Origin of the sequence: Clostridium sp. UBA3061 (assembly GCF_002367465.1) — a bacterium.
Taxonomy (GTDB): Bacteria; Bacillota; Clostridia; order Clostridiales; family Clostridiaceae; genus Clostridium_J; species Clostridium_J sulfidigenes.
The window spans coordinates 288034-518719 of the sequence record NZ_DFCF01000010.1 but is presented as its reverse complement, the minus strand read 5'-3'; the positions used below and the strand labels follow the sequence as shown (position 1 = coordinate 518719).

Genomic DNA, 230686 nt, shown 5'->3' with positions numbered 1-230686 from the left:
TAAAGATGATGATTATCTAGAAAATCATAACTTCCATAATAATGATGAGCTATATGAACACCATGAGGATAAATCAGAATTTATAAAGGAATGGGACAAAAAACCTATAAAATGCAAATGTGAAAGAGAAGAAGATAATCAAGACATAGTTTTAAATGATGATTGTAATAGGTATGAAAAACCAGTATATGATGACATCCTAAGAGAAGAATATGAAGGAGACCGTCGTAGATTAGAAAATCGTGATCCAATAAGTTATAAGGTATGTGAGGAATGTGTGCAGCCTAAGAGCAACTGCATGAAGTGTGAATATTTACTTCAAAACATGTATCTAAATAATTGTGATTATGGACACAAACATCATAAAAAGAAATACTATGATTATAAAGAATATGATGAATGTTATCCAAGTAAGAAGAAGAGCAAGAAGAACAAAAAACATCATAAAAAACATCACAGATAATTAAAAAGTCCACTTTCTTTTAAGGAAGGTGGACTTTAATACATATTATACTTCTTTTGGTGTATCCGTAATAGGTTCAGTTTTTATAGCATACTGAAAAGCACCTTCGTCACTATCTTCATATTGTTTTATGTCAGGGAAAGCTTCATAATCAATTTCAGAATCTTCACCACAGTGACAAGCATTTAGATTTTCTTCATAGTCATCATCTAAGAAGCTACATTGACATAGGTCTGATTCTTCATCTCTATCTTCATCTTCATTTAAATCACCCTTCATAAGAGCCTCACTTATAGACTTTATGCTCTTGTTTGAAACGGCATTTACAATTTTATCTACAACCACAACAGCACCTACAATAGCTAAAGTATTTGTTATTAATTTTTTTAAATTCATAATATCATTCCTTTCTTAAGATTCCCATTTAGTTTATGTATAATATGAGAAATTATATCTAAATATTTATTAAAATATTTTTTATTGCATTATATTAGTTTTTTGTGCCCTTATTTTTTTCATAATAGACTCTAGATTAAACATATGGCTTTGAAGTATGTTAAGATTCTTACCTAAAATCATGCTTCTAGTTATTATTCCATCAAATAGATCTGATTCCTTTTGAGTAAGAGAATCCTTAAACCTTCCTCGTTGTTCAAAGTTAAGTTTTTCAAATTCTACAACAATGTGATAACAATACTCTAATAAGTTGCCATTAATATGACTAGCTCTATTTTTATAATTTCTCTTACAAACTAAAAATCCAATAATAATTATAATAATTACAACAACAAATGAATACATGAGCATAAAGCCTCCTTTTTAGCACACATTAATAAGTATAGGTTAAGGATAAGTTCCTGTAAAGAAAATTATTCCTAATATATAAAATATTTAATATTAGAATAGTTGTAATAACATTTTTATAGCTACCGCAAGGGACATAGTAACAAAAATAGGCTTAATAACCTTTGAACCCTTATTAATAGCTAACTTTGTTCCAAGCTTAGCTCCTAATATCATAAATACACAAACAGGTATACCAATTAGATAATTTATGTTACCACTAAAGGCAAAGGTAACAAGAGCAGCAATATTACTAACAAAATTTAAAACTCTAGCATTTGCTGAAGCTTTAAGAAAATTAAAACCTAAAATATTAATAAGACCAAAGATTAAAAAGGAGCCTGTACCAGGTCCAAAGAATCCGTCATAGAATCCTAGTGAAAAAGCAAAGATTATAGAAATAGTCATATTCCTTTTATTTAATCCCTTAAAATTATCCTTTTCCCCAATGGATTTAGAAAAGAATGTATAAACACCTATGGCAAGAACCAGCACAAGAACTAAAGGTTGAAGAAAACTTTCATCCAATAGAAGTACAGCCTTAACTCCTAAAATAGAGCCTATTAAAGTGAAAGGTGCCACTATTTTAAGAAACTTAAAATTGCAGTTACCTGACTTTATAAAATTAATAGAACTAGTAAGCGAGGCCATAGAAGCTGTAAACTTGTTAGTTCCAAGAACCATGTGAGGAGGCAAACCAGCTATCATATAAGCAGGAACGCTTATTATCCCACCACCACCAGCAATGGAATCTACAAAGGCTGCCAGAAAACCTGCAAAGCATAAAAAAATAAAAGTAAGTGTATTCATAATTCCTCCAGAAATTTAATTTTTACAAGCTTCATATTAAAGAATATATTATAAATTTATGAAGCATAATCTACTCTTATATTATAAGGGGAAAAGGAAGAAAAAGAAACAGAATAGAATTTAAATTAATAACGAATATCTAGAAGCTTTTTCTTAAGCTCTCCTTCCATACGTCCAATTTCAAGTTCAGCCTCTTGACGTTTTTGACGGCCTTGCTCTTGGATTTTAACTACTTCATCTAGGGTAGATATAAGAGTTTGGTTAGTGTGTTTTAAAGTTTCAATATCTACAATTCCACGTTCACTTTCTTTTACAGTTTCAATAGTAGCTGTTTTTAATGATTCAGCATTCTTACGTAATAGTTCATTAGTCATATTTGTAACTTCTCTTTGAGCTGCCATTGCTTGTTGAGAATGAGCAACACCTAAGGCAATAACCATTTGACTCTTCCATAGAGGAATAGTATTGACTAAGGTAGATTGTATCTTTTCTGCCATAAGAGTATCATTATTTTGAACTAATCTAATTTGAGGAGCCATCTGAATAGATATTACACGAGTAAGTTCTAAATCATGAATTTTTTTCTCAAAACGATCACAAAGATTAGCCATGTCATTAGTAGCTTGAGAATCTTCAGGTAGATTAGATGTATTAGCCTTTGCAACTAATTGGGGTAACACTACTTTACGAACTTCCTCAAGTTTTTTCTTGCCAGCAAGGATATACATAGAAAGTTCTTTAAAATATACTAGATTTATACTATACATTTCATCTAACATGGCAATATCCTTTAATAGCTGAATTTGATGTCCTTCTAAAACATTACATATTTTATCTACATTTACTTCTGCCTTATTATATTTAGTTTTAAGATTTGATATATTATTAGCTGCTTTTTTAAATATTCCAAAGATACCCTTTGGTTTTTCTTCAGTATTAAAGTCTTTAAGTTCACCAATTAAATTAGTTATCATATCTCCAACTTCACCTAAGTCCTTTGTTCGAACATTTTTAAGAGCACTTTCAGAGAATCCAGCTATTTTTTTTTGAGATGCAGCTCCATATTGAAGGATCATATTTGTATTAGTAATATCAATTTTTTCTGCAAAATCACTTACAATTTTCTTTTCATCATCACTTAATGAGCTATCATCAAGAACTTCAGGTTCCACATCTGGAGCTAGTTGTGGTTTAACTTCAGGAGTTGCCTCAGTAAAAGTATCTAAGGTAAGTGAAGGAACTATATTTGATGTATTAGAATTTGTATATAATATATCTTTGTTTTCAGTATTTGTCATTTAATTATCCTCCTTGATATTAAAATAAATATATTTCTCTATACTTAAGTAAGCATAAAATTTAAACACGTATAATTTGAAAAAATTTATATGAAACAAATTATTTCATAAAACCATCACTAGTTAGACCTTCTTGGACAAGCATAGCCTCTAGTACTTTAATGTCAGTAGATATATCTAGAGCATCATCAGCAAATAGATTATCTAATTGTTTTTCAAAGGCATCCGCTATAGTAGAAAGAATGCCTTCAATATTTTCTATGGTAGTAGATATGTTACCACCTTTAATACATTGTCCATTTAAACTTATATATGAATTCAATAGTTTTAAAAGTGTAGGTAAATAATAGCTCATAAATTTACTTATTTGAGATGCATCTTCAGGATGTTTTGCAATGTATCTAAAAATCTTGTCAGTAGCTACTTCCATACGTGTAATTTGATTAGTAATCTTCTCATCAGGAATTTCATCATTTGCCTTTTTAATTTGATTAAGATAAGCAAGTCCTTCAGCAATAATAACATCTACAGCTTCATCACCAGAAGAGATTATTTCATCGGTAGAAGAAGGCAATTCTTTAGCAGAAGAAGTTGTTTTAACATTGTTCTTTTTCCTATAATTTTTATAAATAGAAGATTTAGAAACACGTTTTAAAAAATAAAAAAATAAAAATGCAAAAAGTAAAATTATTCCTAAATATTTCATAAAAGGTACGCCTGAGTTATCAGAATTACTTTTATTATAAGTATTATTTATATCATAAGAATTATTTTTATCAATAGTATCAATCTTAGTAGCTAAGCTTGATACCACATTGCTAAGATTGTACTTATTATTATGGGTACTTAGGGATGTAGCAAACTTTTTTTCTATAGATTTATAGACTGTTGAATCCGTTAAAGCACTTTTTAAACCAGTACCTGTAGCAATGAAAGTCTTATTTTCACCAGAAACAATAAGAAGTAATACTGCATTATTTTTTTCTTTTAAGTCCATATCCCATTCATCAAAAACTTTATAAGCATAGGTTTCTATGTCATTACCTTCTGGTAAATTTTCAATAGTTAACACTGAGATTTCAGCATCACTAGTTTCAGTAAACTTCTTGTTTCTTGTGATTATATATTTTATACTACTATCAGGCAATACATCAGCATTATCCGTTACCCACATAAGCTGAGAACGGGTAGGAATTAGTGAATCACTAGAACTCTTTTTAGATGTATTTATATCATTTTTAGCATCATTAGTTGCATATAAAAGTTCAGGGGAGTCAAGTATATTGGATTCAGCATTAGCAGATGTGTTAAAGAAACTTGTGGTAAATGCTAATACAATAACAAGTATTAAGGATTTTAAGTTTAAAAATTTTCGTTTCATAAATATCTCCTTTAAATAAAGATTAAAATAAATATAATATAGTTTATTAGTTATGTATTCACAACCTTTGTAAAATATATATTATAGATACTATAATTGTAAATACATTTAGAATTAGTGTCAATGAATATTGGGATTATAAGAATTTTACTAAATTAAAAATAAAAAAAGATTTTCGCAAATATATTACTAATCTTATATAGAATGCTGAGCTTGCACTTTATATTATTGTTTGCGCATGCTCAACACTTATCTTAGATTAGTTTATTAGCGAAAATCCATTTTATATAGTTGTTTTTATTTATTTTTACACATTAAATTTTCTTCCCATAGTGGTTCTGCTCTCTTAGCCCAAGTTTCACCATAGTCTATAGTTTTAGCTACTAAATCTTCTACATTTTCAGGATCTACATACTCTGTAGACTTAGCCCCAGAAGCCTTAACCATTTCTGCAATCTTTGGAGCATTATCAAGAATTGGGCAAGGTCTAAATTGATTATTGTTAAAAGGTTGATTCTTTTGATATTCCATAAACAGTGGCTGTCCTAAAGCTTCAATTAAAGGAACTTCCTTTATATTAGCACTGGAGTAGTGGCAGAATACACAAGGTTCCACATCACCATTAGCATTAATATGGCAGTATCGTCTTCCACCAGCCACACAACCACCAACATATTCAGCATCGTGCCAGAAATCCATATTAAAGATTGGTTTAGTTGAGCGCCAACCTCTTATAGTACGATAAAGTTTTTCTCTTTGATCAGGATTAGCCATTAAGGAAGTATCTGTTTTGCATCCTATAGGCATAAAGGTGAAGTACCAAGAGAAATAAGCACCCATATCTATCATCATATCTATAAATTCTTCAGATAAAACGCTATCACAGTTATTAGTTGTAAAGCAAGTTGAGAATCCAAAAGGAACTCTATTTTCTTTCATAAGAGCCATAGCACGAGTAATATCCTTCCAGGAACCATTACCACGTCTTGCATCAGTAGCATCATCAAAACCTTCAACACTAATAGTAGGAACTATATTTCCAACTTCACATAGGTCTTCACAGAAAGCCTGGTCAATTAATGTTCCATTAGTAAATATCATAAACACACAATCATTATGTTTCTTAGCTAGTTTTAAAATATCATTCTTTCTAACTAAAGGCTCACCACCAGTCATTATATAAAAGAAGATACCCAAATCCTTACCTTGAATAAGTAAACTATCTAATTCATCATAGCTTAAATTTAAAGCCTTGTTATAATCAGCAGCCCAACAACCAATACATTTCTTATTACAAGCAGTAGTAGGGTCTATAAGTAAAGTAAAGGGAATTTCATATCCATATTCCTTAGATTTTTTCCTAGATTCACTCCAACCTCTAATAGAAGAATTAAGAAGAAAGTTACTAAACACAGTCTCTAAAATATGAGGATTCACTTCTTTGGCTAATTTAGTCATAAGCTCTACCCAGTTATTATCCTTCTCCTTTAAAAATCCTTCAACGGCATCATATTGAGGAGTATATAAATTTTCTGTATCAAACTTCCTTAACCAATGAACAATTTTCTCAAAGTTTTTCTCAGGATTTTTCTTTAAGTATCCAAGTCCCTGCTTTAAAGCAACCTTTTCAATTTTATATTTTACATTTAACATAAGCCAACCCCCATTTTAAATAATTTTAAAGTAAGAAAGTATCATTTTTACTCCCATAATAAGTAATATAACGCTACCACAGATATTAACTGCAACTCTGTACTTATCACCCACACGGTAGCCTACCCTTAGTCCAATAATAGATGAAATCCCTGTTATTACAAATATGATAAACATATCTATAATAATTTCAGTGCGCAGTAGAGCAAAGCCAATTCCTAATACTAAAGCATCCAAACTAGTTGCAAAGGCTAAGGAAAAAATATTTCTATAATTAAAACTTTCCCTTTGCTCATTGATGGATTTAATAGTAAGTGCATTTTTTATCATCTTCAGTCCTAAGAAAATAAAAATAATTGCAGAAAACCATTGATTGATGGATTTAAAAGTTTCAGAATAAATTGAGCTTACTGGAAACTTGGTAATCATCATTCCAATAGTAAGCATAATAGCTTGTATTCCCCCAAATGCAAGGCCAACAATAAAATCCATACGCTTTTTAAGATAAGGTTGAGTTGCACCTGTACATACTGTCACTGTAAATGCATCTAAAGATAATCCTATTGATACTATGATTACTTCCAGAACACTCATAAGCATCTTCCTTTCATAATCTGTTTTCTTAAATTATAGCCAATGTAGATTTTTATGTAAAAATACACTTCGCCCTAAATGTATATCAAAAAAAACAAAAAGCAACTTATGTAGTTGCTTTAAAACAAATCTATTTAATTGTTTTATGATAGGTTAAGTAGGGGCTTTAACAAAATAAGCTAATCTAAATAAATATTGAATAAGCACTTATATTATTAACGCTCAGCCGTTTCGGAATATTGATTTACTAAAGCATTTATTCAAGGTAAAATCTACAACACAACAACTCGTATACACTCAAACAAGTTGTGTTGCTTAACGATTTTACCATTCATAAATACTAAGTAAATCTAATATCCCTGCAAATGGCATTCGCTAACAATAATATTAAAGTGCATCTTCAATATTTTATATAAGATTAGTAAGATATTTTGTTAAAGCCCATAACTTTTTATAATGGCTTGAATACAATATCTTCTAAGGAATTAGAAAGTAGTAAATAATATTTTTCAGCTAACTCATGAGCAGGAACTTGTACACCTTTTTTAAGCCAAGTAATTAAAAAATAGGTTAGACCTCTAGAATAGTAATTAGCAATTTCAGAAGCGGTGAGAATTCCTTCAAAATTCATATTTTCTATATCTAGCACAGAAAATAATTCTTCAAACATCTTAAGAAGAAATTTATATATTATACTCTCAAAGGAATTTTGTCCTTCTATTTTCATAGCTTTAACATAAAACTCTTTATTATTTTCTATCCTAGTAAGAATAAATAGAATTGTCTCATTAAACATTTTATTATCTATAAGAAGGGTTGCACCTTCAAATATATCCTTATAACAAATCCATTCAAGTAATTCATACTTATCAGCAAAGTGGTTATAAAAGGAGGGTCTTATTAACTTTGCCTCATCAGTAATCATTTTTATAGTTATCTTATCAAAGGAATGTTGAGTCATTAACTTTTTAAAGCTATCAACTATTAGTGCCTTAGTATTTTCTTTTTTAGATCTCACAGTATAACCTCACCCCTTTAAAGATATTCTAAAAGTTAACTCAAAGTTTTCCACAGTTTTAACCATTATATCAACTTCCTATATTTTATGTCAATTAAGCCACATATATACCACAATACTAAGAGTTGCCACATTGAGTGTAAGGAGAAGCTTTAAAATTCCTAGGGATATACCATAAAAGCCTAGATAAAATCTGGGGGATAATATATAATAAACTAGGTAATTTCAAATAAACATATACCTATTTAACTAGGGAACAATATATCTAGAAAACTATGAACCTATAGATATAGTAAAATAGTTAAATAGGGAACAATAAAACAATATACCTATATAACTAGGAAACTATTTGTTCTGTTCATGCGGGTTTCAGAGGTTTTTGTGATTTTCAGAGTCATATTTTAAGCCCCCAAATAGAGGGTAAAATTACTTTAATAAAACTTAAAAGTATACCTAATAAATGAAATTATTTTAAAATAAAAAATTAAAATTAACATAGAATTTTATTAGATAAGGAGATAAAAATGAGAAAGAGAAAAGAATATGAATTTATCATAGAGGGTACAGAATTTCCAGGAAAGGGAGTTGCCTTCCATGAAGGAGAAAAAGTAGCTATAAAAAGTGCATTGCCCGGGCAAAAGGTTAGAGCAAGAGTAACTAAAAAAAATTCCAATGGAGTAGAAGCTAAACTTCTTGAAGTTTTAGAAGATGTAGATTACAAGGTAAAGCCAGCCTGCGATATCTTTGGAATTTGTGGAGGATGTAGCCAAGGAGACTTATCACTAGACACTCAACTTAAATTTAAAGAAGAACAAGTAAAGGCACTTTTAGCAAATAAGGGTATAACAGATTATGAGTACCTAGGAATAGAAAGCAGCCCACTTCACTATGAATACAGAAATAAAATGGAATTCACCTTTGGAGATTTTGAAAAAGGTGGAGAACTAACCCTAGGAATGCATGCTAAAGGAAAAAGCTTTGCCATAGTATCAGTACATAACTGTCAAATAGTAGATGAAGACTTCAGAGCTATAATAAATGCAACCATAAACCACTTCAGAGGAGAAAACCTTCCTTATTATAGAATCTTAAAACATGAAGGCTTTTTAAGAAATCTAGTAGTAAGAAAAGCTATAAACACTGGAGAAATATTAGTTAACATAGTTACAACTACCCAAGTAGAATATGACTTCACAGCCTTTGTAGATGCTTTAAAAGGATTAAACCTAAAAGGAGAACTCACAGGAATAATCCATACCTTAAATGACTCTCTATCAGATGTAGTGCAAGCAGACTCTGTAGAAATACTACATGGAAAAGACTATATAATAGAAAATCTTCTAGGATTAAAATTTAAAATAAATCCCTTTGCCTTCTTCCAAACTAACACTAAAGGAGCAGAGAAGCTTTACTCTATAGTAAGAGACTTCATAGGAGAATCAGAAGACAAAGTAGTCTTTGACCTATACTGCGGAACAGGAACCATAGGACAAATAGTAGCTCCAAAAGCAAAAAAAGTAGTAGGCATAGAACTAATAGAAGAAGCCGTAGAAGCTGCAAAAGAAAATGCTAAAATCAACGGCCTAAACAACTGTGAATTCATAGCAGGAGACGTAGCAGTAACCATAAAAAACGTAACCGAAAAACCAGACATAATAATCCTAGACCCACCAAGACCAGGAGTACACCCAGTAGCCCTAGACTACGTAATAAAATTTGATGCCAAAGAAATAATCTACGTATCCTGTAACCCTAAAACACTAGCAGTAGATTTAGAGGTATTAACTGCTAATGGATATAAAGTGGAAAAGGTGAAAGTTATGGATATGTTCCCGCATACGCCGCATGTTGAGACAGTCGTTAGGCTAACAAGGACCAACGGGACGAACTAAGCATTACGAATGTCCATGCAAGGGCTCCCCAAGAATCCGAGCGAAGCGACGGATGATTGGTAGGAGACTACTGCTGAGGCGGGTGTTAAGCTATCTAATAAAGTCTAGTAATATCAATGATTTAAGGCATTAACAACAACAAAATAAAGTGTGTTTTTTCTCCTTCAGAAAGGTTTTCTGAGGGTGATTTTTTTGATTTAAACACAGGGGGGATATTAATACGCAAAAGTATTTTTAAATTTAGAACCTTAGAGAATAGCCATTTCTGGTGCAAAATTTAAAAGTAGTGCATAAAATAAAACCTTGGTTTTTACTACTTATCATATAAATGGTCATATTCAAAAGATAAGTAGTCAAAAATAGGGTGAGGTTTTGTTATGAGAAATAATAGAAGAACCAATATATGGATACAACTTATTGTCGTGTGAGTACAACACTGTGCTCTCAAGGTAAAAGTACACACTCCAGTGCAAAGGATATAGAGAGAATGTGTAATTAATTATGGCGGTACAGAAATGCGTAGAACAGATTAATCGTGCTAAGGCATGATGTGTTAGATGAAGGTTTAAATTATGATTAGTTTAGTATACAATGAGATAAATACTAATCAGAGATATGGGGTAATATAATGAATACAATATATGAATATGTTAATCAATTTCAGGGTATAAAAAGGGAATGGCTAGAGAAGCTTGTAATATTTATGAGAGAAGAAACTCAATTACAAGAGTGTTTTGATTACAAGATGCTAACCTATAAGGGTCATAATTTTTATATTGCTTTTGCATCGCAGAAAAATTATTTTTCTTTTTATACAGATGAAGTAAGAGTCCTAGAAATCTTTAAAGCAGAAATACCTTCTACATCACTAGGCAAAAGTTGTGCTAGAATTAAATATAAAGAGCAAGATGCTGTAAATGTAATGATGCATATTATAAAGGAAATTATAGTGATGAACAGAGATACTAAAAAAGGTACTGTTTCGAACTTAAGTGCAATTAAGAAGTGGAAAGCTATTCCTGAACATGGAAGAAATATATTAATGGCCAATGTATTTTGTCCTAATTGTGGTGTAACTATTTTAAAAGATGGATTCATAATTCATGATGATGGTCCATATGGCATTATCTTAAAAGGAAAATGTAAAAAATGTGGAGAGCAAGTGACACGTTATATTGAAAGTAATTAAAGAATACAGGAGATTGAAATGAATACAGAAAAGGAAACTTTATATGATATATTTCTAACCTATTCATACAGTGAATTAAAGGAATTATTCAAAAAAACTAAAACAAGAGAAGAACAAGATTTTTACATGAATTTAGCTAATGTAGTATTACAAAGAGAACAGAGAAGGATAATAGGTAATTAGTATACCTAGTTATACAATATTTGCTGGCGTTAATGGAGCTGGAAATAGCCTTTTTAGTGGTGGGAAGCTTATATGGAAAGAGCTCAATGCCCCTAAATGGTTTAAGGAAGTTTTAGAAAAGTATGAAGAAAACTAAAGTGTTGAGACCGTAGTGAAGATAGAGAAAAAATAAATTTTCTTAATTCACTCTTGATTGACTTTTTAGATGTATAATAGTATAATGATAAAAAAATTGAAATTTGAGGTGAAAAAATGATTAATTTTTCTTGCTAATATTTAAAGTACATTTAATACAAAGATAAACAGGTGCATTCTGTTTGTTTTGTTGTACTTATGCAAGAAAGTTATTCTTTTTTCTCTTAATATATACACTTGTGTTATGCTATAATGATTAGCTTAACTACGTATATTTATGAGCTGTAAGAATAATTAATTCTTGCGGCTCTTACTTTTTTTATAAATAATTCGAATAAGGAGGATAAATAATATTATGATAAATAAAGACACTTTGCTAACACATGATAATCTCCATATAGAGTCGGATACTGCAGGCGACACTTATATGGAGTAATAACAAGGTCGCCTATTGTTCCGATTTTGTTATTTATACTATTAAATACAGAGGAGGACAAAAATATGTCTTTAATAAATGTTACAAACCTAACCTTTGCTTATGAAGGTAGCTATAATAATATTTTTGAAAATGTAAGTTTTCAAATTGATACCGATTGGAAATTAGGATTTGCTGGAAGAAACGGAAGGGGAAAGACTACTTTTCTAAATCTTTTGCTTGGAAAATATGAATATAATGGAAACATTTCGGCTGATGTGATATTTGAATATTTTCCTTATGAGGTGCAGGAGCAAAGCAATTTCACTATAGATGTCATAAGGGAGATTAGTCCAAATTCAATGGATTGGGAAATAGTAAAAGAATTATCTTTGTTAGATATGGACTACGATGCTTTATATAGACAATTTTATACACTATCTAAAGGAGAGCAGACAAAAGCATTGTTGGCTGCTATGTTTTTGAAAGAGAACTCCTTCTTACTTATTGATGAACCTACCAATCATTTGGATGCTGAAGCTAGGCAAAAACTAAGTAATTACTTGAAAAAAAAGAAAGGATTTATTCTGATTTCACATGATAGATCTTTTTTGGATAATTGTGTTGACCATATCTTGTCTATTAATAAAACTAATATTGAAATACAAAAAGGAAATTTTTCTTCATGGTGGAGAAACAAAGAATTACAAGATGGTTTTGAGTTAGCAGAAAACGAAAAATTGAAAAAGGATATTAACAGACTTTCTAGCTCGGCAAAACGTACATCTACGTGGTCAGATAGCGTTGAAAGCAGCAAGCATGGAACTACTAATTCTGGAAGTAAATTAGATAAAGGATATGTTGGACATAAAGCTGCAAAAATGATGAAGCGTGCTAAAAATATAGAAGCTAGACAACAAGACATGATTGAGGAAAAATCAAAGCTTCTTAAAAATATTGAATCTAATGAAAGCTTAAAAATAGTACCGCTTACTTTCCATGATAAAAAGCTTGTAGAACTTACAGATGTTGCAATTGAATATGATGATAGAATTGTCTGTGAAGGAGTAAACTTCACTATAGAGCAAGGTGAAAGAATTGCTATTCAAGGAAAGAATGGCAGCGGAAAATCAAGTATATTGAAATTAATTTATGGAGAAGACATCCCCCATAGTGGAATTGTAAGAAAGAATAATAAGTTAATCATTTCCTATGTTTCCCAAGATACTTCAGATTTATATGGTAACTTATCTGATTATGCAGATAAACACTGTATTGACGAGAGTTTATTTAAAGCGATGCTTAGAAAACTTGATTTTTCAAGAGAACAGTTCAAAAAGAATATCGAGGATTTTAGTGGAGGACAGAAGAAAAAGGTATTGCTTGCTAAAAGTTTGTGTGAATGGGCACATTTGTATATTTGGGATGAACCATTGAACTTTATTGATGTCATTTCTCGTATGCAGATTGAGAAATTGTTAATTGAACATGAACCTACAATTTTGTTTGTTGAGCATGATAGTGTATTTTCTGAAAATGTTGCAACAAAAATAATAAAATTGTAAAAGTAGAAATGGAAATTAATATGTTTAATGGGAATATACAAGTAACACACAATAGGCTCCATGCAAAGCCAGATGTTTTGAGCGACGCTTGCATGGAGTAGTATAAGTCGCTAATTATACTGGCTTTGCTTCTTAACTATTAATAGTGAGGAGGAGGCCTATATGAAATATACAAAAACAAAGTATGGAAAAATGAAACAAATAATATCAAATCTAAAATTACCTGATTATAGATATGAGCAGCTTACAAAAGCTATTTTCCATCAAAAAATAGATAGTTTTGATGATATGCATATACTACCAAAAGTGTTAAAGATAGCTTTAGTAAATGAGTTTGGAAGTAATGTATCTAGTGTAATACCTGTTTTTTCACAAGATTCTAAGCAAGCTCAAAAATTGTTATTCGAATTGACTGATGGAGAAAGAATAGAAGCTGTTGGACTAAAGTATAAACAGGGGTGGGAATCGTTTTGTATTTCTTCCCAATGTGGATGTGGCTTTGGATGTGGTTTTTGCGCAACAGGAAGTGCTGGATTTAAACGTAATCTTACTGCCGATGAGATAACTGACCAATTACTTTATTTCTATTTTAATGACCATAGATTGAATAGTATTTCATTTATGGGAATGGGTGAGGCTCTTGCAAATCCAGAGTTGTTTGATGCAGTAAAAATTTTAACTGATCAAAGTTTATTTGGGTTAAGTCAACGAAGAATTACTATTTCAACAATTGGCATTATACCAGGAATTCAAAGATTGACCAAAGAATTTCCACAAGTGAATCTGGCTTTTTCACTTCACTCACCATTTGAAAGTCAACGAAGCGATTTAATGCCTATAAATAAAAGATTTCCATTGAATGAGGTAATGAAGACATTAGATGAACATATCATTCATACGGGACGACGAGTGTTTATTGCTTATATTATGCTTGAAGGAATTAATGATTCCAAAGAACATGCAGGGGCAGTTATAGGTTTATTGAAAAATCGTGGTTCATGGGAGAATTTATATCACATTGATTTGATACCTTATAATTCTACGGACAAAACAACTTTTAAATTTCAACCTTCAAGTGCTATCAAGCAATTTTGTAGTATACTAAAGAAAGCAGGTATTAGTGTAACTGTTAGAGCACAATTTGGTTCTGAAATTAGTGCTGCTTGCGGACAGTTGTGTTATGAAAATGAATTATGATGCTAGTTAAAAATATCCACTTAAACAAATAAAAAGTTTAATTTAAATGATATTGAAGATTTTTAATTATATATTGAAGAGTGTTGTATGTCCCTCAAACTTTAGATTTGAGGGACGTTTTGGTTAGGATGGGTAAACTTTTGTGCAAGATTAGAGATGTTTGTGTAATTAGATCTATTTGTATTGAAGTTTATGCGGTATCTTAAGATCATTAAAAGCCTTCGATAAAAAATTAATTCTCTTCTTGATTTATAATTTATATATGTTTTTGAAAGTATAGTAGAAAAAATTATTATAGGTGGAATTGATGAATATGGAAATAAAGACGCTACACAAATTACATTTGTCTACAAAACAGGATTTAAGAATAGCTTAAATTAGGATAAATTTAGATCTCAAAGAAAAAAATAAGGAGGCAGACATAGAATTGATTAATTGTATTTACAGCTTTTCGAAAATCAAATTGAAATGATTATGAATAAGAAGGCAACAAAAGCCTGATACAGGTGATGGTCATCACCACCTGCTTAAAGCTTGCTCTAACCACATTATATAAATTAATATAAGCACCACAAGATATAGACACACCACAATTAATTATTAACTATAAACTCCACTGCCTTTAAAGTTTTTTCATCTAAATCTTCTGGGTACCAGTGTCCAATTCCTTTATTAATATGGTATTCATGGGCAAGTCCAACTTCCTTAAATATCTTTAAGAGATGCTGAACAACTTGGTCAGTGTCCTGGTCCCCTTCAAGAATAACTATTTTTGTTTTTCTTTCTGCTAATTTCTTTGTATCTTCAAGTCCGACGATATCTAAGTAATCACCAGGGCATAATGCAATAACTCCTTTTATTGGAATAGTGTTATGAAAAGCCATATCAATAGAGGTAGTTGCACCACCAGAGAAACCTCCAAATAATACACAAGTTTCATCAATGGAATAGTCTAATAATAATTGCTCATAGCAATCTATCAGTTCTTTTCTTGATAGAGTGGGATCAGTAAGCCAGCCAAAGCTATTATGGAAATACATTTGTGATGATTGAGGATATACAACTATGTATCCTTTTTCTAAAAGTGCATCAGGCTTCCAATACCAGCTAGTATTTTTTATATTGCAATGAAATCCATCACCATGTAAGCAAAGGAATAATGGATATTTTTTTGTTGGATCATAAGATTTTGGAAGGTGAACTTCATATTCTAGCTTAGAATTTTCTTTAGCTTGGTGAAGTAGCTTTGTATTTAAATTATTAAGAGACTCATATTCAGGGTGGTTTCTTAATAAATCAAAGTTTGGCCAGTGTAAGGGAAATGGATAACCTTTTTCAAGTGATTTTTTTATAAGATTAATACAGCTCTCACTATTATTGGTTTCAGTATATACCCTAGATTCATCGATGATAAGTTCAAATAGATTTTCTTCATATTCATCCTTTGGTAAAAGTTTATTTGCATGAAGGAGTATATTTAAAACTTCATCATACTTTTTTTCAGAGAAGAGTATTGAATAGTATTCTTCAAATTCATAAAAATTTCTATATTTCATAGGGATCTCCTTTAATTAATATATATTTAAATTATTACCAATAGGTTAATTATAACAGATAAGGGATTATAGGTATATGGAAAGGTTGGTTATAAGTGTAACATATTCATAAGTTATGAAGTTTATGTAGATAAATAGAAATAATCTTAACATAAAAAACTAATGTAAGTAGCTTTATCCATGCCTGGATGGTAAAATAATAGTGAACTGAAGATGATTAGGGGGAATTTTTTAGAAATGAAGAAATTTTTGTCAAGCTTAATTGGAATACTATGTGCTGTTTTAATTTTTGGCATGACCATGATGCCAAAAGATACAAAAAATCAACAAAATATTGCAAGTAATAAAATTGAAGCTAAAGAAGAGAATAAAATTGAAGATACTTCAGTGGATAAATCAACTGCAAGTAATTTAAAGGATGAATCAAAGAAAGAATCTTCATCTGTTATCACAGAAGATATATTTTCAGGATATAAGCTGATAGTAGTTGATGGTGGAAATCTATCTGGACACAGGGAACCTAATGTTGTAGTTGACATAGGATTTGGAGATAGAGAATATTATGCTTTTACTAATGAATACGGTCAACTAGTTAAAGTAATGGCAAAGGGGATAATCTTACAAGATGATTCAACAGAGCCTGTTAATTCAAGTGGAAGATATTATCAAGATGAAGCAAAAGTGCCAGGAGTTGAAAGTAGGACCTTGGATGAGGGACATGTTATAGCTGATTCACTTGGTGGAGTTTCTAATGCATACAATATAACTCCTCAGAATAGTATCCTTAATAGGCATGGTGACCAAGCTTATATGGAAAAGGTTATTCGAGATGCTGGAGGTTGTACAGAGTTTGTTGCAATAATAACTTATCCAAATACAACTACGCAGATACCAAGTCACTACAGCTACAATTATACAATTAATGGCAATGTAATTAATGATGAATTTGATAATGTGAATCCTGATGAATATAATGCAAGTTTAGAAACGAATACTTCATCTAACAACTCAAATTCTAATAATACAAATACTACTATCAATAATTCAGATAGTACAAGCAGTCCAGGGAAAGTATATTGGACACCTAATGGAAATAGCTATCATACTACAAAGAGTTGTTCTACTTTATCTAGAAGTAAAACTATTTTAGAGGGAACACTACAAGAAAGTGGAAAGAATGACCCATGTGATAGATGTCATTAATGAAAAGTAACTTAAGAGATTAGATTAAATTCTAGTCTCTTTTATTTTCCACAAAATACATAGCTTGATGAAATATATGGTATAATTTCTATATATTTATTGAAAGCCAAGTGTTATTTGGTCAAGTAATAATCAAGAGGCCTTTGCAACTAATATAGCAAATCAAAGAAGTGTAAAAGAAATTACACCAACAGATGTTTTTGGGGGATTAAATTATGAGCAAAGTGAAAAAAGTCATTGTACTACTAATTATTATAATGGGTTTATTAGGGGGAACTATTATTTATATAAGGCCTATCAGTGAAAAACAATATGTGCAAAAGAATGCTGATGAATTAAATTTACAGAATTATGAGGATTACTCTGATTTAAACTTTCTAAAGGAAGATATAAAAGATAAGAAGGTTGTATTTACAAATGAGGTTCATGGAGCTAATGAAAACGCAGATGTTCAGTATAAATTTGCTAGTTATTTGATTGATAATTGGGATTGTAGATATTTATTATTAGAAATGGGATATGCAGAAGGCGAAATTATTAATAAATATATTCAAACAGGAGATGAAGAATTATTAAAGAATTTCTCAAATATATGGCAATCTAAATTTAATAATGTTTCATATATAGAGTATCTAAAAAAGCTTCATGCAAAAAATAAAGGTCTTCCACAAGATAAAAAGATAATAATAAAGGGAGTAGACTCCATTGAAAATTCAGAAGCCACTGGAATGTATATTGATTTACTTATAGAAGATAATCCTGAATTAGGCAAAGAGCAAATTACTGCCTTAAATAGTTTCAAGAAACAAATTACAGAGTGTATTATAAGTGATGTTCATGGATGGGGTGGAGAAGAAAATATAAAAAATATATTAAGTGCCGTAAAAGAAATAAGTGATACAATAAATGAAAACAATAAAAGCTATAAGGAAGCATTAGGTGGGAATCTGTTTAGTATTTCCTTTATATTAAATAATATTAAAAATTCACAAGACTTTAATTTCATAACTGCTGCAAATGTATACTCTGATAAGGAGTGGTATGAAACTAGAGATAAGTATACTTATGAAAACTTTAAGAAGTTAGATGAGTATTTTAAAATGGATAAATGCTATATGCATTATGGAGTTCAACATGCTTATCAAAAAGAAATTAATGGTGTTAAATTTTTAGCAGCTTATTTGGGTGAAGATGATAAATTAAAGGATAAGGTATATAGTATTAATACTATATATGGAGATGGAACAATTTTTCAATTTCAATCATATTCACCTACTCAATATTTTAGTATAAGCTATGAATTGAGAGAAATACTTAATGGTTCTAAATATGAAGGAGAAGATATATTTATAGATTTAAATAATAGAAAAAGCACATTTTCAAAAGAGTTTACACCTACAGTGTTTACTTATTATGATAGTGCGATGGTTGAAAAAGAAGTATTTTATAGTAATAAAGGAGTTACAACAGATTATTTTCAAGGTGTTATTTTAATTAATAAACCTACTAATGTTGAACTAGCTATTCCTGTAGGAAATTAATTAAATATAGTATGTCTTGGTTAATACGTGGAAATAATTATAATTAAATGATAAACTATATATGATAAATAGTAGATAATAATAGTAATATACCAGAATATCGGGAGGTACTATATGAATTATGAAAGAATCCTAGATAAAAAGAATAGATATGAGGCGGGAAAAAATAAGATTGATGAAGTAACATTAACTTCTTATGATAAGGATTTTGAGCTAACTTTTACACATAACTCTACTGCAATTGAGGGCAATACTTTAACCCTTATGGAAACAAAAGTGTTACTAGAAGATGGAATCTCAATTGGTGGCAAGGAGCTTAGAGAAATTTATGAAGTTGTTAATCATAAAAAGGCATATGGCTATGTGAAAAAGTGTATTGAGGAGATAAAGCTACTTGATGAAACTATTGTGAAAGATATTCATGAAATACTAATTGCTGGTATAATTCAAGGTGGAATTTATAGAAATCAAGAGGTCAGAATTAGTGGAGCAGGTCATGTTCCTCCAGCAGGAAATGATATGTATTTTCAAATTAAGAATTTCTTTACAGATCTTCAATATAAACAAGATATGAATCCAATTGAGCTAGCAGCATGGACACATGCAGAATTTGTAAGAATTCACCCTTTTATTGATGGTAATGGAAGAACATCACGTCTTATAATGAATTATCAGCTAATGATACATGGATTTTTACCTGTTTCAATTGCAAAGGAAGATCGTCTTAATTACTATAATGCCCTTGAGGAATATGAAGTAAATGGAAATTTAGATTTGTTTGTAGATTTAATTGGAAATTTAGAAGAAAACCAGCTTGACACGTACATTAAATTAATAAGAGAATAAGTGTTTAAAAGATGATTTAATGTAAGTTTGATTGAGTAGACTGAGATAGAAGTTGTAATTGAATAGATATTAAGGGTTGACCGCTAACTGAGTAATTTAATATTCTTAGTTAGCGGTCTTTTTAGCTTTATAAGATCCAGTGGTTTCAACGCTTACTCTATAATGTCTATAGAATCATCTATTCTTACATATAATTCTTTAGGCATTCTTATATAAAAATCAGATGGCAGGTTATTCTCGTTTTGAGTATTGAGTCCATCATAAGGTCTAATTAATGGAGATGATCTAAGGTTTTCAAAAGAGCCTTGAAGATTTAATATGCCGTAGCCCCATTGTGGATTAGGATATATATCACCAGACCTTTTACTAGTACCCCTTGTGAAATAAGAAATAGAGGTAGGACCATATATGTTAGGGTCATTTCCCAGGATGATTCCCCATTCTAGTAGAAGAAGTGTGGCACCGCACAGTACAGCACCAGCTACAGAGCCACCAGAAAGTAAGATGGTTTCATTATTTAGTCCTGTAGTTAAAGCCATAACTCCACCTGTAGTTAAGTTAGGTTTTACTCTATTATCCGCAGTAAAGCCTCGACCTGATTCTGCAGCTATAGTATTATTATTTTGATTATAGAAAGAGGTAGTTATAGATTTTTGGGCATTAGCTGGTGCTTGAAGTGTGATGTATGGGTTAGGATTTATTACTCTAGTAGTTAATTGTATAAGTGGCCTTTGAGGCAACCACAGATTATATACTCCATTAACTATATAATCTCCTTTAAGTCTTAATTGCCAAAGTCCAGCTTTGGCATTTTTAATAGTTATATATATAGATTCATTTCCACTAGCAAATTCAGGGTTAAAAAAAGCGATGTTAATTATACTATTTTCAAGAATTAAATTAACTTGCTCAAACTTACTAGAAACAAGTCCAGATTGTATAGGCTTTGCAATCTCACCACTAGGAGAAATTATTTCAATAGATATTACATCAGGTCTTTGAACCCAGAACATGAGAACTAAATTATTTTCATTAGAACCTACAATAATCTCCAAGTTTTGAATTGTATTACTTTTTAGAAATCTACCATAACCATGTGTTAAGCTAGCTCCTTGATTACCAGTGTTAGTTACGAAGATAAGTCCCTTTCTTGTTGAAAAAAAGTTAATATCTTCTTCTATGGATGTAATACCTTCATGTCCACCCCAATTTGTTCCTGCAGAGATCAGAATACTCATAGGTTTTGTCGAAGGTGATGGATTGTAATTTATTACAAACCTCATTGCAATATAAATATCAATACCTTCAAAAATCGGTGTGCTTCTTCTATCATTGATTCCCGCTAATTTAAGATTACTAGTTTTAAATTCCTTAAGTTTTACAATTAAAAATTCACATTCAGGAGCACTGCCTATAACATTATTTAACCCTCTCGCACCAACTAAACCAGCTACATTTGTACCATGTCCTAACTCATCTCTTGAAGGAACTATATCATAAGGATTCCCACCTTGATTTGATACTTGAATAGCTCTATTAATTTCATTTTGGCTATAAACAGTGCCAAAAAATGCTATAGGGTCATCATTATTATTACTTTCAATAGTTTGATCCCATATACCTATAATTCTTGTAGTTCCATCAGGGTTTTGAAATTGAGGATTTAAATAATCTATACCCGTATCTATAATTGCAGCTACTGTACCTTTCCCTGTAAGATTTAAATAGGTTTCTCCGTGAAATTGGGTTATATTAGCAGCTTCTACTGGTTCTATAGCTGACAAGGTGTAAGGAAAACTAAAATCTATGTTAAGTATATTATTAAATCTATTTATGAAGTCAGTATAATTAGCAGTTCTCACAGAAGCAATGTAGGCACCCTCAGATACTTTAACAGCGCATACGTATTCTAGTTCTTTAACCAGGGTATTAAAGTCTCCTGTATACTTAATGAATAAAGTTACATAATCTTCGCTAATGTAGGCCTCTCTACACAGATTAATTTCTCTGGATGTACTTAGAGTATTCATTTATAAAATTACAACTCCCCCAAATATCTATCTATTCATATTATTCAATGAGACTTAAAGTAGTTACAAATTAAATAAATATAGAGTTAATATAAGATTATTGAATAAAAATTTAACTATAGCAGAAGATAGTAATGCTACACTCATGGGTTATAAAAATATAAGGAAGTAACAAGATATATTTTTATGTAGTATAGACCTTTAAAACTAAATTTTATAAAGAGATATAAGGAGGTATTTTTAAATGACAGATCATACAGGACACGTTAAGGTTGAAAACAAATGGGGGACTCCTATCGCATCAATTTTTTTAAGACATAGGAGAGGTAATGAAGAAAGTAAGGAAGAATCTACTACTTTTATTAACATACCTAATAATGAAAAGACTGAAAATATGGACTTTACATATACAACCGGAGCTGCTTCTCCATTTGATTATTGGTGGATTAAATTTGTTACCTCAGCAGGAGTTACATTTACATGCAAGGATAACTTCTATTGCTCTGTTGATAGTGATGATAATGGTTATGTTACTATAAAATTAAATGGTGATGATGAACAAATGTATGTTAACTTCTCACATTCAAGTGGATGCAAGTGTTCTTTAAAAAAGGAATAAAGGGTGTGGAAACTCAATGAAAATAAATTCAGATATAAAAGAAAAAGAATCTACTTTATCAAGTAATATATCCGCTGTAACAGTAGAGGATGTGGTTAGATGTTGTTTCAGTTCTCCACCTAGCTATGATATTTATAGTGGTGCGCCACACTTTATTTATGTGAACGGAGATTTTAATGATATCACTTTTCATTATAATGCTTATCAAAAAGCTCATAATGATATGTATTCTATAAGTAATTGTTATGATGAGGCTGCTTACCTTCAGTGTAATTTGAAGCAATATGGTTATAACTCAAAATATTGTTTTATGAATCCTTTTGGATATATAAATGAAACAAATTTAAAAGGAAGAGGAATGTGTAATAATCCGTTTTATGGGAGTACTGGTGATGCTAAAATTCTAAATTCTAATGACCCTAGGAGAACATCCTTTGGAAATCATGCTTTTTGCTATATAGAATCAAGCAAAAACATAGGAGATTGCTGTGCTGGTCCACATACTGGAAATGAAGATGTTAATAAATATATTCTAAAGTCAATTGATCAAACAAAAGCACATGGAGATACAAGAAATATAGCCTATTATGATGGTGTAAAAAGATTAGGCTACAATACGGGAATAGATGAGATTACTGATTTACAGTTTACTAGAGAGTTTTCAGAAAAAATAGGATATGTTCATAAGGGAAATAATGAAATGTTAGATAAATTTGTTGTTTGTGAATGGCCTAATCCATGTGAGTATCCATACTTAAAGGAACAAAATTGGAAATTGGATTATGAAGACTTGTTACCTGGATCAGATGAGGTAGTTAAGCTATGGAAAATAAGTAATGACAAAGAGAACATAATGGTTAGAGTTTTTGTTTCAAGTAAAGATAATAATATATCTTTAAATAGATTTCTATCATTAGGTTCAGTTACAGAATTATGTGAAAATCCTTTTGAAAAAGGACCAGAATTTTTAGGACAATATTCTGCTATGTTTAAAACTAAATATTACTCTACATATTTATGGGTAGTTAATAATGTTGTATTTGATGTTAGAGCTTATAACTTAACATGGGATGTTGAAGAATTTCTTAAATGGTTAATGTCACTTGCATTAAATAATATAAAGGATAGCATTGATGAATATAGGCCTATTGTGGACACATTAGATATATCAAATATAAGTGAAAAGAATTTTATAGATGACAATCTAAATGACCATATATTGAAATACTTTATTGTAAAAGATAAAACATTGATGATGGCACATAAAGAAGAAAAATCTATAGAAATTGTTGAAGATAAGAACTTAGATAATGAAGTTCTATATATAGCTGTTAATGAAAAAACATTACTAGCTAATGGTAAAAATATTTCTATGAAGATGAATTAATATTTTACTACTTAGTTATTTCAATAGAAATATTGGTTAAATAAGATAATTTAAGTTAAATGCGATAGCTCAATAAAAATGAGTTACCGCATTTTGTTTATATATGGTTTTATGCCTACTTTTAAGTATCCAAGTTTTGAAAAACTTTGCCAGTTTACTTATATAAGCAAGCAGGTTTTCCCATTGTGCAAGTATACTGAGAAAGCTCACTTAAGATAAATTTCTGATTAGCCTAAGGTTTCTTTGTCTCTCTTTAAGGGAGTTATTGTTTTACTTTTCAGCAGCGTCTGCATCAGCTTTAGTTATATGAACTGTATCACGTGGATGCTGAGGTGGAGCATAAATAGAGTACAATTTAATTGGTGTATTACCTGTATTGATTAGATTATGCCATTTACCAGCTGGTATGATGAAGGCAAAATCATCATAGACCTCTTTTTGAAAATCTAAGTTATCTTTTCTGTCGCCCATTTTAACAAGTCCTTCACCTTCTTCAATACGTATGAATTGATCAAGATTAGGGTGAATCTCTAAACCTATTTCTCCTCCAATAGGGATACTCATCAAGGTAAGTTGCAAATGAGTTCCAGTCCATAAAGCAGTACGAAAAGTATCATTTTGCTTAGTAGCCTCATCAATATTTACTACAAAGGGTTCTGGTCCATAATCCTTCAATTCAATAAAACTATTAGTATATTCAGATCTTAAAAAATTAAATCTTGATTCATAATCAATTTCATCAGTATAAGGGATATATTCATTAGGATACATATTTTTATTCCTTTCATAGAACTATAACATTATAGTATTCTCCAAGTTTGGAAAATGTGCTTGATTCACAGGAATACTATGCAACAAGGTCATAGCACTAAAATTAGAAAGTTCATGAATTTCTGATTATGTATATTTTCTATTAGTTGTATTTTTTTCTTGTCATAATTTACTTCTCATTAATATATCTCTTGTACGAGAATATCGTTACTTTTTCTCTACTACAACTATTTTACTATCTGAGGAGAGTATACTTTGATTAACAAATTTTAAAACTAAATTTGTCATATATGTTTAGTATTTCTTGGATATAAGCATAAACTTTAGGAAATAATAAGGCTACAAAGTATGAATGGTTAAGAAAGGATTGTAGTATGTCTAATAAAATACGTTATTTTATAGTTAGTTATATGAATTATTCATGTTTCTGAAAATATAGAGATATTAAAAAAATTAGAAGATTATTTACGAAAGAATGAGGAGTGGATTAAAAAATATCAATTAAAATTCTATGTAAGAGATAGGTGGTTATTATGAATACACAATATGTCCAAGGAGATTGTATATTTACAAGAATTAACAAAACGATAAAACAGTATGAGTATTTAACAGAGGATATAGAGACAGAAGTAATAATAATAGGTGGAGGAGTCACAGGGGCAATTTTAGGATACTATTTTAGTAAAAGTAATATTAATTGTGTTATTTTAGAGAAATCAAGAATAGGTCACGGCAGTACTAGTATAACAACCTCATTACTTGAATATGAGCTTGATAGTAATGCTATGGAGCTAAAGGCATATACGAGTATGGAGAATATAATAAAATCATATAAGTTAGGACTAAAGGCATTGGATGAAATTCAAGAGTTTATAGATAGATATGGTAATAGGTGTGATTATAAAAGAGTAGATAGTTTTTTATATACAGCTAAGAAATTAGAAAAGAAGGAGATGGAAGAAGAGTATTATATTAGAAAAGAGGCTGGATTACCCGTAGAATTTATTGATGAAGATAATAATCCTTTTTTATTTGATGTAAAGGCAGGTGTATTAGGTAAAGGTGGAGGAGCTGTATTTGATCCCTATAAATTTACTCATCATCTAATTGAGGTCAGTTGTAAAGAGGGATTAAGAGCATATGAAAACACAGAGGTTATAGATGCTAAATATAGTAATGATAGTGTTACCGTAGAAACTGTATACGGTTATAAAGTTAAAGGGAAAATTGTTATTATAGCTACAGGGTATAATACAGAACTTTTCACTAAAAGGACATTTGGAACTAAGACTACTACATTTAATATTGCAACTAGGCCAATAGATAACATTGAGGAAATTTATAAAGACATAGTTATTAGAGATAACAGAGTTCCTTATAATTACTTTAGAACAACTAGAGATAACAGGTTAATAATTGGAGGAGAGGATATAAACTTTATACCAGATATATATAATGAAAAGTTATGTAGTAAAAGTTATGAAATATTAGAACAAAGACTAAAAAGCTTATTTCCAAACTTAAATATAGATATAGAATATAAATATTGTGGAGCATTTGCATCTACTCAAGATAATTTGGGTTTTATAGGTGAAGAGCCTACTAATTCTAAATTATGGTATTGTTTGGGTTATGGGGCGAATGGAATATTATTTGCTATGCTAGGTGGAATGATGTTAAGTAAATTATATTCTGGAGAAGTAGATAAAGATCTGAACCTGTTTAAAGTAGATAGATTTGAACATTAAAATTTGTGCAACCCTATTGATGCAGAACTTGTAATAGGCGTTGCACAAACTATTTCTATGAAAGAAAAGAATGTATTATTGCCTGTTTGTATTATTCCAGCTGTTGTAATAAATATGTTGTGAGATATCCTTTGGTGGATAATGTTCATCATCTTCATTGGTTTCACCAATTGGAGTCATTGCAACTACTTTGAATTTTTCAGGAATATCTAAAATCTTACGCACTGCTTCTTCCTCGAAAGAACCTACCCAGCAAGTTCCATAACCTTCATTTGTTGCTGCCAATACCAGATGTTCCATAGCAATACCGCAATCCAACATAAAATATGATTTATTATCAACATCACCACTTTCCGATGGGTCTGCAACTATAACAGCAATGATTGGCGCTTGTTTAAGTGCATTTGATGTTTTGTCAGTTTTGTTTATAATTGTATTGGAGATTTGCTCTCTTAAATTTTGTTCATTGATAAAAATAAATCGATAACAAGTTTTATTTTTCCATGAAGGTGCCATTAAAGCAGCATTGATAATTTTATCTAATTTTTCTGTGGGTATAGGAGTTGACTTGTAGCTCTTATTGCTTGTTCTGTTTTCAATTACTTTATAAAAGTCCATTATTATTCACCTTCCTTATTACAATAATTTTAAATTTACAAAATGATAATCTAAAGCTCGAATTTATGAAAAGAGCCGTCCTTATGTATTTTAGTATGTGTGAATATGTACTTTTTATACTTTAAGTAAAACTATAAATAATAAAAGAACTACAGATAGTATTTAGGTTATTGAAAAAAATGGTATAACTTATGTAGCTAAAATTATAATATGTTGATAAATAATGCTAGGCAGAATTGTCCTTAGCAGTTAGATTAGAAATTTTAGACGCTGATATAAATTTAAGATGGAATTTATCTTAGTACTATTTTAAATCTCACTCGTAAAAATAAACACAAAAAATAAAATATCATATTGACACTACTACTGCGTGATACTACATAGTGGTAGTAAGTAATACAAAATATCAGTAATACTAGATAGTTAAGAGGTGATTTATTTGGAAAATATTACGGGAAACAACATGACTAAAGAAATGAAAATTTTTGAATCGAGAGCTAAAAAGCTACCGGCTAATTATCAAGAGGCATGGGAAAAAATAAGGTTAATCTTTGGCAACACTCGGATTTCACTGGTCGCAACCTAATGCCAATTCTTGACGGTGTGCTTGGCCTGCTCGAAGAAACGGATGTGGACGGTCGGAGTGTAAAAGATGTTCTGGGTGACGACATCAAAGGCAAAAAAGAGTGGCGGGTGCACGTAGCGCGTGTTAAAGCGCTACCGAAAGATTTTCAGATTGTTTATAAAGAGATTCAAAAATATCTTTTTAAGGTTGGACCTGTTGAGTTAACCGACGGGATAGATTTACTCTCCGGGATTATTGATCTTTTTGAAGAGAGTGTGGCCTTTGGGAAAGGCATCATCGAAGTGACGGGCAGTGACGTAGCGGCTTTCTGCGACAATTTAATCAAAGATTCAAAAACCTACGCTGACATCTATAAAGAATCTGTTGACCAAGAAGTTAACAAGGTCATGAAAAAGGTTACGGATAAAACAAAGTAAAAGAGAGATATGGGTTACCCTTGCTTGATGTATAGCGATAATAGTTGTATTTTATATCTTTGCCATGAGAATATATATAAAATTATAATTTAACTTTGTATTAAGTATAGTTCTTACTCATAGGGATAGATTAATCTAAAAGAGTATTATATTAATAACCTTTTGTATAATTGTATAAGAATAATGTGGTAACACATGTTGAAAGTGTTGTTAAGCTGACTATACAAATTACGAATTAAAGTTGTTTTAATATTAATAAAAATATGATTTGCCACCATAAGTTTTGTATGAAATGTATATAGATTATTTTAGATGTAGGGAATTTGATGAGATATTTAAGATTATGACTAAAAATGCAGGTCAGATTCAATACGTAAGTATATTATCTAGCCTGCAAGTGATCATGTAAATTATACACATAAGATATAAAAAGGAAACTTCATGTAATAGATTTAATAGATTAAAGAAATTTATTTAAGTTCTAATTTACATTTAGTTAACAGTCTTGTTTTGGATTATCTACAGTAACGGATGATAGTCTTGCAGCGAAAACGCCAATATTACCTGTAATAGCACCTTCATCACCTTCACCGACTGTAACTATTACAGCATAGGTGCAACATTCATTTAAACATGAATCGCAATCACATAAAAAGAATGTGAACGTCCTAGCAATAAGAGATGGCGTCGCTACTGTAAAAGAAAATGGTCCTCCTATTGGGAGTGGCTGTTGATTATCACAGAATTTAAATAATTGAAATATTAAGGTTCCGGAAAAACCTACTCCAATTAGATTGCTTGTAAATTCAAGTTTTGTACATGGATTACAGAATTTAGAAGTATCTATGGTGAGAGTAGCAACAGTAGCGGTAGTTCCTACTAGTGAGCCAGGTAGTACTACTTGACCAGGTTCACCGCATTTTAAATCAACTGGACATTGGGAGTCACAGTTACAACTTTGAGCATAATTTAAATCAACTTCTGACATTGGATTCATAGATTATTTCCTCCTAGCATATTGAAAAATATTAATAATACAACTTAGAATTAATGTGAATTTTTTAAGAGTAGGCTGATTTAGTATTTATTAGAAAATTCTTATAATACAGGATATCAAATAAATGAATAATAGTGATTATTTTTTATGAATATTTGCTTTTAGTAAGCGAATTGAGTTAAATATGTTCTTTGAAAATTAAATAGTACAGTCTAAGAGGATTTTTTATGGAGGTATATAAATATGCAAAAGTAGTGAGTATTTTCGAAGGAAAATAATATAACCTGCGGCGCTTGTAAAGATTGTTAGGGGCAAGCTCTTGATACTTGTTATGATTTATTCCAAAATGTAAGCTCTTGTTTTATAGTTAAGTTTCATAATTTATTTTAGTTAATAAGTCTTCATTATAAGATAATATTACTTACTAAATTCATATTTTAAAGATGCAATTTATATTATCTTAAAAATATCACATAGTCAATAGATCTTTAGAAGAAATGTGAAATATAACCAATGTTGAAGCTGATAAATTCATGGAGTAGTTCAGCATACTTTTATCATTTGAAATTAAATTACTTAATCTATATAATCGCTCTTATAATGAATCAAGGCAAAATACAGGGGGTATTAAACAATTATGAAAAATGATTTTACAAGAGTATTATTAGAAAATTGTTTAAATATAGAGGATTTAGATATTAATCTTAATAAGCTAAACTTTCAGTTTTCATCAAATCCTTTATTGATAGGTGGAAAAGCTAAGGAATATTATAAGATAAGAGAATCAGGTAAAGACATTGATTTTGTCATAACACAAGAAGATTATGAATTACTATCATTTAAGTATCCTAATAATGTAAAGGAAATATACGATGACTTTGGAGTTTGTAAATATGAATTTGAAATGTGGAAAAGTATTTGATTGTTTGATTATAAGTTTCTTTCAGAGGACGCAATTGAAAAAGATGAATTTTTAATAATATCATTTGAAAAATTAATGTTTTTAAACGTTTTAGGAATGAGACAACCTAAATACTTAAAGGATTTAAAATTAGTAAGAGATAGGATAGCTGAAATAAATACTTTATTGCATGACTTCTATTGATAATAAAACTAATTTTATTAGGTCATAATTTCATAAATAACATTCATTGTTATTTAATAGTAAAAACGCTTACTTTTAATCGTAAGCCTTTTTTAAGAATAATAATATTTTTTACAACCACCCATGCAAGGGCTCCCAAAGAATCCGAGCGGTAATATATCAACTACCCTGAATGTAATAGGGTAGTTGATAGGATAGATTTTAAATTTTTTAGTTTTTATCTCTTCCGAACAGGAATCCAAACTTCACTATAAGCATAATCTTTTTTGTCTCTATCCATTTTAGTAAAAGAAAATGTAGGGGCATTAATTACTTCATAATCGGATGATAGAAGCCATTCAGAGTATACTTTTGCCATTGTATTTTGTAGAGTCGATGGAAATGGACCTTCGTTTGGGAAGATTGCCCAAGTATATGCATCTACAGGCACTTTTTCTAATTGATCACTCACTTGATTTGTAGTTGTTAAAACACCTATCAAGTGAGTTAAATCTCCTTCTTCTCTTAAGAAATTAGCGTCAGCCTCATAAGAAGCATTGACTATTTCATAGGGCTCAATGTTTTGAAGAGAATGCATTTCTTTCCTTTGTTCTTCAGTGATGCTTTGTGCAAGCTTCACAATTTCATTATTAACACCTTCAAATTGCATAGGGACTCTTTTGCTTACACCTACTAAATTAAATGCGGGTTTGTCTTCAATTTTAAATTCCATATTAATTCCTCCTTTAACTGTTATAACAAATGAAAGTTTAGGAAAAGTTTTAATGATACCATTTTTCATAACTTCTGAGGGTAAAAAACCACACCATTTTTTAAAGGCTCGAGTAAAACCATCCATTGATTGATAACCGTATTTTAAAGCAACATCAGTAACTTTTTCTCCATGTAATAAATTCATACTAGCTTCAGATAATTTTCGATTTTTAATATATTCACTAAGCGTTATATCTGAAAGATAAAAGAATATTTTCCTAAAATGAAAATCAGAAACACCAGCATAAATAGAAATTATTTCAAGAGATAGGTCATCAGTTAAATGATCTTCAATATAATCAATTACCTTATTTAAATCTTTTAACATTATCGTCTCCCCTTCCATATCTACATAATATCAAAGCTGCTTTTTTCATGCTCGACTTTTTTTACATAAAAAATATCGAATTGGACCTATATCAATAACTAAGACATAAATCATGCACTATCATAAGGGTTGACTTTACTGATAAAGGAATGAATAAATTTTTCTCTGCTATCATTTGTTGAAATTGACTATAAATATATTGATTCCCAAGATCACTGAGAAGTATTATACATTTGTATTAGGTACAGCATATGTATGAATCAAGTAACTTTATATCCAATCAGCCCCTTGTCATCGGCATAAATCATGGCTTACTATTAGTTAAAAACTATTTACTAAATATTACCTTTATATAAAAATTGTATTGACATTGGAAAAATAATGAATTAATATTTTACTATAGCTTAATTTAATATGAAGTCGAAGGGAGTGTTATTATGACAGCAATATTTGAGGTGGTTTTGAACTAATTAAATATAGAGCAAAAGGTTTTTAAAAATCGATGAAGATGCCATTTATTTGTGTTGCCTTTTGCTAATGTTATGAGTATAACTGTTCGGCTTAAATAATTTTGGTTGTTAACGCGATGCAGGTTATCGTGTTTTTTTTATGCCTATAAATTTATTATCCCGCAAGAGGTCTATTCTCTTTGCGGGATTTTTGTATCCTTTTTTTGGAAGACGGATTAAACTAATTTGTTCTAACCCTTATAATAATGTTTTATATTATGGATTTAAAATAAATGAAGGTTCAATAAAGCCGTGATATTGCAATAATTTACGAATTAGGCTTAGTGATATAAGTTATTGTGATGAAAGGAAGATTTTATGAATTTAGAAAAACTAGGTTGGAATAATTATTTTGAAGAAGAATTTAGAAGGTATTTTAATAAAGGTCTTATTGCTGGAAGAATAGTTTCGCAGCAGAAAAATAACTATTTACTACATTATGAAAAAGGTATAATAGCTGCAAAGCTTGCAGGTAAATTTAGATATAATGTAGCATACAGTAAAGACTTGCCAGCAATTGGGGATTGGGTAGCTGTTCAGTTAATAGAAGGCAGCACCCAAGGAATAATTCAAGGAGTTTTGCCTAGAAAGAATTGTTTTGCAAGAAAACAGCCTATATCTGGTGGAAGAAAGATTAGAAATGGAATAATAGTAGGAGGGCACATTGAGGAGCAGGTTGTAGCTTCAAATATAGATACAGCTTTCATTGTAAGTGGGCTTGATGGAAACTTTAATATTACAAGAATAGAAAGATATATTACATTAGCATATAACAGTGGAGTAAATCCAGTAATCATTCTAAATAAAGCAGATGCATGTAATAACATTGATGAATATAAAACAAAAGTAAATGATATTGCAATAGGAATACCTATTTACTGCATTAGTGCTATAAGTAATATAGGCATGGAGGTTTTTAAGGAGTACCTATCATATGGTAAAACAGTAGTATTCTTTGGTTCTTCAGGAGTAGGAAAATCAACTATTATTAATTATTTGCTTGGGGAAGAAAAGCAGAAAACAGGCTCTGTTAGTTCAGCTAATGGAAAAGGTAGACATACAACAACTAGCAAGGAACTATTTTATCATGATTCTGGTGCAATGATAATTGATACTCCAGGGCTTAGAGAGCTTCAGCTTTGGGGTGATGAAAATGGAGTTGAAGAAAGTTTTAAGGATGTAGCTAGTTTAGCAGAAAATTGCAAGTTTAAGGATTGCAACCATGATAAAGAGCCAGGCTGTGCAATAAAACAAGCTATAGAAGATGGTATCATAAGTCAAGAAAGATTTGAAAGTTATATGAAGCAGTTAGGTGAGATAAAAAGGTTAAGTAAAGAAAAAAGGCAATATGAAATATTTAAAAGTAGGAAAAGTAAGAGGGGATGTATGTAGTATGGTAGTAGAACTTAATAGAGCTGATTTTAATAAGGTTACGGATTTATTTATAGATTTAGAATATAATTTATCAATTTTCAGTGTTATAAATAAAATCAATCCAGGCAGGATTTTTGTTAACAATGTGGACAATCCAACAACAGCATTAATAATAAGTCCCGAAGGTATGTATTTCGCAGGAAATGCAAAAGATGATGACTTTAATTGTGAGTTAAATAATGTATTGAAAGATGATATTTTTAAAAAAGCATTAGAAAAAAGTAAGGTAGATTATATAGTTTTTTATTCTTCAAAGGAATGGGAAAATTCGTTTAAAGATATATTTAATTCTTTATATCCAATGGAGGATGATAGAAGATACCTAGAACTAGAAATAGATAAATTTCATAATGTGGAAGTATCGGAAAAGGTAAAAAAAATAGATAGAGAAATGTTGCTAGATAGTAATTTGAAAGAAATTGATGATGTAAGAGAAAGTATAATTGAAAACTGGTCTTCAATTGATAATTTTTTAGAAAAGGGATTTGGATATGTATATATAATTGATGGGGGTGTTGTAAGCAGATGTATAGCTGACTGTGTAGTTGAAGATAGATGTGAACTAGGAGTAGAAACAGAAGAGGATTATAGAAAAAAAGGATATTGCACACAAGTGGTTATTGCAGCTTTAAATAATTGTAAAAATAACAATATAAAAAATGTAGGTTGGCACTGTTGGGATAATAATATTCCATCCTATAAATTAGCTGAAAAAGTTGGATTTGAGCAAAAAAAGAATATTAAAGTGTATTTTGGGTGGTATGATTTGTACGATAATTATTTAATAAATGGTAATTATTATCTCAAGAAAAATGTTAATTACAAGCTTTCAGCTGAATTTTATACTAGAGCATTTGAAAATAACCATGGGTTCCTATGGCAATATTATAACGCAGCATGTGCTTACTTTAAAATCAATAAGAGGGAAGAAGCGAAAAGATATTATCAAATTGCCTTGAAAAATGGATGGAAAGGCATTGAATCATTAAAATCAAGTCCACTATGTGAATATCTCTATGATTTAGAGGATAGCATAAGGATTGAAGCTGAATTAAAAATGTAGGAGACTATTTTGAGTATTGCATTTGCTCTTTATATGATTTAGAATGGTGTGGAAAATGAAGAAGTTAATTGAGCAATAAAGTTTGTTGTATGTCCCTTCACTCTCATAGTTTAATGTGAGCTTTGTTAAGAATATTAACATATTTTATAAATATTTCAGGTATAATTTTATTAAAAGGAAATTAAGTGGGGGTATGATTTATGAAATCGCTGATAATATATTGTTCTGATTATAAAAAAAACACTGAAGTAATTGCACGGATATTGGCTGACAAAATCGATTCGGAGTTAATTAATATAAGAGATGTTAGTGATTTAGACATAGAAAGTTATGATCTGATTGGATTTGGTTCTGGAGTATACAAGGAGAGTTTCTCACCAAAGCTTTTTAATTTGGCTGATAAGTTGAATTTAGCAGATAAAAATGTTTTTGTATTTTCAACCAGTGGAGTTGGGATGAAGCTCTATAATAATAGGCTAATTAAACTTTTAGAGTCAAAAGGAGCAATAAACAAGGGGAGCTTTGCCTGTAAAGGTAGCTTTATAGCAAAGGATTTTACTAACAAAAAGCTTTTTAATATTATGGGCAGATTATCACAAGGGCATCCCAATCAAAGAGATTTTAAAGAAGCAGAAGGATTTATTATAAGGGTACTGGATTCACTTTAAACTTAGGTTATTAACTCAGGGTATTAATCTTCTTATCTAATAACAAAAAAATATTTATTTATATTATAGTTGAGTAAAATCAGAAGATATTTATTATAGAAGGGAGAAACATCAATGAATATTAATTTTTCAATAGAAGAATCAGTGAAAAAACGATACAGCGTAAGAAATTATAAAGAACAAGAGGTTGAACTAGATAAAAGAAAGGCAATTGAATCCTTTGTTAATTCCTTAGATAATCCTTTTGGGAAAAAAGTTAACTTTCATTATCTTGACAATAGGGAAATGAAGGATGAAGATAAGCTTGGAACTTACGGTGTTATTAAGGGGGCAATGCAATATATTGGAACAACTATTAAATTAGTACCAATGGCATTAGAAGCCCTAGGATATGAACTAGAAGCAGTTATTCTTTATTTAGCTCATCTTGAACTTGGGACCTGTTGGTTAGGGGGAACCTTTAATCGTAAAGGATTTGCAAAGGCTATGAATATAGAAGAAGATGAAATATTTCCAATCATAACTCCCTATGGTTATGCTTCTACAAAGAAGCATATGAAAGAAATTGTAATGAGAAAAATGATAAAAGCAGATCAGCGTAAAGAATGGAATCAATTGTTTTATATAAATGATTTTCAGACAACTCTTACAAAAGAAAAAGCAGGAGAGCTAGAGGTTCCTTTAGAAATGGTTCGCTTAGGCCCATCAGCATCAAATAAGCAGCCTTGGAGAATTCTAATAAAGGATAATGCATGCCACTTTTATGAGTATAAACAGCCGGGATATAGTGACAGTTTTCCATATGATATTCAAAGGGTGGATATGGGAATTGCTGCAGCTCACTTTGATTTTTCAGTTAAAGAAAAGGGGCTCATAGGTTATTTTGATACAGAATGTGAACCAGAATTAGAATTGCCAGACCATATGGAATATGTGTTTTCTTGGATTAGAGAATAGGATAAGATATTATGTAATTTATTTATGTTTAAACTCCCCTTGGACTACGGTCTGAGGGGAGTTTTTTATAGGGTATACAAAAATGCAAAAGTATTAATTGGTATTTATGGTGTATGTAGTTTTCATACAGTCCGTACTTTCCGAAAACATTATTTATTTTCAAATATATAATCACACTTTTGGCATTGCACCATTATGTGTTCAGAATCTTCTTTGTGATATGCCCCTGACCAGTGACAAATACTTTGAAGTATTGGAACTACTGATTGTCCCTTGTGCGTCAAAGTGTATTCTACTCTGGGAGGAATCTCGTCGTAGGATTGGCGGTGTACAATTTCATCAGCAATCAGCTCTTTCAATGTAGCTGACAGAACAGCATCAGTAATATTCATCATTTCTTTTCTTAAGGAACTATATCGCAAGATTTTCTTTTCAGCTAATACACAGATGATACGTGACTTCCATTTTCCACCGAATATTTCCAGTCCATATTCAAGAGGGCAGCGAATATCTTTTTCTAATTTAGGTTGATACATTTTTTTCACCTCCATTTATAAATTATAATTCTAATACTCTAATGCAACAAGTTGCTATTAAATTTAATAGTAACTCAATAATTTGCTTATATCTTTTGGAGAATGAGTGTGAAGAATATAATAAATCTATGCTTAAGCTATTATCAAATAAAGGAGGAATTTATATGAATGAAAAAGTAATTAAACTATTTAAAGAACAGATGTGGTATCTAGCAACCTATTCAACTGAGCCAAATGCTGTACCTGTAGCATTTAAGAACGTGACAGATGATGGTAAGCTGGTAGTTGGGGATGTATTTTTGGAAACTACATTAAACAACATCAGAGCAAACGGAAAAATTGCGGTTTCAGCCAGTAACACATCCACAATGGAGGGGTATCAGATTAAGGGTACTGCTCAATATATTACTGAGGGACCAATGGTTGACACATTTAAGAACGTAGTTTCTGATATGTTTAAGGGAGAACTTACTGCAAAGGGTGCATTGATTATTACTCCGGAGAAAGTTATTGTCACTACTCCTGGTGCTAACAATAAAAATGAACTCTAATAGCATTTACATTACGGTTAGTTGACTGACACTTTCATAAAGAAAAAAATCGTTCTTAGTGCAGAGAAGTTTCTGCACTCTAATATTTTACTTGCGGTGGTTTTGTGATATCAGAGCCGCCGTTTATTTTTATTTTTAAACCAATAAATAATAAAAAGATATATTGTAAATAAAATAATACATATATTAAAAACAACATGATAAATGCAACACTTTTGTTGAAAAAAAGTATTGGACAAAAATTTCATTCTAATTGCAAGGCGAATAAATTAGTATAAAGTTGATAATTGACGAATACTTTTTGTAGACATACTCCTAAAATATAATTAAAATGTAATTAATGGTAAATTATTCGTTGAGATATTCATTTGAAAATAAACTAATAGTAAAAAAATTAACAATACAAAACTTAATGATACAAATATATTAATAAAATGTTTCTATAGAATGGGCTAAGGTATCGAGGCTTAATAGGCTGAAAGGAGATATAATGATGTATCAAAAATTCAAGGACAGAAAACCGTTAGAAACAATTGAAACGGCAAGAAGAGCACTATCAAATTGGGGAGTTTTTGTGACTGAAACATGGTTCGATAGTTTTCATGGACTATATTCAGTAGCATTAGTGGTGGATGGAACTGATTTCTATACATGCGGGAAAGGAACAGATAAGATATATGCACTGGCAAGTGCTTATGGTGAGATTATGGAAAGATTGCAAAATCTCGCCTTTTTTAGATTTAAAGGGAGAAGTCTTTTAAAAGATAATTGTAAATATAGCGATGATTCTTTTGTTGAGAAACAGAATGATGATGTTATTTATTCTAATTTATCTTATTGGATAAACTGTGTGCAAGGAGAGACTGATGATAAAATACTTGAAAAAATGCAGCAGTTTAGTTATTCATCAGGAGAGTATATTAGATATGAAAGATTTCACAATATTCAAAATGATGAAGTGATAGCCCTACCTATAGATATTGTAGATCTTTATTATGGTACCAACGGAATGGTGGCAGGAAACACTAAGGCGGAGGCTTTTGTCCAAGGAATATCGGAAATTTTAGAAAGGTTTGTAATCAAAGAAATTATAGAAAAACATATTACACCACCTACTATTACTACTGAGGTTAAAAATAACATGCCAGATGTTATTAATTGGATAGATGCAATTGAGGAAACTGGAAATTATAAAGTAGAATTAAAGGATTTCTCTCTGGGGAGAGGGATTCCAGCCATTGGTCTGGTTCTGTACAACTGTAAGGATATTTCTTACTTTGTAAAAGCTGCTGCACATCCATCACTTGAGGTTGCTGTTGAGCGTTGTTTTACAGAATTAATGCAAGGTAAAAAGATTGAAGATTTCGAAGGGATGACACGGGGAAGTGATTTCTTAAAAGAAGGTGGCGATATTGATAATTTTATAGAAATATTTGTAGATAGTTCAGGTCGATATCCGTCAACATTTTTTGTGGGAAATCCATCATATGAGGGAAGTTTTGAGAAGAAATCTTATGTTGATAATCAAGAGATGCTATTTGAATTGATTTCTTTGATTAATGATTTAGGTCATTCTATTTTTGTGAGAGATGTAACAAAGTCTGAGATATTAGCTTATCGTATTTTAGTTCCCGGGATGAGTGAATTATTCAATGTTATGGATCCGGTGGTGATTGAAGATTGCATTGATTATGAAAGGCTTCGAAATATCATACAATTTAAGTTGCATGACATATCTACTGATGAAGCTTATTTTGTGATTGAATTTCTAAAGAAAAAAAACTATTCTGAAAATCACACTCTTGACATTTTTATTGATGATATTAAGCTTACTGATGATAATATTTACTCCATTGTTTCCATAAAATTGTTCATGTGTCTTCTTTATATCAAAGTTAATGATCTTGAGAATGCTCTTCTATGGATGAGAAAATATAATGAGACGCTAAATCCTTCTGACCCAAGTAGTAGGTATTACTATTGTTATGAATTATACTTGGCTTTAAAAATTGAACATGATAACAATCAGCACATTAGTCAATTGTTATACTGCTATTTTGATGAAGAAATAGTTGATGAGGTTATGAGTGATGTAGATAATAACCCTTTTGAATATTTCTATCCACTAAATTGTAGTAATGATTGTTTGAACTGTGAATATTCTGCAATGTGTAAATGCAAAAATGAAAAGACTATATATAACTTAATAAGAAAATAATTGTAATAGTAGATTGAATTTAATGTTATTTTTTAGTAGTACAAGCTTAAATTTAATCAAAATTAATATAAATATTAGGAGTGTTTAATTGCTTTGATGAAACTGGTATAGGATTCTACTTAAGATTTTAACTTAGGATATATACAAATTAATGATGTATATATATCCTAAAGGGAGAAAACTTACCATTTCAATAGATATAAATGTAGCAATGATGCAAGCTATATAGTATTCATCATGCTATATAAAAAGAAAGGAGGAAACCAAATGAAAATTATCAAAGTTAAGAGTAATGTAGTTAAGAAACCAGTTATCGTACCAAACAACTGTGGCGTGCATAAGAATCAAGCTACAACAATGTAAAGTAATAGTCTTTTATTGATACATTCTCAAACATGAGAGTATCATCGTCAAAGTTTTGATTACTATATTTATTTCCATGATTTTACAATAAGCTATTTATGGTGATAAATTAAAACAATAGTGAAATAAATAGACGATACAGTATGTATGGGTTTCATATAGTGCTTTTTACAAAATTTTATGTTGAGTTACTATATAGAGATTTTGAGTACTTATAAATTAATAGTAATGCAAAAGACACAATGAGTTATACGCTTACTATTTATTTAAATGGAAATCCAATCAAAAAGAAGACTTAGCAACTACTGATTAAGTAGTGACTAGGTCTTCTGATGTTTTGAAATGAATGTATTATTATAGATTTAAATTAATACAATGACAATTGGAGGTGCGAAAATGATATATGAATTTCCAGTAAATACATCAAAATACTATTTTGATGGCAATTCCTTGACGTTATATAAAGATTCATTTGAAAATGTTCAGGAAATGCCTAAATTTTACGAAATGGCAGATAGAACATTAGGGAAAGCACTATTTCTAACAACAATAAATTGTAATGGAAACTGTGCTTATTGTTATGAAAAAGGAGATTTTTTTGGAGAGGTAAGTCCTATTATGAGTGAGGAAGCTGCGGATAAAGCAGTTAAATACTTACAAGATAAATATGATAAAATATCTAAGGTTAGCTTTTTTGGTGGAGAACCCATTTTGAATTTTAAGATTATTAAACATATTGTGGAGCAACTTGAAGCTAATTTTATTATTGAAAATTATGATATTGTAACCAATGGTGCATTAATTGATGATGAAATGATTAGTTTTTTTGAAAAATATAAGTTTAATATAACAATAAGTGTTGATGGTCCGAGTTTCATTCATGATACACTTAGAGTAAATTGCCTACATCATAAAATAATTAGTGTTATAAACCGATTAAAAGAAACTGCAATTTCAGATAAGGTTAAACTTAATTGCACATTGACAAAATTTCATCTTGACAATATAAGTAGAGATGAACTTGCTACGTATTTTGAAAGCTTGGGAGTTGAATACTATATTTCTGAAGTAGCAACTGAAATAGATTGGCTTAAAATAAAAGATAATCAAGATGAAGAAAAAGATATTGAAAAGTATATTGATGAATCATATAGTAAGATTTATAAAAATGCACCAAATAAGAATATTAGTATCTTTGTAAAGGCAATAATTGAGTCGTTATTACATGGTATATGCTTTGATGACTTTTGCTGTGAGTTGAGTAAAGGATTTCTAGAAACCTTTGACACCGATGGGAATCGTCACCCATGTGTAAGTTTAATTAAATATGATATTAATGATCCATTGGTAAGGGAATGCAACAATAAAAACAATAAGGTATGCAATGAATGTTGGGCAAGAAATATATGTAGAGACTGTGTAGCACAGTATATTTCAGGTAAAGCAGAACGCCCATACTTAACAGGTACTTGCTATATGAAAGAACATTATGAGTATTCATTAAGAAAAATTGTAGAAATTCTTGAAGAATCAGAAGAAAGATTTCAACGCATAATTGACAATTATGAGCATTTTGCTTAATTTAGATTTAAATAATGAATTATAGGCTATAGAAATTTATTATAATCGTACATGTGACTATTAAGCACTAAAATATTTTAGGGGGATAATTAGATGTCAAAATTTAACTTGTTCACAAAAAAGACACTCGGGATACTTGATATCATTCGAATTCCTATTCATTACTGTCCCTTTTATTCTATTTCAATTGCAGTTGTTAGTTTTTTCAGTGGTGTAGTTCCAACACTTTCATTGCTAGCTGTTTCATATTTCATCAATTCTTCAATCAGATTTTTTACAGAAGGTTCAGGGGCAGCTCATATAAAGTTATCTGTATTGGCAATTGTTTTATGTTCACTGTATTCGAGTTTGTCTCCTTTATTATTAGAGTATCTTAATACTAAGCTTGAAAATAGTTTAAGAGAGAACTTTTTTATTTCTTTAATAGGAAGGGTTGCATCACTTAAATATGAATATTTTGAGGATGACCAGAGTTTAGATTTAATATCCAGGGTTTCTAGACAACCTGAAACTCAATGTGTTAAGTCTTATGGACAGGTTTTGGGAGCGTTTAGTCTAATACTTAAGATTCTAGGAATTATGGGTGTGCTTCTATTTAAGGTTGCGTGGGCGGCATTAGCAATTGCATTTATAGCAATACCAACATTCCGCATTGCGATAAGAGGAGGTAAGGAAAATTATGAAGCGAATCGAGAGTCTGAAAAACATATAAGAAAAGCTGGGTACCTATCAGAAATTTTAATAGGAAGAAATGCTGCTAAAGAAAGAACTCTTTTTAACTACTCGAAGAAGATTAATGATTCGTGGCATAAGCAATACGAAGTTGCTAGGAATCTCAAGTTTAAAGCCAGTTTAAAATGGTTAAAGGAGTCTGAAATTGGTGGAATTTTAACTTCCTTACTGATAGCGGTTATTATCTTAATTCTTGTGTTTCCACTGAAAAGAGGTTTATTGTCTATAGGACTATTTATTTCTATTGTTAATAGTACGATATCACTAATTCCAGATTTGGCTTGGCAATTGCCGGAGTATACTGAAGCAATAGCTCAATCCAAAGAATACTTAGAAGATTTTACGAGTCTATTGTCATTAAGGTATAAGAATGAGTACTTATGCGTTTCATCAGAGAATAGAGTTTTAGTGAATCGCATAGAATTTAGGAATGTAACATTTCGATATCCAGGAACTAAACGCGATGTTTTAAAGAACCTTAACCTTGTTATTGAAAGCGGAAAGCATTATGCTTTTGTTGGAGCTAATGGTTCAGGAAAGACAACAATCACTAAATTACTAACAGGATTGTATGAGGAATTTGAAGGAGATATTCTTATTAACAATATTTCAATCAAGATGTACAGCCAGGAGGAATTAAAATCCATGTTTGCTGTGGTATATCAAGATTTTGCAAAATACGAGATTTCTTTGAAGGATAATATTGCATTAGGAAATGTGAATGGTTATAGCATTCAACGTTTTCAAGAAGCAATTGAAGAAAGTGGATTAATTGAGTTAGTACAAGAACTACCTAGAGGCATTGATAGCTATATTGGAAGAATTATAAAAGATAGTCTTGATTTATCAGGAGGACAGTGGCAACGAATTGCAATGGCAAGAACACTGGTAAGTAACGCATCGTTAAGAATTTTAGATGAACCAACGGCAGCGCTAGATCCAGTAAGTGAGAGCCGGCTTTACGAGAACTTTGAAAAAATTAATCATGGGAAGACAACACTTCTCATTAGTCATAGATTAGCTTCAACGAAACTTGCAGACGTTATATATGTGATTGAAGACGGAGCTGTAAGCGAGCATGGTAATTTTAATGAACTAATGACGAAAAATGGTTCTTATGCAGAAATGTTTCATAGTCAGAGGAGGTGGTATGAGAATGAAAACTAATAAAAAATCTTCCTTCCTTACAATTGTTCAGGCCTTTCGGAAAGTAGTTGGTGCCTGTCCAATGTACTTCCTATTTATTTGCATTATTGACTTGCTATTGGGTTTAACACTTGCCCTTAATACTGTAGCACTTGACCGCTTTTTTAACGTTATTGGTAAATATATTACTGGTGAAGCAATGTTAGCAAGAATAATTGGTTCTTTTATATTACTTCTTCTTTGCATTTTAGCGAACCCAGTATTGAATGGAATAAGTACAGTTTTTGGTTTGGATTATGAGCGTAAAGTTACAGGAAAACTTGAAAAATTGTTTAATCAGAAATGTGCCATGCAGCAAACAGCTTGTTTTGAGGACACTTCTTTTTTAGATGATATCAATAAGGCTCATGAAGGTGTAAAAAATAGTGTATCACTTATAACAGGAATTGTGGATACTACACTTATCTACATACCATACTTTATGATTATAGGTATTTACCTTTATAGGTTAAAACCAAATTTAGTTATAATTATTTTTCTATTTTCTCTCCCTGTTATGCTTTCTCAAATGTTTAAAAGTAGATTATATGCTCGACTTGAAGATAAGGCTGCACCGTTACGTAGAGAGTGCGAGCATTATGAGGAATGCATCATTGGAAAAGAAAAATTGAAAGAAACAAGATTACTAGGAGCATATAATTTCTTTATTAAGAGATATAAGAATAAATTAGAAACACTGAATGACGAAATTATTAATACTCAAGTTAAATCAATAAGAATTGAGCTGTTATTTAAAATTTCGGCATTATTGGGACATATACTTACACTTTTATTGCTTATTAAGTATCTTTTTGACGGTTCTATTTCAGTAGGAAATTTTGGTGCTGTTTTAGCTTCAACTGGAATGATTATGAGTATGCTAGAACAGATGATTTGCTACATAATAGGAAACGCAATGAAACGGATTGGTACTGTTGATAACTATCTTAAGTTTATGAATATAAAAGAACAAGAAGAAAAGAAAATCAACTATGAAAAAGCTCCACAAATTGAGCTTAAGGATGTTTCCTTTAGCTATCCAGGAAGTAAGCTAGAGGCTATCTCAAATGTGTCTATTAAATTTGAGAGTGGCGAAATCGTAGCAATTGTAGGAGAAAATGGTGCTGGAAAAAGCACATTAACAAATCTAATTTCAGGAATTTACTTGCCCAATAAAGGTGGCGTATATTTTAATGATCAAGATACAAAATCATTAGACCATAAAAGCTTGATGAAAAATATATCTAGTATATTCCAAAATTTCCAACGATATAAGATGACATTACAGGATAATATTATTATAAGTGATACATCAACCACTGTGATAAATCAATGTGTTGAGAACTCATTAAAAGAAGCTGATTTAAATGTGAATTCCAAAGTATTTCCACAAGGTATGAACACAATGCTTTCACGAGATTTTGATGGGGTGGACCTTTCAGGAGGGTATTGGCAAAGAGTAGCCATCGCAAGAGGTTTTTATAAGCAGCATAATATGATTCTTCTTGATGAACCTACTGCTGCCATTGATCCAATAGAAGAATCTAAGTTATATATGAAATTTATCGAGTTCTCAAGAGGAAAAACATCTTTCATTGTTACGCACCGACTGGCTCTAACTAAGATGGCAGATAAAATAGTTGTTATGGACAAAGGTAAAGTTGTTCAGATAGGAACTCACAAAGAATTAATTAGTATAAATGGAAAGTATCAAGAATTGTATAATTCCCAAAGTAAGTGGTATGTAGAAAGCTAATCGTAATTAATAGCAATATCACAAGTGTTTTATTGCTTAGATGAAACTGGTATAGAATTCTCCCTTTGATTTTATTTTAGGATATATCCAACAAAGGAGAAAACTTGCCATTTCAATAGATAAAGATGTAACAATAATGTAGGTTATAGGGTATGCAACTTGCTACATCAAAAAGAAAGGAGGGAACAAGATGAAAATCATTAAAGTTAAGAGTAACGTTGTTAAGAAGCCAGTTATAATGCCAAGCTCATGTGGAGTACACAAACAGCAAGTTTCAACAAAGTAAAGTTGTAGCTATGTTAACAAGGAAACACATTTAGAACCTTGAGAAATCAGGGTTCTTTTTAATTGCAAAAAGTTATAAGTTTCCAAAGACATAGTAAGGAAACAATGAAAGTGATATAATAAAGCGAATGAGTATGACTTTTGAAGAAGAATACGTGAAAAAGTATAACAAGAAGAATTAAGATTGAATCTTTAAGAAGATAAATTAGAGGAGGATACATAATGAAAATTTCAAAAGAAGATGCGTTGATGTGGTTTGAGTTTTTTGCCATGCTACCAGAGGATGAGGAGCTTATGACAAAACAACAGGAAATCATATACGCTACCTTTGCACAAATAGAGGAGTCAATTGATCATAGGAATAATATCTTAATGTCAGAAATTAAAGACTTAAAAACTCTTGGGAATAGAACTTATTTCGTGGGAAATGAAAGAAAGTTTGCAATGGGATGCCGTTCTTGTCTTATGGGAACTGGCTTAAGTGCAATTAGAAAAACAAACAAATGTAACATAGAGTGTAAATTCTGCTATAACTATGGAGAATTAGAGGATCAGCCTCCTATAGGTGAAGGTATGTGGGAAATCGGAGGTACAAAGTTTTATGAGAAGGATATAGATTTACTTCTTTCCATCCATAAGAAGCCTACTGGGGTATGCTATGTTTATTTAGAGCCTTTTATGGAAATTGAAAAGTACTATCCTGTTATAAAGAAGTTTAATGAGGCAGGGGTTCATCAACATTTATATACCAATGGTACTTTAGCTACAGAAGAAACCTTGAAGGCTTTAGCAGAAGCTGGCCTTGATGAGATAAGATTCAACCTAGGGGCAACTAGTTGTGCAGATAAAGTTATAAAAAATATTGGACTTGCTAAAAAATATATTAAAAATGTAGGTATTGAAACTCCAATGACTCCTGAGTTTTTTGAAGGATTTTTTGAGAAAAAAGAAGCAATTTTAGACACAAATCTGGATTTTATAAATTGTGCAGAGCTACATTTAAATGAGAATAACATACACAATTATGAAGGCGAAAACATGTATATTTCCAGACATGGTTATATATCTCCAACTTGGAGCAGAGAATTAACTCTTAAATTCATGAAAATAGCTGAAGAGGAAAACTGGGATTTAGCAGTTCATGATTGCTCAAATCATACAAAATTTGCGAGAAATTTAAACTTGAGTAGCAAAGAAGGTAAGTGGTTCGGAGCTAGTAGCTATGGCTGTGAGTTTTCAAGGATACCATACGAAGTATTTCTACCAATACTGAAGGATGATAACTTCAAATTTTTATGTGAAGAAGAACTGCCTGAGGGCTATAAAGTAGGAGAGCTGTTTTTTTAATTAGATGAATGGAATTTATTAAAATTATATCAATGGTTTCAAGCCCTAGAGTGTAATTATGCACACTCTAGGGCTTTTGTGGGTGGAAATATATTTATAACATTGGTTGATGGTATTCAGTTTTCAATGGTATGGAAAGATTATTATCGACAGTGAAATTTTTCAAATAAAAAATAAATTGACTTAAATAGACTACTGTGCTAAAGTGATTTTGTAAATTATAAATTACAAAATAGTTTAATATTTAAGTTTTCTAGGGTTCCGCAGTTTATAACTGGCAGGTCCGAGAGAAAACGCACAGTTAATTGTGTACACGGAAGGATAAAAGCCTGGGAGATATTTTAATAATATCACTTATGGCTTTTTTATTTTTATTTCTTTTAAATAAGTCATGAGATATTATTATACTAATCTAACTACTAATTAAAGGAGGATTTCTAATGAAAAAGTTTGTCATTGAAAATGAATTTTGGAGCCTATTTCCAAGTGTAAAAATCGGAGTAATTGTTTGTTATGGTATAGATAATACTATAAAGGATAAAGAGGCATATAAAAAAATGATTTTAAATTCAGAGAAGGAAGCCTTAAAGTATTTGCAGAACGAAGAATTTAGCAGTAACGAAGTTATAAAAGTATGGAGAGAGGCATTTAAAAAGTTTAAAACAAAGAAGGGTGCAAGGTCATCTATTGAGGCGTTACTAAAGAGAGTGCATAATGGAAATCAATTAGGAACTATTAATCCACTTGTTGATATTTATAACTCTGTTTCATTAAGATATGCACTTCCTTGTGGTGGTGAGGATATAGATACATTTGTTGGGGATATAAGATTAACTAAGGCTGTTGGAAATGAAAGTTTTGTAGTATTAGGAACGGATAAAAGTGAACCACCATATGAAGGTGAAATAGTATATAAAGATAATGAGGGAGCAATTTGTAGGTGCTGGAATTGGCGTGAGTCAGTAAGAACCATGCTTACTGAAAATACAAAGAATGCTTTTTTGTGTATTGAATTAATTGATGAAAAAAGAACAGAAGAGTTCGAAAATGCTTTAAAAGATTTAGAGAAAACAGTACAAGATAATTTAGGAGGAACATGTAAGGTCTCAATTCTTGATATTAACAATAAAGAAGTAACAATACTTTAATTTGAGGAGGATAAGTTAATGAGTGGTTTCAGTTATAAAGATATTTATAGCGAAGATGGAAAAAGAGTATTGGAAGTGAACATACTTCCAGAAAAACATTGTAACTTTGATTGTATATTTTGTCCTATTGGAAGATCGCAAAACAAGGTAGACACCCAGAAGTCTTTTGATGAAATGGATAGTTCATTAAAAGAACTGGAAAGCATGATAGAAAAAACTAAAGCTGAGTTAGTTTTTATTAATTCAAAAGGAGAAGCTTTAGTGAATGAAAATATTATTGATATAATTAATATTATTAAAGGTAAAGGGTTGCCAGTGAAGCTATTATCAAACGGTTATATTCTAAACTTGCCAGAATTTAAAGAGATTGCAAATATGTGCGAGGAAGTTATTGGTGAGATAAAGGTTGCTTCAAATGAAGATTTCCAAAAAATCCAAAGGCCAATTGAAGGATATACCTTTGAGAATCATATTTCAAATATGAAAGCTTTTAGAGAGCAGTATAAAGGTAAATTTATATTAGAAGTAACTATTCTAAAGGGCTATAACGATGATGAAGAATCCATACAGAAACTAAAAAGTGTTATTAAAGAAATATCTCCTAACAAGGTAATTATTGAAAGATTAGAAGATGAAAAATTTAAGAAAAAACTTGGTATACCTGATGAAAGATTTGAGGAAATTTCAAATTCATTACTAAATATTTAGTAATGCTCAGATTTAATATAAATAATAAATATTTTAAGAGAATCCTAAATGTAAAAAGGATTCTCTTAATTTTTAATAAGTATTAAAAATCAGTAAGAATATTATGGATTAAGTTGTGTCATTAATTCTTAAAATATGTACAGTTATAGTAAATAATGGTATTATATTATGAAGAGTTGTACATATAAAGTTACTAATTCATACGAAAAAGGAGTAAATATAATGAGCGATGGATGGAATATAATAAAGAACAATAATGATATTGAGCATTTATTAAATGAATATTGTGGCTTTCATGATTCTTGTATCTGTAAAGTTGACTATATAAGTGGTGCAAGCGTTAATGAAGAAAGAACAATGACAGGTTGTAGTGCTGAAACTTCAAAATTGAAGGTTAATTTTCAAAGCCAAATGGTATTGAAAACTCTTCAGTTACAGTTTATTGGTTTGCGTCGTTTGAATTTAATAGGATATGAAAAAAACTATTTTAGTGATATTACATCATGTTATTTATCTATGCATGAGGGATATATACTTTGGGCTAATAATGATTGGTTTGATCCAGAAGCTCCTTGTGAAAATAAACTTTTAAATGAACCTATGGATACATTTATTGTAGCAGGTAAGCTGCAATGGAGATTTATAGATGACAACAAAAAAAGGTTAGAAGAGTAGGTAAAAGAAAGAGTATGGGGTGGAAATGTTTTTTCTGATTCGGAATTACAAAACTTAAAGTATCCACCTCTGAAAGATTTTTAGAAAACTTTTTATATAAAAGGAGGAAATGATGTTTTTTAATAATATAGAAACAGAAAGATTAGTTCTTAAAAACATATCCAGTGATGACAGAGATTTCATATTTAGTGAATTTTCAGATGACGTAGTTAATAGGTATCTATTTGATGCAGAGCCATTAACTGATGTTGAAGGTGCAGATGAAATTATTAATTTTTATACACAGCAGGAACCACGATTACAGAATCGTTGGGTTATAATAAGAAAATTAGATGAGATTAAAATGGGTACATGTGGGTTTCATTGTTGGAATCACAGAGAGTATAAAGTGGAAATTGGTTATGATCTTAAAGAAGAATTTTGGGGAAATGGGTATATGCAAGAAGCAATTAAAGAAATTATCGCATTCGCCATAAGAAATATGAATATAAAAGAGATAAGTGCATGCATTTATATTGACAATAAAAGGTCAATTAGTCTTGTTGAAAATCTTGGATTTGTTTTATCTGGTTCAACATATGAATTATTTAGAGATAAAAAATATTTGCATAATATATATTCCCTTTATCTAACCAATTTAGCATAATCTATCTACGGCGTAATGGTGTTGGCCAAGCTTTAAAAATTAATCTTCCAGACAAAACATAACAAAAAAAGTCGGGAATAACTGCTTGAAAAGCAATATGATATAAATGTAGACAGGAGTGATGAGTATGGGATGGATTGAATGTATTGGGGAAGCTATTAGTTACATCGAGGAAAATATCACCGAGGAACTTACAATAGAGGAAATTGCAACACAGGCTTTGGTGTCACCTTTTTATTTCCAAAAAGGATTTGCAATGCTTTGTGGTTTTACGGTTGGAGAGTATATTAGACAACGTAGGCTCACTCTTGCCGGCAGTGAGCTTGTTTCTACTGATGAGAAAATTATTGATATTGCAGTGAAATATGGCTATAACTCACCAGATAGTTTCACAAAAGCCTTCACTCGTTTCCATGGTGTCACACCTACTGCAGTTCGAAAAGACGGAGCAATGATTAAATCTTTTGGGACCTTAAAAATCAAATTTTCATTGGAAGGCGGTTATATTATGGATTACAAAATTGTTGAAAAAGATTCATTTACAGTTATGGGAGTATCAAAGGTATTTAAATATGATAGTGCAACTAGAGAAATTCCACAGTTCTGGACAGAGCATTATCAAACAGGAAAGGGTAAAGTTGTGTGCGGAATGTACGGTGTATGCATTGATGAGAGTATGGGTTCAGATGAATTTGAATATTTGATTGCCGATAATTATATTCCATCCACAGTAACTCCAGAGGGTTTTATTACAAAGATTATTCCTAAACACACTTGGGCTATTTTTGCCTGTAAGGGTGCAATGCCAAAATCATTGCAAGATGTAAACCAAAAAATCTTCTCAGAATGGCTACCTAACTGTAAAGATTATGAAATTGCAGCTGGTTATAACATTGAAATGTATACAAATATAGCTGATTATCCAAAGGGTAATCAGGATGAAAATTATTACAGTGAAATTTGGATTCCTGTTAAGAAAAAATAATTAAAAGGTAAAAAGCCAATGCTTAGTGTTATTAAGTATTGGTTTTTTATGTAATTAGCAAATGTTAATGTGATATACTAAAAGAACACATATAATATAAATATTAAGCATATCTTTAAAGAAATATTTTTTCAAGAATATTGACAAACTTATGGCCAAATTAAAAGATGATATAATATAAAGGAGAAGATAAGAAATGTTTAGTTATAAAATATTAGATAAAACAAGTATTGAAACACTTCATAAAACGTTTTCAGATGCATTTTCTGATTATCAGGTTAAGATGGATTTACCTATCTGGAAGTTTAAGCAAATGCTTCAAAGAAGAGGTTATGTCTCCGAAATGTCCATAGGTGCATTTAAAAGTGAAATGTTAGTAGGATTCGTTTTAAATGGATTTAGAAATTGGAATGGAAAATCAACAGTATATGATCTTGGGACAGGCGTTACAGTTGAATATAGAAGACAAGGTATCACAAGCAATATGCTTTTAAATATCAAAAAAGAGCTTAAAGAAAAGCAAGTAGAGCAATATTTGCTTGAAGTAATTAAATCTAATACATCTGCGGTTGAACTATATAAAAAACAAGGCTTCGAGATTCAAAGAGAGTTCCAATGTTTTCATCTAGATAAAAATAAATATAATCCAATAACAACCTATAAGGTTGAACATGTTGACAAAATTAACTTAAGACAATTAACAGGATTTTGGGATTTTGAGCCATCTTGGCAGAATTCTATTGATTCTATAAGTGCTATACCAGAAGAATTTCAATATTCTATTGTGCGTTTTGATAACAAAATTGTTGGCTATGGCATTATTGATAAGAAAACAGGAGATATTCCACAAATAGCAGTGAATAAGGATTATAGAGGTGAAGGAATTGCAAGAAGTATAATTACAGATATGATAAAAAATACAGATCCACATAAAATTAGCGTTCTTAACGTAGATGATCAATCTGAATCTACTAAAAACTTTTTACTCCAATTAGGGTTTGAATATAGTGTTAGTCAGTATGAAATGCTTTTGAAGATATGATTTTATTGATCTGACATAACATAGGCTGGCTACTCAACTCGGGTAATATATTGTGGTATTATAGCATGCGTATATTGAAAAATAAGTAGGTTATAGAAATATATATTATGGGGATTTTAAGCATGCATACAACTGATGTTATAGGCAATTGAGTAGAGTTGATGACTAATAAGTTTAACATGTACTTTGGTTTATATATGGATGAAAAAGGAGTCATTTAGATATATAGAGCTATAAGAAATAGAGGAGTGAAAAAATATGAAAAGAACAATGCTAAAGAGTTCAGTAATTATGAAATTAAAAGAAAAGATTGAATTAGGAAACACTGAAGCTATACAAGTGTTTTGGAATAACATAGAGAAAGGTAATGCTCCATTAATAGAGAAGATAGATGGTGATTCGGAAAATAGTTTAGTTACTTTTGTTTATAAGGGCAATGGAGATATTGAAAATATAGTTCTTATATTACCAATAGGGAGAGATAACTTAGAGGAAAATAAAATGGAGAGACTTTTAGATACAGATATATGGTATGCAAGCTATGAAATTAATAGCAAATTACGCTTTCAATACTCTTTTTCTGTTAATGATTCTCTTGATGTTAATTGTGAAAAGAGATGGAATAACTTAGAATATGATAAGTTAAATAAAAATATATTAGTTTTTAAAGGTGAAAATGATGATGAAGATGAAGTAGATTCATATGTAGTAATGCCAAATGCAGAGGAAGAATTTTGGGTTAAAGAAAGAAATGATACTCATAAAGGAATCATACATGAACACGAGTTTTATAGTGAAAATATAGAAGGTAGTCGTAGAGTTACTATTTATACACCTTATGGTTATGATGAAGATGATAAACCTTATAAGTTTTTAGTTCTAACTGACGCGGAGGAGTACATTAATATTCTTTCAGCTAGAAATGTAATAGATAATGTAATAGCAGATAAAAAAAATGAACCTATAGTTGCAATATTTATTGGCTCTATAGGAATGAGAGATAAAGAATTAAGTTGTGATGATGCCTTTGGAGATATGATTGTTAAAGAACTACTTCCATGGATTAGAAATAATTATAATATTTCTGGTCAAGCTGATGAAGCTATAATTGGAGGATTAAGTTTAGGTGGATTGACGGCATCATATTTAGGATTAAAACATTCCGAAGTTTTTGGAAATGTACTTTCTCAATCAGGTTCCTATTGGTACAAACCAAAAGATCATGATGGTCATGAACTAGATTGTTGGATAAGTACTAAATTTAAGACAATAGAAAAGTTACCACTTAAGTTTTATTTAAATGTAGGGGTTCTAGAACATAAAGAAGGTATGATTGGTACAAATAATATATTAAAAGATGTTTTAATAGAAAAGGGATATGATGTCTATTTTGAGTACTTCAATAGTGGACATGATTACTTATCATGGGGTGAAACATTGGCTAATGGATTAATTTCATTAATAGGAGAAACTTGCTATTAAATATATGGCTAAATAGTATATTCTGAGTATGATTTCCAAAACTAACATATAATGTTTACAAATATTTCAATTAGGTGTATAATTTTCATATGTAACAGTGTAATTTTGAAAGGTGGAGTGCCATTCGGTCAAATTAGTACTATGTAATCAAAAAGTATAATTTGGCACGGAGAAGTAAGATAGAATCATTTATTAAAATAGAGTGGTAAAACTGTTTGATGTGACAGTTTATTTGGTGAACCATTTTATTAGTATATGATTTTATTTTACTCTCTAGGCAATTGAACTATCTTTTTATGATAGAAGTCGTAGAGTAAAATCTACGGCTTTTTATTTTATTTAAATTATACTGTTACATTTATATTTTATATGAAAAAATTAATTTAAGAAGGAGATATTATTATGAAAAGGCCATATGTAAACTTAAAAAGTGAAAATAAAATTAATGATTTTATGTTAGAATTACAAAATAGTATAAAAAAGCTTAAATCTTTGGAAGGAGTAATTGGAATAACCCTAAATGGAGGGATGTCTCGAGGTTATGTAGATTATCTATCTGAAATTGACATAGTTATTTATTTAGATAAAGAAAATTATGAACTATGGAATAATGGAAAATCACCTATACCAATTGGGATTACAATGGCTCAAAAATATCTTTACGATATAAAGATATTAAATTTGGAGGAAGAAAAACAGAAATCTTGGGATAGTATTGCTTTATGGGATTTATCTTACGCAAAAATTTTATATGATCCCAATGGAGAAATAAAAAAATTTGTAAGAGATAAACTTATAAATAAACCAGAACCATTACAAGCTGAAGGATTACTTTTTGATTGTTGGTGGTATTTTAGATTAGCAGGTGATATATGGATTCATAGGGGGGATACAGTGCAAGGTCATTATATGATTAATAATGCTGTCACTAAGTTAGTAGAAGCTCTATTTATAGTAAATGGTGAATACATTCCACATGAAAAATGGATTATTCATTTTAGTAGAACTCTTTCTTGGACACCAACACAATGGGAAACAAGAATTCTTGAAGTAATGAGTACAGGAGATTTATCATTAGAAAGTTTAATTAATAGGCAAAGTGTTATTGAAAAGTTATGGGAAGAAATAGATTTATATATTGTTGAAAAAGAGTGTCCACATTTTAAGCTTAGAGTTATGCAAAAAAGCTTTTATGACTTACTTAAACTGCTATTTGAAAATGATTTTGTAACAGTTGAGGAATGGAGTGAAAATGCCAGTTTATCCTTTTTATCAGGAGAACCTTTTTTTAGTTTTGTAACTATTAAAAATGGAAAAATAATTGTTGATAAAGAAAAAGCTTTTTCAATAAAACCCGAGGATTTATATTATTGGCATTATGAAATTTTAGAAAAAGTATTATTAGAAATATAAGGTTTATTAATAAGTGGTATATTAGTAGAGTGATTAAGAGAAGAAAAATGCTCTTTTTTATTCGCAATGAAGGTCAAGAAATAGAATTCTTTATGATATATACTTTAGATATTGGAGGTGGAAGAATGAGTGAGGCTGAAACTATTATGGCGGTACAACGTATGCAAGAGTACATTGATGTTAATATTTTAAGAAAGATTACGTTAAAAGAACTAGCTGTTGTGGCAGGATATTCACCATGGCATGCTGCAAAACTTTTCAAAGAAGTTACTGGTAAGGCACCATTTGACTATATTCGTGCATTAAGGCTTACTAAAGCTGCGTTAATACTACGTGATAGTAATGAAAAGATTATAGATGTAGCCATGGATTTTGTCTTTGACTCACACGAGGGATTTACAAGAGCATTTTCAAAGGAATTTGGGATGCCGCCAAGAAAATATAGTCAATGTACACCACCAATAAAACTATTTATGCCTCAGAAAGTTTTCGATACCTACCGAGCATTTCATAAAGGAGGAAAAAAGATGAGTGATAACAATAACACCAAATCTGTATTTGTACAGGTTATTCAGCGTCCTTCACGAAAAGTTTTGTTAAGGCGAGGGAAAAAAGCAACGGGTTATTTTGAATATTGTGAGGAGGTAGGGTGTGATGTATGGTCAGTACTTACAAGTGTAAAAGAAGCCATATATGAGCCAATTGGAATGTGGCTTCCAAAACATCTTATTAAAGAAGGAACATCACAATATGTGCAAGGTGTAGAAGTTCCCATTGACTACACAAATGATATTCCTAATGGGTATGAACTTATAGAATTGCCACCTTGCAAATTAATGATTTTTCAAGGTGAATCCTATAATGATGATGATTTTATGGATGCAATCTATGAAGTGTGGAATCATATTGAAAAATTTGATCCTACTGTTTACGGATATCAGTGGGCACCAGAAACTGCACCAAGATTTCAGCTTGCACCAATGGGGTACAGAGGATATATTGAAGCACGTCCTATTAAATCAATAAACTAAATACTGGATACAAAATCTATTTTAAAGGCACTAAGATAAAATCTTGGTGCTTTCTTTGTATGCATATTTGTTTATGGATATGGAAAAACAATCTACAGACATTCAGAAAATATGTGATGTGATATAATAGAATAAAGTTTAAAAGTTACTATATATGGAATATATAGTATGAGAAATATTATACTGCGAAAAATATTTAGATATTGATCAAGGGAGAATTAAGTATGAAATATAACAAGTATTGGGAATTCGAAGGTGAAATTACAACTCTTTATAACCAGAAAAAATACAGAGAAGCCTTAAATTTATTAGAATATGCATCAGAATATCTTCCTAAACAGGAATTTGATAAGTATTTATTTGAAATAATGATTTTAAAAGCTGAATTTTATTCTCATGAGGAAATGTATGAAGAGTCTATTAATGTGATATCATATCTTCTTAATGAAGGATGGGCATGTGATAAGGAGATTTTTGATGAAGTTCATTTAAAAGCAGATATCAGGTATGTTGATCTTAAGAATAAAAATGATTCATTATTAGCAAAGGCTAGAGAAAAGGCTAGATTTAAATATGCTGTCCATCTACCGATTAATTACATTGAAGGAAAGAGGTATCCATTATTTATTACATTACATGGTGATCCTGGAAACATAGGTGAATTTAGTGAATACTGGAAGCTTGATGAATTTTTAAAGAAAGGTTTTATTGTTGTATATGTTCAATCTTCACAATTATATCGTCATAATGGTTTCAGTTGGACAATGAATCCACTTATTTCAAGAAATGATATCAAAGAATGTTATAATTTAATATTACAAGAATATTCCATTGATGAGGAGTGGGTAATAATTGGAGGATTCTCAGGGGGAGCAATAACAGCCTTAGACATTACATTTGCTAATGTGATTCCTATAAAAGGGTTTATTGCAATAGGTCCAGATTTTACAGAATCATTTACCAAGGTGAATGTTAAGCTTGCAGCTGAAAGAGGGGTTAGGGGCATATTTATGGAAGGAGAAATTATAATGCCATTGGAAGAGCAAGAAGAAATGATTAAAGTATTTGAAGAAGTTGATCTTCCCTATGAATTCTATGTAAATAAAGGTATAGGACATGCTATTCCACAAGATTTATCCGATAAATTAAATAAGGCATTAAGTTTTATATGTAATTGTTAATATTAAGTGTGCTACTTATTGTACTATAATCCTTTTGGTATTAGCACTATATACAAGCAATATTGTTAACCTTATAAAAATTATTTTAACTATACCACTTCTGTAATAAAAAACAATTTAAAAATCTAACTTTCATTAGGATGAAATCATAGTGATAGTAGTGCATAGCTGATAATAAAATATTATAATAAAGTAAAAGATAAATATGACTAGTTCTCTATATAAATATTTACATAGGGAAATAGGTTTATAGAAAACTATTTATATAGTTAACTAGGGATATATTTAACTATAAAACTATATAACTAGTAAACTAGTTGTTCTGGTCATGCGGGTTTGAGGGCTTTCGTTAACTTTGTGGATGTAATAAATAGGCAGGGTTATAGTGAAAATTAGATGGTTATAAAGGTTATGATAGACAAAATAAAAAATACAAATATTATAGTGTTATGATAAGGGTGATTATAATGGTTTATTTAAGTGTTTTTACATTTCCAAATGATGATATAGAATTTGATTTTTTACTAGAGGAAAAAAGAACGTGCTACGACTCCTTTTATCCATTTAAGATATTATCAAAACATAGTTTTGAAAGAATTGATTTTGAACCAGTTACGATTTTATATGGTGGAAATGGTTCGGGAAAATCAACGGCATTAAATGTGATAGCAGAAAAAACAGGGATCAATCGAGATTCTATCTATAATAAATCTAATTTTTATCCTGACTATGTCAATATGTGTGAGATGCAACTTGAAGATGACATCCCTAAAAATAGCAGAATTATAACAAGTGATGATGTATTTGATTATATGTTGAATATCCGAAACCTTAACGAAGGAATTGATCAAAAACGGGAAAAACTTTTTGAAGAATACTTAGATGCAAAATATTCTCATTTCCAAATGAAGTCTATAGAAGAATATGAGCAACTAAAAAAAGTAAATACTGCTAGGAGTAAAACCCAGTCAAAGTTTGTGAGAAATGAAGTTATGGATAATGTAAGGGAGTATTCAAATGGAGAAAGTGCATCTCGATATTTTATTGAAAAAATTGGAGAAAATGGATTATACATATTGGATGAGCCTGAAAACAGCCTTTCTCCCAAACGTCAGATGGAATTAATGAAATTTATCGAGGACTCTGCACGGTTTTTAGGATGTCAATTTATTATATCAACACATTCACCTTTTCTCCTTGCTATGGGTGGAGCAAAAATATATGATCTTGATGAAAATCCAGTTGATGTGAAAAAGTGGACGGAATTAGAAAATGTGCGTTCATATTACGAATTTTTCAAAAGATATGAAAAGGAGTTTTGACGATGTAGGAGAGTAGATAGATGATTAGTATTCTATAGCCAATTTAATAAAAGGAAGGATTTCATAGTAAAAATCAGGGTGATTACGAAAATTTATGGTAGACAGAAGAAAGAAAAGTTAGTGACGTCTAATAACTAATAGGAATTGCTTTTCAATTCTAGAACAGGATAATAAAAAATATCCCGCAATAAGAAGCGGGATAAATTCTATTAGAAAATCATATTTGGTTTTTATGGCAATTAGACAAAATAAGTTTATCTTTTGCTCTATTTATGATATTTTCCTGTACACTCTACCATATCAAGCTCAATCACAGCTGTACCCTTAATCATTTTATCAGGAAGCTCTTTTCCAGCAAACTGTGGAGTGTACTTTTCAACTAGCTTATTCAACACTTCATGTTTATAATCCAAGTCCTCAAGCAGTGAAGCGTTTCCAACAATTACAACGCTATTGTACTCTGCCTCGGTGTCACAGGCATTCTCGATATTGTCAGTCAAGAGACCAAACAATTCATCAACCTCAAAGCATACTTTGGGGTTTCTATTTATATTATCGATTTTTTGTCCCTTTGGTAGACCATGCATATAAATTTTGTTATTGTAATAAATAAAGTGCATGGCAACCACATATGGATAACCATCCTCATTGATAGTAGCGAATCGTCCGGTATCCGCACGATGAAGGAGCTCATCAATCTGCTCCAACGTTAACTGAAACTTCTTCATTCTATATTGCATAACTTAATTATCCTCCTAATCATGTAAACTTGATTTCTATTCAAGATATATATGTACTTGATATAGAATTAAACATATTATAGCATGGAAGTGAACCTATTAAAAGTTACACTTATATGATATAATATAGGATACACTTTGGTATAAGGATGGTTATAATTATATGATTTATATTCAAGAGAATTCAAATGATCCAATGTATCTTCAAATTTATAATCAGGTTAAAAAAGATATTGAACAAGGAAATATTGAACATGGAGAACGGCTTCCAGGTATTCGTACACTAGCCCAAACATTAGGTATTGCACGCAATACTGTCAGTCAGGCTTATACCCAGCTTGCAGTGGAGGGATATATTCAAGCAAGACATGGGTCAGGATTTTTTGTTATGGATACTTCAAGTGAATTTACAGAGAAAAATTATGTTCCGCAGAATATAAAAGCCTTATCTACCCAAAAATCAGAGCTGAAGAAACCTGTGATTCTATATGATTTTCAGTACGGTACACTTCCTTATGAGCAATTTCCTTTCAAGCTATGGCGAAAATACACATCTCAAGTTCTCTTATCATCGCAAAAGGAAGTAGTTAATCATTATCCAGATAAACAGGGTGATCTGTTGTTAAGAGAAGAAATCAGAAAACACCTGTACAAATCAAGAGGTATGATTTGTAGTAAGGAACAAATTATCATTGGTAGTGGGCTACAATATTCCTTAAATATTTTGTGCACTCTTCTGCGTAAAGAAAATAACACCATTGCAATGGAGGAACCAGGATATAATGGAGCAAGGGATGTATTTATAAACAACAATTATAATGTGCATGCAATCCCAGCTAGTAAAGATGGACTTATCCTTTCATCAATTTGCTGCTCTAACGCATGTGCTGCTTATGTAACACCTTCCCATCAATTTCCTTATGGAACTGTAATGTCAATTGTGCAGCGTAAGGAGCTCCTTAATTGGGCAAATGTTAACGATGCTTACATCATTGAGGATGATTATGACAGTGAACTCAGATATGATGCCAATCCAGTGCCAGCACTTCACTCTTTAGATGCCGAAGATCGTACTATTTATATCGGAACTTTTTCAAAGTCTCTTTCCCCTTCTCTGAGGGTGAACTATATGGTGTTGCCAGTACGCTTGCTAAAGAGGTATCATAGTTTATTCTGTTCTCATAGTTCTCCTGTATCATGGTTAACGCAACGTGTTTTAGCTGAATATATGAGAGAGGGAAATTATGAGCGTCATATTCGAAAAATGTGCATCGCCTACAAAAGGTGTCATGATATATTTATACAGGAAGCGACGAAAATGTTTGGCAAAAAAGTAATATTACATGGTCGTGGAGCAGGGGTGCATTTCGTTTTGGAGTTTCCGGGTGGTGAAGAACAAGATTGGCTTATTAAACAGGCAGAAAAAGTCGGAGTCAAAGTATATTCTATGATTCCATTTTGGAATGACAGGAATGAATATCCCCGAAACATTATATTTGTAGGATACAGCTTACTGAGTGAACAACAGATACGAGAAGGTATCGCATTGCTACACTCTGCATGGTTCAATACATTAACATAATGAAAATTCAATGGTGAAACTTCGGAAGACATGATAGGTAAATAAATGTATACTAAATATATAATATGGCAAGGATGTTATCCATAAACAAATAGAAAAAGAAATTGAGGATTTTTTTGATAAAAGATGGATAAAAATGCTTTTGATTAATTATATTGACATAATAATAAACCAATGCTATCCTTATAAAGAATTTAAAAATATAATATAGTATCTTATCAAGAGAGGCAGAGGGACTGGCCCTATGAAGCCCGGCAACCAAAGGTAGTTATTTTAAACTTTATGGTGCTAAATCCAGCAGGATTAACCTGGAAGATAAGAATTGGAAGAACATAACTTCTTGCATTATCTTTTAGGTAAGGCAAGAAGTTTTTTATTTTCAGATGCCTAAGATCACTAAGTCTTATACAAAAAAATTAAAACATTAATTAACTAAGGAGGAAAAAATGAAAGATAACTTGAAAAAGGGCAGTGCTATTGCTTTGTTACCATTATTTATTTTTATAGCAGTTTTTATGGAGATATCATTAGTTACAAAGGACTTTTATGCTATGCCTGTAACTGTACCATTTTTATTAGCAGCATTAGTAGCATTATTTATGAATAGAAAAGTATCACTAGATAAAAAGTTAGATGTATTCTGCAAGGGAGCAGGAGAACCAAACATCATTTTAATGTGTCTGATATTTATATTGGCAGGGGCTTTTGCAGAGGTTGCTAAAACTATGGGAGCTGTAGAATCTACTGTTAATTTAGGGCTTACATTTTTACCAAGTAACATACTAGTAGCTGGAGTTTTTATAATTGCATGTTTTATAGCAATATCTATAGGTACATCCATGGGAACAATAGTAGCATTAGTTCCTATAGCTACTGGAATTGCGGCTAAGACAGGTATACCTATAGCTTTAGTGGTTGGAGCTGTTGTTGGTGGAGCAATGTTTGGGGACAACCTTTCTATGATTTCTGATACAACTATAGCAGCCACCAGGACTCAAGGCTGTGAGATGAGAGATAAATTTAGAATGAATTTTACAGTTGTATTGCCAGCAGCAATAATAACAACTTTAATATTCACTTTTATAACATTGGGGCAAGATTCTAAGGTAGTAGGGGATTATTCATATAGTTTAGTTAAAGTTTTACCTTATGTAGGAGTATTACTTGCTGCACTTTTAGGGGTTAATGTGTTATTAGTGCTAGTTGGAGGAATCTTATTTGCAGGAAGCATAGGAATATTTACGGGAGCCTTTGATATAATAGGTCTATTGCAGGCCATAGGCAAAGGAATTGGGGGAATGTCTGAGCTTGTAATAATTTCAATGATAATTGGTGGAATGGTTGAAATTATAAAATTCAATGGAGGGATTGAGTTTATACTAGGATTTATTACAAAAAGAGTTAACAGTAAAATAGGAGCTGAATTTGGAATTGCCACATTAGTAAGTTTAGTTGATATATGTACAGCTAATAACACTATAGCTATAGTTACTGTAGGGCCTATAGCTAAAGATATATCCAATCAATATGATATTGAACCTAAAAGAGTAGCGGGTATATTAGATATGTTTTCTTGTGTGTCCCAAGGAATTATTCCTTATGGTGCACAACTTTTATCAGCATCAGCATTAGCTAAATTGTCACCATTTATCATAATGAAATATCTTTATTATCCATATTTAATGGGGATAAGTGCCCTTATAGCAATTGTATTTGTACCTTATTTAAAATTAAAAATCAAAGAGAAGCTATAAGAATATTCACTTGAAATCATATTTTATTATAAATACTTAGCAAAACAGGAACAGTTTTCTTTAAAGGTTGTTGTTATAATAAAATTAACTTATTAGAACGGGGCAGTTAGAGGTGACATTGAATTATAGGCAAGAATCGAAAATATTATTAGTACAAGGTCATTGTATAGTATGTCCCCCAATAAGTATTTACGATAAATCAAGGAAGAAAGGTGATAAATGATGTTAAGTTATTATGGTAGATTATCTTCAGAAGTATATGATATGGATAAGCCTATAGGGCATTCTTTTGGAGATGTAGAATTTTACATGAATAGATTAGAGTCTTGTAAAGGACCTATTCTTGAACCTGCAACAGGAACGGGGCGTATATTAATTCCGCTTTTAGAAAAAGGATTAAATGTGGATGCATTTGATATTTCAAAAGATATGTTAAATATATGTGAGCATAATTGTAAAGAAAGAGGTTTGAATCCTAAACTTTTTGAAGGTAAGATGGAGTCTTTTTCACAAGATACAAAATATGATGCTATTATAGTGCCAACTGGAACCTTCCTTCTACTACATAATAGAGAAGATTCAATAAAAGCATTACAAAACTTTTATAGGCATTTGTCTAATGGTGGTAGATTAATTGTTGATATATTTTTGCAAACAGATATTTCAACAGGTACAGTTTCCACAAAAACTTGGGACTGCTCTAATGGAGATATAATCACATTAGAAAATAAAATTGTAGAGGTTGACTATATAAATCAATATACCATTTCCCATGGGAGATATGAAAAGTGGCGTGAAGGGGTACTTTTACAAACTGAATTGGAGCGGTTCCCATTAAGATGGTATGGTGTAGAAGAGTTNNAGTTCAGACTAATACTTGAAAGTATAGGATTTAAAAATATTGTGATTTCTTCAGACTATAAATTTGGTCAGTATCCATCGAATTCTGAGCAAGTCGTTACCTTTGAAGCTGTTGCTATTAAATAGAAATATATTAATGTTCCCTCAGACTACGGTCTGAGGGATTTTTCCTTTAGGGAGTGATCAAATACGAAAAAGTAATAGCTTTGTGTAGTAGATATAAAAAATTATATTTAAATTTTTGATTAATTATAAATGTTAACGTAGATAAAAAATTACAAATAATATAATATTAATATATAATATTCTCGTATGAAGGTGAAATTTATGAAATGGTTACTAGAAAAATATAATGTGAAAACTATAAAACCATATTTATGGATATTTTCCATAGGAATAAGTAGTATATGCTATTTTTTTATAAATAATTATCAGAATCCCAAATTACATTCCGTATATACAGATATAGATGATTTAATTCCTTTTGTAAGTGTATTCATTCTTCCATATATGATGTATATGCCAAATTTAATAATCTCACTTATAATAATGTGTTATTGTGATGAGGAAAGATATTTCATTTCACTTTTGACTTTAAATATAGTTAATTGTATTTGTCTTATAATTTATCTAAACTTTCAAACCTATGTTCCAAGGCCAATAATAATCCATGATGATTTTCTATGCAATTTTGTAAAGTTTATTTATAGTAGGGACAACCCCTATAATTGTTTTCCTAGTATTCATGTAGCAGCAACTTTTTCAGCTTTAAAGGGAATAAATAAGCTTAAAAATATGCCAACAAAATATAAGATTGGATTTAATATAGTTGGATGGTTAATTATAATCTCAACTCAATTTGTAAAACAACATGTGATTATAGATTTGTTAGCTGGATTAGTTTTAGTGGAGGCTGTTTATAAGATTATAGAATATTTATATTACAATAAACATTACCTAAAGGGATTTATTAAAAATAAAAAGAAAGATGATGAAAAGGGTATGGCACAATAACTATGAAGTTGTGATATTATCCCCTCTCAGGCTTATGTTTGAGAGGGGTCTTTTTATGTGTCATTTTTCTTGTTCTTTTATAAACATATTTTTAATTTTGTGCTGGGTAACTACAACATATCAAAGAAATCCATGTAATTAATTCCCATATTAAAGCTACAAATGAAAATATAATGAAATTTAATGTATAGGTAAATTCAATTGAATGACAACTTTCTATTTGAAATTCAAATTAGACTGCCTTAAGTGTAAAATATATAATTAAAAGTATTGATGTATGGAGGGGAATTATGGGTACTAACATAAATATTGTTTCGGGATTTTTAGGGTGTGGAAAGACAACATTTTTAAATAAAGTAATTCCAAATATGCAAGGAAGTAATGCTTTAATTGAAAATGAATTTGGCAATATTGGTATTGATGGGGATTTAATACAACATAGTCTTCCAATTAAAGAGATTTATTCTGGATGTATTTGTTGTACAGTTAAAGAAAATTTTAATAAAGCCTTAGAGGAATTAGTCTTAGAGTATAAACCAGATAATATATTTATTGAGCCTTCAGGTGTAGGTAGTTTATCAGATATACTAAAGGTTTGTAATAGGGTTTCCTCAAATTCAACCTTAAATATAAAGATTAAGGATGTTATCACCATTGTAGATGTAGATTCCTTCAATGATTACAGTGAGAACTTTGGAAGTTTTTATTTAGATCAAATAGAAAATGCTCAGATGATTTTTTTAAGTCATTTTGAGAATCTAGTGGATAGTGAAGTTGAAGAGATTATTAAGAAAATAAGTTTAATAAATCCCAAGGCTACAATTTTTAAAGAGCCATGGATTTCTTTATCAGGGGAAGAAATTGTTGAAACAATAAACAGTATGGAATCCTATGAAATTGAGTTAAAGGATAGGCCTGCCTTTTTGGCAGCTAATAAGATGTTTGAAACTTTTTCTATAGATAAGCTAAGGACTTTTTCAGAGGAAGAAATAGATAAAGTATTACTTTCTTTAAATCAACAGGAGTATGGTTTTATTGTAAGAGCTAAGGGAATTGTTCAGCTTTCTACAAAGAAACTGGTTTACTTTGATTATACCCCACATCATTATCATTGGGAGTATTTAGAAACGGTAAAAACTACAAAGGTAACCGTAATTGGCAGTAACTTAGATAAGAAAAAAATAGTAGGAATTTTTTATTAATAAATTAGGGGGGTACCATGGGAAAAATAATTGATTATAAATGTACATATGGTAATGAACAGGGAATTAGTAAAGAAATTATTGAAAAAACCAATTTGAAATTTCCTGATGCTTATAAAAATTGGGATAGTATGGTGACACTTGCAAAGGAGCTTAAGGAATACTATAAGGACAATGTTTGTACACTACCCTTCTGTCATACTGTGGAAGGGGAGGCACTAGGGGGAAAAGTTAATCTTGGGGATGAGAATATAGGACCAAGAGCCAAAGAATATATTTGTACAACTACAGAAGAACTGCTAGATTTACCTAAAATTGATTTTTCAAAGGGAAGAATTTCCGAAGTTTTAAAAGCCTGTAAGTCTTTGAGAGAACAAGGTGAAAATGTGGTTTTAAATGTTTCGGGACCATTTACAATAATGAATGTTTTAATTGAACCAAGGGTTGTTTTCAAAACTTTTAGAAAGAATCCAGAGTTAATTAGGGAAGTTTTTAATAAATTTCAACATGAAATAATTGAATTTATAGAAGAAGCACAAAAAGTAGGGGTAAACATCATTAGCTATGCAGACTCTTCTGGGGGAGTTAATATTCTTGGACCTAAGTTTGCAGAACAAGTAGTGGAAATGTTTACTTATCCTTTATTAAAAACAATGGATAAAATCATAAATGAAGAAATCATAATAGTACTTTGTCCGAAAACTACTTTTTCTTTATTAGGAACTGATAAAGCAGTGTGGAAGGATGTTTCTTTAGGAGGACCTTTAAACTATGAAGAAGGTTGCATAAAGGCTATAGGACTAGCAAAGTTTGTTGGACAAACATGCATGAAAAATAAAGACTTTCAGTTAAAAGATGGGGTTATTAAAACCCTTGAATTACTATAAATAAATAACACCTTAAAAAAAGGAGATGGTTGTATATGCACAAGGATGATAAAATGACCCCAATTGAAAGGTTAAATGCCTTCATGACAGGAAAACCTATGGACAGAATACTTGCAATGCCTGTAGCTTGCTCTATGTCTGGACTAGCATTAGGAATGACCCACAAAGAGAAAAGAAGTAGTGCGTTAAATGAAGCTAAAGCACAGATAGCTTGTTATGAAAGGTTTGGAAACGATTTATTAGTGGTTGAATATGGATTACATGGTGTAGGTATTGCATTAGGTAGTAAGATGAATGATCCAGAGGAATCTGTACCAGCAATTATGAGTTATGTTTTAGAGGATTTAAATGATATAGATAAACTTGATATGTCAAAGTTAGAATTAAAAAACGATAAACTTTTCCAATTACATATTGAGGCTGCAGAAATATTAATTGATAAGCTAGGTAAAGAGGTTCCAACAGGGGTTTTAATATCTGGACCCTTTACTGCAGCAGCAAGTATTTATAAAACAGAAAATTTTTTAAGAGCAACTAGAAAAAATCCAGAAAAAGTACATGAGTTAATTAAGTTTTGCACAGAAGCATTAAAGATGATATGTAGAGAATTTATAAAACGAGGTGTTCTTATATTGCTATGTGACCCAATTGCATCAGGAACAATTCTTAATAGAAAACAATATTTAGAATTTGTATTACCTTACACTATAGATTTAATGCAGGATATTCATGAGGCAAAAGGCTTAGTTTGTTACCATATTTGTGGAGACACAACATCAATAGTAGGGGATATGGTAAAGTCCGGTTGCGATATGTTAAGTATAGATAATAGAGTTGATTTAGCTTACACAAAACAAGTAGCAGGGGATAAAGTTCCAATTCTAGGTAATGTAGACCCAGTAGAAGTTCTAATTTTAGGAAGTACACAGGAGGTAGATTCTGCAGTAAAAACTTGCATGCAAAAGGCTTATGATAGTCCTTGTGGCTATATTTTAGCATCAGGTTGTGACCTTTCAGGAAATGTTCCTTTAGAGAATATTGATCAATTTATGGCCTCTGCAAGAAAATATGGAAAGTGGCCAATAGATCCGAAAAATTTCATGTAAAAATATATGTTTGAAAAATTTTGTAATTAAAATGGAGGAATAATAATGACAGCATCTAAAGAACAGTTATTAAAAAGATTATCTGATGGCGTATTAGAAATGGAAGAAGAAGAGGTAATAGAAGCCTGTGAGGAATATGTAGAGGCAAAGTATAAAGCCTTTGATGGTATTATGGAAGGACTTGTAGATGGTATGAACCGTGCAAGTCAATTATATGAAGAGGAAGAATATTTCGTAACAGATGTATTACTATGCTCAGATGCAATGTATGAAGGGCTATCAATATTAAGACCTCATCTTCCTATAGAAGAAGGAAATAGCAAGCCAAAGGGAGTTATTGGAGTTGTAGAAGGAGATACCCATGACATAGGAAAGAATCTAGTAAAAATTATGATGGAAACTGCTGGTTTTGAAATGATTGATTTAGGAAGGGATGTTTCGCTTAAAAGTTTTGTAGACAAAGCTAAAGAAGTTAACGCTTCTTTTGTATGCATGTCAACCTTAATGACAACAACTATGTCAGGAATGGGAAAAGTTATTGAATTGTTAAAGGAAGCAGGAATTAGAGATGAAGTTAAAGTCCTTATAGGTGGAGGACCGATTTCTCAAAAATTTGCAGATACCATTGGTGCAGATGGGTACAGTTCCAATGCTGTGGAGGCAGTAAAATTAGCAAAAAAAATGCTTAATATAGCTTAGAAAGAAGGATGTAATATGATATCTCCAAGAGAACGATTAAATATGGTTTTCAACAGAGAACAGGTTGATAGAGTTCCATGTATTTGTCCTGGTGGCATGATGAACATGGTTACAACAGAAGTAATTGAAGACCTTGGAATAGATTTTTCAAAGGCTCATAGTAATGCGCAAACTATGGCTGATTTAGCTACTGCAGTATATGAAAAGGACTGTTTTGAAAATTATGGAGTTCCTTTTTGTATGACCATTGAGTCTGAAGAGTTTGGAGCAACTGTGAATATGGGGTCAAACATATATGAACCTCATGTTGTGGAGTATGCGATAGATTCAGTAAAGGAATGGACGAAACTCCACGAGATTAATTTTCAGGAGGGAAGAGCTAAAGTAGTTATTGATGCAATTAAATTATTAAAAGCAAAGGGGACCAATGTTCCTATAATAGGGAATTTAACAGGGCCAATAAGCACTGCTAGTTCTGTTATGGAACCTGTAGTATTTTATAAAGAGCTGAGAAAAAACAATGAAGAAGCTCACAAATATGTTGATTATGTTACCGATCAATTAATTTTATTTGCAAAGAAGCAAATAGAAGCAGGGGCAGATATAATTGCTATTTCTGACCCTAGTGGAACTGGTGAAATCTTAGGACCTAAGCTATTTGAAGAATTTGCTGTGAAATATATTAATAAGCTAGTGGATGCTATTCAAGAAGTACAGGGAAAAACTATCGTGCACATATGTGGCCAAATGAAAAATGTGTATAAAGAGGTAAAAAAAATAAAAAGTGATGTTCTAAGCTTTGACTCCATTGTTAGTATGAGTGAGGCACGAAAGAATTTAGGAGATAGATTACTTATGGGTAATGTGAGTACCTATACAATTGAATTTGGAGAGCCTAAGAAGGTTTCTGATTTGACTAAAAAATGTGTTAAAGATGGAGTGAACATAATTTCACCTGCCTGTGGACTTGGAATGAAATCTCCTCTTACAAATGTCAAAGCAATCCTTGAGACTTTAAAAAAGGAGATGCTATAGAAATGCCTAAGATTTTTATTAAACAGTTAGGTAAGGACTTTGAGTATGTTCCAAAGAAAAACTTACTACAGCTATTATTAGAAAATGATATTTTTGTAGATAATCCTTGTAATGGAAATGGTTCTTGTGGGAAATGTAAGGTCAGGGTGTTGGAAGGAAATCTTCCGCCACTTTCGCCAACGGAAAGAAAGCTATTGAAAGAAGATGAAATAAACGCAGACATAAGACTTTCCTGCTTGGTAGTACCAAAAGAAGATATTACAATTGAAATTCTGCAAAAGGAAAGAAAGCATAAAATACTTACTACTGGGTATGTACCTGAATTTGAGTTTAATCCTACAATTTCTAAAAAAATCTTTGAAATAAAAATGCCTACTTTAGAAAAACAAAGTCCTTTTGAAGATTCTTTATGTGAGGCACTTGGGTCTAAAAAGGTCAACTGGAAGTTGCTAAGGGACTATGAAAGCAGCTATGGAACTGTAACTGGAGTATTTAATGACAGCGAGTTAATTGCCCTTGAGGCAGGTGATACTACTGAGTTTCTTTATGGTGTTGCCATTGATATCGGAACTACAACGGTGGTTGCAGCATTAATTGATATGAACAATGGTGAGGAATTAGCTACAGCTTCAAGAATTAATCCCCAAAAGAAGTTTGGGCTAGATGTTTTAACTAGAATAACCTATGAATTAGAACATCCAGAGGGTTCAAAAGAAGAGTTACAGAAAACTATTGTAGAAGCTATTAATGAAATGGTTGAAGAGTTATGTAGTGAGGGAAAAGTAAAGAAAGAAAATATTTATGAAATTTCTATTGCTGCAAACTGTACTATGATGCATTTTCTTTTAGGTGTTGATGCAACATCAATTGGAAAATCTCCCTACGCTCCTATATTTACAAAGGCAAAAAACATATCAGCAAGTGACCTTGGGATAAAGGCTGCTAAGTGTGCAAGAGTATATTGCCTTCCTTCTGTATCCTCTTACATTGGAGCTGATATAGTGGCAGGTGCCTATGTTTGTGAATTACATAAAGCTGAGGAAAATATACTATTTATAGATATTGGAACTAATGGAGAGATAGTTTTATCTAAGGGTGGAAGATTACTTTCCTGTTCCTGTGCAGCAGGACCAGCATTAGAAGGAATGAATATAAGTTCAGGGATGAGAGCAGCAGAGGGCGCTGTTGAAGGTGTGGAAATCACTGAAAATGGAATAGACCTTAAGGTTATAGGAGAGGAAGACCCTATAGGGATATGTGGAAGTGGGATACTAGCAGTAGTGAAAGAGCTTCTTAGAACAGGAATTGTAAAAAACAATGGAGCATTTATAAAAAAAGAACAACTAGAGGAATCTGATTATCGATATAAGATGATACAATTAAATGGGAATAAAAGAGAATTTATTTTAAAAGGTACTCCAGAACAGCTACTAATAACTCAAGGGGATGTTCGTCAGGTACAATTAGCAAAAGGAGCTCTGCTTTCAGGATTTTATGCCTTGCTAAAACAGGCTAAGATTGATATGGGTGAATTAGATAAGGTGATGATAGCTGGACAATTTGGCGCTCACCTTCCAGCAGATAGCCTTGTAGGAACAGGAATTTTGCCAGAAGAGGTAAAGAATAAACTAGTATATGTAGGGAATTCTTCCAAAACTGGAGCATACATGGCACTTATGTCTGTTAAAGTTAAGAAAGAAATAGAGGAATTAGCAGGTGAAATGGAATACATGGAACTTGGTGCCTCAGAGGGATATGAAAAATTATTTTCACAATGTCTTTTATTTGGAGATAAATAATAGATTCTATAAAACATATAAATAAAAGGCATATGGCATAGAACATAGGTCATAAAATAAAAATATATGAATTACCTTTGAAAAAGCATAGGTAATTCATATATTTTTTTATTCTCATTTAAGTAGAGAACCCAAATCTATGATTTGGTGTGAATCACTTACTCAGCGAACGCAGTGAGTCGAGTTTCAATTATTAAGTTGTTAGCTCTCTATTTGCTGTGAAATAAATTGCTTAATTTTAGATAAGCCTCCATGCTTAAATTTTAAAGTATAGTAATCCTTTGAAATATTAATAAGTTCAATATCAATTATATCTAAATTTAACAATGCTTCCTCTATTTTTTCTAAAGTTCCATCTTGGGAATTTTCAATAACTGCTTGCTTTGTTTTTAATCTTATCCATTCCATAAGCAGAGTATTATAGTTGTTTTTTATAAAATCCATATCCAAGCCTCCTTAAAGTAAAATTATAAAATATAAGAATGATCTATATTACTCCTTATATTTTATAAAACTGTGTTTTATACCTTTGGGAATAAATTTAATTGTATTTGGGTATAAATATAATTAAATATAATCATTTATATTTTAACATAATAATATGAAATATAATATAACTAATTAAAGTATAGTTTAATCTAACTTGATTAATTATAACTATATATATATAATAATATATAAGTGATAATAATTGAATAAGTCAAGGGTAAGTAGAAAGCTTAACTTGTGAATTAACATATTTAGATTTTAAATTAAAAGCAAATAGAAAGATCCTAAACATAAATGGGGGTAAATTTTAATGAATGATAATATGAGTGATAATGAGATTATGACTGTTAGTGAGGTGGCAGAATATTTCAAAATAAGTGAAGTTACTACATATAAACTAGTACAAGAAGGGAAAATTCCAGCCTTTAAAATTGGTAGGCATTGGAGAGTAAAAAGAAGTGATTTAACTGAGTTTATTGAAAAGTTAAAACGAGGAGAAAGAATATAAACTTAGTTTATAATAGGAGGATATGTTTTGAAAAGTAAGATTAAAAATAAAATTAGGGTTATATCTCTAGGGGGACTAGGGGAAATTGGTAAAAATATAACAGTTATAGAATATAAGGATGAAATTATTGTAATAGATTGTGGAATTTCATTTCCAGAGCCAGATATGTATGGGGTTGATCTAGTTATTCCAGATATAACTTATTTGCTAGAAAATAAGGATAAAGTAAAAGGTTTTTTCTTGACTCATGGACATGAGGATCATATAGGTGCATTACCTTATGTGTTAAAACAACTTAATGTTCCAGTGTATGGGACCCGTCTAACTTTAGGATTGGTGGAAAGTAAATTAGAAGAGCATAATATACTAAAAGATTGTGACCTTAATGTTGTAAAAGCTGGAAATACTATTAAATTAGAAAATATAAGTGTAGAATTTATAAGAAATAGTCATAGCATTGCAGATTCCTGTGCTATTGCAGTGCATACACCTATTGGTAGAGTTATTCACACTGGAGACTTTAAAGTAGATTATACTCCAATTGATGGAGAGGTTATGGATTTACAAAGACTTTCAACTTTGGGCAAGCAAGGGGTATTATTGCTACTTGCTGATAGTACTAATGTGGAACGTCAAGGGTATACCATATCAGAAAAGGTAATTGGAGAATCCCTTAATAGGATTTTTGGTAAAGCAACAGGAAGAGTAATAGTGGCAACCTTCGCATCAAATATTCATAGGCTACAACAGATTGTAAATGCATCTATTTTCTATGAAAGGAAAATAGCCTTTAGTGGAAGAAGTATGGAAAAAATATCTCAAGTAGCAATGAATCTTGGGTATTTAAACATTCCTGAAGAGAGTATTGTTGGTATAAATGACATTGGTAAGTACGATAGTGAAAACATTACAATAATCACAACTGGTAGCCAAGGTGAGCCGATGTCAGCGCTTACAAGAATTGCTGCAGGAATACACCGAAGTGTACAAGTAGAAAAAGGTGATTTGGTTATTATATCTGCATCTCCAATACCAGGAAATGAAAAGTGTATATCCAATGTAATAAATGATTTATTTAAAAGGGGTGCTGAAGTTATATATAATTCCTTAGAAGAAATCCATGTTTCAGGGCATGCTTGTCAAGAGGAATTAAAGCTAATACACTCTTTAGTTAAACCAAAATACTTTATGCCGGTTCATGGAGAGTATCGTCATTTAATGCAGCATGGATTACTTGCTGAGAAGCTAGGTATGGATAAGTCTAATATATTTGTATCCCAAGTTGGTGATGTATTGGAAGTGCACAGCAAAGCTGCTACCATATCAGGTAAAGTAAAAACAGGAGCAATAATGGTAGATGGACTAGGTGTAGGAGACGTTGGAAGTAGTGTATTACATGATAGAAAATTATTAGCACAAGATGGAATTCTAACTGTAGTAATTACAATTAAAAAAGATTCTTATACTATAGTAGCAGGACCAGACATAATAACTAGAGGTTTTGTTTATGTTAGGGAATCAGAAAACATCATTAATGATGCAAGGGGCATTGTATTAAAAGAAGTTGAAAAGAAATTAGCAGCTAAAGATATGAGTAGAAGAAATATAAAATTTGCAGTTAAAAATTCTCTATCACAATTCATATATATGAAGATTAAAAGACGACCAATAATTATGCCAATAATTATGGAAGTTTAAGATTTAAAACAATAATAAATAGAATTTTTTATTAAAAAACCTTAAGAAGATAACATAATAGAAATTAAATAAGCTTTGAATCTAGTGAATAAGATTCAAAGCTTATTTTAGTTTTGTATATTAAGTGATTTATTTTCACTAATTGTAAGTTGTCTTATTTAATTTAACTTCAAAAATAATAATTGCAAACATATTGACAGTTATCTATGTGTAGTCATATAATGGATATAGACGATTATCTATATAACTTTTAAAATGAGTTAAGTAAAAAATTCACTTTGTAATATTGGAATTAATTAAAGTTAAAAAATATAATTTAAGGAGATGGGAATGTGTTTGTATTTGAATGGTTAAATAATCAACTATTGAAAATGGAATGGCTTAGTAATTTAGTTACACTTATAGTAAAAAATTTATTTGGCCTAGATGTTAGTAGCAGAATTGGAGGAAGTATTCACTTCTTTATATATGATGTTATGAAGATATTCATACTACTTTCAGTATTAATATTCTTAATTTCATATATACAAAGTTTCTTTCCTCCAGAGAGAACTAAGAAAATTTTAGGAAGATTTAATGGTATTTGGGCAAATATATTGGGTGCCTTACTTGGAACTGTTACACCCTTTTGTTCCTGCTCATCCATTCCTTTGTTTATAGGATTTACTAGTGCGGGTCTACCAATTGGGGTTACATTTTCATTCTTAATATCTTCACCTCTTGTAGATTTAGCTTCTGTTATTTTGCTTGCAAGCATATTTAACTGGAAGATTGCAATTGCTTATGTTGTTGTAGGTCTTATTCTTGCAGTTATTGGAGGCTCAATTATTAGCAAGTTGAAACTTGAAAAATATGTAGAGTCCTTCGTTTTTAACAATAAGATGATTGAAGTAGAGCAAGAAGATTTGACTAAAAAAGATAGGATGATTTTTGCTAAAAATCAGGTTTTGGACATTATAAAAAAAGTATGGCTATATATTTTAATCGGTGTAGGAATAGGAGCTGCAATTCATAACTGGATTCCAGAGAATGTAATTACTGCTGTTCTTGGTCAGGATAAATGGTATTCTGTTCTGATAGCAACTTTTGTAGGAGTTCCTATGTATGCTGATATTTTTGGAACTCTACCAATTGCAGAAGCATTGGTACTTAAAGGAGTAGGAATTGGTACAGCCTTATCATTTATGATGGGTGTAACTGCACTTTCCCTTCCATCTATGATTATGCTAAAGAAAGTAGTGAAACCAAAACTATTAGGTATATTCGTAGGAATTGTTACTATAGGAATCATTATCATAGGTTATGTCTTTAATGCCTTTGGGTATCTTCTACTATAAGAATATATATTTATATATTTAATTTTAATAGAATTTGTTTTATTTAGATTTTTTAAAATAATATTTAAGGAGTGATATGTATGATAATTAAGATTCTAGGATCAGGATGCAAAAAATGCATTACATTAAAAGAAAATACTGAAATAGCATTAAAAGAAACAGGGAAGGAAGCTGAGATAATTAAAGTTATGGATTTTAAGGATATTATGGCTTATGGAGTAATGACAACTCCAGCACTAGTTATTAATGAAAAAGTTGTTTCCTTTGGAAAGGTATTAAAACCAAAAGAAATTATAAAGATTCTTGAAAGTTCTAAATAAAAATTCCTTATGTCTTTATTGGAAAAAATTTGTAGCTTATCTTAGGGAATAGTCTTTAAATAATAAATTAATATATTGGAGTATATATAATACTAATAAAAGCTTCTCAGCAAGTTTTTAGGGACCTATGGGTTGTCTTCCTATTACCATTCTTCGTAATACGTGTGATATGGTAGTTAGATAACCTATAGGTCTTAGTTTGTTTGTTTATATTGGTTCATTTCTAATATAAATAAAGTTCTAAAAAACTTAATTGTAAAAAAGAATTGTTAATTCAAGAAAATTGTAAGAACCATAAGATAAGACAATATATTTGAGTATAGCAGAGTATTTTATTATATTAATGATTTTATAATTAATGGATATTATGACATAATGTACATCAGAGTAATAATGGAATAAATTGAAAAATATATGGATAATTCTCTTTAGCTTTTAAATTTTTTTAATATTAGTGTAAGATAATCAAATCAAAAGCGTCTTATAAGTGAGGAGGTGATAGAGTGACGGAGTTTGAGGATATATATAATAATTATTTTAAAGATATTTTTTTGTATATATATAGTTTATCTGGAGATAGGCATATAGCAGAGGATATCACAGCTGAAACATTTATGAAGGCAATAAAATCTATTGAAAAATTTAAGGGTAACTGTGATATACGAGTGTGGTTATGTCAAATTGCAAAAAATTGCTACTTTTCTTTTCTGCGCAAGAAGAAAAAAACTATACATTTAGATGAACTTTCTGAACAAAAAGATAATTTTAATTTTGAACAAATAATATCTTCAACAGAAGAATCTATGGAAATTCACGAAATTCTTCATAATCTTGACGAACCATATAAAGAAGTATTTTCACTGCGAGTTTTTGGAGAATTGAGCTTCAAACAGATTGCTTGTTTGTTTGGAAAAAGTGATAATTGGGCTTGCGTTACGTATCACCGGGCTAGAAATAAGATCAAAGAGCGAATGGAGGATTATAAATGAAAGTACCTTGTAATGTGATTAGAGATCTTTTGCCTTTATATCTAGAAAATATTGCCAGTAATGATACTTGCATTATTGTGGAACAGCATATTAGTTTTTGTGAGGATTGTAGAAAGCAACTTGATGAGATGAAATTATATAATAATCCACCTATAGATACAGATGTAGCCCCACTGAGAAATCTAAAGGCTACTTTGCGTAAGAAAAAACTCCAAACAATTATTTTTTCTGTTATGTTGACCATAGTTATTGCTTCAATTACAATTGCTTTTTTTACTGCGCCAAAGTATATTCCTTATAGTGAAGGCACAGTATCCTTAATAGAAAAGGATAATGGGTCGGTACTTGCTTTATTCAGTGATAAAGTATCAGGATATGATATAAGTAGTTATCCTAATGATGACAACACAGGTTATGTTTACAATATAACTGCATGGGATAGTATTTGGAACAGAAGTATTGCTAAAAATCCTGCAAATAATACTGTTTTGAATCCAAATGGTGAAGTGGTAGATTCCGTCTACTATTATATGACTAATGGAAGTGAAGATAGATTAATATATGGTAATGACCAAAATCCTGGTGGAGGTGTTTTCACATTGCCAAGACTTGTTTTGGCATATTATTTAGTTATTGACTTAGCATTGGTAATGCTTTGTGGAATAATTATGTTTGTATTCCGAGGATATGAAAAAGTAAAAAATGTGACAATAAAAATTCTATTTTTGCCTATATCATATTTTTTAGGCCATCTTTGTATTAAAGGATTTACAACGTCATCATATTCTGCAGCAAGGGATTTTTTTGCAATCTTGCTAGTGATGATTCCACTGTACATTGGATTCCTATCTGCTATCAGTTTAATGAGAGAATATAGAAATGGTAAAAGGGACTAATATTTAAGTAGGTTTTTAAAAATTTAATTTACTGGTAACAGAAACGCACGATATACCCTCTATTATAAAATTTCGAGAACCTAATTAGTATTGGGAAATTAAATATTATGTGGTATAATAAGAAATAGTAGGAATGAATTGTGAAAAAATAAATAATTAAAATTTCAAATAAAGAATTTAAAACTAGGGGGAATAAAAAATGGTAAGATATCGTTGTTCAGTATGTGGCTATATTCATGAAGGGGAGTTGCCAGGAGGTTTTAGATGTCCTAAATGTAAACAACCAGCCTCAGTATTTGTTAAAATTGAAGAAGAAAAAGAGATTAAAAATATTTACGCAGGAACAAAGACAGAAAAGAATTTGATGGAAGCTTTCTCAGGTGAAAGCCAGGCGAGAAACAAATATACATACTTCGCCAATATTGCACAAAGAGAAGGATACGATCAGTTAGCTGAAATTTTTCTAATGACAGCTAGAAATGAACAAGAGCATGCTCGTATATGGTATGAAGAGTTGGGTAATTTAGGAAACACTGCTGAAAATCTTTTACATGCAGCTGAAGGTGAAAACTATGAGTGGACAGACATGTATGATGGTTTTGCAAAGGATGCAGAAGCGGAAGGATTTAAGGAGTTAGCTGAAAGATTCCGTAGAGTGGCTGCTATTGAAAAATCTCATGAAGAGCGTTATCGTAAATTACTAAAAAATATTGAAATGCAACAGGTATTTGAAAAAGGTGAAGAAACTATGTGGGAATGTCGTGTTTGTGGACATCTTATAATGGGAAAAAAGGCTCCTGAAGTTTGTCCTGTATGTAAATATTCTCAAAGTTATTTCGAAGTTAGAAAAGAAAATTATTAATTTTAAGCCGTCACTTATTGTGGCGGTTTTTTTATTTTGCATATTAATATTGATGGATAGTTCTTTATATAATTCAAAGTAATAGTTTATAAATATGTAAACATTATAATTTTTATTGACAATGGATAATATTTTTGTTATTGTTTAAAAGTATGAAATTTGTGTGAACTTATATTAGGAGGATATTATGCAAGAAACAAAGGTTAAAGTAGTAGTAGCTGATCCGTCGGCAATAGGTTTATTTGGACTAGCAATGGTAACATTAGTAGCATCATCTCAAAAGTTAGGATTAACAGAGGGAGTATCTTTAGTATTACCATGGGCAATATTTTTAGGAGCAACAGCACAATTGTTGGCTTGTTTAAATGATTTTAAGCATAACAACACTTTTGGAGCAACTGCTTTTGGTGCTTATGCATTCTTTTGGTATGGTGTTGGTTTTACTTGGTTAATTCAAAATGGAGTATTTGGACCAGCCCTAGCAGCTAAAGCTGACATAAATCAATTAGGAGTTGCTTATTTAGGGTATTTAATTTTTACAATATTTATGACTATAGGTGCAATGGAAACTCATAAGGTGTTATTTACAATATTCCTATTGATAGATTTCCTATTCTTAGGATTAACGCTAACAACTTTTGGAATAATGGAGCATGGAACACATATGCTAGCTGCTTATTCTGAGTTAGCAATAGCTTTAGTATCTTGCTATGGTTCAGCAGCAGCAGTATTAAATACTCACTTTGGAAGAGTATTTTTACCTGTTGGAAAACCTTTTGGAATATTTAAGAAGTAATATTTAGGTGATGAATTTTTTCATCACCTTTTGTATATCCATGATACACAAAAGGTGATTCTAATTTTTATAGTGGTTATAAAGGTTTAAAGCCTCCAAGAATAGTTTATAAGCTATCCTTGGAGGCTTTTATATTTATATAAGAATTACACTAGTATTTAATTTCTATTTAGAAATATTTATTTTTTTACCTTCTTTACGCCACTTACTAAATTCAGCTGTTGCTGTGAAAAGTGCATCTGTGGATGAGTTAAGTGCAGTTTCAGCAGAATCTTGAATAACACCTACGATAAAACCTACACCAACTACCTGCATAGCAATGTCACTTGGGACTCCAAATAAGCTACATGCTAGAGGAACAAGTAATAGTGAACCTCCGGCTACTCCAGAAGCTCCACAAGCACTTACCGCAGAAAGTACACTAAGAATTATTGCTGTACCAATATCTACTTGGATACCAAGAGTATGAACAGCTGCAAGAGTTAAAACAGAAATAGTAATAGCTGCACCAGCCATGTTAATTGTGGCACCTAAAGGAATTGATACTGAATAAGTATCTTTATCTAAACCAAGTTCTTCACATAAACTCATATTTACAGGAATATTAGCAGCAGAACTACGTGTAAAGAATGCTGTGATTCCACTTTCTTTTAAGCATTTAAATACAAGGGGGTATGGATTTTGACGAATAGCTACGTACACCATTATTGGATTTACAACAAGAGCTACAAAAATCATACTTCCAAGTAGAAGTAAAAGTAATTTTCCATAGCTAAGAAGTGAAGCTATTCCACTTGTAACGATAGTATCAACTACAAGTCCCATGATTCCTAAGGGTGCAAAATTTATTACCCATACAACCATTTGAGATAATGCATCAGAAACATTGGAAATTATTAATTTTGTAGAACTTGCAGCATTTTTTAAGGCAAAACCAAGAATTACTGCCCAAGCTAATATACCAATGTAGTTAGCATTGAAAAGAGCCTTTACTGGATTATCAACTAGGTTTAATAGTAATGCTTTAAGAACTTCTACTACACCGCCAGGAGGAGTAATATTTTCTACCCCAGCTACAAGGGTTAGACTTACCGGGAACATAAAGCTTGCAATAACAGCTACAAGTCCGGCTAAGAATGTTCCTAAAAGATAAAGAATAATAACGGTTTTCATATTGGTTTCATGACCACTTTTGTGTTGGGAAATAGCACTGGTTACCAAAAATAAGACTAGGATAGGTGCAATGGCTTTTAAAGCACCTACAAATAAAGATCCAAAAATTGATAATGGTTTTGCTACATTAGGAATGGTTACGGCTAATATAATACCTATGATTAAACCTATGATTATACGTTTTACTAAACTTAATCCATTCCATTTCTTCATTAGATTCTTCATAATATTTTCCTCCTATAACGTTAAATAAAAAAAATAAGTTTCTGTGGCTTTAAATTTGTTACTAGGAAATTCTTTGGTAAAAATAAGTTTATCATGAATCTTCACTAATGTGAAGTGGAAAAGCATAATGAATTTTCAATTAATTAATGGTCACCTTTACATAAATAACCTATATAATAAACAATTAGAAAATAAAATCAGTTTTTAAATTATCTATTAAGGCTTATATTAACTAGGTTTATAAGTCATATAAATTAAATTTAAAATATTAATAAAATCAATTCAATTGCAAGAAAAAAATTTTTTCAAGCATTATGGAAAGATGCCACTATATATCTCTATACTATTTTGGGATAACAGTTCTAAAATTATTCATTGAAAATAAAAATTTAATTGAGAATACAGATTTTACTGATGTTAGAGTTATTGGATTTTTACTAGAATATGTGTATTATTTAAATAGTAAATATAAAAGTGAAGTTATTGTAAAAAATTAGTGGTAAGAGAAAATTTCTAGGGTGTTCAAAGTGTTATAGAATAGGATTATTTTGCATGAGTATTTGGAGGTGGAAGTATGGGAGATGTTATATATAGAAAATTAGAATTAGAGGAATGTGAGTATATAAACAAAATGAATCCATCTCAATATATAGGAAAAGCATGGAGAGATGTGGGTGGCAAACGTAAATTAGTAGAAATAAATTACCAAGATTGTGATTGGCCAAACGGCTATGAATATCATCTAAGAAATTTGAAGAAAACCATTTTAAGTGGGGGAAGTGCCATTGCTGCTTTTGATGATAATAATAAATTACTGGGGTTTTCAACAGTTAATCGTGAATTTTTTGGTGAAAAATTTAATTATGTTTTATTAGATCAGCTTTTCATAACCTTAGAGTGTAGAAATAAAGGAATAGGTAAAAATTTATTCGTACTTTCTGCCAATGTTGCAAGAGAGTGGAAAGCAGATAAAATTTATATTTGTGCAGGTTCTGCTGAAGAAACAATTGCATTTTATTTTTCAATAGGCTGTAAAGAAGCAGAGGAAATAAATAAAGAACTATATGAAAATGACCCAAGGGATTACCAATTAGAGTTTTCATTATAAAAATCACACATATATTATTTATTTTAGCAATATAAAAATAAGGATGCTATGTAAAAATTATAAGCATCCTTGTTTTATGTAACTTAGTTTAGGATTTATTTTTTTGCATAAATATAGGAATACTTTCTGCGAAAAATCTCATAAAAGTGTCTTTAAATTCTTGATCTTCCTGTTTTAAAACCCCTAGAGAATATTGCATTGCAACACCATCTAGAGCTGCTATTAAAATAGCAGCAAGACTTTTCTTACAGTTTTTATTTTCAATACCAAATGCGTAGAAGTACATATCTGCTACCTTGTTTATTATTTCATTATAATCTTGTTTAAGGCTTTCACTAAGAGAGCCACCCTTGGATAATACGTAGCCTATTAATAAAACCAAAAGGCGTTGCTCATTAACCTTAGACATACGTTCTCTAACTTTATTACTAATTTCATTTAACATATTTTCAGTGCTTTTAAGATTACTACTTTCATCTTTTTCAGAAAGTTTTTGAGCAAAGTACATAGCTTCCTTTACTGCGTGGTAGAATAGCTCGTCCTTATTCTTAAAATGATGATATATTGCACCAGTAGTAAGCCCAGCAGCTGAGGCTATTTGACGCATACTTGTTTCTTCAAAGCCGTTTTCTATAAATACACTAATTGCAGCATCTAAAATATGTTGCTTTTTTTCATTAGGTTCATTAGCGTTCATTTTATTCACCCCATTTAAAAATAGTATATCATATTTTTACAACATCATGGTTCACATATCATAGGACTATTATATCAAGGACATAATAGTCTGTATTTTCATAACATATTTATTATTTCGAATGTTAATTCATTGACAAAGGTAGGTGTGTATTATATTATAAACATAACAACTGTTATGTTATATTGTGGAACGGTTGGTAATAATATATTGTAACCTACTTCAATAAAGTAACCTAAATTAAATATGAAATGGGGGAGAGTTTACATGGAGGCATTTAAAGTTTTAGAAATTAAGCAAAGTGTTTTTGACAACAATGATCGTCAGGCTGAGCTACTTAGAGAAGAATTGAAAAAAGATGGGGTCTTTTTATTAAATCTTATGTCATCACCTGGTTCAGGGAAAACAACAACTGTTTTAAGAACAATTGAAGCTCTTCAAAATGAAATGAACATTGGTATTTTAGAAGCTGATATTGATTCAGACGTGGATGCACACAAGGTTTCAAAGACTGGAGTTAAAGTAATTCAACTGCATACAGGAGGAATGTGTCATCTTGATGCTGATATGACTAGACAAGGTTTAAAAGGTCTTGGAACAGATAATATTGATTTTGCAATATTGGAGAATGTTGGAAACTTAGTGTGTCCTGCGGAATTTGACACTGGTGCATCAAAAAATGCTATGATTCTAAGCATACCAGAAGGAGATGACAAGCCTTTAAAATATCCTTTAATGTTTTCAATAGTTGATGTTTTATTAGTCAACAAAATAGATGCATCGGACTATTTTGAATTTGATATGGAGGCAGTAAAAGAGAGGGTAAAAAAACTGAATCCTAATATTAAAGTTATTCCAATTTCAGCTAAAACTGGAGAAGGAATTGGAGAATGGGCTGACTGGATACGTGGACAAATAGATAATTGGAAAAATAAATAACTTTAAATAATTCATAACATTAAAAATATTATAAACTTACTTTAAAATATTTTGACTATATATAATAATCAGCTTCTTTCGGTTACTTTTGTTTTAATAACTTAATAAAACCTAAAAGTGCTGATTATTTTAATATAGTTAATAATAATAATAATGAGTCTTGCCATCTTTGCAATTCATTGTAAACGCTGGTGTTTATAGTTTTGTTTATGATGACATATAATTATTTTGGGGAGGGATAATATATGGTCAAGGAAAAGGTACTTGATCTTGCAAATCACATCAGTAATAAGAAACGTGGCTCGAAAAATGAAATCAAAGCTACAGATCCAGAGTATATGATTCTTGAACCTGTTGTTTCAGAAGAAATGGCTGAGGTGGTACTTTGTATGGAAATACGTAAAAAGGTTACTGCTAAAGATGTTGCTCCTTTATGTGGCAAATCTGTAGAGAGAACAACAGAACTTTTGTTAGAATTAGCGGATGCAGGGGTTTGTTTTGTAAATGAAATTGATGGAGTAGATACATTTTGGTATGAGACCTGGGTTCCAGGTATCATGGAAATGATGGTTAACAATAAGGAGAATGTTAAAAAGTATCCTCAGATTCCTAGGGCTTTTGAAGCCTATGGAAGAGTAAGAGGACCTAAGACAGCAGGAAGTTTTCCTGTAGGAGTAGGTCTTATGCGTGTTATACCTATAGAACATGCCATTGAAGGTGAAACTAGAAGAGCATCCTATGAGGAAGTTTCTAAGTATCTTAATGATAATGATATTTTTTCAGTTGCTGATTGTTCATGCCGTACAGCAAGAGAAGCTATGGGAGAAGGCTGCGGTCATCTTAAGGAAGACATGTGCATTCAGATGGGTCACGCAGCAGAATACTATATACGTACGAAGAGGGGCAAACAGATTACTCGTGAAGAAGCCTTTGAAATTATTAAGAGAGCAGAAGAAAACGGCTTAATGCATCAAATACCTAACTTAGATGGTTCTGGTAAAACTCATGCTATTTGTAATTGCTGTGGATGTTCTTGTCTTGCTTTAAGAACTGCTAGTATGTTTATTAACGCTGACATGGTACGTTCAAACTATGTTTCTAAAGTGGACAAAGAGAAATGTGTTGCTTGTGGAGAGTGCGTTCAAAATTGTCCTGTTAATGCACTACAATTGGGGCAAAAGTTATGTTCAAAAACACCAGTAACTACTGAGATAAAGAGAATTGATACTCCACGAGATACTGAGTGGGGTCCAGATAAATGGAATCCTGATTATAGAACCAATAGAAAAGATGTAGTTGATACAGGTACAAGTCCTTGTAAAACCAATTGTCCAGCTCATATTGCAGTTCAAGGTTATGTTAAACTTGCATCTCAAGGAAGATATAGGGAAGCTCTTGAACTTATCAAACAAGAAAATCCGTTTCCTGCAGTATGTGGACGTATTTGCCCAAGAAAGTGTGAAACAGATTGTACTAGGGGAGATATTGACGATCCAGTTGCTATTGATGAAATCAAAAAATTTATTGCTGAACAAGATTTAAATACTGATCATAGATATGTGCCTAAACGTAAGCACGAGTACGGTAAAAAAATTGCTGTTGTGGGAGCAGGGACTTCAGGTCTTAGCTGTGCATACTACTTAGCCATTGATGGGTATAAAGTAACTGTGTTTGAAAAAGAAAATGTTCTTGGTGGAATGTTAACTTTAGGAATACCTTCATTCAGGCTTGAAAAGAATGTAATAAATGCTGAAATTGACATACTGAAAGAATTAGGCGTTGAATTCAAGACAGGGGTTGAGGTTGGAAGAGATATAAGTCTTAATGAATTAAGGGATCAAGGTTTTAAAGCCTTCTATATTGCAATCGGTGCATGTATGGGAAGGAAACTTGGTATTGAAGGTGAAAATGTAGAAAATGTTATAACCGGTATAGATTTTATGAGAGATGTTAACTTGGGTAAGGAGTTAAAACTTGAAGGCAATGTAATCGTAATCGGTGGTGGTAACGTTGCCATAGATGTTGCGAGAACAGCTACTAGAATTGGGAATACACAAATTAAAATGTACTGTTTGGAAAGTCGTGAACAAATGCCTGCACTTCCAGAGGAAATTGAGGAAGCATTATCAGAGAATATTGAAATTAATAATTCTTGGGGACCAAAGAGAGTAATTGTTGAAAATGGTCGTGCTACAGGAGTAGAATTCAAGAAATGTATTTCTGTATTTGATAAGAGTGGAAGATTTAATCCATCTTATGATGAAAATAACACTATCATAGTTAAGGCTGATACTGTACTGCTTTCAATAGGTCAAGGAATGAATTGGGGAGAACTTTTATCAGGTAGTAAAATTGAACTAAATAGAAATAATACTATTAAAGCAGATCCATTTACATTACAGACAGGTGAGCCTGATGTTTTTGCTGGTGGTGATGCATTAACAGGACCTAAGTTTGCAATAGATGCAATTGCTTTAGGTAAAGAAGGTGCAATTTCAATTCATCGTTATGTTCAGCCAGGACAAAGTTTGATTATTGGTCGAGATAGAAAAGAATATCATGCATTAGATAAGGAAAATATAGAACTTCAAGGATATGATAGTACTCCTAGACAGAGTGTAGGTCATGTAGATGGAAGCAAGTCAAGGAAAACCTTTAAAGACTTGCGTGAAACATTTACTGAAGACCAGATAAAAAAGGAAACAGAACGTTGTCTTAGCTGTGGTGCAACGGTTGTAGATGAATTCCTGTGTGTAGGATGTGGACAATGTACCACTAAATGTAAGTTTGATGCTATTTCCCTTGTAAGAAAATATGATGGTGAGGGTGTAGCCTATGAGGATTTAAAACCTGTAGTTATAAAGCAAATTCTTAAACGTAAAGTGAAAATTACAACTAAAAAAGTAAAGAAACTTTTTAAATAACTTAGTTAACTATAAAAGATTTTATAAAGTAATTTTAAATTTAGATAGGGGTAGAGGGTGAATAAAATGTTTGAATTTAATTATGTTGAAGGAGCAACAATGTTTTCTGCATGGGGAATGTGGTTTGTAGTTTTTGCAGGTTTGTTTTTATTCAATGAATTTTCTAGAAGACAGAAGTGGGCAGGATTTTTTAGTTTTGTTATTTTGCCAATTATTTTAACAATTGTTTGGATGACTGTTTTAAAGGATGTTACCTATACTGACTGGTTCCATCTAGCTAAAGTTTATTCTGCAACAGCAGGATGTATTGGATTTTGGTGTATTCGTCATATCGAGAAAAAGGATAAAATTACTGGTGAGGTTGTTTGGAGACTAGCTGATAATAAAATTGCACTATGCTTTCCACCGTTGATTCTAGCTATTAACATTATAGAAGCAGTGGCAAGAGATATTGAGGTTGGATCCACTTATTGGATGATGAATTCAGGAGCTATTGAAGGAGAAGTAGTAGGTGTAATGGGTGGTCCATGGAATTATATGAATGCAGCGGCTGGTATACTAAATATCATTGCTATAACTGGTTGGTTTGGAATAGTAATTAGAAAACAAACTAAAAAGGACAAAAGTAAGGATATGCTATGGCCTGATATGCTTTGGTTCTGGATTATTGCATATGATTTATGGAATTTTGTATATACTTATAATTGCATACCTACTCATTCTTGGTATGCAGGCTTAGCATTACTCATTGCACCAACTCTATGTGCATTTACTGTTGGAAAAGGTGCTTGGCTACAGCATAGAGCTCAGACCTTAGCTATATGGTGCATGTTTGCTCAAACTTTTCCAAATTTCCAGGATACAGGAATGTTTGTAGTTAAATCAACTTACAATACTACTATTTATACAATTTTAGGAGCTATAGCTCTTGCAAGTAATATAGCTGTATTTCTTTATATGATATATAAAATAAAGAAAACTAAGAGAAATCCATACAAGGGAGAACTTTATACTGACCTTGATGAGTTTAAAGAAATTAAAATGATGATGTAAAGCGATATATTATGATTATAGAAGGCAAAAAATAGGCCTATAGGCCTATTTCTGCTATCTAGAACTATTAAGATAACACAATATACAATAATTAAGTTCTAATACGTATCTATTAATTGAAAATAATAGATTATACACTTATTGGTTATTGTTGTTTACAAATTTAGATACTATAAAAATTATTATTGCTGATATAATAGCTATGCCAGCAAATAAAAATCCTATTGGTATAAGAAAGAATGGTTCAGATAGAGTTCCATCTGGCAAGACTTCGGAACCTACTACATTAAATATCGTAAAACACGCTATACTAGCTACTACTAAAAGAATACTAAATAAATATTTTTTCATTTTTAATTTTCCTCCTATAAATTTTTGTACTTCAGATTAATTTTTGTTTGCAATTAAGTACTTTATAAATTCTGTACCTTTTAATATCATTTTATACTTGGAGAATAGAATTGTCAATAAATATTTATTGATTTACAATAAATATTTATTATTAATACAACCTAATTGGTGTCGAAAGGGTTGCGTTTCGATTTACAACTGAGGTTCCGATTTACAACTGCGGAGATAAAATAGATGGTTTTAAATGCTTGACTTTGGGGAGCATTTTATTTTGTAAAGGAGTGAATATTATGCATATGGCTGATGCTTTGATTTCACCAGTGGTGGGAGGAACTATGTTGGCTGCTACTACTGGAATTACAGCTTATTCAATTAAAAAAATACAGAATGATATGGATGAAAAGAAAATTCCCTTAATGGGGGTAATGGGAGCCTTTGTTTTTGCTGCACAAATGATTAATTTTTCAATCCCTGGTACTGGTTCTAGTGGACACATTGGAGGAGGAATACTACTTGCAATATTATTAGGGCCCTATGCGGGATTCTTAACTATGGCTTCTGTTTTGTTAATTCAAGCACTGTTCTTTGGAGATGGCGGGTTACTTGCCTATGGTTGTAATGTATTTAACCTTGGATTTTATACTTGTTTTATAGCATACCCTTTAATTTATAAATGGTTTACACGTAAAGGGATTACTACTAAGAAGATCTTTGGTGCCTCAATGGCATCTACTATAGTTGGTCTTCAAATAGGAGCTTTTAGCGTTGTACTTCAGACTCTTATGTCTAGAAAGACTGAATTGCCTTTTGGAACCTTTTTATTGTTAATGCAACCAATACATCTAGCAATCGGAGTAGCTGAAGGGTTTGTTACATCAGCAATTGTTACTTTTGTATGGAAGGCTAGACCAGAAATTCTAGAAAAGGCAGCTAGAGGAGAAGCTCTTGGTAATATATCTATGAAAAAGATACTTACTAGCCTGGTAATTGGAGTAGTTTTAGTTGGCGGAACGCTTTCTTGGTTTGCCTCTTCAAATCCTGATGGATTGGAATGGGCTATGGAAAAAACTTCAGGAACAGCAGAATTTGAAACACCAGATGGAATTCATAATACATTATCAGAAATACAAAGTAAGATAGCGTTTTTACCTGATTACAGTTTTAAGGCAAAGGAAGACGAAAGTGAAAAAGAAGCAGCTGTAGAAGTTGAAGAGCAATGGCCTGCAGTTAGTGCTGGAACAAGTGTTTCAGGTATCGTTGGTGGAATATTGACACTTGCACTGGCAGCATTCACAGGATTTGTTATCAGCTTAGTTAAAAAAAGAAAAGAAAAGTTTAATAATAAAAATAAGCTAGGTGGTAATGAAACCACCAGTAAAATTCTACAATAAGGATTTGATTTTACATGGCAAAAGTAATAAATTCTCTTTATAATATGAGACTTCTAGGTGATTTAGCAGGGAAAGAAACCACAATACATGGGCTTCATCCCATTACAAAGTTATTAACTACAATTGTTTACCTAACTGTAGTTGTATCATTTGGAAGATATGAAATTAGTAGTCTTTTGTCTTTTATTTTCTATCCTGTGGTTATTTTTGTGTTAGCAGAGCTGCCAGTTGTTCCAATCCTTAAAAGACTATTACTTGTAGAGCCTTTTATTATTGGAATTGGCATATTAAACCCCTTATTTAATCATCATACAATGGCTCTAGGAGGTATTGTTATTTCAAGAGGATGGGTAATATTTTTATCTATTTTTATAAAATGTGGTTTAACGGTAACTGTTAGTATTTTATTAATTGCAACTACAGGAATGGATAAATTGGCTGTAGCATTGCGTATGCTGAAAGTTCCTAAAATCTTTGTATTACAGTTATTATTAACATATAGATATATATCTGTGCTGATAGAAGAGGTTTCTAGAATGATGAGAGCATATTTACTTAGGGCGCCTGGACAAAAGGGCATACATAGAAATGTTTGGGGTTCTTTTGCAGGACAGTTGATACTTAGGACATTTGATAGGGCACAACGGGTGTATCAATCTATGAATATGAGAGGATTTACAGGTGAGTATAATACAGGAAATATTGAAAAATTAAGCTTTAGTGATTTTGCATATTTAGCAGGTTGGAGTATATTTTTCATTTTAGCAAGAATTTATAATATACCTATGCTTATAGGTTCATTAATTACGGGGGTGATTAAATAGATGAGTTGTCATAAACTTGAGGTAAGGAACTTATATTTTTCCTATCCTGATGGACATGTAGCAGTAAAAGATATATCATTCACAATCCATCACGGTGAATCTGTGGGAATTATTGGTGCCAATGGTGCAGGAAAGTCCACACTATTAATGCTTTTGATGGGAGTTCTATTTCCAAGTAACGGAGAGGTGGTCATAGGAGATGTGTATGTATCAAAAAAAACATTACCCTTGATTCGTCAGAGGTTAGGAATGGTTTTTCAAGATCCTGATGATCAGTTGTTTATGACAACTGTATATGATGATGTGGCTTTTGGACCACGAAATTATAATTTTGATGAAAAAGAAGTTGAAATCAAAGTTACAAAGGCTTTAGAGTTAGTAGGAATATCTCACTTGAAAGATAGAGCACCCTTTAAATTATCAGGTGGAGAAAAGCGAGCTGCTGCAATTGCATCGGTTCTATCAATGGAACCAGATGTATTAGTTATGGATGAGCCAACAGCAGCTTTAGATCCTAAATCAAGACGAAGATTAATCAATTTATTAAAAGGCTTTCAGCACACAAAAATAATAACTAGTCATGATTTAGATATGGTATTTGATACTTGTAAAAGAATTATTGTGATAAAAGAGGGTGAAATTGCTGCAGACGGAAACACAGTGGATATTTTAAGTAACGCGGATTTACTAAATGATTGTGGATTAGAAATACCTCTTTCACTTCAAAATTGTCCAATCTGTGGAGCTTCAAAAAATGATTTCTATAACATATAAACCACCCAATAATTATGGCTTTTGATTTGGTATAATATAGGGGGATAAAATGCGAATTGTAGTTATAGATGGACAAGGTGTGGAATATGGAAGGAAAAGAGTAATTATTTTCACATTTATAGATACCTAGCATAATATATTATTGAATTATTATTTCTGGAGGAAATTTTAGTGTATATTAAGCCTAGAGTAGAGAATCAAATGATGTATAATACTCAGTTACAAGAGGCTCTTGAGAGAGTGAAAGAGGCAGTTCAAGGTGAAAGAGAAGATGAACTTTTTTATGATTTTCTCATAAGTATGGCACCTACTGTGGAAGAAAAAGACATTATAACGTCTATACGAGATGATGAACGTAGACATAATAGAGAGTTTAGAAAAATTTATAAGGACTTTACCGGTATGGAGATTCCAACGGTAGAAGACGAGTCTTTTGAAAGACCAGAGTCATATATAGATGGTATTAAAAAAGCTTTATTCGGAGAGCTAAGAGCGGTAGAAAGATATAGAGATATTAGAAAAGCTTTAGGTATGGGCCCACAAAGAGATGTTTTATTTGATATAATTACAGATGAATTGAAACACTCTTCAAAATATAATTATCTTTTTACTTTGAACAGAAGTATGGAAAGTCCATCTATGAATAGACGTTCAATGCAGGATACTTCTAAATTTACGCCAGATGACTGGGTAAGGTATATAACTCCATTAGTAACTCGTGCTTTAGCAGAAGCGAGAGAAGGGATTAATCCTGAACATTTATATCAAGAATTTATCCTATCAGGTGTCCTTGTCGGTTTGGGAAAAACTCCTCAGGAAGCTATTGAACAGGTGGAAGAGTGGGAAAGGACAGGTGCATCTAAACTGCTTGCAGAGAGTAAAATGGCAAGGGGTTACTATTATTACTAGAGTATGAAACTAAAAAGTAAAATGCGATATCTTAGTATTTAAGTTATCGCATTTTTGTTTTTAATTGAAAAGAATATCGATTAAATATTAGTATCATAAGTTATAGAGGTTATTATAGCTATGTATATTAATATCATCAATAAATGAAGTGGATCTAATACTTTTACAAAAGCTTGAAAAAAATCATTTATTGAGGAAGGTTTTTCTACATAGATGCAGAATAGTAAATAGAGACAAAGATTTACTATAGGAGGTAAATAAAATGGCAGAAACACAAGGTATATTAACATGGACACTAGTATCTGAATGCCCAATTCCAAATGATGTTAATGATTTATTGGTTGAAGGAGAAGTAGCAATTGCTGCTTATAAAACATTCCGAGATAGTGCAATTTTTACTAATAAAAGATTAATTGTAAGAGATGCACAAGGGCTTACTGGCAAGAAAGTAGAGGTGTATTCTTTACCATATTCTTCTATTAACATGTGGTCTACTGAAAATGCAGGGAAGCTTTTTGATCTTAGTGCAGAAGTTGAATTATGGACTAGAGCAGGTCAAATCAAAGTAAATCTACAAAAGGGAGTAGATATCCGTAAATTGGATAAATTAATAGCTAATGCACTTTTAAAATGATAATCATAGACATATGTAAAGTGAATAAGTTTTAAATTTTATTTAGTGATTTATTCCACATCATAGGTTGCAGTAATATAATTCTGATATTTAATAAACAGCCGTTATTTAAGTTTTTAAGTAGCGGCTTTAACTTTTATAAACATTACCTTGAAATTTATTATCTACAAACTGGCTTATTATCCTTTGTTGCATTTCTATGGTATTTAATGTAAAATATTATTAGGGGGTGATTAAGATGGAAGAAGACATGAAGTTGAAATCAACACCAATACAAAGGAATGAATATGATGTTGCCATTGAATTGACTAATTTATATTTTTCATATCGAACAGATTCACCAGAAGTTGAAGAAATTCAACAGGTATATGCTAGATTTTATGCTGTAGTTTGTGGAATGGATGTTAAATTCAGAAATGGTATACCAGTAAACAAGATTGAAGAATTATTACCAGAAGCATTAAAAGAAAAATAAGTTCATTGGAGAACTCTCATTATGAGGGTTCTTTTTTTCTATTTTTTAATAGAGTAGCATTTTAATGAAAAAATAGTGATTTAATCATTTAAATATGTAGAATTATTATGTATAATGTAGCTAAATGGAATAGTATTTTATATAAAAACAAAGGAGGAAGGTGATTATTATTAGAAATAAAAGAATTTATATTTTCATTGTAATTATGGCTGTAATGATGCTTTGTTTAACTACTTATAGCGAAAATATAATAATGGCTAAGTCTAAAGATGATGAATTAATTAGTAATAAAATTAAAGCGCCTTTTTATCCATGGGATAATGAATTACCCAATATAGAAACACCAGAGGGATTTCAATGGAGGGAATTTCAAGGTACTACCCTTAATTTTGTAGTAGAAAATAATATAAATGCTAATATTCTTTCTAGGGAGTGTAGAAATTTTACTGAAAAAACTGGTATTAGAGTAAACATTAGACCAATGGACTATAGTACAATGATAAATAAGATAAATAATGATTTTATATCTGAAAGAGCAAAGTTTCAACTTGTTTATGTAGATCCATATCAAACTCTTAACAGGTTTCATAACAATCTAGAGGATTTAAATTTATATAATAATGATCCTAAAATGCCTCATATACCAGGTGGTATGGAGGATTTCTTTGATGATCAGGTAAATATTTTATCCTACTTTGGAGATAAAACTAAGTTATGTGCTATACCTTTTGATACTACAACTATGATTTTCTTCTATAGAAAGGATATTTTCGAAAAGTATAGAGAACAGTTTATGGCTGAAAATGGATTTGATTGGACTCCAGGACAGAAAGATTTTACTTGGGAAAGGTATTGTATTGTTTCAAAATGGATTGATGAAAATGTTCCAGATGAGGAAGTTAAATATGGAAGTGCACAAATGGCTCAATTACATAATTCAGTATATTGCGATTTTTCTAATGTCCTTGAATCCTATGGAGGGGATTATTTTGATGATCCCTATGTTAATACATTAGGAGTAGAAAAACCCAAAATGGTTTCAGTTAAAAATCATAACCTTGAAGATGGATTAAGTATGTACAAGCAGATGGTAGAAGTGGGTGAACCAGATAGTATTAATTGGAATTGGACTGATACTGCGGAAGCTTTTAAGAATGGTGAAATTGCAATGATGGCAAACTGGGATGAAAATGGAGCTGTAGTAGAAAATCCTAATTTATCTAAAGTGGCAGGTAAGGTTGGTTATAGCATCTTGCCCTATGGAAATGTGAGAAGTGCCAATATATATGGAGGAACAGGAATAGGAATTAATAGTAATGCTTCAGAAATTGAAAAGAAAGCTGCCTGGTTATTTATAGTTTGGGCTACTGCACCTCAGACTCAAAGTATGGTTTTATGGGAACCAGAAGGTGGAAGCATGCCACCAAGAAAATCTGTATATAATAGCAAGGATGTACAAGACATTATAGAAAATGTAAAAAGTAATACAAATGAAATAAGTAATTTAAACCACTTACCTGCACTACTAGAGGTCTGGAAAGAGGATAATGTATATTTTAGATCTAAGATTAGTAATTTCTATTTTGTAGAGCAAATTATTATTAATAATGTAAGAGATATGGTTAAGAATGATTTAGATCCTAAGGTAGTAGCAGATAAAATTTTAAAAGAGTTGAGTTTACTACAATGAAGAGCGGGGATAAAATGAGAACTTCATGGATTAGAAAGAGCTTTAGAAATAAATTGCTAGTTATTTTTATTCTATTAATATTTATACCTATTGGATTTATATATATTATTTATAACAATGTAATGAAATCAATTATTACTACAAAGTATAGTGAATCTGCAAAACAATCTGTATATGAGGCAGGAAGCAATATTGATTTTATAATTGATAGCATTGCTGACCTGTCAGACATGGTTGTTACCAATAGAGATTTTATTGAAAGCTTGAAAGGCTCATCAACTAAAAGTAATGAGGAATTAAATAATATACTGAGAAATTTTTGTACTACAAATGAAGAGGTGGAAAGTATATACCTTACAACTAAACATAATATTTATAATGTAGGGGCTAGCAAAACCTATGTTAAACAGGGAATTGATATTAATAATATCAATATGACTCATGGTGAGTTAGTTTGGTTTGATACAATTCCTGTTAGAGTTAAGATATTGTCGGGAGAAATTCCTAAGAACTATTTTTCTTTAGGAAGAAAGATAATAGACTTAAATAGCTTAAAGGATATGGGAACAATATTTATTGATGTAGATGAAACCATATTAGAGGATTCTTATAAAAGTCTAATTACAGAGGAGAATAGTGAATTATTTATTTGTAATGAAAAGGGTCAAATAATTAGTCATCCTAATAAAGAAATTATAGGAAAGAATATAGAAGAAAAAAATTATGCAAAAGAAGTTCTATCATCTAAAATAGATATGGGTTCAATAGAGTTTACTGATGATAATGTTGAAAAGGTATGTATATACTCTAATATTACATCAACAGATTGGAAGATTGTAAAAATAGTAACTAAAGATTATCTATACAAAGAAATTACAAATATGCAACGATATATGTTAATAGGTGTAATAATTTATGTAGTTATAACTATAATAATTTGTTTATTCTTTTCGTCTCAAATTTCAAAACCCATGGTGAGTATGAGAAATATGATGAAGAAGGCTGAAGATGGAGATTTACATGTGCGCATAAATATAGATAGAATTGACGAGTTAGGGGAACTTGGAAACAGCTTTAATAATATGATAGGGAAGATGAATGAAGTTGTTGATAAGCTAGTAGAAGAAGAAAGAATAAAAAAAGAGTTAGAACTTGAGACATTGCATGCTCAGATTAATCCACACTTCCTGTATAATACACTAAATACTATAAAGTGGATGGCAAAGATACAAGGAGATAAATCTGTAAGTAATGCAGTAACTTCACTGATAAAACTTCTAAGGGTAAGTATAAACTTAGGAAAGGAAATGATTACTCTAGAAGATGAGGTAGATTACGTTAAGAATTATATTAAAATACAAAATCTAAGATTCAATGAAAAAGTTAACATTATTTATAATATTCATGAAGACTGCCTTAATTGCTCAATACCGAAATTAATTTTACAGCCTATTGTAGAGAATTCTTTGATATATGGAATTAGGGAAGATGAAGAAGAGGAACCATTGGAAATATCTATAGAAGCATGTATAGAAGGTGAAAACTTAATTATTCTTGTAGAAGATAATGGACCTGGCATCAGTGAAGAGGATTTAGAAAAAATCTTTACTAAAGAAAAGGATGTAAATAAATTTAGTAAAGTTGGATTAAACAATGTTAATGAAAGAATAAAGCTTTATTGTGGTGAAGAATATGGGATTAAGATAGGAAATAGAAGTGAAATAGGTACATATGTTAAGGTGACGATTCCTAGGAGTATAATGAGGAAACCTACTGGTGACTTTTTAGTAGATAAAGAGGGTGATGAAAGTTTATAAGGTTTTAATTGTAGATGATGAGGTTCTTGTAAGAGTAGGATTAAAATCCACAATAGATTGGAATAGCATAGGCTTTACAGTTATAGGTGAGGCTCCAAATGGTGAAAAGGCCTATGAGATGTATAAGCTATATAACCCAGATGTAATTATAACAGATATAAAAATGCCTAAGAAGGATGGTTTATGGTTAACTGAAGAAGTAAGAAAAGAAGATAGCTTAACTCAAATACTGGTATTAACTTGCTATGATGATTTTACAAATGTAAGACAAGCTCTAAAATGTGGAGCTAATAATTATATTCTTAAATCAGAGGTAGAGGATGAGGAACTTATAAGTACCATGCTAGAGGTAAAAAGAAATTTAGATAATATGGATAAGGATGCACTAGGTAAGGATAAGGCTAGTGAAACCTTAATGAAGGGTAAAAGTCAGCTTATAGAATATCTTATAGATGGTTCAAGTTCCTTTGATGAAGTAGATTTTGAGGGGTTTAAACAGATAGACTTTAATATTTATGGAGGAAAATATTCTATTTTAGGTTTCTTCCCTGAAACTAATGATATTATTACATCTATTAAAGAAAGAGAAAATGAAAATGTGAAAAATGCTATGATAGAGCTTATAACGTGGATATTTTCTAAAGAAAAAATACAATGTGTTCTGAAGGAACAGGAGGATGGACTTATATATTTTATATCCAAGGAAGATATTAAATATGGTGAAGTACAAGAGGTAATTAAATATATAAAGACCACTGTAATGCAATATTTTAATATTAAGCTAGATGTAATATATACACCTATGTTTAGTGAGCTTAGAGAATTTCCAAATTGTTTTAAGGAATATATAGAAAGAACAAAAGATATATTCTATTTGCCTTTGGGTTCTGTAGTAGAAACTAGAGAAAATAAAGAATTGAAGGATATAAATATGCTGAAGTTCGAAAAACAATCTAAGAGTATTCTTATAAACTTTATAGAAGAAGGAAATCTAGAGGGTGGAAAAAGTCATATAGAGAGTATAGAGAAGAAAATAAATGGTTGTAAAATATCAGAGTTAACATGTAAGCTTATGTATTGTAATATTATTGTTAGTATATTAGAAAAGTATGAAGAATATTTTCAAGGTAATGATTATGATACCTTATATCAGGGGTATTACAATAAAATTATGGATTCTACAAGAATTATGTTTATATCAAAACTAATGTGTAAATTTTTAGAGGAGATATGTCAGTTAGTTCTAAGAATAAGGGATGATCAGAATTCTAAATATATTATAAATAAAGTTGTGGAGTACATTGAAAAAAATTATTCAAGTAAAGTTACACTAGAAGATATCGCTACTCATATTAATCTATCTAAACAATACCTATCATTTTTATTTAAAAAAGAGACAGGAATAAATATTTCTTCGTATATTATTAATCTGCGTATAGAAAAAGCGAAGGAAATGATTAATAAAGGTGAAGATAGCATGAAAGTTATCTATCAAAGGGTCGGATTTACAGATCAACAGTATTTTTATAAGACTTTTAAAAAAGTAACAGGATTAACTGTAGGTCAATATAAAGATACCATATAAAAATAGATAAAGTGTAGCACATTAATACTATTTAACTATGTTAAGTAGTATTTTTTTTATATAAAATTAAGATTAATGAAAAAAATGTAGAAATATATATAATTATGTTGCACAAATATATTAATATATTACACAAAAATATTAATATATTACACAAAGAACTTTGTGAAAAATTAGGCGAGAATAATTTGCACAAAACTAAGGTTATTTTCCATTATAGGTTAATTATTTTTTTATTATAATTATGCCATAGAATGAAATTAAAAGTTTACAAGGGGGGATAAAGGTGGAGAGCAATATACCAAAGCTGGAATTAAAAGGTATACAGAAATTTTTCCCAGGAGTAACTGCCTTAGCAAATGTAAGTTTTTCTGTTAAAAAGGGAACGGTTCATGTGCTTTGTGGAGAAAATGGAGCTGGTAAGTCTACACTTATGAAGATAATAAATGGTATATATCAGCCTGATGGTGGAAGTATTCATATAGATGGAAAAGAAGTTAAGATACAGAATCCTATTGAAGCTCGTAAGCATGGTATATCTATGATATTTCAAGAGCTAAATTATATACCTGAGATTACTATTGAAGAAAGTATATTTTTAGGAAGAGAGCCTGTAAATAAATTAGGAAAAATTAATTGGAAGAAGATTAGAAAAGATACAGAAGAACTTTTAAAACAAGAAAATTTACCCTATTCGCCAACAACACAATTTAAAGATCTTACAGTATCAGATATACAAATGCTAGAGATACTAAAGGCTATGTCTTATAATTCACAGGTTATTATCATGGATGAACCTACATCTGCAATTACTAGAAAAGAGGTAGGAATTCTCTTTGATAAGATTGCTGAATTAAAAAGTAAGGGTGTAAGTATAATATACATATCTCATAAGATGGAAGAAATCTTTAAAATAGCTGATGAGATAACAGTTATAAGAGATGGGGTTGTTATTGATACTAAGCCAGCTAGTGAGTTAGATATAGACAAGGTTATTTCTCTTATGGTAGGCCGTAAAATTACCAATGCATATCCTAAGGAAGATATTAAAATCGGAGAAACCATGTTAGAGGTTAAAGAACTAACTGATGGAAAACATTTTGAGGATATCAATTTCCATGTAAAAAGAGGAGAAATTGTAGGTTTTGCAGGTCTTATGGGAGCAGGTAGAAGTGAAGTGGCTAGAACAATATTTGGACTAGACCCATACCTATCAGGTGAGATTAAAGTTAAGGGTAAGGAAGTAAAAATAAAAAATGTAAAAGATAGTATTAACAATGGAATAGTTATGCTATCAGAAGATCGTAAGAGATATGGAATAGTAGGAATTAGAAGTATAACTGAAAATGTATCCATATCTAATTTAGAAAAATTCTTTTATAAGGGTCATCTACATAGTAAAAAAGAGATTAGTAGTGTATCAAATATATGTGAAAGAATGAAGGTAAAATGTCCTAATTTAGAAACCTCTATTGATTCTCTAAGTGGAGGAAATCAACAGAAGGTAATATTTGCAAAGTGGATGCTTAGAAATCCAGATGTTCTTATACTTGATGAGCCAACAAGGGGAATCGATGTAGGAGCAAAGTACGAAATATATAAACTTATTACAGAACTTGCAAAAGAAAATAGAGCAGTAATAATAATAAGTTCTGAATTACCAGAGCTCATAGGTATGTGCGATAGAATCTATGTTATGGCATCTGGAAAAATTACTGGAGAAATAGATAGAGAAAAGGCTACACAAGAAGCTATTATGAAGTTAGCTACAAGGGGGGAATAGAAGGATGAAGATGATAGATATTAGACATAAATGGTCAAAAACCTCAAGTAAATATAGTATTTACGTTGTATTACTTGCTATGTTTATGGCATGTTCTTTAATCAGTCCTGTATTTTTATCAGGAGAAAACTTAACTAATATATCAAGACAAATATCAATAACCACTATTATTGCTTTTGGTGAAACAATTTTAATTATATGTGGACTTATAGATTTATCAGCAGGTTCAGTTCTGGCTTTATCAGGTCTGCTTTCTGTTGCAGCCTTTAAGGCAACAGGTTCTTTGGAAATAGCAGTGCTAGTTGGAGTGCTTGTAGGTGTTATTTGTAACTTTATCAATGGGATAATGGTAACTAAGTTTAAAGCACCTCCATTTATTGCCACATTAGCTATGCAAACTGTAGCAAGAGGAGCAGCCTTATTATTTACAAATGGTCAAAATATTTATCAAATAGGAGATTTTATTGTACTAGGACAAAACTCTATAGGATTTATTCCTATTCCTGTAATATTCATGACTGGAATTACTCTTTTAACTTGGTACATCCTAAAACATACAAAGCTGGGTAGATGTGTTTATGCTGTAGGTGGTAGTGAAGAGGCTTCAAGAGCTTCAGGAATAGACGTAAATAAAACTAAGATGAAGGCTTATCTTATAAATGGTATATTTGTTGGAATCGCAGGTGTGTTATTTATGTCTCGTGTTAATGCTGGACTTCCTAATGCTGGTATAGGAGCAGAATTTGAAGGAATGACTGCTGCAATAATTGGTGGAACAAGCTTTACTGGGGGAATAGGAACTGCAGGTGGAACCCTTGCAGGAGCATTCATTATGGGATTCTTAAACAATATAATGAACCTAGTAGGAATACAATCTTATATGCAACAAGTAGTAAAGGGAGTAATTATTGCATTTGCAGTAATTTACGATATAAAATCTAAGAACAAAAGAGAAAGTAAAAAGCTAGGTAGTATTACTGATAAAACAAAAGACAAAACCCTAGTGAAAACCAAAGGAAGTTCTGNNGGGAGAAAATGATATGAAAACAAAGAAAATATTAGCTTTAGCCATGTCATCGTTACTAGCATTATCACTTACTGTGGGATGTACTAATACTTCAAAGGAGGAACCAGCTGCAGAAGGTGAAAAGACTTATAAAGTTGCATATATTGCAAGGGCACAAGGAGATTCTTTTGCTGCATGGCTTGCAAATGCAGTAAAGGATGAAGTAGCTGCAAACTATAAGGATGTACAGGTAGATATATTTGATGGAGATAGCAAGAATGAAGTTATAGCATCTCATATTGAGAATGCGGTTACAAAGAAATATGATGCAATTCTTCTTCAACCATTTGATTCTGAAGCACAAGTAGCACCAGCTATGGCAGCTATGGATAAAGGTGTTAAGGTTATTACAGTAAACAACCGTATTAATGATAATGATAGAGCAGCTGCAGTAGATGCAGACCCAGTAGATCAAGCTGCTAAAAATGCAAAACTTGCTTTAGAGCAAGTTCCTCAAAATGGAAAAGTTGTAGTTCTTATGGGACCAGCAGGTAATATGCACTCTGATAAGAGACGTGAAGGATGGGAAAAAGAATTCTTTGCAAAGAGACCAGACGTTAAAATCTTAGATGAGCAAATTGCAAATTGGAATAAAGATGAAGCGATGAGATTAATGGAAGACTGGATTCAAACTCATGGAGAAATTGATGCAATAATATCTATGAATGATAACATGTGTGTAGGAGCTCTTGAAGCAGCTAAAGCAGCAGGAAAGACAAATATATTATCATATGGTGTTGATGGAACAGCAGAAGCTTGTTTAGCTATAAAAAATGGTGAAATGACATCAACTACTCTTCAAAGTGCTTACGAGCTTGCAGAAAAAGCTGTTAAGCTAACATATGATGTTATGACTGGTAAAGTAGAGCGTGATACTATAATGGTAGATTGTCCATTAATCACAAAGGATAACGCTGATGAGTTTATAGAAATTCATAAAAAAGCAGGTAATATAGACTAATAAAAAATGTAGACCTTGTACAGTTTTGTGCAAGGTCTATAATTGAACTTAATTTAGGAGGAATAAAGATGATAAACAAGGCAGTATATATGTGTGGAACTCATAATATGGAAACAAGAGATATTGAGGTTTCAGCTCCAAAGGATAAAGAAGTACTTATAAAATTAGAATATGTAGGAATATGTGGTTCAGATGTACATTATTATGAGCATGGTAGAATAGGAGACTTCATAGTAGATGGAGATTTTATTTTAGGTCATGAATGTGCTGGAGAAATAGTTCAAGTAGGCCCTGGAGTTAAGAATTTAAAAGTTGGAGATAGAGTTGCTTTAGAACCAGGTCAAACTTGTGGTCAATGTGAATTTTGTAAAAGTGGTAAATATAATCTATGCCCAGAGGTTGAGTTCTTAGCAACACCGCCATATCATGGTTCTTTAATGAATTATATAACATATCCAGAAAGTATGTGTTTTAAACTACCAGACAATGTATCAACTAAGGAGGGTGCTTTAGTCGAACCTTTAGCAGTAGGATTACATGCCGTATCACAAGGAAATGTAAAATTAGGGGATACGGTTGTAGTTTTAGGTGCAGGATGTATAGGTTTAGTAACTTTATTAGCTTGTAAGGCATATGGTGCTACAAATGTTATTGTTGTAGATGTTATAGATAAGAGATTAGATTATGCCCTAAAATTAGGTGCAACTAAAGTTATAAATGCAAAAAATCAAGATGTACTAGCTGTAATAAATGAGATTACAAACAATGCTGGTGCTAATGTGGTTATTGAAACAGCAGGATCTGAGCATACAATAAAGCAGACACCTTACTTAGTAAAAAGAGGTGGAGCTATTGTATTAGTAGGACTTGCGCCAAAGGATATAATTGAGTTCGATTTCATGCAAATAATGACTAAAGAGGTTGAAATAAAAAGTGTATTTAGATATAGAAACATATATCCAGCAGCTATAGGAGCAATTTCTGATGGGAAAATTGATGTTAATGGAATAGTTACCCATGAATTTGATTTTAGTGACGCAAAGGAAGCCTTTGACTATGTTATAGAAAATAAGAATGATGTAGTAAAGGCAGTTATTAAGCTTTAATAATTTTGATTGGAGTGGCTAGAAGATGAAGTACTTATTAGGCATAGATATTGGAACTTCAGGTACTAAAACAGTGCTATTTGATAGGGGAGGAAATCCTATTTCCTCTTCTACAGCAGAATATCCATTATATCAGCCAGAGATTGGTTGGGCAGAACAAGACCCACAAGATTGGTGGAATGCAGTATGTATAACAATTAATCAAGTTATAAAAGATAGTAATATAAATCCGGAATCCATTAGTGGTATTGGCTTATCTGGACAAATGCACGGTTTAGTTATGTTAGATGGAGATGGAAATGTATTAAGAAAATCTATTATTTGGTGTGATCAACGTACAGCTAAGGAATGTGTTGAGATTACAGAAAAAGTTGGAGAAAAAAGATTAATAGATATTACAGCAAATCCTGCTCTAACAGGATTTACAGCATCTAAAATACTTTGGGTTAGAAATAATGAGCCTGAAATATATGAAAAATGTAGGAAAATATTATTGCCTAAGGACTATATAAGATATATGCTTACAGGTGAATTTGCTACGGAGGTATCTGATGCTTCAGGAATGCAGCTTTTAGATATTAAAAATAGGTGCTGGTCTAAGGAAGTCCTTAATGCTTTAGATATTCCTATAGAGTATTTAGGAGATGTACATGAATCAATTGTAGTCAGTGGAAAAGTTCATAAAAAAGCAGCGGAGGTTACTGGTCTTAAAGAGAATACACCAGTAGTTGGGGGAGCAGGAGATCAGGCAGCTGGTGCAATAGGAAATGGTATTATAAAAAGTGGACAAATATCTTCGACTATAGGTACTTCAGGAGTAGTATTTGCTCATTTAGATGAACCTATAATTGATGAGAAAGGAAGAGTACACACCTTTTGTCATGCAGTGCCAGGTGCATGGCATATGATGGGAGTAACCCAAGGTGCAGGACTTTCTTTAAAATGGTTTAGGGATAATTTTTGTACTAATGAAATTGAATTAGCAAAAGGTATGGGAATTAATCCATATGTACTTATGACTAAAGAAGCAGAAAAAGTGCCTGCAGGTTCAAGGGGAGTAATATATCTTCCATATCTCATGGGAGAGCGCACACCACATTTAAATCCTAAGGCAAAGGGTGTATTCTTTGGACTTTCAGCTGCTCATACAAAAAATGAAATGCTAAGAGCTGTAATTGAAGGAGTATCCTATTCACTTTTAGATTGCATGGAAATCATTAAAGACACAGGAATGAATCCTACTAATGTGATGGTGTCAGGTGGAGGCGGAAAAAGTGAACTATGGCGTCAAATATTAGCAGATATGTTTAACTGCAAAGTATCTACAAATAAGTCTTCAGAAGGGCCAGCCTTAGGGGTAGCATTACTAGCAGGAGTTGGAACTGGCGTATATAAGGATATAGATGAAGCTTGTAGCATAGCAATTTCTGAAAATAGTGTACAATTTCCAAAAGAAGAAAATTCCCTAGTATATAAAAGATATTATGAGATTTATAAGAAGATATATGATGATTTAAAAGGAACTTTTGAATTATTATAATAGATTAATTATATTATAATTTATTAAGTTAAGAATGAGCACTCTTAGGGGTGCTCATTCTTATTTGACACAACAAGTATTAATAACTTTGTTTATATATTTTAGAATTTTATATATAATATTTATAGAAACTTATTTAGATATAAAAACAACTGGTAAAATATTCGATATATGTTTTTAAAATATGCATTTAGTGAAATGGAGTTAATTTTAATGGTTGAATTACTAAGAAATCTTACGAATAATTTAGGGTATATAATCCTTATTGCTTTCTTTGTTTCAAGACTAGGGAGCTTTAAGAAAATAGTACAAAAGGATAAATTTAAAAAGAAAGATCTAATTGTGCTTTCAATAATTTTTGGAGCCTTTGGAATTTTGGGAACCTACACAGGAACAGAGGTTAATGGAGCCATTGCTAATACAAGAATTATTGGTGTAATGACTGGGGGAATACTATGCGGACCTTTTGTAGGGACAATGGCAGGTATTATAGCTGGAGTTCATAGATTGCTTGTAGATATTGGAGGTATTACATCAATACCATGCACAATAACTACTATAATTTCGGGAATAGTTGCGGGTTTAATATATAGTAAATCAAATGAAAATAACAAGTGGTTTTACGGGTTATTTGGAGGACTTTTAATTGAAATTTTAGAAATGATTCTAATACTTACAATGGCACATCCCTTTAGCAATGCCTTAACCATTGTAAAGAGCATATATTTTCCTATGAGTTTTGCTAATGCTATTGGAATTGCAATTCTAATATTGATAATTCAAAAAATACTTAAAGAAAAGGAAGAAATTGCAGCAAAACAAGCACAAATCGCTTTGGAGATTGCAAATAAAACCTTACCGTATTTTAGAGAAATGAATGAAAATTCCTTAGAACAGATATGCGGAATAATAAGGGAATCAATTAATGCAGATGCAGTATCTATAACAAATAAAGAGAATATATTAGCTCACGTAGGAGTAGGAGCTGACCACCACATAAAGGGTCAAAATATTATAACAGAGGCTACAAAAAAGGTTATTAAAGGAGGAAATTTACTTTCTCTAACAAATGCAAATCAGATAGAGTGTCCTAATTTAAATTGTAGTTTAAAATCTGCAATTATTGCTCCTTTAAAAGAAGGAGATGAAGTAATAGGTACATTAAAAATATATTATTGCACTGATAATGCCATTTCCTTTAGAAATATAAATTTGGCTGTAGGCTTATCTCAAATTATTTCTACCCAGCTAGAAATAAGTAAGCTTGGAGAACTGAAAAATATGGCAAATAAGGCTGAAATAAAGGCATTGCAATCCCAAATAAATCCTCACTTTCTATTTAACGCACTAAATACAATAATTTCCTTTATTAGATTTAATCCTAATAAAGCAAGAGAGCTAATTATTAATTTATCTACCTACTTAAGGTATAATTTAGATATAGGGGAAAACCATGTAGATATTTATAAGGAACTAGAGCAGGTTAAAGCATATGTAGAAATAGAAAAAGCAAGATTTGGGGAGAAACTTCATGTAGTTTATAATATTGAAGATGATTTAGATGTTAAAATCCCAAGTCTTATCATTCAGCCAATAGTTGAAAATTCCATAAAACATGGTATTTTAAAAGGTAAAGGTGAAGGGACAGTGACAATTGAAGTTCAAAAAGTTTCCAAGGACAACATTATGATAATTATTGAAGATGATGGAATTGGAATTTCAAAAGATATTATAGAAAAAGTCTATGAAGATAAAATGGAAGAAAATAAAATAGGCATATCAAATGTTCATAATAGATTAAAATATATTTATGGTGAAGGATTAAAGATAGAAACATTGAAAAGCGGTACTAGAATCAGTTTCAATGTAAGTAAAATAAGGGAGTGATGGTATGAATTGTATTATTGTTGATGATGAATCTCCTTCAAGAGAAGAGCTAAAATATTTTATAAACAATTTCAGTAATATAAAAATAGTGAATGAATTTGATGATTCTATTAAGGCTTTAGAATATATTGAAGAAAATAAACCAGATATTATTTTCCTAGATATTAATATGCCAAAACTAGATGGCATTGCATTATGTAAAATTATTAATCATTTTCCAAAGCAATCCCTTGTAATTTTTATTACTGCCCATAAAGATTATGCTGTAGATGCCTTTGAAATTCAAGCTTATGACTACATATTAAAGCCTTATTCAGAAGAACGAATAGTTAGTACATTAAAGAAAATTGATAAACTTTCAGATAAAAAGAGTATAAATAATAAAATAACCCTTTGGAAAGATAATAAGATGATTGTAAAAAATATAGTAGATATTTCCTATTGTGAAGCAAAGGAACGAGAAACTTTAATTTATATTAATGGAGTACAATATAATGTAAACTGTAGTATTTCAGAATTTTATAAAAAACTTCCCAAAGAACTCTTTTATAGAAGTCATAGATCATATATTATTAATACTGATAAAATTACAGAGATAGTTCCGTGGTTTAACAACACCTTTATGTTAAAATTACAAGGTGAGAAAGTTGATATACCCGTAAGTAGAAATAATATAGGTGAGTTTAAGCATATAATGGGCATATAAAAGCACTTGATGTGCTTTTTTTGTTTTTTCATGTATGAAACCGTATAAACTCCTAAAAAACATATTATAATTTTGTTAACAAATAATTAATTAGGAGGGGTCCAAATGGTATCATTTATTTTAGCGATTATTGCTCTTATTATAGGTTATTTTATTTATGGTGCAATTGTGGAAAAGGCTTTTGGAGCAGATGAAAAAATTCAAACTCCTGCTGTAAGGCTAGAGGATGGTGTAGACTTTGTTAAAATGCCTGCATACAAAATTTTCTTAATTCAATTTCTTAACATAGCAGGTTTAGGACCTATTTTTGGTGCAATTGCAGGTGCAATGTGGGGTCCATCAGCATTTTTGTGGATTGTCTTTGGATGTATATTTGCAGGTGGAGTTCACGATTATTTTTCTGGTATGCTTTCAGTAAGGCATGATGGGACAAGTATTCCTGAAGTTGTAGGTCAATACCTTGGAAAAGGCTTCAAAAACTTTATGAGAGTATTCTCAGTAATACTTTTAGTTCTTGTAGGAGTTGTATTTGTAACTGGACCAGCAAGTATATTAAAAGGATTAACAGGATTAAACATTACATTATTAATATATATTATATTTGCATATTATATAATTGCAACAATGGTTCCTATAGACAAGCTTATTGGAAAGATATACCCTATTTTTGGAATTTGTTTATTAGTTATGGCAATTGGTGTTGGTGGTGCATTAATTTTTGGTGGATTTGATATACCAGAAATAATACCGGCTAATTTGATTAATATGCATTCAAATCCAGATAGAAACCCAATATTTCCAATGCTATTTATAACTATTGCTTGTGGAGCTATTTCAGGGTTCCATGCGACACAATCACCTTTAATGGCAAGATGTATAACTAGTGAAAAGCAAGGTAGAAAAATATTCTATGGTTCAATGATAGCAGAAGGTGTAGTTGCTTTAATTTGGGCTGCAGCAGCAATGAGTTTCTTTGGTGGAGTAGCAGAGTTAAATGCTACTATGGCAATAGAAGGTCATACAGCAGCTTGGGTAGTAAACGAAATTTGCGGAAGCTTACTTGGAAGAGTAGGTGGATTACTAGCTATACTTGGAGTTGTAGCATGTCCTATAACTTCTGGGGATACAGCATTTAGAAGTGCAAGATTAACTATAGCTGATTCATTTAAACTTGATCAAGGACCTATTAAAAATAGATTTATAATTAGTATTCCTTTATTTGTAGTAGGCTTTATATTAACTAAGATGGATTTTGGAATAGTATGGAGATATTTTGGATGGTCTAACCAAACTTTAGCTACAATAGTATTATGGACATCAGGCATGTACTTAGTTACTAAAGGTAAAAAACACTGGATTGCTACTATACCAGCTACGTTTATGACAGCAGTATGTACATCTTACATTTTAATTGCACCAGAAGGCTTTAAGCTTTCTCAAAGTATTTCATATCCAATAGGAATTGTAAGTGCAATTGTAGCAATTGTAATTTTCTTAATAGCAGCAAAAAAAGTAGAAACAAAAGCAAAGAATAAAATTTAAAATTCTATAAAGTTCATTATAAAAATACTAATGAAATAAAAGTACTTATAGGTTAGATACATAAAAAGTGTTTAGCTTATAGGTACTTTTTTATATATTTTTATGCGGTTGATATCATATCTAATACTTCCATCTAATTTAAAGAGGGAGTGAAGAGTTATTACATACCTGGATAAGGATTATATTATAATAAATAAAATAGTTTACAAATTATAACTATAAATTTATTATAAAAGTATGTAATTGTAATAATAGGCTCTATATTCGATTAAAGTAATAGTATTTTAGGGTAAATGGTAGTTATAGTTTATTCGGTTACTAGGAAGGAGTGAGTGGTAAATTGGCTATATACATAGTTAGACATGGTATGGACAATGAAAATTATAGAGGTGGATGGAGTGATTTGGGTTTAATAGAGGAGGGCATGGAACAAGCCCAATTATTAGCAAATTATTTAAGTGATAATAAAGAAAAGTACAGCATTAATAAAATTATAAGCAGTGATTTAAGACGAGCTGTTGAAACAGCTAAGGAGATTGAAAGTAAATTTAATATACCAGTGAAGTATTGTAGTGATTGGAGAGAAATAAATAATGGAGTTCTGGCAGGAATGGATAACAAGGATGCATTAATAAAATATCCTGGACTCTTTTTTAATACACTAGACATGAGTGAGAGATATCCAAATGGGGAAAGCCCTAGTGAGTTTTACAAGAGAATACAAAGTACTTTTCTAGAACTTTGCAACAATATTTCAACAGGAATGGAAGAAGATGATGTAATGATTCTTACTCATGGTGGAGTAATAAATGTTTTATACTATATATTAAATAATATAAAGTGGACAAATAAGTCACCTAAACTATCTAAAACATCTACTACTGGAATGCACAAAATTGAGCATATAGAAGGAAAATGGGAAATAGTTATGAGCAATAGTGTTGAGCATTTATATTATCATAGGGAAATATAAACCTAGATTTATAGAGAAATAGGAGTATATAAAACTATATGTCTATATAAATATTTAAACAGGAAAATAGTTATATAGGAAACTATATAAATATAAAACTATATAAATAGTTGTGCTGTTCATGGGGGTTTTGGGGCGTTTTAAATATTTGACCAAAGAGTCAATATGTAATATAATTACTAAGATAACAGATAAAGATATTTAAACTTTAAATATTTACATATCTTTGCTTGTTATGAAGAGACATAATAGAATTATGTCAAATATTATTTTTAGGGGGGGAATATTATGGGTTTTTTTTATGAGTCAACCAATTTTACAGGTTGGGCTATTTGGCTTTTTATTCTTTTTGCCTTAATGGCTTTTAATGAGCTTGGTCGTTCAACAAAATGGGGCGGAATTATACTTTTTTTAATTGTTCCTATAGGTTTAACTATTTTTGTTTGGCCAACAACTGCAGCTCCAGGAAATGAATATGGAACAGGTACTTGGTTTAACTGGGTAAAAACTTACTCAGCACTGGCAGGGTGCCTTGGATTTATGGCTATTCGCTATATTCCATCACTTGCTAAAAAGAAGTGGGTATTATGCTTTCCACCACTTATTTTGGCAATTAATATTCTCGAAGCAGCTATTCGTGATTTTCAATGCTTTACATATGGTGCATGGAACGGAGCATATGTAGACAATCTTTGGGTAATGTCAGGATCATGGAATATCATGAATGGTATAGCTGGGTTACTAAACATTATTGCCATTTGCGGATGGGTTGGTATTTTTATTTCTAAAGATAAAACAAAGGATATGATATGGCCTGATATGATATGGCCTTGGATTATAGCATATGATTTGTGGAATTTTGCCTATACATATAATTGTATAGCAGATCATTCATTTTATTGTGGTTTGGCACTGTTACTTTCTTGCACCATACCTGCTTTCTTTATCAAAAAAGGAGCATGGCTACAGCATCGTGCACAGACACTTGCCCTATGGATTATGTTTGTTATGACAGTACCTTCCTTTGCAGATCGTATAGCACCTGTAGCTACTACACATAATCCAAAAGCATTTTTTATTTTAAGTTTATTATCTTTAATAGCAAATGTAGCATTAGTAATTTATCAGTTTAATAAGATTCATAAAAATAAACTTAATCCACTAAAAGATGAAATTTTTGTAGAAACAAAAGCCTATAAGAAGGTAGTTGAAGAAAATAGATAATATAAAAAGTATAATAATTTAATATGTATATAGGAGATTATATTTTTGGAATTTATGGGCATAATACCTTTAAGAAATTAAAATTTCTATTAAAGGAGGAATTCTTATGCCAGATAATAATGAGGTAAGAAAAGAAGGTTCTAGTGGAAATAGTATTTTAAGATGGGCAGGAAGATTGATATTAGTTGCAATTATTTTAGGTATAACATCATTTTTAACTCCAGGATTTAGTATTTATGGATTATGGTCATATCTAATTGCAGCAGTTGTAATAACTGTATTAGACTATTTCGTAGAAGCATTCATGGGAGTTGATGCATCACCTTTTGGAAAAGGAATAAAAGGTTTTATTATTGCAGCTGTAATAATATATGTAGCACAATTTTTAGTGCCAAATATGAGGGTATCTCTTCTAGGCGCAATATTAGCAGCTTTAGTAATTGGTGTAATAGATGCTGTATTTCCATCAAGAGCAATGTAATTTTTAAATACATCATATTGAAATGATTAAAGGAAGAACTCTAGAAATAGGGTTCTTTTTATTTATGTAAAAATGGAACATTAACATGAATACTTAATAATATAAATAAAGTGTGCATTGATATATGATTTATTTAAGTTTGGAGGATAGCAGCATGAAAAGAAAGATTTACAATGTTTTATCTAATATGATATTACGTGGAGATAACGCCTCTAGAGGGAAAGCAAAGAGCGGTATTTCAAGAGAACTTCCCTATGAAGTTGAAGTTATTGCTGAAAATTTATATGTACCTTGGGCCATAGATATAAGCAATGAAGGTAAATTATATTTTACAGAGCGGTCTGGAGCAGTTAGAATTATTGAAGATGGCAAACTTCTTCCGCAGCCACTGATCAGATTTAGTGCACCCTTTGTAAGCCAAGGGGAAGGTGGATTGATGGGAATTGCATTAGATCCAAATTATTCTCAAAACCATTATATATATGTTATGCATTCATATGCAGAAGGTAATCAAGTTAACAATCGTGTTGTGAGATTGATTGAAAATAATAACAAGGCATCTATTGACAGAGTACTTATTGATAAAATCACTGGTGGGCGGATTCATAATGGTGGTAGGATAAAGATAGGGCCAGATGGAAAATTATATATTACGACGGGGGATGCAGGTAATTCTGCATTGGCACAAAATGTCACAAGCACAGCAGGGAAAATACTGCGAATAGAATTAGATGGTAGTATTCCTGAAGATAATCCAAATGTAAATTCACCTGTTTATAGCTTTGGTCATAGAAATCCTCAGGGTTTAGCCTGGAATTCAAGAAATATATTGTATGCATCTGAGCATGGGCAGACCGCTCATGATGAAATAAATATTATACAGCCAGGAGCTAATTATGGATGACCTCTGGTTCAAGGAAATGAAGACTCTAAGGAAGTTATAGTGCAAAAGCCATTAATACACAGTGAAGAAGAGACGTGGGCACCTTCTGGTATAGCCTTTGTAGAACAAGGACCGTGGCAAGGGAAATTACTAGTTGCTACTTTGCGTGGAGAACAACTACTTACTATTTCATTGAATGGAAAAGGAAAGAAAGTAAATAGCGTAGATTCATGGTTGAAGAATAGATATGGGCGCTTACGTGAGATTATTCAGGGGAAAGATGGATCAATTTACCTAACAACAAGTAATAGAGATGGAAGAGGTAATCCTAATATAGGTGATGATAAAATTATTCGGATTATTCCAATTAGGAGTAGCCAGCAAAAATGAACATAAGATTTACAATAATTATAACTCTTACTTTCATAATATGATATATATTTTTACCTATTGCTGTACAGTGTGTTTTTCTTTATATAAGAAATTTTTGATAAAGTCTATTGACACGAATTATAGGTGAGAATATAATATTTACATGAACATATGAATAAGTATTCATATAAATAATATTAGTAAAAAGTAATTTTAAAGGTGGGAATAATTATGGGGTTAATAGAGATAGTTTCATTTGCATTACTATGTATATTTGGTATTTCATATATAGGTAAACTAATAATATTATCAAAGAAAAACAACATTAAAGCTAATGTTTTTGGTAAAGGTACTAAAAGTAAAGAAAGTCTTATTATTGAAAGGTTTCTAAAAGCAATGACTTTTGCAGGGATAGGGATTTGGACTATTAGTGCTTTATTTCCATCATTTACAGAAAAGTGGTTTGTTGGACTTGGTAAAGGCTTTACAGTAAGCATTATTGGAGTAGTCATTACATTAATAGGAGTTTCACTCTTTATATTGGCTATGGTTTTCATGAAAACTTCTTGGAGAGCAGGTATAGATAAATCAACAAAAACATCACTTATAACTTCAGGACTTTATAGATTCAGTAGGAATCCAGCCTTTGTTGGAATGGACTTGATGTTTATTGGAGCTGCAATTACCTATGCAAATCTTATTATCGTAATTGTAGGTTTATTAGTTGTAGTTGGTATACATCTACAAATACTTCAAGAAGAAAATCATATGGAAGAAGTATTTAAAAAGGAATATAGTGAGTATGTAAATAAGACACCAAGATATCTGTTATTTTGAGAAGTATAATGATGTTTTATAACAGAAATAAGGTCAATATTATCAGTTAGCTATATGGAGATTAGAGAAATCTAGTCTCTTTTTTTCATTTATATAAGTTTTACTCATTATATGTAAGTGATTGTAAGAAGACCTATATTATTATACAATTATAAAGGACTTAACTAATAAGGGGGAGAAATGATGAGAAAAATACTATCAATGATTACTGGTGGATTATTAATTTTAGGATTAGTAGGATGTAGCTCTAAAACTGTAGAGACACAAAATGATACAGCAAGTAATTCGCCAGCAGTTACAGAGGAAAAGAAAACAGACACAAAAGTTACCTATGAGAATTTTTTGAAAATAAATATGGGTGCTAAATATGATGAGGTCAAAAATATACTTGGAGATGGAAAAGAAGAAAGTTCATCTGAGGTAGCTGGGATTAAAACCAATCTATATTCTTGGAATGGTTCTGGTATAAGTAATTTGACCATTACCATGCAAAATGATGAAGTTACGGCAAAGGCTCAAGCTGGATTAGAAAGTATGGATGCAAAAATAACATTAGACAAGTATAATCAGGTTAAAGAAGGAATGACATATGATGAAGTTAAAGGTATATTAGGTGAGGGACAAATACTTTCTCAAACAAAAATTATGGATATGGAAGCTATAATCTATGCATGGATAAATAAAGATGGCTCAAACGCTAACTTTACTTTTTCAGATGGAAAACTAGAAATGAAAGCTCAATTTAACTTAAAATAGTATTTAATTTATGATATAAATCTAAAGGTATATGAATTGAAACAAATATAAATAAAAGACTAGGGAAACCTAGTTTTTTATTTATTTTAAGGGTTGAGTTTATGCAAATAAATTTTTAAAGAGGATATTGTTTATTTATTTTAGATACTCTAAAGTTTCTTCAACAGGCTTATGATTGCATTTACTAAATAAAAGAAACTTTTTTATTTATATATGAACAAAAAGTAGAAATTCATATATTATATAGTATAAGGTCTCACTAACTATAGTTTAATTAGATAAAAATGGGGGAAATGTTATTATGAATGACAATAAAATAAATGCAAATAACAATAGATGTGTAGGAAACTCTTGTGCAACAGATTCTTGTGCAACTGTTACTACCCAAGTACAATCACTAACTGAACAACTTCCTGTAACTCCGATTGTTATTGCACCTGGACCTGCATTTGTTAAGATTCCAGTTGTGTTAGCAGAAGTAAATATAACCATTCCGGTTGAAGCTACTATCACACTAGACCAACCAGCTATAGAAATTAAACGAATTAGAAAGAATGTATATTTAACTCAATCCCGTATTATTCCATTTTCTCAAGATGATCAATTTAATACTGGAATACTATTTATAGCAGGTTTTATAAGAAAGAATATCGAGTATGCAACTAAAACTTGTAGGACAGCTGGAACTCCAAATGTTTGTGGAGATATAAGACATTGTACAGTTGAAGTACCTTTTAATTTCACAACAAGAATTGCTTTCCTTAGACCACCAATTTTTATTGAAAATAGCATTCCGAGTGAATTAGAATTTTTTACAGATAAACTTCAAGGTTGCGATGCTTGTTCAGATAGAGTAATTGGACGTAATCCTTGCGATCAGAGCTCCTTCTTTACAGAGTTCTTTAACGAAAAACCTTTTACTGAATTAGTAAGAGCGGATATTGCTGAAGTTGATATTCACACAAATCCAACTATAAATTGCGCAGTTCCTACAGAGCAAGTATTTACTCAACTTACAGAAAAAGTAGTAGTAAATTTAACACTAAAAGTATTACAAGAACAACAGGTAGAAATTACAGCAACAGAAGCAACACAAGCAACATGCAGGAATTAAATTGAAAAATTAATCTTATTTAAATGATATATTGCAGACCTAAAGCTTACTAAGAGAGGTTTTGGGTCTGTTTTTAAGAGAAATATTATCTTTATCAAGCATTACAATACTTAATATAAGCTTCATCGGAAGCATGAGATATCTTTATATCATGAATCCATAGCAATGTTTTTCCTTTGGATGTTTTGATTGGCTTTGCGATTCAATTATAACAGAAAAAAAGGGGGCATTGATATATATAATTTTAAAAAAGAATTAGTGTAAAAAACTTTACACTAACAATTAGATAGATAAGGAGGAAATCTTATAATGAATGATAGCCCAAAAAATACAAGTGATTATGAATGTGTAGCAGATCCTTGTGCAACTATTACGTCTAAAGTACAATCATTAACTAAACAAATCCCTGTAACACCTGTTGTTATTAAATCTGGACCTGTATTTGTTAAGATTCCAGTTGTATTAGCAGAGATAAACATAACAATTCCTGTTGAAGCTACTATCACATTAGACCAACCAGCTATGGAAATTAAACGAATTAAAAAAAATGTATTTTTAACTCAATCTCGTATTATTCCATTTTTTCAAGAGTGTGCACCTGATACTGGAATACTATTTATAGAGGGGTTTATAAGAAAAAATATTGAGTATGCAACCAAAACTTGTAGTATAATTGAAAGTCCAAATGTTTGTGGAGATATAAGATGTTGCACAGTTGAAGTTCCTTTCAATTTTACAACAAGAATTAATTTTATTAGAGAACCGATTTTTATTGAAAATGACATTCAGAGTGAATTAGAATTTTTTACAGATAAACTTCAAGGTTGCAATGCTTGTTCAGATCCCGTAATTGGACATAATCCTTGTGGTCAGAGTTTTTTCTCTACAGAATTCTTTAATGAAAAACCTTTTACTGAATTAGTAAGAGCAGATATTGCTGAGGTTGATATTCATATAAATCCAACTATAAGTTGCATAGTTCCTGCAGAACAAATATTTACTGGATTCACAGAAAAAATAGTAGTGAATTTAACACTAAAAGTCCTACAAGAACAACAGGTAAAAATTGCAGCACTATAATTATTAAATAATATAAATATAAAAGTGTAACATTGCTAAATGAATATAAGTGTAAAAGCTTTTATTACTTGATAATATTAAACAGGCCTAAAATCTACTAAGAGAGGTTTTGGGCCTGTTTTTAAGAATAGATAAATATTCATTAGTTTGTATTGTAATTGAATACCACAATTTAATTCCTATTAAATGGAAGAAAAATGTTTTGATAAGGCATGTTTATTTAAAATAATGGATTAAGACATGATTTATTATTACCTTAGTCCATTTTTATCCGATGACTACCCGCTCTAATACTCCCATCTTCTTCAAAGTGGGAGTAAAGAGCGGTTACGACCCTGGATAACGATTTCTAACCTTCAGAGGGAGTAAAAAACTCCCTCTGAAGGTTAGAAATCTGTTTATGTTTATATTATCTGTATCAAAATACTACCTTATTAATAAATGAACATCTTTACTCATAGATGAAAGTAGTATATATTATTATAGTTACTATTTTACTTAGGATAAGAGAACTAAAATTATTTTACTGATGAAAAGAAGAGGGTAAATATGAGATTAGATAAATTTTTAGCAGGGTCATTCGTTGAGACACGTAAAAAGAGTAGGGATTATATTAAAGAAGGTAAGGTTAAAGTAAATGGGGAAGTGATAACAGAGCCTGCAATGGAAATTAAGGAGAGTACCGATATCATTGAGTATCTTGATAAAGTAGTTGATTATAGAGAAAAGGTGTATTATATGTTTCATAAACCTACAGGATGTATTACTGCAAGAAAGGATGCTGATAATAAAACAGTCTTTGATTTTTTTCATGAGGATAATATAAATGGGATATTTCATGTTGGAAGATTAGATAAAGATACAGAAGGATTATTGCTTTTTACCAACGATGGTGATTTTGATCATCAATTAATGTGTCCGGAAGGGCATGTCGAAAAGAAATATTTCTTTTGGGCATTGGGTTCATTAGATGACGAAGATAGAGATAGATTAGAGAATGGAATTTCCATTGGAGAAGGTGAAGCATTAACAAAGCCTGCTAAAATTGAAGTGGTGAAATGTGGGAACTATGAAGAGTTAGAACAGGAAACTGATATTGGAAAGTTCTATAATATAGAATCAAAACATTATAATCAGCCTATTGTCTGTGGATATCTTACAATTTCTGAGGGACGTAAACATCAAGTTAAGCGTATGTTAAAGGCAGTTGGTTGTTATGTGGTATATTTAAAGAGGATTTCTATTGGGGAGTTAACCTTAGATGAAACCCTTGAAAAAGGCCAGTATCGAATGCTAACAGAAGAGGAAGTTCACAAGTTAGTGTAAAAATTATAATTTTTGGAGATAGATATAAAAAAATAACTATAAGGCAATTGTTAACTCATGTATCAGGTATGCCAGATGAAGAGGATTATGAATGGAATAAGCCTCAATATAATGAAGATGCTTTAGAGAGGTACGTTAGAAGCATTAGTGGAAGAGAACTTATGTGGAAGCCAGGAGAAAAATTTGCCTATAGTAATATTGCTTATGAGATTTTGGGAAATGTTATTGAAAAAGTTTCAGGTATGTCTTTTGAGAAATATATGAAAGAAAATATTCTCAATGTTGTACAAATGAAAGAAAGCAATTTTTTCAAACCTTTAGTTTCAAAGGAGCTACTTACAAGTCCTCATGTCTTAGATATCAAGAATGGCTATGGTGCCACGGTTAGTGAAGTTTTTCCTTATAATCGTGCACATGGTCCAAGCTCTACGTTGTATTCTAATGTAGTTGAAATGTGCAACTACGCTATTGCTAATATGAAGGTCGGAAAATTTAAAGGAAATAAAATATTAGAAGCCCATAGTTATTTAGAACTTTGGAGAAAATATGCCTTAACAGGTTGGGGTGGTTATACTTCGGAAATTGGATTGGCATGGTTTTTGGGAGAATATAAAGAAAATAAAGTGAGATCTCACAGTGGTATGGATACAGGATTTAGAAGCAATTTAATAATATTACCAGAGAGAGGTATTGCAGTTGTTGTTATGATTAATTCAGATTATATTGGAACTAAAGTTTTATGCGAGAGTATTTTAGATATACTTTTAGGAGAAGAAGTTGAATATATAAAAAGATCACTTGCTAGTCATATAGTAAGAACAATGTTTAATAATAATTCTGAAATTGCATTACAGGAGTATTATACAATAAAGGAAAATTCCATTGAAAAATATCTTGTGTATGAGGATGAATTTAACGCTATTGCTTATAACTTGTTGGAGAGAAAAAGAATTAAAGAGGCAATAGATGTGCTCAATTTATCAATAAAAATATTTCCAGGATCAGCTAACCTTTAGGATAGTTTAGTAGAAATGTACTTATGTCAAGGTAATAAGAAGCAAGCTTTAGCGAGTTATAAGAAATCTTTTGAGTTGAATCCTAACAATAAAGAAGCTAAGAAAATAATAGATGAATTAAGTTAAATAGATAAAAAGGGAGAGTAGATAAGTTTGTGTAAACACAAATTTATCTACTCTCATTTTGATTGATGAGAGGGTACGTATGTCCAAAAATTTAGTGTATATTCTCTGATTTTGTAAATCTTATTTAGAAGTTTTGATTATTAACTTCTTTTATATATTCTTTTTACAGTATTTAAACCTTCTAATATTTCTATTTTTGAGAAATTACAACTGATGAGTTTATCTTCAGTCCATTTACTTATTTCTTCATAAAAGAATAGTGCTAGTTCTAAGTTTCTAGGGGATTTATGAGAATTGATAGCTTCAAACAGCATATTTTCAGCTTTATTGATTTCACCTTCAATTATATATTTTCTAATCATTATTTCCAGTAGCTGGTCTTCTGCAATAGTAATATCATCACTGTTTTCATCAATACTACTTTCTATAGCACTTTTCCCTTTAAATATAGAAGCTACTGCTTGTAAGGCTGTTTTTATCATTTTCATACATTTATAAAGTCACTCCTTATTTTAAATTAGTATGGTTAAAGGAATTATATTCTTAAATTTTATACAGTCACTCTAATAATTTATATTAACAGATGTTACTTTATTTTTGTATATATTTATTATATCACAAGAAAAATGTAAGTATTTATATTTGATTGGATCTTTAGTTGTTATTTCAATGTTTAGACGTATTCATAAAAAGTATAATTAGGAGGGGCGTGTTTTGGTATATCTGTAGACAGCAGCTCAATATAAAGGACTACTTGTCTACATAAGTAAAGAAATATTCAAGGGACATTCTGGGGACCGGCTCCATAATTGCTTGTATATATTTGGAACATTGATATGCTTATATTAAGACTATTGAAAGGAAGCGATAAATATGAATGAAATTTTTGATATTTCTTATGATGAGGTTGAAGTTATCAAGAACTTATGGGAAAAAAACAGACAGTATCATGAAAATACTTCAGAATACTTTAAGGAATCCTATAGGTTTATTAGCTTTGAGGAGAGAATCAAAGATTTTGAGAGCCAGACAATAAAAATTACTGTTGCCAAAAGTGATGATGGATATATTGGATATTGTATATCAACGATAATTGATGGAAAAGGAGAAATTGATTCACTTCACGTTGATGCGCATAATAGAGGAAGTGGCATTGGTAAGAAACTTGTAATTAAGCATATGGAGTGGTTGAAAGAAAATAATTGCAAAGTAATTGGGGTAACGGTATCACAAGAGAATGAAACTACCATAGGGTTTTATAAGAAACTTGGATTCTATCCCAATACCTTATATATGCAACAACGTTAATATAGAATAAGGGTGTTACTTTGATTACATCTTTAGTTGTTATTTTGCAATTGACAAAATATTCATAAAAAAGTATAATTATCAAGGTAAACAGTTATTTACTAATAATATTTTATGAAAGGAGATGTTTTTAATGAATACAAGTAAAAGGGTGATTTTAGTATAAAACTTAAAATGGGCTTAAATGTAACTTTAGACATAGTCTATTATTTGTGTTGCATTTTTGCGGGAGTAGTTAACCTTTCATAATACTGCCTATAAAGGATAAGTAACGCGACAGGAAGGTCGTGTTTTTTGTAGCCGTAGATAGTAGCCAAGTACAAAGGGTTGATTGTCTGCGGTATCTTTATGTCCATTTTTAAGGAAAAAATAATGTGGAGGCTATATATGAATAGAAAATATACAGATGCGGAACTTAAAAGAGCACTAGACATGGTAGAAGAGGGGTACTCTTTCTCAGAGGCCGCAGTGGCAAATAATCTTAATAAAAGTATTGTAGCAAGAGAGATGAGAAAGAGAAAAAATGAAAAAGCTGGACAGCATATAGATGATTATAGAAGGAAGTTTCAAAATGATATAAACAATACCAAAATAGAAAAGGAGATAAAAAAATGATTAGAGAGATAGAAGTAACCAATATGGAAGACTCAGATATAAATAAGGCGAAAAAGATATGGGTTAGACAATTTGAACTATATTGTGATAATAGTGAATTTCCATTACATTGGAAACAAGATACAGAATTATTAGAAAAGTTTCTTGTTGAAAGAATTAAAAATCAAAGTGCAGTTGTAGCAAAGTTAGACAACAGGGTAGTTGGATTCTTGGCATATGATGAATTTCCTTTCAATGGAGAGAATACAGTGTTTTGTCCAGCAATAGGACATTCTGCTATTGAAGAATACAAAGAAAGTGTATATTTAAAATTATATAAAAGTATATCACAGGAATGGATTAATAAAAATATTTTTAATCATATGTGGACAATATTTTTTAATGATATAAATTTAAAAAACATATTGTTTGATTTAGGATATGGGTCATATTTGATAGATGCATTTAATGATTGTAATATTGAGTCTGGTGAAAAATCTATGTGTGATATTAGAAAAGCTACCATGGAAAATGCTAATGTTTTATATGAGCTTGTAGAAGAATCCAATGAATATTATGCGTCTGCACCATTATTTCTTAAGAGAGACAGGTTTACTAAAGAAGAGATTGAAGAAATAATATTAAAAAGAAATGTGTTTATTGCATGGCACGAAGATATTCCGGTGGGATTTATTAATTTAAGTATTGCTGATAACAATAACTTTATAGATATGTCTATAAAAAAATGTGGTTTAATCGACGAAATTGGTGCTTATATAAAATTAGAATATAGAAATAAAAAAATAGGTATTGAGCTATTGAAAATCGTCAATGATTATTGCAAAGATTTTAATGTACCATATATTCATGTTGATTTTGAAACAGCAAATCTATATGGTAATAAGTTTTGGAAAAAGTATTTTACACCAATGTTATTATCTATGAGAAGACCAATTAATAAAGATATAAATGATAGATAAATTTTAAATGTGCACAATCAGAGGAACGCATCACAGAAACCCTTAACATGAAGAAGTTGTTTAAAAGTGCCCTGTAGCAGTTTATGAACTGTTAGAGGGCACTTTTTTGATTTATCCGATGACTACCAGCTCTAATTTTCCCATCTTCTTCAAAGTGGGGGAGTAAAGAGCTGCTACGTCCCTGGATAACGATTTCTAAAGCTTCAGAGGGAGTAAAAACTCCCTCTGAAGCAAAGAACTCTGTTTATTTTCGTTTCATATTTCTCATTACGCATTTAGTATCCTTATCTATTTGTAATGATTCAGTAATTTTTTGTAAAGCTTTGTTATAGGTCATATCATCCAAAGTATTATTTTTAAGAAATTTTATTGTTTTCTCTGGAAATTTTATATAACAGATAGATATGGCCCAAGCCACTGACATTTTAACATAATAACCCGAATGTTTAATGCCATCCAATAGCTTTAATATTTCATCAATATGATTATCATCTATATAATAGAAAAGAAGCATGACTACTCCAAAACGTATATGATACTCATGGGTATCTAGAATATAGGGCATCAAGTATTCCCACATTTCCTTTGGATATTGTTTAGGAAGTTTTAATCCACTACAAAAGCTATCGCATACGGACCAATTATCAATTTTACTAACAAAGCTTGTGATGTATGGCAATATATCAGAAAGCTCAGATTTTACATAACCAATGGTCATCCCTTGAAGCATAATCTCTTCAAAACTGTCATCTGATGCATTTTGCAAATAGCCTTGCCAATCATCTTTTGCAAGTTTTTTAGCAATTTTTCGAAGTTCAGGTAAACGAACACCTAGGATGTTGTGAATACCAGGTAATAAGCCACTAGAAAATTTTTGATATTTAGGCTCTGCTAATATAGAAAGTTTTTCTTTAATTACATTATTTATTTCCATTTTTATTCTCCTTAGTTTTATAATTATATTTTATCATAGAGATTCCATATTATAATCTAAATAATAATATTTTTTTATAAGTCATTATTAATTTAGGTTATTTATGTAATATAATATACGGTTTAATCATCACCAATTTTCTATTCTAGCATATGATGTATTGAAAGTATAAAATAGATTAAATTTTATTACAGTTTTTCAAAAGGAGGAGAATTTATGTCCATTAACTTTAAGAAATTCATACCACGTCCAGGTCTTGTAAATAAGCAAGGACGTTTACCTGATCCTTCAGAGTTAGTTTGTATTGAAGTACCAAAGATTTTTGATCAATGCTTAATTAAAAGATGCCTTGTATATGGTGAAGGTCCTGACACGAATACAACAGATTGTGAATTAAGAAGCGATCCACTTATTGATCCTAAGAGATATATTGGAAGTAGAGACTTCAATGTAACACTGATATCTGTAGATAAGATACCAGTTAAAGGTAAGCGGGGATTCAAAAAAATAGTTCTAAATTATATGATTTCTTTCTATGCTGATTATATTGATTGCAATGGTATTACTAAAAGTGAATTATATGAAATTAACAGAACTGATGTAATTGGGAAGTTCTACTGTCCTGATTCAATAGCTCAAATTTCAGCTAGTTTTGTACCTGTTCAACAAGCACAAGATTTAGATTCTAATATTATAAAACTTGAAATGGTTGCTGAAGCTCTTGATGGTGAGTTACTACAAGATCCAAATGGAGATGATGTTCTAGATATTACTTTGGGTTATTACATTGTTGTAAAATGTGAGCTTATTGTACAATTACTCATACCGGCTTATGACTACTGTCCAGTTCCAAAAGAATTATGTGAAGAAGAGCCTGAAGACCCATGTGAAAGATTTGATAGAGCTCCAGTTCCTAAGTTCTATCCAGAGCAAAACTTAGACCCATTATTCCCAGACTGTGACGATAATGATGAAGAGTACGATTAGTAAAAATTATAGAGTTTATTATAATAAAAAGAATACTTAAGGTTTTTACAGGTAAATGAGGAATGTAACTTAACTAAAATCAGTAGTTATGAAAGGTAATGATAGTTTTAAGTGTATTGCTATATTTTTTAATAAATTTCTATCTATCATCACCTTTTTCCTAATAAACTCATATATTATAATAAAAACACTTAATAAATAGGATAATACACTAAATTACTCATACAATTGATTTTATTAAAATTTATTTAATTAAAAGGAGGATTCTATTTATGAATTCAATGTCAAAAGATTGTTATAATCCTTGCAAACATGATCCTTGCAAGCATGACCCTTGCAAAAAGGAGATTAAAAAGGACAAACATTGCGCAACTATTATAAAATGTGGTACTCCTAGCGCAACCACAATCCCTGTAGCTACTGTAGCAGGCACAACATTTACTGTTAGCTCTGTTACTTTAGATAATTCTTGCTTGTGTAACCCAACAACTAAGTTAGAATTCGCAAGTAATCTTGTTGCTCCAGTTGCTTTTACAGGAACACTAAACTTTCAAGTATTTAAACTTTGTAAAGGTCAGATTACGCCAGTTCCTGTTGGACCTTCATGGACATTTGATTTAGTAGCACTACTTTCATCACAAACATTCTCATTCTTCGTTTGTGACTGTGATTCTTGCTTTGATGACTGCTGTACCTATACTGTAGTTGCAACGGTTACTAGTGCAGTTACTGTTGGTACTCTTAATATTAACAACGCAACACTTGGAGCAATATCAACATGTGGTAGAAATAATTGTTGCTAAAGATTAGTCATATATAAATCGATTAGTTTAGATAATTTTGATATATAAATAATTAAATTACTGATATTAATATTAACAAAGTCTCGGAGTGTGAATTTTCCATGCCGGGATTTTGTTATGTTTATATATAGGTTAGCGAATAATTGATATATTTCATTATTAGAAATAATTATATTCTTTATATTTTCATGAGCAATCACGAAACTTTAACCGTTTGAATATAATATATAATAAGCAAGAGCTTTATGACTTTAGATTTCATCATAGGTATTTCTTACTTTAATGATAAGTCATATATTTATTTGAATTGTGATTAGAAAAGGAGGTTTATATGATTTATTTGGATAATGCAGCTACGTCCTTTCCAAAACCACCAGTAGTTTATGAAGAAATGCTAAATTGCATGAAAAATTACTGTGCTAATCCAGGACGAGGCTCTCATGATATGTCAGTGAAATCAGCTTTGAAAATCATGGAAACAAGGGTAGGTATATGTGAATTATTTAATATACCTAGTCCTTTAAATTTGATTTTTACCAGTAATGCTACAGAAGCCCTAAATATATCAATTAAAGGAGCTTTAAAAAGAGGGGATCATGTTATTAGTACAGTAATTGAACACAATTCTGTTTTAAGGCCACTTCATTCATTAAATGAAGGTGGAGTTGAAATCACTCTGGTGGGTGTAGATAAAGCAGGTTATGTAAATTTTAAGGATATTAAAAAGGAGATCAAGGGAAGCACTAAAATGATCATTATCAATCATTCTTCTAATGTACTAGGTACTATTCAGGATATCGAAAGTATCGGAAGGCTTTCAAAGGAAAATGGGATTATATTTATGGTAGATGCATCTCAAAGTGCGGGAGTGATTCCCATTGATGTAGAAAATAATCATATTGACCTATTAGCTTTTCCGGGACATAAAGGATTATTGGGGCCTCAAGGAACAGGGGGATTATTTATAAGAGATGGTATTAAACTAAGGAATTTTAAGGAAGGTGGAACAGGAAGTAACTCACACTTTATGGTCCAACCAGACTTTATTCCGGATCAATTTGAAAGTGGAACACTAAATACACCAGGCATTGCTGGGTTATGTGAAGGTATAAAATTTATTAAGAGAATTGGAATAGATAATATACGAAAATGTGAAGAAGAATTAACAGGGTATTTGTTAGAAGAGATAAAAAAACTTTCTTATGTAAAAATCTATGGAAGTGATTCTAAAAAACAAAGAAGTGCAGTAATTTCTTTAAATATAGATGGAATTGACGCTTCGATTGTCGGTGAACAATTAAATGAAAACGAAATTGCTTTACGGACAGGCTACCATTGTGCACCTTTAATACATGGCGTAATTGGTACAGAGTATGCTGGTACGGTGAGAGTGAGTCCGGGATATTTTAATACTTTTGAGGATATAGAAAAATTAGTAGAAGCAATTAAGATGATTTATAAATTAAAATAATGTGAAATGGAAGATACAGTACATATATAATTATATATGTAATAAAAAACATTAGGATGTGAAAGTTATGAATGCTTGTAATAATTCAAACTCTCTTTATCAAATAGACAATCCTTCTGATTGTGAAAGATACACGATGCTTGAATATATACTAAAGATGCAGAATAGATTAGATGATCTAAATAATATAATTGATTTAATGAGTCCACCTAAAGATATAACAAACATTTGTCCAACAGGGTATGCTAAAGATATTAAGGTAGCGATAATTGGTGCGGGAGAGGCAGGGCTAGCTGCAGCCTTTGAACTCAGAAAGATAGGATGCAACATTACTTTATTTGAAGCAAGTCAGAGAATTGGGGGTAGGGTATACACATATTATTTTGATAGAAATAAAAGATATTATGGTGAATTAGGACCAATGAGTATACCAGTATCTCATGAGACTACCTGGCATTATATCAATCTTTTTAAGCTTAACACAAGCCCATTTGTAAATAATAACACTAATGCTCTGTTTTATGTAAGAGGTGAAAAGGCTGTGAACGATCCTAAAGGGAAATATATATCAAGGAATATATATCCTAGATTTCACTTAACAGACAGTGATAGAAGCAAAGTTCGTTCGCAACTTTATAGAAAATTTTATCAAAAATATCTAGATTCTCTTACATCAGAAGCAAGAAAGGAGTTAGTTGAAACTAAACCCGAATACTTAAAGAGTATAGAGGACATAGATAAACTAAGTTATAGAAGAGCCTATGAAAATGCAGAGTTTAGTGAAGATGCGATATCAATGTTAGGCTATTTAGATGGTAGTCAGCAGTTTTTTAAGCTAAGTCTCACTGAAATCCTACAGCAATATTATACTGCTGATTCTGAGTGCACTTACCGTATTAACGATGGCATGATTAACTTACCGCTTTCGATATATGGAGCACTTTGTGATAATATAGAAATAGAAGATGTATATAAAGGTATAGATAAAGATAAATTAGGTCATGTAGATATAAAAATGGGCTCTCCAGTTGATGGCATATATAGTTCATCTTCAGGTGATAAAATTCTTCTTAAATATACAGAGTGTGGAACAAGTAAAGAGAATTTAGAGGAATATGATTATGTTATATGTGCCGTGCCTTTTCCAAGCTTGAGGAGGGTTGAGATTAATCCTCTTTTTACGGTGACAAAGATGCAGGCAATAAATGAAATGAACTATGAAACAGCGCAAAAGGTATATTTATATATTAAGGAAAGGTTTTGGGAGATGGGGAATGCATCCAAAAAAATAGTAGGCGGAAGATCTTTTACTGACCTCCCACTAACTTCAGTTTACTATCCATCAGATCATGCGAAACCAGTATCGAATAAATATGGGAAATGGACGCTAAAGCCTGATGCAAGTCCAGAAGAACCAGGTGCATTGCTTGCTAGTTACAGCTGGTGTCATGAAGCGGTGAGATTAGGCAATGAAAACCCTGAGTTGCAAGTTAACGACGTTATAAGATATCTAGAAAAAATGCATGAACTTCCTCCTCATTATATTAATGAGAATTTTATTGACTATAAGTCATTAATTTGGTCTGATGTACAGTATATATGGGGAGCAGGAGCACTATCTAAGCCCCAGGAAAAAACACTGTTTTCCTATGCTGTAACTATTCCAGAAATGGGGAATAGAGTATTTTTTGCAGGAGAGCATATATCACAAAAACATGCATCACAACAAGGAGCCTTACAGAGTGGAATGATTTCAGCAAATGAAGTAGCAAAGCAAATAATAGCTAGTAAAGAGTAGACGGAAGTTTAAAGGTATAAATGCAATGGCCTACATCAACTAGATGTAGGTCATTTTGTAATTCTATGCCCAAGAGGTTTTGATTTCCAATGTTAGATGGAATAGAGGGAGTATTTGCTATCATGGCTATCTTCTTCCACAATAAAACCGCTTGCAATAAAAAAGTTAAGGACAATAATTAAATGTCCTTAACTTTAAATTAGCTAAACCAAATTATTTTCATATATGCCTAACTTTTAGCAACAGTTATTTCTACCGCATGTTGATATTGCTCCAAGTGTTGCATTGTTGATATTAAGAGTACCAACAGTAACTGCACTAGTAACAGTTGCAACTACAGTATAGGTACAGCAATCATCAAAGCAAGAATCACAATCACAAACAAAGAATGAGAATGTTTCTGATGCAAGTAGTGCAACTAAATCAAATGTCCATGCAGGACCAACAGGAACAGGGGTAAATTGACCTCTACATAGTTTAAATACTTGAAAGTTTATAGTTCCTGTAAAAGCAACTGGAGCAACAAGATTACTTGCAAATTCTAGCTTAGTTGTTGGGTTACATAAGCAAGAATTATCTAAAGTAACAGAACTAACGGTAAAAGTTGTACCTGCTACAGTAGCTGCAGGTACTGTAGTAGAACTAGGGGTACCACATTTTATAATAGTTGGACAATGTTTGTCCTCTTTAATTTCTTTTCTGCAAGGATCATAATAACCTTTTGACATTGAATTCATAGATAGAATCCTCCCTCTAATTATATAAATTTTAATAAAATCAATTGTATGAATAATTAAGGTATGCAATTATTTGTTAAGTGTTTTATTATATTATATGATTTTTGTAGAAGAAAGGTGATGATAGATAAGCATTTATAAAAAAATATAATAATATATTTAAAAATATTATCACCTTTCACAATTACTAATTTTACCGAAGGTACATTATTCATATAGATATAGAACCCTTAATTATTCTTCAGTTATAGCAAGTCCGATAATACAGTTTCATTATCGTCACAGTCACAGTCTGGGAATAATGGGTCTAGGTTTTGATCAGGATAGAACTTAGGAATTGGGGCTCTATCAAATCTCTCACATGGATCTTCGTCAGGTTCTTCTTCACATGGTTCTTTTGGAACTGGACAGTAGTCATAAGCTGGGATAAGTAGTTGTACAATAAGCTCACATTTTACAACAATGTAGTAACCTAAAGTAATATCTAGAACATCATCCCCATTTAGATCTTGTAGTAATTCACCGTCTAGAGCTTCAGCAACCATTTCAAGTTTTATAATGTTAGAATCTAAATCTTCAGCCTGTTGAACAGGTACAAAACTAGCTGAAATTTGAGCTATGGAATCAGGACAGTAGAACTTTCCAATTACATCTGTCCTATTAATTTCATATAATTCACTTTTGTTTACGCCATCGCAATCAATATAATCAGCATAGAAAGAAATCACATAATTAAGAACTACTTTTTTAAAACCAGGTTTTCCTTTGAGCGGAAGCTTATCTACGGAAAGTAGCTCTACATTGAAGTCTCTACTACCAATATATCTCTTAGGATCAATGAGCGGATCGCTTCTTAATTGACTATCTGTTGTATTTGTGTCTGGACCTTCGCCGTATACGAGACATCTTTTAATTAGGCATTGATCAAAAATCTTAGGTACTTCAATGCAAACTAATTCTGAAGGATCAGGTAAACGTCCTTGTTTATTTACAAGACCAGGACGTGGCACAAATTTCTTGAAGTTAATGGACATAAATTCTCCTCCTCTTGAAAAATTATGATAAATATAAATATATTTAATACTTACAATACATCATATGTCAGAATATTAAAGTGGTGATATTAAAAAGTCAGGTTAATATAATTTTTTGTTATATAGAAGTGCATAATAAGTTTTTATTCAAATATAATTTTATAAAGGGGGAGTGAGTATGAATGGTGTATATCCTTGGATATATAGTGACTATAAAGATAACATATGGAAGTTTTCACGAAACGACAATAAAGAGTTATGTTATAGAATTATGTACAGAGAAGGAAAATGGACTAAAGAAACTCTAATTGATGTAGAGGTGCTAGGATTCGATGTTTATGTTAGTGTAGATGAGACAATACATGTGGTATACAGTAATACTAAAGGGGAACTGAGATACTGTACTATGAAAGATACGCAATGGTTGGGAAAGCTACTATATCAAGTGGAAAGTGAAGAATTTGAAATACAAAACTTAAAAGTAGAAATTATCGGAGATGAGATGCACATCTTTTATTTACTAGTAGGTAATGATGGTAGTGACCATGGAGTGTTAATGCATTGTATATGGAATGGAAAAGAAACTAAAATTACCACAATACAGGATATTATATTGATACCTAATTTAAAAGAATATTATTCAGTACATGTAAATAAAAAGGGTAATATTTATGCATTTTTTATTTCAGATGAAGGTGATGAGATATCTTTAAACTATTGTAACTTTGAAAATCACAGATGGTCGATTGCAAGAAGACTTTATGGCATTCAAGGAGAGGATATAGGGTTTGAAGTGTTAATGGATCAACAGGAAATTCATATACTAAATAAATCTAGAGAAGACTCTATTTATTTTCTTGATCATGTTTCTATAGATATTATCGGAAGTATAAAAGAATTCAGAGTTCATGAAAGTAGAAAAGAATTGAAAGAACCTATATTATTTACTAAAAGTAATAAATTGTACGTTTGTTGGCTAGAACAAGGGAAGATTTCCTATTCAGCCTTTGATGGTAAAAAATGGAGTAGCGTAGTTTATTTTGATAGAGGTAATGAGCTTACAGTAGAAAGATATAATTGTTTTATTGGTATAGATAAGGATAGTGCTACTAAAGTAAAAAAAATTTATGGAACTAGTGGATTGGATTTGTATTTGTTTAATCCAAGTGAAATTATAACAAGTATGAAAGATTCATTAAAAAAAGAAGGAAATCAAGTTAAAGGAGCAACACTTCAGGAAAGAGAATCAATTGAAAGTTTAAAACTTGAATTATCTAGTGTAAATTTAGAAAAGAAAAATTTAGAAAAGAAAATTATAGCATTAAATTTACAATTACAAAAAAATCAAAGATTTATAGATGAATATGAGGAACAAATTGCTAGAATATTAGAACAAAAGCGGAAGTCAGATGAGAACTGTAATATATTCTTGAAATTGCAGAAGAACATTCAAAAAGAGTTAGAGGGAACAAAAAAAAAGTTTTTGGAAGAAGAACTCCTTACAACAAGTATTCAAAAAGAGTTAGAATATACAAAACAACAATTGCTAGAAGAAAGGAAGATTAAAGTAGCGGTAGAAAGTAAATTGAAAGAATGCCAAGAAGAAAATGTAATAATTAAACAGCAAGGTGAGATCATAAATGAAGAAAAAAGGAGATTGAGTGAAGAACTTGAATTAGAAAAGAATCAATCCATTATGGAACGATTACTAAGAAGAAGGACAAATGGAGTATAAAGTCACTTCTACAGCTTTAAAGCATACAATAAAGTAAGGAGCCTGTATAAATTAAGGCGTCACAAAATAGAGGTGATAATATGAAAATAGAAGATTACGATTATATCATGGTCTTTACTTCTCATCACAGGGCGCTATATATTTACGAGCGTTTAGTTAGAAAAAATATAGCGGTAAAACTTGTTACTGCTCCTAATAAAATTAATATTAGTTGTACTCAAGCAGTGAAATTTAAAGAAATAGATATGGAAGCTATACAAAAAGAATTACAAAGAAATAATATTTACCCAACTAGTATGTATAAGATTGTTAAAGAAGGAAAAAGCCAAACTTATGAATTAGTTGAATAATATTTGCTTGGTTAGTTTTTTTATATTTATATTGCATAATAAGCAAGCATAAAGCATATTTTTTAGTATAAGAGTGAACTCGGAAACTAACTTCAAATAGAATCAAAAATAGTTTTTATATAGTTTTAGTACCGATCACTCTTTAAGTTATTATTTGGATTAATTTATAATTAAAATCACTTATATAGGCTGAAAAGTGAAAATTGAATATTAAGATAAATTATATAATAGACCTAGAATAATGATATAAAGATTTACTGATGGCACAATATGATTTATTAGTAAAGGAGGAGGTGAAGGCGAGTCTATGTTTAATAAAAGAGAGAAAATCATCTATTATATATCGCATTTAGGAACAGGAAAGGTATCTATAATTGATGGGGATAGTTATAGTATTATAAAAGAGATTGATGTTGGTCCAAGGCCTCTAAGTATTATTGTTGATGAAAAAAGCAATGTGTATATAGCTAGTGATAGAAATAGTAAAGTTACACTTATTGAGGATTTATATGATTCAAATAGAACATGGAATATTACTAACAATGGTAATATAAAAGTAGATTTCATAGCTCAGAAAATCTATGTCTGTGATACTGAGGAAGTATGTATTTATAGCTTAAGATCTGGTGAAAAGCTTGGTTGCATAAAAGGGTTTATGGCTGCAGATAGTTTAGAACTTGACAAGGAGAAGAAGAAATTATTTGTACTGGACATTTTTCAGAATGAAATAAATGTTTATGATACATCAGACTTCCAATTGATAAAAGTGTACAAAGATGTTGGGACTGCGCCTAGCTGTATTCTTATTGGAGAAGATGAAAAATATATTTATATATGTAATAAAGGAATTAATAAAGGAAATTATATGGGCAATGTCTCTATATTGAATCTTGAAAATGGGGATATTTCATATATAGATTTCCCAAAAGGGTCTGATATTACATCTTTAGATCAGGCCGGGATTCTTTTATATGTAGCAAATAGTGGGTTGCATAGAATTGAAGTTATAGATATCTTAAAAAGAGAAAGTATAGCAACAATAAAAACTACTCTACCAGAATTACAAAGAATTAAATTATCTCCTGATAAAAAAACATTACTTGTAACTAGTATAAGTAATGATGGGAAAGGGGTATTTGAAAGGATTGATATTTCTAATAATGTTATTTTAGATACTCTTACTTTTGTACAGAATAATAGTATTCCATACGATATAGGTGTGGTTACTCAGAATAAATTTCAAGTAGATGAAGAATCTTTTATTTTCGCAGAGTGTGAAGATGAAGAAAAACAAGAAAATGTAACCACTATATTAGCAAAAAAAGTTATATCTACCTATCAAGAAAAAATAATCTTTCCACAGGTATTAAATGAAGTATCTTCAAAAGGTGAAAAAATTATAAGTGTGGAAGAAATTGTATTTAAAAAGTGTGAAATTGTAAAAGAAACAAAGAATAGAGAAATTATAGATAGTCGAAAAAAATACTCAATACTACAATATGATTTTTATATTCCCTATTACATAGAATGCAAAGATGAACGGGAACAAAAATATATAGTTGAAGGAAAAATTAAGGGAACACAAAAAGCGACATTATATATACCCGCATATGCAGAACAAGAGGGAGTAGAATTTGTAATCAATTCTTTTGCTAAATTAACAGGCACTCCAGTAATTATAAACAACAGTTTGAAGTTTGATGTTAGTGTTTTGATTTCAACAAAGGTAATTGTAGAAGAAATAGTATTTATTCCATTTTGTAGAGACTGTGAAGGTTGTAGAGGAGAGAAGAAAGATGACTAACGAAAAATATGATTGTTTTTTGGTTAAGCAGAAAGATGGAAGATTACTAAAGTTTTGTTATGATAGTAACCAAGGCATATATTATCAAATACTTATGAATCATGAGTGGTCAGAGAAGATAAGCATTTATAAAGATAGTTTTGAATATTTTTATGTTTTGGAGGAGTGGAATGGGAAGATTCATGTTTTCTGTCAGGATATTTGTGGCGATCTTATTTTATCTACATTGGAAGGAAAAGAATGGACGCATAAAACTCTCCTCCATATGAAGTATGATGTAATTACACCTATACGGATTAGAGCTTTTTTTTGCTCCAAGGATATTCATTTACTATATAACGTAGTAGATAAACATACTTATTCAGAAATATTAGTTCATCAATTTGCTGAAAATGGAACGTTATGGACTCAACCGCAAATAATTGCTAATTTAGAATGTTACTCTAAGTTTCCGTATGGTACTTGCCAAGCGTGTGAATCTAATATAATCTTATTAAACACTATGGTAGCTGGAGTATATCAATTAATTTCTAGAAATTTCCACGTTGTAGAAGGGCGATGGGGAAAGGAAGAAGTTATACACATGTCTCTCTTACCATACATAGATTTTACTTTTTGTGTAGAAAAAAATATAAAGCATTATCTGTTTATTACTCAAGATGATCATGTTAACAGAGTGATTTACCAGTATAAGGAAGCAGGGCTGCAAAAAAATACTATACTGTTTCAACATGTAAATATTAATTCTTGCACATTAATATTATATAATAGGGTGTTATGGGCTTTGTGGATTTGCGATAACAAGCTTTATGGATGTTTTTCTGCAGACTGTGGACAAAATTTTAGCAATCCTCAAGTGTACAGGCATTTTGATAAGATATTGCCTAAGAAAGTATTTTATCAAGAAAATATAGAAGATAAACAAAACAATTATTTTATTAATGAGATATATGTAGTGAATGTTAATGGACAGGAACAAATGTTTTTGCCGGAATTTTTAGAAAATTCAATAGATACTGAAGTAGAGAATAATAAAAACCTAGAGCATAAGGTTGAAAATTCTATATTTAAAAAGGAGGAGTTAAAAAATTATTTTTCAAAAGTTAAAATACTTAAAAGAGAAAAAGAAGAATTAGAATTAAAGCTTAAAGAGACTTATGAAGAATTAAGAACATTGAAAGAGGATATGCAGTATGAAAAAAATCAAATATCAAATTTGAAATATAAATTTTACAATGAAAAAGAGAAAATTAATATATATATGTATGATAATGATGTATTAAAAAAGAAAAATAGTTGTTTAGAGCAGATGCTGTTACAAAAGGATAAAGAAAAAATATTAATGGAAAAGAAATTAGATGAAAAAGAAAAAGAAAATGAAGATTTAAAACAACAAATGAATGTTAAGAGTGTCGAGAATTTATCTAATCTAAAAGAAGCTAAAACAAAAAATGAAAATAAAATTCCTAAACATGTGAGATTTTCTTTGATTAAATGGTTACTAGATGATGAAATTTAAAAGCATTCCTAATAAAATGTCATTGACAAAAGGGTGCCTTTTATTATGTAGGTTTTGTATAAAATATTTAATTATTATAATAATAGAAAATGACGGATTTATTTAATAGATTAGTAAAATCCAAATTAGTGAACCCTATTATGAATACTGGACTTTAAATCATAAATATGTTATTGTAGATAAAATATTATAATGGAAACTTCTTCTTATTTTTATTTGAAGAAGTAAATCTACTAACAAAAGTGTAGAGTTGAAGTGTCATTTAAGGAGGGCTTTATATGGGAAAGATTGCAGCATTTTTTGATATAGATGGAACTATCTATAGAGAAGGTTTAATAACAGAAGTTTTTAAGAAAATAATAAAATATGAGTTAGTTGAAGAAGATAAATGGTATAATGAAGTTAGGCCAGCTTTTTCCAAGTGGGATATTAGACAAGGGGATTATGATACCTATTTACTTAAAATGATTGACGTTTATATTGAGGCAACTAAGGGTTTGAGTAAAGAACATATAGAACATATAGCTAGAAATGTGATTAATCAGAAAGGTGATAGGGTATATACATTTTCTAGGGATAAAATTAAATGGCATAAGGAACAAGGTCATGTTGTAATTGCTATTTCTGGATCTCCCATAGAGCTTGTAAGAGAGATGGCAGGGAAATATGAAATGGACGATTTTAGGGGTACCATTTATAAAGCCGATGACCACGGAAAATATACTGGTGAAATTATACCAATGTGGGATTCTGTAAGTAAAGAAAATGCTTTAATGGAGTTAAAAGAAAAATATGATATAGATTTAAGTAAAAGTTATGCTTATGGAGATACTTCTGGGGATTTAACTATGTTTAAATCTGTAGGAAATCCATATGCTATAAATCCAACTAAAGAGCTTATTTCAAAGATAATAGAAAATGAAGAAGTAAAGAAAAAAATCAATGTTATAGTGGAACGAAAAGATGTCATTTATAAATTAGATATTAATAATTTAGAATTAATCTAAGTAAAATAAAGTTTTATATTTTAAGGGATAGCTTAAGTGGCGTTACAATAGAAGTCTTGTAACGCCACTTTTAAACATAGTACTTTCTTACAAAAGGGGGATTTGTATGATTAGATTTGAGATAATTACAAGAGATAGATTGGGAATTACAGTAGAGATATTAGAGAAAATTTACAATAGGAAAATTAACTTGATTTCTATGGAAGTGTTTTTTCAAAAGGTATGTGTAAAGGTTGAGGACATGGAAGATGGGTTAAAGAAGGAACTAATGAAAGAGATTTGTAATATTAAAGATATTATTTCAGTTAAAGAAATGGATTTATTATATTATGAACAGAAAGAAAAAAAGTTAAAAGCCATAATAGATTCAATAGAGGATAGGGAATTCAAGAACATAATTGGTACAAGCAAGGCAATAGAGCAAGTTAAAAATATGACTTTGACTATTGGAAAGAGTAACTCAACGGTGTTATTAAGAGGTGAAAGTGGTACGGGTAAGGAAGTCTTTGCAAAGGCAATACATGACATAAGCCCTAGGTGTAATAAGAATTTTATTGCTATTAACTGTGCAGCATTACCAGAAACCTTATTAGAGAGTGAGTTGTTTGGATATGAGCCAGGAAGCTTTACAGGTGCAACGATAGGGGGAAAAGATGGTATTATTAAAGAAGCTAGTGGAGGAACTTTATTTTTAGATGAAATAGGAGAAATGCCTATTTTTATTCAAGCAAAGTTATTAAGAGTGATACAAGAAGGGAAAATTAGAAAAATTGGTAGTAATAAAGAAGAATCCATAGATGTAAGAATCATAGCTGCAACTAACAAGAATCTTGAGAACATGATTAAGGATAAAACTTTTAGAGAAGATTTATATTATAGATTAAATGTAGTTCCTATGTATATTCCAACATTAAAGGAACGATTAGAGGACATTCCGATGTTTGTACAGTTCTTTATAGAGAAGTTAAATTATAAATTAAATAAAAATATAAAGGGCGCTGATGTTGATTTCATTAGCGAGTTAATGAAATATCATTGGCCTGGAAATGTTAGAGAGTTACAAAACGTTATAGAAAGAGCAATGAATTTATGCAAAGGTGACATATTAACTGCAGAGGATATTTTTATTAATTTTAAGAATGATATTTATAGCTATGGACCTAAAGAGATTATAGATAAAAAATCTGATGAATATTTGCAGCTACCATTAAAAGATATAATGGAGAAATGTGAAAAAGAAATTATTAAAAAAACTATAGATAATTATAAGAGTTATAGAAAAGCTGCAAGTGTACTTAAAGTTTCTCATACTACAATAATGAATAAAATTAATAAGTACCATATAAAAATGTAGGTGTTTTTGTATTAAAGTATGTAAAAATTAATTTACAGATGTAAAAAAACATTTACAAAAAATTCTGATAAGTAAAGATATATTTACACTAAATTAGTATAAATATTAAGAGTTGCATATTATAAAAATAAATGAGATTCTCCTTTCCTTGTTATTAAAGCTTTGTCTAAAACTATATTCACCTAGATCTAAGTATCACTTAAATTATCCTTAATTTGGCACTAGAATTGCTATATATTATTGTAAAAATAATTTATATTGGGAGGTCAAATTAATGGGGAATAATTTAAAAACAATGGGCTTTGCTACTAGAGCAATTCATGGTGGACACGTTAAGGATCAATTTGGTGCTTTAGCTACTCCTATTCATCAAACAGCAACCTTTACTTTCGAATCTGCAGAGCAAGGTGGTAGACGATTTGCTCTTGAAGAAGGTGGATATATATATTCAAGACTTGGAAATCCAACAAATACTCAATTGGAAGATAAGTTAGCAATGCTAGAAGGTGCAGAGGCGGCAATTTCTACAGCGTCTGGCATTGGAGCTGTTGCATCAGCATTTTGGACAGTGTTAAAAGCTGGAGACCATGTGGTAGCAGCAAAAACTCTTTATGGATGTACCTATGCTTATTTGAATCATGGAATAAGCAGATATGGGGTTGAGGTAACTTTTGTAGATACCACCAATCTTGAAGAAGTAAGACAGGCTATGCGAGAAAATACTAAGGTAGTTTATTTAGAAACACCAGCAAATCCAAACCTTGAAGTTGCAGATATAGAAGCTATAAGTGAGATAGCTCACCAAAATAAGGATTGTATAGTAATGGTTGATAATACTTTCTGTACTCCATATATTCAAAGACCATTAGAATTTGGAGCTGATGTAGTAATTCATTCAGGAACAAAATTCTTAAATGGTCATGGAGATGTAATTTCTGGTTTTGTAGTTGGAAGTGGAGAATTTATAAAAAATGTTAGATTATTTGGTGTAAAGGATATGACAGGAGCTAGCTTGAGTCCTTTTGATGCATTTTTAATCATTAGAGGTATGAAAACTCTAGAAATAAGAATGGAAAAACATTGTGAAAATGCTATGAAAGTAGCTAAATTTTTAGAAGGACATAATGCAGTGGAAAAAGTATATTATCCAGGTTTAGAAAGCTTCCCACAATATGAATTAGCTAAAAAGCAAATGTCTTTACCAGGAGCTGTAATAGCTTTTGAGGTAAAAGGTGGAATCGAAGAAGGTAAGAAAGTTATAAACAGTACAGAGCTTTGTACAATAGCAGTAAGTCTTGGAGATGCTGAAACTTTAATTCAACATCCAGCATCAATGACACATTCACCATACACTAAAGAAGAAAGAGAAATGGCTGGTATTAGTGATGGATTAATAAGAATAGCTGTTGGTCTAGAAAATGTGGAAGACATAATAAATGATTTAGATAATGCATTAAAGTGTATACTATAATATAGTATAGTATAGAACTAATAAAGACTCCTAAATTAACGTTTGGGAGTCTTTAATTATATAGATTTATGAGACGTCTTTATTATTAATGCAATATTGCAATATATCTAGACTATCACTATCATAAACTTCAAATTCTTTTATTGACCTAATGATTTCTTTTTTGGCATGCTCAATATATCCATGTTTAAAATATAGTTTTCCTAGATTAAGAAGCACAAATTTATTATTTATTAAATTTAGTAAGTGTACAGCTATTTTAAGTTCGTCATATTTATCATTTATAAGCAATATTTCACATATTTCTAGAATAATATCAAGATATTCCCTTTCATTTTCATCTTCGGATAAAAGAGTGGTGGATTCTTTGGTAAATAATTTTAAAAACTGTGAATACACTTCTAATAGTTTTTTATTGTAACCTAATAAGGAATCCTCTTTAAAATTGGATAATAAGGATAACGCCTTATCATAATTATTAGTTAATACACTACTTATAACTTTGTACATTGAAAAATATAAATTTGAAGAATTATCATCAACTATATTGGTCATGTCAATACACTTGGTAAAGGAACCAGACATTACAAGACATTTAGCTTTAAGTAATACCAGCTCTTCAGTAATAGTTTCAGATAGTTCACATTTTTCTACGTATTCCAATGCTATTTCATAGAGTCCTTCATTATAAAACAAATCTGCAATAATATGATTAGATTTTGGAGAACTAGAAATAAGATCTTCTATAATCCTTTTAAAGTTATCCATTGGGGTATTTTTGAATTTTAATATATCTCCAATAAGGTATAAGGGATTAAGGAAATCTGACTTTGATTTAAGTGTTTCAATATAATAATTGTATGCAGCATCATAGTCTTTTAGTGCGAAGTAGGCATTGCCTAACTCATAGTATGCCTTGAAACTTCCTATTCCGTATAAGCATTTTAATTCAGATGGTGCTTCACCTAGCTCAATACATTCTTTAAGAGCTTTTATCTGAAGTGTAGGCATATTCATATCTTTAAAAATAAGAGATTTTAAAAAATATAAGTCAGTAAATTTAGGATAATGCTTAATACCGATGTCTATGAACTTAAAAGCTGTATCATAATTTTTAATTTTATAGTTTAAGAAAATTATCCTAAATATTAGTAAATAACTATATCCGTTGTATGGGTCAAATTTCTCATAGGATTTATAGTAATGTTCTAACGCAGTTTCATTATCGTTTAATGCTGCGTATTCAGTACCGAGGTTAAAGTGAGCAAAGGAATCATTGGGGTCTTTTTTTATTTGATCATTTAAAATAGGTATATTTCTATTTCTTTTATTCTTAGATTCTATTGATTTAGTCATATATCCATAATGATTAATTTGCATTAATTGATAAATTGCTTTATATTTGTTTTCTGAGTATACTAATTGATTATGAATTTCTCCTTCATAGTGAGTTCCATGGTTATTTTTAAATAGTCTAGGATTTAAATTTATAGTTATTGAATTATCATCAACAATATTTCCATAATAATTTAATGTTTCAAAGTAGTAAATCGCATTTTCATCTAATTGTCTGTATAGTAAATCTTTCAAGTTTTCTTGATTCTTAGGGGATAATTCATCATCTGCATCTAATATGAGTATCCAATCTTTGGTAGCATGCTTTAGTGATTCATTTCTAGCTTCACTAAAGTTATTGTGCCAAGGAAAATAGTAAACTTTAGCCCCAAAGCTTTTGGCAATATCTACAGTTTTATCCGTAGACCCTGTATCAACAATAATAATTTCATCCACAATATCTTTAATGCTGTTAAGACAGCTTGGCAAATAGTTTTCTTCATTTTTTACAATCATACACAAGCTTACTTCATTTTTCATAATATATTATCTCCTCTTTTAAATAAAACCTTCATTGTTGAATAAATAAAATATTCTATTAGTTTTACCATATATACTATGTAAAAATTTAATGAACTGTTCTTGTAGTAAACATTACTATTTATATAATAATATTTAGTTCTATTTGTGAGAAATAAAATAGAGTGAAGGAGAAAAAGTATAACTACTATACTTGTATTTAGAAAAGTAATTACAGGATAATAAATTTAAAATCACATTTTGTATATAAGGTCATATAATATATCAGGAGCAAAATCCTAAAAAAATTTGGGGGATGAATTTTATGGCTTTAACAATTGATTTTGATACTCCTCAAACTGGTACACCTCGTTCTGTTGGAGTTACAGGCACTGTTGCTAGAAATAGTCTTGCTTATTTAACCATTAGACTTAATGTTACAAACGCTGTTTCAACAGGAAGAGATAGATCGTTTTATAGAGTAATTGCTTATGATAATACAGCAAATGGAACATCATTAGCTGTTAATACCTCTTATACTTTGTCAATTGTACCAAAATTTATAACAGGTGATACTGTTGACGAATCTACTGGTGTAGTAACTGCATGGTCATATACCATCTAGAACTATTTATAATGGCATGGAGCAATTTATTGCTCCATGCTTTAAACTAATGGATTAAAAAAGAGGTGACAAATTTGTCAAATATAATAATTTATGCTACTAAGAGTCTTACGGTAACCAGTAAATTGATAAACGGAAATATGAATAAACCTACTATAACTGTAGGTAGTGATGGTATACACAACTATATTAGTTACCTATTTTTTGATATTTCTAGTATACCAAGTAATGCATCAATTTCTAGTGCAGAACTTGTATTGTTTAAGACAAATAATTTTTATAATGATTGTAGGAAAATATTTTCAATATACCCCCTATGTGATTATTTCAGCACTTATACAACTTTCAATAATCGACCAGAAGTAGATATCAATATTAAAAAAAATTTTCATCCAATAACTTCAGATGTGGCTATAACAGTGGATTTAACTGATTTTGTTGTATTATGGTTACAGAATAAATTAAGTAATAGAGGTATAGCATTACTTGATAGAAGTAATAGCATTCTTACACAATTTGGTTCTTCAATATGTAAGGATAGATATCTTGTTCCATTTTTGAAAGTGGTTATAAACGACGAGTGTAAATGTTGTAAGGAATGCAATTGTTGTAACAAAGGGGAAGGCACTATAAGACAGGTAAATGTCAAGGGAACTGTTGCAGAGAATTCAAAGTATGTAGCCATAGTAAATATTGGAGTAACAAGAAGTGGTACTGGACATACAGATAATTATTATATAACTGATGAATATAACAATTTATCAAATAGTAGTCCTCTTTATGTAGATAAAATCTATAATATGGCTATAGTACCAAAGGAAAATCCAGGAGATATAGAGACTGTAAGCTTTTATGGTTCATATAAGGAGTAGATTATTAGTTTCTACTATAATTAGTAATCTTTTGTTCAAATTAATATAAAACTGTATGATTACTAATTAACATAAGATATGGTAAAGATAAATGAGATTTTATTGGATAAGTTATCAATAGAATAAGTATCTATTCTTACTATATTTAATAATAATAATGAAGGAGCAATAGTATGGTTGAAAATGTAAGTAGTATGAGAGTTGATTCTGAGAAAAGTAATAGAAAAAATATTGTCTTTTTTGTAAAACAAGGGCTAGATAGTTTTTTAGAAGATATTATTAATGGATTATCTCATGACTATGTGACTAAAAAAATAGTGGTAACAAATTTAAAGCAAATTGATGAAGGGATGAAGTGTGCCGATATATGCTGGTTTGAGTGGTGTGATGAATTAATATCCTATGGAAGTAAACTTAGCATTGCTAAAGAAAAGAATATTATATGTAGAATACACAGCTATGAATCCTTTACTGAATATCCATGTAATGTTTACTGGAAAAATGTTGATAAAATCATATTTGTAGCAGAACATATAAGGAATTTTACTATTGATAATTTCAATATTGATAAAGAAAAAACCATAGTAATTCCTAATGGTATAGATATTCCTAAATGGACTTTTCAAGATAGAAAACCTGGGTTTAATATTGCGTATGTAGGTTATATAAACTATAAGAAAGGACCTATGCTATTGCTTCATACTTTTAAAGCTATATATGATAAAAACAGCCAATACAAATTATATATTGCTGGTAAATTTCAAGATACTAGAGATGTTTTGTATTTTAATCAAATGATAAAAGCATTTGAATTAGAAAATAATGTAGTTTATGAGGGTTGGCAGGATAACCTAGATAAATGGCTAGAAGATAAAAATTATATATTATGTACAAGTATTTTAGAATCACAAAACATTAGTGTTATGCAAGCTATGGCAAAAGGGATAAAACCTATAATCCATAATTTTGTTGGTGCAAAAGAAATATATCCTCAGTGTTTAATTTGGAATACAATAAATGATGCTCTTGAGATGGTAATTGATAGTAAATATGATTCTCAAGAGTATAATTGTTTTGTTAAGAATGATTTTGAGTTGCAGGATCAAATAGAAAAACTAAAGGCATTATTCATAACTCTATCTGAAATAAAAAAAGTTTCAATGATTGAGCAACCATTAGTTACTATAGGAATAACAAATTATAATGGTAATAAATACTTATCAAAATGTGTAGATTCTTTTATAAATCAAACCTATCCTAATATAGAAATTTTACTTATAGATGACTGTTCAACAGACGGCTCTGATGAAATAATTAGAAATTATGAGAAAAAACATAAAAATATACGCGGAATTTATCATAGTCTGAACTCAGGTGGAGCATCAAAAGGAATTCAAGAAATTATTAGTAACGCAAAGGGGAAGTATTTTCAATGGATTGCTTGTGATGATTTTGTAGAAAGGGATGCTATTTACAAATTTGTAGAGTATTTAGAAAAAAATACCAATAAGGACTATGTATTTAGTGACTTTAATATAGTGGATGAAGATAATATAATAGTTCAGCAATGGAACTACCAAGTTCATCCTAAAGATGAGGTCATTGAACGTATTTTTAAATCTGCATCGGGTATTATACCTATGAATTGTCTTCATAGATTGAACTTTTTTAAGGACAACAAAATAAATTGGATAGTTTATAAAAACAATGATTTTTCTGCAGATACATTGAATTGTCTGCAGTTAATAAAATATAATTGGAATTATGGAAAAGTAGATGGTGCAGTAATAAATTATAGAATTCATTCAAATAATTTATCACATAACTTACAAAGGAGAATAGATTCATCTGTTACTATATTCGATTATATAATTAAAAATTTTAAAGAAGAAGTATATGCATCTGAAATTAAATGGAGTCAATTTGAGGATAGGGACCAGCTAAAAAATTATGTAATAGCTCAATTTTATTATAATCAAATTCAAAATCATATAAATATGAAAGCAATACCCCAATATATAAAGTGTAATGTTGCTAAAGAAGAAATAGTAAAATATTGTTTTATTTTTGCAAAGGAAGGGATGAAGTATATTGATGAAGGATTAAAGCATGGAGGAGCTTTTCTAAATGAATTTCTTAATTTAAAAGAGTTATATGATAAATATAAAAAAGAAGTCGAAGATTTAGGAAGTGTTTAGTAAATAGAAATAGCATAAAAAATTCTATAGTTTTTAATTCCACATACTTTTAGGTATAAAAATAGTAATTTTAAGTAATATATACAAAAAAGTATAGATTTCTGCTAAAATAGTATTAGAAATTATTTAATATAATTATATAAGGGGGAATTATAAAATGGAAAAAAAGACGAGGGGATTTTGGACCACATTAGTGTTAGTATTTTACATTCTTGGAGGAATTAGTTCAATAGTAACTGCTATTATAAATAAGTCGTTAGCTGAAATAGTTCCAGAGGCTGCTCTTAGCAGTGGTATGGTAGTATATTCAATCATATCTGGTATAATAATTATCCTTATTTCTATAGGAATTTTCATGTGGAAAAAGGCGGCAGTATATGCTTTGGCAGTATACTATCCTGTTAACTTTTTATTAGGTTTAATTACAATGGATTATAGTATGGCACCAGTAGTGATTGTTTCAATAATTGTTGGTGTAATAGGTATTATAATATCATATCTAATGGTATTCAGCCTACTTAAAAAAATAAAATATAATGAAGAAGTAAAAAATACAATGAATGTATAAAATTAGTGTATAATAAATAAAGAAGATAGNNCTATCTTCTTTATTTATTATAGAATAGGACAAGGAGTGAAGAATTTGAAGATGGATTTCAATCTTTCAAAGAAGAAAAAGTATATACTAATTGTCATTGCAGTAGTATTATTTATAATACTTTCAGCAGTAATAATTGCTATAAAGTTAAAAGGACCAAAAGAGGAGACAACAATTACTCATGAAGATAGTTATGAAATCAAGGGAGAAGAAACATTAAAATTTAATGGTATTAGTATTATAAGTGATGAGCAAATTATTATAGTAGATAAGTCACAAGGAGAATTAAAAGATATTAAAGTTAAAGATGGACAAGAGGTAAAGAAAGGCGATGTATTATTTTCTTATCTTAATACTGCAGTTGAAGATCAAATAGCACAGTATGATAGGGAAATAACCTCCAATAATGGCAAAGTATCTAGAGTGAAGAAGGAAAAGGATAAAGTTAACACAAGCATTAATAAGCTACAAGGAGATTTAAATGCAATAAGTGGTGAACTAAATAAAGTTAAGAGTGAAATATCTAAGCTTAGTACATCAGAAGAAAAAGAAGCTCAAAGTCAATATAATGAATTATTGAAAACAAAAGATGTCCTTGAAGGTAAGCAACTAGAAGTTTCTCAACAAATAGAAATGTTAATGAATCAAGTTAATGGCATAGAAACTGAAGTAGCAAGTTATGAAGAGGGAAACAAGTCAATAGTAACTGAAAGGGATACTTTAAAGAAAAAAATAGGTAAAGATATAGTTGCAGATATAGATGGAGTAGTGAAAGTAAATAGCAAGGGTATAGATGACCCAACTGTAGCCTATATGAGAATAATATCTAAAGAGCCTTTAGTTAAAGCAGAAGTTTCTGAATTTGATGTAAAGAATTTGAAAATAGATGATGAAGTAATGTTAAAGGTTATTAGTAGTGGAGAATATATTAAAGGTACTATAACTGAAATTGACGAGCTACCTATTGAAGAACCAGGAAGAACTACAACAGGATACAATTTTTACATAAAACCAGAAAAGAGTATCAGAATAGGGTTTAGCTTAGAGGTTAAGTGCAATTACAAAGGAATAGAAATACCTAAAGATTATGTATATGAAAAAGATTCTAAGATACATATACTTAAGGAAAAAGGCGAATCTTATGAAGATATAGAAATAAAAGCAACTTTAGAAAATGATAAGTATTATTTATTAGATGGAGCTATAGGGATAGGAGATAGGTTGATTAAAAATCCTTCTACGGTACTAGAAGGGAGCAAATAATTATGATTAAATTAAAAGACATAAATAAGTTTTATGTTACTGGGGATGAAGCTCTTCAGGCATTAAAGGATGTTAATTTAGAGATAAATAAGGGTGAGTTTCTAGCAATAATGGGACCCTCTGGATCAGGAAAATCAACACTTATGAAAATATTAGGATTGCTGGATAAAAAGTTTGATGGAAGTTACACATTTTTAGATAAAAATATAAGTTCTTTTTCAGATGATGCTTTAAGTAAGTTTAGAAATGAAAAGATAGGATTTGTATTTCAAGATTTTAACCTTATAAAAAGGCTTTCAATAAAAGAAAATATTGAAATACCTATGCTTTATAGAGGTCATAGAATAAAGGAAACCAAGAAGCGAGTTGTAGAACTATTAAAAAAGGTTAATCTTGAGAGTAAAATAAATAAGTATCCTACTGAATTATCAGGAGGACAACAACAGAGGGTATCTATTGCTAGAGCATTAATTAATAATCCAGATATAATAATTGCAGACGAGCCTACAGGTGCTTTAGATAGCCATACATCTAAGGAAATAATGGGTATGTTTAAAGAACTTAATGATGAAGGAATTACTATAATTTTAATCACCCATGATGTAAATGTAGCAAGACAAGCTAATCGAATAATGTCTATTTTCGATGGTGAGCTTAAGGAAGGAGAATTTTAGATGAAGCTTAGTGTTCTAATTTTTTCTGCTTTAAGAAATCTTATAAGAAATAGAAAAAGATCTTTCTTAACTATGTTAGGTATAATAATAGGAATAGCAGCAGTAATTACCATAGTTGCATTAGGGGAGGGGTATAAGAATAAAACTATAAAAGACTTTACAGGAGAAAACGAAGGTAAAGTTGTATTAAATGCAATGTTTACTCCATCAAATGCGGAACATATTAATGCTGCAGGAAATAGTTTTAATAATAATGATAAAAGAGCTATAGAAAGATTACAAGGAATTGAATCAGTAGAATATATATATTCTAGCAATGAATATGGTGAGCTTGTAGATTTACAAGTAAGGGGAGCTGCCATTCAAGGAATGGCTTCAAAGGTAGAAAAAACTGATTCTCCAAAGATTATAGGAAGAAATTTAAGTGAAAAAGATAATGAAAATTCAACAAGAACCATAGTATTAAGAGAAAGCCTAATTGGTGATAAGGTTGAAGAGAAAGAAGAGTTAATTGGAGGTATTGCAACCTTAAAGGGTATTACCTTTGAAATTGTAGGTATTATAGAATCTGATGAAGATGAGGAGTTTAGCTTTAGCTTTAAACCAGATATTCAAATTCCAAAGAACACCTATGATAAGTTTTTCCCTTCCAGTGATGTAGTTCAAGGTATGAGTATTACCTTAGTTAATGGAGTAAATGTTAAGGATACTATTAAGGATATAGAAAACGTCCTTAATGAGGAAGGCTCTAAAAAAGCTGAAGGAGAATATATGGTAATGGATACCAGCGGAATAATAAAAATGATGGGTTCAGTACTAAATACATTAACTTTATTTATTGCTGGAGTTGCTGGTATATCATTATTTATTGCAGGAATAGGGGTTATGAACATGGTTTATACTTCTGTTTCTGAGAGAACTTTAGAAATTGGAATAAAGAGATCAATAGGAGCCAGAAGAAAAGATATAAAGCGAGAATTTTTAGTAGAAGGTGTAGTTATTACTGTCACTGGTGGAGTGATAGGATATGTATTTGGAATAATAATTGCTAATATCATATCTTATTTTATGCATATGGCAATAATACCAAGTCTATTTACTGCATCTGTAGCTATAGGAATTTCCATATTTATAGGTATAGTATCTAGTATAATTCCTGCCAATAAGGCTGCTAGTGCAAATACCATTGATATACTTAAATAAAAATAGTGGTGGACTTTTTAAGTTAAAGGTCTACCACTTATCTATTTATCAAGGTTTACTATTGTAATAGAAAATGCATCGTATTCTATTAACCCATCTTTTCTCATTTTATTTAATTCACGGGATAATGAGGATCTTTGTACCCCAAATTTTTCTGCTAAATCCTTTTTAGTTACTTCTAGTTTAATTATATTACTCTTTTGAACATAGCTTTCATACATTAGAAAGTCAATTATGCATTGTCTTATAGATTTAAGAGAAAGTGTTTTTATTTTATCTGTTAAAATTAAGGTTTTGTCTGAGATGGAGTGAAGAAATTTAGATAAAAAAGTAGTATTACTTTGGCAGAGACTTAAAACTAAATCTTTTTTTAAGTGTATAAGTGTTACTTCCGTTTTTGCTAGAACCATCATTGGATAAAAGTTTTTATGGGAAAAAAGCAGATTTCCTCCTAGTTCACTTCCGATAGTAAAATCACTTATTGAGATATAGTTTCCTTTCTCATCAGTGCTTTGTACAGAGACAATTCCTTTCAGGACTATATCAAAAGTAACACATTTTTCATTTTGAAAATAAATTACGGAATTTTTTTTATAAGTTTTTATATTGAAAGAATCTTGTACAAATAAATGATTAATAGTGCTCATAGAGATATCTTTAAATAATTCTGTATTTTCAAGAATAGAAATAAAATCTAACATTATTATTTCTCCTTTTTCAAAATTAGTTACCTTGGTAACTGATTATAATATTAAAACAAATTATAATACAAGTAAAGATGTTGAAGGGAGAAAATAAAATGGATATATTCACAATAATTCTTTGGGTAATTACATTGACTTGGTTTATTTGGTCCATAAATAAAGATAAAAAGAAAACTTTTAACTCCATTAAAATGTCAACGGGAATAATGAAAAGCATGATAGGAGAAATTATAGGAATACTTTTTCTTATAGGATTAATACTTACATTCATTCCACCAGATATAATTAAATATTATTTAGGCCAATCTAATATTTTTATTTCCACAATTATTTCTGCATTTGTAGGAAGTATCACTTTAATACCAGCTTTTGTTGCTTTTCCACTGGTAGGTTCCTTAGTAAATGCAGGAGCTAGTATAGTTCCTATAGTGGCATTTTTAACAACTCTTACCATGGTTGGTTTTGTTACATTTCCTCTTGAAAGAAGAGAATTTGGTGTTAAGTTTGCATTGATTAGAAACTCATTAAGCTTTATATTTGCTGTGGTTATAGCACTTTTCATGGGGGTGATAATATGAGTTTAATTATTAAAAAAGTAAAAAACAATATGTTATTAACTTTTGTTATTTTAGCTTATTTGTTTTTATTGATTTTTATGCCGGATAAAGGAATTATGGCTTTAAATAATAGCTTATATTATGTGAAAGAAATGCTTATAATAATGCCAGTAATACTTCTACTAACATCTCTCATTGAGGGATGGGTTCCTAAAAAAACTATAGAAAATGCACTAGGTGAAGGTTCAGGGGTTAAAGGATATATATTTTCCTTTTTACTAGGTAGTTTTTCAGCAGGTCCTATTTATGCAGCTTTTCCTGTATGTAAGATGCTTATAAAAAAGGGTGCAAGCATAGCAAATATAGTAATAATCTTAAGTGCTTGGGCAGTAATTAAGATTCCGATGCTAGCAAATGAATCTAAGTTTTTAGGTCCTAAATTTATGGTGATTCGATGGAGCTTAACTACAATATCTATTATTATAATGGCAATTATCACTTCAAGATTTGTTAAAAAAGAAGAATTACCTAAAGAAGATATTATAGAAAAGGAAGATGCAATACTAATTATAGAAGAGGACTTTTGTATTGGTTGTGGATTATGTACAAGGATAGCATCAGAAGATTTTATATTAGAAAATAAAAAAGCAAAGGTAAATAAAAATATATTAATATCACAAGAAAGTGAAAAGATTAAACTAGCTATATATAAATGTCCTGCAAAGGCAATTAAGTATAAATAATATATTCTAAAAAATAAAGATATAAAGGGGGAATTTATAATGGTTGAAAAAATTTATCAAATGACTAACAGCCATAGTAGAACAGTTGAAATGCTTATTTCAGATGGAAATGTTCATTACTTACACATGATATTTAATAAAGGAGAAGGACTTCCAGAGCATTTTTCAAATTCTAATGTATATATGGCTGTACTAAAAGGCACGTTATCAATTGGATTAGATGACCAAGAAATTAATGAATACAAAGAAGGCACTTTATTAAAAATACCATTTAAAACTAAGATGAATGTTGGTAATAAACATGATGAAATTTTAGAATTAACTGTGGTAAAATCACCTGCTCCATCTAAATAATTACACAATAGGGTAAAAGCTTTTTATTAATATATATAATTTACTGAATTTAAAATAAATAATTGAATAATTTAAAAAAGCTGTTGAATATTCAATGTAATATTCAATAGCTTTTATTCTATTACTGTAATTTTAAACATAACCTAATTAATAATATATTGATTCAAAATAAAATATTGTGGTATAATTGTATATCATTTCAATAATCAATAATTATTGTTTATTGAAATAAGTTATTCTTAAAGTTAAAATAAAAATAAAGTCTTAAATACATGGAGAAGAAATAATATGAAAAAAAATTGGATTATCGTCACAATAATTATAACCGTGGCTGTAGGATTAGGAGCCTTTACATATAAGGGTTACACTAAGAACAATCATACTGAAAATATGATTAAAAATGATAAAAATAAGTATGATGCATCAGCAGAGATAAAGGATGCATTAAAGTTACTAAGTAGTAAAAAACAAGCTGAAGTTATAACTAATGCAAAAACCTCTTCTAATGTACTAGCTCTATCCTTTGAAGGAATTAGTGATGCTAATACTATGGGAAAAATAGTGGAATTATTAAATGAGTATGGTGTAAAAGCAAATTTTTTTATTCCAGGTATTAAAGCTGGAGAAGACCCTACCACAGTAAAAAACATTAAAAAAGCGGGGCATGTAGTAGGAAGCGAAACTCTTTCAGATGCTAGGCATATGGAAAAGTTATCTCAGAAAGAATTAATTACTGATTTTTGCCGTGGTAATAAGATAATAGAAACTATAATTAAGGAGAAATCTAATTTACTAAAGTGTAAATCTACCACATACACTGATGAAGTCCTAGAGGCAGCATACGCCTCAGGTAATAAGTATGTGGTTCACAGTGATCATTATCTTAGCTATCAAAGTTTCAAGGATTATGGGCAGGCTCAGAATTATGTAAACAAATTAAATAAGGGCACAATTATTTCCATTAAGGTTAATGGTGTTCTTGATGATTTCGAATATGAAAGAGAAAAAGAAGGGGAAAAGCCAGCTATAGATAAAGAAGCAGGGATAGATGAATCTACTAAGGATGAAAGAGAAGAAATAACCGTTGTTAAAATTGTAGAATGGTTGTTGAAGGCCATAGATGAACAGAAAATAACTGTTGTCCAAGTGAATGAATTAGCTGGAATGAAAAGTTATGATGAAACTTCATCACCTGAAAATATGTCAAATAAAGATGAGATTTATATAGATGAAAGTTATAAAGAAGAAAAAAATACTTCACAAGGAAATAGTGAAGAAAAAAATTCTTTAGATTTAGTAAATTTTACGGAGCTAATAAAAAAAAATAATGGTAATCTTGCTCCTAATATTTCAGAGTTTTACACTACTAAAGAAGCATTATCCTATACCTTTAGAGGATTAGATAATGAAACTGCATTAAATTCAGTTTTAATATCTTTAGATAAAATAAAGGCTAAAGGAACTTTCTTTGTCACTAAGGATGAAATAGAAAAGTATCCAGATAGAATTGCTAACATATTAAAGAAAGGTCATGAAATTGGCAATGGAGGAATAACAGTTAGCTCAAGTTTATTAGACAAATCTACAGAAGAGATTTGTAAAGAAATATATGAAGTAGATAATTTATTAAGGAAGATTGGTGTAAATACTAAAGCATACATGCCTGGATATGGTTATGTTGATGTTGAGGTTCAAGAAGCTTTATCTGTTATCAATAAAATTCATGGTATTAAGGGTTATGAACTGTTTACTTATTCTAAATCTCCTATTAATCATAAATATAAAAACATGAATGCAGAAGAAGTTGTAAGGGATTATCTTAATTTAAATACCTATATGTCATTAAGAAAAGGTGAGATTGTTTACTTTAGGCTAGACTCAGATTTATTTGAAGATAAGAATACTGTAGCAAATATTATTGAATTAATTACCTCTAATTATGTAAAAAATGGACATGCTAATAAGTATAATGAAGCAACACAATCCTATGTTTTAGTTGAAAAGCCATTGAATTATTCTGTTGAGACTTTAAGTGAATTGCAACATACTGTGGAATCAGCTTCTCAATTAGGGAGATATAGGATGGCGGGGAATAATATTAACTCATTAATTAGGAGGTCTTATGAAGAAGCTTTATCTATGATGAAATCTAATTACATAGGTAATAAATATGTGGATTTAAGTGATTTAAATGAAGAGGAACAGGTTTTAATGGATAAGACAGGGACTATTGATACCAATGGTGAAGATGTAATATTCTTTACCTTCGATGATTGGGGAGGAGATCCTGTGGTTAATGAGATTTTAGATGTACTTAATAAACATAAAGTAAAAGGAAGCTTTTTTGTAATATCAAAGTACATTGATACTAACGGAGATGTATCTAATGCTAATCCTAATTTACTTAGAACCATTGCATTTAATGGTCACGATATTGGAAGTCATAACTATAATCATGAAACTTTAGATACAAACAAGAATAAATTGGAGATTTCTTTAGTTAAATCCTATGATGCTATGGCTAATGTTATAGGTGATTTAAATTCATTAAGACCATACTTTAGACCACCAACTTTACTTGTTAAAAAGGAAGGGCTAGCACAGGTATTTGAAAGTGGATTTAAATATTCTATTAATGGAAATATTTCAACTCATGATTATGAAAGTAGTTCTTCCCAAGAAATTGTTCATTCATTAGAAGAAAGTTTAATCAAAGGTAGAGGGAATATTATAGTAATGCACATGAACAATCAAAGTTATTATACAGCAGAAGCCTTAGATATTTTCTTAACTAATAATGAGAATGGAGTTTACGGAACAAAGTATAAAATTGCAAAGCTAAGCGATTATTTAGAATAATAATTTTTGTAACATATGAGGAGTTTAAAAATGAGGTTAGATACTATATGAAAAAAATAAAAAAAGATGAAACCCGTGATGTCCTTTTAAATCCCCGTAAAGATAGACGGTTATTATCAAATGTTCCTGATAAGGAAGAAATTAGAGATAATATTGACCGTAGGGGATATCAACTTTTGGATAACCATAAAGAAGACCCTAGTGGTTTTATAACGAGTAAGAATGCTGGTATAAGATATGTAATGAAAACGGATGTGGAAGTTGTTTGTAAAAGCAGCAAAGGAAATAAAAAGTTATTAGTAAAATCTATAGACATTTCTACCACGGGGCTTTTGTTAGAATTAAAAGATGAAACACAATTAAATATAATAAACAATGCTGAGGAGATAAAGTTAAAATTTAAAATATTACCTGGTTCTATGCCTGAGGGCTATGAAATGAAAGTGAAAATTAAAGGTGAAAAAGTTAGAGATTCTATAACATCTGAAGGAAAAATTATCTGTGGAATAGAGTTTACAGAAACTTTGTCAGAGTATTCAAGTAGAAAAAAAGATAGATATGTACTTGTTACTTCTAGTTTTCTTTTATTATTTATTACATTATTTATTATATTAATGCGTGCAGAAAGTATTATATATTTTAAATTTAATAAATGGATATACCTTTATAGTATTATTGCAGCAGTATTTTTGCTTAGCAGATATTTATTTGGAATGTTATATAAACCTATGCTAATAGATGTGGATTATACACCTGGAGTAACTATTATTATTCCTTGCTTTAATGAAGAAGTGTGGATCGAAAGAACAATTCTAAGTTGCATAAATCAAGATTATCCTATAGACAAGCTGGAAGTTATAGTAGTAGATGATTGTTCTAATGATAATTCTGTAGAAAAAATTAAAGAAACTATTGAGAGGTTAAGTAGTGAAGCAGAGAGATTTGAAACAAAACACAGGTTAAAATATTTTGTGCAAGAAAATAATCTAGGTAAAAGGGATGCTTTATGCAGAGGAGTTAAGGAAGCTAAACATGACTTAGTTGTATTTGTTGATTCAGATAGCTTTTTAGATCCCTTTGCTATAAGAAATTTAGTTCAACCTTTTAAAGATCCTAAAATGGGAGGCGTATCAGGAAGGACTGATGTAGCTAATACATACACTAATGTATTAACAAAGATGCAATCAGTGCGTTATTACATAGCCTTTAGAATTATGAAGGCAGCAGAGGCTTATTTTGATGCTGTTACCTGTTTATCAGGACCATTAGCTTGCTATAAAAAACAAATAATTCTAGACAATATGGATGCATGGTTAAATCAAAGGTTTTTAGGTCAGAAGGCAACCTTTGGAGATGATCGTGCTATGACTAATTTTGTGTTAAAAGGTCATCGAACAAGTTATCAAGATACAGCTATCTGTTCTACCATTGTACCTAATAAATATAAAATATTTCTTAAGCAACAAATGAGGTGGAAGCGTTCATGGCTAAGAGAATCAATAATTGCAGGTAAATTTATGTGGAAAAAGGAGCCTTTTATGGCAGTATTCTTTTATATGGGTGTAGTAGTTCCTATTGTTGCTCCAATAGTTGTTACATATAACTTAATTTATGTTCCAATTATCCATAAGATATTTCCAACAACCTTCTTAGTAGGAATATTGATGATGGCTTTAATGATGAGTTTTGCTCAAATGTTTCTTAGAAAAAGTACTACATGGGTTTTTGGTATGGTATTTTGTATTTATTATGAGGCAGTATTATTGTGGCAGATGCCTATTGCATGGGTAACCTTTTGGAAGTCCACATGGGGCACGCGAATGACTCCCAGTGATATAAAGGCTCAAAAGAAGAAGGAACAGAGAACTACTTCCAGTAAGTTTAAGAAAAACGGAGGGAAAAACAATGAAAAGTAATACTTTTTCTCCTAAAAAGAAAGATAGGATTAAGATAGCAAGAGGTATATTACAAGGAGTTATTTTAATTATATTGTTAATAGCTATTATAAAAGCTTTATTTTCATTCTCTGTATATGAGCCTTACAATTCATATAAGGTAAGTAATAATCAAGATAGTGGCTTCATTGCAGTATCATATTTTGGTGTAGATAGAACAGGAAATGATACCTTAATAAGTACCAAAAGATTGGATGAACAGCTTAAAGCATTAAAAAATAACGGATATGTAACAATTACTCAAAAGGATGTAGTGGATTATTATTTAAAAGGTAAGGCATTACCAACTAAATCACTATTTTTACTATTTGAAGATGGAAGAAGAGATACAGCAATATTTTCTCAGAAAATTATAGAAGAATACAATTTAAAGGCAACTATGCTAACTTATGCTGATAAATTTGAAAAGGAAGACTCGAAATTTTTAAGTTCTAATGAGCTATTAGAGTTAGTAGATAGCTCTTACTGGGAATTAGGTACAAATGGGTATAGACTTAAATACATAAATGCATTTGATAAAGATTCAAACTACTTAGGTAATTTAAATTCAGTTGAGTTTGCAGAATCAGCTTCAAGTATGGAGAGAGATTATAATCACTATTTAATGGATTATATTAGAGATGAATATAATATTCCCAAAGAGTCCTATGAAGAAATGAAACAGCGTATTGATAGTGACTATAAGGCTTTATCTAAAGTGTATACTAAGGAAATTAGTCAAGTGCCTAAATTATATGCCTTAATGCATTCTAATACAGGTCAGTTTGGTACTAATGACAAGGTAAGCGAAATAAATGGTAAATGGATTAAAGAGTTATTTAATATGAATTTTAATAGGGAAGGTTTCTCGCTAAATACAATAGATAGTTCAATCTATGATTTAACTAGAATTCAACCACAGTCCTATTGGTCAACCAATCATTTGCTAATGAGAATTTTGGATGATACGAAGCAGGATATTGAATTTGTAGTTGGAGATAAAGAAAAGGCAAGTAAATTTAAAGAGGTATCAGGAAAAGCGGAGTTTAAGGATGATACTATTATATTAACATCTTTATCAGAAGGAAAAGGTATCCTTAAACTTTTAAATAGTGATACTTATAAGGATGTTAATGTGTCAACAATATTAAATGGGAATATAATAGGTTCTCAAGGTATTTATTTGCGAGCTAATGATGATCAAAGTGATAGTTTATGTGTTAGACTTATGAATAATGTAATAAGTATTATTGAAAATTCAAAAGGTAGTTCTAATGTCATATTCTCACTAGACTTAAGTAAAAATAAAGAAGAAAAATTTGATATAAGAGATGGGGGGAGCAGAAAGGTTGATATAACATTAGTTAATGATAAAATTAGTATAGACATTGATGGTACTAATATAGCTAAAGATTTGGATGTAACTAATGAGAATCAGGGAAGTGTTTATTTAGAGTCTGCATGGGGAGAATATGGATATAGTCAAAGGAATATTGCAGATGATGTATATGATGGTGTATTTAAAAAGTTTAGGATAACTGATGTTAATGATAATGAATTGTATGACAGCTCACTAAAGGGAGTTGATAGTATATTTTATTCCCTTAGAAATTTTACTGATAAAATTATAGACTGGTTTATTAAATATTTATAGATTATAGAGGTGTTAAATGAGTAAAAGAGCAAAGAATACTTGGATTATTATTACTTTGACTTTAATAATAAGTATATTTCTATATGGTTGTTCAAAAGAAAAAAATCCCCTGGAAAATAGCAGTAAAGTACAGGTTGGAGAAACGGCTGCAATTGAGGATAAAAAGATATTTGATGAAAATATAGATAACTTATCAGCATGGGTCACTTATTGGGATTTAGATGTTCAAGGAGAGATTAAGTCTTTAGATAAGCAATTAAAGGAAGTTTCATATTTTGCAGCTTATTTTGATTCCAACAATAAACTGATAATGCCACAGCAATTAGTAGATTACTATAATAGAACAAAGGATGAGGACTATACTAAATATCTTACTATTGTTAATGATAAAATAAATAGTGATGGAACTTCATCACTAAAGGATAAGGATCTTTTAAAGACATTGCTCACAGATTCTATCTTAAGAAGTAAACATGTTAAGGATATAATAAGTTTAGCATCTCAGTATGGTTTTAATGGAATAGAAATTGACTATGAACAAATTAAGGATGATATGGAATTATGGAATAATTACTTATTGTTTATTAAGGAGCTATATGGTGAATGTAATGGAGTTGGGTTAAAATTGAGAGTCATATTAGAACCTAATATCCCTTTTGATGCTCTAGAGTTTATAGAGGGTCCGACCTATGTTATGATGTGTTACAACCTACATGGAGGGTTTAGTGAACCAGGAGAAAAAGCAAATCCTCAGTTCATAAAAGAATTGATGGATAAGATGGAAAGAGTACCAGGAAGTAAAAATTTTGCCATTGCTACAGGTGGATTTAATTGGGCTTCAGATGGAAAGGTAACTTCCTTATCTGAAGTAGAAGCTAAAGATTTAGTAAAAGAATATAGTGCAAAAGAGGAAAGAGACAATAAAAGCCAATGCATAGTGTTCAAGTACACTGATGAGGATGGGATTGAACATGAAGTGTGGTATGCAGATAAAAATACATTAAACTCATGGATGCAAGTTATAAAGGAAAAGGGCTATGGTATCAGTCTTTGGAGACTTGGTGGAAATGTGTTTGAGTAAACTCAACAGATAGTTGAGTTCCTCCAAAAGGACTAGTTATTGTTGTAGTTTTAAATTTCAATATACGTAGAGAGCTAGGTTAAATTTAGTAATTAGCCTAGCTCTCACTATAACCATGGAATAATTTACATCACTGCTTATTTATATATAGTTATCAGTGTTATATTATATTTATTTTAAATTTTATGAATTATAATTACATGTTTTCCCTATATAAGAAATTATTTGCGTTGTTAAAGTGTTTCTTTTATAATAAAATAATATATATCTATAAAAGAAAAAGAAGGTATATAAAATGTTTGACTTTAAATTTGACTGGCAAGATGATTTAAATACCAATATTGGGAGAATTGATGAACAGCATAAAGAACTTTTTAGAATTGCTCGTAATATAGAACAATTATTGATAACAAAATGTGCTACTGTAGATACTAAAATTCTTCTTGATATAATATGTGAGCTTAGAGAATATATTTCTTATAGCTTTTATGAAGAAGAAAAAATAATGAAAAAAGCTAATTACTCTAATTATGAAGAACATATAAAATCCCATAAGGAATTAAAAAAAGTGATTATGAATATTGAGCTATCAGTATTAAAGAAAAAGCCTTGTGAAGAATTAAAGAAAATTAAGGATTCTCTACAAGACTGGATTTTTCAGCACATGATGATAGAAGATAAAGCAATGGCAGAAGAAATATTAAAGAGTCCAACCTACATTTAGAATGTAAGTTGGACTCTTAAAATTTATTTCTTTTTACCTAAAATACGTATTAAGTATATAAATAAGTTAATAAAATCTAAATATAATTCTAAAGCAGCAATTATAGCAAACTTATTTGTGGTAGTGGCATCATAACCGTAATTTTGTTCATGTATTAATTTAACCTTTTGCATATCATAAGCTGTTAATGCACAGAAAACTGCAATACCAATATAATTAACAAACATAGATAACTCATCAGAACCTACAAAGAGATTGAATAAGCTAGTAACTAATATTCCAACAACCCCCATTATAGCAATTCTACCTACCATTGATAAGTCCTTTTTGGAGGTCATACCTATCATGCTACAACAAAAAAACATGGCAGAAGTTACTACAAAAATACTTATGATGGACTCGAGACTGTAGATAGTAAATATTGCCCCAAAAGTAAATCCGTTTACTATAGAATAGGTTATAAACATGGCAAAAGCAGCTTGAACAGAAAGTTTATTAATCTTTCTGCTAAGTAAAACTACTAAAGCTAATTCCACAACAATAATACCTATTACGAAAGCTGAGTTACTATAGATTAACATCATCATAGAAACATTAGTGGAAATAAAATAACCTACAGCAAAGGTAATTATTAGTCCGATGGCCATATATAATAAGGTCTTATTTATAAAATTATTTTGGCTCTTACTATATGAAATTTCATTCATAATATCACTCCTTCGATAAACATAATATATGTAATATTATACAATATATTAAGAATTAATAAACAGATTATATACATTAAAAGAAAAAATTCAGGAACTATTAATGTATTTTAAAGCAATTATAGAGGTGTTATAAGTAAAACATGAAGAAATGGAATAAACTTGGATACAATTTCAATGAAATGATATAATATTTATATTAATTTAAAAATTGTTTAGGATATTAAATAAGTGTAAAATCGTGGAAATATTAAATTGCAATTATCAACATATGAATGTTATTTGGATTAAATGGGGGATAAAAATGGATAAAATATTAATTACAGGATCAGAGGGATTTTTTGCTTCAAGGTTTATAGAATACTATAGGGATAAGTATAATATTATAGAATTTGGAAGAACGGAACTAGATATAACTAATGAAGAGAAAACTATTAAAACTATAGAAAATAACAAACCAGATTATGTAATACACTCTGCTGCGATATCAGATACTGGAACTTGTGAAAGAAATCCAGAGTTATCCTATGATATAAATGTGAGAGGAACCATAAATGTAGCAAAGGGATGTAAAAATTCTAATAGTAAATTGATATATTTTAGCTCAGATCAGGTATATAGCAATAATAACTCCTTAGGTCCACACAATGAGGATAGTATTTTAATTCCTAAAACAGTATATGCTGCTCATAAAATAGAAGCTGAGAAAAAAATATTAGGGTTACTAGATGATGCAGTTATTTTAAGAATCACATGGCTTTTTAGTTTGCCAGAAAAAAATAAGAAAATAAAATCTAATCTAATTTGGAATATTATAAAAGGTGCTATGGAAAATAAAAAAGTAGAATTTCCAGAGTATGACTATAGGGGGATAACTTATGTCTATGATTTAATAGAAGCTTTTGATAAGATACTCAAATTACCTGAAGGAATATATAATGCCGGTAGTGAAAATGATTTAGGTGCTTATGACATTGCTAAAATTGTATTTAATGAATTGAATTTAACTAATAGAATTGAGGAACTTTTGGTTAAAAATAGTGATAGACATAGAGATATAAGAATAGCTAATGAAAAAATTAAGAAATATGATATACATTTTTTATCATCAGAAGAAGCAATTAAAAAATGTATAAGAGATTTTTCCTTTAAAATATAATAATAAAGAACAGGTTACAAATTTGTGCTATAGAAGTAATGTACACTGTAAAAAGTTAGGTACAATGGGATGAAGATATATAAATTCCTCAAATCTGCACGACCACAACAACTAGTTAACTAGTTAAATATATAAATAGTTCTCTATATAACTATTTATATATTTTTATAGAAAAAGTTTTATATCCAATAATATAGTTTTATGGAGGATGAAATGGATAAAAAGATACTTATAGGAGAAATGGCTAAGATTCACAATATATCAACTCAGACACTAAGGTACTATGATTCTATTGGATTACTTAAGCCTAGACATAAAGATGAGGAGAATGGATATAGATATTATGATATTGAACAGTTTGCTCAGCTTGATTCTATTTTATTTTTAAAAAAGCTGGGAATGCCCCTTAAGGATATAAAAAAGTATTTTTCAAATAGAAATCTTAAAATACTAATTGATCTCCTTAATAAGAAAGAGAAGGACATAGATAAGGAAATTGAACTTTTAGAAAGATATAAAAAAAGTATCTCTAAAAAACTTGAGTTTTTGGAAGAAAGTATAGAAGAAGCTAGACTTGAAGATTGTGAAATAGTTGATTTAGAGGATAGAGATATAATATATATTTCTTTAAATGATAGAACAGATATATATAGTGTAGAATATGGTATAAAAGAATTAAGTAATAGATTGGGAGATAATCTTTGTTTATTTGATGGAAGAATAGGAGCTTTTATCTCACAAGAAGATATTTTAAGTAAAAAGTATACTACCTTCAGAGATATTGCTTTAATTTTTGATCATGGGATTTTCAACCATAAAAATATAAAAACTTTGCATAAAGGAAGATATGCAAGGATAATTTATAGAGGCCTCTATGATTATGCAGAAAGTTACTTTAATAAGCTTATAAATTTTATGGATATAAATGGACTAGAGAGTGTTGGAGATGGCATAGTTCTTACCATAACTGATTCTGCTTTTTCTTCAAAGGAAGAAGAGTATTTAACAGAAATACAAATTCCTTTAAAATAAATGATTGACATTATAGTTACTATAAGGTTTAGAATATAAACTTGTGAGAGATAAGAGTGCTAGATTGATTACACAGCAAATAAATTATTTTAAGTAGGTGATATTATGAACTTTGTAGAATTAACAGAAATGAGATTAAAGAAATTATTGATAAAATTTTTGTTTCCTAGCATATTAGCTATGCTAGCAACGTCAGTAAATATTCTTTGTGATACCATATTTATAAGTCAAGGAGTTGGAAAAGAGGGCCTTTCGGCTTTAGGAATAGCTATACCTATATATAATGTATATAATGCCCTATCCCTTTTAATAGGAATGGGAGGTGCTACCTTATACTCTATTAATATGGGTAAAAAGAACAATGAAAAAGCAAATCAGGTCTTTAATACATCAATTTTTATAGCAATTATAATAGGGTTAAGCATTTCTATTTTTGGTTATATTTTTTCAAAAAATATAGCTATAATGTTTGGAGCCTCACAACAAATATTAGGGCTTTCTGATGAATATCTAAAAATAATATTATTATCAGGTATAAATTTTATATTATCAGGCGTTTTACAGGCATTTATAAGAAATGATGGTGCTCCAAAGCTTTCTATGGTTGCCGGAATTACTGGTAACATGTTTAATGTGGTTTTTGACTATGTATTTATTTTTGTACTTGACATGGGTATGAGAGGTGCTGCCATAGCAACGGCTATAGCACCAATGGTAACTTTAATAATTATAGCTACTAAATTTATTAAAAAATCTGGACATCTTAGATTCAACTATAACTCAATTAAAATTCCATATATTACAAATATATTTAAGGTAGGGATATCAAGCTCATTCATTGAGGTATCTGGAGCTATTGTTATAATACTATTTAATTATATTTTAATAGATATGATAGGCGAGATTGGAGTAGCTGCGTATAGTATTATTAGTAATATTGCTTTAATTGGAGTTGCAATATTATCTGGAATAAGCCAAGCTATTCAGCCAATAGTAAGTGTTAATTTTGGAGCTGAACATTATGATAGAGTAATTAAAACTAGAAAAGCAGCCATATACATTGCAATTGCCTTTGGAATAGTATTTTTCTTAGTAGGAAATATCTTTACAAAAGAAGTAATTAGCTTTTTTAATAATTCAGACTTAAAGCTTATTGAAATTACAGCTAGAGGTATGAGAATATATTTCGTAGCATTTATATTTATTGGAATTAATATGGTTAATATATCATTTTTCCAAGCAATTAGTCATGCTAAGATATCAAATACCATGTCTATTATAAAGAGTTTTGCATTAGTATTAATTAATCTATCTATTCTTCCGAAAGTATTCGGTATAAATGGATTATGGTCCACTATACCAGTTGCAGAATTTATTACTTTAATCATTGGTATATTTATAGTTAAATATAATATGAATTACTTAAAGTCTAAGGCATAAAATTAATGAATAAAGTTACAGCATATAAATTTGCTTCTATGCACATTTATATGCTGTATTTTTATATAAATATATAGATGAAAATTAAAAAAATGGAAAAACTACTTCACATGTCGTAGTAATTGTGATATATTATAATTACTACGACAGATAAAGTACGATAGGCAGAGTAATTGCATAATATACACTAAAGATATAGTTATATATGAAATAGTAAGTAGTAGGTGGAGAAAGGAGGATAACATTTGATAAGTAGTGATGTTATTAGAGGATATAATGATACTATAATTCTTTTCACTCTCCTAGATAGGGAGTCCTATGGATATGAGATATCTAAAACTATAAAAAAACTATCAGAGGAAAAATATATTATAAAGGAAACAACATTATATTCTGCCTTTACAAGGCTGGAAAACAACGGTTATATAGAATCCTTTTATGGAGATGAGACCTTTGGAAAGAGAAGAACTTACTATAGAATCACACAAAAAGGACTGGATTACTACAAAGAAAAGTGTGAAGAATGGAAGGTTATTAAAGAAGTAATGAGTAAATTTATAAAGGAGATGGATAAGTATGGAGACCATTAAAAATTATTTAGAAAATATTTTTTCAAGTTTACCAAAATCAGCAGAAATTATAAAATTAAAAGATGAGTTGCTTTCTAATATGGAAGAAAAATATTGGGAACTTAAAGAAAGTGGAAAAACTGAAAATGAAGCTATCGGAATTGTAATTTCTGAGTTTGGGAACATTGATGAGTTAATAAAGGAGTTGGGAATTGAAAATAGAAAGCAATTAGATAATATTCTGACTATTACCATGGAAGAAGCAGAAAATTACATGAGGGATAAAGTTAAATATGGAAAGCTTATTGCTGTTGGTGTTATGTTATGTATATTAGCACCAGCAATACTAATGTTTACTCATAATATTATAATAGGTGGAGTATTTGGTACAGAAATTAATGTGGAAACTTTAGAAGGACTCAGTGTTATCCCATTATTTATTCTTATAGCTATTGCTGTGGGGCTATTTATCTATGCTGGTACTCAACTTGACAAGTATAAGTATTTAGAAGATGATTTCATATGTCCACTACATGTGCAGCAAAGAGTAAAAATTAAAAAAGAAAAATTCTCATCCAATTTTACTAAATTAAATATAATTGGAGTTACACTTTGTGTACTGTCACCTGTTGCGTTAATTGGTATATCAGCAATTGGAGGATATGATAATGACATATTATCTAATTATGGAGCAATTGTATTATTAATAATGGTAGCTATTGCAGTTTTTATATTTGTAAGAGTAGGAAATATAAATAATAGCTATAATGCACTTTTACAAATTGAAGAATATTCATCAAAATGTAAGGAAAATAATACAGCTATAGGTGATGTTGCATCAGTTGTATGGCCTATTGCCACAGCAATATTTTTGATTTGGGGTTTAGGATTTAATGGATGGCATATTTGTTGGATTATATTCCCTATTACTGGAATACTATTTGGAGCTTTTAGTGGATTATATGCCTTAATAAAGCGTAACAATAAAAGATAATTTAGTATAATAGCTAGTCATAAACTTAAAGTTTGACTAGCTATTATACTTTTAGCAAAGATTTTTATTTATACTGGAGCTAACTCTCCAGTGGTGGAATCCATAATAAAACCATAGACGTTAATATCTTTTGGTATTAGAGGATGTTTTGTAATGATATCTACTGTTTCAGCTACTGAAGTATTAACATTATCAAATCCACTTAACCATGAATCAAAGTCAACTCCGAAGTATTTAACCAAATTAATTTGATCTTCAGTAATGTTTCTAAGTTTCATTTTTTCAATAATCTTTTTACTATTCATGTGTTGTGCTCCACAGTCCGTATGACCAATTACAAAAATTTCTTCAACCCCTAAATCATATATAGCTACTAGTAAGCTACGAGCTACACTTCCAAAGGGATGAGATATTGAACCACCAGCATTTTTGATAATTTTTACATCACCATTTTTAAATCCAAGGGCAGCGGGAAGAAGTTCCGTTAGCCTAGTATCCATACATGTAACTATGGCTATTTTTTTATCTGGATATTTACTTGTAATATATCTTTCATATTTTTTATTTTCTACAAATTCCTTATTGTATTTCAAAATTTCATCTATCATGTTTTCACTTCCTCAATATAAGTATTATCAAGTGTAAAAAGTAAATTTTAAATATCTTAATAGTGTTATACAAATACTTAATTATCACTTAATAAATAGATTTTATTTTAAATGTGAACTAAATACAAGGAATTTCTAATTTTTTTCATAATATAAAAAATAAATTTAAAATGAACTTGAAAATAATATAATGATTGGTTAATTATATAAATATATAAATTATTTATAATAATTACTAGTGAATATGATGTAATGGAATAGATTAACAAGAGTATTCTTATATGATATAATATTATTCAGAGTATAATAATTATTATGATAATTTGTTAATTTACTATCTAAAGGAAATAAAGTTATATATTTGACTTTAGGTGTTGGGGGAGTTGATGCTATGGTAGATAAACTTTCTGTTTTATTTATGTATTGGATAATCTACAGTTTGTTAGGATGGATAGTAGAAACAATATATTGCTCTGTTCTTGATGGCTATTTTGTAGAAAGAGGTTTTTTAAATGGGCCATTGTGTCCTATATATGGTTTTGGAGCACTTTTTGTTTTATTATTGCTAAATCAATATAGTGATAATGTAGTTATAGTATTTATTTTTGGTATGATCTATACAACTATTATAGAGTATATAACTAGTTTTATTATGGAAAAATTATTTAAAATGAGATGGTGGGATTATTCTGATTACAAATTTAATATTAGAGGAAGAGTTTGTTTGAGAAACTCTTTTTTGTTTGGGTTTCTATGTGTTGTACTAATTGAGATAATACATCCTTTCACAGAGAATATTATGACTAGAATTCCAATAACAATAGTATACTTATTATCTATTTGTATTTTAATATCTGTTCTAGTAGATTTATTCATATCTATAAATTCCATAGTAAATCTTAATCGTAAGTTAGAAGAAATTCATTATGTTAAAGAAGAAATATGGATTAAATTATATGAAGAGGGTATAGTAAGAAAATTAGAAAACCTACGTGTAATAACAGATAGCAAATTAAATAACCTAAAGGAATTAAAGGAAAATTTAACTGAATTTAAAGAAAATATATCTATAGATAAAGTAGAAATATCCCTTCGTAAAAAGTATAAGTCTCTCTTAATGGAAACTAAGTATGTGGAGCGGAGATTAATATGTGCCTTTCCTAGATTAAAATCTCAAAGATATAATGAAGCTTTACATGAATTACGAAAGGCTATAAAGGACATTGAAAATGAAGATTATTTTAAAAAAATATTGAAATTTATAAAAAAGGTTTTTAAAAGAAGTAATAATTTTTAAAGTTATAAAACATTAATTTGTATAAAAAGAGTGTATATAGTATTAGAAGTATTGTCTTTAAATTAACTTGTAAAGGAGAATGATAATGTTTGCTTCAAAGGAAAATGGAGATGGAAAAAAGACTAGAATATTTATGTGGTCGAAAAATTCTACAAGAAATGATGTTATCAACATTGCGTGGCCTGTTCTGTTAGAACTTCTTATGGGTTCCCTTTTTGGAATGGTAGATATGATGATGCTTGGAAGAATGGGCGATAATTCATTGGCTGCAGCTTCTGTATCTGCTGTAGGTATGACAAATCAGCCATTATTTATAGGATTGTCTCTTGTGCAAGCTTTAAATGTTGGTGGAACAGCAATGATTGCTAGATACCTTGGATCAAAAAGAACAGATAAAATAGAAACTACTTTAAAGCATGTAATACTATTGAGTTTGATAATGTTAGCTATACCTATATCGGTATTAGGAATAATTTTTACTGGACCAATTATGAAATTTATGGGGGCAGCAAATGATACGTTACAAGTAGGTGGAAGCTATTTTAAAATTATTATGGTTGGATTTATATTTCAATCTTTTAATATGTCAATATCTGCAGCACTTAGAGGTATTGGAGAAACAAAAACACCTATGAAGATAAATTTAAGAGCTAACTTTTTTAATGTTATTGGGAATGCAGTTCTTATATATGGTCTTTTTGGACTTCCTAAGCTTGGTGTTACAGGAGCTGGAATATCTACGGCTATATCTAATGTAATAGCAAGTGTATTTTTATTTAGGTATATTATAAAAGGTAAAAGCATAATTAAATTAGATATTAAAAAATCATTTAAAATTGATAAAAATATTATTTATAATCTAGTAAAGATAGGTGTACCTGCATCCCTTGAGCAGTTAGTTTTAAGAGCTGGAGTACTTATGTTTGTAAGAATAGTTGCAGGACTAGGAACTGTAGTGTATGCATCACATCAAATATCATTAAATATATTAAGTCTTTCTTTTCAACCAGGACAAGCTTTTGGAATTGCAGCTTCATCCCTGGTAGGTAGAAGCATAGGGGCTAAAGAGCTTTCAAAGGCGGAGAGTTATGCCAAGGAAACCAGAAAGATTGGTTCCTTGATATCCACTTTTATGGCTATAATTTTCTTCTTTTTTGGTCCGCAGATTGTAGGTTTATATTCAAAAGATCCAAGGATTATACAAAATGCATCTATAGCTTTAAAAATAATAGCATTAGTTCAACCATTTCAATCATCACAACTAATATTAGCAGGAGCTTTAAGAGGTGCAGGGGACACCTTCTGGCCACTAGTTGCTACCTTTGTTGGGGTATTATTAATAAGAGTTGTTTTAGCTCACTTGCTTGTAAATATATTTGGATATGGATTAGCAGGAGCATGGATGGCTGTATTCATGGATCAATTTGTAAGATGGTTTTTTGTTTACATGAGATTTAGAACAGGAAAATGGAAATATATAAAAATAAGGTAGATATACATATACATTATAAAGGTATCTTAAATAGATACTTATAAAGCCTTAGTATGGATAATATTTTATTTAATTTACTTTAGGTTTTATATGATTAGAGTATAGTGTAGTAATGAATAAATTATAAGTTAAGAGGGAAAGCATGGATGAAATAAAAAAATTATTTGATTTGAATATTGGACTAGTATTAGCCGGTGGAGGTGCAAAAGGTGCCTATGAGGCAGGGGTATTTAAGGCACTTTGGGAGTTAGACATAATAAGAAGAGTTTCCGTTGTATCAGGAACGTCAATTGGTACAATAAATGGACTTTTATTATCTATGAATGACAATAGTATAATGGACAAGAGTTGGTCAAGTCTAACTTATTCTAGATTTATTAATCATGAAAGTCTGGCAAGAGATTTAAAGATTTCTCAGTTAATAAAAAAAGCTAAGAATATAGGTAAGGAACAAAAATTTAATGAACTGCTTAGTGTAAGTGATATAGGTTTGCTTTCTCAAAGTGGCATACGTAAGTTTATTGAGGAGTATGTTGATTTAAAAGTAATTAAAGAGTCAAGAAAAACTCTCTATGCGTGTGCATATAATATAGACCTGAAAACACCTGAGTATTTTAGATTAAATGATTATGACAATGAGAAACTTATAGACATTGTACTTGCGTCCTGTGCAGTACCATTTATTTTTAAGCCTATAAATATAAATGAGTATAGATATTCAGATGGGGGTATAAATAGTCCTAAATATGATTATCAAAATGCAGATAATGTACCAATAGCTCCTCTTAAAAATCATAATTGTGATGTTATCATAGTTGTACATTTATCTTATAAGCATCAATTAGATAGAACAGGATTTGAAGACTGCAATATTATTGAAATATATCCTTCTATGCATTTAGAAGCAGTAAGTGGTATAGGTACAGTTAATATAAGACAAAGTACATTAAATCAACATATTGACCTGGGATATCGAGATGGGCTTTCAATTTTATCCCCTATGATAATAGACATGATGAAGGGAAAATCGCTAGGGAAGTTAATTGAAAAGCATGAGGAATATAACAAAGAATTACTAAGTAATAATCATTTCTTTTAAAAAGTGGTATCATAGATTTCCATATATATTGGAAGCTATGATACCATTTTAAAGTTATATTTTATTCCCAATAGGTAGTAGCTAAGGTCAATTCTTCTCCATCTTCATTTATGATATCATGAGTACATATATATCCAGTTTGTGATTTTTCAATTTTGGTATGAACTTTTATTCTATGACCATAATAGGTTTCTTTTTTATATACTACTGTAATCTCACGCATTTCATAATTTAAAGCAATATCCAATGGTATAGATTCAATTATCCAACTTACATATTTTACATTATTAACATGTTGATTAGTGTCTATATCACTATATCTTATATCAAAGGCCTTTTCAGTGTCCCAACTATCTAAAGGTTTCAATGAGGAATGAATAAAGCGTTCATTTTCATCCTTGGATATATTGTATGCGGCATACATATCATCGCTTACCTTTACAGGTCGTCTTTTAGTTGAATCAACTAAGAGCCATATAGACCGTCCATCCACTATTAAGTTACCTAAACTATCTTCAATATAATTTGTTCTATATGCGTAATATTTATAGAAAGAATTTGCTCTCGTAGATACTTTTAAGTTCTCATCATACAAAGGGTACCTATTTATTTTTATATTCCAATGTGTTAATATCCATCCTTTATTATTTGTCATTAGGTACTCTACACCAACACCACGGCTATCAGATTGTACAGAGCATATGTCCATAAGATAATTCATAATAGTGGAAATTAAAGCTCTTTTCTTGGCATCCACTTCATAATAGTGTACATTATAACTTTTACTAGTTATTAAACTCATGCTAATACCTCCTACGGTAATAATAAATGTTACTAAGGCATAAGAATATTTTACCACAAAGTTAGGGCTTATTTTGCATTTATAATTAAACTAATCTGTAAATATAATAAATTTTTCAAACTATTTAATAAAGTATATGTAAATTAAAATGAATTACGCAAATATGTTTAGATAAGTATAAAAATAAAATTCAACTATGTAAAGTAACTGTTGTATATAAACAGTTTATAAAATAAACTATTTATATAGTAGATTTGATAGTATAGAATTATGTATTGATAATTTAAATAAGTGGATGAGGGTAATAGTATGATAGAAAAGATAAAGTATTGGGCAAAAAAGTTAAAAGCACATATAGATACCTTGTATCTTGTATATAAAAAAAGAAGCACACCATGGTATGCAAAGGTAGTAGTTGCAATAACTATAGGCTATGCGTTTAGTCCAGTAGATTTAATACCGGACTTTATACCTATTTTGGGATTTTTGGATGATGCTATCTTATTACCTGTTCTGATTTGGCTGTCCTTAAAGCTCATTCCAAAAGAAGTTATAGAAAGTTGCAGACTTGAAGCAGAAAATATTTTTAAGGAAGGAAAACCTAAAAATTATGTAGCCAGTGGAATTATTATATTAATATGGATATTAATAGCATTAGTTATAATAAATAAAAGTTTGCCATAGAAATATAAAAATCGATTTTTATTAAGGAAGATATAGGTAGATGGAATATTAACTAAAATGTAATTAGAGTATTTAATATGATGAATTGGAACTTTAGAAATATACGTAGTATAATTAGGGTATCTTATTGTAATTTAGGAAGGAATGGATATAAGCTGTGATCGATATAAAGCTTGAAACATTTATTACTGTGGCTGATACAAAGAACTTTACACGGGCTGCCAGCATATTAAATATGACTCAACCTGCAATTTCTCATCATATAAAACTTTTAGAGGAATATTACAATGTGAAGTTATTAGAAAAAAAAAATAAGAACATGGAGCTTACGGGGGCAGGAAGGATACTTTATAAGTATGCTTTAGAAATTGATAAAATAAGTAAATTGGCAAAAAACCATCTTTCAAATGAATCATCTATTATAAAGAGATATAATGTAGGCGCAACTCTTACTATAGGGGGATATGTACTTCCATCTATCATAGGAAATTATAAGGTGAGCAACAAAAACATAGATGTAATACTTCATGTGGAAAATACAGGGAGTATAATCCAAAAACTCTTTAGTGGTGAGATTATATTGGGTGTTATAGAGGGCCCCTTTGATAAAAGTAAGGTGATTTATGAAAAATTTAAAGATGATGAACTAGTATTTGCTATTTCCAAAAGTCATGAAATGGCTAAGAAAAAGAAAATAACAATGGATGAAATTCTTTCAGAAAAACTTATACTAAGAGAAAAAGGATCTGGGACAAGGCAGATATTTGAAGATTATATGGTGCAGCAAGGATTTGAACCTAAGAATATTAATCCTTATATGGAAATTGGAGATATAACAGCAATTATGTCTTTAGTAGAATCTGGACTTGGAGCAACAGTGGTATCAAAGGAAGCATTAAATTCACCATTGATGTGTAAAAAATTTAAAGCATTATCAATCAAAAATATGAAAATGAAAAGAGAATTTAATTTTATATATTTAAAAAACTCAAATATGGATTTTATAAAGAACTTTATTGATTTTTGTAAAAAGCAATGTGATGAGACTGAATTAGAATAAAACATCTTCTAATTTAGTCTCTATTTTATATTTAAGTTATCCTAAGTATAAAGAATCTTTATCTTACTATAACTAATCTTAAGTTCACTTTGTAAAATTGCAGAGATATAATAAACATGAAAATAGTACAAGGATATGACAAGTGCAGAAAGATTAACAATTAGAATGTCAATACAATGAAATAAAGAAGGGTAGTGAAGAAAATGGCAATAATAGCATCAGCAGAAGAAAAATCAAAATTAAAGGGTCAAGGATTTCTTCCACAAAGAGATGGAATACACTTTGCATGTAGAGTTATAACTGAGGACGGATGCTTAAATTCAAAGGAAACAAGAGTCCTTTCTGAAATATCAGAAAAATATGGAAGAGGATATATGAGTTATACTACAAGACTTACAGTAGAAATTCCATGGATAAGATTTGAAGATATTCAAAAGGTAAAAGAAGAGCTTAGTGAAGCAGGACTAGAAGGGGGAGGGACGGGTCCGAGAGTTAGACCTGTAGTAGCGTGCAAAGGAACCGTATGTATATTTGGGCTTTTAGATACACAAGAATTAGCAAGGAAAATACATGAAAGATTTTATAAAGGATATTACAATGTACTTTTGCCACATAAGTTTAAAATAGGTATAGGTGGATGTCCAAATAACTGTATAAAGCCAGACTTAAATGATTTTGGCATAATGGGTCAAAGAGTACCAGACTGTAATGAGGATTTATGTTTAGGATGTAAAAAGTGTTCAGTAGAAGAGGCTTGTAAAAAAGGAGCAGCAAAAGTTATTAATGGAAAGCTTCAAATAGATAGGGAGAAGTGTACAAACTGTGGACTTTGTATAGATAAATGTCATTTTGGTTCAATGGTATGCAAAAAAGATGGTGTAAAACTATTTATAGGTGGGAAATGGGGTAAAACTCCAAGACGTGGTGAACCATTGAAAGGGGTTTATTTATATGATGAGGCTATGGATATAATAGAAAAAGCAATTTTATATTATAGAGATAACGGAAAAACTGGAGAAAGATTTGGTGATATGGTAGAGAGAATTGGATTTGAAGAAGTATCTAAAGGAATACTAGGTAATGAAATTCTAAAAGAGAAAGAAGAAATATTAAAGGCAGAGGTCCACACCAAGAGAAACTATTCCTGTTAATTAAGATATAGAAATAAAAAAGTAAGCTAGGTTTAAGTTGAAATACTTGTACCTAGCTTGTTTTTTCTATTGTAGATTATTTAATAAAAATTTAAGTTTTTCTCTTAAGTCTGATACTTCATCTAAAGAAAGACCAGTACTACAGAACATTTTTTCAGGTATTTTTGAGGCTTTATCCTTCATTGAAATACCTTTATCTGTTAGTTTCACATATACATTTCTTTCATCTTGAGAAGCTCTTATTCTTTGTATTATATCCATGGATTCAAGTCTTTTTAATACAGGTGTAAGGGTTCCAGAATCCAAATAAAGTTTCTTACCTAGCTCTTTTACAGTTATATTATCCTCTTTCCAAAGGACTAGAAGGGTAATATATTGAGTGTAAGTAATGCCAAGCTCATCTAATAGTGGCTTATAGCTTTTTATTACAGCTTTTGAAGAAGCATATAAAGCAAAGCATAGTTGATTATTAATATCTAAGTGTTCATAACTCATATTAGAAACCTCAGTCCTATAAAATTTTTTCTATCTCTGGAATCATATCCATAGGATCTACAGAAGATTCAAATCTATTTACTATATTTCCATCTCTATCTATTAAGAATTTAGTGAAGTTCCACTTAATACTATTACCAATAATATACTCAGGGTATTTTTCTTTCAAGATGTTATCTAGTAGTCTTCCGCTAGGGGTACTTAAATCAAAACCATTAAAAGGCATAGAATTACTTAAAAATTTAAATAGGGGATGAGCTGTTTGTCCCTTAACATCTACCTTTTCAAATAATGGGAAAGTAACACCATAGTTTAACTGACAAAATGCTTTTACATCATTGCTATTACCAGGTTCTTGTTCAGCAAATTGATTACATGGGAAGCCTAAAATTTCTAGACCCATATCTTTATATTTTTTATAGATATTTTCTAAATCAGAATATTGAGGTGTAAATCCACATTTGCTAGCTGTGTTTACAACCACTAGAACCTTACCTTTGTATTTTTCTAAAGTAGTTTCTTCTCCGTCTATAGTTTTAACTTTAAAATCATAAATATTCATATATATTTCTCCTTTCATGATGGGTATATAGTGCAATATGAAATAGATAACAATTAAATTGTACACGATCAATATCTTTATATTAATACTACAGTAGAATCTTAAGTATGTCAATATGAAAATAAAATTAATTTAGTAACTATTGCATAAAATTTATACTAAAAAACTATTATTATAGTAGTAATTTAAAAGAGGAATAATTATGTGTAATTTTCTAAGAAATAAAGAAGAATTGGCTATCTCCTATGCAAAAAGAGCTATAGAAGAAGTACAGCAAGGTAAAAAAGGGAGAGTCAATGCTATATGGTTAGAGATATCAGGGTGTTTTGGAGAAGTAATTTCTCTGTTAAATGGAGATGAACCAGATGTTATATATATGCTAAAGGAATTTGTTAATATGATTTTCTTTGGCAGTATAAATGGAGATGAGGGACAAGAAAGCTATGAGAGAATATTTGAAATTTTGGATACTGAATATATATTTTTAGTTTGTGGCGCAGTACCATTAAGAGATAATGGTCTATTTACTACTGTTGCTACCTATAATGGAAGAAAAATAACAGCAATGGAGGCGGTAGAAACTATAGCTAAAAACGCTAAATATATTATTTCTGTGGGAACATGTGCTTGTTATGGAGGACCTACTGCAGCAAGACCTAATATATCTAATGGAGTTAGCATATCAGAGTTTTTAAAAAGAGATGACATTATTAGAATACCAGGTTGTCCTGCAAATCCTGTTTGGACTATGGGAATTTTGGGTTATATTACATCCTATGGTATGCCAGAAGTTGATAGTGATGGAAGACCAAAGGCTTATTATGGAGAGACAATTCATGACAATTGTCCAAGAAGAAGGTTTTTTGATAATGGGATATTTGCTAAGAAATTTGGAGATCCAGAATGTTTATTTTCTCTAGGGTGCAGAGGTCCAATAACCCATGCATATTGTCCTGTAAGTCGATGGAATGGCACTGATAATTGGCCTATCGGGGATAATACTAATTGTATAGGCTGTGCAGGACCTAGATTTCCAGATGGAACAGAGCCTTTTGTAAAATATGGAGGAGTTTAATTATGACTAAGATAGTAATTGATCCATTGACTAGGGTAAGTGGACTTTTAAATATAGAAGTAAATGTAGTTAATAATAAGATTATAGATGCAAAAAGTAGTGGAAGTCAGTTTAGGGGATTTGAGGAGATGTTTAAAGGTAGATATCCCTTAGATATTATAAGACTGGCTCCAAGGGTATGTGGAATTTGTTCTACCCATCATGCTGTAGCTGCTACTTTATGTCTAGAAGATGCAATGAAAGTTACACCTGATTTTAATGGAAAAGTAGTTAGAGATATTGCTAACGGATTTGAATTTTTGCAGAATTATTTGAGGCACATATATTTTTTCGTATTTCCAGATTATGTAGATATAGTTCATATAAATCCGTTGTATAAAACGGAAAGTGCTAAAGCTGCTGATTACAGGTTATCTAGAGAGGATACAAAAAGAATAAATGAAGATTACTTAGGAGCAGTAAGGTATAGTAGAGAAGCACATAGAGCTGTAGCTGAATTAGCTGGAAAAGTTCCTCATTGTCATGGCATTTTTGTAGGTGGCACAACTACCAATATTGATATACCACAAATAGAAAACATTAAATATAGTATAAAAGTAATAAAAAGTTTTATTGTAGATAAGCTTATACCGGATGTATATACTATAGCAGCCACTTATGAAGATTATTTTAAAATTGGTGATGGATATAAGAATTTTATGAGTTATGGATTGTATGACAATTACTTGCATCCAATTAAAATGGTATCAACTGGAGTAATGATAAATGGAATTAGAGAAGAATTTCAGTCTAGCAATATAGCAGAAGATATTTCTAAAACTTGGGTAGAATCAGATTTGCAAACTTTAATACCAGGAGAAGACAATAAAATCACCTATAATCCTTATAAACCAGAAGCATATAGTTGGGTTAATGCACCTAGATATAAGGGGAATCCTATGGAGGTTGGGGCACTAGCTAGAATGACTTTAAGTGGTGACTATAGTGGAGGAGTATCTATTATGGATAGAATAATTGCTAAATCAATAGAGGCGAAGAGACTTTGTGAAGCTATAGAGGGATTAATAGATTTATTAAAGCTAAAAAAGGCTTATCAAGAGCAATGGGAAATACCTGAGGAATCAAGAGGCGTTGGATTAATAGAAGCAGAGAGAGGATCCCTAGGACATTGGTTGTCTATTAAGAATAAGTTAGTACACCACTATACTTTAATACCACCTTCATCTTGGAATTTATCACCTACTGATAATAGGGGAATAAAAGGGCCAGTGGAAGAAGCGTTGATAGGAACGGAAATAAAAGATATGGTCCATCCAGTAGAAATAGGACGTATAGTAAGAAGCTTTGATCCATGTTTAAACTGTGCCGCACATGTAACCAGTGATAAATATGAGCCTATAACAATAAATATACTATGATAAAGATTTTTGCCATAGGAAATATTATTTTGGGTGATGATGGTATAGGAGTAAAGGTAATGGAGTTCATAGGGGCCCAACTGGAAAGCTATAGCAAAGAAGTTAAGGTATTAATAGTTGGAATTGATTATATATATTATTTAAATGAAATTAATAAGGAAGATACTGTTATTCTGGTAGACAGTACCTACTTTGGAATTGAACCTGGCAGAGTTTCAGTCTTAAATTTAAAGGAATGTGATAAATTTATTAACCCTTGCAGAGATATGCATAGTGAAAATCTTTTGAGGGTTTTAAGAGAAGAATATAGAGAAATTGCTGGATATTTAGTTGGTATTGAAGTGGAAAAGGTGAATTATTCCTTAGAGTTATCTAATACTTTAAAGGATAAATTTTCTGAAATTACTAAAAAAGTATTTAGGGAAATTAAAAGGATAATTGGTGATATAAATGCATGAAATTTCAATAATTAGTTACGTTATAGATATGGTTGAGAAACAGTGTATTAAAAATAATATAACTAAGGTATCAAAAGTATTTTTACAAATAGGAGAATTTTCTTGTATAGATAATTCCTCCATTGATTTTATTTTTAAAGAAATGAGTTCAGGGAGTTATTGTGAGGGTGCAAAACTTATTATAGAAAAGTTATTAAGTAAGGCATATTGTAATAATTGTCATAAGGAATTTCCTTTAAAGACTACAAATAGAAAGTGTCCTATTTGTAATCAGATAAGTAATGAAATAACTTCAGGTTATGAAATTTTACTCTACAGAATAGAAGGAGAATAAAGTGATTAGAAAAGGAATTATAGTTAAAGGGACAGTTCAAGGCGTAGGATTTAGACCTTTTGTATATAGAATAGCTTTAGAAAATCAACTATCAGGTTGGGTGAATAATACAAGTAAGGGAGTGGTTATGGAAATTCAAGGAGCTGAAGTAGGTATAGATAATTTTTTAACTAACCTTAAGGAAAGGGCACCTGAGTTAAGTAGTATTGAAGAAGTAGTAGTTGAGAATAAAAAAAGCCTAAAGGATTATAAGGAGTTTCTCATAGTAGAAAGTACCGAAGAGAAGGGGAGGACTTTAATTTCTCCAGATATAGCTACATGTAAGGAGTGTGAAAAAGAGCTAGGGGATAGTAATAATCCAAGAAGATATTTATATCCTTTTATAAATTGTACAAATTGTGGTCCTCGATTTTCAATAATAAAAAATACTCCCTATGATAGAGAATATACTTCTATGGATAATTTTATTATGTGTGACAAATGTAAGAAAGAATATGAAAATCTTAATGATAGAAGATTTCATGCAGAGCCTACCTGTTGTTCCTCTTGTGGTCCAAGAGTAATCCTCTTAGATAATAAGGGGAGCCCTATAAAATCTAGCGATAAATTTGAAAGTGTGAGAAAGTATTTAAGGGAAGGAAAAATAATTGGAGTTAAGGGCATAGGTGGTTTTAATCTTGTTTGTGATGGAAATAATGAACTAGCTATAGAAAAACTAAGGCTTAGAAAACATAGACCAGATAAGGCATTAGCCCTTATGATGAAAGATATAAATGTAGTAGAAAAATATTGTTATGTAAATAATGAAGAAAAAGAAATTTTAACAGGAAATAAGAAACCTATATTGCTTTTAAAGAAAAAGAACAATAAACTACCAACTAATATTTCTTTTAATAATAAAAGACTAGGAGTAGTATTACCCTATTCTCCCCTTCATTATTTAATATTTGGTAACAACATAGATATTTTAGTTTTTACTAGCGGGAATCTAAGTACTATGCCAATAAGATATGAGGATATAGAGGCTATAGACAATCTTATGGAAATAGTAGATTATTTTTTTATTCATAATAGAGAAATTAATATGCCCGTTGATGATTCTGTAGTTCAAGTAATTGGTGGTTACGGTAGGGTTATAAGGGCTGGTAGAGGTTATGCCCCTTACTATAATAAGTATATATTCAAAGAAAATATCCTAGCCTTAGGATCTCAATTTAAAAATTCATTTTCTCTTGGAAGTGGAGATTGTATTTTTACAAGTCCTTATATTGGAGACATGGAGGGAGAAGAGAATTATTTAAGATTTAATAGAGTGTTAAAGCACATGAAGAATATTTTTAAAGTTGAACCGAATACAATTATTCATGATATGCATCCTAATTATTGGAGTAAGAATTATTTAGATAAAAACAAGGTGAAAACTTTAGGTGTTTATCATCATCATAGTCACATAGTGAGCTGCATGATAGAAAATAAAGAAAAGGATAAAGTTATAGGGATAGCCTTTGATGGAGTGGGATATGGAGAAGATGGAAACCTTTGGGGAGGAGAGTTTTTAATATGTGATAAAAAGAACTTTATTAGGGGAGCACACTTAAAATATATTCCTTTGCCTGGAAGGGATAGAGCAGTAAAATTTCCATGGAGAATTGGACTATCTCTTTTGTTTGGAGTTTTAAAGGAAGAGGAGATTGAAGAAGCTGCTTGTAAATATTTTTATGGTATGGAATCAAGGATAATTATTAACATGCTAAGAAAGAATTTTAATTGTCCACTAACTTCTAGTATGGGAAGACTATTTGATGGAATTGCCAGTCTTTTAAATTTTAACAAAGAAGTATCCTATGAAGGAGAGGCTGCTATGTATGTTGAAAGCTTAGCAGAAGATTTCATTGATTCTTTAAAGGGTACTAATAATTATGATTATATAAAAAGGTGTGAGAATATATATCAATGGGAAATAAGTGGTAGCCTGACTTATATTATAAATATAAATAATATAATTAGAGGCATTATAAAGGATTTAAATAATAACATTGATAAAGGGTGTATAGCCCTAAAATTTCATAATACTATAATAGATTTTTCAAATAAAATTTGTATTAAGTTAAGAGAAGAATATAGCATAAATAAGGTAGCTTTAAGTGGAGGTGTATTTCAAAACTCTATTTTATTAGAAGGAATTGAGACGTCGTTGAAGGACAGTGGATTTCAAGTTATAACCCATAGATTAATACCTTGCAATGATGGGGGATTGTCTATAGGTCAGATAGTTATTGGAAATGAGTTATGTAAGGAGAATTAATATGTGTGTAGCCATTCCAGGAAAGGTATTAGAAATATGTGAAGGTAATTCCTTAGTTGAATTTGGGAGTTTAAGAAAAAAAATTAATACTAGTCTAATAGAAAATTTAGTTGTTGGAGAATATGTTTTGGTTCATGTTGGTTGTGCCATTGAAAAAATAGAAGAAAAAGAGGCTATGGAGACTTTAATAATATTTAAGGAGTTAATGGGAGACTTTTAGTATGTTTTATAGAGATGAAGGAAATTCAAGGGAAATTAATTTGGCAATTAAACTATTAAAAAACATAAAGGAAAGGTGTAAGGAAAACATAAATATAATGGAGGTTTGTGGTACACATACACGAAGTATTTATAATTCAGGTATTGATAAGCTGTTACCACCTAATATTAGGTTGTTATCAGGACCAGGATGTCCTGTTTGTGTAACAGATGAGAGCTATATAGATCATGCCATAGAGTTAAGTGAGAAAAAAGATGTAATAATAACTACCTTTGGCGACATGATTAAAGTTCCAGGGAGTTGTAGCTCATTAAGAGAACAGATGGCTAAAGGAAGAAAGGTAGAAGTTGTATATTCCCCATTAGATGCTTTGAAGATAGCAATAAATAATAGAGATAAGATTATAGTTTTTTTAGCTATAGGCTTTGAAACTACAGCACCTATAATAGCTCTTACAATAAAAGAAGCACTAGAGAAAAATGTAAATAACTTTTTTATTTTGAATTCTCTAAAGGCTATGCCTAAGGTTATGTCTACCCTAATTTTAGATGAAGAAGTTAAAATTCATGGATTTATATGTCCAGGACATGTAGCAACAATAATTGGTTGCAGACCCTTTGAGAGATTATCTAATGAGTATAAAACTCCTATGGCTATATGCGGCTTCAAGGCTATAGATATATTAGTTGGGATACTTTATATCATATATAAAAAAGAGAGAGGTAATTACGGATGTGAAAATTTATATAAAGGTTTTGTTTATCCAGAAGGAAATAGAAAAGCACAAGAGATATTAAATCAGGTCTTTGAAACTTCATCTAGTTTTTGGAGGGGTTTTGGAGAAATAGACGGTACAGGATATAAACTAAGAGAGGAATATAGCTACTTTGATGCTAGAAATAAATTTTCTTTAAAAAATAAAATTGTAAATAAAAATAATCAGTGTATTTGTGGAGATATATTAAGGGGAATAAAAAGTCCTATGGATTGTAATGCTTTTGGAAAGATGTGTACACCAAGGACTCCAATTGGTCCATGCATGGTATCTAAAGAAGGAAGTTGTGGTATTGTATACAGTACAAAAGAATTGTAGCTTATAAGTTTAACATAGAATAAGGTAACAAGTTTAATTATATGCATATTTAAATTATTTTGAAGTTTAATATTAGGAGGAGCTATGGAAGTTATAACATTAGCCCATGGGAGTGGAGGAGAGGAAACGTATAAATTAATAAAGAATGTATTTCTAAGGTATTTTAATAATGATATATTAAAGGAACAAGGGGATTCAGCTATATTAGATATGATTAAGGGGAAAATAGCAGTAACTACAGATAGTTTTGTGGTAGATCCTCTGTTTTTTAAGGGTGGAGATATAGGGAAACTGAGTATTTGTGGTACTGTGAATGATTTGTGCGTAAGTGGTTCAACTCCCATATATATATCTGCTGGTTTTATTCTTGAAGAAGGATTAGAAATTAAAGATTTAGAGAAAATAGTAAAATCTATGGCTGATACTGCTAATAAAATAGGAGTTAAAATAGTAACAGGAGATACTAAGGTTGTACAAAGAGGAAAAGGTCATAAAATTTATATTAATACAACAGGAATAGGATATATAGAAAAAAATAATTATCAGTTAAACATAAAGGAGATAAAAGAAGGAGATGCAATAATTATAAGTGGTACTATTGGAGATCATGGCACATCTATTATAAATGAAAGAGAAAATTTAGATATAGAGTCAGGTTTAAAGAGTGATTGTGCTGCTCTTAATGAACTAACAAAAGCTATAATGGATACTAGCAATGAAATTAGAGTAATGCGAGATCCAACTAGAGGAGGGTTAGCTAACACTTTAAAGGAGTTAGTGAGCACTAGTGGAAAGTCTATGGAAATATGGCAAAAAGATATACCTATAAGAGAGGATGTAAGGAATTTTTGTGATCTTTTAGGATTTGATCCTCTTTATATGGCTAATGAAGGCAAGTTAATTTGTATTGTAAGTAATAAAGATGCTCATAGGGTTTTAAATGTAATTAAATCAAATCCTTTAGGAAGAGAAGGCGCTATTATTGGTAAGGTACTAGATGATGGCAAAAGTAAATTATATTTAAAAACTTACATTGGAGGAACTAAGGTTTTGGGAATGCTACAAGGAGAATTAATCCCAAGAATATGTTGATTGATTTAAGAAGTGAGAGAAATTTTGCTTCTTTTTTATTATTAAAAATACCTATATTCAATAAAAATATAATTAAATTATTTATAAAGATAAATAAGATGTACTCGAGTATATAATAGTAAGTTTTATAATATATTTTGTAATTAAATTTAAAGAAAGGATTAAAGAAATATTTTTATAGATTAAATATTATAGATTTTTAAGTAATTTAATCATTATTAATAATAAGTATATAAATTACAAAAATATATAAATTAAAAAAATTATACACTTAGGAGGAAAAAATATGAAACATAAGAAACTTAATAAGCTTAAGAAATTTAAATTACAGAGCATTAGAGTCAAACTTATAGTTATACTTTTACTGATTTGTTTAGTACCAGTTTCCGGAATGGGAATAACTATATACTCACAATCAAAATCAATTTTAAGCGATAAGCTTGAAACTACAAGCAGACAAACAATTTTAGAGGTGAATAGAGGAATAGATAACTATTTTATCGGCATGTCTAAGTCTATAGAGCTACTATCTAATAATATAAATATTGTGGAAACGGAAGATAAAGAAGAATACTTTAAATTTGCTAAACTATTAATGACAGATGTTAAAAATTCGGATGAAGATATTCTAAATGTATTTATGGGAACAGAAAAGGGGAAATTTCATATTTACCCAGAAGCAAATACTGACGCTAATTATGACTATAAATCTAGACCATGGTATAAACTGGCTATGGAAAATAAAGGTCAAATAGTGATAACTTCACCATATAAAAGTGCAACTACTGGTGAAAATGTAGTAACTGTAGCTAAGACTATAGAAAAAAATAGCAATGTAGTTGGAGTTGTAGGAGTTAATGTAAGTTTAAAAAATCTTTCTGATGGATTATCTGAGATTAAGGTAGGAAACGAAGGGTACATGTATGTATCTGATTCAAATGGTAATTTAGTAGCACATCCTAATAAAGAAATCATAGGTACTGATGAAGCTGCTAAGCTTTCTGTTTGGAGTGACATAAGCTCAAATAAAGAAGGATTTACTGAATATGATTTTAATGGGGAAAAGAAGTTTGCAGTTTACACTACAAGTCAATTAACAGGCTGGAAAATAGTAGCATCTTTGGATGAGAAAGAACTATTAAAGGATACACAAAATATTCTAAATATAATTATACTAACCTCAGGAGTAATAGCTATAATAGCTATAGCAGTATCTTTAATATTTAGTAATTCTATATCAAAGAATATTAATAGATTATTGACGGCTTTTAACAAAGTTAAAGATGGAGATTTAAGGGTTAATGTTAATATAAAGTCAAGAGATGAATTTAAAGACTTAGGTGAAAATTTCAATGGAATGATAGAAAACATATCATCATTAATTAAAAGCGTTAACAAGTCTTCTAATATAGTTTTAGAAACTTCATCAAATTTATCTGCTATAGCCGAGGAAACTAGTGCTTCTATCAGTGAAGTAGCAAGAGCTATAGAAGATGTGTCTGGTGGAGCCATTGAACAAGCTAATAGTGCTCAAGACGGAGCCACAGCTATAATTGAATTATCAGAGAACTTAAAATTATTAAATGAAGCTACAGAAGCTATGGGTGCGGTATATGAAAATGCTAATCACCTAAGCAACAGAGGATTGACCATGGTAGATACATTGATAGAAAAGTCTAATGATACAAGGGTTTCCACTAATAAGGTTTCAGAGTTAGTTATAGATATGGATGAAAGTACAGGAAAAATAAATTCAGTATCAGATACTATTTCTCAGATTACAGAACAAACTAACTTACTTTCTCTTAATGCATCTATTGAAGCAGCTAGAGCTGGTGAAGCTGGTCGAGGTTTTGCAGTAGTAGCAGAAGAAATTAGAAAGCTAGCAGAGCAATCAAAGGATTCTACTATGGAAATTAAGAAGATAGTGGATGATATAAAAACTAAGACTAACATTGCTGTTGTGGCTATTAAGGATACTGAAAAAATTGTAGAGGAACAAGATGGTGTAGTAGACGAAGCAAAGGCTGTATTTAACGATATAATGGCAGGAGTGCAAGATTTAATAAGTAAAGTTACTGAAATTAGTGAATATATAGTAGTTATTAATAAAAAGAAGGATAATGTAGTAACTCAGATAGAAAATATATCATCTATATCACAAGAGACTGCGGCGTCTTCAGAAGAGGTTACTGCTTCAACAGAAGAGGTAACAGGAATTTCAGAGGAGCTTACGGGTCATGCTAATGAGTTACAACATATGTCTGAAAAACTAAAAGAAATAATAAATACTTTCAAATTTGAATAAAGATTATAAGAGAAGGAATATGGAATAAGCTGTATTCCTTCTTATTTTATACAAAAGTTATTTAATAAAAGGATAAATTTTTTTCTCAATAATATGTATAATATGTAATAGAAACTTAGTATTATGTAGATGCATAATTAAATTTAAGGACCTAGGTCAATATCAAATAAAATATTTTAATTTGTTTATACTATATGTTAGAACTCAAAATATATTTAGTTTCGTGCAATATTGTGCATGTTAAAAGGAGAGGTATTTATGGATATAAGAGAAATTCCCAAAAGCCAGTTACTTAAAAATGTTTCAATAGATCAAATTAATAGATGTTCAAAAGAACCTATGATGTTAAGTAATACTCAAGTTATGGTAAGACAACAGGATAATGAGTATTTTGTCATAGAAGGTCTTGAAAAAATATTAAGTACTGATAAAAATAAAGATGGTGATGACTTAATAAAATGTTACGTAGTATAATTTTAGAGTGATATTTAATAAATTATTTAAGATAGAGCATAAACTTTATGAAAAATATTTTAATTAAAAACTCCATTAAAAACACATAAGTTATTGGTATAATCTAATAAATAATTATTATGGAGGGATAGCATGTTTACTAGAATAAAGAAATCGGTTAATAGCTTTTTAGATAAGATTGCAAAACAAAATGAGGAACTATATGGGAAGAGAAAAATGGATTGCTGTAATTTAAATAATCAAAATCAGAAGAAGTCTATAAGAAATAAGTAATAGATAAATGTTTTATATAATATAAGAATTATAAGATATATTTATAGTATATACATTGAAATTATAGATAAGGTTTCACATATAACAAAATATAATAATTATATTTTAAATTTTTATTGACAAATTCAACAACTCCTAATAAAATTTACTCAGTGAATTTCATCTAAAGGAAAGGTGTATATAAAAGAATGGAGAATAAAATCAAATTATATGGCTTTAATAATCTTACTAAGACACTAAGTTTTAACATCTATGACATTTGCTATGCAAAGGGTGAAAGAGAACAAAAGGAGTATGTAGATTATATTGATGAGCAATACAATTCAGAAAGATTAACTAAAATATTATGCGATGTTACTGATATTATTGGTGCTCATGTGTTAAACATATCCAAGCAGGACTATGATCCTCAAGGTGCAAGTGTAACCATATTAATTTCTGAGGAACCTTTAGGGGATGGGGTAATAGATGAATCATGTAATAGTGGTAAATATATTTTAAAAACTAAGGAGACTGTTGTTGCACATTTGGATAAGAGTCATGTAACGGTACATACTTATCCTGAATATCATCCAGATAATTCTATAGCAACCTTTCGAGTAGATATAGACGTATCTACTTGTGGACAAATTTCTCCGCTAAATGCATTAGATTATCTAATTAGCAGTTTTGACTCTGATATAATTACCATTGATTACCGTGTTCGAGGATTCACTCGTGACATTAATGGTAAAAAGTGTTTTATAGATACACCAATTAAATCAATTCAAGATTATATTGATGATAAGACTTTGCAAAAGTATGATGCTATGGATATAAATATGTATCAAACAAATATATTTCATACTAAAATGCTTATAAAGGAAATTGATTTACAGAACTACCTATTTAAAAAAGATACTCATGAATTTTTACCAAGAGAAAGACTTAATATAAGTAATGCACTTAGAAAAGAAATGATAGAAATATTTAGTGGTAAGAATGTTTATAATGAATAATATTATATTAACTAGGAGGATGAAAAATGGAGTTATGGTATACTGAGAATCACTCAGAGACTGTTAGGTTTTCAATAAAGGTTGACAAGCAAATATATGCTGGGAAAAGTGATTTTCAAAGAATAGATGTATTTGAGACAAAGGAATTCGGAAGATTTTTCACTTTAGATGGAATAGTTATGATAACAGAAAAGGATGAATTTATTTATCATGATATGATAGTTCATGTTCCTATGGCTACAAATCCTAAGATTGAAAAAGTTTTAGTTATAGGAGCTGGAGATGGTGGAACAATCAGAGAACTAACAAGATATAATACAATAAAAGAAATAGACATGGTTGAAATCGATAAAAAAGTAGTTGATGTATGTTTAGAGTATTTTCCTATAACATCAAGTAAACTAAAGGATGAAAGAGTAAACTTATACTTTGAAGATGGTATTAAATTTGTAAAAAATAGGAAAAATTACTATGATTTAATAATAGTAGATTCTACTGATCCAATAGGACCTGGAGAGGGCTTATTTACAAAAGAATTCTATAGAGATTGTTACGATGCATTAAATGAAGAAGGAATTTTAGTAAATCAACATGAAAGTCCTTATTATGAAATGTATGCTAGTTCTATGAAGAGAGCTCATAAGCGTATAAAAGAATCCTTCCCAATAGGGAAAGTGTATCAAGTTCATATTCCAACTTACTCATCAGGACATTGGTTATTTGGATTCGCATCTAAAAAGTATGATCCAGTAAAAGATTTAAATGCTGAGGCATGGAACTCTTTAGGGTTAAAGACTAAGTATTATAATACAGACTTACATGTGGGATCTTTTGCTCTCCCTAACTATGTTTTAGATATGCTAGATCATGCTTGTGATGAAGAATAATATTCAATATACATAATAAAAGAAATTGAAGATATATTTTTCTATATAGATAAAATTAAAAATATTAATAAAAAACCTTTGACATATTAAAATTAATTTAACATGTTTTAAAGGTTTTTTATTTTTAAACATTTTGAATATATGGTAAAATGTATATTGAGTTTAGGAGGAATTAATATGAAGTGTAAAATATGTGGAATGAATATTAATGAAAAGAATTATGATTTTAATTCATTTGCTTTTATAAATAAAAATTCTATAAGTAACATAGTATACTGTCCGTTCTGTGGAGTAAGCAGTATTTATTTAAGTGGTGATGATGAAGTTATTGAAGTAGATAGTAAGAAGCTAGATATAAACACATTAAGAATTTTAGACCATGCCGTTAAGCTTGAAATATTTAATGGAGAGTTTTATAAAGAAGCAGCTAAAAAAGCAAAGAGTGAAGAAGTTTCTAAGGCTTTTCAGGCTTTATCAAAAATAGAAATTTTTCATTCAAAGGTTCATATGGGATTAGGAGGTTTTACTAAAACACCTGCTTTGACTAAAATAAACTATGACAAGTATGATAGTGACGAAGCACTTTTGAAATTGGCAAAGGAAAGAGAAGAGCATGCTGTTTACTATTATGAAAGATATAAGAATGAAGTATGCGATGAAAATGTAAAAAGAGTTTTCCAAGCTTTAATTGAAGTGGAAAAGGAACATATAGAGCTTACCTATGAGTATAATTTAATATAGATAAGCTTTATATAGATTAAACACAAGAAAATTAGTTACTATATGAACAAATTGAGAAATCTATTCATATACATTAGGCTTAAAAAATGTTAAAATAGTATTTTAGGCGAATATAGTATGGAAAAAATGAATTATAAAGGAGGAGAATATATGAAAGATTATGTTATTATTACAGATTCAACGGTAGATTTACCTCTTGATAATATAGAGAAAATAAATATAGGCATTATACCTATGGCCTTTGATATGGAAAATAAAACCTATACACACTATCCTGATGAGAGAGAAATGACAAGCCATGAGTTTTACGAGAGACTAAAAAATGGTGATACTTCTGTTACAACACAGATAAATTATTTTACTTATAGAGAGTGCTTTGAAAAGCTACTGAAGGAAGGAAAGGATATTTTATATATAGCGTTTTCTTCAGGACTTAGTGGAACATATAATAACTCTCAATTAGTGATACAAGATCTTAAAGAGGAATACCCTGAAAGAAAAATTATATCAGTTGACTCTCTTTCAGCTTCAGTTGGGGAAGGGCTTCTAGTATATAATGCTGCAATGAAAAAAGAAGAAGGCTTATCCATTGAGGAATTGGTGAAGTGGATAGAAGAACATAGAAATAATACTTGTCACTGGTTTACAGTTGAAGATTTACATCACTTAAAACGAGGTGGAAGGATTTCTTCAGTGGAAGCAATTATTGGGACAACCTTAAAGATAAAGCCTGTATTGAGTGTTGACTATGAGGGAAAGTTAGTAAATGTATCTAAAGTAAGAGGAGAAAAAAAATCCTTGGAGAAATTACTAGATAAGATGCTAGAAGATGGTATAAACCTGAAGGAACAAACTATTATCATAGGTCATGCAGATAGCTTAGAAAGAGCTGAGTATCTTGCTAATATTATTAGAGAAAAGGAACTCGTAAAAGATATTATTATTAGTACTATAGGTCCAATAATTGGAACTCACACTGGTCAAGGAATGATAGGACTAACATTTATGGGAAACAAAAACTTAAAATAAGAACTTATTAAGAATTATTATGGAATATTTATTTATAATATAGCAAAAGAAGCCTAGGTTAGTGGTAATTTAACCTAGGCTTCTTTTATATATCTAGAAATTCAGAGTTTTCTTCTGAATTTTTTTTAGAAACTCTTCCATATAAGAATCCAATTCCAAAACATACTATAAAAATTAAGAAGAGTAAAAAATGGTCAATGGGATTATAAATTATATATTTTACATCTGACTTTAACATTTTTAGTATCATTAGTAATTTGGTGTGTGGTAATAATGATTTTAAATCTATGAACAGCATAGAAATAATTGAAATAGGCACTTGAAGAGAACAGATAAAACCTACTAAACATCTAATAGATAATTTAAAAGATTTTTCTAAATAGTATTTATTAAAGACAGATATAATTAATAAAGAACCCAATATAGGTATAATTAAATAATTGCTTTCTAGCTTATATATGGAGAATCCATATATAATTCCAATTATAAATGTAAAAATAAAGGAAAGTATAATTGATTTAATTAGGTTATTATTTGGTTTGTTATAAATATTATTTGAAATCTCGGTAATTACATCAGTATCATTTACAGATACTTTGTCTAGTTGCATAATTATAGTATTATAAAGTTTTTCCATATCTATATCTTTAAAAAGATTAAGAGATATCTGAAAGGAAGTTGGTGGAATCCCTAAAAGTGAATTTAAATTATTACATATAGATGATTTTGTTTTTTTATTTAGGTCCTTAATTAGCAAGAAAGATAACATAGGATTATTTTGATAATTATAGATTTGTATATTATAAATATCTTTCCAAAATGCAAATTTTTTAATAAATGGTGTAGTGATTTTAATATATTCATAAGTAATTTCAATTTGAAATTTCTTTAGAATTTCAATATTTATAAATAGATACATAAAGAAAATAGAAAGTACAAGTAAAATCAAGCTAAAAACAATGCCCATAATGGGATTTTCTTTAGTAATAAATATAAATATAAGAATAGATAATATTAAAAAAAATAGTACAAAAAATAAATAAAGAAATTTTAGAGACTTTTTTAAGCTTGATTTTTGATAAAGTGGAAGGGTATAAGTGTCCATAAAAACCTCCTAAAAAATTATGTTATAATATAAATTATAGCATAATTTTTATTTTTATACTTATATGTTTTAATTACTCTCCTTGAGACGGATCTAATGCTACTCTCAAGATATCACCAAGAACATTAAAGCTTAATACAATTAATAGTATCATAAGACCTGGAAAAATTGCTAAGTAAGTCTTATCACCAATTCTGGCTTGAGCAGTTTGAAGCATGCTTCCGAGAGAAGCCATCGGTTGTTGTACCCCTAGACCTAAAAAACTTAAAGATGATTCCATAAGTATAGCATCGGCTATATTTATGCTAGCTGCAACAATTACTGTGGAAATAGCATTAGGTATTATATGTGTTTTTACTATTTTTATATTATTGCTACCTAAGGCTTTAGAACATAGAATATAATCCCTTTCTTTTATAGATAATGTTTCTGAGCGGACTATTCTAGCGATACTCATCCATCCAAATATACCTATAATGATTATTATATTGGCTATACTTGGTCTTAAATAAGAATTTACTATTAGTAGTAAAAAGAATAGAGGTATACTCATTAACATGTCTATTATTCTCATTATAATAGCATCAACTTTGCCTCCTAATAGTCCGCTTATAGCACCAACTAGGGTGCCGATGAATATAGATACCATCATGGAGAGTACACCTACTATTAAGGAGATTCGTGCACCATATAAAGCTCTAGTAAAGTAATCTCTTCCGAGTTCATCTGTTCCAAATATATTTTTTAAATTTGGAGAAATAAATTGATTACTCATATCAATAGTATCAGGATTATAAGGAGTCAAAAATGCAAAAACAGATAAAATAATTATTAAAATTAAGCATACTAAAGCAAATATTCCTAATTTATTTTTTTTAAGCTCTCTTATAAAATTTTCTTTAAATCTAATACTAAACATTTTCATCCCCCCTACGTATTCTAGGATCTACTAGTACATAACTAATATCAGCAAGTAGATTTCCTATAACAACCATTATTGAGGTAACTAAAGTCATAGCCATTATAACTGGATAATCTAAGGCTTTTATTGAGTTAATGCCAAGTCTTCCCATACCAGGCCATCCAAAGATAGTTTCAGTGATAAATGCACCAGAAACTAAAGATGGTAAGCTCATTCCAAGAATTGTTATCATTGGAAGAAGAGCATTTTTCATGATATGTTTAAATAGAATTCTATTCTTACTTGCGCCTTTGGAAATTGCGGTAACAATATAATCTTGCTTTAGTTCTGTTATAGTACAAGAACGTACATATCTTGTAAGAACAGCTATATTAGAAAAACTAAGTACTATAGTAGGTAATATACCGTGTTTTATAACATCTAATATTGAAGTTACACCTATAGTTCTCATACCAACACTAGGAAGCCACTTTAATTTTAAAGAAAATATTGAAAGCAATATCATTGCAAACCAAAAGCTAGGTATAGAGATTGCAATATAGTTTAATATATTTGTAAATCTGTCTAAGAATTTATTTCTATGCATGCCCGTATGTAATCCTAGGGGAATTGATATTAAAATAGCTAGAAGTAGGGAAGAACCCATAAGTCCAAGGGTAGCAAAAAATCTTGAAGAAATTTCACTAGCTACAGCTTGTCTAGAAACCAAGGAGTAACCCAAATCACCACTTAATACATTTTTTAGCCATAAGAAATATCTAGTTAGCATAGGTTTATCCAGTCCAAGACTTACTCTTATTAAATCTGCTTGCTCCTTTGACATTTTAGGGGTTATATATCCTTGAGCTGGATCTCCTGGAGCCAGATTCATAAGTAAAAAGGATACAAAGGATATAAATAAAAGCATAGGAATAGCTTGTAAAATTCTCTTTGTAATTTTATTTTTCATAATACTATCCTTTCTATGTAAAAAATTTATGTAAAAATGGCTCAAGTACCCGGAAAGGGTAAATGAGCCATAGAAATATATTTTTATTGTTGAATCATATATATTTTTGATAAATCTTCAAACATATATATAGGTACTAATTTGGCATCTTCAATTCCACCAAATTTAGCATCAACTCCGATTAATGACTTTGAATAATATAATGGGTATACTACAGCATCATCAGCTATGGTCTTTTGAATTTTTTCATATAATTCTTTTCTCTTTGCATCATCTGATTGAGAAGCTCCATCCTTCCACAACTTGTCTAGTTCTTTGTTATTATAACATTGAGCATTAAAGCTACCACTAGACATATAAGCACTAGAATATCCATCTGGATCATTTCCCATTACATATCCATTTATAAGTATATCATAATCTCTTTCTTGTTCTCCAAGGATTTTTGAGAAGTATACATTGTCATCTATTTGCTGAGCATCTACTTCTATGCCGATAGTAGAAAGTTGTTGTTTAACAACCATAGCAATTTTGCTATCTTTTGGAGTGTATTGAAAATTCAATTTTATATTACCTACACCAGACTTTTCCATAAGCTCTTTTGCTTTTTCTAAATTTTGGTCATATTTTTCTACATCATCAGTATAGAATTTTGTATTTGGAGTTAGAATAGAGTAAGCTTTTTCAGTATTTTCTAAATTAGTATAGGATGTTTTTAAAATCTCTTCTTTATTTAGGGCATAGGATATAGCTTGTCTAACTTCTTTTTTACTTAAGTTTTCATTTTTTTCATTAAGTATAATATAGTTTAGCATTCCTTCATCAAAAGAATGAGTTTTAAACCTATCATCTGATGAGAAAGTTTCAAACTTATCTTCAGCTAAATATGCTGCAGAAACTTCTCCATTTTCAAAAGCAATTTTTGAAGTATTATCATCTGGAATTATTCTATAAACCACACTATCTAAATGAGGTTTTCCTAAATAATAATCATCAAATCTTTCTAGGGTTACCATCTCACCCTTTTTCCATTCTTTGAATTTAAAAGGACCAGAACCTACTGGAGTATTATTTTTATCTGATTCTGCTAAATTGCTTTCACCCTCAAATATATGTTTTGGAATTATTTTAAAATCTCCAATTGATATATAGAATGGTGCAAAGGTATTTGGAAGTTTAAATTCAACAGTTAAGTCATCAATTTTATTAGCTTGGACTTCTTTTTTATCAATAACAAAAGTTTGTCTAGCATCAATTCCCTGACTTTCATCTTTAGCTACATTTACACTATAAACAACATCATCTGCTGTTATTTTTGTACCATCATGCCATGTTAAATTATCTTTTAATTTTAATGTATATGTAAGTTTATCTTCAGAAGTTTCCATACTTTCTGCTAAGTAATATCTTACTTCATCTTTATCAACTACATATAGTGGATCAAATAAAGCATTGTTTATTGTATAAGTAACTCTGTTTTGTTGAAAAAAAGGATTTAGGCAACTTGGATCAGTTCTAGCAGAAAATATCATTGTTCCTCCATCCTTTATTTGTTGTTGAGCAGTTTCATTCTTTTTGGACTCAGTATTAGTAGAACTATTTTTTGAACTACATCCAATTAAGGACAAGGATAGTATTAAAGATAGTCCAATACTGAGGAATCTAGTCTTTTTCATTGTAATCCCCCTTATACACTGTAAAATCAATTCATGTTTATGAATGAATTTTATGATAGTTGTAGTTACGTGAAAATACGCAACAATTCCTTATATAGGATAACATAATAAATATTAGTATATAACTCTTATTATAAATTAAAATAAATAAAATCAGTCTATCAGAAAACGTTATAACTACAAAAATCAACAATTTATTACATAATAAATTAAAGGTTTTGCTAATAGTAACTGGCAGAAATAAGCCATATAATAATTTCTGAAATTCTTAACATTTCATAATAGTGAATTGTATTATAAAATGGTTTGTTAAGTATAAATATATTAAAAACAGGAAAATATATTATTAAATTCTATGGAGTAAGGAATATTAAAATTAGGAGGAAAATATGATGAATAATTATGTATTACCAGAAGACAATTTAGGAGAAGAATATAATTTTGAAAATGAAATTAGTTATTATGATGAAGGATATGAAGAATGTATACGATGTGGTAATAGGGAGTGTTTAGACAATAAAAGATTATGTAGTTACTGTAGTGAAACTTGGGAATAAAATTAAATGTTTTAATGATATAAACATAGTTCTTTGCTTTAGAGGGAGTTTTTCTCCCCCTAAAGCTTACTAACAGACTTCTAAGTATCAATTTATTTGATACTTAGAAGTCGTTATCCTTTAGAGATTATTACAGTAATTTTTAGATGTTATATTTTAATTTTATAATATGCTAGACAAAAATATAATTTATTCATATAGGATTATAATAAATTTCATTATTGGCATTTGACAACAATTTAAAACAGCAGTAATATAAATTTAGTAAATACCAATAATAATGAGGAGATGATTTTATGTCAACATGTGATACATGTCCATCCAATGGTGGATGCAGTAAAGATAAAGGAAGTTGTGGAGTTGAGAACAATCCTTTAAACAATGTTAAAAAAATTATTGGAGTTATGAGTGGAAAAGGTGGCGTTGGTAAATCATCCATGGCTACTTTAATAGCAAGACAATTAAAGGAAAAAGGATATAAAGTAGGGATTTTAGATGCAGATATTACAGGGCCAAGTATACCAAGACTTCTTGGAATTACAGGACAAAAAGCTATGGCGGATGGTAAAAATATATATCCTATTGAATCTCAAGAAGGAATAAAGGTTATGTCGTTAAATCTGCTAGTAGAGAATGAAGAAGATCCTGTAATTTGGAGAGGTCCTATGATTGGTGGAATGGTTAAGCAGTTTTGGACAGATGTAATTTGGGGAGAATTAGACTATTTAGTTGTTGATATGCCACCAGGAACAGGAGACGTAGCACTAACTGTAATGCAAGATATTCCGATAAATGGAATAGTAATGGTATCTGTTCCTCAAGATTTTGTATCTATGATAGTTGCAAAGGCAGTTAATATGACTAGAAAATTAAATATAAAAGTTTTAGGTGTTATTGAGAATATGAGTTATATTAAGTGTCCTGATTGCGATAAAAAAATTAAATTATTTAATGGAGAAGATACAGAAAAGTTCTTGAAAAATCTAGATTTAAATCTTTTAGGTGAATTACCTATGATAAGTAGTATAAGCAATTTATCAAAAGGTGAAGAGCATCAAGATGAATTTAAAAACATATTTAATAAAATTGTTGAAAACATAATTAATAATTTATAATAGATAATTATTATAACTTTTTTATAGATTAGTGTATCATTATATCAGCTTATAACAGTATAAAAATTTATCATATAAAAACTATCTTAAGTCTTTGATTTGAGATAGTTTTTATATTTTTTGATTTAAATCTAAGGATTGAGCTACATTGTTGTATAAGAGATAAAAATCCAAAAACTAAAATAAAAAATAATTATTATATAAATAAAAAAATATATAATAGAGAAACTATAAATAAACATATTTTTTAAAACATTAGTTTTATTAGTATTTAGAGTGAATGTTTGTTATTTATTAATGAATATAATAAACTTTAGGAGGAGTTCTATGTTTAATGATACATTGATTGAGTGGATAGGTTATTTAGCATCTATACTAATTACTATTTCTATGTTTATGAAGAAAATATTTAAGCTAAGATTTATTAATTTAATGGGATGTATATTATTTGTAATATACGGGCTGATTATTGGAGCATATCCTGTAGCTATAGCTAATGCAATAATAGTTTTTATAAATCTATATTACTTATACAAGTTATTTAGAGAAATGAATACTAAAAATAATATTTAAATTTTAATATAATAATAAAAGTTAAGCTATAGTGAAATAGAAAAATTACACTATAGCTTTAAATATAGAATTAAAAAGTTAATTTTCTATGTAAATTCATACTAAGTTTACATAGAATTAATTTACAGATAATTTAAAGTATAGTATATTTATCAGAGAGTTTATAATTATTATTTAAGGAGGATATTGGATGTTAAAGGATGAAGAAAATATAAAAAGTGATAATGAAAGTATAGAAGAGGAAAATGTAACAGAAGAAACTATAGCTGAAACACAAGAAAACATGGAAGCAACTTTAGAAAATGAAGAAGTATTAGAGCATATAGATGAAGCTGAAAAGGCAGAAGAGTGTTCTAATGAAAATGTTAAAAAGAAAGGTGGATTTTTAGCCAAACTAGGTGCTAATATAATTGATCAGAGCATAAGTTTATTAGTAAGTTTTGCATTACTCTATTTATTTAATTTAATATTAATGCCTTTTGGATATAGATTTGGAGACAAAGTATTAGGATTTTTAGTAATATATGTAATTGTAAATATTTTATATGGTATTATAATGGAAGCTACTAAGCTAAAAACAACTATAGGAAAATTTATTTTTAAATTATAGTAGTGAAAACGTGTCTGTGTTTAGATGCGTTTTTTATTTATGGAGAAAAAGATAGATACCATGCTAAAGTATATATTATACAGAAGCAAATGATATAATTATAATAAGAAAAAATTGAATTAAGAAATTATTGTTGAGAAAGTTATTATTAATAATTAATGTTTTAAGCTGGAGGATTAAATATAAATGAATAGAATCACTACAACAAAGAATAAGAAAATTACAATCTTAGCAACTACAGATATACATGGAAACATTTTAGGATATAACTATGATAAGGGTGAAAGCTTCAATAATAGTGGAATGAATCGTATTTATTCTTATATAAAGCAAGTTAAGAGTGAAAATCTTAATACTTTGGTAGTGGATAATGGAGATATAATTCAAGGAAATACGTTAACAGATGAAATGTATAGTAATAAAAAGGATGAAAAACATCCTGTGATTTCTGCTATGAATTTTATGGGATATGATGCTATGGTATTGGGAAATCATGAATTTAACTTTGGATTTGATTTAATAAAATCTCTTGAAAAGCAAAGTAACTTTCCATTTCTTTCAGCAAATGTAGACTATAGAGAAAGTGGTGAAGACTTTGTAAAGACACATACAATTATAAATTGTGGTGGAGTGAGAGTTGGAATTATAGGGTTAACTACTCCTAATGTACCAAGATGGGTAGGAAATCTAGTGAAGGATCTAAATTTTCATGATCTTGGTGAAACTGCCTATAGGTATGTAAGTGAAATTAGGGATAAAGTAGATATTATAATGGTTATGGCTCATGCAAGCATGGTTTCAGAACATGATAAGAAGAATGAAAGAGATGCAGCTGAAAAAATATTGAGATTATGTCCGGAGATAGATGTACTAGTAGTTGGGCATTTTCATATAACAGTAAAAGAAAAAAGAGGAAAAACGCTCATTGGAGGGGCTACAGATAGTGGACAGGAAGTAATTCGTTTTGATTTAACCTTGGACAATAATAATCATGTTATAGATGGACAAGTTAAAGTTGTATCCATGAAGCCGTATTATCCTAGCGAAGAGTTAAGTGGATTACCAGTTATTAAGAAAGCACATGAAACAACTATGGATTTTGTCACAGAAATAATAGGAGAAGCCACAGAAGATTTTCAACCAAAGGATGAGATAAGCTTTATACCTGAAGGACGGCTTAGAGATACTCCACTTATAGAGTTGATAAATAAGGTTCAACTTATAAATTCTGGTGCAGATGTTACATCAACCTCTTTAATTAGGGATGATAGTAATATAAAAAAAGGTGTTATTACTTATGGACATATTTTCAATGTATACAAGTTTACTACTTTTCTTTATGTAGTAGAAGTTACAGGGAAAGAGTTAAAGAATTATATGGAATGGGCTGCTTCAGCTTACAATCAGTGGAAGTCAGGAGATATTTCTATAAGCTTTACCATGGATATTCCAGGATATCAACATGAATTTTTTGCTGGAGTAAATTATAAAGTAGATATTTCTAAACCAGTAGGTCATCGAATTGTAGATTTAATTTTCAAAGGTGATTTAGTGAAAGAAAATCAAAAATTAAAATTAGCAACCAGTGATTATTGCTATTTTGCAAATTTAAAAGGTAGAAAATTAGCAAAGAATAATTATATTTGGAAATCTTCTAATACAATTAGAGATATGATAGTAGAATATATTAAAAATCAAGGTATTATATCTCCACAAGTGGATAATAACTGGGAGATAACTGGAGTTAATTTGGAATCACCATATAAAGAGAAAATAATTAAATTAGTTAATGAAGGTAGTATTGAATTACCCTATAATAAAGCTTTAAATATAGATGAACTTAAAAAATTGGGTTTAATAGATGTGAAGTAGGAATATTTGTATTGACTATATATATTTATTATGGTAAATTATACTTGTAATTTTAAATTTAGGAAGGGAACAATGAGATGTTGATTAGAATCAATTGTTAGTTAAATTTTCGAGAAAAGAAAATATTTAAATTAAAAGAGGTTTTGTTTACGTTATAGGTCTATAGTACATCTATAGGATTTTTTGTGATACTTCTTTTTAAAACAATTGAAATGAAATCAATCTTATTGAGCTATTTCTAAATTTTACTTAATTATTATAATTAGCTTTGCTTAAGATGTGAATCTTAAGAAGGGTATTTTATAGGATTATTTTTAGTGAATGCCACAATTATTTATGTTTTAAATAATTTGTGATTTACAAGGTGTCCTAAGTTTATAATAATATTTGTTAATATATATTTTTAAATGTAAAGAAGTACTTAAAGTATGAGTAAATATGGTAACATATTTAATACTTTGCTGTGTCTTTGAATTTATAGGATATATAATAATATGAAACTTTATCTGTATATACTGGGTAAAGTAGATGATATATACTAAATTAGAGATTTAGTATATTAACTAAGTAAAATAAAAATGTTAGATTTGGCTGTAAGAGAGAGATTCTTTCTTACAGCTTTTTTGTTGCTCAATAAGGGGATTTCTAAAAAAGTAAAAAGATAAAGTAGAAAAAGGGGGATTTAATAGTGAATTATTATGAGGATAAGAAAATTAGGATAAGAGACATAGAAAAAGGAGATATCATTAATTTGTTTTCTTGTAGAATTGACAAGGAGATTAATAGGTATGATCCAAGACCTATACCAAGTAATAGTAGAGAATTAATTCAAGAATGTAAAATCTATTGTGATAACTTTGAAAGAAATGTGATCAATGATAGATTAGAAGATCGAATGTATAAGTATTTTATAATCACCGATAATGATGAAAATTTTATAGGTTTTGTCAACTTCTTTAGTATAGATACAGTTGCAAAGCAGGGGGAAATGGGAGTTACTATAGGTGATAAAAGATATTGGAGGAAAAGCATAGCTTATGACTCTATCAAGATAGCCATGAACTATATATTTAATACCATGGATATAAATAGAATATATGTGGAGATTGAAGAAAATAATAAGCCATCATTGTTACTATTTAACAAGCTAGGATTTAAAAAATGTGATGAGTATATGGAAGATGGAGAATTTAAATTTATAGTAATGGACATTAAATCTCATAACGAATAAATTTTAAATAGTTTCATATACAGAAATTTACCTGTGAAACTATTTAAATATAGAACTATACAACTAGTTAAATAGTTGAATTCAGTAAGTTTAGATAAAGAATAAATTAAAATATACTTAAATTGAAGGGGGGAAGCGATTGAGGTATCTATTAGATAACCTTATTGCTAAATTAATTATGAAGAATAAAAAAATGTTAAGTCCAATGATATTAAAACTTGAAGAGGATATGAATTCTGGAAATGATAATGCTATAGATATATTTTGGGAAAAGATCGAAAGAGAAGGGGCGCCTCTTATTGAAGACATAGAGGGAGATGAAGAAAATTCAATTGTAACTGTAATTTGGAGACAGGATAGAGAAATTGATAATATATTTGTTTTCAGTGAAATCTTTGGAGGATGGATGTTCGGAGAAGGCGATAAAAAAACTAATTTATATAGATTAGGCAATAGTGATTTATGGTATAGAAGTGCTATTTTATCTAAAAAAGCTCGTTGTTTATATACATTGATAGCAAATGTTAATGAAGAGTATGAATGGAGGGATGAAGATGTAATCATAGATCCTCTTAATCCTAAAACTTATACACCTGTAAGAGATGAAGAAAATCCAGAAGATATAGCGCTTCTTGTACCTACCGAAAATATAATTGAGATGCCTGAGGCTAAAGAAAAAATATGGACAAAGGAAAGAACTGATAATAAAACAGGAAAAATTCATATGTCTAGATTTAAACTTAAGTCAGATAAAAAGGAAAGAAGAGTTTGGATATACACCCCTTATGGATATGAAGAAGATGGAAGTGATAACAATCTAATGGTGTTTACTGATGGATGGGAATATATAAACTTAGTAGAAGCTCCCAAAATACTAGATAATCTCATAGGTGATAGGCATATAAGTCCTACCTGTGCTGTATTTATTGAAGGCTCAGATAATAGAGCAAAAGAATTAATTTGTAATAATGAATTTTTAAAATTTATTACAGAAGATATATTACCATGGGTTAGGGAAAATTATAAGGTGACAAAAAATCCTAAAAATACAATTATTACAGGATTAAGTTTAGGTGGACAATTTGCAGCTTATGCAGCACTTAATGGATATGATATATTCGGAAATGTTCTATCACAATCAGGAGCCTTTGCATGGTTTATTGATGATAAAGGAGAAATACAACTTGATTCTGAAGGAAATAGTAAACTAATAGAGGAATACAAGGATTCAGAGGTATTACCAATAGACTTCTATTTAAATATGGGAAGCCTAGAGGGATTTTCAAAAGGTCATGTGGAGGCAAATAACAGAATGATAGCTACATTAAAAAGTAAAGGATACAATGTAACTTCTGAAACTTTTATAGGTGCTCATCTTTATTATGATTGGCAAGATAATCTAGCAAATGGTGTAAAAGCTTTGTTAGTAGATAAAAAATAAAGAGGTTAATTAAATAAAATTATTAGATAATTTTTATTATTAAAATGATTTGAACAGATACTTAAGGGGGTATAGTATATGAAATTTCAAAAGTGGTCAAAGGAAATATTAAGTTATGAATTAAGGGATGGATATAGACTAGAAAGGGCTGATAATAAAGGGTTCACTGATTACTATACAGTTTACTCACAGATGAACATTGCCAATGGCTTCTTTAAGAAAAGTTATGACGTAATGAGAACTGTAGTTGATGATGAAGATGAATGCTTTTGGATTATTAAAGATGATAAAAAAATAGGTGGAGTGTTTATAGAACCTAATAATATATCAGAATTATTCATTATACCTCCCTATTCAAATGTAGATTTATTATTAGAAAGACTTAAAGAAATTCTAGTTTTTTGGTCAGATACTACAAAGGATATACTTGCGGATATAGTACAACCATCTTTAGTTGAAAATTATGAGAAAATAGGATTTAAGAAAATTGAAAGCGGTAGGTGGATGATAAGACCGACAGAAGAATTCAATATTATGTGGAGAGAAGGTTTTTATGCGAATTTACCTAAAAGAGAAAATCAAGGAGAAATAGGAAAGTTACTTTATGAGGCATTTGAAAACAATGTGAATCTTCATAGTAGTTATACTCTAGAGGAATATACAGGTTGGGTAAAAGAATACTTTGATGATTATTTAGACAGTGACATGCTAAATAGAGCTTCTACCCTTGTATATGATGGGAATACTAATGAGCTAGTGGGAGTTTGCTATGTATCACTTTGGCAGGAATGGCCTTTAATATCTCAGATAGCTGTTAAGCCAAGCTATGAAGGCAGGGGTATTGGAACTAAGATGCTAAAAAAGGCGCTTACTATTCTAAAGAAAGAATATCCTGTAGTTAGGCTGTATGTTGATATAGGAAATGAAGCTGAGGAGGTTTATGAGAACTTAGGCTTTTTAAAGGGACTTGAGCTGACACAGATGAAGTTAGTTTAATTAAAAGAAATGGTTTCAATATAATCAATTGAAAGGAGGGATGACAATGAAGTTGCCAATAAAAGATTACTTTGGATTATTATATAAGTACTTAAAAAAGCAAAAAAATATGGTAATACTACTATTTTTTATATTAGTTATTAACTTAGTAATACAATTAGCTAACCCACAAATATTGAGATATTATATTGATGCTGTAACAGAGAATTTGGGCAGCGAAAATTTAGTAATAGCAGCTCTGTTATTTATAGCTTTTGGAATTATAAGGCAAGTATTTAAAATTATATCAACTTATATTAGTGAAAAGGTTGGATGGAGAGCAACTAATGCATTAAGAGGAGATTTAATAGAGCACTGTATAAACTTAGATATGGATTTCCATAAAACACATCAATCAGGAGAGATGCTTGAAAGGGTTGATGGAGATGTAAATGCTCTATTTAGTTTCTTCTCCACTTTTGTATTGCAATTTATATCAAATTTAGGACTTTTAATAGGAATAATTTTATTGCTATATAAAGAAGATTGGAGGATTGGATTAACATTAACCATGATTGCTATTTTGGATATGGTTGTAATGAAATATATAGAAAAACATTCATCAAAGCATTGGGAAAAATCAAGGGAATATAGTGCGCAGTTGTATGGTTTTTTAGGGGAACACATTACTAGTGTGGAAGATATAAATACTTGTGGCAGTAAAAATTACACTATGAATAGTTTATATAAATTATTTAGAAAAATGCTGCCCGTTGAAATAAAAGCCAGTTTAGGCCACTATTATATGTGGATAGCTAACATAATTGTCTTTGCATTAGGTAATGCTGCAGCATTAATACTTTCAGCGTATTTTTATGGGAATTCATTAATAACCTTTGGTACTGTATATTTAATATTTCACTATGTTGAGCTTATGGCTAATCCACTAGAAGAAATCAGATCACAGATGCAAAAACTTCAAAGAGCTGAAGCAAGTATTAAGCGTATAAAAGAGCTTTTGCAAATTAAAAGTACAATAAAGTACGGCTATAATGGTCTAAATAGTAAAGATTCTATTGATGTAGCTATAGATGGAGTTTCATTTAGTTATGAAGATGGAGAAGCTGTACTTAAAGATATAAATATTAATATAGAAAAAAATACTATTTTAGGAGTACTAGGTCATACAGGGAGTGGTAAAACTACCTTAGCTAGGTTAATTGTAAGGATATACGATGTATGCAATGGAGCTATTAGATTTAATGGAGAGGATTTAAAGAGCTTCACTAAAGAAAGTTTAATGGAAAATATTAGTTATGTTACTCAAGAAGTACAAATTTTTCATGCAACAGTTAGAGAAAATCTCACACTCTTTAATCCTAGTATTAAAGATGAAACTATACTTAATATCATTGAAGATATTGGATTAATGCCATGGCTTAATAATTTACCCCAAGGGCTAAATACTATTCTAGATAATGGTGGTAGTGGCTTATCTTCAGGAGAAGCTCAACTTCTCGCTTTTGTAAGAGTGTTTCTTAAAAATCCCAAATTAGTTATTTTAGATGAAGCTACTTCAAAACTTGATCCAATCACTGAAGGACTTATAGATAATGCGCTAAATAAACTACTCCAAAATAGGACTTGTATAATTATAGCTCATAGACTTGGAACAGTTGGTAGAGCAGATAGCATTTTGATTCTTGAAGAAGGAACAATTGTAGAGTACGGCAATAGAAAGAAACTTTATAAAGATAATAATTCAAAATTTTATAATTTACTACAAAAGGGTATGGAGGAGGTGCTGGCATGATAAAAAGTAAAAAGGAGAAAATTCCAGTGCTTGAGTATGTTGGTAAGATGATAATGTATAGACCATGGTATTATTTACTCAACTGCTTTTTATGGATAACAATTCATATGTTTCCACTGATACCGGGTTTAATTACTAAGAGATTTTTTGAAGTCTTAGAGAAAAGTGGAGGGTTGAATAGTGAAATTCTAAGCCTTATGGCATTAATTTTAGTAGTAGCATTAACTAGATCAATTATTATAGCTATGGGTGGAAGAGTAGACGCTAACCATAGATTTTCTATGAGTGGATTACTTAGAAGAAATCTACTAGAGTGTATTATAAATAATCCATTAATTGAAAATAAGACTTCTTTAGGTGAGTCTATGAACTGTTTTAGAGATGATATAGAAGAGATTGAGACTGTTATAAGCTTCACCTTAGATATAATTGGGGATGGATTATTTGCTTTAGGAGCACTAATTATTTTATTAACCATAAATGTAAAGGTAACTTTATTTATTTTTGCTCCTTTAGTTATAGTAATATTATTATCACAAAAGGCTATGAAGTATATTTCAAAATACAGGACTACTGCTAGGGAAGCAACTGGTGATGTATCAGGGGCTATAGGGGAAATATTTACTGGAATACAAGCCATAAAAATATCTGGAAGTGAGAAGTATATAATTAATAATCTAAATAATCTTAATGAAAAAAGAATGAAATATATGGTGCGCGATAAGATTTTTGTAAATATCATGGATGCTATATATGAAAATGCTGTAACTATTGGTACTGGATTTATATTGCTATTAACAGGTAAATATATGCTGGAAGGGAGCTTTTCAGTAGGAGATTTTTCACTATTTCTATATTATCTTCCCTTTGTAGCTGATTTTGCAGGCTTCCTTGGAGAAATTTTTGCTAGGTATCAGCAAGGGGGAATTGCATTTAAGAGAATGTTTAAACTCTTAGATGAAAATATGGAAAAAGAGTTATTAGCTCATAATTCATTATATCTAAAAGGTGAATTAATTGAAGAGAAATGTAAACAAGAAGATATAGAATTTAAGAGTTTAGAGGTTAAGGAGCTAACCTATAAGTATAATGAAACTAGTGGTATAGAAAATATTAACTTAAGAGTAAATAAGGGTGATTTAGTAGTAGTTACAGGAAGAATTGGAGCAGGGAAGACAACTCTTATAAAATCTATTTTAGGAATGTTACCTGTAGATAGTGGGAAAATCTATCTAAATGATGAAGAAGTTAAAAATAGTAGTGAAAAGCTAACACCGCCAATAGTAGCTTATACATCTCAGAATCCTAATTTATTTAGTGATACTATTAAAAATAATGTTCTTTTAGGACTAAAGGATGAAGGAAATAAATTGGAGCAAGCTATATATTCAGCAGTTTTAGATAGGGATATTAAGAATTTTAAGGATGGAATAGATACCTTGATAGGTTCTAAAGGAGTAAAACTTTCCGGAGGTCAAAGACAAAGAGTAGCTGTGGCGAGAATGTTTGCAAGAAAGGCTGATTTATATGTCTTTGATGATATATCTAGTGCCTTAGACATAGAAACAGAAATAAAGCTTTGGGATAGGATGTTTGAAAGAAAAAATATAACAGCCTTAGTAGTTTCTAATAGACATGTAGCCTTAAAGAATGCAGATAAAATTTTAGTTATGAAGGATGGAAAAATTGCAGGACAGGGAAGACTTGAAGAACTTCTTGAAAACTGTGAGGAAATGAGGCAGATATGGGGCCTTGAAGCTTAGAAGATAGCCTATATAGAAGAAGTTTCTGAATATCCAAAGTTAGACTTTATTTACCTATTCAATAGGAGGAAGGAGATTAATTACATGTTTAATTAATCTCCTTCCTTTTAAGCATTTTATACTGAGTTAAATATAATATATTTTATAAGATATATTCCATATGATAATCAAAGGGCTCAAGACTATACAGCTTTTTATTTACTTCTTTAGTTAGTATACATCCCATACACCTATAAAAGGTTTGAGCATTTTCACAAGATGAGGCAGAGATATAAACTTTACTAGCCTTTAATTCTCTAGCTTTATTAATACACATGTTAAATAGTGTTTTCCCAATACCTTTATGGCGGTGGCTGTTTGTAACGTGAAGATTGGACAATTGAATATATTGTTTTTTACTTCCAAAGAATTCATTTTCTAGGGAAGCAAATCCTACTAATTTACTTTCATCAAAGGCTGCAAAAACTGAACCACCTTTTTCAAATGTAGATTTTAATTCATTAGATATGCATAATAGCTCATTATTATCCCAATTCTCTTCATAATAGATATCTTTTAGATACTCACTTCCATCATCTCTTAGTCTCCAAGCTCTGTATATTTTCTCATGTCTATCAAAATCATTTAATAGTTCAGGAACTAAGTCAGTTATTTTTAATTCTTTATATATCATCATTTATTTCCTTTCATAACTTATATTAATAGATTATTTCCTATCTAAGGTATCTAAATGAGATAATTTATTTGTATAAATTATTCTATGACAACAGCTAGTTATCTGCCAGTGGTGTATTCCAGTATCACCTGTAGATATAAAAAGTTGTGAATTTATAGGAAGCTCAAGAAAACTTCTAAAAAGCATATTTATAATACCACCATGAGCAACAATGGCTATAGTAGAATCAGAGGAGTTTTCGCTAACTATCTTTGATAATATGGATTCACCCCTAGCTCTGAATTCTATCATACTTTCCATTCCATACATAGATGTGTGAGGCCATCTTATAGCAGGTTCAGGATAGCGCTGATTTGCCTCTTCTCTAGATAACCCTGCTAATAGTCCATTATTAAATTCCATAAGCCCATTTTCATATATAATAGGAATGTTAGTAGCATTAGATAATATTTTAGCAGTTTCACTAGCACGTTTTAACGGACTGGAATAAATTTTATCAATATTATAATTAATTGATAAAAAATTTGACATAGCTAAACCTTGCTTATTTCCAAGCTCTGTTAATGGAAAATCTGCTCTTCCTTCATGAACATTTAATATGTCTGCTTCTGATTGACCATGTCTAATTACAATGATATCCAAATTTATAGTTCCCCCTCATAATTAATTTAAGGTTATAAAATAATTATATAATATAAATAAAATGAATTATATGAATTTTTAGTTAAATATAATTGCAATTAAGTGTCTATTCATAGGTGAAGAATAATAAATTTTTTAATAAATTTAAATTTATATATAGATTATATTCATTTATTAACCTGGAAAAGGGTAACAATTATAGCATCTGTATTATAGTTAGTAGAAAAATTTATGGAAGAGAGGAACGTTATTATAAGTAAATAATATGAAATTATTAATTATTATAGAATCATAGGAAGTGTTCTACTAATAAAAAATTCTATATTTTATGTTATAAATAAATAATAAGGGAATTAAAAGGAGTGATACTAATGAAAAGGAAACTTATTACATTAATTATATGTGGAGCATTAGCAGGCACTGCACTGGTAGGATTAACTTTACAAAATAATTCTAAGTACATTAATAATTCAACAATTGAAAGTGTAGATGAAAAAGAAGACACAATAGAGGACAAGAGAAATGAAATTGCTTTGTCTGATGAAGTAGATGAAAAAGATAAAAACAGTAATGAAGAAATAAACCTTAGTAAAGATACTAGGTTATCTAGGGGTGGTGGACAAGCTGATAATTCACAAAATGATAAAAATGTAGTTAATAATGATGAAGGAAGTAATTTAGAGGAAAAAGAAAGTTCTAATACTACAGTTAATAATCAAGAAGAAATAACTGGAGGTAATTCTTATAGTAATACTGAAAAGTCATCGGTACCATCTCAGGAAAAAGTGAATACACCATCTAAATCAACTACACCGACTACAACAGTTACAGGTGATTTTTCATCGCAAATAGAACAGCTTATATTTACAAAAGTAAATGAAGAGAGAGCTACAGCGGGTATGAGCACCCTAAGTTACAGTAATCTTATGGAGAAATACGCAAGAATAAAATCAAAGGATATGGGAGATAAAAATTATTTTGACCATAGAAATCTAGAGGGTGAGCTTATAACAGCACAAATGGCTAGAGATGGTATTTCTTATAGATCTTGGGGAGAGAATATAGCTTATATAGGTGGAGTATCTGATATAAATGAACTTGCAAATCAATTTATGATAAATTGGATGAATTCACAAGGACATAGAGAAAACATACTATCTCCTAACTTTACAAGTATAGGTGTTGGTGTATATAAAGCTGGGAATAGATACTATGCTACACAAGAGTTTTATAAATAATAGTACAAGCATTAAAAGTTTCACTGTAAATATATAATTAAGGATTAAATTAAAAAAGCACTAAGATAAAAAATATCTTTAGTGCTTTTATTTTACATAAAACATTTATTAAAAGTTATTATTCATTTGTTAATACTGTAAGTTTATTGTAATATATAATAAAGGTTAATCCGATGACTACCAGCTCTAATACTCCATCTTTTTCAAAGTGGGAGTAAGAGCTGGTACGTCCCTGGATAACGATTTCCCCTAAAGGACAACGACTTCTAAGTATCAAATAAATTGATACTAAGAATTCTGTTAGTAAGCTTCAGAGAAGCTAAGAACTCTGTTTATAGAGTAATCTTATATTGGTAAGGAGTGGAATAATGAAAGTTAATTTTTATAAATTTAGCGAAATAGATGATTATAAATTGAAATTTGCAGTAATAATGGCAAGATATATGAATCAATGGATATTTGTAAAGCATAAAGAAAGAGATACTTGGGAGATTCCAGGAGGACATAGAGAAGAGAATGAAAGTATAAAGGATACTGCAAATAGAGAATTGAGAGAAGAAACAGGAGCTATAAAATTTAAACTTAATCCTGTAAATATATACTCTGTTGTAAGGGAGAGTAATGACACTGATGAATATGATGAATCCTATGGGGCACTTTTCTTTGCCGATATTGAGGAGTTAGGTGAACTTCCTAACTTGGAAATTAGGGAAATTTGCTTATTCGATAATCAACCTAAAAATCTTACTTATCCATCAATACAGCCTCATTTATTTAATAAAGTTTGCAGAATATATACTTTAGATGATGGAGCAAGTATAAATAAACCTATAAGCATTAGGCAGGAGGGAGTTAAAAAATGGGAAAAAACTTTGAAGATGTGTTAAAATCAGATTATAAAAACAATGAAGGAAATGATTTAAACTCCATGGGACTTAAAAAACCCATTATGTTAATGGAAGGAGATAAAGTTGCAACTATAAGTCTATCTTGGGGCGGAGCAGGAGATGAAAATATTCTTTGGAGATATGAAGTTGGGAAAAAAAGACTCCAAGAAGATTTTGGGCTTCAAGTTATTGAAATGAAGACAACTCTTAAGGGTACAGAATATGTATACAATAATCCAGAAGAACGGGCAAAGGATTTGATGGAAGCTTTTAAAGATCCTTCGATTAAAGGTATTTTTTCTTGTATCGGGGGCGATGAAAGCATAAGAATTTTACCTTATATTGATTACGAAGTAATAAGAAATAATCCCAAAATTTTTATTGGTTATTCTGATAGTACAGTTACACATTTTATATGTATGAAAGCTGGAATTTGTAGCTTTTATGGACCTGCGGTACTTTCTGAATTTGCAGAAAATATAAAAATGTTTGACTATACTAAGTTTTATATAAATAGAGTATTATTTACTAATGATGTTATTGGTAATATTAGACCATCAGAAATTTGGACAAGTGAACATCTACCTTGGCAAATAGAGAATAAATTTATTCCAAGAAAAGTAAATAAAAATATGGAATATGAAATATTACAAGGAAGTGGAAAGGTTCAAGGACATTTAATAGGTGGTTGTATTGATGTATTAGAAATGTTAAAAGGAACTGAAGTATGGCCAAGTAGTGACAAGTGGAAAGATGGAATATTGTTTTTGGAAACATCAGAAGATAAATCAGAACCTACTTATGTGGAATATTGGCTACGAAACTATGGAGCTCAAGGAATTTTACAAAATATAAATGGAATAGTTTTTGGAAAACCTTATGATAATGTTTATTATAATGAGTATAAGGAAGCTTTTATTAAGGTCATAAGAGATGAATTGAAACTAAAAGATTTACCAATACTATTTAATGTGAATTTTGGACACACAGCACCTATGATTACAATTCCTTATGGAGCAAAAGCTGAAATAGATTGTGAAGAGAAGGGTTTTTCAATAATAGAAAGTGGAGTTAGGAAGTGATAAAATGAGATACGTTATTGTTTCCGTTATAAAGGGAGAAGCAGGAGATTTTAACAATAATCTTAGAAAAGAAGTTTATGATAAGTTTAAGGCTAAGTCTTCAAAATTACCTGCACATTTTACTATAAAAGCCCCCTTTGAATATGATGGAGATATTAAAGAACTAGAGAAATCTATAGAAAATTATTGTATATCTCATAAAAGAGAGCCTTTAGAGATTAACGGTTATAATCACTTTGATGATAGAGTGATATATATGGATATGATAATGAGTGAAGAGGGAAAGGCTCTTCACGATGAATTAATTAGTAAAATGAGTAGGATTCCTTATATTGAATTTACTAATAAAGATGGTAAGGATAAAATATTTCATATTACCATAAGTTCAAAAAGAATAAAAACCATATATTATGATCTTTGGAATTATGTAAATAAGTATCCATGCAATTTTCATGGCTATTTTGATAATGTATGTATTTATAGGTGGGAGACTAATACTTGGGTATTACATAGAGAGTATCTTTTCCAAAAGTAAAATAATATAATAACTACTGAGTGATAATTTAATATCAATAGTTGTTATAGAAAATTAATATAGATATAGTTATATATATAATTAAAATTACAATAAATTTTTAGTTTATGCTAGAATAAACTTTATATATTTATAATATATATCTGGATAGGAGTAGCTATGGGTAATGATATAAAAAGATGTATAATGATATTTCCAGAGTTTCAAAATATAAATACAATTAATGAAATAAGAGAAACTTATGATCCTTTTGTAAATAATGTGAGCCCTCATATAACGTTAGTCTTTCCTTTTGAAAGTAAAATTAAAGAGTACCAATTGAGGAATTGGATGAATGAAGCATTAAAGGGTGTAAAGCCCTTTAATGTGGAACTTGAAGGAATAATAAAAATTAGCAGTGATTCAAGTTTATATTTATGTTTAGAGGTAAAGAAAGGCAAAGAAGAAATAAGAGAAATTCACAGTAGATTATATGATGGAATACTTAAGGCGTATAAGCCACAGTGGTTAAGTCAGATTGAATTTATACCACATATGACTATTGGTAAATTTAGTTCTGAGGAAGAGCTAAATATTGCTTATAAAAAAATTGGAAACGTGAGAGAAAAGTTTTTTTCTAAGGTGGACAAGATATCTGCAGAAATTGTAGTTAAAAATGACAGATCGATTAGGGAAATAGAGATTAATTTACAAGAGTAGATTATATTAATAAGCATTATAAGGAGACGATATATAATGAAGAGAAGATTTGCTAATAAGCCAGATTGGAGTAGAGTATTAAGGAAAGAGTTTAAAATTGAATTCATAGATAATGAAGAGTTAAGAGGATATATATCAAGTATCCATATGAAAGAGATAACAGAACCCTTAATTATACAAACTAAGGGTGTGGATTATTGTATTGTGGATAAGGAATATTCTTGGATTCAGTATTTTCCAGAAAATAAAAACTATGTATTAACAGTTATGATTGATGAAAAACACAATATAATTCAATGGTATTTTGACATTTCAGAAAAATATGAACTTACTGAGGATGGAATACCTTTTTATGATGACTTATTTTTGGATATAGTAGTGTTAACTACAGGAGAAGTAATTTTATTAGACGAAGAGGAATTAGAAGAGGCTTTAAATAATAAGGAAATAACAGAAAAACAATATGGAGATGCAAAAGAACAGGCTAAGGAACTTATTGTATGGATAAATAAAAACTTTGAAAAATTATATGAACTTACTAAGAAATATTATAACCATTTACAAAATATTTCTTAGGAAATATATTACATATAAGAAATGTTTTGTATAAGATACCTCTGAGCATGTTTCAAACAAAGTTGAACATTTCATAAGGATTAGTGTAATATTTTTTAGTATAGGTACAATTTAAAAAATCCACAAAAGAAATTGTAAACCTAATCTTAATAAAAAGATTACAATTTTCGCAAAAGCTATAGAAATGGATGTACACATATGTTAATATATGAGGGAATAAATATTTGAAATAAATATAATAAGTATTAATATTGGAGGTACAACATTGAAAATTACAACTAAGAACATTATATTATGCGCTATTTTTGCTGCATTAACAGCTATTCTCTCACAAATATCAATACCACTGCCATTTACTCCTGTTCCTATAAATCTTGCTATGATATCAGTTTTTATTGCAGGAGGTTTGTTAGAAACTAAGATAAGTGCAATTAGTCAATTGGTATATGTAATAATTGGAGCTATCGGAGTTCCTGTTTATGCAAACTTTACAGGGGGGCTTGGAATTCTAGTTGGTCCTACAGGGGGATATATAGTAGGATATATTATAACTACAATTATAATTGGAGTTATAGTTAAAAGGTTAGGGAACAGTATATATTCTTATACAGTGGCTATGGTAGTAGGTATCTTAGGATGTTACTTCGTAGGAACAGTATGGTTTATGCATATAATTCAAAGTGGACTAATAGAGGCGTTGCTTATGTGTGTAGTACCATTTTTAATTGGAGATATATTAAAAATCATTTTATCAGCTTTCTTAGTTAAAAAGTTAAAAAAATATGTATAGAGGATTAATAAAAGCACGGTAGATATTAACTACTGTGCTTTTTATAACTGATTTAGGATTAAAGTATATTTAGCATATATGACTTAGCTATGTTTTTATATCCATATTTAATTAATGCTTCTACTACAATACTTCTTACTTCATAACCAGTAGTTATTTCTCTAGATAAAGATATTAAGATTGACTCTACATCTGAAACAATTAGTTCTAGTTCTTTAGAGTTAAGTTGAATATCTACATCAGAGCCAGCATTTTCAACACTAGTTTTAATTTTTGATGGTTCAAAGGAAACAACATTTCCATTCTTCTTTATAAATTTCATTTAAACGCCTCCTTACTATAGTTATTATTCACACATAAGTTTATTTATAGTAATTATACACTTAAATATATAATAATAACATATATTTAAGTAATAAAATTGTAGTACTAATAAAATTTTATTTAAAAGAGGAATAATGAAAAATTTGTAGAATTTAATAAGTATATGTTAAAAAACATATAGATTATTCATTATGAGAAATAAATTTTCTCATAATGAAAAAGGTTTAAATTGAAAGGGGATTATTATGACTAAGACTCAACTAAAAGCAAATATTTTACTTCTACTTACAGCTGCAATATGGGGGTTAGCATTTGTAGCTCAAAAGGTAGGAGCAGAACATGTAGGGGCTTTTACATATAATGGTATTAGGTTTGCCCTTGGAAGTATATCGTTGATACCGTTAATTTTATTTTTAAATAAGAAAAAGGGGGAAAATGAGAAAACCAAAAATAATGATAGAGATTCTTTAAAACTTACAGTTAAAGCTGGGATAATTGCGGGTTGTGCCTTGTTTATAGCAACAAGTCTTCAGCAAATGGGAGTTATGGGTACAACTGCCGGAAAGGCTGGTTTCATTACTGGACTCTATATGGTTATAGTTCCTATATTAGGATTATTTTTAAAGCAAAAGGTTAATAAAAGTACTTGGCTAGGAATAGTTATAGCAATTATTGGATTATATTTATTAAGTATTAATGAAGATTTTTCTATATCAAATGGTGATTTATTAGTATTAATAGGATCTGTAGGATGGGCTGTACATATTTTATTAATTGACAACTTTACTAAAAAAATAGATCCATTAAAGTTATCAAGTGTACAATTTGCTACATGTTCAATTTTAAGTTTAGTAATGGCTATTATATTTGAAGATATTAATATGGTAGGGATTTCTGGAGCTATGGTATCAATATTATATGGTGGGCTTTTATCTGTAGGAGTTGCATATACTCTTCAAGTAGTAGCACAAAAAAATGCAAAACCGTCACATGCAGCTATACTTCTTAGCATGGAATCTGTATTTGGTGCATTAGGAGGTGCTATGTTCTTAGGAGAAAGAATTGGTGCTAGAGGCTTAGTTGGATGTATACTTATATTTATAGCTATAATAATTTCTCAACTAAAGCCTTCAGAAAAAGGTTCAAAAGATATGGTAGAAAATATTTAATATTATATTAAAGCTTGTACTATAGCTACTGCAATTATGAATGTAGTAGATTATAATACAAGCTTTAATCATAGTAGGTTATGGTAGAAAACAAATATAAATTTTATAAATATAATATGATAATGGTAGTAAATATAAAATCTTTAATATTTTATTAAAGATTTTTTCACCTATTGAATTAGTTTTAAGATTAAGGAAATTAATATTAATTTTTAGTGGAAATAATAATTCTACACCTTGGTGAGTAAATAAATCTAGAAATATATGTGATGCATACCCAAACCAAAAGCCATAGCATAATATTTCTATTACCACATTCCAGTTGCTTATGTAAATAAAAAAAATATAAACTATATATAATACTATTAAACACAGTAAACTATGAGTAAAACCTCTGTGTTTAAATTTTTTACCTAAGGATTTTGAAATTAATGGATATCTTTTACTTATATAAGAACTTTTAAGATCTATATCAGGAAAGAGTGCTCCAATATTTACTGCACGAAAATATAAAATTATCAATAATAACTGATAAATTAATAAGTAATTGTTTAAGTTCTTTAGGACCATTGGGTAAATAGTTATAACTCCAATTAAAAATCCACCAGATTCATGTGTTTGTTTTGTCATTTTTTCACCTGTCATCTTTTGTTTTACTACTAATTATTAAAGCTATAATATCTGCTCAGTAGTTAAATACATTATATATTAATTATAGGGTTACGTACATATGTTTTTGTGATATGTATGATAAAATTTTGATAATGGAACTATATTAATCAAGTAAGTGAAATTTAAAAAAGATATTTCCTTTACTGTTCTACAAGGAGTAAAGCTGTACAATGATTAATTGGTTTAGTTTAAGAAAAAAATAGTGAAGTATGTTAATAAGGTATACTATAATAATTACAATGAAGTTAAAATATGGTATAATTATTTTAATATGTAATTGGGGGGAGCGTTATGAAAAACATTCAACTAGAAGATTTTACAAAATATAACTTTTTATCATCTCTAAACTTTTCACCAAAGGGAGATACTGCTTGCTTTGTAGTGTCTAATTGTAATTTAGAGGATAACACATATGATTCTAATTTATGGCTTTATGATTTAACTTTGAATAAGTATCATCAATTGACTGCTTTTAATAAAGAAAGAAGTTATATATGGCTCCAAGATAATGAGACTATATTATTTCAAGGAGTAAGAGATAGTAAGGATAAAAAGAAACTTGAAGATGGTGATGAATTTACTCAATTCTACAAGTTAAATATCCGTGGTGGAGAAGCTGTTAAGGCTTTTAAAATCCCTATGTTAGTTGAAACTATAGTTGAGGTGGATGAAGATACATTCCTATTCACAGGGATTCATAAAGTTGGGAGAAAAAGTTTAATTGGACTTTCTGACGCTGAAAAAGTTGAGGAATTAAAGTCTAGAAAAGAAGAGAAGGACTATGAAGTTTTAGATGAGATTCCATTTTGGAGCAATGGTGGTGGATTCACTAATAAAAAGAGAAGTGGATTATATAAATATGTAGTAAGTACAGAGGAGATAAACTTAATAACTGATGAGTATACTTCGGTTATGTCATTAGAATTAAGTGAAGATAAAAGTAAGGTAGTATTTGTTGCAAGCTCCTATAAAGATAAGGCAGCAATTAATGATGAGCTATATATTTATAATATTAAATTAGATGAGCTTTCTTTAATTAACGGAGAAGAAAAATTTTCTTATAGCTATGTAAATTTCATGGATGAAGAGAAATTAATAGTACTTGGAAGTGATATGCAAGAATATGGAATTAATGAAGATGGTAGATTCTACCTAATAGATATAAATACTAAGATTAAAACCTTATTAACTCCAGATTTTGATAAAAGTACATGGAACTCTGTAGGTTCAGATTGTAGATATGGAGGAGGAAAATCTATTGTAAGAGATAGTAAATACTTATATTTTATAACTACAGAAATAGATAGTTCTTATATAAATAGAATCAATATAGATGGAAATATAGAAAAAATATGTTTTAATAAAGGGTCTGTAGATTGTTTTGATGTTAAGAATGGTAGTATATTATTTATAGGCCTTAGAAATCAAAAATTACAAGAAATATATTCTTTAAAAGATGGTAGCGAGTGTGAAATTTCAAAATTTAATCAGTGGATTCATGATGAATTAAAAATCTCGAAACCAGAAAGAGTTGAGGTTGAAACAGAACCAGGTGTTGTAATAGAAGGATGGGTATTAAAACCTGTAGACTTTGAAGAAAATAAAAAATATCCTGCTATTTTAGATATTCATGGTGGACCTAAAACTGTATATGGTGAAGTTTTTTATCATGAGATGCAACTTTGGGCTAATATGGGGTACTTTGTATTCTTTTGTAACCCAAGGGGTAGTGACGGTCATGGGAGAGCTTATGCAGACATTAGAGGGAAATATGGAACTATTGATTACCATGATATAATGACTTTTACAGATATAGTTTTAGAGAAGTATAAAAATATTGATGTAAACAATGTAGGGGTAACTGGTGGATCTTATGGAGGATTTATGACTAACTGGATAATTGGTCATACTGATAGATTTAAAGCTGCAGCATCTCAAAGAAGTATATCTAACTGGATTTCTAAGTTTTGCACTACAGATATAGGGTTCTATTTTGTAGATGATCAAAATGGTGGGACTCCATGGAGTAATGTGGATAAGTTATGGTATCATTCACCGCTTAAATATGCAGATAAAGTTAAGACACCAACTTTATTTATACATTCAGAAGAAGACTATAGATGTTGGTTAGCTGAAGGTATACAGATGTTCACAGCTTTAAAATATCATGGAGTTGAAGCTAGACTTTGCATGTTTAGAGGAGAAAACCATGAGCTTAGCAGAAGTGGAAAACCAAAGCATAGAATAAGAAGAATTACAGAAATAACAAATTGGTTTGAAGAACATCTAAAATAATTGTATGAATTATAAATGAAAAAATTCAGAATAGGAGGAGTAATATGGCTATGACTTTTAAACTTATATCCTTGATTTTAATAATAATCTATGGTGGATTATCTATGTTTGCTTGTGCTATGGCCATCAAAGAAAGTAGAGAAAGTATTTTCCCTAATTTATTGATGATTATAGGAAGCGTAGCTATTTTACTTGCTTCTATTACACAGTTTAAAAGTGGAAGTAATATGTTATATATACTTTTGTTAGGATTGATATCAATACATGTAGCTGCAATAATTCATGGATATAAATTATTTAATAAGCTGAATTTAAAACATCATATACTAAGGGGATGTATTTCTTTGATAATTTTAATATGCTATTATGTAGGTTATTTTTCTTAGTATTTTAGTAAGATACTAAAAACATAGGATGAAAAATATATAAAAATATGGTTTAATATACTTATGAAAGAATATGAAAGGGGTAACTTAAGATGGCAGTAAAGAAGATAGTTCAATATGGAGATGAACATTTAAAAAGGGTTAGTGATACTGTAGTTGAGATAAATGAAGAAATAAGAGATTTAATTCAAGATTTAAAGGATACATTATCAACGGTTGAAGGTATTGGACTTGCAGCTCCACAAATTGCTGTAAATAAAAGAGTTATATTAATTGACTTAACGCCTGATAATTCTTCGCCTTTAATACTGATTAATCCTAAAGCTATTAAAGTATCTAAAGAAACAGCTAGAGATTATGAGGGATGTCTTAGCTATGTGGGATATGAAGGATTGGTTGAAAGACCTACAAAAATGATAGTTGAAGCATTAAATGAAAATGGTAAACTTATAAAGTATGAAGTAGAAGATTTTATGGCAAGAGTTTTTTGTCATGAGATGGATCATTTAGAAGGAATTCTTTATATGGAAAAAGCTGATGAAATGTATGAATTAGTGGAAGGTAAAGAATAAAAGTTATTTATTGGTAATGTGAAAATAGATGGAACTGTTAAATGGTTATTTATAAATATAACCTTTTAACAGTTCTTGTTTATTTTGTGAATTTAAAGTTATTATAAATAACTTTAAATAGGCTATTTAAAAACTTTCATATAGATTTATACTAAAATTTAGATTATTATATAATAAAGGTAAAATTTAAGCTTTATTATATAATAAGTGAAAGTATATAATATAAAGAAATACATAAACAAATATTAATTTATAAATTTAGTGAATTAAAGAAATCTTGCATATAGAGACTTAGAAATGCAAAAATTAAGTAAATGTAGTAGAAATATAATAAATAAAAATAAAGGAGTACTATACTATGAATAAACAAGAAATTATAGAGATTTTAGAGGATAATGCTTTAGAAAATATTACAGAAGTAAAAAAGCATGATCACTGCTTCATAATTAAATTTTCTTACGAATTTGACGAGTTAGAAATTGAAGGAGCTAGAGAATTTGCCAATGAAGATTGTGAGGAAAAAAGAGAAGGAGAACAATGGTATGAAGAGTATTTTCTACCTTATTTAAATGATACTGCAATAGATAATATTAATGACATAGTAGATGAAATTTCAGAGGAGTATGATTTAGATTATGAAATGTTGTCTTATGAGCTTTCTGAAGAGGATTATGATTCAATGAATTTTTTAGTTGCATTTTATAGAGAAGTTTTACCTGTAGATATTGATGAATTAATTATGGAGTTATAATTAATTATGAAAAAAATAATTATAATAAATGGTTCTCCCAATAAAGAAGGTCACACAAATAAAATAGTAGATTCAATTTTGGAAGGTATTAATCCCAACGTGGAAATAAAGCATATTAATTGTTATGATATGAATATTAATCCATGTATTGATTGTAAATATTGTAGTAAAGTATTAGGGGAGTGCTCAATTAAAGATTCTATGACGGATATTTATAAACATATACAAGAATGTGATATAATAATTTTAGCATCTCCTATGTATTTTGGTATGTTTCCATCACCATTAAAATCATTGATAGATAGGTGTCAAGTGCTTTGGAGTAAAAAGTTTATTTTTAAACAAAATACAAAAGAACGAAAACAGGGTATATTTATATTTAATGGGGGCAGTTCCTGGAATAATATGTTTAACCATATGGAAACTATAGGTAAATATTTTTTTAATACCCTTAACTGTGATATTTTATTTAAACTATATATAGACAATACAGACATAAATTATAATTATATTAATAAACATTATGATGATATTTTAAAATGTCAAAACATGATAAATGTGGAAGTAAATTAGGCTAATTTCTTATGTTTTTTATCATTATTAGAATTATTACTCATCTTTTGATATTCTACGATATATTCATCTAAATGTTGAGAGCATATTACAACAATATTATCTGTAGGTCTCTTAAATCTAAGCAGTACATGTAGTAGTAGTTTAAAAGATTTAATTTTTTGATTTAGGAATTTAAATTTTAATAACATACCATCACATCCTTAAACTTTATATTTTTATTTTAACAGAGATATAGCATAATGTTAATGATTATTAATAGTCAAATTCATATTAAGTTTTACAAAAATCACCATAAAAGCGATAAATATATCATAAAAAACTTATAAGTAAATATATGAAGATGACTTAAAGCCATTTCTCGGATATCGAAGTAAATATAATAATACACTTTGCGACATGTAACAAATATAAATTTAAAATAATTAAAAAAATACCTATAAATAATACTATAATTCACATCATAGTAATTATTTGGGGGGAGTTATTATATAATCGTATAATAGACTATTAGGAGGAAAAATGAATAAAGAATATATAAATATTGATAATATGAAAATAGAAGAAGTTATTGAGGAAATAAATTTTTTATATAAAAAGAGCCAAGAATCTGGTTTAACAGAAGCTGAAAAAAATAGACAGCAAGTTTTGAGAAGAAGGTATATAGATAATGTTAAAAGAAATTTTAAGGCTCAAATTAGTGGATATAAACCTGTAGACCCAAAACATAATAATTAGTAAAATAGAATTTAAGTAATCAATAATTATAAATGCAAGATATGAGGTAGGGGAGGCGTAAGATGGGAGTACAAGTTTTAGATTTAGTTAACAACTATAATTTAGAGGTTTTGGTAGAAGGAGATTTAGAATCTAATATTGTGGTAAGTGAGATAAATAGGCCTGGATTACAATTTGCTGGTTTCTATGATTATTTCGATAATAAGAGAATTCAAGTTGTAGGTAAAACTGAGTGGAGTTATCTAAAGTGTCTTGATCCAGAAGTAAGGATACGTAGAATAAAAAAATACTTTTCTTTCCCAATACCTGGAGTAATAATTACAAGTGGATTAAAAGTACATGATGAATTTTTAGAAGAAGCAAGAAATAAAAATGTTACTGTTCTCAGAAGTATTGATAAGACTACAAAATTCATTAATAGGGTTAGTAATTTTTTAGACTCAGAGTTAGCTCCAGAAACTAGGCTTCATGGTGTTTTAGTAGATGTGTATGGAATTGGCATATTGATTATAGGAGAAAGTGGAATAGGAAAAAGTGAAGCAGCATTGGAGCTTATTAAAAGAGGTCATAGGCTTGGAGCTGATGATGCAGTAGATATTAAAGAAATAGATGGAAAGTTATATGGTTCTTGTCCTTATATAACTACAGGAATGCTTGAAGTTAGAGGTATGGGAATTATTGATTTATCAGCAATTTATGGTAGTAGCTGTATAGTTTCTCAAAAAAATATCAACTTAGTTATTTCTTTAGTTAACTGGGACGTAAATGATAAATATGAAAGACTTGGAGTAGATAAAGAGTATATGGAGATACTAGGGGTTGAGGTAGAGAAAATAGTATTACCTTTAAAGCCAGGGCGTAACATAGCAGTTATAATCGAAGCTGCAGCAGCTAATTTTAGATATAATGCCACATCAAATTGTACTGCGGTAGAAACAATTGAAAAGAGAATCATGGATAGTCAAAATCCTTAAGAGTTTTAGTGCGAAAAATATAATTTAAAGAATAATTTTATAAAAATTTTAAGTTGTATTAGGCACTTACTTATAAAGTTTACTGTAATAAATTTAAATATAGTATACATTTGAAATTTTCACAAATTTAAATTGTAAATCAATTTGAGTTGAGTTAATATAAAAGTATAATTATATGACTATGATTTTATTGGGAGGGATTTTAGTGGAAGATTTAAAAAAATTAGAAAAGAAATATGAATTGGTCTGGGATAAATACGGAAAGGAAGACCTTGATAAGGCATTCGAATTATCAGATAGATATATAGATTTTATGTCAAAGTGTAAAACTGAAAGAGAATGTGTTACTGAATTCATAGAAATGGCAGAAAAAGACGGATATTTAGATATAAATCAGTGCATAGCTGAAGGAAGAAAGCTTAAAGCTGGAGATAAAGTTTATGCTAATTGCATGGGAAAAACTCTTGCATTATTCTTAATAGGAACAGAACCTATAGAAAAAGGTTTTAAAATATTAGGAGCACATGTTGACTCACCAAGACTTGATCTAAAGCAAAATCCATTATATGAAGATTCAGATTTTGCAATGCTTAAAACTCATTACTATGGAGGAATTAAAAAATATCAGTGGGTTACTATACCTCTAGCAATTCATGGTGTTGTGATTAAAAAAGATGGAAGTGTAGTAAACATAGTTATAGGTGAAGATGATAGGGAGCCAGTAGTAGGAATATCAGATTTATTAGTTCACTTATCTGCAGATCAAATGGCTAAGACATTAGCTAAAGGAATCGAAGGCGAAAGTTTAAATGTATGTGTTGGATCTATACCAGTAGAAGATAAAGAAGCTAAAAATAGAGTTAAACTTAACATATTAAGACTTCTTAATGAAAAATACGGAATTACAGAGGAAGACTTTGTATCAGCAGAGCTAGAGGTTGTTCCAGCAGGAAGAGCTAGAAGTTATGGTTTAGATAGTTCAATGGTTATGGCCTATGGTCATGACGATAGAATATGTGCATATACTTCTTTTGAAGCAATGATGAAAATTAAGAGTACAGATAAAACTTGTATCACATTACTTGTAGATAAAGAAGAGGTTGGAAGTCAAGGTGCAACAGGAATGCAGTCAAGATTCTTTGAAAACACTGTAGCAGAACTTGTAAACCTTGTTGAAGATTATAGTGAACTTAAAGTTAGAAGAGCACTTGCAAATTCTAAAATGCTTTCTTCAGACGTAAGTGCAGCTTTTGATCCAAATTATCCATCAGTAAGTGAAAAGCAAAATAACGCATTCTTCGGTAAGGGTGTGGTATTCAATAAATATACTGGAGCAAGAGGAAAAGGTGGATGTAATGATGCAAATCCAGAATTTATTGCTCAATTAAGAAGAGTAATGGATAAGCATAATGTTTATTGGCAAACATCAGAACTTGGAAAAGTTGACCAAGGTGGCGGTGGTACTATAGCATACATTCTTGCTGAATATGGAATGGAAGTTATAGATTCAGGTGTAGCTCTACACAATATGCACGCGCCATGGGAAATTGCAAGTAAAGCAGACATATATGAAACTTGCAGAGCTTATGAGGCATTTTTATTAGATATCTAATTTAAATATTTATATAAACAGAGTTCTTTGCTTCAGAGGGAGTTTTTACACTCCCTCTGAAGGTTACTAGCAGAATTCTTAGTATCAGTATTTTCGATACTTAGAATTCGTTGTCCTTTAGGGGAAATCGTTATCCAGGGACGTACCAGCTCTTTACACCTACTTTGAAGAAGAGGGTAGTATTAGAGCTGGTAGTCATAGGATAAGATATAAAAGGTAGAAGAAATATTCTTCTGCCTTTTATATTTTCTTTTATTGCTAACTATTCTTCTGTAAAGTATTTACAAATACCATATAAGTTATAGGAAATTGGCACTTCAGTAATGTTTAAGTAATCAACTTCATATTTACCATCCCAATCATAGATAGATATATATTTTTCGTTAAATATAGTTATGCCATATTTTTTATTTGGGAATTCAATATATACTTTATATTTATAAGATTCAGGTAAATCATTAGGTTTTTTTATGAAATAGCTTTCATCTAAGGAATTTAAAAAACTAACAATATCTTTAGATTCTGTAGAAGGAAAATCAAATTCTTTAAAAAATTCTTTATAAAATACAGAAATACGCGTTGGCTCTGATTTATTAAGATTTGTTACTAGTTCTTGAGTATAATAATCAAGATATGTTTTTTCTTTATTTAGTGATGACTTTACCCTTGTACAGCCAGTGGTTATTGTTATAATAATAATAAATAAAATTAAAAATTTCTTTTTCAAAATATCAACCCCTCTATTCCTTATAAATTATGAAAGTTAAGGTGTAATTATTACTACTAATAAGAAAAAATACTAGGTATAATATGTATAAATAAAAATGCAATATTTGTATTATAAATATTTACCATTTAATTATAAAAATTATGTTTATATTAATAATAGTATAAAAGGAGGAAGGTTATGATAATTATAGATAGGTTTGAAGAAGAGTACGCTGTATGTGAAAAGGAAGATATGGAAATGGTAAATATACCAATTATATATTTACCAAAGGGCGTTAAAGAGGGAGATTGTATGGATTTAGTTAATGATAAATATATTATTAATAATAAAGAGACGGAAAAACTTAAGAAAGAAATTGAAAAACTTACAGATAATATGTGGATATAATAGTGTTAATTTAATCAAAAAGATATGTTAAGCATATCTTTTTTTATGGAAAACAATATACTTCATACATATATACACTAAGAAAATAAAATTATAGAATATATTTTAGCACTTGGAATTTGAGCCTTAGTTAGAATTGACAATTATACTATTCGGCTATACAATTGAGTTGTTAAAACTTTATCAAATTGATATTGTTAAATAGTTTACATTATTTATTTTATGATAGGGGATAGATTTTCCATGGGTATACTGAAATTTAAAAAAGCTAATTGTAAGAACTGTTATAAATGCATTAGAAATTGTCCTGTTAAAGCTATAGAGGTAAAAAATCATCAAGCTCAGATTATTGAAAGAGATTGTATTTTATGTGGTAATTGTATGGTTGTTTGCCCTCAGAATGCCAAAGAAGTTCGTAATGATGTATTAACTATAAAGAATTTGATCAGGGATGGGAAACAGGTTATTGCTAGTATAGCGCCTTCTTATATTTCAAATTACAACGTTACTCAGTTTTCACAATTTGCTAATGTGCTAAGAAAGCTTGGATTTAGTAATGCTTTTGAAACGGCAGAAGGAGCATACATAGTCAAAAGTGAATATGAAAATTTGATTAAAAATCATTGGAAAAATATAATTATATCTTCATGTTGTCCTACGGTTGTTAAATTAGTTCAGAAGCATTATCCAGAAGCGGTAAAGTATTTAGCACCTGTAATTTCACCAGTGCAAGCTCATAGTAATTTATTGAAAAGTAATATAAAGGATGCTATTGTTGTGTTTATTGGTCCATGCATATCTAAAAAAGAAGAATGTGGAAGTGGAGAAGAATACAATGATATAACCATTACTTTTGAAGAACTAGATATTTGGATAAATGAAGAAGGATTAAAATTTGAAGATAATATAAACATAGATAAAAACACTTATGTTTCAAGATTATTCCCCATAACTGGAGGAATTTTGAATACAATGAATAAAAGTTCTGAGTATAGATATATTGCTATTGATGGTCTAGATAATTGCATAGAAACCCTAAAAGAAATAATTAATAATAATCTAGATAATTGTTTTATTGAAATGAGTGCGTGTAGTGGTAGTTGTATAAATGGACCAGCATCATCTCATAACAAAGCCCTACGGATATCTTCAATGAATAAGGTAGAAAGTATAGCATTGAATGAATGTAATCCTACTGATTTTGATTTGAAATATAGTATTGATACAAGTAGAAGAATTACAGATGAACAAGTAGTTGTTCAATCTCCTAGTGATAGGGAGACTAGCAGTATATTAAGAAAAATGGGGAAAAACAGTATTGAGGATGAATTGAACTGTGGAACTTGTGGGTATTCAACTTGTAGAGAAAAAGCAATAGCAGTAATTTTAGGAAAAGCAGAAATAAGTATGTGTTTACCCTATATGAAGGAAAAAGCAGAATCTTTTTCAGATAAGATTATAAGTGTTACACCTAATGCTATTCTTACTGTAGATACTAATTTAAAAGTTCAACAGATTAATAAATCAGCTTGTGATATATTTGAAATTCAAAATTCCAGAGATATTATTGGTTTTTCAGTATCTAGAATTTTGGATGAATTTGATTTTATAAAGGTAATTAGCAAAGAAGAGAATGTAGCGAATGAAAATGTTTACTTACCTGAATACGGTAAGTTTGTTAAACAGAATTTTATATATGATAAAAATAGCGGAATTGTTATTTGTATAATGAAGGATATAACTAAACTAAAACTAAAAAGAGAGAAATTAATTAAAGAAAAGACACATAGAGCAGAGATAACTGATAAAATTGTTGAAAAGCATATGTGTATTGTACATGAGATTGCATCATTACTTGGAGAAACAGCCGCTGAAACTCAAGTAGCACTTACAGACCTTAAAGAAGCAATACTTATGGAGGAAGAGGATTATGACTAATTTGTTTTTGGAAAGCGGATTTGCAAGCTTTAACAAACATGGTGAATCTATCTCTGGAGATTTTTATACTACACTAAAAGGTAAAGATAAGACCACATTTGTATTGTCTGATGGGTTGGGAAGTGGTATTAAGGCTAATATACTAGCAACTTTAACATCAAAGATATTAGGCACCATGATGGCTAGTAATATGTCTATAGAGGAAAGCGTATATACAATAGCTAAAAGCTTACCAATTTGCAAAGTTAGAAATATGGCATATTCAACTTTTACTATACTTCAAATTTATCAACGAGGTGATGCATATTTAGCACAATTTGATAATCCGTCGGTAATTTTAATTAGAGAAGGGAAAAACGTTGTATATGATTCAATGTGCAAAGTTATATATGAAAAAGAAATATATGAAAGCAATATTAAGCTTTATATAGGAGATATGATAATACTTTTAACTGATGGAGTTACAAGTGCTGGTCTTGGAAGAACTACAAAAAATGGGTGGAGAAGAGAAAGTGTTATAGAATACGTTCAGAGATGGTACACTCCAGAAATGTCACCACAAAGGATGGCAGCAACCATAGCAAATGCATCTATGGATTTATATTTAAATTCCCCAGATGATGACATAACCGTTGCTGTGTTTAAAATTTGTGAGAGAAAAGTAGTAAATCTTATGATAGGTCCACCAGAGCATAAAGAAGATGATAATAAGGTATTAAAACTTTTTTTTTCAAGAAAAGGTAAGAAGATAATTTGTGGAGGAACTACGGCTAAGATAGTAAGTAGATATTTAAATAAACCTATTGTAATAAACAATAATACATGCAATGAGGAGACACCATCAACTGCGTGTATTGAAGGAGTAGATTTAGTTACAGAAGGAGTTATAACTTTGGAAAAAGTTTTAAATATTGCTAAACAATATAGTGTTACATCAAATATATCCTTAGATTTAAGAAATAAAATAGACGGAGCTTCCATGATAGCAAAAATTTTATTTGAAGAATCAACTGATATAAATTTTTTTATAGGGAATGCAATAAATCCTGTTCATGATGATTCCAATAGTCATATTAGTTATACTATAAAATTAGGAATAATAAGAGAATTAGAAAAGATACTTAGTAATATGGGTAAAAATGTTAAAGTGAGTATGTGTTAAAAAAGAGTTTAAAAGAAGAAAAGTTACAAAACCCTAATCATAGTATATTTTATGATTAGGGTTTTACCAGTATAGTTAAATCATATTTTGAAACATTTGAAGTATATTTAATAATCCATAGCCCCATTGAGGATTAGGATATATATCGCCAAGACGTTGTACAGCGCCTCTTGCAATATAGGTTTTTATACTTTGAGAATACATGTAGGGATCATTAAGTCTAGTAAATCCCCATTCAAATAACATGGCACAAGCACCAGCAACAACAGCAGCAGCTACACAGGTACCATTAACTGTTGCAATTTCGTTGTTAGGAGCTACGGCTATAGCATTTACACCACCAGCTGCTATATCAACATAATTGAATTTAAGGTCGTTAAAACCTGCGCCGGAGTAGTTTAGAAGATAATTATTATTTTGATTATAAGCTGCAACAGAGATTACATAAGGGGAATTGCTTGGATTAGTAGATGTTCCAAAGGGATCAGCATGGCTAAAGTGAGTACCACCAACAGTTAAGCCTTCTTCCGGAATCCAAGCATTAAAGTTACCTTTTAATACAGTATTTGTAATCAATCTAAGTTTCCATATGCCTGATTGTATGTCATAAAATCTAATTCGAATTAATTCATGACCGGTAATATCTTCAGGTAAATAGTAATTAACCTTAACCGAAGTCTTTTCGAATATATAATCATAATATTCTGTACTATTAATTACGGCCCCAATAACACCAGTGCTTTCACCAGAGGGAGATATAATTTCTACTGACATGATGTTAGGTGAATCTACCCAAATATCCATCCATAAACTATTTTGCTCTGGAGATACATCAACTTCTACTATATGAAGTTCTCCAGGTTCAGATAATATTCCAGAAGCATGGCATCCTTTATCTCTTTGATTCCCAGTTGGAACAACAACTACAAGTCCACTATTTTGGCTTAAAGACTCTATATACTGCTCTAAGATTCCAGTTCCATAATGGTTACCTAAATTTGTACCAAGAGGAAAAAGGATGACCATTGGTTTAGATGAAGTTAAAGAATATCTATATAAAAATTCTAGGGCTGCAAAAATAGTAGTTATATTATAAAGGGGAACTTTAACATTAAATTGTGATTTATAGGAAAAATCTTCGATTAGTTTTACAATTACAAAATCGCAATTTGGGACTACACCCTTTAACTGAGGATTTTTACCAGTGGCTCCAATTATCCCAGCCATATTTGTACCATGACCAATTTCATCTATGGTTGGTACTATATCATAGGGGGATTTGCCTTCTCTAGCTGCTTGTATAGCAGATTGAATATCATCTTTTTCATATACAGTACCGTATGGAATAAAGTAATCTAAAGTTTTGCCATTAGAAGGTATTGTTTGATCCCAAATACATTCTATTCTAGTTTCTCCATTATCCCTCATAAATTCTTCGCTTAAGTAATCTATACCTGTATCAAGAATTGCTATATTTACACCACTGCCATTTAAAGTTAAAGGTAGGTCTAGCTGTAAGAAACCTACTTGAGAGGCCTCTGTAGGGGTAATCTGTTGAAGGGTATACATTTCAACTGGTTTTACATATACAATGGATGGATATTCAGGGTCACCAACAGATATTTCTACGTTTTTAGGCAGAGATATGATTGCATATCTGTCATTAATTATAGTTAAATAGTGACTCGGCTCTTGAGTGATATCTTGTTGAATATTTCCTTGATACTGAACAATATAATGATCGTAATTTATATCATAAAAAATGTTATCAGGAACATCTAAATGTCGCTTCATATAAAATCACCTACAATACATTTTGGAATTCTTATAAACACATTATTAGTAGTATATACAATATAATCATCATTTTTATTACATTCATCGCAAGTGTTTGTTCTGTTAAGAGATATATCTGTAGAATAGGATCTACTTATAAAGTTAAAAACACCTAATAGGTCTAAATATCCATATCCTAATTCCTGATTAGGAAAACGGTAATAACTGCTCCTAGCAGCACCATGCATTAGATAACTTCTAATTTTTTGAGAATACATAGTTTGATCATTGCCATTAATAATTCCCCATTCTAATAATATTGCACAGGCTCCTGCAACTATAGCAGTTGCAGCAGAACTACCAGACATGGTGGTAGTGCCACCAGTAACTTTGGTTGTTAAAATATTTGTGCCTAAAGTAGCTATATCAGGATTGATTAGGTTGTTGGTATTAAAACCTCTTCCAGAAGTGGAAATTAAAGCATTATCTTCACCGTAATAAGAAACAGTAACAACATTAACAGCTGTGGATGGTTCAGTTAGTGTATTTAATGGGTTAGGTTGAAGAAATTCGGTACCGCCAGGTAAAGTATTATGGGGTTGTAGCCAAATATCATATCGACCATCAATTAAATATTCTCCTATTAGTCTAAAAGTCCATATGCCAGGTTTTATGTCATAAAATTCTACATGGATAACTTCATGGCCAGTAAAATGTTCAGGATTAAAATATAGAACTCTTGATCTAGTGTTTAAGAATACGAATTTAGTATTCTGTTCATTAACATCCTTGGATTTTAATAGGCTAGAGCTTTCACCAGTAGGAGATACTATGACCAAAGAAGCTCTGTTTGGCTTTTTAACCCATATGTTAAATGTGAAAAATTTCATTTCTTTTGTTATTCTAAGCTCTAGGGATGATGGGTCAGTTTTGTTTTTGATATAACCAGTAGCATGGGTTTGAGCAGCTCCTTCATTTCCAACGCCTGAGACTAAACATATTCCTCTAATAGTACCTATAGAGGATACATATCTGGAAATCAAGCTAGTTCCATCGTGGCTACTTTCTGTAGAACCTAAGCCTAAATATATTACCATGGGTCTTTTAAGTTCAATAGCAACATTTTTTAAATATTCGATTCCAGATACGATTTCACTGGCATTATATACTGGGGTATACTCTACACCATTTTCTAATAAGGCTTTTCTAAAATTAGTAGATTCAAAGAGCTTTACAATTACAAAGTCACTGTCATTGGCTATACCTCTTACATCAGAGTTATTACCTCTGGCACCTATAATCCCTGCAACCTGTGTGCCATGCCCAATAGTATCTTTAGATGGCACAATGGTATAAGGATCTTCATTGTTTCTATAAGCTTTAATTGCTGCATTAATTTGTTCATTAGAATAAGTAGTACCCATATAGGTGCTAGAACTATTGTTTGAGATAGTTTGATCCCATAGGCTAACTATTCTTGAGGTATCATCTTCTCTAATAAATTCATTATTAAGATAATCTATACCAGTATCTACAATACCTATTAGAACTCCTCTGCCAGTTAAATTCAAATAAGGATTTATTAATATGGAATTTATATTACCCACAGAAGGAGGGGAAGTAGATTTTGAAGTTTCACCTAATACAAACATTTTTCTAAAGTCGAAAAAAATAATTTGGGGAACTTCTTTTAACAATCTATTCATTTTTAAATGGGACACTGCTACTACAGCTAGATTATCTGTAATTACATCACCACAAGCATAGGGTATTTTATCTATCTGTTCTTTAAACTCATCTTTATTTTTATATTGAACAAGAAAGTTAGATACACTTTCATCGTAATATAAACTACAATCTCTTGAATTAATCATAGATACTCCTGATAATAATACTTTATAATATTATTATATTTCAGTTTAAATATTTCATGATATTATTTGCTAAAATAAGTTTATAATATAAAAAAACCTCTTGATTAATCAAGAGGTTTTTTACTGGTGCCGGTGACCGGGGTCGAACCGGTACGGTGTTGCCACCACGGGATTTTGAGTCCCGCACGTCTGCCAATTCCATCACACCGGCTAGTACATTTAGTATTTTACCACAATATCCTAAGGATTACAATAGTATTTTTATCTTAGATAAGGATAGTGTAGAAGTTAATACTTAAGTATTGAAAAATAGGTACTTGATTAATATAATAAAACTGTAAGTAATTAAATCAGAGGGGAGACATGATAATGAAGAGGATCTTGGAAAATATAATTGAAGATTGTAGAAAATGGACAAGTAAAGGTGAAGTGGCTTCATATATACCAGAACTAGCAAAAGCTAATCCTGAAGCTTTAGGTATTTGGGTTACCAATTTAGGTGGTGAAGAATATTTTGCAGGTGATTGGGATATTAAATTCACAATACAAAGTATGTCTAAAGTAATAACCCTAATGTTAGCAATCTTAGATAATGGTACAGAATACGTTTTCACTAAAGTGGGGATGGAGCCTACAGATTCAGGGTTTAATTCCATAACTAACTTGGAAACTCACGAACAAAAACAACCATTAAATCCTATGATAAACGCAGGAGCTATTGCAACAGTGTCTTTAATTAATGGAGAAACAGCTGATGAAAAAATAAATAGAATACTTAATTTTACTAGAAAAATAACTGGAAATGATGAGATAGGTATAAATTACAATGTGTATGAGAGTGAAAAGAAAACAGGAAATAGAAACAGAGCATTAGCTTATTACATGAAGGGTAATGGTATAATAGAAGGGGATGTAGAGGAAATTTTAGATGTCTACTTTAAAGCTTGTTCTATGGAGATAACTTGTAAAGATATAGCTAGGATAGGAGCTATGCTTGCCAATGATGGAGTTCTTATAAATAATGAAAGAGTTATATCTAGAGAGGCATGCAGAATAGTTAAAACCATAATGGTTACTTGTGGCATGTATGATGCATCTGGTAAGTTTGCTGTACATATAGGAATTCCAGCAAAGAGTGGAGTAGGTGGTGGAATAATGGCTGCAGTACCTAGGAGGATGGGAATTGGAGTTGTAGGTCCTGCTCTTGATGCTCAGGGAAATAGCATAGGTGGAATTAAAATTCTAGAAAAATTATCCCATGAATTAGATTTAAGCATATTTTAGAAGTTGAAAAACAATGTAAGGATAAAAATATATCTATTGCAGAAATGACTTGTGTTGGTTCACTTTTAATTATTGAATTAGCCTTAAATATGATGAAGATATCAAGATTTAAAGTTAAGAATTATTTACCAGCAATTTTTTGATTAGTTATTATTTATTTGTTTATATAAATATTCAGTTGTATTTAGAAATATATTTTTGCATTTAATAAACCTTCTAAGAT

The 230686-nt window shown here is 30.0% G+C and carries 211 protein-coding genes, 1 tRNA gene, 4 pseudogenes and 2 riboswitches (1 of these 218 cut by a window edge); of the genes and pseudogenes, 172 read left to right on the top strand and 44 right to left on the bottom strand.

Translation table 11 applies throughout. The annotated features are described in order from the left end of the window. A protein-coding gene (locus B2P65_RS09985; protein WP_346880094.1) for a glycoside hydrolase family 25 protein crosses the window boundary here: on the top strand, positions 1–463 show its 3' end. The gene continues 1481 nt to the left of window position 1, outside the view; only the last 463 of its 1944 coding nucleotides appear in the window; the start codon falls outside the window, past its left edge; it ends in the stop codon at positions 461–463. Positions 464–508: 45 nt separating this feature from the next. Here the strand turns inward: B2P65_RS09985 and B2P65_RS09980 are convergent, their stop codons facing one another. The 8 genes from B2P65_RS09980 to B2P65_RS09945 all read right to left on the bottom strand — a co-directional run bounded on the left by B2P65_RS09980 (position 509) and on the right by B2P65_RS09945 (position 8060). Further along, positions 509–859: a hypothetical protein gene (locus B2P65_RS09980; protein ID WP_346846335.1), complete on the bottom strand. Its 351-nt coding sequence runs from the start codon at positions 857–859 to the stop codon at positions 509–511. 81 nt (positions 860–940) lie between these two features. Continuing rightward, entirely contained in the window at positions 941–1264 is a 324-nt protein-coding gene (locus B2P65_RS09975; protein ID WP_346846336.1) for a hypothetical protein, read from the bottom strand. Between the two features lie 96 nt (positions 1265–1360). Beyond that, positions 1361–2116: a TSUP family transporter gene (locus B2P65_RS09970; RefSeq protein WP_346880093.1), complete on the bottom strand. Its 756-nt coding sequence runs from the start codon at positions 2114–2116 to the stop codon at positions 1361–1363. Between the two features lie 125 nt (positions 2117–2241). Beyond that, a complete protein-coding gene (locus tag B2P65_RS09965; RefSeq protein ID WP_346877158.1) occupies positions 2242–3414 on the bottom strand; it encodes a toxic anion resistance protein in 1173 nt (390 codons plus the stop codon). Between the two features lie 100 nt (positions 3415–3514). Next, positions 3515–4795: a 5-bromo-4-chloroindolyl phosphate hydrolysis family protein gene (locus B2P65_RS09960; protein ID WP_346846339.1), complete on the bottom strand. Its 1281-nt coding sequence runs from the start codon at positions 4793–4795 to the stop codon at positions 3515–3517. Positions 4796–5092: 297 nt separating this feature from the next. Next, the gene (locus tag B2P65_RS09955; RefSeq protein ID WP_346880092.1) at positions 5093–6448 is read right to left on the bottom strand and encodes a radical SAM protein; all 1356 of its coding nucleotides are present in this window, start codon (positions 6446–6448) and stop codon (positions 5093–5095) included. 15 nt (positions 6449–6463) lie between these two features. Beyond that, entirely contained in the window at positions 6464–7042 is a 579-nt protein-coding gene (locus B2P65_RS09950) for a manganese efflux pump MntP family protein (RefSeq protein ID WP_346879339.1), read from the bottom strand. Between the two features lie 451 nt (positions 7043–7493). Further along, entirely contained in the window at positions 7494–8060 is a 567-nt protein-coding gene (locus B2P65_RS09945; protein WP_346877154.1) for a TetR/AcrR family transcriptional regulator C-terminal domain-containing protein, read from the bottom strand. A 524-nt stretch (positions 8061–8584) separates the two neighbouring features. Between B2P65_RS09945 and rlmD the strand changes: the two genes are divergently transcribed. The 6 genes and pseudogenes from rlmD to B2P65_RS18075 form a co-directional block, all read left to right on the top strand. Next, entirely contained in the window at positions 8585–9952 is a 1368-nt protein-coding gene (gene rlmD / locus B2P65_RS09940; RefSeq protein WP_346880091.1) for a 23S rRNA (uracil(1939)-C(5))-methyltransferase RlmD, read from the top strand. A 628-nt stretch (positions 9953–10580) separates the two neighbouring features. Beyond that, positions 10581–11141: a DUF1801 domain-containing protein gene (locus B2P65_RS09935; protein ID WP_346880090.1), complete on the top strand. Its 561-nt coding sequence runs from the start codon at positions 10581–10583 to the stop codon at positions 11139–11141. 18 nt (positions 11142–11159) lie between these two features. Continuing rightward, positions 11160–11324 (top strand): hypothetical protein, encoded by a 165-nt coding sequence (locus B2P65_RS09930; protein ID WP_346880089.1) that lies wholly within the window; start codon positions 11160–11162, stop codon positions 11322–11324. A gap of 636 nt (positions 11325–11960) precedes the next feature. Beyond that, positions 11961–13439: an Lsa family ABC-F type ribosomal protection protein gene (locus B2P65_RS09925; protein ID WP_346880088.1), complete on the top strand. Its 1479-nt coding sequence runs from the start codon at positions 11961–11963 to the stop codon at positions 13437–13439. 162 nt (positions 13440–13601) lie between these two features. Next, positions 13602–14636 (top strand): Cfr family 23S rRNA (adenine(2503)-C(8))-methyltransferase, encoded by a 1035-nt coding sequence (locus B2P65_RS09920; protein ID WP_346880087.1) that lies wholly within the window; start codon positions 13602–13604, stop codon positions 14634–14636. Positions 14637–14897: 261 nt separating this feature from the next. Next, a pseudogene (locus B2P65_RS18075) lies at positions 14898–15014 on the top strand (recombinase); the annotation flags it as partial. Positions 15015–15229: 215 nt separating this feature from the next. Here the strand turns inward: B2P65_RS18075 and B2P65_RS09915 are convergent. Next, positions 15230–16192, bottom strand: coding sequence for a hypothetical protein (locus tag B2P65_RS09915; protein ID WP_346880086.1), 963 nt, complete (start codon positions 16190–16192; stop codon positions 15230–15232). Between the two features lie 237 nt (positions 16193–16429). On the opposite strand from B2P65_RS09915, the gene B2P65_RS09910 reads away from it, so the two are divergent. The 3 genes from B2P65_RS09910 (at position 16430) to B2P65_RS09900 (ending at position 19782) form a co-directional block, all read left to right on the top strand. Further along, positions 16430–17395: a DNA/RNA non-specific endonuclease gene (locus B2P65_RS09910; protein ID WP_346880085.1), complete on the top strand. Its 966-nt coding sequence runs from the start codon at positions 16430–16432 to the stop codon at positions 17393–17395. 215 nt (positions 17396–17610) lie between these two features. Then, positions 17611–18936, top strand: a complete 1326-nt coding sequence (locus B2P65_RS09905; protein ID WP_346880084.1) for an erythromycin esterase family protein — start codon at positions 17611–17613, stop codon at positions 18934–18936. A 114-nt stretch (positions 18937–19050) separates the two neighbouring features. Beyond that, a complete protein-coding gene (locus B2P65_RS09900) occupies positions 19051–19782 on the top strand; it encodes a Fic family protein (protein ID WP_346880083.1) in 732 nt (243 codons plus the stop codon). Between the two features lie 152 nt (positions 19783–19934). On the opposite strand, the gene B2P65_RS09895 is transcribed toward B2P65_RS09900, so the two are convergent. Continuing rightward, positions 19935–21812, bottom strand: a complete 1878-nt coding sequence (locus B2P65_RS09895; protein ID WP_346880082.1) for a S8 family peptidase — start codon at positions 21810–21812, stop codon at positions 19935–19937. A 244-nt stretch (positions 21813–22056) separates the two neighbouring features. Here B2P65_RS09895 and B2P65_RS09890 point away from each other — a divergent pair, with 244 nt between their 5' ends. Together B2P65_RS09890 and B2P65_RS09885 are read left to right on the top strand one after the other, a co-directional pair. Then, on the top strand, positions 22057–22431 hold the full coding sequence (locus B2P65_RS09890) for a hypothetical protein (protein ID WP_346846369.1): 375 nt from the start codon (positions 22057–22059) through the stop codon (positions 22429–22431). Positions 22432–22447: 16 nt separating this feature from the next. Further along, positions 22448–23818, top strand: coding sequence for a hypothetical protein (locus tag B2P65_RS09885; RefSeq protein WP_346846370.1), 1371 nt, complete (start codon positions 22448–22450; stop codon positions 23816–23818). Between the two features lie 270 nt (positions 23819–24088). On the opposite strand, the pseudogene B2P65_RS09880 reads toward B2P65_RS09885, so the two are convergent. Beyond that, positions 24089–24580: pseudogene (locus tag B2P65_RS09880) on the bottom strand (cupin domain-containing protein); the annotation flags it as partial. 542 nt (positions 24581–25122) lie between these two features. On the opposite strand from B2P65_RS09880, the gene B2P65_RS09875 reads away from it, so the two are divergent. Then, positions 25123–26337 carry an FAD-dependent oxidoreductase gene (locus B2P65_RS09875; protein WP_346877071.1) on the top strand — a complete coding sequence of 405 codons (1215 nt, stop codon included), beginning with the start codon at positions 25123–25125 and terminating at the stop codon, positions 26335–26337. 75 nt (positions 26338–26412) lie between these two features. Here B2P65_RS09875 and B2P65_RS09870 read toward each other — a convergent pair whose 3' ends face one another. After that, entirely contained in the window at positions 26413–26955 is a 543-nt protein-coding gene (locus tag B2P65_RS09870; RefSeq protein WP_346877070.1) for a nitroreductase family protein, read from the bottom strand. A 463-nt stretch (positions 26956–27418) separates the two neighbouring features. Here B2P65_RS09870 and B2P65_RS09865 point away from each other — a divergent pair. Together B2P65_RS09865 and B2P65_RS09860 are read left to right on the top strand one after the other, a co-directional pair. Next, a pseudogene (locus B2P65_RS09865) lies at positions 27419–27633 on the top strand (DUF1048 domain-containing protein); the annotation flags it as partial. Continuing rightward, entirely contained in the window at positions 27613–27957 is a 345-nt protein-coding gene (locus tag B2P65_RS09860) for a DUF1048 domain-containing protein (RefSeq protein WP_346880112.1), read from the top strand. The pseudogene B2P65_RS09865 and the gene B2P65_RS09860, both read left to right, overlap by 21 nt. A 496-nt stretch (positions 27958–28453) precedes the next feature. Here B2P65_RS09860 and B2P65_RS09855 read toward each other — a convergent pair whose 3' ends face one another. Next, positions 28454–28954 carry a DUF4489 domain-containing protein gene (locus tag B2P65_RS09855; protein ID WP_346879273.1) on the bottom strand — a complete coding sequence of 167 codons (501 nt, stop codon included), beginning with the start codon at positions 28952–28954 and terminating at the stop codon, positions 28454–28456. A gap of 637 nt (positions 28955–29591) precedes the next feature. Between B2P65_RS09855 and B2P65_RS09850 the strand changes: the two genes are divergently transcribed. After that, positions 29592–29876, top strand: coding sequence for a hypothetical protein (locus B2P65_RS09850; protein WP_346879272.1), 285 nt, complete (start codon positions 29592–29594; stop codon positions 29874–29876). Positions 29877–30276: 400 nt separating this feature from the next. Here the strand turns inward: B2P65_RS09850 and B2P65_RS09845 are convergent, their stop codons facing one another. Continuing rightward, positions 30277–31140 carry an AraC family transcriptional regulator gene (locus tag B2P65_RS09845; protein ID WP_346880081.1) on the bottom strand — a complete coding sequence of 288 codons (864 nt, stop codon included), beginning with the start codon at positions 31138–31140 and terminating at the stop codon, positions 30277–30279. Between the two features lie 827 nt (positions 31141–31967). Between B2P65_RS09845 and rsgA the strand changes: the two genes are divergently transcribed. The 4 genes from rsgA to B2P65_RS09825 all read left to right on the top strand — a co-directional run bounded on the left by rsgA (position 31968) and on the right by B2P65_RS09825 (position 35771). Beyond that, the gene (gene rsgA / locus B2P65_RS09840) at positions 31968–33041 is read left to right on the top strand and encodes a ribosome small subunit-dependent GTPase A (RefSeq protein WP_346880080.1); all 1074 of its coding nucleotides are present in this window, start codon (positions 31968–31970) and stop codon (positions 33039–33041) included. 1 nt (position 33042) lies between these two features. Then, positions 33043–34146, top strand: a complete 1104-nt coding sequence (locus B2P65_RS09835) for a GNAT family N-acetyltransferase (protein WP_346880079.1) — start codon at positions 33043–33045, stop codon at positions 34144–34146. Positions 34147–34346: 200 nt separating this feature from the next. Next, positions 34347–34814: a flavodoxin domain-containing protein gene (locus B2P65_RS09830; RefSeq protein WP_346880078.1), complete on the top strand. Its 468-nt coding sequence runs from the start codon at positions 34347–34349 to the stop codon at positions 34812–34814. Between the two features lie 114 nt (positions 34815–34928). Further along, entirely contained in the window at positions 34929–35771 is an 843-nt protein-coding gene (locus tag B2P65_RS09825) for a nitroreductase family protein (RefSeq protein WP_346880077.1), read from the top strand. Between the two features lie 149 nt (positions 35772–35920). Here B2P65_RS09825 and B2P65_RS09820 read toward each other — a convergent pair whose 3' ends face one another. Then, the gene (locus tag B2P65_RS09820; RefSeq protein ID WP_346846376.1) at positions 35921–36307 is read right to left on the bottom strand and encodes a helix-turn-helix domain-containing protein; all 387 of its coding nucleotides are present in this window, start codon (positions 36305–36307) and stop codon (positions 35921–35923) included. A gap of 164 nt (positions 36308–36471) precedes the next feature. On the opposite strand from B2P65_RS09820, the gene B2P65_RS09815 reads away from it, so the two are divergent. From B2P65_RS09815 to B2P65_RS09735, 17 genes are all read left to right on the top strand, one after another. After that, on the top strand, positions 36472–36858 hold the full coding sequence (locus tag B2P65_RS09815) for a pyridoxamine 5'-phosphate oxidase family protein (RefSeq protein ID WP_346880076.1): 387 nt from the start codon (positions 36472–36474) through the stop codon (positions 36856–36858). Positions 36859–37351: 493 nt separating this feature from the next. After that, a complete protein-coding gene (locus B2P65_RS09810; RefSeq protein ID WP_346880075.1) occupies positions 37352–39076 on the top strand; it encodes a YcaO-like family protein in 1725 nt (574 codons plus the stop codon). Between the two features lie 759 nt (positions 39077–39835). Further along, positions 39836–41020: a radical SAM protein gene (locus B2P65_RS09805; RefSeq protein WP_346880074.1), complete on the top strand. Its 1185-nt coding sequence runs from the start codon at positions 39836–39838 to the stop codon at positions 41018–41020. Between the two features lie 93 nt (positions 41021–41113). After that, on the top strand, positions 41114–42919 hold the full coding sequence (locus B2P65_RS09800; protein WP_346880073.1) for an ABC transporter ATP-binding protein: 1806 nt from the start codon (positions 41114–41116) through the stop codon (positions 42917–42919). After that, entirely contained in the window at positions 42909–44693 is a 1785-nt protein-coding gene (locus tag B2P65_RS09795) for an ABC transporter ATP-binding protein (RefSeq protein ID WP_346880072.1), read from the top strand. The genes B2P65_RS09800 and B2P65_RS09795 overlap by 11 nt, the downstream gene beginning before the upstream one ends. 507 nt (positions 44694–45200) lie before the next feature. Then, on the top strand, positions 45201–46325 hold the full coding sequence (locus B2P65_RS09790) for a radical SAM protein (RefSeq protein ID WP_346880071.1): 1125 nt from the start codon (positions 45201–45203) through the stop codon (positions 46323–46325). A 242-nt stretch (positions 46326–46567) separates the two neighbouring features. Further along, positions 46568–46663, top strand: a riboswitch (guanidine-I (ykkC/yxkD leader). Between the two features lie 102 nt (positions 46664–46765). Next, entirely contained in the window at positions 46766–47473 is a 708-nt protein-coding gene (locus B2P65_RS09785) for a B3/4 domain-containing protein (RefSeq protein ID WP_312654261.1), read from the top strand. Between the two features lie 18 nt (positions 47474–47491). Then, on the top strand, positions 47492–48181 hold the full coding sequence (locus B2P65_RS09780) for a radical SAM protein (RefSeq protein ID WP_346846382.1): 690 nt from the start codon (positions 47492–47494) through the stop codon (positions 48179–48181). A gap of 222 nt (positions 48182–48403) precedes the next feature. Next, complete coding sequence (locus B2P65_RS09775; RefSeq protein ID WP_346880070.1) at positions 48404–48856, top strand: hypothetical protein; 453 nt, start codon at positions 48404–48406, stop codon at positions 48854–48856. A 112-nt stretch (positions 48857–48968) separates the two neighbouring features. Then, positions 48969–49502 carry a GNAT family N-acetyltransferase gene (locus B2P65_RS09770; RefSeq protein ID WP_346880069.1) on the top strand — a complete coding sequence of 178 codons (534 nt, stop codon included), beginning with the start codon at positions 48969–48971 and terminating at the stop codon, positions 49500–49502. Positions 49503–49629: 127 nt separating this feature from the next. Further along, the gene (locus tag B2P65_RS09765; protein ID WP_346877054.1) at positions 49630–50487 is read left to right on the top strand and encodes an AraC family transcriptional regulator; all 858 of its coding nucleotides are present in this window, start codon (positions 49630–49632) and stop codon (positions 50485–50487) included. Positions 50488–50683: 196 nt separating this feature from the next. Beyond that, positions 50684–51529 carry a GNAT family N-acetyltransferase gene (locus B2P65_RS09760; RefSeq protein ID WP_346877053.1) on the top strand — a complete coding sequence of 282 codons (846 nt, stop codon included), beginning with the start codon at positions 50684–50686 and terminating at the stop codon, positions 51527–51529. 258 nt (positions 51530–51787) lie between these two features. After that, positions 51788–53011: an alpha/beta hydrolase-fold protein gene (locus B2P65_RS09755; protein ID WP_346880068.1), complete on the top strand. Its 1224-nt coding sequence runs from the start codon at positions 51788–51790 to the stop codon at positions 53009–53011. 402 nt (positions 53012–53413) lie between these two features. Next, the gene (locus B2P65_RS09750) at positions 53414–54424 is read left to right on the top strand and encodes a DUF4037 domain-containing protein (protein WP_346880067.1); all 1011 of its coding nucleotides are present in this window, start codon (positions 53414–53416) and stop codon (positions 54422–54424) included. 125 nt (positions 54425–54549) lie between these two features. Continuing rightward, positions 54550–55455 (top strand): AraC family transcriptional regulator, encoded by a 906-nt coding sequence (locus tag B2P65_RS09745; protein WP_346880066.1) that lies wholly within the window; start codon positions 54550–54552, stop codon positions 55453–55455. Positions 55456–55679: 224 nt separating this feature from the next. Further along, positions 55680–56636 carry a hypothetical protein gene (locus B2P65_RS09740; RefSeq protein WP_346880065.1) on the top strand — a complete coding sequence of 319 codons (957 nt, stop codon included), beginning with the start codon at positions 55680–55682 and terminating at the stop codon, positions 56634–56636. A gap of 467 nt (positions 56637–57103) precedes the next feature. Continuing rightward, positions 57104–57958, top strand: coding sequence for an AAA family ATPase (locus B2P65_RS09735; protein ID WP_346880064.1), 855 nt, complete (start codon positions 57104–57106; stop codon positions 57956–57958). A gap of 266 nt (positions 57959–58224) precedes the next feature. Here the strand turns inward: B2P65_RS09735 and B2P65_RS09730 are convergent, their stop codons facing one another. After that, the gene (locus tag B2P65_RS09730; protein WP_346846385.1) at positions 58225–58698 is read right to left on the bottom strand and encodes a pyridoxamine 5'-phosphate oxidase family protein; all 474 of its coding nucleotides are present in this window, start codon (positions 58696–58698) and stop codon (positions 58225–58227) included. Between the two features lie 163 nt (positions 58699–58861). Between B2P65_RS09730 and B2P65_RS09725 the strand changes: the two genes are divergently transcribed. From B2P65_RS09725 to B2P65_RS09680, 10 genes are all read left to right on the top strand, one after another. Further along, a complete protein-coding gene (locus B2P65_RS09725; RefSeq protein ID WP_346846386.1) occupies positions 58862–60280 on the top strand; it encodes a PLP-dependent aminotransferase family protein in 1419 nt (472 codons plus the stop codon). Between the two features lie 212 nt (positions 60281–60492). Then, positions 60493–60602: riboswitch (SAM riboswitch) on the top strand. A gap of 124 nt (positions 60603–60726) precedes the next feature. Then, positions 60727–62034 carry a Na+/H+ antiporter NhaC family protein gene (locus B2P65_RS09720; protein ID WP_346880063.1) on the top strand — a complete coding sequence of 436 codons (1308 nt, stop codon included), beginning with the start codon at positions 60727–60729 and terminating at the stop codon, positions 62032–62034. A 222-nt stretch (positions 62035–62256) separates the two neighbouring features. After that, positions 62257–63021, top strand: coding sequence for a class I SAM-dependent methyltransferase (locus tag B2P65_RS09715; protein WP_346880062.1), 765 nt, complete (start codon positions 62257–62259; stop codon positions 63019–63021). A 201-nt stretch (positions 63022–63222) separates the two neighbouring features. After that, positions 63223–63909, top strand: a complete 687-nt coding sequence (locus B2P65_RS09710; protein WP_346877045.1) for a phosphatase PAP2 family protein — start codon at positions 63223–63225, stop codon at positions 63907–63909. Positions 63910–64199: 290 nt separating this feature from the next. Then, a complete protein-coding gene (locus B2P65_RS09705) occupies positions 64200–65111 on the top strand; it encodes a GTP-binding protein (protein WP_346880061.1) in 912 nt (303 codons plus the stop codon). Positions 65112–65128: 17 nt separating this feature from the next. After that, positions 65129–65998, top strand: a complete 870-nt coding sequence (locus B2P65_RS09700; RefSeq protein WP_346879250.1) for a uroporphyrinogen decarboxylase family protein — start codon at positions 65129–65131, stop codon at positions 65996–65998. Between the two features lie 35 nt (positions 65999–66033). Then, entirely contained in the window at positions 66034–67104 is a 1071-nt protein-coding gene (locus tag B2P65_RS09695) for a uroporphyrinogen decarboxylase family protein (protein WP_346879249.1), read from the top strand. 45 nt (positions 67105–67149) lie between these two features. Further along, positions 67150–67803 carry a corrinoid protein gene (locus tag B2P65_RS09690; RefSeq protein ID WP_346880060.1) on the top strand — a complete coding sequence of 218 codons (654 nt, stop codon included), beginning with the start codon at positions 67150–67152 and terminating at the stop codon, positions 67801–67803. Between the two features lie 15 nt (positions 67804–67818). Continuing rightward, a complete protein-coding gene (locus B2P65_RS09685) occupies positions 67819–68838 on the top strand; it encodes a methylcobamide:CoM methyltransferase MtbA (protein WP_346877041.1) in 1020 nt (339 codons plus the stop codon). A 2-nt stretch (positions 68839–68840) separates the two neighbouring features. Continuing rightward, a complete protein-coding gene (locus B2P65_RS09680; RefSeq protein WP_346846395.1) occupies positions 68841–70637 on the top strand; it encodes an ASKHA domain-containing protein in 1797 nt (598 codons plus the stop codon). 201 nt (positions 70638–70838) lie between these two features. Here B2P65_RS09680 and B2P65_RS09675 read toward each other — a convergent pair whose 3' ends face one another. Next, a complete protein-coding gene (locus B2P65_RS09675; protein WP_346846396.1) occupies positions 70839–71081 on the bottom strand; it encodes a hypothetical protein in 243 nt (80 codons plus the stop codon). A gap of 355 nt (positions 71082–71436) precedes the next feature. On the opposite strand from B2P65_RS09675, the gene B2P65_RS09670 reads away from it, so the two are divergent. The 8 genes from B2P65_RS09670 (at position 71437) to B2P65_RS09635 (ending at position 78532) form a co-directional block, all read left to right on the top strand. After that, on the top strand, positions 71437–71634 hold the full coding sequence (locus B2P65_RS09670; protein WP_198028608.1) for a helix-turn-helix domain-containing protein: 198 nt from the start codon (positions 71437–71439) through the stop codon (positions 71632–71634). 27 nt (positions 71635–71661) lie between these two features. Beyond that, the gene (locus B2P65_RS09665) at positions 71662–73332 is read left to right on the top strand and encodes a ribonuclease J (protein WP_346846397.1); all 1671 of its coding nucleotides are present in this window, start codon (positions 71662–71664) and stop codon (positions 73330–73332) included. Between the two features lie 332 nt (positions 73333–73664). Then, entirely contained in the window at positions 73665–74669 is a 1005-nt protein-coding gene (locus B2P65_RS09660; protein WP_346846398.1) for a permease, read from the top strand. A gap of 80 nt (positions 74670–74749) precedes the next feature. Next, complete coding sequence (locus B2P65_RS09655; RefSeq protein ID WP_035135794.1) at positions 74750–74989, top strand: thioredoxin family protein; 240 nt, start codon at positions 74750–74752, stop codon at positions 74987–74989. A gap of 503 nt (positions 74990–75492) precedes the next feature. Continuing rightward, positions 75493–75978, top strand: a complete 486-nt coding sequence (locus B2P65_RS09650; RefSeq protein ID WP_346877037.1) for an RNA polymerase sigma factor — start codon at positions 75493–75495, stop codon at positions 75976–75978. Next, positions 75975–76874: a zf-HC2 domain-containing protein gene (locus B2P65_RS09645; protein WP_346846400.1), complete on the top strand. Its 900-nt coding sequence runs from the start codon at positions 75975–75977 to the stop codon at positions 76872–76874. The genes B2P65_RS09650 and B2P65_RS09645 overlap by 4 nt, the downstream gene beginning before the upstream one ends. Positions 76875–77073: 199 nt before the next feature. Further along, positions 77074–77736, top strand: coding sequence for a rubrerythrin (rbr, locus tag B2P65_RS09640; RefSeq protein ID WP_346880059.1), 663 nt, complete (start codon positions 77074–77076; stop codon positions 77734–77736). Positions 77737–77923: 187 nt separating this feature from the next. Continuing rightward, on the top strand, positions 77924–78532 hold the full coding sequence (locus tag B2P65_RS09635; RefSeq protein ID WP_346880058.1) for an acetate uptake transporter: 609 nt from the start codon (positions 77924–77926) through the stop codon (positions 78530–78532). 165 nt (positions 78533–78697) lie between these two features. Here B2P65_RS09635 and sstT read toward each other — a convergent pair whose 3' ends face one another. Then, positions 78698–79930 carry a serine/threonine transporter SstT gene (gene sstT, locus B2P65_RS09630; RefSeq protein WP_346846402.1) on the bottom strand — a complete coding sequence of 411 codons (1233 nt, stop codon included), beginning with the start codon at positions 79928–79930 and terminating at the stop codon, positions 78698–78700. 574 nt (positions 79931–80504) lie between these two features. Between sstT and B2P65_RS09625 the strand changes: the two genes are divergently transcribed. Next, a complete protein-coding gene (locus tag B2P65_RS09625; protein WP_346846404.1) occupies positions 80505–81038 on the top strand; it encodes a GNAT family N-acetyltransferase in 534 nt (177 codons plus the stop codon). Between the two features lie 88 nt (positions 81039–81126). Here the strand turns inward: B2P65_RS09625 and B2P65_RS09620 are convergent, their stop codons facing one another. After that, the gene (locus B2P65_RS09620; RefSeq protein WP_346846405.1) at positions 81127–81735 is read right to left on the bottom strand and encodes a TetR/AcrR family transcriptional regulator; all 609 of its coding nucleotides are present in this window, start codon (positions 81733–81735) and stop codon (positions 81127–81129) included. A 267-nt stretch (positions 81736–82002) separates the two neighbouring features. Between B2P65_RS09620 and hypB the strand changes: the two genes are divergently transcribed. The 3 genes from hypB (at position 82003) to B2P65_RS09605 (ending at position 86651) form a co-directional block, all read left to right on the top strand. Further along, positions 82003–82674: a hydrogenase nickel incorporation protein HypB gene (gene hypB, locus B2P65_RS09615; protein ID WP_346846406.1), complete on the top strand. Its 672-nt coding sequence runs from the start codon at positions 82003–82005 to the stop codon at positions 82672–82674. Positions 82675–82919: 245 nt separating this feature from the next. After that, entirely contained in the window at positions 82920–85598 is a 2679-nt protein-coding gene (locus B2P65_RS09610; protein ID WP_346880057.1) for an FAD-dependent oxidoreductase, read from the top strand. Positions 85599–85664: 66 nt separating this feature from the next. After that, a complete protein-coding gene (locus B2P65_RS09605) occupies positions 85665–86651 on the top strand; it encodes a DUF5692 family protein (RefSeq protein ID WP_346880056.1) in 987 nt (328 codons plus the stop codon). Positions 86652–86789: 138 nt separating this feature from the next. Here the strand turns inward: B2P65_RS09605 and B2P65_RS09600 are convergent, their stop codons facing one another. Continuing rightward, the gene (locus B2P65_RS09600) at positions 86790–87002 is read right to left on the bottom strand and encodes a DUF3955 domain-containing protein (RefSeq protein WP_346846409.1); all 213 of its coding nucleotides are present in this window, start codon (positions 87000–87002) and stop codon (positions 86790–86792) included. 290 nt (positions 87003–87292) lie between these two features. On the opposite strand from B2P65_RS09600, the gene B2P65_RS09595 reads away from it, so the two are divergent. From B2P65_RS09595 to B2P65_RS09465, 27 genes and pseudogenes are all read left to right on the top strand, one after another. Further along, the gene (locus B2P65_RS09595) at positions 87293–88393 is read left to right on the top strand and encodes an energy-coupling factor ABC transporter permease (protein WP_346846410.1); all 1101 of its coding nucleotides are present in this window, start codon (positions 87293–87295) and stop codon (positions 88391–88393) included. Positions 88394–88407: 14 nt separating this feature from the next. Then, positions 88408–89217: a cobalt ECF transporter T component CbiQ gene (gene cbiQ / locus B2P65_RS09590; protein ID WP_346846411.1), complete on the top strand. Its 810-nt coding sequence runs from the start codon at positions 88408–88410 to the stop codon at positions 89215–89217. Beyond that, positions 89218–89991: an ABC transporter ATP-binding protein gene (locus B2P65_RS09585; protein ID WP_346846412.1), complete on the top strand. Its 774-nt coding sequence runs from the start codon at positions 89218–89220 to the stop codon at positions 89989–89991. It abuts the gene before it with no gap. A 171-nt stretch (positions 89992–90162) separates the two neighbouring features. Beyond that, positions 90163–90900, top strand: a complete 738-nt coding sequence (locus tag B2P65_RS09580) for a ferritin-like domain-containing protein (protein WP_346846413.1) — start codon at positions 90163–90165, stop codon at positions 90898–90900. A 262-nt stretch (positions 90901–91162) separates the two neighbouring features. Then, positions 91163–91534, top strand: coding sequence for a PH domain-containing protein (locus B2P65_RS09575; RefSeq protein ID WP_035130653.1), 372 nt, complete (start codon positions 91163–91165; stop codon positions 91532–91534). A 238-nt stretch (positions 91535–91772) separates the two neighbouring features. Further along, a complete protein-coding gene (locus tag B2P65_RS09570; RefSeq protein ID WP_346846414.1) occupies positions 91773–92009 on the top strand; it encodes a hypothetical protein in 237 nt (78 codons plus the stop codon). A gap of 160 nt (positions 92010–92169) precedes the next feature. Continuing rightward, complete coding sequence (locus B2P65_RS09565) at positions 92170–93699, top strand: ABC transporter substrate-binding protein (RefSeq protein WP_346880055.1); 1530 nt, start codon at positions 92170–92172, stop codon at positions 93697–93699. Next, complete coding sequence (locus B2P65_RS09560) at positions 93696–95516, top strand: sensor histidine kinase (RefSeq protein ID WP_346880054.1); 1821 nt, start codon at positions 93696–93698, stop codon at positions 95514–95516. The genes B2P65_RS09565 and B2P65_RS09560 overlap by 4 nt, the downstream gene beginning before the upstream one ends. Beyond that, positions 95503–97101, top strand: a complete 1599-nt coding sequence (locus B2P65_RS09555) for a response regulator transcription factor (RefSeq protein ID WP_346880053.1) — start codon at positions 95503–95505, stop codon at positions 97099–97101. Before B2P65_RS09560 ends, B2P65_RS09555 begins: the two co-directional genes overlap by 14 nt. A 286-nt stretch (positions 97102–97387) precedes the next feature. Then, positions 97388–98884, top strand: coding sequence for a sugar ABC transporter ATP-binding protein (locus B2P65_RS09550; RefSeq protein ID WP_346846418.1), 1497 nt, complete (start codon positions 97388–97390; stop codon positions 98882–98884). Between the two features lie 13 nt (positions 98885–98897). Next, a complete protein-coding gene (locus B2P65_RS09545; RefSeq protein WP_414632441.1) occupies positions 98898–99923 on the top strand; it encodes an ABC transporter permease in 1026 nt (341 codons plus the stop codon). A gap of 1 nt (position 99924) precedes the next feature. After that, positions 99925–100911 carry a sugar ABC transporter substrate-binding protein gene (locus B2P65_RS09540; RefSeq protein WP_035130662.1) on the top strand — a complete coding sequence of 329 codons (987 nt, stop codon included), beginning with the start codon at positions 99925–99927 and terminating at the stop codon, positions 100909–100911. A gap of 68 nt (positions 100912–100979) precedes the next feature. Then, positions 100980–102017 carry an NAD(P)-dependent alcohol dehydrogenase gene (locus B2P65_RS09535; RefSeq protein WP_346880051.1) on the top strand — a complete coding sequence of 346 codons (1038 nt, stop codon included), beginning with the start codon at positions 100980–100982 and terminating at the stop codon, positions 102015–102017. A gap of 25 nt (positions 102018–102042) precedes the next feature. Then, complete coding sequence (xylB, locus tag B2P65_RS09530; RefSeq protein WP_346846422.1) at positions 102043–103557, top strand: xylulokinase; 1515 nt, start codon at positions 102043–102045, stop codon at positions 103555–103557. A gap of 213 nt (positions 103558–103770) precedes the next feature. Next, positions 103771–105444: a sensor histidine kinase gene (locus B2P65_RS09525; RefSeq protein WP_346879247.1), complete on the top strand. Its 1674-nt coding sequence runs from the start codon at positions 103771–103773 to the stop codon at positions 105442–105444. Positions 105445–105448: 4 nt separating this feature from the next. After that, on the top strand, positions 105449–106150 hold the full coding sequence (locus B2P65_RS09520; RefSeq protein WP_346846424.1) for a LytTR family DNA-binding domain-containing protein: 702 nt from the start codon (positions 105449–105451) through the stop codon (positions 106148–106150). Positions 106151–106255: 105 nt separating this feature from the next. Continuing rightward, positions 106256–107692, top strand: coding sequence for a carbon starvation CstA family protein (locus tag B2P65_RS09515; RefSeq protein ID WP_346880050.1), 1437 nt, complete (start codon positions 106256–106258; stop codon positions 107690–107692). A gap of 340 nt (positions 107693–108032) precedes the next feature. Further along, the gene (locus B2P65_RS09510; RefSeq protein WP_346880049.1) at positions 108033–108665 is read left to right on the top strand and encodes a histidine phosphatase family protein; all 633 of its coding nucleotides are present in this window, start codon (positions 108033–108035) and stop codon (positions 108663–108665) included. A 288-nt stretch (positions 108666–108953) separates the two neighbouring features. Then, positions 108954–109889 (top strand): DUF5692 family protein, encoded by a 936-nt coding sequence (locus B2P65_RS09505; protein ID WP_346846427.1) that lies wholly within the window; start codon positions 108954–108956, stop codon positions 109887–109889. A 106-nt stretch (positions 109890–109995) separates the two neighbouring features. Further along, positions 109996–110370, top strand: a complete 375-nt coding sequence (locus B2P65_RS09500; protein ID WP_346846428.1) for a phage holin family protein — start codon at positions 109996–109998, stop codon at positions 110368–110370. A gap of 124 nt (positions 110371–110494) precedes the next feature. Beyond that, positions 110495–111643, top strand: a pseudogene (locus tag B2P65_RS09495) (PQQ-dependent sugar dehydrogenase). A gap of 213 nt (positions 111644–111856) precedes the next feature. Then, positions 111857–112462, top strand: a complete 606-nt coding sequence (locus B2P65_RS09490) for an isoprenylcysteine carboxylmethyltransferase family protein (RefSeq protein ID WP_346877023.1) — start codon at positions 111857–111859, stop codon at positions 112460–112462. Between the two features lie 183 nt (positions 112463–112645). Next, complete coding sequence (locus B2P65_RS09485; protein ID WP_346880048.1) at positions 112646–113218, top strand: DUF3862 domain-containing protein; 573 nt, start codon at positions 112646–112648, stop codon at positions 113216–113218. A 301-nt stretch (positions 113219–113519) separates the two neighbouring features. Beyond that, complete coding sequence (locus B2P65_RS09480) at positions 113520–114332, top strand: CsxC family protein (protein WP_346846432.1); 813 nt, start codon at positions 113520–113522, stop codon at positions 114330–114332. A gap of 309 nt (positions 114333–114641) precedes the next feature. After that, positions 114642–115412, top strand: coding sequence for a CsxC family protein (locus B2P65_RS09475; RefSeq protein ID WP_346846433.1), 771 nt, complete (start codon positions 114642–114644; stop codon positions 115410–115412). A 549-nt stretch (positions 115413–115961) separates the two neighbouring features. Next, positions 115962–116738 carry a pseudouridine synthase gene (locus B2P65_RS09470; protein ID WP_346880047.1) on the top strand — a complete coding sequence of 259 codons (777 nt, stop codon included), beginning with the start codon at positions 115962–115964 and terminating at the stop codon, positions 116736–116738. A 2-nt stretch (positions 116739–116740) separates the two neighbouring features. Continuing rightward, complete coding sequence (locus B2P65_RS09465) at positions 116741–117754, top strand: serine hydrolase domain-containing protein (RefSeq protein WP_346880111.1); 1014 nt, start codon at positions 116741–116743, stop codon at positions 117752–117754. Positions 117755–118020: 266 nt separating this feature from the next. On the opposite strand, the gene B2P65_RS09460 is transcribed toward B2P65_RS09465, so the two are convergent. After that, the gene (locus B2P65_RS09460; protein ID WP_346880046.1) at positions 118021–118368 is read right to left on the bottom strand and encodes a DUF6483 family protein; all 348 of its coding nucleotides are present in this window, start codon (positions 118366–118368) and stop codon (positions 118021–118023) included. Positions 118369–118753: 385 nt separating this feature from the next. Between B2P65_RS09460 and B2P65_RS09455 the strand changes: the two genes are divergently transcribed. The 3 genes from B2P65_RS09455 (at position 118754) to B2P65_RS09445 (ending at position 120762) form a co-directional block, all read left to right on the top strand. Beyond that, on the top strand, positions 118754–119188 hold the full coding sequence (locus B2P65_RS09455; protein ID WP_346879237.1) for a GNAT family N-acetyltransferase: 435 nt from the start codon (positions 118754–118756) through the stop codon (positions 119186–119188). Positions 119189–119575: 387 nt separating this feature from the next. Then, positions 119576–119803: a hypothetical protein gene (locus B2P65_RS09450; protein WP_346880045.1), complete on the top strand. Its 228-nt coding sequence runs from the start codon at positions 119576–119578 to the stop codon at positions 119801–119803. Next, positions 119800–120762 (top strand): GNAT family N-acetyltransferase, encoded by a 963-nt coding sequence (locus tag B2P65_RS09445; RefSeq protein WP_346880044.1) that lies wholly within the window; start codon positions 119800–119802, stop codon positions 120760–120762. The genes B2P65_RS09450 and B2P65_RS09445 overlap by 4 nt, the downstream gene beginning before the upstream one ends. A 244-nt stretch (positions 120763–121006) precedes the next feature. Here B2P65_RS09445 and B2P65_RS09440 read toward each other — a convergent pair whose 3' ends face one another. Next, positions 121007–121690 carry a DNA alkylation repair protein gene (locus B2P65_RS09440; RefSeq protein WP_346846896.1) on the bottom strand — a complete coding sequence of 228 codons (684 nt, stop codon included), beginning with the start codon at positions 121688–121690 and terminating at the stop codon, positions 121007–121009. 222 nt (positions 121691–121912) lie between these two features. On the opposite strand from B2P65_RS09440, the gene B2P65_RS09435 reads away from it, so the two are divergent. The 4 genes from B2P65_RS09435 to B2P65_RS09420 all read left to right on the top strand — a co-directional run bounded on the left by B2P65_RS09435 (position 121913) and on the right by B2P65_RS09420 (position 126755). Further along, positions 121913–122683, top strand: a complete 771-nt coding sequence (locus tag B2P65_RS09435; RefSeq protein ID WP_346846439.1) for a hypothetical protein — start codon at positions 121913–121915, stop codon at positions 122681–122683. A gap of 272 nt (positions 122684–122955) precedes the next feature. Further along, positions 122956–123486: a DUF4489 domain-containing protein gene (locus B2P65_RS09430; protein WP_346880043.1), complete on the top strand. Its 531-nt coding sequence runs from the start codon at positions 122956–122958 to the stop codon at positions 123484–123486. Positions 123487–123817: 331 nt separating this feature from the next. Beyond that, positions 123818–124957: an aminotransferase class V-fold PLP-dependent enzyme gene (locus tag B2P65_RS09425; RefSeq protein WP_346846441.1), complete on the top strand. Its 1140-nt coding sequence runs from the start codon at positions 123818–123820 to the stop codon at positions 124955–124957. Between the two features lie 67 nt (positions 124958–125024). Next, on the top strand, positions 125025–126755 hold the full coding sequence (locus B2P65_RS09420) for an NAD(P)/FAD-dependent oxidoreductase (protein WP_346846442.1): 1731 nt from the start codon (positions 125025–125027) through the stop codon (positions 126753–126755). 236 nt (positions 126756–126991) lie between these two features. On the opposite strand, the gene B2P65_RS09415 is transcribed toward B2P65_RS09420, so the two are convergent. Continuing rightward, a complete protein-coding gene (locus B2P65_RS09415) occupies positions 126992–127492 on the bottom strand; it encodes a DUF4489 domain-containing protein (protein WP_346846443.1) in 501 nt (166 codons plus the stop codon). A 245-nt stretch (positions 127493–127737) separates the two neighbouring features. After that, positions 127738–128526, bottom strand: coding sequence for a hypothetical protein (locus B2P65_RS09410; RefSeq protein ID WP_346846444.1), 789 nt, complete (start codon positions 128524–128526; stop codon positions 127738–127740). 178 nt (positions 128527–128704) lie between these two features. Between B2P65_RS09410 and B2P65_RS09405 the strand changes: the two genes are divergently transcribed. The 7 genes from B2P65_RS09405 (at position 128705) to megL (ending at position 137766) form a co-directional block, all read left to right on the top strand. Beyond that, positions 128705–130261, top strand: a complete 1557-nt coding sequence (locus B2P65_RS09405; RefSeq protein WP_346846445.1) for a hypothetical protein — start codon at positions 128705–128707, stop codon at positions 130259–130261. An 80-nt stretch (positions 130262–130341) separates the two neighbouring features. Continuing rightward, positions 130342–130611: a DUF3343 domain-containing protein gene (locus B2P65_RS09400; protein WP_346846446.1), complete on the top strand. Its 270-nt coding sequence runs from the start codon at positions 130342–130344 to the stop codon at positions 130609–130611. A gap of 307 nt (positions 130612–130918) precedes the next feature. After that, positions 130919–132415, top strand: a complete 1497-nt coding sequence (locus B2P65_RS09395; protein WP_346877013.1) for a hypothetical protein — start codon at positions 130919–130921, stop codon at positions 132413–132415. Next, the gene (locus B2P65_RS09390; protein WP_346880042.1) at positions 132408–133934 is read left to right on the top strand and encodes a hypothetical protein; all 1527 of its coding nucleotides are present in this window, start codon (positions 132408–132410) and stop codon (positions 133932–133934) included. Before B2P65_RS09395 ends, B2P65_RS09390 begins: the two co-directional genes overlap by 8 nt. Before the next feature lie 278 nt (positions 133935–134212). After that, the gene (locus B2P65_RS09385; RefSeq protein WP_346846449.1) at positions 134213–134941 is read left to right on the top strand and encodes an HAD-IB family hydrolase; all 729 of its coding nucleotides are present in this window, start codon (positions 134213–134215) and stop codon (positions 134939–134941) included. A gap of 106 nt (positions 134942–135047) precedes the next feature. Continuing rightward, entirely contained in the window at positions 135048–136295 is a 1248-nt protein-coding gene (locus B2P65_RS09380) for a sigma 54-interacting transcriptional regulator (protein ID WP_346880041.1), read from the top strand. Between the two features lie 274 nt (positions 136296–136569). Next, entirely contained in the window at positions 136570–137766 is a 1197-nt protein-coding gene (gene megL, locus B2P65_RS09375) for a methionine gamma-lyase (protein WP_346846451.1), read from the top strand. Positions 137767–137832: 66 nt separating this feature from the next. On the opposite strand, the gene B2P65_RS09370 is transcribed toward megL, so the two are convergent. Beyond that, the gene (locus tag B2P65_RS09370; protein WP_346879230.1) at positions 137833–139641 is read right to left on the bottom strand and encodes a tetratricopeptide repeat-containing glycosyltransferase family 2 protein; all 1809 of its coding nucleotides are present in this window, start codon (positions 139639–139641) and stop codon (positions 137833–137835) included. Between the two features lie 304 nt (positions 139642–139945). On the opposite strand from B2P65_RS09370, the gene B2P65_RS09365 reads away from it, so the two are divergent. The 7 genes from B2P65_RS09365 to B2P65_RS09335 all read left to right on the top strand — a co-directional run bounded on the left by B2P65_RS09365 (position 139946) and on the right by B2P65_RS09335 (position 147053). Further along, a complete protein-coding gene (locus B2P65_RS09365) occupies positions 139946–140245 on the top strand; it encodes a hypothetical protein (RefSeq protein ID WP_150844550.1) in 300 nt (99 codons plus the stop codon). Between the two features lie 74 nt (positions 140246–140319). Next, the gene (locus B2P65_RS09360) at positions 140320–141117 is read left to right on the top strand and encodes a DNRLRE domain-containing protein (RefSeq protein ID WP_150844549.1); all 798 of its coding nucleotides are present in this window, start codon (positions 140320–140322) and stop codon (positions 141115–141117) included. Positions 141118–141290: 173 nt separating this feature from the next. Beyond that, positions 141291–143315: a glycosyltransferase gene (locus B2P65_RS09355; RefSeq protein WP_346846453.1), complete on the top strand. Its 2025-nt coding sequence runs from the start codon at positions 141291–141293 to the stop codon at positions 143313–143315. 157 nt (positions 143316–143472) lie between these two features. Beyond that, a complete protein-coding gene (locus B2P65_RS09350; RefSeq protein ID WP_346846454.1) occupies positions 143473–143883 on the top strand; it encodes a hypothetical protein in 411 nt (136 codons plus the stop codon). Between the two features lie 81 nt (positions 143884–143964). Further along, positions 143965–145176, top strand: coding sequence for an efflux RND transporter periplasmic adaptor subunit (locus B2P65_RS09345; RefSeq protein WP_346846897.1), 1212 nt, complete (start codon positions 143965–143967; stop codon positions 145174–145176). 2 nt (positions 145177–145178) lie between these two features. Continuing rightward, positions 145179–145850 carry an ABC transporter ATP-binding protein gene (locus B2P65_RS09340; protein WP_346880040.1) on the top strand — a complete coding sequence of 224 codons (672 nt, stop codon included), beginning with the start codon at positions 145179–145181 and terminating at the stop codon, positions 145848–145850. Continuing rightward, positions 145851–147053 carry an ABC transporter permease gene (locus B2P65_RS09335; protein ID WP_346879227.1) on the top strand — a complete coding sequence of 401 codons (1203 nt, stop codon included), beginning with the start codon at positions 145851–145853 and terminating at the stop codon, positions 147051–147053. A 41-nt stretch (positions 147054–147094) separates the two neighbouring features. Here the strand turns inward: B2P65_RS09335 and B2P65_RS09330 are convergent, their stop codons facing one another. Further along, positions 147095–147754, bottom strand: a complete 660-nt coding sequence (locus B2P65_RS09330; protein WP_346879226.1) for a Crp/Fnr family transcriptional regulator — start codon at positions 147752–147754, stop codon at positions 147095–147097. A gap of 98 nt (positions 147755–147852) precedes the next feature. Between B2P65_RS09330 and B2P65_RS09325 the strand changes: the two genes are divergently transcribed. From B2P65_RS09325 to B2P65_RS09290, 8 genes are all read left to right on the top strand, one after another. Then, positions 147853–148335 (top strand): permease, encoded by a 483-nt coding sequence (locus tag B2P65_RS09325; protein WP_346879225.1) that lies wholly within the window; start codon positions 147853–147855, stop codon positions 148333–148335. After that, complete coding sequence (locus B2P65_RS09320; RefSeq protein WP_346879224.1) at positions 148332–149057, top strand: permease; 726 nt, start codon at positions 148332–148334, stop codon at positions 149055–149057. Before B2P65_RS09325 ends, B2P65_RS09320 begins: the two co-directional genes overlap by 4 nt. Before the next feature lie 39 nt (positions 149058–149096). Then, positions 149097–149411 (top strand): cupin domain-containing protein, encoded by a 315-nt coding sequence (locus B2P65_RS09315; protein WP_346846460.1) that lies wholly within the window; start codon positions 149097–149099, stop codon positions 149409–149411. Positions 149412–149699: 288 nt separating this feature from the next. Continuing rightward, a complete protein-coding gene (locus B2P65_RS09310; RefSeq protein ID WP_346880039.1) occupies positions 149700–152270 on the top strand; it encodes a polysaccharide deacetylase family protein in 2571 nt (856 codons plus the stop codon). A 47-nt stretch (positions 152271–152317) separates the two neighbouring features. Further along, positions 152318–154186, top strand: a complete 1869-nt coding sequence (locus B2P65_RS09305; RefSeq protein WP_346846462.1) for a glycosyltransferase — start codon at positions 152318–152320, stop codon at positions 154184–154186. Continuing rightward, positions 154176–155858 (top strand): glycoside hydrolase, encoded by a 1683-nt coding sequence (locus tag B2P65_RS09300; RefSeq protein WP_346846463.1) that lies wholly within the window; start codon positions 154176–154178, stop codon positions 155856–155858. The genes B2P65_RS09305 and B2P65_RS09300 overlap by 11 nt, the downstream gene beginning before the upstream one ends. 16 nt (positions 155859–155874) lie before the next feature. After that, on the top strand, positions 155875–156939 hold the full coding sequence (locus B2P65_RS09295) for a glycosyl hydrolase family 18 protein (RefSeq protein ID WP_346879222.1): 1065 nt from the start codon (positions 155875–155877) through the stop codon (positions 156937–156939). Positions 156940–157234: 295 nt separating this feature from the next. After that, complete coding sequence (locus tag B2P65_RS09290) at positions 157235–157663, top strand: hemerythrin family protein (protein ID WP_346846468.1); 429 nt, start codon at positions 157235–157237, stop codon at positions 157661–157663. A 23-nt stretch (positions 157664–157686) separates the two neighbouring features. On the opposite strand, the gene B2P65_RS09285 is transcribed toward B2P65_RS09290, so the two are convergent. Beyond that, positions 157687–158370, bottom strand: a complete 684-nt coding sequence (locus tag B2P65_RS09285) for a Bax inhibitor-1/YccA family protein (protein WP_346846469.1) — start codon at positions 158368–158370, stop codon at positions 157687–157689. A 304-nt stretch (positions 158371–158674) separates the two neighbouring features. Here B2P65_RS09285 and B2P65_RS09280 point away from each other — a divergent pair, with 304 nt between their 5' ends. The 5 genes from B2P65_RS09280 to B2P65_RS09260 all read left to right on the top strand — a co-directional run bounded on the left by B2P65_RS09280 (position 158675) and on the right by B2P65_RS09260 (position 163564). Next, positions 158675–159529, top strand: coding sequence for an SDR family oxidoreductase (locus B2P65_RS09280; protein WP_346846470.1), 855 nt, complete (start codon positions 158675–158677; stop codon positions 159527–159529). 213 nt (positions 159530–159742) lie between these two features. Continuing rightward, the gene (locus B2P65_RS09275; RefSeq protein ID WP_346879221.1) at positions 159743–160561 is read left to right on the top strand and encodes a MerR family transcriptional regulator; all 819 of its coding nucleotides are present in this window, start codon (positions 159743–159745) and stop codon (positions 160559–160561) included. Between the two features lie 105 nt (positions 160562–160666). Continuing rightward, positions 160667–162001 (top strand): MATE family efflux transporter, encoded by a 1335-nt coding sequence (locus B2P65_RS09270; protein ID WP_346846472.1) that lies wholly within the window; start codon positions 160667–160669, stop codon positions 161999–162001. Between the two features lie 245 nt (positions 162002–162246). Further along, complete coding sequence (locus B2P65_RS09265) at positions 162247–162591, top strand: YjcQ family protein (RefSeq protein WP_150844531.1); 345 nt, start codon at positions 162247–162249, stop codon at positions 162589–162591. Continuing rightward, positions 162578–163564, top strand: a complete 987-nt coding sequence (locus tag B2P65_RS09260) for a permease prefix domain 1-containing protein (RefSeq protein ID WP_346846473.1) — start codon at positions 162578–162580, stop codon at positions 163562–163564. The genes B2P65_RS09265 and B2P65_RS09260 overlap by 14 nt, the downstream gene beginning before the upstream one ends. A gap of 68 nt (positions 163565–163632) precedes the next feature. On the opposite strand, the gene B2P65_RS09255 is transcribed toward B2P65_RS09260, so the two are convergent. Further along, positions 163633–164172, bottom strand: a complete 540-nt coding sequence (locus B2P65_RS09255) for a carbonic anhydrase (protein ID WP_150844529.1) — start codon at positions 164170–164172, stop codon at positions 163633–163635. Between the two features lie 391 nt (positions 164173–164563). Between B2P65_RS09255 and B2P65_RS09250 the strand changes: the two genes are divergently transcribed. The 3 genes from B2P65_RS09250 to B2P65_RS09240 all read left to right on the top strand — a co-directional run bounded on the left by B2P65_RS09250 (position 164564) and on the right by B2P65_RS09240 (position 168060). After that, complete coding sequence (locus B2P65_RS09250; protein WP_346846474.1) at positions 164564–165469, top strand: putative ABC transporter permease; 906 nt, start codon at positions 164564–164566, stop codon at positions 165467–165469. Positions 165470–165554: 85 nt separating this feature from the next. Then, complete coding sequence (locus B2P65_RS09245; RefSeq protein ID WP_346876996.1) at positions 165555–166961, top strand: MATE family efflux transporter; 1407 nt, start codon at positions 165555–165557, stop codon at positions 166959–166961. 142 nt (positions 166962–167103) lie between these two features. Then, the gene (locus B2P65_RS09240) at positions 167104–168060 is read left to right on the top strand and encodes a patatin-like phospholipase family protein (RefSeq protein ID WP_346876995.1); all 957 of its coding nucleotides are present in this window, start codon (positions 167104–167106) and stop codon (positions 168058–168060) included. Between the two features lie 61 nt (positions 168061–168121). Here B2P65_RS09240 and B2P65_RS09235 read toward each other — a convergent pair whose 3' ends face one another. After that, positions 168122–168862, bottom strand: a complete 741-nt coding sequence (locus tag B2P65_RS09235; protein WP_346880038.1) for an acyl-[acyl-carrier-protein] thioesterase — start codon at positions 168860–168862, stop codon at positions 168122–168124. 309 nt (positions 168863–169171) lie between these two features. Between B2P65_RS09235 and B2P65_RS09230 the strand changes: the two genes are divergently transcribed. The 3 genes from B2P65_RS09230 (at position 169172) to B2P65_RS09220 (ending at position 171757) form a co-directional block, all read left to right on the top strand. Beyond that, a complete protein-coding gene (locus B2P65_RS09230; RefSeq protein WP_346846478.1) occupies positions 169172–169546 on the top strand; it encodes a YkvA family protein in 375 nt (124 codons plus the stop codon). A gap of 157 nt (positions 169547–169703) precedes the next feature. Next, a complete protein-coding gene (locus B2P65_RS09225) occupies positions 169704–170606 on the top strand; it encodes a LysR family transcriptional regulator (RefSeq protein WP_346880037.1) in 903 nt (300 codons plus the stop codon). Between the two features lie 203 nt (positions 170607–170809). Further along, positions 170810–171757, top strand: coding sequence for a 4Fe-4S binding protein (locus B2P65_RS09220; protein WP_346846480.1), 948 nt, complete (start codon positions 170810–170812; stop codon positions 171755–171757). 66 nt (positions 171758–171823) lie between these two features. On the opposite strand, the gene B2P65_RS09215 is transcribed toward B2P65_RS09220, so the two are convergent. Next, on the bottom strand, positions 171824–172252 hold the full coding sequence (locus B2P65_RS09215) for a MarR family transcriptional regulator (RefSeq protein ID WP_346880036.1): 429 nt from the start codon (positions 172250–172252) through the stop codon (positions 171824–171826). Positions 172253–172268: 16 nt separating this feature from the next. Then, on the bottom strand, positions 172269–172814 hold the full coding sequence (locus tag B2P65_RS09210) for a glutathione peroxidase (RefSeq protein ID WP_346880035.1): 546 nt from the start codon (positions 172812–172814) through the stop codon (positions 172269–172271). Between the two features lie 202 nt (positions 172815–173016). Here B2P65_RS09210 and B2P65_RS09205 point away from each other — a divergent pair, with 202 nt between their 5' ends. The 15 genes from B2P65_RS09205 to B2P65_RS09135 all read left to right on the top strand — a co-directional run bounded on the left by B2P65_RS09205 (position 173017) and on the right by B2P65_RS09135 (position 187519). Next, positions 173017–173889, top strand: a complete 873-nt coding sequence (locus tag B2P65_RS09205; protein WP_346880034.1) for a hydrogenase small subunit — start codon at positions 173017–173019, stop codon at positions 173887–173889. A 2-nt stretch (positions 173890–173891) separates the two neighbouring features. Beyond that, positions 173892–175307 (top strand): nickel-dependent hydrogenase large subunit, encoded by a 1416-nt coding sequence (locus B2P65_RS09200; RefSeq protein ID WP_346846484.1) that lies wholly within the window; start codon positions 173892–173894, stop codon positions 175305–175307. Continuing rightward, the gene (locus B2P65_RS09195; RefSeq protein ID WP_346846485.1) at positions 175304–175765 is read left to right on the top strand and encodes a hydrogenase maturation protease; all 462 of its coding nucleotides are present in this window, start codon (positions 175304–175306) and stop codon (positions 175763–175765) included. The genes B2P65_RS09200 and B2P65_RS09195 overlap by 4 nt, the downstream gene beginning before the upstream one ends. Next, positions 175758–176099, top strand: a complete 342-nt coding sequence (gene hypA, locus B2P65_RS09190) for a hydrogenase maturation nickel metallochaperone HypA (protein WP_346880033.1) — start codon at positions 175758–175760, stop codon at positions 176097–176099. Before B2P65_RS09195 ends, hypA begins: the two co-directional genes overlap by 8 nt. A gap of 1 nt (position 176100) precedes the next feature. Beyond that, positions 176101–178404 (top strand): carbamoyltransferase HypF, encoded by a 2304-nt coding sequence (gene hypF, locus B2P65_RS09185; protein ID WP_346880032.1) that lies wholly within the window; start codon positions 176101–176103, stop codon positions 178402–178404. A 1-nt stretch (position 178405) separates the two neighbouring features. Next, on the top strand, positions 178406–178624 hold the full coding sequence (locus B2P65_RS09180) for a HypC/HybG/HupF family hydrogenase formation chaperone (RefSeq protein WP_346846488.1): 219 nt from the start codon (positions 178406–178408) through the stop codon (positions 178622–178624). A gap of 1 nt (position 178625) precedes the next feature. Further along, positions 178626–179717 (top strand): hydrogenase formation protein HypD, encoded by a 1092-nt coding sequence (gene hypD / locus B2P65_RS09175; RefSeq protein ID WP_346876988.1) that lies wholly within the window; start codon positions 178626–178628, stop codon positions 179715–179717. Between the two features lie 84 nt (positions 179718–179801). Further along, positions 179802–180809, top strand: a complete 1008-nt coding sequence (gene hypE / locus B2P65_RS09170) for a hydrogenase expression/formation protein HypE (protein WP_346876987.1) — start codon at positions 179802–179804, stop codon at positions 180807–180809. A 286-nt stretch (positions 180810–181095) separates the two neighbouring features. Further along, complete coding sequence (locus B2P65_RS09165) at positions 181096–183117, top strand: methyl-accepting chemotaxis protein (RefSeq protein WP_346879217.1); 2022 nt, start codon at positions 181096–181098, stop codon at positions 183115–183117. Positions 183118–183375: 258 nt separating this feature from the next. Further along, positions 183376–183591: a hypothetical protein gene (locus B2P65_RS09160; RefSeq protein WP_346876985.1), complete on the top strand. Its 216-nt coding sequence runs from the start codon at positions 183376–183378 to the stop codon at positions 183589–183591. A gap of 132 nt (positions 183592–183723) precedes the next feature. Further along, the gene (locus B2P65_RS09155) at positions 183724–183864 is read left to right on the top strand and encodes an LDCC motif putative metal-binding protein (RefSeq protein ID WP_156964382.1); all 141 of its coding nucleotides are present in this window, start codon (positions 183724–183726) and stop codon (positions 183862–183864) included. A gap of 188 nt (positions 183865–184052) precedes the next feature. Continuing rightward, positions 184053–184862 carry an adenosylmethionine decarboxylase gene (gene speD / locus B2P65_RS09150; protein WP_035134951.1) on the top strand — a complete coding sequence of 270 codons (810 nt, stop codon included), beginning with the start codon at positions 184053–184055 and terminating at the stop codon, positions 184860–184862. A gap of 26 nt (positions 184863–184888) precedes the next feature. Continuing rightward, positions 184889–185749 (top strand): polyamine aminopropyltransferase, encoded by an 861-nt coding sequence (speE, locus tag B2P65_RS09145; protein WP_346846493.1) that lies wholly within the window; start codon positions 184889–184891, stop codon positions 185747–185749. A 177-nt stretch (positions 185750–185926) separates the two neighbouring features. Further along, on the top strand, positions 185927–186490 hold the full coding sequence (locus B2P65_RS09140) for a ferritin family protein (RefSeq protein ID WP_346846494.1): 564 nt from the start codon (positions 185927–185929) through the stop codon (positions 186488–186490). Positions 186491–186640: 150 nt separating this feature from the next. Then, on the top strand, positions 186641–187519 hold the full coding sequence (locus tag B2P65_RS09135) for a DegV family protein (protein WP_346846495.1): 879 nt from the start codon (positions 186641–186643) through the stop codon (positions 187517–187519). Between the two features lie 85 nt (positions 187520–187604). On the opposite strand, the gene B2P65_RS09130 is transcribed toward B2P65_RS09135, so the two are convergent. The 4 genes from B2P65_RS09130 to B2P65_RS09115 form a co-directional block, all read right to left on the bottom strand. Continuing rightward, complete coding sequence (locus B2P65_RS09130; protein ID WP_346880031.1) at positions 187605–188624, bottom strand: hypothetical protein; 1020 nt, start codon at positions 188622–188624, stop codon at positions 187605–187607. 73 nt (positions 188625–188697) lie between these two features. Continuing rightward, on the bottom strand, positions 188698–189543 hold the full coding sequence (locus tag B2P65_RS09125; RefSeq protein ID WP_346846497.1) for an ABC transporter permease: 846 nt from the start codon (positions 189541–189543) through the stop codon (positions 188698–188700). Then, complete coding sequence (locus tag B2P65_RS09120) at positions 189536–190495, bottom strand: ABC transporter permease (protein WP_346876982.1); 960 nt, start codon at positions 190493–190495, stop codon at positions 189536–189538. The genes B2P65_RS09125 and B2P65_RS09120 overlap by 8 nt, the downstream gene beginning before the upstream one ends. 83 nt (positions 190496–190578) lie before the next feature. After that, positions 190579–192171 (bottom strand): ABC transporter substrate-binding protein, encoded by a 1593-nt coding sequence (locus B2P65_RS09115; protein WP_346879215.1) that lies wholly within the window; start codon positions 192169–192171, stop codon positions 190579–190581. A 392-nt stretch (positions 192172–192563) separates the two neighbouring features. On the opposite strand from B2P65_RS09115, the gene B2P65_RS09110 reads away from it, so the two are divergent. The 10 genes from B2P65_RS09110 to B2P65_RS09065 all read left to right on the top strand — a co-directional run bounded on the left by B2P65_RS09110 (position 192564) and on the right by B2P65_RS09065 (position 204121). After that, positions 192564–192728, top strand: a complete 165-nt coding sequence (locus B2P65_RS09110; RefSeq protein WP_346880030.1) for a hypothetical protein — start codon at positions 192564–192566, stop codon at positions 192726–192728. A 296-nt stretch (positions 192729–193024) separates the two neighbouring features. Next, complete coding sequence (locus tag B2P65_RS09105; RefSeq protein WP_346846501.1) at positions 193025–193843, top strand: Mrp/NBP35 family ATP-binding protein; 819 nt, start codon at positions 193025–193027, stop codon at positions 193841–193843. A 297-nt stretch (positions 193844–194140) separates the two neighbouring features. Continuing rightward, a complete protein-coding gene (locus B2P65_RS09100; protein WP_414632288.1) occupies positions 194141–194416 on the top strand; it encodes a YgjV family protein in 276 nt (91 codons plus the stop codon). Between the two features lie 190 nt (positions 194417–194606). After that, positions 194607–195026 (top strand): hypothetical protein, encoded by a 420-nt coding sequence (locus tag B2P65_RS09095; protein WP_346846503.1) that lies wholly within the window; start codon positions 194607–194609, stop codon positions 195024–195026. A 186-nt stretch (positions 195027–195212) separates the two neighbouring features. Continuing rightward, complete coding sequence (locus B2P65_RS09090; protein WP_346880029.1) at positions 195213–196898, top strand: bifunctional metallophosphatase/5'-nucleotidase; 1686 nt, start codon at positions 195213–195215, stop codon at positions 196896–196898. A 688-nt stretch (positions 196899–197586) separates the two neighbouring features. Then, entirely contained in the window at positions 197587–198129 is a 543-nt protein-coding gene (locus tag B2P65_RS09085; RefSeq protein WP_346876979.1) for a GNAT family N-acetyltransferase, read from the top strand. A gap of 139 nt (positions 198130–198268) precedes the next feature. Continuing rightward, the gene (locus tag B2P65_RS09080) at positions 198269–199570 is read left to right on the top strand and encodes an alpha/beta hydrolase (protein ID WP_346879213.1); all 1302 of its coding nucleotides are present in this window, start codon (positions 198269–198271) and stop codon (positions 199568–199570) included. Positions 199571–199648: 78 nt separating this feature from the next. Beyond that, entirely contained in the window at positions 199649–200566 is a 918-nt protein-coding gene (locus tag B2P65_RS09075) for a GNAT family N-acetyltransferase (RefSeq protein ID WP_346879212.1), read from the top strand. Positions 200567–200612: 46 nt separating this feature from the next. After that, on the top strand, positions 200613–202358 hold the full coding sequence (locus tag B2P65_RS09070) for an ABC transporter ATP-binding protein (RefSeq protein ID WP_346879211.1): 1746 nt from the start codon (positions 200613–200615) through the stop codon (positions 202356–202358). Further along, complete coding sequence (locus B2P65_RS09065) at positions 202355–204121, top strand: ABC transporter ATP-binding protein (RefSeq protein ID WP_346880028.1); 1767 nt, start codon at positions 202355–202357, stop codon at positions 204119–204121. The genes B2P65_RS09070 and B2P65_RS09065 overlap by 4 nt, the downstream gene beginning before the upstream one ends. Before the next feature lie 142 nt (positions 204122–204263). Here the strand turns inward: B2P65_RS09065 and B2P65_RS09060 are convergent, their stop codons facing one another. After that, entirely contained in the window at positions 204264–204797 is a 534-nt protein-coding gene (locus B2P65_RS09060) for a GNAT family N-acetyltransferase (protein WP_346846510.1), read from the bottom strand. 30 nt (positions 204798–204827) lie between these two features. After that, a complete protein-coding gene (locus B2P65_RS09055) occupies positions 204828–205439 on the bottom strand; it encodes a histidine phosphatase family protein (protein ID WP_346880027.1) in 612 nt (203 codons plus the stop codon). A 371-nt stretch (positions 205440–205810) separates the two neighbouring features. Here B2P65_RS09055 and B2P65_RS09050 point away from each other — a divergent pair, with 371 nt between their 5' ends. From B2P65_RS09050 to B2P65_RS09020, 7 genes are all read left to right on the top strand, one after another. Beyond that, positions 205811–206677 (top strand): CAP domain-containing protein, encoded by an 867-nt coding sequence (locus B2P65_RS09050; protein ID WP_346880026.1) that lies wholly within the window; start codon positions 205811–205813, stop codon positions 206675–206677. Positions 206678–207045: 368 nt separating this feature from the next. Continuing rightward, the gene (locus tag B2P65_RS09045) at positions 207046–207564 is read left to right on the top strand and encodes an NUDIX hydrolase (protein ID WP_346880025.1); all 519 of its coding nucleotides are present in this window, start codon (positions 207046–207048) and stop codon (positions 207562–207564) included. 41 nt (positions 207565–207605) lie between these two features. Next, on the top strand, positions 207606–208646 hold the full coding sequence (locus B2P65_RS09040; protein ID WP_346880110.1) for a S66 peptidase family protein: 1041 nt from the start codon (positions 207606–207608) through the stop codon (positions 208644–208646). A 4-nt stretch (positions 208647–208650) separates the two neighbouring features. After that, positions 208651–209181 carry a 2'-5' RNA ligase family protein gene (locus B2P65_RS09035; protein WP_150842363.1) on the top strand — a complete coding sequence of 177 codons (531 nt, stop codon included), beginning with the start codon at positions 208651–208653 and terminating at the stop codon, positions 209179–209181. Between the two features lie 159 nt (positions 209182–209340). Then, entirely contained in the window at positions 209341–209880 is a 540-nt protein-coding gene (locus tag B2P65_RS09030) for a 2'-5' RNA ligase family protein (protein WP_346846514.1), read from the top strand. A 36-nt stretch (positions 209881–209916) separates the two neighbouring features. Continuing rightward, complete coding sequence (locus B2P65_RS09025; RefSeq protein WP_035134925.1) at positions 209917–210456, top strand: DUF402 domain-containing protein; 540 nt, start codon at positions 209917–209919, stop codon at positions 210454–210456. Positions 210457–210721: 265 nt separating this feature from the next. Then, a complete protein-coding gene (locus B2P65_RS09020; RefSeq protein ID WP_346846516.1) occupies positions 210722–211246 on the top strand; it encodes a biotin transporter BioY in 525 nt (174 codons plus the stop codon). Between the two features lie 58 nt (positions 211247–211304). Here the strand turns inward: B2P65_RS09020 and B2P65_RS09015 are convergent, their stop codons facing one another. Continuing rightward, complete coding sequence (locus B2P65_RS09015) at positions 211305–211568, bottom strand: ATP cone domain-containing protein (protein WP_150842366.1); 264 nt, start codon at positions 211566–211568, stop codon at positions 211305–211307. 247 nt (positions 211569–211815) lie between these two features. Between B2P65_RS09015 and B2P65_RS09010 the strand changes: the two genes are divergently transcribed. Beyond that, positions 211816–212739, top strand: coding sequence for a DMT family transporter (locus tag B2P65_RS09010; protein ID WP_346846517.1), 924 nt, complete (start codon positions 211816–211818; stop codon positions 212737–212739). A gap of 78 nt (positions 212740–212817) precedes the next feature. On the opposite strand, the gene B2P65_RS18070 is transcribed toward B2P65_RS09010, so the two are convergent. Continuing rightward, a complete protein-coding gene (locus tag B2P65_RS18070) occupies positions 212818–213369 on the bottom strand; it encodes a metal-dependent hydrolase (RefSeq protein ID WP_414632290.1) in 552 nt (183 codons plus the stop codon). Positions 213370–213702: 333 nt separating this feature from the next. Between B2P65_RS18070 and B2P65_RS09005 the strand changes: the two genes are divergently transcribed. The 5 genes from B2P65_RS09005 to B2P65_RS08985 all read left to right on the top strand — a co-directional run bounded on the left by B2P65_RS09005 (position 213703) and on the right by B2P65_RS08985 (position 217988). Beyond that, entirely contained in the window at positions 213703–215706 is a 2004-nt protein-coding gene (locus B2P65_RS09005) for a S9 family peptidase (protein WP_346846518.1), read from the top strand. Between the two features lie 44 nt (positions 215707–215750). Beyond that, on the top strand, positions 215751–216092 hold the full coding sequence (locus B2P65_RS09000; RefSeq protein WP_346846519.1) for a hypothetical protein: 342 nt from the start codon (positions 215751–215753) through the stop codon (positions 216090–216092). 92 nt (positions 216093–216184) lie between these two features. Beyond that, positions 216185–216664 (top strand): peptide deformylase, encoded by a 480-nt coding sequence (gene def / locus B2P65_RS08995; RefSeq protein WP_035133709.1) that lies wholly within the window; start codon positions 216185–216187, stop codon positions 216662–216664. A gap of 358 nt (positions 216665–217022) precedes the next feature. Then, positions 217023–217415, top strand: coding sequence for a hypothetical protein (locus B2P65_RS08990; protein ID WP_346846520.1), 393 nt, complete (start codon positions 217023–217025; stop codon positions 217413–217415). 6 nt (positions 217416–217421) lie between these two features. Beyond that, complete coding sequence (locus B2P65_RS08985) at positions 217422–217988, top strand: flavodoxin family protein (RefSeq protein ID WP_346846521.1); 567 nt, start codon at positions 217422–217424, stop codon at positions 217986–217988. Here B2P65_RS08985 and B2P65_RS08980 read toward each other — a convergent pair. Further along, positions 217985–218179: an aspartyl-phosphate phosphatase Spo0E family protein gene (locus tag B2P65_RS08980; RefSeq protein ID WP_035133703.1), complete on the bottom strand. Its 195-nt coding sequence runs from the start codon at positions 218177–218179 to the stop codon at positions 217985–217987. The genes B2P65_RS08985 and B2P65_RS08980 overlap by 4 nt on opposite strands. Before the next feature lie 346 nt (positions 218180–218525). Between B2P65_RS08980 and B2P65_RS08975 the strand changes: the two genes are divergently transcribed. The 3 genes from B2P65_RS08975 (at position 218526) to B2P65_RS08965 (ending at position 221312) form a co-directional block, all read left to right on the top strand. Continuing rightward, positions 218526–218726: a DUF896 domain-containing protein gene (locus B2P65_RS08975; protein ID WP_035133744.1), complete on the top strand. Its 201-nt coding sequence runs from the start codon at positions 218526–218528 to the stop codon at positions 218724–218726. 62 nt (positions 218727–218788) lie between these two features. Then, a complete protein-coding gene (hprK, locus tag B2P65_RS08970) occupies positions 218789–219700 on the top strand; it encodes an HPr(Ser) kinase/phosphatase (protein ID WP_035133701.1) in 912 nt (303 codons plus the stop codon). Positions 219701–219905: 205 nt separating this feature from the next. Next, entirely contained in the window at positions 219906–221312 is a 1407-nt protein-coding gene (locus B2P65_RS08965; RefSeq protein WP_414632287.1) for an aminopeptidase, read from the top strand. Between the two features lie 262 nt (positions 221313–221574). Here B2P65_RS08965 and B2P65_RS08960 read toward each other — a convergent pair whose 3' ends face one another. Further along, positions 221575–222039: a DUF4883 family protein gene (locus B2P65_RS08960; protein ID WP_346846523.1), complete on the bottom strand. Its 465-nt coding sequence runs from the start codon at positions 222037–222039 to the stop codon at positions 221575–221577. Positions 222040–222219: 180 nt separating this feature from the next. On the opposite strand from B2P65_RS08960, the gene B2P65_RS08955 reads away from it, so the two are divergent. The 3 genes from B2P65_RS08955 to B2P65_RS08945 all read left to right on the top strand — a co-directional run bounded on the left by B2P65_RS08955 (position 222220) and on the right by B2P65_RS08945 (position 225529). Then, complete coding sequence (locus B2P65_RS08955; RefSeq protein WP_346846524.1) at positions 222220–222429, top strand: DUF3006 domain-containing protein; 210 nt, start codon at positions 222220–222222, stop codon at positions 222427–222429. Between the two features lie 243 nt (positions 222430–222672). Beyond that, a complete protein-coding gene (locus B2P65_RS08950) occupies positions 222673–224367 on the top strand; it encodes a [Fe-Fe] hydrogenase large subunit C-terminal domain-containing protein (protein ID WP_346880024.1) in 1695 nt (564 codons plus the stop codon). Beyond that, entirely contained in the window at positions 224360–225529 is a 1170-nt protein-coding gene (locus tag B2P65_RS08945; RefSeq protein WP_346846526.1) for a SpoIIE family protein phosphatase, read from the top strand. The genes B2P65_RS08950 and B2P65_RS08945 overlap by 8 nt, the downstream gene beginning before the upstream one ends. A gap of 75 nt (positions 225530–225604) precedes the next feature. On the opposite strand, the gene B2P65_RS08940 is transcribed toward B2P65_RS08945, so the two are convergent. The 3 genes from B2P65_RS08940 to B2P65_RS08930 form a co-directional block, all read right to left on the bottom strand. Then, positions 225605–227323, bottom strand: coding sequence for a S8 family peptidase (locus B2P65_RS08940; RefSeq protein ID WP_346846527.1), 1719 nt, complete (start codon positions 227321–227323; stop codon positions 225605–225607). Then, positions 227320–229179 (bottom strand): S8 family peptidase, encoded by a 1860-nt coding sequence (locus B2P65_RS08935; RefSeq protein WP_346880023.1) that lies wholly within the window; start codon positions 229177–229179, stop codon positions 227320–227322. The genes B2P65_RS08940 and B2P65_RS08935 overlap by 4 nt, the downstream gene beginning before the upstream one ends. 124 nt (positions 229180–229303) lie before the next feature. Further along, positions 229304–229390, bottom strand: a tRNA-Leu gene (locus B2P65_RS08930). Between the two features lie 158 nt (positions 229391–229548). Between B2P65_RS08930 and glsA the strand changes: the two genes are divergently transcribed. Together glsA and B2P65_RS08920 are read left to right on the top strand one after the other, a co-directional pair. Then, positions 229549–230463 carry a glutaminase A gene (gene glsA / locus B2P65_RS08925; protein ID WP_346846529.1) on the top strand — a complete coding sequence of 305 codons (915 nt, stop codon included), beginning with the start codon at positions 229549–229551 and terminating at the stop codon, positions 230461–230463. A 44-nt stretch (positions 230464–230507) separates the two neighbouring features. Continuing rightward, a complete protein-coding gene (locus B2P65_RS08920) occupies positions 230508–230606 on the top strand; it encodes a DUF554 family protein (protein WP_346846530.1) in 99 nt (32 codons plus the stop codon). The last annotated feature ends 80 nt before the right edge of the window (positions 230607–230686 follow it).

Bases quoted from the DNA above. Each gene is read 5' to 3' on its own strand.
- xylB (WP_346846422.1), top strand. From the start codon at position 102,043: ATGAAGTACTTATTAGGCATAGATATTGGAACTTCAGGTACTAAAACA.
- B2P65_RS09460 (WP_346880046.1), bottom strand. From the start codon at position 118,368: ATGAAAATGATAAAAACAGCCTTACAAGCAGTAGCTTCTATATTTAAA.
- B2P65_RS09625 (WP_346846404.1), top strand. From the start codon at position 80,505: ATGGGAGATGTTATATATAGAAAATTAGAATTAGAGGAATGTGAGTAT.
- B2P65_RS08935 (WP_346880023.1), bottom strand. From the start codon at position 229,179: ATGATTAATTCAAGAGATTGTAGTTTATATTACGATGAAAGTGTATCT.
- B2P65_RS09720 (WP_346880063.1), top strand. From the start codon at position 60,727: ATGAAAGATAACTTGAAAAAGGGCAGTGCTATTGCTTTGTTACCATTA.
- B2P65_RS09620 (WP_346846405.1), bottom strand. From the start codon at position 81,735: ATGAACGCTAATGAACCTAATGAAAAAAAGCAACATATTTTAGATGCT.
- B2P65_RS08990 (WP_346846520.1), top strand. From the start codon at position 217,023: ATGAATAAACAAGAAATTATAGAGATTTTAGAGGATAATGCTTTAGAA.
- B2P65_RS09070 (WP_346879211.1), top strand. From the start codon at position 200,613: ATGAAGTTGCCAATAAAAGATTACTTTGGATTATTATATAAGTACTTA.
- B2P65_RS09535 (WP_346880051.1), top strand. From the start codon at position 100,980: ATGATAAACAAGGCAGTATATATGTGTGGAACTCATAATATGGAAACA.
- B2P65_RS09130 (WP_346880031.1), bottom strand. From the start codon at position 188,624: ATGGACACTTATACCCTTCCACTTTATCAAAAATCAAGCTTAAAAAAG.
- B2P65_RS08985 (WP_346846521.1), top strand. From the start codon at position 217,422: ATGAAAAAAATAATTATAATAAATGGTTCTCCCAATAAAGAAGGTCAC.
- B2P65_RS09570 (WP_346846414.1), top strand. From the start codon at position 91,773: ATGGAAGAAGACATGAAGTTGAAATCAACACCAATACAAAGGAATGAA.
- speE (WP_346846493.1), top strand. From the start codon at position 184,889: ATGGAGTTATGGTATACTGAGAATCACTCAGAGACTGTTAGGTTTTCA.
- B2P65_RS09140 (WP_346846494.1), top strand. From the start codon at position 185,927: ATGAAGTGTAAAATATGTGGAATGAATATTAATGAAAAGAATTATGAT.
- B2P65_RS09595 (WP_346846410.1), top strand. From the start codon at position 87,293: ATGCATATGGCTGATGCTTTGATTTCACCAGTGGTGGGAGGAACTATG.
- B2P65_RS09685 (WP_346877041.1), top strand. From the start codon at position 67,819: ATGATATCTCCAAGAGAACGATTAAATATGGTTTTCAACAGAGAACAG.
- B2P65_RS09230 (WP_346846478.1), top strand. From the start codon at position 169,172: ATGATAGAAAAGATAAAGTATTGGGCAAAAAAGTTAAAAGCACATATA.
- B2P65_RS09395 (WP_346877013.1), top strand. From the start codon at position 130,919: ATGTTTAATAAAAGAGAGAAAATCATCTATTATATATCGCATTTAGGA.
- B2P65_RS09030 (WP_346846514.1), top strand. From the start codon at position 209,341: ATGGGTAATGATATAAAAAGATGTATAATGATATTTCCAGAGTTTCAA.
- B2P65_RS09915 (WP_346880086.1), bottom strand. From the start codon at position 16,192: ATGAAATATAGAAATTTTTATGAATTTGAAGAATACTATTCAATACTC.
- B2P65_RS09515 (WP_346880050.1), top strand. From the start codon at position 106,256: ATGGTATCATTTATTTTAGCGATTATTGCTCTTATTATAGGTTATTTT.
- B2P65_RS09780 (WP_346846382.1), top strand. From the start codon at position 47,492: ATGAGTGGTTTCAGTTATAAAGATATTTATAGCGAAGATGGAAAAAGA.
- B2P65_RS08940 (WP_346846527.1), bottom strand. From the start codon at position 227,323: ATGAAGCGACATTTAGATGTTCCTGATAACATTTTTTATGATATAAAT.
- B2P65_RS09015 (WP_150842366.1), bottom strand. From the start codon at position 211,568: ATGAAATTTATAAAGAAGAATGGAAATGTTGTTTCCTTTGAACCATCA.
- B2P65_RS09115 (WP_346879215.1), bottom strand. From the start codon at position 192,171: ATGAAAAAGACTAGATTCCTCAGTATTGGACTATCTTTAATACTATCC.
- B2P65_RS09280 (WP_346846470.1), top strand. From the start codon at position 158,675: ATGGATAAAATATTAATTACAGGATCAGAGGGATTTTTTGCTTCAAGG.
- B2P65_RS09730 (WP_346846385.1), bottom strand. From the start codon at position 58,698: ATGCAATATAGAATGAAGAAGTTTCAGTTAACGTTGGAGCAGATTGAT.
- def (WP_035133709.1), top strand. From the start codon at position 216,185: ATGGCAGTAAAGAAGATAGTTCAATATGGAGATGAACATTTAAAAAGG.
- B2P65_RS09095 (WP_346846503.1), top strand. From the start codon at position 194,607: ATGTTAAAGGATGAAGAAAATATAAAAAGTGATAATGAAAGTATAGAA.
- B2P65_RS09830 (WP_346880078.1), top strand. From the start codon at position 34,347: ATGAAATCGCTGATAATATATTGTTCTGATTATAAAAAAAACACTGAA.
- B2P65_RS09305 (WP_346846462.1), top strand. From the start codon at position 152,318: ATGAAAAAAATAAAAAAAGATGAAACCCGTGATGTCCTTTTAAATCCC.
- B2P65_RS09400 (WP_346846446.1), top strand. From the start codon at position 130,342: ATGAAAATAGAAGATTACGATTATATCATGGTCTTTACTTCTCATCAC.
- B2P65_RS09310 (WP_346880039.1), top strand. From the start codon at position 149,700: ATGAAAAAAAATTGGATTATCGTCACAATAATTATAACCGTGGCTGTA.
- B2P65_RS09705 (WP_346880061.1), top strand. From the start codon at position 64,200: ATGGGTACTAACATAAATATTGTTTCGGGATTTTTAGGGTGTGGAAAG.
- B2P65_RS09270 (WP_346846472.1), top strand. From the start codon at position 160,667: ATGAACTTTGTAGAATTAACAGAAATGAGATTAAAGAAATTATTGATA.
- B2P65_RS09405 (WP_346846445.1), top strand. From the start codon at position 128,705: ATGAATGGTGTATATCCTTGGATATATAGTGACTATAAAGATAACATA.
- B2P65_RS09215 (WP_346880036.1), bottom strand. From the start codon at position 172,252: ATGAGTTATGAACACTTAGATATTAATAATCAACTATGCTTTGCTTTA.
- B2P65_RS09735 (WP_346880064.1), top strand. From the start codon at position 57,104: ATGGTTTATTTAAGTGTTTTTACATTTCCAAATGATGATATAGAATTT.
- B2P65_RS09340 (WP_346880040.1), top strand. From the start codon at position 145,179: ATGATTAAATTAAAAGACATAAATAAGTTTTATGTTACTGGGGATGAA.
- B2P65_RS09905 (WP_346880084.1), top strand. From the start codon at position 17,611: ATGAGCAAAGTGAAAAAAGTCATTGTACTACTAATTATTATAATGGGT.
- B2P65_RS09525 (WP_346879247.1), top strand. From the start codon at position 103,771: ATGGTTGAATTACTAAGAAATCTTACGAATAATTTAGGGTATATAATC.
- B2P65_RS09410 (WP_346846444.1), bottom strand. From the start codon at position 128,526: ATGTCCATTAACTTCAAGAAATTTGTGCCACGTCCTGGTCTTGTAAAT.
- B2P65_RS08955 (WP_346846524.1), top strand. From the start codon at position 222,220: ATGATAATTATAGATAGGTTTGAAGAAGAGTACGCTGTATGTGAAAAG.
- B2P65_RS09490 (WP_346877023.1), top strand. From the start codon at position 111,857: ATGGGGTTAATAGAGATAGTTTCATTTGCATTACTATGTATATTTGGT.
- B2P65_RS09845 (WP_346880081.1), bottom strand. From the start codon at position 31,140: ATGTTAAAAGATTTAAATAAGGTAATTGATTATATTGAAGATCATTTA.
- B2P65_RS09925 (WP_346880088.1), top strand. From the start codon at position 11,961: ATGTCTTTAATAAATGTTACAAACCTAACCTTTGCTTATGAAGGTAGC.
- B2P65_RS09555 (WP_346880053.1), top strand. From the start codon at position 95,503: ATGAAAGTTTATAAGGTTTTAATTGTAGATGATGAGGTTCTTGTAAGA.
- B2P65_RS09670 (WP_198028608.1), top strand. From the start codon at position 71,437: ATGAATGATAATATGAGTGATAATGAGATTATGACTGTTAGTGAGGTG.
- B2P65_RS09120 (WP_346876982.1), bottom strand. From the start codon at position 190,495: ATGAAAAATAAAATTACAAAGAGAATTTTACAAGCTATTCCTATGCTT.
- B2P65_RS09500 (WP_346846428.1), top strand. From the start codon at position 109,996: ATGCCAGATAATAATGAGGTAAGAAAAGAAGGTTCTAGTGGAAATAGT.
- B2P65_RS08980 (WP_035133703.1), bottom strand. From the start codon at position 218,179: ATGTTATTAAAATTTAAATTCCTAAATCAAAAAATTAAATCTTTTAAA.
- B2P65_RS09065 (WP_346880028.1), top strand. From the start codon at position 202,355: ATGATAAAAAGTAAAAAGGAGAAAATTCCAGTGCTTGAGTATGTTGGT.
- B2P65_RS09585 (WP_346846412.1), top strand. From the start codon at position 89,218: ATGAGTTGTCATAAACTTGAGGTAAGGAACTTATATTTTTCCTATCCT.
- B2P65_RS09295 (WP_346879222.1), top strand. From the start codon at position 155,875: ATGAGTAAAAGAGCAAAGAATACTTGGATTATTATTACTTTGACTTTA.
- B2P65_RS09810 (WP_346880075.1), top strand. From the start codon at position 37,352: ATGTATCAAAAATTCAAGGACAGAAAACCGTTAGAAACAATTGAAACG.
- hprK (WP_035133701.1), top strand. From the start codon at position 218,789: ATGGGAGTACAAGTTTTAGATTTAGTTAACAACTATAATTTAGAGGTT.
- B2P65_RS09745 (WP_346880066.1), top strand. From the start codon at position 54,550: ATGAGTGAGGCTGAAACTATTATGGCGGTACAACGTATGCAAGAGTAC.
- B2P65_RS09260 (WP_346846473.1), top strand. From the start codon at position 162,578: ATGGAGACCATTAAAAATTATTTAGAAAATATTTTTTCAAGTTTACCA.
- B2P65_RS09200 (WP_346846484.1), top strand. From the start codon at position 173,892: ATGACTAAGATAGTAATTGATCCATTGACTAGGGTAAGTGGACTTTTA.
- B2P65_RS09005 (WP_346846518.1), top strand. From the start codon at position 213,703: ATGAAAAACATTCAACTAGAAGATTTTACAAAATATAACTTTTTATCA.
- glsA (WP_346846529.1), top strand. From the start codon at position 229,549: ATGAAGAGGATCTTGGAAAATATAATTGAAGATTGTAGAAAATGGACA.
- B2P65_RS09275 (WP_346879221.1), top strand. From the start codon at position 159,743: ATGGATAAAAAGATACTTATAGGAGAAATGGCTAAGATTCACAATATA.
- B2P65_RS09010 (WP_346846517.1), top strand. From the start codon at position 211,816: ATGACTAAGACTCAACTAAAAGCAAATATTTTACTTCTACTTACAGCT.
- speD (WP_035134951.1), top strand. From the start codon at position 184,053: ATGGAGAATAAAATCAAATTATATGGCTTTAATAATCTTACTAAGACA.
- B2P65_RS09025 (WP_035134925.1), top strand. From the start codon at position 209,917: ATGAAGAGAAGATTTGCTAATAAGCCAGATTGGAGTAGAGTATTAAGG.
- rlmD (WP_346880091.1), top strand. From the start codon at position 8,585: ATGAGAAAGAGAAAAGAATATGAATTTATCATAGAGGGTACAGAATTT.
- B2P65_RS09775 (WP_346880070.1), top strand. From the start codon at position 48,404: ATGAGCGATGGATGGAATATAATAAAGAACAATAATGATATTGAGCAT.
- B2P65_RS09240 (WP_346876995.1), top strand. From the start codon at position 167,104: ATGGATGAAATAAAAAAATTATTTGATTTGAATATTGGACTAGTATTA.
- B2P65_RS09165 (WP_346879217.1), top strand. From the start codon at position 181,096: ATGAAACATAAGAAACTTAATAAGCTTAAGAAATTTAAATTACAGAGC.
- sstT (WP_346846402.1), bottom strand. From the start codon at position 79,930: ATGAAGAATCTAATGAAGAAATGGAATGGATTAAGTTTAGTAAAACGT.
- B2P65_RS09765 (WP_346877054.1), top strand. From the start codon at position 49,630: ATGGGATGGATTGAATGTATTGGGGAAGCTATTAGTTACATCGAGGAA.
- B2P65_RS09330 (WP_346879226.1), bottom strand. From the start codon at position 147,754: ATGTTAGATTTTATTTCTATTCTTGAAAATACAGAATTATTTAAAGAT.
- B2P65_RS09435 (WP_346846439.1), top strand. From the start codon at position 121,913: ATGTCCATTAACTTTAAGAAATTCATACCACGTCCAGGTCTTGTAAAT.
- B2P65_RS09800 (WP_346880073.1), top strand. From the start codon at position 41,114: ATGTCAAAATTTAACTTGTTCACAAAAAAGACACTCGGGATACTTGAT.
- B2P65_RS09655 (WP_035135794.1), top strand. From the start codon at position 74,750: ATGATAATTAAGATTCTAGGATCAGGATGCAAAAAATGCATTACATTA.
- B2P65_RS09000 (WP_346846519.1), top strand. From the start codon at position 215,751: ATGGCTATGACTTTTAAACTTATATCCTTGATTTTAATAATAATCTAT.
- B2P65_RS09135 (WP_346846495.1), top strand. From the start codon at position 186,641: ATGAAAGATTATGTTATTATTACAGATTCAACGGTAGATTTACCTCTT.
- B2P65_RS09520 (WP_346846424.1), top strand. From the start codon at position 105,449: ATGAATTGTATTATTGTTGATGATGAATCTCCTTCAAGAGAAGAGCTA.
- B2P65_RS09160 (WP_346876985.1), top strand. From the start codon at position 183,376: ATGGATATAAGAGAAATTCCCAAAAGCCAGTTACTTAAAAATGTTTCA.
- B2P65_RS09220 (WP_346846480.1), top strand. From the start codon at position 170,810: ATGGCAATAATAGCATCAGCAGAAGAAAAATCAAAATTAAAGGGTCAA.
- B2P65_RS09560 (WP_346880054.1), top strand. From the start codon at position 93,696: ATGAAGAGCGGGGATAAAATGAGAACTTCATGGATTAGAAAGAGCTTT.
- hypD (WP_346876988.1), top strand. From the start codon at position 178,626: ATGTTTTATAGAGATGAAGGAAATTCAAGGGAAATTAATTTGGCAATT.
- B2P65_RS09415 (WP_346846443.1), bottom strand. From the start codon at position 127,492: ATGAATTCAATGTCAAAAGGTTATTATGATCCTTGCAGAAAAGAAATT.
- B2P65_RS09695 (WP_346879249.1), top strand. From the start codon at position 66,034: ATGCACAAGGATGATAAAATGACCCCAATTGAAAGGTTAAATGCCTTC.
- B2P65_RS18070 (WP_414632290.1), bottom strand. From the start codon at position 213,369: ATGACAAAACAAACACATGAATCTGGTGGATTTTTAATTGGAGTTATA.
- B2P65_RS09445 (WP_346880044.1), top strand. From the start codon at position 119,800: ATGATTAGAGAGATAGAAGTAACCAATATGGAAGACTCAGATATAAAT.
- B2P65_RS09045 (WP_346880025.1), top strand. From the start codon at position 207,046: ATGAAAGTTAATTTTTATAAATTTAGCGAAATAGATGATTATAAATTG.
- B2P65_RS08920 (WP_346846530.1), top strand. From the start codon at position 230,508: ATGACTTGTGTTGGTTCACTTTTAATTATTGAATTAGCCTTAAATATG.
- cbiQ (WP_346846411.1), top strand. From the start codon at position 88,408: ATGGCAAAAGTAATAAATTCTCTTTATAATATGAGACTTCTAGGTGAT.
- B2P65_RS09790 (WP_346880071.1), top strand. From the start codon at position 45,201: ATGAAAATTTCAAAAGAAGATGCGTTGATGTGGTTTGAGTTTTTTGCC.
- B2P65_RS09430 (WP_346880043.1), top strand. From the start codon at position 122,956: ATGAATTCAATGTCAAAAGATTGTTATAATCCTTGCAAACATGATCCT.
- B2P65_RS09815 (WP_346880076.1), top strand. From the start codon at position 36,472: ATGAATGAAAAAGTAATTAAACTATTTAAAGAACAGATGTGGTATCTA.
- B2P65_RS09370 (WP_346879230.1), bottom strand. From the start codon at position 139,641: ATGAAAAATGAAGTAAGCTTGTGTATGATTGTAAAAAATGAAGAAAAC.
- B2P65_RS09425 (WP_346846441.1), top strand. From the start codon at position 123,818: ATGATTTATTTGGATAATGCAGCTACGTCCTTTCCAAAACCACCAGTA.
- B2P65_RS09645 (WP_346846400.1), top strand. From the start codon at position 75,975: ATGAAAGTACCTTGTAATGTGATTAGAGATCTTTTGCCTTTATATCTA.
- B2P65_RS08950 (WP_346880024.1), top strand. From the start codon at position 222,673: ATGGGTATACTGAAATTTAAAAAAGCTAATTGTAAGAACTGTTATAAA.
- B2P65_RS09475 (WP_346846433.1), top strand. From the start codon at position 114,642: ATGAATGATAGCCCAAAAAATACAAGTGATTATGAATGTGTAGCAGAT.
- B2P65_RS09805 (WP_346880074.1), top strand. From the start codon at position 39,836: ATGATATATGAATTTCCAGTAAATACATCAAAATACTATTTTGATGGC.
- B2P65_RS09960 (WP_346846339.1), bottom strand. From the start codon at position 4,795: ATGAAACGAAAATTTTTAAACTTAAAATCCTTAATACTTGTTATTGTA.
- B2P65_RS09210 (WP_346880035.1), bottom strand. From the start codon at position 172,814: ATGAATATTTATGATTTTAAAGTTAAAACTATAGACGGAGAAGAAACT.
- B2P65_RS09075 (WP_346879212.1), top strand. From the start codon at position 199,649: ATGAAATTTCAAAAGTGGTCAAAGGAAATATTAAGTTATGAATTAAGG.
- B2P65_RS09350 (WP_346846454.1), top strand. From the start codon at position 143,473: ATGGAAAAAAAGACGAGGGGATTTTGGACCACATTAGTGTTAGTATTT.
- B2P65_RS09895 (WP_346880082.1), bottom strand. From the start codon at position 21,812: ATGAATACTCTAAGTACATCCAGAGAAATTAATCTGTGTAGAGAGGCC.
- B2P65_RS09740 (WP_346880065.1), top strand. From the start codon at position 55,680: ATGAAATATAACAAGTATTGGGAATTCGAAGGTGAAATTACAACTCTT.
- B2P65_RS09575 (WP_035130653.1), top strand. From the start codon at position 91,163: ATGGCAGAAACACAAGGTATATTAACATGGACACTAGTATCTGAATGC.
- B2P65_RS09950 (WP_346879339.1), bottom strand. From the start codon at position 7,042: ATGAGTGTTCTGGAAGTAATCATAGTATCAATAGGATTATCTTTAGAT.
- hypA (WP_346880033.1), top strand. From the start codon at position 175,758: ATGCATGAAATTTCAATAATTAGTTACGTTATAGATATGGTTGAGAAA.
- B2P65_RS09690 (WP_346880060.1), top strand. From the start codon at position 67,150: ATGACAGCATCTAAAGAACAGTTATTAAAAAGATTATCTGATGGCGTA.
- B2P65_RS09090 (WP_346880029.1), top strand. From the start codon at position 195,213: ATGAATAGAATCACTACAACAAAGAATAAGAAAATTACAATCTTAGCA.
- B2P65_RS09385 (WP_346846449.1), top strand. From the start codon at position 134,213: ATGGGAAAGATTGCAGCATTTTTTGATATAGATGGAACTATCTATAGA.
- hypE (WP_346876987.1), top strand. From the start codon at position 179,802: ATGGAAGTTATAACATTAGCCCATGGGAGTGGAGGAGAGGAAACGTAT.
- B2P65_RS09760 (WP_346877053.1), top strand. From the start codon at position 50,684: ATGTTTAGTTATAAAATATTAGATAAAACAAGTATTGAAACACTTCAT.
- B2P65_RS09255 (WP_150844529.1), bottom strand. From the start codon at position 164,172: ATGATAGATGAAATTTTGAAATACAATAAGGAATTTGTAGAAAATAAA.
- B2P65_RS09710 (WP_346877045.1), top strand. From the start codon at position 63,223: ATGAAATGGTTACTAGAAAAATATAATGTGAAAACTATAAAACCATAT.
- B2P65_RS09935 (WP_346880090.1), top strand. From the start codon at position 10,581: ATGAATACAATATATGAATATGTTAATCAATTTCAGGGTATAAAAAGG.
- B2P65_RS09975 (WP_346846336.1), bottom strand. From the start codon at position 1,264: ATGTATTCATTTGTTGTTGTAATTATTATAATTATTATTGGATTTTTA.
- B2P65_RS09900 (WP_346880083.1), top strand. From the start codon at position 19,051: ATGAATTATGAAAGAATCCTAGATAAAAAGAATAGATATGAGGCGGGA.
- B2P65_RS09930 (WP_346880089.1), top strand. From the start codon at position 11,160: ATGAATACAGAAAAGGAAACTTTATATGATATATTTCTAACCTATTCA.
- B2P65_RS09345 (WP_346846897.1), top strand. From the start codon at position 143,965: ATGGATTTCAATCTTTCAAAGAAGAAAAAGTATATACTAATTGTCATT.
- B2P65_RS09870 (WP_346877070.1), bottom strand. From the start codon at position 26,955: ATGGACTTTTATAAAGTAATTGAAAACAGAACAAGCAATAAGAGCTAC.
- B2P65_RS09335 (WP_346879227.1), top strand. From the start codon at position 145,851: ATGAAGCTTAGTGTTCTAATTTTTTCTGCTTTAAGAAATCTTATAAGA.
- B2P65_RS09235 (WP_346880038.1), bottom strand. From the start codon at position 168,862: ATGAGTTTAATAACTAGTAAAAGTTATAATGTACACTATTATGAAGTG.
- B2P65_RS09100 (WP_414632288.1), top strand. From the start codon at position 194,141: ATGAATATAATAAACTTTAGGAGGAGTTCTATGTTTAATGATACATTG.
- B2P65_RS09050 (WP_346880026.1), top strand. From the start codon at position 205,811: ATGAAAAGGAAACTTATTACATTAATTATATGTGGAGCATTAGCAGGC.
- B2P65_RS09195 (WP_346846485.1), top strand. From the start codon at position 175,304: ATGATAAAGATTTTTGCCATAGGAAATATTATTTTGGGTGATGATGGT.
- B2P65_RS09315 (WP_346846460.1), top strand. From the start codon at position 149,097: ATGGTTGAAAAAATTTATCAAATGACTAACAGCCATAGTAGAACAGTT.
- B2P65_RS09755 (WP_346880068.1), top strand. From the start codon at position 51,788: ATGAAAAGAACAATGCTAAAGAGTTCAGTAATTATGAAATTAAAAGAA.
- B2P65_RS09855 (WP_346879273.1), bottom strand. From the start codon at position 28,954: ATGAATCCAATGTCAGAAGTTGATTTAAATTATGCTCAAAGTTGTAAC.
- B2P65_RS09785 (WP_312654261.1), top strand. From the start codon at position 46,766: ATGAAAAAGTTTGTCATTGAAAATGAATTTTGGAGCCTATTTCCAAGT.
- B2P65_RS09290 (WP_346846468.1), top strand. From the start codon at position 157,235: ATGTTTGACTTTAAATTTGACTGGCAAGATGATTTAAATACCAATATT.
- B2P65_RS09505 (WP_346846427.1), top strand. From the start codon at position 108,954: ATGGGTTTTTTTTATGAGTCAACCAATTTTACAGGTTGGGCTATTTGG.
- B2P65_RS09795 (WP_346880072.1), top strand. From the start codon at position 42,909: ATGAAAACTAATAAAAAATCTTCCTTCCTTACAATTGTTCAGGCCTTT.
- B2P65_RS09125 (WP_346846497.1), bottom strand. From the start codon at position 189,543: ATGTTTAGTATTAGATTTAAAGAAAATTTTATAAGAGAGCTTAAAAAA.
- B2P65_RS09420 (WP_346846442.1), top strand. From the start codon at position 125,025: ATGAATGCTTGTAATAATTCAAACTCTCTTTATCAAATAGACAATCCT.
- B2P65_RS09285 (WP_346846469.1), bottom strand. From the start codon at position 158,370: ATGAATGAAATTTCATATAGTAAGAGCCAAAATAATTTTATAAATAAG.
- B2P65_RS09180 (WP_346846488.1), top strand. From the start codon at position 178,406: ATGTGTGTAGCCATTCCAGGAAAGGTATTAGAAATATGTGAAGGTAAT.
- B2P65_RS09610 (WP_346880057.1), top strand. From the start codon at position 82,920: ATGGTCAAGGAAAAGGTACTTGATCTTGCAAATCACATCAGTAATAAG.
- B2P65_RS09320 (WP_346879224.1), top strand. From the start codon at position 148,332: ATGAGTTTAATTATTAAAAAAGTAAAAAACAATATGTTATTAACTTTT.
- rbr (WP_346880059.1), top strand. From the start codon at position 77,074: ATGGTAAGATATCGTTGTTCAGTATGTGGCTATATTCATGAAGGGGAG.
- B2P65_RS09110 (WP_346880030.1), top strand. From the start codon at position 192,564: ATGAATAATTATGTATTACCAGAAGACAATTTAGGAGAAGAATATAAT.
- B2P65_RS09970 (WP_346880093.1), bottom strand. From the start codon at position 2,116: ATGAATACACTTACTTTTATTTTTTTATGCTTTGCAGGTTTTCTGGCA.
- B2P65_RS09920 (WP_346880087.1), top strand. From the start codon at position 13,602: ATGAAATATACAAAAACAAAGTATGGAAAAATGAAACAAATAATATCA.
- B2P65_RS09955 (WP_346880092.1), bottom strand. From the start codon at position 6,448: ATGTTAAATGTAAAATATAAAATTGAAAAGGTTGCTTTAAAGCAGGGA.
- B2P65_RS09355 (WP_346846453.1), top strand. From the start codon at position 141,291: ATGGTTGAAAATGTAAGTAGTATGAGAGTTGATTCTGAGAAAAGTAAT.
- B2P65_RS09635 (WP_346880058.1), top strand. From the start codon at position 77,924: ATGCAAGAAACAAAGGTTAAAGTAGTAGTAGCTGATCCGTCGGCAATA.
- B2P65_RS09750 (WP_346880067.1), top strand. From the start codon at position 53,414: ATGAAAAGGCCATATGTAAACTTAAAAAGTGAAAATAAAATTAATGAT.
- B2P65_RS09980 (WP_346846335.1), bottom strand. From the start codon at position 859: ATGAATTTAAAAAAATTAATAACAAATACTTTAGCTATTGTAGGTGCT.
- B2P65_RS09380 (WP_346880041.1), top strand. From the start codon at position 135,048: ATGATTAGATTTGAGATAATTACAAGAGATAGATTGGGAATTACAGTA.
- B2P65_RS09820 (WP_346846376.1), bottom strand. From the start codon at position 36,307: ATGTATCAACCTAAATTAGAAAAAGATATTCGCTGCCCTCTTGAATAT.
- B2P65_RS09060 (WP_346846510.1), bottom strand. From the start codon at position 204,797: ATGATGATATATAAAGAATTAAAAATAACTGACTTAGTTCCTGAACTA.
- megL (WP_346846451.1), top strand. From the start codon at position 136,570: ATGGGGAATAATTTAAAAACAATGGGCTTTGCTACTAGAGCAATTCAT.
- B2P65_RS09770 (WP_346880069.1), top strand. From the start codon at position 48,969: ATGTTTTTTAATAATATAGAAACAGAAAGATTAGTTCTTAAAAACATA.
- B2P65_RS09450 (WP_346880045.1), top strand. From the start codon at position 119,576: ATGAATAGAAAATATACAGATGCGGAACTTAAAAGAGCACTAGACATG.
- B2P65_RS09245 (WP_346876996.1), top strand. From the start codon at position 165,555: ATGTTTGCTTCAAAGGAAAATGGAGATGGAAAAAAGACTAGAATATTT.
- B2P65_RS09040 (WP_346880110.1), top strand. From the start codon at position 207,606: ATGGGACTTAAAAAACCCATTATGTTAATGGAAGGAGATAAAGTTGCA.
- B2P65_RS09825 (WP_346880077.1), top strand. From the start codon at position 34,929: ATGAATATTAATTTTTCAATAGAAGAATCAGTGAAAAAACGATACAGC.
- B2P65_RS09875 (WP_346877071.1), top strand. From the start codon at position 25,123: ATGAATACACAATATGTCCAAGGAGATTGTATATTTACAAGAATTAAC.
- B2P65_RS09965 (WP_346877158.1), bottom strand. From the start codon at position 3,414: ATGACAAATACTGAAAACAAAGATATATTATATACAAATTCTAATACA.
- B2P65_RS09890 (WP_346846369.1), top strand. From the start codon at position 22,057: ATGACAGATCATACAGGACACGTTAAGGTTGAAAACAAATGGGGGACT.
- B2P65_RS09675 (WP_346846396.1), bottom strand. From the start codon at position 71,081: ATGGATTTTATAAAAAACAACTATAATACTCTGCTTATGGAATGGATA.
- B2P65_RS09600 (WP_346846409.1), bottom strand. From the start codon at position 87,002: ATGAAAAAATATTTATTTAGTATTCTTTTAGTAGTAGCTAGTATAGCG.
- B2P65_RS09480 (WP_346846432.1), top strand. From the start codon at position 113,520: ATGAATGACAATAAAATAAATGCAAATAACAATAGATGTGTAGGAAAC.
- B2P65_RS09485 (WP_346880048.1), top strand. From the start codon at position 112,646: ATGAGAAAAATACTATCAATGATTACTGGTGGATTATTAATTTTAGGA.
- B2P65_RS09835 (WP_346880079.1), top strand. From the start codon at position 33,043: ATGGTAGTAGAACTTAATAGAGCTGATTTTAATAAGGTTACGGATTTA.
- B2P65_RS09155 (WP_156964382.1), top strand. From the start codon at position 183,724: ATGTTTACTAGAATAAAGAAATCGGTTAATAGCTTTTTAGATAAGATT.
- B2P65_RS09605 (WP_346880056.1), top strand. From the start codon at position 85,665: ATGTTTGAATTTAATTATGTTGAAGGAGCAACAATGTTTTCTGCATGG.
- rsgA (WP_346880080.1), top strand. From the start codon at position 31,968: ATGAATTTAGAAAAACTAGGTTGGAATAATTATTTTGAAGAAGAATTT.
- B2P65_RS09850 (WP_346879272.1), top strand. From the start codon at position 29,592: ATGAAAAATGATTTTACAAGAGTATTATTAGAAAATTGTTTAAATATA.
- B2P65_RS09470 (WP_346880047.1), top strand. From the start codon at position 115,962: ATGAGATTAGATAAATTTTTAGCAGGGTCATTCGTTGAGACACGTAAA.
- B2P65_RS09300 (WP_346846463.1), top strand. From the start codon at position 154,176: ATGAAAAGTAATACTTTTTCTCCTAAAAAGAAAGATAGGATTAAGATA.
- B2P65_RS09725 (WP_346846386.1), top strand. From the start codon at position 58,862: ATGATTTATATTCAAGAGAATTCAAATGATCCAATGTATCTTCAAATT.
- B2P65_RS09205 (WP_346880034.1), top strand. From the start codon at position 173,017: ATGTGTAATTTTCTAAGAAATAAAGAAGAATTGGCTATCTCCTATGCA.
- B2P65_RS08945 (WP_346846526.1), top strand. From the start codon at position 224,360: ATGACTAATTTGTTTTTGGAAAGCGGATTTGCAAGCTTTAACAAACAT.
- B2P65_RS09250 (WP_346846474.1), top strand. From the start codon at position 164,564: ATGGTAGATAAACTTTCTGTTTTATTTATGTATTGGATAATCTACAGT.
- B2P65_RS09540 (WP_035130662.1), top strand. From the start codon at position 99,925: ATGAAAACAAAGAAAATATTAGCTTTAGCCATGTCATCGTTACTAGCA.
- B2P65_RS09885 (WP_346846370.1), top strand. From the start codon at position 22,448: ATGAAAATAAATTCAGATATAAAAGAAAAAGAATCTACTTTATCAAGT.
- B2P65_RS09365 (WP_150844550.1), top strand. From the start codon at position 139,946: ATGGCTTTAACAATTGATTTTGATACTCCTCAAACTGGTACACCTCGT.
- B2P65_RS09680 (WP_346846395.1), top strand. From the start codon at position 68,841: ATGCCTAAGATTTTTATTAAACAGTTAGGTAAGGACTTTGAGTATGTT.
- B2P65_RS09105 (WP_346846501.1), top strand. From the start codon at position 193,025: ATGTCAACATGTGATACATGTCCATCCAATGGTGGATGCAGTAAAGAT.
- B2P65_RS09455 (WP_346879237.1), top strand. From the start codon at position 118,754: ATGAATGAAATTTTTGATATTTCTTATGATGAGGTTGAAGTTATCAAG.
- B2P65_RS09325 (WP_346879225.1), top strand. From the start codon at position 147,853: ATGGATATATTCACAATAATTCTTTGGGTAATTACATTGACTTGGTTT.
- B2P65_RS09390 (WP_346880042.1), top strand. From the start codon at position 132,408: ATGACTAACGAAAAATATGATTGTTTTTTGGTTAAGCAGAAAGATGGA.
- hypB (WP_346846406.1), top strand. From the start codon at position 82,003: ATGGAGGCATTTAAAGTTTTAGAAATTAAGCAAAGTGTTTTTGACAAC.
- B2P65_RS09035 (WP_150842363.1), top strand. From the start codon at position 208,651: ATGAGATACGTTATTGTTTCCGTTATAAAGGGAGAAGCAGGAGATTTT.
- B2P65_RS09700 (WP_346879250.1), top strand. From the start codon at position 65,129: ATGGGAAAAATAATTGATTATAAATGTACATATGGTAATGAACAGGGA.
- B2P65_RS09910 (WP_346880085.1), top strand. From the start codon at position 16,430: ATGAAGAAATTTTTGTCAAGCTTAATTGGAATACTATGTGCTGTTTTA.